197 protein-coding genes (1 of these 197 running past the window's edge) are annotated in these 227,839 nt (G+C 61.6%); 99 read left to right on the top strand and 98 right to left on the bottom strand.

The window, feature by feature from the left end:
- The 5 genes from PspCFBP13509_RS07645 to PspCFBP13509_RS07625 all read right to left on the bottom strand — a co-directional run.
- On the bottom strand, positions 1–368 hold the 5' portion of the coding sequence (locus tag PspCFBP13509_RS07645; protein ID WP_027608119.1) for a carbonic anhydrase. It extends 364 nt beyond the left edge of the window; only the first 368 of its 732 coding nucleotides appear in the window; its start codon is at positions 366–368; its stop codon lies beyond the left edge, outside the window.
- 226 nt (positions 369–594) lie between these two features.
- Positions 595–1,653, bottom strand: a complete 1,059-nt coding sequence (locus tag PspCFBP13509_RS07640; RefSeq protein ID WP_065926840.1) for a PA0069 family radical SAM protein — start codon at positions 1,651–1,653, stop codon at positions 595–597.
- Between the two features lie 70 nt (positions 1,654–1,723).
- Complete coding sequence (locus PspCFBP13509_RS07635) at positions 1,724–3,022, bottom strand: cytochrome c (protein WP_027608121.1); 1,299 nt, start codon at positions 3,020–3,022, stop codon at positions 1,724–1,726.
- 12 nt (positions 3,023–3,034) lie between these two features.
- On the bottom strand, positions 3,035–4,819 hold the full coding sequence (locus tag PspCFBP13509_RS07630) for a GMC family oxidoreductase (RefSeq protein ID WP_065946460.1): 1,785 nt from the start codon (positions 4,817–4,819) through the stop codon (positions 3,035–3,037).
- A gap of 2 nt (positions 4,820–4,821) precedes the next feature.
- Positions 4,822–5,574 carry a gluconate 2-dehydrogenase subunit 3 family protein gene (locus tag PspCFBP13509_RS07625; protein WP_027608123.1) on the bottom strand — a complete coding sequence of 251 codons (753 nt, stop codon included), beginning with the start codon at positions 5,572–5,574 and terminating at the stop codon, positions 4,822–4,824.
- 274 nt (positions 5,575–5,848) lie between these two features.
- Between PspCFBP13509_RS07625 and PspCFBP13509_RS07620 the strand changes: the two genes are divergently transcribed.
- The gene (locus tag PspCFBP13509_RS07620; protein ID WP_065946459.1) at positions 5,849–6,535 is read left to right on the top strand and encodes a phosphatase domain-containing protein; all 687 of its coding nucleotides are present in this window, start codon (positions 5,849–5,851) and stop codon (positions 6,533–6,535) included.
- A 25-nt stretch (positions 6,536–6,560) separates the two neighbouring features.
- Here PspCFBP13509_RS07620 and PspCFBP13509_RS07615 read toward each other — a convergent pair whose 3' ends face one another.
- Entirely contained in the window at positions 6,561–6,833 is a 273-nt protein-coding gene (locus PspCFBP13509_RS07615) for a YheV family putative zinc ribbon protein (protein ID WP_027608125.1), read from the bottom strand.
- Entirely contained in the window at positions 6,830–8,929 is a 2,100-nt protein-coding gene (gene prlC, locus PspCFBP13509_RS07610; protein WP_178084540.1) for an oligopeptidase A, read from the bottom strand. Before prlC ends, PspCFBP13509_RS07615 begins: the two co-directional genes overlap by 4 nt.
- A gap of 54 nt (positions 8,930–8,983) precedes the next feature.
- On the opposite strand from prlC, the gene PspCFBP13509_RS07605 reads away from it, so the two are divergent.
- A complete protein-coding gene (locus tag PspCFBP13509_RS07605; RefSeq protein WP_137211765.1) occupies positions 8,984–9,526 on the top strand; it encodes a gamma carbonic anhydrase family protein in 543 nt (180 codons plus the stop codon).
- The gene (locus PspCFBP13509_RS07600; protein ID WP_137211764.1) at positions 9,523–10,182 is read left to right on the top strand and encodes an HAD family hydrolase; all 660 of its coding nucleotides are present in this window, start codon (positions 9,523–9,525) and stop codon (positions 10,180–10,182) included. The genes PspCFBP13509_RS07605 and PspCFBP13509_RS07600 overlap by 4 nt, the downstream gene beginning before the upstream one ends.
- A gap of 60 nt (positions 10,183–10,242) precedes the next feature.
- Here PspCFBP13509_RS07600 and PspCFBP13509_RS07595 read toward each other — a convergent pair whose 3' ends face one another.
- Positions 10,243–11,286 (bottom strand): aminopeptidase, encoded by a 1,044-nt coding sequence (locus PspCFBP13509_RS07595; protein ID WP_137211763.1) that lies wholly within the window; start codon positions 11,284–11,286, stop codon positions 10,243–10,245.
- Between the two features lie 110 nt (positions 11,287–11,396).
- On the opposite strand from PspCFBP13509_RS07595, the gene PspCFBP13509_RS07590 reads away from it, so the two are divergent.
- Entirely contained in the window at positions 11,397–11,819 is a 423-nt protein-coding gene (locus tag PspCFBP13509_RS07590) for a PA0061/PA0062 family lipoprotein (protein ID WP_065926833.1), read from the top strand.
- On the opposite strand, the gene PspCFBP13509_RS07585 is transcribed toward PspCFBP13509_RS07590, so the two are convergent.
- Both PspCFBP13509_RS07585 and PspCFBP13509_RS07580 read right to left on the bottom strand, forming a co-directional pair.
- Complete coding sequence (locus PspCFBP13509_RS07585; protein ID WP_017734725.1) at positions 11,820–12,059, bottom strand: DUF1161 domain-containing protein; 240 nt, start codon at positions 12,057–12,059, stop codon at positions 11,820–11,822.
- Positions 12,060–12,205: 146 nt separating this feature from the next.
- Positions 12,206–12,637: an OsmC family protein gene (locus PspCFBP13509_RS07580; protein WP_065926832.1), complete on the bottom strand. Its 432-nt coding sequence runs from the start codon at positions 12,635–12,637 to the stop codon at positions 12,206–12,208.
- A 215-nt stretch (positions 12,638–12,852) separates the two neighbouring features.
- Between PspCFBP13509_RS07580 and PspCFBP13509_RS07575 the strand changes: the two genes are divergently transcribed.
- Positions 12,853–13,854 carry an LLM class flavin-dependent oxidoreductase gene (locus PspCFBP13509_RS07575; protein WP_021491416.1) on the top strand — a complete coding sequence of 334 codons (1,002 nt, stop codon included), beginning with the start codon at positions 12,853–12,855 and terminating at the stop codon, positions 13,852–13,854.
- Positions 13,855–13,914: 60 nt separating this feature from the next.
- Here the strand turns inward: PspCFBP13509_RS07575 and PspCFBP13509_RS07570 are convergent, their stop codons facing one another.
- Together PspCFBP13509_RS07570 and PspCFBP13509_RS07565 are read right to left on the bottom strand one after the other, a co-directional pair.
- A complete protein-coding gene (locus PspCFBP13509_RS07570) occupies positions 13,915–14,139 on the bottom strand; it encodes a DUF1161 domain-containing protein (RefSeq protein WP_005783407.1) in 225 nt (74 codons plus the stop codon).
- Positions 14,140–14,254: 115 nt separating this feature from the next.
- Positions 14,255–14,470, bottom strand: coding sequence for a dodecin (locus tag PspCFBP13509_RS07565; protein WP_027608132.1), 216 nt, complete (start codon positions 14,468–14,470; stop codon positions 14,255–14,257).
- A gap of 156 nt (positions 14,471–14,626) precedes the next feature.
- Here PspCFBP13509_RS07565 and PspCFBP13509_RS07560 point away from each other — a divergent pair, with 156 nt between their 5' ends.
- On the top strand, positions 14,627–14,953 hold the full coding sequence (locus PspCFBP13509_RS07560; RefSeq protein ID WP_003170746.1) for a DUF883 family protein: 327 nt from the start codon (positions 14,627–14,629) through the stop codon (positions 14,951–14,953).
- Positions 14,954–14,961: 8 nt separating this feature from the next.
- Here the strand turns inward: PspCFBP13509_RS07560 and PspCFBP13509_RS07555 are convergent, their stop codons facing one another.
- Positions 14,962–15,858, bottom strand: coding sequence for a LysR family transcriptional regulator (locus tag PspCFBP13509_RS07555; protein WP_065926831.1), 897 nt, complete (start codon positions 15,856–15,858; stop codon positions 14,962–14,964).
- Between the two features lie 111 nt (positions 15,859–15,969).
- Here PspCFBP13509_RS07555 and trpB point away from each other — a divergent pair, with 111 nt between their 5' ends.
- The 4 genes from trpB to PspCFBP13509_RS07535 all read left to right on the top strand — a co-directional run bounded on the left by trpB (position 15,970) and on the right by PspCFBP13509_RS07535 (position 20,397).
- Positions 15,970–17,196, top strand: a complete 1,227-nt coding sequence (trpB, locus tag PspCFBP13509_RS07550) for a tryptophan synthase subunit beta (RefSeq protein ID WP_027608134.1) — start codon at positions 15,970–15,972, stop codon at positions 17,194–17,196.
- Positions 17,197–18,006: a tryptophan synthase subunit alpha gene (gene trpA, locus PspCFBP13509_RS07545; protein WP_065926830.1), complete on the top strand. Its 810-nt coding sequence runs from the start codon at positions 17,197–17,199 to the stop codon at positions 18,004–18,006. It abuts the gene before it with no gap.
- A gap of 135 nt (positions 18,007–18,141) precedes the next feature.
- Positions 18,142–18,582 carry an anti-virulence regulator CigR family protein gene (locus PspCFBP13509_RS07540; RefSeq protein WP_137211762.1) on the top strand — a complete coding sequence of 147 codons (441 nt, stop codon included), beginning with the start codon at positions 18,142–18,144 and terminating at the stop codon, positions 18,580–18,582.
- Positions 18,583–18,744: 162 nt separating this feature from the next.
- Positions 18,745–20,397 (top strand): FAD-dependent oxidoreductase, encoded by a 1,653-nt coding sequence (locus PspCFBP13509_RS07535; protein WP_137211761.1) that lies wholly within the window; start codon positions 18,745–18,747, stop codon positions 20,395–20,397.
- Between the two features lie 36 nt (positions 20,398–20,433).
- Here the strand turns inward: PspCFBP13509_RS07535 and PspCFBP13509_RS07530 are convergent, their stop codons facing one another.
- From PspCFBP13509_RS07530 to PspCFBP13509_RS07505, 6 genes are all read right to left on the bottom strand, one after another.
- Positions 20,434–21,744, bottom strand: coding sequence for an MFS transporter (locus PspCFBP13509_RS07530; RefSeq protein ID WP_027608138.1), 1,311 nt, complete (start codon positions 21,742–21,744; stop codon positions 20,434–20,436).
- Positions 21,745–21,859: 115 nt separating this feature from the next.
- The gene (dgoD, locus tag PspCFBP13509_RS07525; RefSeq protein ID WP_003170741.1) at positions 21,860–23,008 is read right to left on the bottom strand and encodes a galactonate dehydratase; all 1,149 of its coding nucleotides are present in this window, start codon (positions 23,006–23,008) and stop codon (positions 21,860–21,862) included.
- A gap of 47 nt (positions 23,009–23,055) precedes the next feature.
- Positions 23,056–23,676, bottom strand: a complete 621-nt coding sequence (locus PspCFBP13509_RS07520; RefSeq protein WP_137211760.1) for a 2-dehydro-3-deoxy-6-phosphogalactonate aldolase — start codon at positions 23,674–23,676, stop codon at positions 23,056–23,058.
- Position 23,677: 1 nt separating this feature from the next.
- Positions 23,678–24,643 carry a 2-dehydro-3-deoxygalactonokinase gene (locus tag PspCFBP13509_RS07515; RefSeq protein ID WP_065946456.1) on the bottom strand — a complete coding sequence of 322 codons (966 nt, stop codon included), beginning with the start codon at positions 24,641–24,643 and terminating at the stop codon, positions 23,678–23,680.
- 177 nt (positions 24,644–24,820) lie between these two features.
- Positions 24,821–25,147, bottom strand: coding sequence for a DOPA 4,5-dioxygenase family protein (locus PspCFBP13509_RS07510; RefSeq protein WP_027608141.1), 327 nt, complete (start codon positions 25,145–25,147; stop codon positions 24,821–24,823).
- 31 nt (positions 25,148–25,178) lie between these two features.
- Positions 25,179–26,129 carry a choline sulfate utilization transcriptional regulator gene (locus PspCFBP13509_RS07505; RefSeq protein ID WP_137211759.1) on the bottom strand — a complete coding sequence of 317 codons (951 nt, stop codon included), beginning with the start codon at positions 26,127–26,129 and terminating at the stop codon, positions 25,179–25,181.
- Positions 26,130–26,232: 103 nt separating this feature from the next.
- Between PspCFBP13509_RS07505 and betC the strand changes: the two genes are divergently transcribed.
- The 3 genes from betC (at position 26,233) to PspCFBP13509_RS07490 (ending at position 30,406) form a co-directional block, all read left to right on the top strand.
- Positions 26,233–27,747, top strand: a complete 1,515-nt coding sequence (gene betC / locus PspCFBP13509_RS07500; RefSeq protein ID WP_065946454.1) for a choline-sulfatase — start codon at positions 26,233–26,235, stop codon at positions 27,745–27,747.
- Between the two features lie 16 nt (positions 27,748–27,763).
- Positions 27,764–28,678 (top strand): choline ABC transporter substrate-binding protein, encoded by a 915-nt coding sequence (choX, locus tag PspCFBP13509_RS07495; protein WP_137211758.1) that lies wholly within the window; start codon positions 27,764–27,766, stop codon positions 28,676–28,678.
- 159 nt (positions 28,679–28,837) lie between these two features.
- Entirely contained in the window at positions 28,838–30,406 is a 1,569-nt protein-coding gene (locus PspCFBP13509_RS07490) for a SulP family inorganic anion transporter (RefSeq protein WP_137211757.1), read from the top strand.
- Here the strand turns inward: PspCFBP13509_RS07490 and aroE are convergent, their stop codons facing one another.
- Complete coding sequence (gene aroE / locus PspCFBP13509_RS07485; RefSeq protein ID WP_137211756.1) at positions 30,407–31,228, bottom strand: shikimate dehydrogenase; 822 nt, start codon at positions 31,226–31,228, stop codon at positions 30,407–30,409. It abuts the gene before it with no gap.
- Entirely contained in the window at positions 31,228–32,160 is a 933-nt protein-coding gene (hemF, locus tag PspCFBP13509_RS07480; protein ID WP_065926822.1) for an oxygen-dependent coproporphyrinogen oxidase, read from the bottom strand. The genes aroE and hemF overlap by 1 nt, the downstream gene beginning before the upstream one ends.
- Positions 32,161–32,348: 188 nt before the next feature.
- Between hemF and PspCFBP13509_RS07475 the strand changes: the two genes are divergently transcribed.
- On the top strand, positions 32,349–33,326 hold the full coding sequence (locus PspCFBP13509_RS07475; protein ID WP_065926821.1) for a quinone oxidoreductase family protein: 978 nt from the start codon (positions 32,349–32,351) through the stop codon (positions 33,324–33,326).
- A 58-nt stretch (positions 33,327–33,384) separates the two neighbouring features.
- Here PspCFBP13509_RS07475 and PspCFBP13509_RS07470 read toward each other — a convergent pair whose 3' ends face one another.
- Positions 33,385–33,942, bottom strand: coding sequence for an L-threonylcarbamoyladenylate synthase (locus PspCFBP13509_RS07470; protein WP_027608149.1), 558 nt, complete (start codon positions 33,940–33,942; stop codon positions 33,385–33,387).
- Positions 33,943–34,017: 75 nt separating this feature from the next.
- Positions 34,018–35,121 carry a DNA-processing protein DprA gene (dprA, locus tag PspCFBP13509_RS07465; protein ID WP_137211755.1) on the bottom strand — a complete coding sequence of 368 codons (1,104 nt, stop codon included), beginning with the start codon at positions 35,119–35,121 and terminating at the stop codon, positions 34,018–34,020.
- 254 nt (positions 35,122–35,375) lie between these two features.
- Between dprA and def the strand changes: the two genes are divergently transcribed.
- The 5 genes from def to PspCFBP13509_RS07440 all read left to right on the top strand — a co-directional run bounded on the left by def (position 35,376) and on the right by PspCFBP13509_RS07440 (position 39,938).
- The gene (gene def / locus PspCFBP13509_RS07460) at positions 35,376–35,882 is read left to right on the top strand and encodes a peptide deformylase (RefSeq protein WP_005783383.1); all 507 of its coding nucleotides are present in this window, start codon (positions 35,376–35,378) and stop codon (positions 35,880–35,882) included.
- 69 nt (positions 35,883–35,951) lie between these two features.
- The gene (fmt, locus tag PspCFBP13509_RS07455; RefSeq protein WP_137211754.1) at positions 35,952–36,905 is read left to right on the top strand and encodes a methionyl-tRNA formyltransferase; all 954 of its coding nucleotides are present in this window, start codon (positions 35,952–35,954) and stop codon (positions 36,903–36,905) included.
- Positions 36,902–38,212: a 16S rRNA (cytosine(967)-C(5))-methyltransferase RsmB gene (gene rsmB / locus PspCFBP13509_RS07450; protein WP_065946449.1), complete on the top strand. Its 1,311-nt coding sequence runs from the start codon at positions 36,902–36,904 to the stop codon at positions 38,210–38,212. The genes fmt and rsmB overlap by 4 nt, the downstream gene beginning before the upstream one ends.
- A gap of 22 nt (positions 38,213–38,234) precedes the next feature.
- Positions 38,235–39,608, top strand: a complete 1,374-nt coding sequence (gene trkA / locus PspCFBP13509_RS07445) for a Trk system potassium transporter TrkA (protein ID WP_027608153.1) — start codon at positions 38,235–38,237, stop codon at positions 39,606–39,608.
- Between the two features lie 18 nt (positions 39,609–39,626).
- A complete protein-coding gene (locus PspCFBP13509_RS07440) occupies positions 39,627–39,938 on the top strand; it encodes a tetratricopeptide repeat protein (RefSeq protein WP_065926817.1) in 312 nt (103 codons plus the stop codon).
- Between the two features lie 117 nt (positions 39,939–40,055).
- Here the strand turns inward: PspCFBP13509_RS07440 and PspCFBP13509_RS07435 are convergent, their stop codons facing one another.
- Both PspCFBP13509_RS07435 and PspCFBP13509_RS07430 read right to left on the bottom strand, forming a co-directional pair.
- The gene (locus PspCFBP13509_RS07435) at positions 40,056–40,943 is read right to left on the bottom strand and encodes a lysophospholipid acyltransferase (protein WP_012721461.1); all 888 of its coding nucleotides are present in this window, start codon (positions 40,941–40,943) and stop codon (positions 40,056–40,058) included.
- A gap of 40 nt (positions 40,944–40,983) precedes the next feature.
- A complete protein-coding gene (locus tag PspCFBP13509_RS07430; RefSeq protein WP_065926816.1) occupies positions 40,984–41,541 on the bottom strand; it encodes a DNA-3-methyladenine glycosylase I in 558 nt (185 codons plus the stop codon).
- Between the two features lie 81 nt (positions 41,542–41,622).
- Here PspCFBP13509_RS07430 and glyQ point away from each other — a divergent pair, with 81 nt between their 5' ends.
- The 4 genes from glyQ to PspCFBP13509_RS07410 all read left to right on the top strand — a co-directional run bounded on the left by glyQ (position 41,623) and on the right by PspCFBP13509_RS07410 (position 46,019).
- Entirely contained in the window at positions 41,623–42,576 is a 954-nt protein-coding gene (glyQ, locus tag PspCFBP13509_RS07425; protein WP_003187265.1) for a glycine--tRNA ligase subunit alpha, read from the top strand.
- Positions 42,573–44,627 (top strand): glycine--tRNA ligase subunit beta, encoded by a 2,055-nt coding sequence (glyS, locus tag PspCFBP13509_RS07420; RefSeq protein WP_074848083.1) that lies wholly within the window; start codon positions 42,573–42,575, stop codon positions 44,625–44,627. Before glyQ ends, glyS begins: the two co-directional genes overlap by 4 nt.
- A gap of 2 nt (positions 44,628–44,629) precedes the next feature.
- On the top strand, positions 44,630–45,166 hold the full coding sequence (gmhB, locus tag PspCFBP13509_RS07415; RefSeq protein WP_012721458.1) for a D-glycero-beta-D-manno-heptose 1,7-bisphosphate 7-phosphatase: 537 nt from the start codon (positions 44,630–44,632) through the stop codon (positions 45,164–45,166).
- Positions 45,167–45,248: 82 nt separating this feature from the next.
- Positions 45,249–46,019 carry a lysophospholipid acyltransferase family protein gene (locus PspCFBP13509_RS07410; protein ID WP_065926814.1) on the top strand — a complete coding sequence of 257 codons (771 nt, stop codon included), beginning with the start codon at positions 45,249–45,251 and terminating at the stop codon, positions 46,017–46,019.
- Between the two features lie 179 nt (positions 46,020–46,198).
- Here PspCFBP13509_RS07410 and PspCFBP13509_RS07405 read toward each other — a convergent pair whose 3' ends face one another.
- The gene (locus tag PspCFBP13509_RS07405) at positions 46,199–48,481 is read right to left on the bottom strand and encodes a CHASE2 domain-containing protein (protein WP_074848081.1); all 2,283 of its coding nucleotides are present in this window, start codon (positions 48,479–48,481) and stop codon (positions 46,199–46,201) included.
- 448 nt (positions 48,482–48,929) lie between these two features.
- Here PspCFBP13509_RS07405 and PspCFBP13509_RS07400 point away from each other — a divergent pair, with 448 nt between their 5' ends.
- Positions 48,930–49,655 carry a response regulator transcription factor gene (locus PspCFBP13509_RS07400; protein WP_027608161.1) on the top strand — a complete coding sequence of 242 codons (726 nt, stop codon included), beginning with the start codon at positions 48,930–48,932 and terminating at the stop codon, positions 49,653–49,655.
- 106 nt (positions 49,656–49,761) lie between these two features.
- Here PspCFBP13509_RS07400 and gyrB read toward each other — a convergent pair whose 3' ends face one another.
- The 4 genes from gyrB to dnaA are packed head-to-tail and all read right to left on the bottom strand — an operon-like array spanning position 49,762 to position 55,970.
- Positions 49,762–52,179 (bottom strand): DNA topoisomerase (ATP-hydrolyzing) subunit B, encoded by a 2,418-nt coding sequence (gene gyrB, locus PspCFBP13509_RS07395; RefSeq protein WP_065926811.1) that lies wholly within the window; start codon positions 52,177–52,179, stop codon positions 49,762–49,764.
- A gap of 4 nt (positions 52,180–52,183) precedes the next feature.
- A complete protein-coding gene (gene recF, locus PspCFBP13509_RS07390; protein ID WP_137211753.1) occupies positions 52,184–53,287 on the bottom strand; it encodes a DNA replication/repair protein RecF in 1,104 nt (367 codons plus the stop codon).
- A gap of 20 nt (positions 53,288–53,307) precedes the next feature.
- Positions 53,308–54,411: a DNA polymerase III subunit beta gene (gene dnaN, locus PspCFBP13509_RS07385; protein WP_065926810.1), complete on the bottom strand. Its 1,104-nt coding sequence runs from the start codon at positions 54,409–54,411 to the stop codon at positions 53,308–53,310.
- Positions 54,412–54,449: 38 nt separating this feature from the next.
- Positions 54,450–55,970, bottom strand: coding sequence for a chromosomal replication initiator protein DnaA (gene dnaA, locus PspCFBP13509_RS07380; protein ID WP_137211752.1), 1,521 nt, complete (start codon positions 55,968–55,970; stop codon positions 54,450–54,452).
- Positions 55,971–56,555: 585 nt separating this feature from the next.
- Between dnaA and rpmH the strand changes: the two genes are divergently transcribed.
- The 5 genes from rpmH (at position 56,556) to mnmE (ending at position 60,505) form a co-directional block, all read left to right on the top strand.
- On the top strand, positions 56,556–56,690 hold the full coding sequence (rpmH, locus tag PspCFBP13509_RS07375; RefSeq protein WP_003213577.1) for a 50S ribosomal protein L34: 135 nt from the start codon (positions 56,556–56,558) through the stop codon (positions 56,688–56,690).
- A gap of 16 nt (positions 56,691–56,706) precedes the next feature.
- Positions 56,707–57,111 carry a ribonuclease P protein component gene (gene rnpA, locus PspCFBP13509_RS07370; RefSeq protein WP_053128141.1) on the top strand — a complete coding sequence of 135 codons (405 nt, stop codon included), beginning with the start codon at positions 56,707–56,709 and terminating at the stop codon, positions 57,109–57,111.
- Positions 57,104–57,349: a membrane protein insertion efficiency factor YidD gene (gene yidD, locus PspCFBP13509_RS07365; protein ID WP_010207715.1), complete on the top strand. Its 246-nt coding sequence runs from the start codon at positions 57,104–57,106 to the stop codon at positions 57,347–57,349. Before rnpA ends, yidD begins: the two co-directional genes overlap by 8 nt.
- Before the next feature lie 2 nt (positions 57,350–57,351).
- Complete coding sequence (yidC, locus tag PspCFBP13509_RS07360; protein ID WP_065926808.1) at positions 57,352–59,055, top strand: membrane protein insertase YidC; 1,704 nt, start codon at positions 57,352–57,354, stop codon at positions 59,053–59,055.
- A 79-nt stretch (positions 59,056–59,134) separates the two neighbouring features.
- Entirely contained in the window at positions 59,135–60,505 is a 1,371-nt protein-coding gene (gene mnmE / locus PspCFBP13509_RS07355; protein ID WP_137211751.1) for a tRNA uridine-5-carboxymethylaminomethyl(34) synthesis GTPase MnmE, read from the top strand.
- Positions 60,506–60,565: 60 nt separating this feature from the next.
- Here mnmE and PspCFBP13509_RS07350 read toward each other — a convergent pair whose 3' ends face one another.
- The 3 genes from PspCFBP13509_RS07350 to PspCFBP13509_RS07340 all read right to left on the bottom strand — a co-directional run bounded on the left by PspCFBP13509_RS07350 (position 60,566) and on the right by PspCFBP13509_RS07340 (position 64,547).
- Positions 60,566–63,004 carry a TonB-dependent siderophore receptor gene (locus PspCFBP13509_RS07350; RefSeq protein WP_137211750.1) on the bottom strand — a complete coding sequence of 813 codons (2,439 nt, stop codon included), beginning with the start codon at positions 63,002–63,004 and terminating at the stop codon, positions 60,566–60,568.
- A 92-nt stretch (positions 63,005–63,096) separates the two neighbouring features.
- Positions 63,097–64,041 (bottom strand): FecR domain-containing protein, encoded by a 945-nt coding sequence (locus tag PspCFBP13509_RS07345; RefSeq protein WP_137211749.1) that lies wholly within the window; start codon positions 64,039–64,041, stop codon positions 63,097–63,099.
- The gene (locus tag PspCFBP13509_RS07340) at positions 64,041–64,547 is read right to left on the bottom strand and encodes a sigma-70 family RNA polymerase sigma factor (RefSeq protein ID WP_137211748.1); all 507 of its coding nucleotides are present in this window, start codon (positions 64,545–64,547) and stop codon (positions 64,041–64,043) included. The genes PspCFBP13509_RS07345 and PspCFBP13509_RS07340 overlap by 1 nt, the downstream gene beginning before the upstream one ends.
- A 564-nt stretch (positions 64,548–65,111) precedes the next feature.
- On the opposite strand from PspCFBP13509_RS07340, the gene mnmG reads away from it, so the two are divergent.
- The 17 genes from mnmG (at position 65,112) to PspCFBP13509_RS07255 (ending at position 81,359) form a co-directional block, all read left to right on the top strand.
- On the top strand, positions 65,112–67,004 hold the full coding sequence (gene mnmG / locus PspCFBP13509_RS07335) for a tRNA uridine-5-carboxymethylaminomethyl(34) synthesis enzyme MnmG (RefSeq protein WP_027608172.1): 1,893 nt from the start codon (positions 65,112–65,114) through the stop codon (positions 67,002–67,004).
- Complete coding sequence (gene rsmG / locus PspCFBP13509_RS07330; protein ID WP_065926803.1) at positions 67,001–67,645, top strand: 16S rRNA (guanine(527)-N(7))-methyltransferase RsmG; 645 nt, start codon at positions 67,001–67,003, stop codon at positions 67,643–67,645. The genes mnmG and rsmG overlap by 4 nt, the downstream gene beginning before the upstream one ends.
- Positions 67,646–67,663: 18 nt before the next feature.
- A complete protein-coding gene (locus tag PspCFBP13509_RS07325; protein WP_016978715.1) occupies positions 67,664–68,461 on the top strand; it encodes a ParA family protein in 798 nt (265 codons plus the stop codon).
- A gap of 9 nt (positions 68,462–68,470) precedes the next feature.
- Positions 68,471–69,343 carry a ParB/RepB/Spo0J family partition protein gene (locus tag PspCFBP13509_RS07320; protein WP_027608174.1) on the top strand — a complete coding sequence of 291 codons (873 nt, stop codon included), beginning with the start codon at positions 68,471–68,473 and terminating at the stop codon, positions 69,341–69,343.
- Between the two features lie 148 nt (positions 69,344–69,491).
- Positions 69,492–69,899, top strand: a complete 408-nt coding sequence (locus PspCFBP13509_RS07315) for a F0F1 ATP synthase subunit I (RefSeq protein ID WP_010565865.1) — start codon at positions 69,492–69,494, stop codon at positions 69,897–69,899.
- A gap of 16 nt (positions 69,900–69,915) precedes the next feature.
- Entirely contained in the window at positions 69,916–70,785 is an 870-nt protein-coding gene (atpB, locus tag PspCFBP13509_RS07310; protein ID WP_017736231.1) for a F0F1 ATP synthase subunit A, read from the top strand.
- Between the two features lie 133 nt (positions 70,786–70,918).
- Positions 70,919–71,176: a F0F1 ATP synthase subunit C gene (gene atpE, locus PspCFBP13509_RS07305; RefSeq protein ID WP_002555987.1), complete on the top strand. Its 258-nt coding sequence runs from the start codon at positions 70,919–70,921 to the stop codon at positions 71,174–71,176.
- Between the two features lie 55 nt (positions 71,177–71,231).
- Positions 71,232–71,702 carry a F0F1 ATP synthase subunit B gene (locus tag PspCFBP13509_RS07300; protein ID WP_008439543.1) on the top strand — a complete coding sequence of 157 codons (471 nt, stop codon included), beginning with the start codon at positions 71,232–71,234 and terminating at the stop codon, positions 71,700–71,702.
- A gap of 12 nt (positions 71,703–71,714) precedes the next feature.
- Positions 71,715–72,251, top strand: a complete 537-nt coding sequence (locus PspCFBP13509_RS07295; protein ID WP_065926802.1) for a F0F1 ATP synthase subunit delta — start codon at positions 71,715–71,717, stop codon at positions 72,249–72,251.
- Between the two features lie 21 nt (positions 72,252–72,272).
- Positions 72,273–73,817, top strand: coding sequence for a F0F1 ATP synthase subunit alpha (gene atpA / locus PspCFBP13509_RS07290; RefSeq protein WP_003177064.1), 1,545 nt, complete (start codon positions 72,273–72,275; stop codon positions 73,815–73,817).
- A gap of 50 nt (positions 73,818–73,867) precedes the next feature.
- Positions 73,868–74,728, top strand: coding sequence for a F0F1 ATP synthase subunit gamma (atpG, locus tag PspCFBP13509_RS07285; protein ID WP_003195829.1), 861 nt, complete (start codon positions 73,868–73,870; stop codon positions 74,726–74,728).
- A gap of 27 nt (positions 74,729–74,755) precedes the next feature.
- Positions 74,756–76,132, top strand: coding sequence for a F0F1 ATP synthase subunit beta (gene atpD, locus PspCFBP13509_RS07280; protein ID WP_003177062.1), 1,377 nt, complete (start codon positions 74,756–74,758; stop codon positions 76,130–76,132).
- A gap of 44 nt (positions 76,133–76,176) precedes the next feature.
- The gene (locus PspCFBP13509_RS07275; protein WP_003177061.1) at positions 76,177–76,593 is read left to right on the top strand and encodes a F0F1 ATP synthase subunit epsilon; all 417 of its coding nucleotides are present in this window, start codon (positions 76,177–76,179) and stop codon (positions 76,591–76,593) included.
- A gap of 122 nt (positions 76,594–76,715) precedes the next feature.
- On the top strand, positions 76,716–78,083 hold the full coding sequence (gene glmU, locus PspCFBP13509_RS07270) for a bifunctional UDP-N-acetylglucosamine diphosphorylase/glucosamine-1-phosphate N-acetyltransferase GlmU (RefSeq protein ID WP_065926801.1): 1,368 nt from the start codon (positions 76,716–76,718) through the stop codon (positions 78,081–78,083).
- A gap of 227 nt (positions 78,084–78,310) precedes the next feature.
- The gene (locus PspCFBP13509_RS07265) at positions 78,311–79,078 is read left to right on the top strand and encodes a DeoR/GlpR family DNA-binding transcription regulator (RefSeq protein ID WP_027608178.1); all 768 of its coding nucleotides are present in this window, start codon (positions 78,311–78,313) and stop codon (positions 79,076–79,078) included.
- 10 nt (positions 79,079–79,088) lie between these two features.
- Positions 79,089–80,921, top strand: a complete 1,833-nt coding sequence (glmS, locus tag PspCFBP13509_RS07260) for a glutamine--fructose-6-phosphate transaminase (isomerizing) (RefSeq protein WP_074848068.1) — start codon at positions 79,089–79,091, stop codon at positions 80,919–80,921.
- Between the two features lie 60 nt (positions 80,922–80,981).
- On the top strand, positions 80,982–81,359 hold the full coding sequence (locus PspCFBP13509_RS07255; protein WP_137211747.1) for a hypothetical protein: 378 nt from the start codon (positions 80,982–80,984) through the stop codon (positions 81,357–81,359).
- Here the strand turns inward: PspCFBP13509_RS07255 and pbpC are convergent.
- The 10 genes from pbpC to PspCFBP13509_RS07205 form a co-directional block, all read right to left on the bottom strand.
- Entirely contained in the window at positions 81,356–83,653 is a 2,298-nt protein-coding gene (gene pbpC / locus PspCFBP13509_RS07250; protein ID WP_137211746.1) for a penicillin-binding protein 1C, read from the bottom strand. The genes PspCFBP13509_RS07255 and pbpC overlap by 4 nt on opposite strands.
- Positions 83,634–89,438 (bottom strand): alpha-2-macroglobulin, encoded by a 5,805-nt coding sequence (locus PspCFBP13509_RS07245; RefSeq protein ID WP_137211745.1) that lies wholly within the window; start codon positions 89,436–89,438, stop codon positions 83,634–83,636. The genes pbpC and PspCFBP13509_RS07245 overlap by 20 nt, the downstream gene beginning before the upstream one ends.
- Before the next feature lie 94 nt (positions 89,439–89,532).
- A complete protein-coding gene (locus tag PspCFBP13509_RS07240; protein WP_137211744.1) occupies positions 89,533–90,120 on the bottom strand; it encodes a mobile mystery protein B in 588 nt (195 codons plus the stop codon).
- Complete coding sequence (locus PspCFBP13509_RS07235; RefSeq protein WP_065926795.1) at positions 90,111–90,575, bottom strand: helix-turn-helix domain-containing protein; 465 nt, start codon at positions 90,573–90,575, stop codon at positions 90,111–90,113. The genes PspCFBP13509_RS07240 and PspCFBP13509_RS07235 overlap by 10 nt, the downstream gene beginning before the upstream one ends.
- 161 nt (positions 90,576–90,736) lie before the next feature.
- On the bottom strand, positions 90,737–91,669 hold the full coding sequence (locus PspCFBP13509_RS07230) for a phosphatidate cytidylyltransferase (protein ID WP_032885177.1): 933 nt from the start codon (positions 91,667–91,669) through the stop codon (positions 90,737–90,739).
- Between the two features lies 1 nt (position 91,670).
- Positions 91,671–92,291, bottom strand: coding sequence for a lysophospholipid acyltransferase family protein (locus tag PspCFBP13509_RS07225; protein ID WP_027608186.1), 621 nt, complete (start codon positions 92,289–92,291; stop codon positions 91,671–91,673).
- A gap of 9 nt (positions 92,292–92,300) precedes the next feature.
- Entirely contained in the window at positions 92,301–92,744 is a 444-nt protein-coding gene (locus PspCFBP13509_RS07220; protein ID WP_137211743.1) for a hypothetical protein, read from the bottom strand.
- Positions 92,734–94,032, bottom strand: coding sequence for a phosphatase PAP2/dual specificity phosphatase family protein (locus tag PspCFBP13509_RS07215; protein WP_137211742.1), 1,299 nt, complete (start codon positions 94,030–94,032; stop codon positions 92,734–92,736). The genes PspCFBP13509_RS07220 and PspCFBP13509_RS07215 overlap by 11 nt, the downstream gene beginning before the upstream one ends.
- Before the next feature lie 2 nt (positions 94,033–94,034).
- Entirely contained in the window at positions 94,035–95,789 is a 1,755-nt protein-coding gene (locus PspCFBP13509_RS07210) for a bifunctional alpha/beta hydrolase/class I SAM-dependent methyltransferase (protein ID WP_065946440.1), read from the bottom strand.
- 10 nt (positions 95,790–95,799) lie between these two features.
- The gene (locus tag PspCFBP13509_RS07205; RefSeq protein ID WP_065926791.1) at positions 95,800–96,423 is read right to left on the bottom strand and encodes a CDP-alcohol phosphatidyltransferase family protein; all 624 of its coding nucleotides are present in this window, start codon (positions 96,421–96,423) and stop codon (positions 95,800–95,802) included.
- 317 nt (positions 96,424–96,740) lie between these two features.
- On the opposite strand from PspCFBP13509_RS07205, the gene hflK (PspCFBP13509_RS07200) reads away from it, so the two are divergent.
- From hflK (PspCFBP13509_RS07200) to cfaB, 8 genes are all read left to right on the top strand, one after another.
- The gene (gene hflK, locus PspCFBP13509_RS07200; protein WP_074848024.1) at positions 96,741–98,645 is read left to right on the top strand and encodes a protease modulator HflK; all 1,905 of its coding nucleotides are present in this window, start codon (positions 96,741–96,743) and stop codon (positions 98,643–98,645) included.
- A gap of 9 nt (positions 98,646–98,654) precedes the next feature.
- On the top strand, positions 98,655–99,644 hold the full coding sequence (gene hflC / locus PspCFBP13509_RS07195; protein WP_161985718.1) for a protease modulator HflC: 990 nt from the start codon (positions 98,655–98,657) through the stop codon (positions 99,642–99,644).
- Positions 99,641–100,675 carry a protease modulator HflK gene (gene hflK, locus PspCFBP13509_RS07190; protein WP_137211741.1) on the top strand — a complete coding sequence of 345 codons (1,035 nt, stop codon included), beginning with the start codon at positions 99,641–99,643 and terminating at the stop codon, positions 100,673–100,675. The genes hflC and hflK (PspCFBP13509_RS07190) overlap by 4 nt, the downstream gene beginning before the upstream one ends.
- Positions 100,672–102,558 (top strand): cation-translocating P-type ATPase, encoded by a 1,887-nt coding sequence (locus tag PspCFBP13509_RS07185; protein ID WP_065926787.1) that lies wholly within the window; start codon positions 100,672–100,674, stop codon positions 102,556–102,558. Before hflK (PspCFBP13509_RS07190) ends, PspCFBP13509_RS07185 begins: the two co-directional genes overlap by 4 nt.
- Before the next feature lie 116 nt (positions 102,559–102,674).
- Positions 102,675–102,926, top strand: a complete 252-nt coding sequence (gene bufA2, locus PspCFBP13509_RS07180; RefSeq protein ID WP_027608195.1) for a BufA2 family periplasmic bufferin-type metallophore — start codon at positions 102,675–102,677, stop codon at positions 102,924–102,926.
- Between the two features lie 66 nt (positions 102,927–102,992).
- Positions 102,993–103,838, top strand: coding sequence for an MNIO family bufferin maturase (gene bufB, locus PspCFBP13509_RS07175; protein ID WP_065926786.1), 846 nt, complete (start codon positions 102,993–102,995; stop codon positions 103,836–103,838).
- Positions 103,829–104,617, top strand: a complete 789-nt coding sequence (locus PspCFBP13509_RS07170; RefSeq protein WP_065926785.1) for an HvfC/BufC N-terminal domain-containing protein — start codon at positions 103,829–103,831, stop codon at positions 104,615–104,617. Before bufB ends, PspCFBP13509_RS07170 begins: the two co-directional genes overlap by 10 nt.
- 87 nt (positions 104,618–104,704) lie before the next feature.
- Positions 104,705–105,889 carry a C17 cyclopropane fatty acid synthase CfaB gene (cfaB, locus tag PspCFBP13509_RS07165; RefSeq protein WP_065926784.1) on the top strand — a complete coding sequence of 395 codons (1,185 nt, stop codon included), beginning with the start codon at positions 104,705–104,707 and terminating at the stop codon, positions 105,887–105,889.
- A gap of 77 nt (positions 105,890–105,966) precedes the next feature.
- Here the strand turns inward: cfaB and cls are convergent, their stop codons facing one another.
- A complete protein-coding gene (gene cls, locus PspCFBP13509_RS07160; protein ID WP_137211740.1) occupies positions 105,967–107,406 on the bottom strand; it encodes a cardiolipin synthase in 1,440 nt (479 codons plus the stop codon).
- 130 nt (positions 107,407–107,536) lie between these two features.
- On the opposite strand from cls, the gene PspCFBP13509_RS07155 reads away from it, so the two are divergent.
- On the top strand, positions 107,537–108,058 hold the full coding sequence (locus PspCFBP13509_RS07155) for a DUF3617 domain-containing protein (protein ID WP_027608200.1): 522 nt from the start codon (positions 107,537–107,539) through the stop codon (positions 108,056–108,058).
- A gap of 97 nt (positions 108,059–108,155) precedes the next feature.
- Here PspCFBP13509_RS07155 and PspCFBP13509_RS07150 read toward each other — a convergent pair whose 3' ends face one another.
- From PspCFBP13509_RS07150 to folE2, 7 genes are read right to left on the bottom strand one after another with little or no spacing between them, the layout of a single operon-like run.
- The gene (locus tag PspCFBP13509_RS07150) at positions 108,156–109,493 is read right to left on the bottom strand and encodes a dihydroorotase (RefSeq protein ID WP_137211739.1); all 1,338 of its coding nucleotides are present in this window, start codon (positions 109,491–109,493) and stop codon (positions 108,156–108,158) included.
- Positions 109,494–109,496: 3 nt separating this feature from the next.
- The gene (locus PspCFBP13509_RS07145) at positions 109,497–110,057 is read right to left on the bottom strand and encodes a gamma carbonic anhydrase family protein (RefSeq protein WP_027608202.1); all 561 of its coding nucleotides are present in this window, start codon (positions 110,055–110,057) and stop codon (positions 109,497–109,499) included.
- Positions 110,054–110,467, bottom strand: a complete 414-nt coding sequence (hisI, locus tag PspCFBP13509_RS07140; RefSeq protein WP_178084539.1) for a phosphoribosyl-AMP cyclohydrolase — start codon at positions 110,465–110,467, stop codon at positions 110,054–110,056. The genes PspCFBP13509_RS07145 and hisI overlap by 4 nt, the downstream gene beginning before the upstream one ends.
- Positions 110,464–111,342 carry a metal ABC transporter substrate-binding protein gene (locus PspCFBP13509_RS07135; RefSeq protein WP_065926781.1) on the bottom strand — a complete coding sequence of 293 codons (879 nt, stop codon included), beginning with the start codon at positions 111,340–111,342 and terminating at the stop codon, positions 110,464–110,466. The genes hisI and PspCFBP13509_RS07135 overlap by 4 nt, the downstream gene beginning before the upstream one ends.
- Positions 111,343–111,353: 11 nt before the next feature.
- Positions 111,354–112,220, bottom strand: a complete 867-nt coding sequence (locus PspCFBP13509_RS07130; RefSeq protein WP_065926780.1) for a metal ABC transporter permease — start codon at positions 112,218–112,220, stop codon at positions 111,354–111,356.
- The gene (locus PspCFBP13509_RS07125; RefSeq protein WP_065926779.1) at positions 112,220–112,888 is read right to left on the bottom strand and encodes a metal ABC transporter ATP-binding protein; all 669 of its coding nucleotides are present in this window, start codon (positions 112,886–112,888) and stop codon (positions 112,220–112,222) included. The genes PspCFBP13509_RS07130 and PspCFBP13509_RS07125 overlap by 1 nt, the downstream gene beginning before the upstream one ends.
- Positions 112,885–113,775, bottom strand: coding sequence for a GTP cyclohydrolase FolE2 (gene folE2, locus PspCFBP13509_RS07120; protein WP_074848019.1), 891 nt, complete (start codon positions 113,773–113,775; stop codon positions 112,885–112,887). Before folE2 ends, PspCFBP13509_RS07125 begins: the two co-directional genes overlap by 4 nt.
- Before the next feature lie 128 nt (positions 113,776–113,903).
- Between folE2 and PspCFBP13509_RS07115 the strand changes: the two genes are divergently transcribed.
- Positions 113,904–115,115 carry an N-acetylmuramoyl-L-alanine amidase gene (locus PspCFBP13509_RS07115; protein ID WP_027608208.1) on the top strand — a complete coding sequence of 404 codons (1,212 nt, stop codon included), beginning with the start codon at positions 113,904–113,906 and terminating at the stop codon, positions 115,113–115,115.
- On the opposite strand, the gene PspCFBP13509_RS07110 is transcribed toward PspCFBP13509_RS07115, so the two are convergent.
- Entirely contained in the window at positions 115,112–115,480 is a 369-nt protein-coding gene (locus tag PspCFBP13509_RS07110) for a glutamine synthetase (RefSeq protein WP_065926777.1), read from the bottom strand. The genes PspCFBP13509_RS07115 and PspCFBP13509_RS07110 overlap by 4 nt on opposite strands.
- Before the next feature lie 126 nt (positions 115,481–115,606).
- On the opposite strand from PspCFBP13509_RS07110, the gene dksA reads away from it, so the two are divergent.
- From dksA to PspCFBP13509_RS07090, 4 genes are read left to right on the top strand one after another with little or no spacing between them, the layout of a single operon-like run.
- Positions 115,607–116,011 (top strand): RNA polymerase-binding protein DksA, encoded by a 405-nt coding sequence (gene dksA, locus PspCFBP13509_RS07105; RefSeq protein ID WP_137211738.1) that lies wholly within the window; start codon positions 115,607–115,609, stop codon positions 116,009–116,011.
- Positions 116,012–116,038: 27 nt separating this feature from the next.
- Positions 116,039–117,244, top strand: coding sequence for a zinc metallochaperone GTPase ZigA (gene zigA, locus PspCFBP13509_RS07100; protein ID WP_065926775.1), 1,206 nt, complete (start codon positions 116,039–116,041; stop codon positions 117,242–117,244).
- Positions 117,244–117,888, top strand: a complete 645-nt coding sequence (locus PspCFBP13509_RS07095) for a DUF1826 domain-containing protein (RefSeq protein ID WP_137211737.1) — start codon at positions 117,244–117,246, stop codon at positions 117,886–117,888. Before zigA ends, PspCFBP13509_RS07095 begins: the two co-directional genes overlap by 1 nt.
- Positions 117,889–117,932: 44 nt before the next feature.
- Positions 117,933–118,895, top strand: coding sequence for a CobW family GTP-binding protein (locus PspCFBP13509_RS07090; RefSeq protein WP_065926773.1), 963 nt, complete (start codon positions 117,933–117,935; stop codon positions 118,893–118,895).
- Here PspCFBP13509_RS07090 and PspCFBP13509_RS07085 read toward each other — a convergent pair.
- On the bottom strand, positions 118,889–119,284 hold the full coding sequence (locus PspCFBP13509_RS07085; protein ID WP_137211736.1) for a DUF3301 domain-containing protein: 396 nt from the start codon (positions 119,282–119,284) through the stop codon (positions 118,889–118,891). The genes PspCFBP13509_RS07090 and PspCFBP13509_RS07085 overlap by 7 nt on opposite strands.
- Before the next feature lie 117 nt (positions 119,285–119,401).
- On the opposite strand from PspCFBP13509_RS07085, the gene pdxY reads away from it, so the two are divergent.
- The gene (gene pdxY / locus PspCFBP13509_RS07080; protein ID WP_065926771.1) at positions 119,402–120,274 is read left to right on the top strand and encodes a pyridoxal kinase PdxY; all 873 of its coding nucleotides are present in this window, start codon (positions 119,402–119,404) and stop codon (positions 120,272–120,274) included.
- A gap of 54 nt (positions 120,275–120,328) precedes the next feature.
- Here pdxY and PspCFBP13509_RS07075 read toward each other — a convergent pair whose 3' ends face one another.
- The gene (locus tag PspCFBP13509_RS07075; protein WP_003177014.1) at positions 120,329–120,814 is read right to left on the bottom strand and encodes an acyl-CoA thioesterase; all 486 of its coding nucleotides are present in this window, start codon (positions 120,812–120,814) and stop codon (positions 120,329–120,331) included.
- Positions 120,815–121,105: 291 nt separating this feature from the next.
- Between PspCFBP13509_RS07075 and PspCFBP13509_RS07070 the strand changes: the two genes are divergently transcribed.
- Entirely contained in the window at positions 121,106–122,869 is a 1,764-nt protein-coding gene (locus PspCFBP13509_RS07070; protein WP_137211735.1) for a cation:proton antiporter, read from the top strand.
- A gap of 75 nt (positions 122,870–122,944) precedes the next feature.
- On the opposite strand, the gene PspCFBP13509_RS07065 is transcribed toward PspCFBP13509_RS07070, so the two are convergent.
- The 3 genes from PspCFBP13509_RS07065 to uvrD all read right to left on the bottom strand — a co-directional run bounded on the left by PspCFBP13509_RS07065 (position 122,945) and on the right by uvrD (position 126,728).
- A complete protein-coding gene (locus PspCFBP13509_RS07065; RefSeq protein ID WP_017739032.1) occupies positions 122,945–123,352 on the bottom strand; it encodes an SMI1/KNR4 family protein in 408 nt (135 codons plus the stop codon).
- Between the two features lie 133 nt (positions 123,353–123,485).
- Complete coding sequence (locus PspCFBP13509_RS07060) at positions 123,486–124,355, bottom strand: Tim44 domain-containing protein (RefSeq protein WP_074848015.1); 870 nt, start codon at positions 124,353–124,355, stop codon at positions 123,486–123,488.
- A gap of 189 nt (positions 124,356–124,544) precedes the next feature.
- Positions 124,545–126,728, bottom strand: coding sequence for a DNA helicase II (gene uvrD / locus PspCFBP13509_RS07055; RefSeq protein WP_065926768.1), 2,184 nt, complete (start codon positions 126,726–126,728; stop codon positions 124,545–124,547).
- A 279-nt stretch (positions 126,729–127,007) separates the two neighbouring features.
- Here uvrD and PspCFBP13509_RS07050 point away from each other — a divergent pair, with 279 nt between their 5' ends.
- The 3 genes from PspCFBP13509_RS07050 to PspCFBP13509_RS31650 all read left to right on the top strand — a co-directional run bounded on the left by PspCFBP13509_RS07050 (position 127,008) and on the right by PspCFBP13509_RS31650 (position 131,331).
- The gene (locus tag PspCFBP13509_RS07050; RefSeq protein ID WP_065946480.1) at positions 127,008–129,881 is read left to right on the top strand and encodes an EAL domain-containing protein; all 2,874 of its coding nucleotides are present in this window, start codon (positions 127,008–127,010) and stop codon (positions 129,879–129,881) included.
- A gap of 161 nt (positions 129,882–130,042) precedes the next feature.
- The gene (hexR, locus tag PspCFBP13509_RS07045; RefSeq protein ID WP_010168370.1) at positions 130,043–130,909 is read left to right on the top strand and encodes a transcriptional regulator HexR; all 867 of its coding nucleotides are present in this window, start codon (positions 130,043–130,045) and stop codon (positions 130,907–130,909) included.
- 224 nt (positions 130,910–131,133) lie between these two features.
- A complete protein-coding gene (locus tag PspCFBP13509_RS31650; RefSeq protein WP_074848013.1) occupies positions 131,134–131,331 on the top strand; it encodes a PA3496 family putative envelope integrity protein in 198 nt (65 codons plus the stop codon).
- Here PspCFBP13509_RS31650 and PspCFBP13509_RS07035 read toward each other — a convergent pair.
- Positions 131,261–132,235 (bottom strand): LysR family transcriptional regulator, encoded by a 975-nt coding sequence (locus PspCFBP13509_RS07035; protein WP_027608220.1) that lies wholly within the window; start codon positions 132,233–132,235, stop codon positions 131,261–131,263. The genes PspCFBP13509_RS31650 and PspCFBP13509_RS07035 overlap by 71 nt on opposite strands.
- A gap of 195 nt (positions 132,236–132,430) precedes the next feature.
- Between PspCFBP13509_RS07035 and PspCFBP13509_RS07030 the strand changes: the two genes are divergently transcribed.
- Positions 132,431–133,846, top strand: a complete 1,416-nt coding sequence (locus PspCFBP13509_RS07030; protein ID WP_027608221.1) for an acetyl-CoA carboxylase biotin carboxylase subunit — start codon at positions 132,431–132,433, stop codon at positions 133,844–133,846.
- An 11-nt stretch (positions 133,847–133,857) separates the two neighbouring features.
- A complete protein-coding gene (gene oadA, locus PspCFBP13509_RS07025) occupies positions 133,858–135,666 on the top strand; it encodes a sodium-extruding oxaloacetate decarboxylase subunit alpha (protein WP_065926766.1) in 1,809 nt (602 codons plus the stop codon).
- A 66-nt stretch (positions 135,667–135,732) separates the two neighbouring features.
- Here the strand turns inward: oadA and PspCFBP13509_RS07020 are convergent, their stop codons facing one another.
- From PspCFBP13509_RS07020 to PspCFBP13509_RS07005, 4 genes are all read right to left on the bottom strand, one after another.
- Positions 135,733–136,902, bottom strand: a complete 1,170-nt coding sequence (locus tag PspCFBP13509_RS07020) for a hypothetical protein (RefSeq protein WP_137211734.1) — start codon at positions 136,900–136,902, stop codon at positions 135,733–135,735.
- Between the two features lie 108 nt (positions 136,903–137,010).
- Entirely contained in the window at positions 137,011–138,321 is a 1,311-nt protein-coding gene (locus PspCFBP13509_RS07015) for an autotransporter outer membrane beta-barrel domain-containing protein (RefSeq protein WP_065926764.1), read from the bottom strand.
- 166 nt (positions 138,322–138,487) lie between these two features.
- Positions 138,488–139,258 (bottom strand): amino acid ABC transporter permease, encoded by a 771-nt coding sequence (locus PspCFBP13509_RS07010; RefSeq protein ID WP_137211775.1) that lies wholly within the window; start codon positions 139,256–139,258, stop codon positions 138,488–138,490.
- Between the two features lie 29 nt (positions 139,259–139,287).
- On the bottom strand, positions 139,288–140,109 hold the full coding sequence (locus PspCFBP13509_RS07005; RefSeq protein ID WP_065926762.1) for an ABC transporter substrate-binding protein: 822 nt from the start codon (positions 140,107–140,109) through the stop codon (positions 139,288–139,290).
- A gap of 112 nt (positions 140,110–140,221) precedes the next feature.
- On the opposite strand from PspCFBP13509_RS07005, the gene PspCFBP13509_RS07000 reads away from it, so the two are divergent.
- Positions 140,222–141,121: a homocysteine S-methyltransferase family protein gene (locus PspCFBP13509_RS07000; protein WP_027608227.1), complete on the top strand. Its 900-nt coding sequence runs from the start codon at positions 140,222–140,224 to the stop codon at positions 141,119–141,121.
- Positions 141,122–141,124: 3 nt separating this feature from the next.
- Here PspCFBP13509_RS07000 and PspCFBP13509_RS06995 read toward each other — a convergent pair whose 3' ends face one another.
- Genes PspCFBP13509_RS06995 through PspCFBP13509_RS06985 form a run of 3 tightly spaced genes read right to left on the bottom strand, consistent with a single transcriptional unit; the run spans position 141,125 to position 142,897 of the window.
- The gene (locus tag PspCFBP13509_RS06995; protein WP_065926761.1) at positions 141,125–141,805 is read right to left on the bottom strand and encodes a GNAT family N-acetyltransferase; all 681 of its coding nucleotides are present in this window, start codon (positions 141,803–141,805) and stop codon (positions 141,125–141,127) included.
- A gap of 10 nt (positions 141,806–141,815) precedes the next feature.
- Complete coding sequence (locus tag PspCFBP13509_RS06990; protein WP_065946483.1) at positions 141,816–142,262, bottom strand: GNAT family N-acetyltransferase; 447 nt, start codon at positions 142,260–142,262, stop codon at positions 141,816–141,818.
- On the bottom strand, positions 142,259–142,897 hold the full coding sequence (locus PspCFBP13509_RS06985; protein ID WP_137211733.1) for an FMN-binding negative transcriptional regulator: 639 nt from the start codon (positions 142,895–142,897) through the stop codon (positions 142,259–142,261). Before PspCFBP13509_RS06985 ends, PspCFBP13509_RS06990 begins: the two co-directional genes overlap by 4 nt.
- Positions 142,898–142,987: 90 nt before the next feature.
- On the opposite strand from PspCFBP13509_RS06985, the gene pdxR reads away from it, so the two are divergent.
- Entirely contained in the window at positions 142,988–144,529 is a 1,542-nt protein-coding gene (gene pdxR / locus PspCFBP13509_RS06980) for a MocR-like pyridoxine biosynthesis transcription factor PdxR (protein ID WP_065926885.1), read from the top strand.
- Between the two features lie 3 nt (positions 144,530–144,532).
- Here the strand turns inward: pdxR and PspCFBP13509_RS06975 are convergent, their stop codons facing one another.
- The 8 genes from PspCFBP13509_RS06975 to aspA all read right to left on the bottom strand — a co-directional run bounded on the left by PspCFBP13509_RS06975 (position 144,533) and on the right by aspA (position 161,583).
- Positions 144,533–149,146, bottom strand: a complete 4,614-nt coding sequence (locus PspCFBP13509_RS06975; RefSeq protein ID WP_137211732.1) for a dermonecrotic toxin domain-containing protein — start codon at positions 149,144–149,146, stop codon at positions 144,533–144,535.
- 115 nt (positions 149,147–149,261) lie between these two features.
- Positions 149,262–150,353, bottom strand: a complete 1,092-nt coding sequence (locus PspCFBP13509_RS06970) for a polyamine ABC transporter substrate-binding protein (protein ID WP_137211731.1) — start codon at positions 150,351–150,353, stop codon at positions 149,262–149,264.
- On the bottom strand, positions 150,350–151,384 hold the full coding sequence (locus tag PspCFBP13509_RS06965; RefSeq protein WP_065926757.1) for a histone deacetylase family protein: 1,035 nt from the start codon (positions 151,382–151,384) through the stop codon (positions 150,350–150,352). Before PspCFBP13509_RS06965 ends, PspCFBP13509_RS06970 begins: the two co-directional genes overlap by 4 nt.
- 139 nt (positions 151,385–151,523) lie before the next feature.
- Positions 151,524–152,516, bottom strand: coding sequence for an AraC family transcriptional regulator (locus PspCFBP13509_RS06960; RefSeq protein WP_065946485.1), 993 nt, complete (start codon positions 152,514–152,516; stop codon positions 151,524–151,526).
- Between the two features lie 48 nt (positions 152,517–152,564).
- Complete coding sequence (locus PspCFBP13509_RS06955) at positions 152,565–157,127, bottom strand: hypothetical protein (protein ID WP_137211730.1); 4,563 nt, start codon at positions 157,125–157,127, stop codon at positions 152,565–152,567.
- Between the two features lie 116 nt (positions 157,128–157,243).
- The gene (locus tag PspCFBP13509_RS06950) at positions 157,244–158,221 is read right to left on the bottom strand and encodes an asparaginase (RefSeq protein WP_137211729.1); all 978 of its coding nucleotides are present in this window, start codon (positions 158,219–158,221) and stop codon (positions 157,244–157,246) included.
- A 77-nt stretch (positions 158,222–158,298) separates the two neighbouring features.
- Entirely contained in the window at positions 158,299–159,744 is a 1,446-nt protein-coding gene (locus tag PspCFBP13509_RS06945) for an alanine/glycine:cation symporter family protein (protein ID WP_065926754.1), read from the bottom strand.
- 414 nt (positions 159,745–160,158) lie between these two features.
- Positions 160,159–161,583 carry an aspartate ammonia-lyase gene (gene aspA, locus PspCFBP13509_RS06940; RefSeq protein WP_025854459.1) on the bottom strand — a complete coding sequence of 475 codons (1,425 nt, stop codon included), beginning with the start codon at positions 161,581–161,583 and terminating at the stop codon, positions 160,159–160,161.
- A gap of 182 nt (positions 161,584–161,765) precedes the next feature.
- On the opposite strand from aspA, the gene PspCFBP13509_RS06935 reads away from it, so the two are divergent.
- From PspCFBP13509_RS06935 to PspCFBP13509_RS06915, 5 genes are all read left to right on the top strand, one after another.
- A complete protein-coding gene (locus tag PspCFBP13509_RS06935; RefSeq protein WP_065926753.1) occupies positions 161,766–162,674 on the top strand; it encodes a LysR substrate-binding domain-containing protein in 909 nt (302 codons plus the stop codon).
- A gap of 308 nt (positions 162,675–162,982) precedes the next feature.
- Entirely contained in the window at positions 162,983–163,474 is a 492-nt protein-coding gene (gene purE, locus PspCFBP13509_RS06930) for a 5-(carboxyamino)imidazole ribonucleotide mutase (RefSeq protein ID WP_003176980.1), read from the top strand.
- A gap of 11 nt (positions 163,475–163,485) precedes the next feature.
- Entirely contained in the window at positions 163,486–164,571 is a 1,086-nt protein-coding gene (locus PspCFBP13509_RS06925; protein ID WP_065926752.1) for a 5-(carboxyamino)imidazole ribonucleotide synthase, read from the top strand.
- A gap of 104 nt (positions 164,572–164,675) precedes the next feature.
- Positions 164,676–164,921: a GlsB/YeaQ/YmgE family stress response membrane protein gene (locus PspCFBP13509_RS06920; protein ID WP_065926751.1), complete on the top strand. Its 246-nt coding sequence runs from the start codon at positions 164,676–164,678 to the stop codon at positions 164,919–164,921.
- A 77-nt stretch (positions 164,922–164,998) separates the two neighbouring features.
- Entirely contained in the window at positions 164,999–165,535 is a 537-nt protein-coding gene (locus tag PspCFBP13509_RS06915; protein WP_027608241.1) for a DUF3299 domain-containing protein, read from the top strand.
- A gap of 57 nt (positions 165,536–165,592) precedes the next feature.
- Here PspCFBP13509_RS06915 and PspCFBP13509_RS06910 read toward each other — a convergent pair whose 3' ends face one another.
- Positions 165,593–166,492 carry a D-hexose-6-phosphate mutarotase gene (locus tag PspCFBP13509_RS06910; protein ID WP_137211728.1) on the bottom strand — a complete coding sequence of 300 codons (900 nt, stop codon included), beginning with the start codon at positions 166,490–166,492 and terminating at the stop codon, positions 165,593–165,595.
- A gap of 57 nt (positions 166,493–166,549) precedes the next feature.
- Complete coding sequence (locus PspCFBP13509_RS06905; RefSeq protein ID WP_003176975.1) at positions 166,550–166,954, bottom strand: acyl-CoA thioesterase; 405 nt, start codon at positions 166,952–166,954, stop codon at positions 166,550–166,552.
- Between the two features lie 409 nt (positions 166,955–167,363).
- On the opposite strand from PspCFBP13509_RS06905, the gene PspCFBP13509_RS06900 reads away from it, so the two are divergent.
- The 8 genes from PspCFBP13509_RS06900 to PspCFBP13509_RS06865 all read left to right on the top strand — a co-directional run bounded on the left by PspCFBP13509_RS06900 (position 167,364) and on the right by PspCFBP13509_RS06865 (position 177,604).
- A complete protein-coding gene (locus PspCFBP13509_RS06900; RefSeq protein ID WP_027608244.1) occupies positions 167,364–168,653 on the top strand; it encodes an MFS transporter in 1,290 nt (429 codons plus the stop codon).
- A 267-nt stretch (positions 168,654–168,920) separates the two neighbouring features.
- Positions 168,921–169,907, top strand: a complete 987-nt coding sequence (locus PspCFBP13509_RS06895; protein ID WP_016978637.1) for a phosphate ABC transporter substrate-binding protein PstS — start codon at positions 168,921–168,923, stop codon at positions 169,905–169,907.
- A gap of 384 nt (positions 169,908–170,291) precedes the next feature.
- The gene (locus tag PspCFBP13509_RS06890; protein ID WP_174562752.1) at positions 170,292–172,325 is read left to right on the top strand and encodes an ABC transporter permease subunit; all 2,034 of its coding nucleotides are present in this window, start codon (positions 170,292–170,294) and stop codon (positions 172,323–172,325) included.
- Positions 172,326–172,340: 15 nt separating this feature from the next.
- Positions 172,341–174,011 carry a phosphate ABC transporter permease PstA gene (gene pstA / locus PspCFBP13509_RS06885; protein ID WP_027608246.1) on the top strand — a complete coding sequence of 557 codons (1,671 nt, stop codon included), beginning with the start codon at positions 172,341–172,343 and terminating at the stop codon, positions 174,009–174,011.
- A 93-nt stretch (positions 174,012–174,104) separates the two neighbouring features.
- Positions 174,105–174,938: a phosphate ABC transporter ATP-binding protein PstB gene (gene pstB / locus PspCFBP13509_RS06880; RefSeq protein WP_027608247.1), complete on the top strand. Its 834-nt coding sequence runs from the start codon at positions 174,105–174,107 to the stop codon at positions 174,936–174,938.
- A 70-nt stretch (positions 174,939–175,008) separates the two neighbouring features.
- Positions 175,009–175,770, top strand: a complete 762-nt coding sequence (gene phoU / locus PspCFBP13509_RS06875) for a phosphate signaling complex protein PhoU (protein ID WP_027608248.1) — start codon at positions 175,009–175,011, stop codon at positions 175,768–175,770.
- 168 nt (positions 175,771–175,938) lie between these two features.
- A complete protein-coding gene (locus PspCFBP13509_RS06870) occupies positions 175,939–176,850 on the top strand; it encodes a response regulator (protein WP_027608249.1) in 912 nt (303 codons plus the stop codon).
- 82 nt (positions 176,851–176,932) lie between these two features.
- Positions 176,933–177,604, top strand: coding sequence for a peptidoglycan DD-metalloendopeptidase family protein (locus PspCFBP13509_RS06865; protein ID WP_137211727.1), 672 nt, complete (start codon positions 176,933–176,935; stop codon positions 177,602–177,604).
- Positions 177,605–177,607: 3 nt separating this feature from the next.
- Here the strand turns inward: PspCFBP13509_RS06865 and PspCFBP13509_RS06860 are convergent, their stop codons facing one another.
- The 3 genes from PspCFBP13509_RS06860 to phoB form a co-directional block, all read right to left on the bottom strand.
- The gene (locus tag PspCFBP13509_RS06860) at positions 177,608–178,948 is read right to left on the bottom strand and encodes a hemolysin family protein (RefSeq protein ID WP_027608251.1); all 1,341 of its coding nucleotides are present in this window, start codon (positions 178,946–178,948) and stop codon (positions 177,608–177,610) included.
- Positions 178,949–179,219: 271 nt separating this feature from the next.
- Positions 179,220–180,506, bottom strand: a complete 1,287-nt coding sequence (gene phoR, locus PspCFBP13509_RS06855; protein WP_235865632.1) for a phosphate regulon sensor histidine kinase PhoR — start codon at positions 180,504–180,506, stop codon at positions 179,220–179,222.
- An 82-nt stretch (positions 180,507–180,588) separates the two neighbouring features.
- Positions 180,589–181,278: a phosphate regulon transcriptional regulator PhoB gene (phoB, locus tag PspCFBP13509_RS06850; RefSeq protein WP_003176964.1), complete on the bottom strand. Its 690-nt coding sequence runs from the start codon at positions 181,276–181,278 to the stop codon at positions 180,589–180,591.
- Between the two features lie 155 nt (positions 181,279–181,433).
- Between phoB and PspCFBP13509_RS06845 the strand changes: the two genes are divergently transcribed.
- A complete protein-coding gene (locus PspCFBP13509_RS06845) occupies positions 181,434–181,811 on the top strand; it encodes a COG4315 family predicted lipoprotein (RefSeq protein ID WP_027608253.1) in 378 nt (125 codons plus the stop codon).
- Between the two features lie 120 nt (positions 181,812–181,931).
- Here PspCFBP13509_RS06845 and ubiA read toward each other — a convergent pair whose 3' ends face one another.
- Positions 181,932–182,822: a 4-hydroxybenzoate octaprenyltransferase gene (gene ubiA / locus PspCFBP13509_RS06840; protein ID WP_065926743.1), complete on the bottom strand. Its 891-nt coding sequence runs from the start codon at positions 182,820–182,822 to the stop codon at positions 181,932–181,934.
- A complete protein-coding gene (locus PspCFBP13509_RS06835) occupies positions 182,822–183,385 on the bottom strand; it encodes a chorismate--pyruvate lyase family protein (RefSeq protein ID WP_065926742.1) in 564 nt (187 codons plus the stop codon). Before PspCFBP13509_RS06835 ends, ubiA begins: the two co-directional genes overlap by 1 nt.
- Positions 183,386–183,582: 197 nt before the next feature.
- Between PspCFBP13509_RS06835 and PspCFBP13509_RS06830 the strand changes: the two genes are divergently transcribed.
- From PspCFBP13509_RS06830 to PspCFBP13509_RS06820, 3 genes are all read left to right on the top strand, one after another.
- A complete protein-coding gene (locus tag PspCFBP13509_RS06830; protein ID WP_003213373.1) occupies positions 183,583–183,750 on the top strand; it encodes a rubredoxin in 168 nt (55 codons plus the stop codon).
- Between the two features lie 36 nt (positions 183,751–183,786).
- Positions 183,787–184,935 (top strand): NAD(P)/FAD-dependent oxidoreductase, encoded by a 1,149-nt coding sequence (locus PspCFBP13509_RS06825; protein ID WP_137211726.1) that lies wholly within the window; start codon positions 183,787–183,789, stop codon positions 184,933–184,935.
- 191 nt (positions 184,936–185,126) lie between these two features.
- Positions 185,127–185,402 (top strand): HU family DNA-binding protein, encoded by a 276-nt coding sequence (locus tag PspCFBP13509_RS06820; protein WP_003213368.1) that lies wholly within the window; start codon positions 185,127–185,129, stop codon positions 185,400–185,402.
- A gap of 105 nt (positions 185,403–185,507) precedes the next feature.
- On the opposite strand, the gene PspCFBP13509_RS06815 is transcribed toward PspCFBP13509_RS06820, so the two are convergent.
- The 12 genes from PspCFBP13509_RS06815 to tssA form a co-directional block, all read right to left on the bottom strand.
- The gene (locus PspCFBP13509_RS06815; RefSeq protein ID WP_065926740.1) at positions 185,508–186,095 is read right to left on the bottom strand and encodes a hypothetical protein; all 588 of its coding nucleotides are present in this window, start codon (positions 186,093–186,095) and stop codon (positions 185,508–185,510) included.
- A 35-nt stretch (positions 186,096–186,130) separates the two neighbouring features.
- Complete coding sequence (locus PspCFBP13509_RS06810; protein ID WP_137211725.1) at positions 186,131–190,594, bottom strand: RHS repeat-associated core domain-containing protein; 4,464 nt, start codon at positions 190,592–190,594, stop codon at positions 186,131–186,133.
- Positions 190,595–190,606: 12 nt separating this feature from the next.
- Complete coding sequence (locus tag PspCFBP13509_RS06805) at positions 190,607–191,041, bottom strand: DcrB-related protein (protein ID WP_065946491.1); 435 nt, start codon at positions 191,039–191,041, stop codon at positions 190,607–190,609.
- A gap of 15 nt (positions 191,042–191,056) precedes the next feature.
- Positions 191,057–192,997, bottom strand: a complete 1,941-nt coding sequence (locus PspCFBP13509_RS06800) for a type VI secretion system Vgr family protein (RefSeq protein WP_065946492.1) — start codon at positions 192,995–192,997, stop codon at positions 191,057–191,059.
- Positions 192,998–193,094: 97 nt separating this feature from the next.
- Positions 193,095–195,758 (bottom strand): type VI secretion system ATPase TssH, encoded by a 2,664-nt coding sequence (tssH, locus tag PspCFBP13509_RS06795; RefSeq protein ID WP_137211724.1) that lies wholly within the window; start codon positions 195,756–195,758, stop codon positions 193,095–193,097.
- The gene (gene tssG, locus PspCFBP13509_RS06790; protein ID WP_065926735.1) at positions 195,751–196,794 is read right to left on the bottom strand and encodes a type VI secretion system baseplate subunit TssG; all 1,044 of its coding nucleotides are present in this window, start codon (positions 196,792–196,794) and stop codon (positions 195,751–195,753) included. The genes tssH and tssG overlap by 8 nt, the downstream gene beginning before the upstream one ends.
- Positions 196,758–198,617: a type VI secretion system baseplate subunit TssF gene (gene tssF, locus PspCFBP13509_RS06785; RefSeq protein WP_065937972.1), complete on the bottom strand. Its 1,860-nt coding sequence runs from the start codon at positions 198,615–198,617 to the stop codon at positions 196,758–196,760. The genes tssG and tssF overlap by 37 nt, the downstream gene beginning before the upstream one ends.
- A complete protein-coding gene (gene tssE, locus PspCFBP13509_RS06780) occupies positions 198,614–199,129 on the bottom strand; it encodes a type VI secretion system baseplate subunit TssE (protein WP_027608263.1) in 516 nt (171 codons plus the stop codon). The genes tssF and tssE overlap by 4 nt, the downstream gene beginning before the upstream one ends.
- A gap of 207 nt (positions 199,130–199,336) precedes the next feature.
- The gene (locus PspCFBP13509_RS06775) at positions 199,337–199,825 is read right to left on the bottom strand and encodes an Hcp family type VI secretion system effector (protein ID WP_015886558.1); all 489 of its coding nucleotides are present in this window, start codon (positions 199,823–199,825) and stop codon (positions 199,337–199,339) included.
- 175 nt (positions 199,826–200,000) lie between these two features.
- On the bottom strand, positions 200,001–201,497 hold the full coding sequence (gene tssC, locus PspCFBP13509_RS06765) for a type VI secretion system contractile sheath large subunit (protein WP_065926733.1): 1,497 nt from the start codon (positions 201,495–201,497) through the stop codon (positions 200,001–200,003).
- A gap of 2 nt (positions 201,498–201,499) precedes the next feature.
- Complete coding sequence (tssB, locus tag PspCFBP13509_RS06760; protein ID WP_065926732.1) at positions 201,500–202,006, bottom strand: type VI secretion system contractile sheath small subunit; 507 nt, start codon at positions 202,004–202,006, stop codon at positions 201,500–201,502.
- Between the two features lie 54 nt (positions 202,007–202,060).
- Positions 202,061–203,080 (bottom strand): type VI secretion system protein TssA, encoded by a 1,020-nt coding sequence (gene tssA / locus PspCFBP13509_RS06755; RefSeq protein ID WP_137211723.1) that lies wholly within the window; start codon positions 203,078–203,080, stop codon positions 202,061–202,063.
- A 393-nt stretch (positions 203,081–203,473) separates the two neighbouring features.
- Here tssA and tagH point away from each other — a divergent pair, with 393 nt between their 5' ends.
- The 13 genes from tagH (at position 203,474) to PspCFBP13509_RS06690 (ending at position 221,003) form a co-directional block, all read left to right on the top strand.
- Positions 203,474–204,808 (top strand): type VI secretion system-associated FHA domain protein TagH, encoded by a 1,335-nt coding sequence (gene tagH / locus PspCFBP13509_RS06750; protein ID WP_137211722.1) that lies wholly within the window; start codon positions 203,474–203,476, stop codon positions 204,806–204,808.
- 57 nt (positions 204,809–204,865) lie between these two features.
- Positions 204,866–205,375 carry a type VI secretion system lipoprotein TssJ gene (gene tssJ / locus PspCFBP13509_RS06745; protein WP_065926729.1) on the top strand — a complete coding sequence of 170 codons (510 nt, stop codon included), beginning with the start codon at positions 204,866–204,868 and terminating at the stop codon, positions 205,373–205,375.
- A gap of 19 nt (positions 205,376–205,394) precedes the next feature.
- Positions 205,395–206,729 (top strand): type VI secretion system baseplate subunit TssK, encoded by a 1,335-nt coding sequence (gene tssK / locus PspCFBP13509_RS06740; protein WP_065926728.1) that lies wholly within the window; start codon positions 205,395–205,397, stop codon positions 206,727–206,729.
- 6 nt (positions 206,730–206,735) lie between these two features.
- On the top strand, positions 206,736–208,025 hold the full coding sequence (locus PspCFBP13509_RS06735) for a DotU family type VI secretion system protein (RefSeq protein ID WP_027608269.1): 1,290 nt from the start codon (positions 206,736–206,738) through the stop codon (positions 208,023–208,025).
- On the top strand, positions 208,022–211,522 hold the full coding sequence (gene tssM, locus PspCFBP13509_RS06730; RefSeq protein ID WP_137211721.1) for a type VI secretion system membrane subunit TssM: 3,501 nt from the start codon (positions 208,022–208,024) through the stop codon (positions 211,520–211,522). Before PspCFBP13509_RS06735 ends, tssM begins: the two co-directional genes overlap by 4 nt.
- Complete coding sequence (tagF, locus tag PspCFBP13509_RS06725; RefSeq protein WP_065926726.1) at positions 211,519–212,172, top strand: type VI secretion system-associated protein TagF; 654 nt, start codon at positions 211,519–211,521, stop codon at positions 212,170–212,172. The genes tssM and tagF overlap by 4 nt, the downstream gene beginning before the upstream one ends.
- On the top strand, positions 212,173–212,892 hold the full coding sequence (locus PspCFBP13509_RS06720; protein WP_065926725.1) for a PP2C family protein-serine/threonine phosphatase: 720 nt from the start codon (positions 212,173–212,175) through the stop codon (positions 212,890–212,892). It abuts the gene before it with no gap.
- Complete coding sequence (locus tag PspCFBP13509_RS06715) at positions 212,889–215,897, top strand: serine/threonine-protein kinase (RefSeq protein WP_137211720.1); 3,009 nt, start codon at positions 212,889–212,891, stop codon at positions 215,895–215,897. Before PspCFBP13509_RS06720 ends, PspCFBP13509_RS06715 begins: the two co-directional genes overlap by 4 nt.
- Positions 215,897–216,601 carry an ABC transporter ATP-binding protein gene (locus PspCFBP13509_RS06710; RefSeq protein WP_065926723.1) on the top strand — a complete coding sequence of 235 codons (705 nt, stop codon included), beginning with the start codon at positions 215,897–215,899 and terminating at the stop codon, positions 216,599–216,601. The genes PspCFBP13509_RS06715 and PspCFBP13509_RS06710 overlap by 1 nt, the downstream gene beginning before the upstream one ends.
- Entirely contained in the window at positions 216,601–217,785 is a 1,185-nt protein-coding gene (locus PspCFBP13509_RS06705) for an FtsX-like permease family protein (protein WP_137211719.1), read from the top strand. Before PspCFBP13509_RS06710 ends, PspCFBP13509_RS06705 begins: the two co-directional genes overlap by 1 nt.
- Before the next feature lie 43 nt (positions 217,786–217,828).
- Positions 217,829–219,487: a formylglycine-generating enzyme family protein gene (locus PspCFBP13509_RS06700; RefSeq protein WP_242001056.1), complete on the top strand. Its 1,659-nt coding sequence runs from the start codon at positions 217,829–217,831 to the stop codon at positions 219,485–219,487.
- An 84-nt stretch (positions 219,488–219,571) separates the two neighbouring features.
- On the top strand, positions 219,572–220,498 hold the full coding sequence (tagQ, locus tag PspCFBP13509_RS06695; protein ID WP_027608277.1) for a type VI secretion system-associated lipoprotein TagQ: 927 nt from the start codon (positions 219,572–219,574) through the stop codon (positions 220,496–220,498).
- Positions 220,499–220,622: 124 nt separating this feature from the next.
- Positions 220,623–221,003 carry a helicase gene (locus tag PspCFBP13509_RS06690; protein WP_137211718.1) on the top strand — a complete coding sequence of 127 codons (381 nt, stop codon included), beginning with the start codon at positions 220,623–220,625 and terminating at the stop codon, positions 221,001–221,003.
- Between the two features lie 49 nt (positions 221,004–221,052).
- Here the strand turns inward: PspCFBP13509_RS06690 and PspCFBP13509_RS06685 are convergent, their stop codons facing one another.
- From PspCFBP13509_RS06685 to exbB, 6 genes are all read right to left on the bottom strand, one after another.
- On the bottom strand, positions 221,053–222,453 hold the full coding sequence (locus PspCFBP13509_RS06685) for an aminoacyl-tRNA deacylase and HDOD domain-containing protein (RefSeq protein ID WP_065926720.1): 1,401 nt from the start codon (positions 222,451–222,453) through the stop codon (positions 221,053–221,055).
- Between the two features lie 77 nt (positions 222,454–222,530).
- Entirely contained in the window at positions 222,531–224,606 is a 2,076-nt protein-coding gene (gene recG, locus PspCFBP13509_RS06680; protein WP_137211717.1) for an ATP-dependent DNA helicase RecG, read from the bottom strand.
- 8 nt (positions 224,607–224,614) lie between these two features.
- Positions 224,615–225,535, bottom strand: coding sequence for a hydrogen peroxide-inducible genes activator (locus PspCFBP13509_RS06675; RefSeq protein ID WP_015886540.1), 921 nt, complete (start codon positions 225,533–225,535; stop codon positions 224,615–224,617).
- A 142-nt stretch (positions 225,536–225,677) separates the two neighbouring features.
- On the bottom strand, positions 225,678–226,427 hold the full coding sequence (locus PspCFBP13509_RS06670) for a TonB family protein (RefSeq protein WP_027608280.1): 750 nt from the start codon (positions 226,425–226,427) through the stop codon (positions 225,678–225,680).
- Positions 226,424–226,849 carry a TonB system transport protein ExbD gene (gene exbD, locus PspCFBP13509_RS06665; RefSeq protein WP_017526806.1) on the bottom strand — a complete coding sequence of 142 codons (426 nt, stop codon included), beginning with the start codon at positions 226,847–226,849 and terminating at the stop codon, positions 226,424–226,426. Before exbD ends, PspCFBP13509_RS06670 begins: the two co-directional genes overlap by 4 nt.
- Before the next feature lie 6 nt (positions 226,850–226,855).
- The gene (exbB, locus tag PspCFBP13509_RS06660; protein ID WP_065926717.1) at positions 226,856–227,827 is read right to left on the bottom strand and encodes a tonB-system energizer ExbB; all 972 of its coding nucleotides are present in this window, start codon (positions 227,825–227,827) and stop codon (positions 226,856–226,858) included.
- Between the last annotated feature and the right edge of the window lie 12 nt (positions 227,828–227,839).

The raw sequence follows: 227,839 nt of genomic DNA, 5'->3' as shown, positions 1-227,839 counted from the left end.
TGCCCGCACACGATGATGTGCTGCACGCCCAGGGCCAGTACTGCGTACTCGATGGCAGTGGAAACACCGCCGTTCATCTGCCCATAAGGCGGCACGACGTTACCGACGTTGCGGGTCACGAACAGGTCGCCGGGAGAGCTTTGGGTAATCAGCTCAGGCACGATGCGCGAGTCGGCGCAGGTAATGAACATCGCCCGCGGGCTCTGGGCCGTGGCGAGTTTCTTGAAGAGTTCTTCCTGCTGAGGGAAGACGTCGTGATGGAAATGCAAAAAGCCGTCAACGATGTGTTTTAGCGCTGCATCGGCAGACTCTGCCACCTGAGGGGCTGAAGCCGACGCAGCCAACGGCTGTTTATCCTTGTCACTCATGATTCATCCTCTTGATTAATGCAGGGGAGTTTTCAGGTCAGTTCGACGCCAGGCCAGTGAAATAGTTGTAAAAGCCACCAACCAGACTGCCGACTCATCAGTCACTCGCTGAACAAGGTAACCACCGAAACTTAACTCAAACTGAATGAACCGCTCTAGATCGCGGGTTTCAGTAATGTCAAAACGCGACTATTCCTACAGGAACGGTGCATTCTGCCTTTTCAGTCTACAACAATGCCATCTGTCTGCCCGGTGGACAGAACGCCGTGCAATCCAGATTGAAGCCTTCTCTGCGATCGAGCCCCAGGCGTTTGATCGCCTTGCTGAAGCGCTGGGCCAGCAGGTCGGCAAACGGCCCCTCGCCCCGCATGCGGACGCCGAACCGACTGTCGTAGACCTCACCACCGCGCACCTGGCGCACCAGGCTCATCACATGGGCCGCACGCTGCGGGTAATGCGCCGCCAGCCACTCTTCGAACAGCGGCGCCACCTCCAGCGGCAGGCGCAACATCATGTACGCCGCACTCTGCGCACCGGCGGCATGGGCTTCGGTAAGCAGGCTTTCCAACTCGCTGTCGTTGATCATCGGGATCATCGGCGAGCACAGCACGCCCACCGGGATGCCCGCCTCGCGCATCACCCGTATGGCCCGCAACCGTGCCTTGGGCGCGGCGGTGCGCGGCTCCAGGATGCGCTTGAGCTCATCATCCAGGCTGGTGAGACTGATCATCACCGCCACAAGGCGTTGCCTGGCCAGCTCCGCCAGCAGGTCCAGGTCACGCAGGATCAACGAGCCCTTGGTGATGATGGTGACCGGGTGCCGATAGCGCAGCAGCACTTCGAGGGTTTGCCGGGTGATCCTGTACTCACGCTCGATAGGCTGGTACGGGTCGGTGTTGGAACCCAGGTTGATCGGTGCACACACATAGCCCGGCTTCGACAACTGCTGTTCCAGCACGTCGGCCGCATTGCTCTTGGCGATCAGCCTGGTTTCGAAATCCAGCCCCGGTGACATGTCCCAATAGGCATGACTGGGCCGTGCATAACAGTAAATGCAGCCATGTTCGCAGCCACGATAGGGATTGATGGAGCGGTCGAACGGCAGGTCCGGAGAGTTGTTGCGGGTGATGATGGTCTTGGCCGTTTCGATGCGCACTTCGGTGCCCTGGGTCGGCGGCACTTCCTGGTACCAGCCGTCGTCCTCGGCCACGCTGACGGTGGGCGCAAAGCGGTTGTGCAGGTTGGTGGCCGTGCCCCGACCACGGGGCGGCAGCGGAGTAGACATGAAAGCGCCTCGATACTGTTTTTATATACAGTATCGAGGCGCGAGGTTCCTGACCAGTGCCGTCTGGCGGTCAGTGCTTTTGTGTGACCTGCCCCAGGTCATCGCCCGAGGTGGTGCGCATGTCGTTCTTGCGCAGGTCGGCCACGTCACTGGCTTTCACTGCGGCACCCTGGTTACCCCAACTGCCACGGATGAAACTGACCACATCCGCCACTTCCTGGTCCGACAGGCGCCAGGCGAACGCCGGCATGGTAAAGGTCGACGGCGCCGTGTGAGTGGCCGGCAACGTGCCGCCGTTCAACACGATGTTGATCAACGACGTGGCGTCCGCAGTCTGCACCACCGGGTTGCCCGCCAACGCCGGGAACACCCGCGTGTAACCATGGCCATCGGTACGGTGGCAGGCCGCGCAGTTGTCGATGTACACCGAGGCGCCGGGCTTGCTGTCATCGCCCTTCCACAGCGCCTCGGCCACCTGCTTGTCATACTGGTGCGGCTGGTCCTGCGGGTCCACCGCCGGCAGGCTCTTGAGGTAACGGGCGATAGCGGTCAGGTCGTCCTGGGACATGTACTGCATGCTATGCACGACCACGTCGCTCATACCACCAAATACCGCGCTGCGATCACTGCGACCGGTCTTGAGGAATTGCACCAGCTGCGCCTCGCTCCAACTGCCGAGGCCGTCCTTGTGGTCACCGCGCAGGCTCTTGGCGATCCAGCCTTCCAGTGGCGCGCTGCCGGACAGGAAGGCCTTGCCGTCAGTCGCGCTCAGGGCTTTTTCCTGCATGGTCAGGGCGCGTGGTGTATGGCACGCGCCACAGTGGCCAAGGCCTTCCACCAGGTAGGCGCCACGGCTGATCACCGGGTCTGCGTCGGCCACGACAGGCTTATCCACCACCTCAGGGGCAAACATCCAGCGCCACGCCGCCAGCGGCCAACGCATGCTCAACGGCCACGGAATGTCGCTGTCCTTGTTCACCTGGGCGACCGGTTCCACGCCCTTCATGAAGTACGCATACAACGCCTGCATATCGCTTTCGCTGACACGCGCATAGGACGGGTAGGGCATCGCCGGGTAAAGCGTACTACCACTCTTGGCGACACCGTGACGCACGGCCTTGTCGAAGTCCTCGAAGCTGTAGTCGCCCAGGCCGGTCTTGTCCGGGGTGATGTTGGTGGAATAGATCACACCGATGGGGGTTTCCATCGGCAGGCCACCGGCGAACGGTTTGCCGCCCTTGGCGGTGTGGCAGGCCACGCAGTCGCCGGCGCGGGCCAGGTATTCGCCCTGCTTGATCAGGTCGGTTTCGGCGGCACTGATCGAGCAGCTGCTGAGCAGGGCAAACGTCGCGATAACAAATGCTTTCATGGTCATCGCTCCTTATGCCTGAACCAGCGGGCCGGGGTTTTTCAGGTACTGCTCGCGGATCGCCCGGGCCGACCAGTAAGTCAATGCCGCCACCAGGCCGGTAGGGTTGTAGCCCAAGCCCTGTGGGAAAGCGGATGCGCCGGGGACAAACACGTTGTGCACATCCCAGCACTGCAAGTAGCGGTTCAGCGCACTGGTCTTCGGGTCGGTCCCCATGATCGCGCCACCGTTGAGGTGGGTGGTCTGGTAGGACGCGGTGTTGAAGTGCTCACCGACTTTTTTGCCCAGCACGGCTATCGCCTTGGGGTTCATCGCTTCGGCGACCTTGCCCATTTTCTCAACCATGAAGCGGTTCATCTTGATGTCGTTTTCCTGCCAGTCGAACGTCATGCGCAGCAACGGCAGGCCGTAGGCATCACGGTAGACAGGGTCCAGATCCAGGTAGTTACCCCGGTAGGATTGATGGGCACCGTGAGCATCCATCGACACCTGGTGGGTGTAGTAATCGGCGGTGGCGCGCTTCCAGGCACTGCCCCAGGCCGGAGTGCCGGGCGGGTTGGACGTACCGGCAATCGGCCGGCTGCCGGCCTGGTTGACCCACATCGGCGAACCGCCCACAAAGCCATGGGGCCCGTGATCGAAGTTGTCGGCGTTGAAGTCATCGATGGCCACGCCATTGCCGCCGGCACCGATAAAGTTGTTGGTATGGGTGTCCTTGTCGAAGAACGCCTTGATGGTGGCCATGTTCTGGTAGGCAAAGTTCCTGCCCACCACACCCTCATTGGTCATCGGGTCGTAAGGCTTGCCGATGCCCGACAGCAGCATCAGCCGCACGTTGTGGAACTGGAACGCGCCGAGGATCACCAGGTCTGCCGGTTGTTCGCACTCTCGGCCCTGGGCGTCGATGTAGGTCACGCCGGTGGCCTTGCTCTTGGTGCTGTCCAGATTGACCTTGAGCACGTGGGAGTTGGGCCGCAGCTCGAAATTCGGCACCTGGCGCAGCGCCGGCAGGATGTTCACGTTCGGCGAGGCCTTGGAGTACATGTAGCACACGTAGCCGCTGCAAAAACCGCAGAAGTTGCACGGGCCCATCTGCGCGCCGTAGGGGTTGGTGTAAGGTCCCGAGGTATTGGCTGACGGCAGGTTGTAGGGCTTGTACCCGACGCTGGCGGCGGCTTTCTGAAACAGCTGTGCGGAGACTGTGTTCTTTTGCGCTTCCAACGGAAACGGGTTGGAACGGTCCGGCGCATAGGGGTTGCCGCCACGACCTTCGCCCACCACCTGGCCTTTCACGGTCCAGGCCTGGCCTGAGGTGCCGAAGACTTTTTCCGCATAGTCGAAAAACGGCTCCAGCTCTTCGTAGCTCACGCCGAAGTCCTGGATGGTCATGTCCTTGGGAATGAAATGCTTGCCGTAGCGTTCCTCGTAATGGCTGCGCATGCGCAGTTCAATCGGATCGACACGGAAATGCACGCCCGACCAGTGCAAGCCCGCACCGCCCACGCCGTTACCCGGCAAAAACGCGCCGAGCTGACGGTTAGGCAAGGCAACGTCATTCACGCTATGGCGAATCGTCACCGTCTCCTTGGAGATGTCCTGGAAGAGTTTTTTACGCACGCTGTAGGTCAGTTCGTCGATGACCTGGGGATAGTTGCCGTCCGGGTAAGTGTCCTGCATCGGGCCGCGCTCCAGCGCTACCACGTTCAGCCCGGCTTCCGTCAGCTCCTTGGCCATGATCGCGCCGGTCCAGCCGAAGCCGACAATCACCGCATCCACTTTCTTCATGATGGTCGCCACGTTTATGCCCTCTCGCCGCGGATGGATACTGCCGGGAAGGGGTACTGCTCGTTGCGTTCCACCCAGTCCATGAAATCGGCGCGGGCGCCGGGGAAGCCAATCATGGTCCAGCCGACCATGCCTTTGTTGCCACCATGGATCGGGTCGCAGAAGAAGCCTTCCTTGGTGTTTTGCAGCAGCAGGTTGAAGAACATCTTCGGCGGCACCGCGTCAAAATGTGCCGTAACCTCACTGCCGCCCGCCTCCAGGCGCCGCAACATATCGTCTCGGGTAGCGCTGTCTTGCGCAGCAAAAACTTTGCCGTTGAACGCCTTCGACCAGGCATCCGTCGCGGCAATACCCAGGCGATAGATGTCCTTGGGCACCAACTTGCTCTGCCAGCCCATCTCCGGTGGCGCATCGGCATTAAACGGGCCTTGCATGAACCACAGGGCACCGCTGGCGTAAGGCGTGTTCATCTGCCGGTCGATGTACTCCGGCGCGCCAGCTTCCAGGGCGCCGGGGCCTTGGGCATCGGCCGGGATCAGACGCTCGACGGCAGCGTTGATAAACGCCCATTCCTCGGCAGTGAAATAGCTTGGCTCGTAGGCTTTTTCGCTGGCCGCAGGCTTGGCTGGCGCAGCCTCGACCGGCGCAGGCGTCGCCATCAGCATCGAACCGCCAAGGCCGGTGCTGGCAACCGTGACCACCGGGATCAAGGTCAAGGATTTGCGTAGAAAGTCACGCCGGGGGTTGTCTTGATCTTGATCAGACATGGTGGCACCTCATCATGTGGTCACGGGGTTATCAGCCGCTTCTAGGGAGTGGCTTGGCGTTGTCGGGCGGCGATCTGGATCCAGGTGATCCAGGGAGATAGAGCGCAGCGCGCAAACAATAGTTACAAATGATAGCAGCCTAAGCATCGAGAGAATCGCTTCAGCGACTAAAGATTGAGGATTCACGATTCTTTGACGCACACCTCACACCTCCTTGACCCGCCGTGACCGACTCTGGGCGCTATCAACCACTCCCTATAGGGTGACGTCGCCCATGTACAAGCATCATTGGTTGCCAGCCCTGGGCCTCGCGTTCATGGCACTGTTCACCACAGCTTTTGTTCGGGCCGATGACGCTACGTCCCTGCGTTCTCCAGAATGGGCGCAGCCAGTGGGCGACCGCTACAACCTGCATCAAATGACGCCCACGCTCTATCGCAGCGCATTGCCGGATAGCAAGGCAGCGCCGTTGCTGGAACAGCTCAAGATCGGGACCGTGATCAACTTCCTGCCCGAGTCCGATAGCAACTGGCTGAAGGCGCCAGGCATCCGTCAGGTTCAGTTGAGTTATCGCACCAACCATGTGGATGACTCTGACGTGCTGGCGGCACTCAGGGCGATCAAGGAAGCGGAAGCTGACGGCCCGGTGCTGATGCATTGCAAGCACGGCTCTGACCGCACCGGCCTGATGGCGGCGATGTATCGCGTGGTGATCCAGGGATGGAGCAAGGAGGATGCGCTGAACGAGATGACCTTGGGCGGTTTCGGCACCAGTAACGGCTTCAAGGACGGCGTTCGCTACATGATGAGGGCCGATATCGACAAGTTGCGCACAGCCTTGGCGAATGGCGATTGCAGCACCAGCGCGTTTGCCCTGTGCTCAATGAACAGCTGGCTGAACCCGGCGAACAAGGATCACGAGCCCGCCGAGGAAAAAACCGCACTGCTGGTCACCCCCTGAGACGCACTCCCAGGGGGTAGACGAGTCAGTCTTTCTTCAGCTTCGGGTTAGGAAAGAACTGCACCGCCTGCACCTTCGGGTCCGGCGCTTTCAACGCCGATGTATTGACCCGCGTGCCCAATTCCTTGGGCACCGACAGACCTTGATCATTCAGCGTATCGGTGTACCCGCAGGCCACGCACTCACGATGCGGCACGCTGTCCTCGGTCCACATCTTCAACTTGTCCGGTTCGCTGCACGCCGGGCAGACCGCCCCGGCGATAAATTGCTTTTTGGTAATCACAGGCCCTTCACTCATGCTGCTGCGTCCTCACTCAGGCCGCTGTGGCGCAAGAGTGCGTCAATCGACGGGGCACGTCCGCGGAAGTCGACGAACAGCACCATCGGCGCCTGGGAGCCGCCGCGCGCCAGGATCGCCTCACGGAATGCACGGCCGGTCTCGGCATTGAGCACGCCGTCTTCTTCGAATTTGGAGAAGGCATCCGCCGACAGCACTTCGGCCCATTTGTAGCTGTAGTAGCCCGCGGCATAACCGCCAGCGAAGATGTGCGCAAAGCTGTTGGGGAAACGGTTGTAGGCCGGAGGACGCATCACCGACACCTCATCGCGCACGCCTTCGAGCACCTGGGCCACGCTGCGGCCATCGCCATGGGTGGCATGCAATTCGAAATCGAACAGCGAGAACTCCAACTGGCGCACCATCATCAGGCCGGACTGGAAGTTCTTCGCCGCGAGCATTTTTTCCAGCAGGTCCTGGGGCAGTGGCTCACCGCTTTCATAATGACCGGAGATCAGCGCCAGGCCTTCCGGCTCCCAGCACCAGTTCTCCATGAACTGGCTTGGCAACTCCACCGCATCCCACGCCACGCCATTGATACCGGACACGCCGGCATGCTCGACGCGGGTCAGCAGGTGATGCAGGCCATGGCCGAATTCGTGGAACAGGGTGGTCACTTCATCGTGGGTCAGCAGGGCAGGCTTACCGCTGTCGGCCGGGGTGAAGTTGCACACCAGGTTCGCCACCGGGCTTTGCAGCACACCGTCGATGGTGCGACGACGGTCGCGCGCGCCGTCCATCCAGGCACCGCCACGCTTGTTGGCGCGCGCGTACAGGTCGAAGAAAAAACGCCCGACGTGCTGGCCGTTTTCCTTGATTTCAAACAGGCGAACATCCGGGTGCCAGGTGTCGAAGCCTTTTTGCTCGGCAATCTCGATGCCGTACAAACGCTGCACGATGGCGAACAGGCCGCCCAGCACCTTGTCGATCGGGAAGTAGGCGCGCAGGGCTTCCTGGGACACGCTGTAGCGTTGCTCACGCAGCTTTTCGCCGTAGAAACCGCTGTCCCAGCTTTGCAGGTCGGCGCAGCCTTGTTCGGCGGCGTAGGCCTTGAGCTGTTGCAGGTCCTGGGCAGCGAACGGCTTGCTGCGCTTGGCCAGGTCACGCAGGAAGCTCAACACCTGGTCGCTGGACTCGGCCATCTTGGTGGCCAGGCTCAGCTCGGAGAACGAGGCGTAACCCAGGAGCTTGGCCAGTTCCTGACGCAGATCGAGGATCTGTTCCATCACCGGGCCGTTATCGTTCTGACCGGCATTCGGACCTTGGTCTGACGCACGGGTGCAGTAGGCCGCGTAGATTTCTTCGCGCAGGGCGCGGTCCTGGGCGTAGGTCATGACCGCGTAGTAGCTCGGAAACTCCAGGGTGATCAGCCAACCGTCGAGGCCTTTGGTCTGCGCGGCAGCGGCCATCTGCGCCTTGGCCGAATCGGTCAGGCCGGCGAGGGTGGCTTCCTCGGTGACGTGCTTGGTCCACGCCTGGGTGGCGTCCAGCAGTTGGTTGGAGAATTTGCTGCCCAGCTCGGAAAGCTTGCTCTGCACTTCGGCATAACGTTTTTGCTGCTCAGGCGGCAAGTCGATACCCGAGAGGCGGAAGTCGCGCAGGGAGTGTTCAAGAATAGTTTTTTGCGCCACGTCGAAACCGGCGGCTTCCGGGCTGTTGGCCAGGGCTTCGAAGGCTTGGAACAGCGCGCGGTTCTGGCCCATCTCGGTGGAGTAGGCGCTCAATGCCGGCAGGCACGCCTCGTAGGCTTCGCGCAGCTCGGCGCTGTTGCACACGGCGTTGAGGTGGCTGACCGGGCTCCAGGCGGCGCCCAGGCGATCATTCAATTCGTCCATGGCCAGCACCAGGCCGGCCCATGTCGGATTTTTACCCTGGCTTTGCAGGATGCCTTCGATGGCAACACGGTTGTCGGCGAGGATCTGTTCGATGGCCGGTTGCACGTGCTCGGCACGGATCGCCGAGAACGGCGGCAGGTCGTAGGACTGCAGAAGAGGGTTGTTCGCGCTCACGGTTGGCACCTTGGCTGAAGAAACATGTAAGAACAAAGATGGGGCCATCTTAATTACAATCAACGCCCACCGCAGCTATCAGCACATAAGAGAGAGGCTATCGTGACCCTTCGCACCTATCAGAACCACACGCCAACCCTGGGCGCCGGGGCTTTTGTCGATATTTCGGCGGTGGTGATCGGCGATGTCGAAATCGGCACCGACAGCTCGGTCTGGCCGCTGACCGTGATTCGCGGCGACATGCACCGCATCCGTATCGGCGCGCGCACCAGCGTGCAGGACGGCTGCGTGCTGCACATTACCCATGCCGGACCGTTCAATCCTGGCGGTTTCCCGCTGCTGATCGGCGATGACGTGACCATCGCCCACAAGGTCATGCTGCATGGCTGCACGGTGGGCAACCGGATTTTGATCGGCATGGGCAGCATCGTGATGGACGGCGCCGTGGTGGAAGACGACGTCATCATCGGCGCCGGCAGCCTGGTGCCACCGGGCAAGAAACTCGACAGTGGTTTTTTGTATGTGGGCAGCCCGGTTAAACAAATCCGCCCGCTGACTGACAAGGAACGCGCCTTTTTCACCTACAGCGCCGCCAACTACGTGAAGGTCAAAGACCTGCACCTGGCTGAAGGATTCGACCAATGACCCTCCCTTACCAAACCGTCCTGTTCGACCTGGATGGCACCCTCACCGACCCACGCGAGGGCATCACCCGCTCGATCCAGTACGCCCTTGGCAAACTGGGCATCGACGAACCCGACCTGACCCAACTCGAACACTTCATCGGCCCGCCGTTGCTGCAAGCCTTCATGCAGTTCTACGACTTCGATGAGGCCAAGGCCTGGGAGGCGGTGAATTTCTACCGCGAGCGCTTCAAGGTCACCGGGCTGTATGAAAACCGCGTATTCGAGGGCGTGATGCCGCTGCTCGAAGACCTGGACAAACAGGGCCGCCAGTTGTACGTCGCCACATCCAAGCCCTGGGTGTTTGCCCGCGAGATCGCGCGGCATTTCGATTTTGCCAGGCACTTCAAGGTGATCTACGGCAGTGAACTGGACGGGACACGCACCAACAAGGTTGAGTTGATTGCGCATGTGCTCCGCGAAGAAGACCTGGATCCGGCCACTACCTTGATGATCGGTGATCGTAAGCACGACCTGATCGGGGCGCGCAGCAATGGCGTGGATTCGGCGGCCGTCGGTTATGGGTTTGGCAGTTTCGAAGAGTTGAACGCCGAAGCGCCGACCTGGCATTTCGAGACGTTGGCGCAGATGCATCAGGCGTTTTTGATGCGGCCCTGAGGCCGCCATCGGGGGCAAGCCTCCTCCCACATTGGGAGCGGCTTGCCCGCCGATGAGGCTCTACCGATCAGTACCTTCCAACCGCCTCAACGCAGCCTTGCGCTGCCCCACCGGCAACTCGCCCATCTTCTCCACTGCGGCGTAAAACTTGCGCCAATCCCCGCCTTCCTGCCTGAACAACGCCGCAAACGCCGGCACCCACCGGTCATACAGCCCGAACGGCAACAACCGCGCATTGTTCATCGGCAGGTTCATCCAGGCGTCATAACGCTTGTCCCCGCCCCATTGGCTATCGCGCATCTGCCGGTACTCACGGCGCAACGCCTCGAATTCGGCCGCCTTGGCCTGGCGCATCGCCTCGACGGACAGCGGTTGCACGTAGAGTTTTTCCAGGCGCTTACGGGTATCGAGGATCAGCTGGGTAAATTGGTCCCGCTGCTGCCGCGTCGAGCTGCCAAGCGGCGCCAGGCCCTGGGCCGCGCGCCACTGGCGGGTGCCTTCCTGCTCGACGAAGCTGGCAAACGACTCGTTGAATTCGGTGTCATCCTGCACGTAGAACCGCTGGTGCGCCAGCTCATGGAAGATCAGCGTGGCCAGGCGTTCGTCGCCCCAGTTCATCATCGAATTCATGATCGGGTCGTTGAACCAACCCAGGGTGGAATAGGCTTCGACGCCACCTATCGATACGTCCATGCCTTGCTGGCGCAACAACGCCGCCTCACCCCGTGCCGCGCCCTGGCTGTAATAGCCGCGATAGGCCACGCAACCGGCAATGGGGAAGCAATGGGTTTGAGGCGCCAGGGAAAATTCCTGCGTGGCGAAGACATTCCAGACCACATAAGGTCGGCCGATATCGGCATACAGCCGGTAACTTTGGTTGTCAGGCAGATTCAGGTGTTCGCTGGCGAAGGTTCGAGCTTTCTGTGCTTGAGCCAGATGATCACGCAGCCCCTGCGGCCGCGACGGATCGGCGATGACCTCGGCAACCGGCTCCCGGGCTCGCAACAGCTGCCACTGACCACCTGCCAATTGGCTGTAGTAACTGACGCTGGAGCAGCCACTGAGCAGCACGACTATCAACCCTGGAAGAAAACGCCTGACCATGCCCCGACCGCTCCTGGGTGATGTGTTCGCCAGACTATCGCGCCTGAAGGGGATTTTTCCACGGCGTGGCGTGTTTATACTCAAAGCTCTCCTTGCGTTGAGTACCTGCCATGCGCCAGCTCCTGCTTCCCGTCGTCGCCCTGTTGCTCAGCGCCTGCGCTTCGACCCCCCTGCCGCCGGTCGATCCGCATCAGGCCTGGGTCGATTTCGCTACGCCAACGCCGGGAGCCAAGCTGGTGATGGCGCAGCGTCTGGATGGTAAGAACCTGCCGGACGGACGCTACTTCCAGGTTTCACCGGGCAGTCACGAGTTGATGGTGCGCTTTGATTTCGAGGTGCCGACCGGCGGCAGCCTCAATGGCTTTGGGCAAACGGCCGACCGCACCTGTTTCATCACTCTGCAGTACGACCATTTCGAGGCTGGCCAACGCTATCGCCTGGAAGGGCGCTCATTGGCCTTCACGCCGAATATCCGGCTGTATAACGCCGCTCGCCAATTGCTGGCGGAAGAACGCAGCGTCAACTGTCTCTGATCAATCGTTGTTCTTCTGATAGATGATGGCTTTGGTACCGTTCTCACAGCTGCCGACGACCATGGCGACGTCGTGCTTGTCAGCCTCTTCCTTGCTGACAATTTCCAAGGTGTAGGACGGAACTGCGTTCGCCTGGATCTTGACCTCAATCTCTTTCCTGAGCTCTTCGCAGTCTTTTGGTGCGGCCACAGCCGATGTGGCCAACACACCGCAAATGATCGCCAAAGCAAAACGTTTCATGTGTGAAGCTCCCTGAATGCATGCGCACGGGTGTGCGCCTAAGGCTGCATAGGCTATAGGACCACATTCGGGAAACACGAGTTCTGATTTAACGCAGAACAAAATGTGGGAGGGGGCTGGCCCCCTCCCACACTGGACCTGCAGTGTCAGTTGACCAGCGTGGCATCCAGGCTGATCTTCGCATTCAGCACCTTGGACACCGGGCACCCTTCCTTGGCCTTCTTGCTCAATTCATCGAACTGCGCCTGGCTGGCACCTGGAATCTTGGCCTTGAGCACCAAGTGCACGGCGGTGATCGCGAAGCCGCCATCGACCTGGTCCAAGGTCACTTCGGCCTGGGTGTCGATGCTGTCAGCCTTGAGCCCGGCGTCGCCGAGAATCATGGAAAAAGCCATGGAGAAACAGCCGGCGTGGGCCGCGCCAATCAGTTCTTCAGGATTGGTACCCTTGCCGCCTTCGAAACGGGCCTTAAAGCCGTAGGGCGCTTCGCGCAGCACGCCGGTTTCGGTGGAAATGGAGCCCAGGCCAGTCTTCAGATCACCTTCCCAATGCGCGGATGCCTTTTTAACGATACTCATAGCTTTCTCCTCGAACGGTGGTTTTGCGTCGGTAAGGTTCTGAGGATAGACGCGCCGGCAAAGTTCAGTTGTAAGAGAAACCTAGCAATTAAGTAGGAAATTTCATTGCTGCTATTGAATCTCGGGTATATGCCCTCATTGCATAGGGCATGCACATGAAGCGGCAGGTTTTGGTTCGTCTAAGAAGCCTGCGCCCCCATTGGAGAAGCAGGCTTATGAAATCGCTGTCCGACGTAAAGTTCTCGACCCTCGACCTGGTGCCGGTGCGCGCCAACGGCAGCCCGGCGCAGTCGTTGCGCAATTCCCTGGATTTGGCCCAGCATGTGGAAAAGTTCGGCTACAACCGTTTCTGGGTGGCGGAACACCACAATATGGATGGCATCGCCAGCTCGGCCACCTCGGTATTGCTGGGTTACCTGGCCGGCGGTACCTCGACGATTCGCGTCGGCTCCGGCGGCGTGATGCTGCCCAACCATGCACCGCTGGTGATCGCCGAGCAGTTCGGCACCCTGGAAAGCCTCTACCCCGGACGTATCGACCTGGGCCTGGGTCGCGCACCCGGCTCCGACCAGATGACCGCTCGCGCCCTGCGCCGTGAACGCTCCGGCAGCGCGGATGACTTCCCGGAAGACGTGGCCGAGCTGATGGCCTACCTCGGCCCACGCACACCGGACCAACGGGTGATTGCGGTGCCCGGCACCGGCACCAACGTACCGGTATGGCTGCTGGGTTCCAGCCTGTTCAGCGCGCAACTGGCGGGCGAACGCGGTTTGCCCTACGCCTTCGCCTCCCATTTCGCACCGCGTTTGATGCACGAGGCGATTCGCGTGTACCGCAACCACTTCAAGCCCTCGGCCGTGCTGGACAAGCCTTACGTGATGCTCGGCATTCCATTGGTTGCCGCCGACACCGATGAGCAGGCCGACTACCTGGCCACCTCGGTGTACCAGCGCATCCTTGCCTTGATGCGCGGGCAAAGCCTGGTGCAGCGCCCACCGGTGAAAACCATGGACGGCCTGTGGCTGCCCCATGAAAAAGACGCCGTCGGCAGTTTCCTCGGACTGGCAATGGTGGGCAGCCCGGCGAAGATCCGTGCCAAGCTGGAAGTACTGATCGAACAGACCGGCGCCGACGAATTGATCTTCACCTGCGACCTGTACGAGCACGCCGATCGGATTCATTCCTACGAGCTGCTGGCGCAGTTGATGAAGGGCTAAACCCCCAGGCGAAAAAAAACCGACGCACCTGTGCGTCGGTTTCAAGCCTGCCACACGGGATTAACCGCGCTTGTAGACGATTTCCTTGGTACCACCCTCACAGGTGCCAACCACTTTAGCGTCGGTCGAGGCGCCTTTATCCACGACTTCCAGCGAATAACCCGAAGCGCCCTTGGCGTCGATTTTCGCTGCAATTTCACTTTTCAGCTCTTCACAAGGCTTGCCCGCCGCCAGGGCTGTGCCCGCAATGCTCAACAAACCTACCGCTAACAGGAACTTCTTCATCCGTCACTTTCCTTGCGCTGATTGAAACGAGCGTGCCGACGCTGCAGGCATCGGCACCCATTGTTTGTAGCGCAGGTTATGGCAATCGGCCAGCCGGCAAGTTCAACCGACGCGATCAACTACTGGCAATTCGAAACCCCACCTTGAGCGTGACCTGATAGTGGGCGACCTTGCCGTCCTTGATATGACCACGGGTCTCCGTCACCTCAAACCACTCCAAGTGCTTGATGCTCTTGTTGGCTTCGGCCAGGGCATTGTTGATTGCGTCTTCGATGCTGGTGGTGGATGAACCTACCAATTCGACTTTCTTGTAGGTGTGATGATCAGACATGGTGTTTCTCCTGAGGGTCGTCAATAAAGCCTAGCAGTCATTGTTCATACTGCTTCTGGCGACCGTTCCTACCCGAAAGTTCAGATTTACTGCACTTTCTGAAAACGCTGGAGTCGGTATCTACACACGCCACTCAATCACTTCAGGAGAATTCACATGGCCAACACTTCTTTACGCAAAGCGTCGCTGGAAAGCATGGAAGCCGAGATTTCGAGCCTGCTCAAGTCCCTTGAGAGCCTCAAGGACGATGCGTCGGATGAGTCGCGCAAAACCCTGAAGGCCCTGAAAAGCAATGCCGAGAATGCCCTCAAGCATTCCCGTCACCTGATCAGCGATGCCTACGAAGAAAGCAAAGTCAAAATCCGCGAAACCGGTGTTGCCACCCGGGACTACGCACAAGAGCACCCATGGACCACCGCCGGCGTCGCCGTTGGCGCACTGGGCCTGCTGGCGGCTTACCTGCTGTGCAAACGCGGTGACTGATTGACCGGCTACACCGGCTGGCGCGCCAGCTCAGCCTTGAGCCAGTGCGCCAATTGACCCGCGCGCCCGTCTGCGGCGCGCTTGGGTAGCCACAACGCCAGGTGCGCCGGGGTTTCACTGAAACCCCACGGCGCCACCAGGCGACCCGCACGCAGGTCCTCTGCTACCAGCGGTTCTGGCGCAATCGCCACACCCAACCCTGCAACCGCCGCCTCCAGCAAATAATACAAATGCTCAAAACCCTGGCCGTGTTTCAACGCGCCGGGCTCGATGCCGTGCTGTTGCGCCCAACTGGGCCAGGCTTGCGGACGGGACGTGGTGTGCAATAAAGCTTCGCCACACAAGGCGTGCGGCGGCGCCTGGCGCAGGCGCTGGTAGCCGGCAAAACGCGGGCTCATCACCGGGCCGATACGCTCGCTCGCCAGTTCATATACCTGCATATCCGCCGGCCACGGCGGTTCGGCGAAGACCAGCAGGGCATCGAGACCGGGGCGTCGGGGGTCAAGGTCGCCGTCGCCCGCCGACAGGTGCAGGCGCAGGTCCGGCAGATCGGCATTCAAGCGTCCCAGGCGCGGGATCAACCAACGCGCCAGCAGACTGCCTGAGCAGCCGAGCACGAAAGGCGCGTCGGCGCTGGCCTGGGTGAGTTCGGCGCACACGTCCCGCAAGCGCTCGAACGCCTCCGCGCTGGCATCTCGTAACCGCACACCTGCATCTGTGAGTTTAAGGCCGCGCCCGTCCTTGATGAACAGGCTTACACCTAAATGCTCCTCCAGCACTTTCAACTGGCGGCTGACCGCACCGTGGGTCACGTGCAATTGCTCGGCAGCCTGGCTGACGCTGTTGAGGCGGGCAGTGGCTTCAAATGCGCGCAGGGCATTGAGGGGCGGGAGGTCGCGGCTCATCTGTGAGTTTTCCTGACAGGTTGCAGCGATCTTATCGGTTTTCAGCGCCGGATGTGAGGGGTAGAGTGGCCGTCATTGCTTCCCATACAGAATTTCTACCTGGAGCGTCCCATGACTCAGTCCCAGACCGATCTGCGCAACGGCCCTGATGCCAACGGCCTGTTTGGCGCGTTTGGCGGCCGCTACGTCGCCGAAACCCTGATGCCGTTGATCCTCGACCTGGCCCGCGAATACGAAGCGGCCAAGATCGATCCGGCGTTCAACGAAGAGTTGGCCTACTTCCAGCGCGACTACGTCGGCCGCCCCAGCCCGCTGTATTTCGCCGAGCGCCTGACCGAGTTCTGCGGCGGCGCCAAGATCTACCTCAAGCGCGAAGAGCTGAACCACACCGGCGCGCACAAGATCAACAACTGCATCGGCCAGATCCTGCTGGCGCGGCGCATGGGCAAGAAACGCATCATCGCCGAGACCGGCGCCGGTATGCACGGTGTGGCGACCGCCACCGTGGCCGCGCGTTTCGGCCTGCAATGCGTGATCTACATGGGCACCACCGACATCGAGCGCCAACAGGCCAACGTGTTCCGCATGAAGCTTTTGGGCGCTGAAGTGATCCCGGTGGTCGCCGGCACCGGCACCCTCAAGGACGCCATGAACGAAGCCCTGCGCGACTGGGTGACCAACGTCGACGACACCTTCTACCTGATCGGCACCGTGGCCGGCCCGCACCCGTACCCGGCGATGGTGCGCGACTTCCAGGCCGTGATCGGCAAGGAAACCCGCACCCAGCTGCAAGCCCAGGAAGGCCGCCTGCCGGACAGCCTGGTGGCATGCATCGGCGGTGGCTCCAACGCCATGGGCCTGTTCCACCCATTCCTGGACGACACCAGCGTCGAGATCATCGGCGTTGAAGCCGCCGGCCACGGCATCGAGACCGGCAAGCACGCCGCCAGCCTCAACGGTGGCGTACCGGGCGTGCTGCACGGCAACCGTACCTTCCTGCTGCAGGACGACGACGGCCAGATCATCGACGCCCACTCGATTTCCGCCGGCCTCGACTACCCCGGCATCGGCCCGGAACACGCCTGGTTGCACGATATCGGCCGCGTCCAGTACACCTCGGTGACCGACGATGAAGCCTTGGACGCGTTCCACAAATGCTGCCGCCTGGAAGGGATCATTCCTGCCCTGGAAAGCGCCCATGCCCTGGCCGAAGTGTTCAAGCGCGCACCGACCCTGCCGAAGGATCACCTGATGGTGGTCAACCTGTCCGGCCGTGGCGATAAAGACATGCAGACCGTGATGCACCACATGGAACAGTCTCAGCAGGAGAAACACTAAATGAGCCGCCTGCAAACCCGCTTTGCGCAACTCAAGGAACAAAACCGCGCCGCCCTGGTGACCTTCGTCACGGCCGGTGACCCGGGTTATGACACCTCGCTGGCGATCCTCAAGGGCTTGCCCGCTGCGGGCGCCGATGTGATCGAGTTGGGCATGCCCTTCACCGACCCGATGGCCGACGGCCCGGCCATCCAACTGGCCAACATCCGCGCACTGGAAGCCAAGCAGAACCTGCTGAAAACCCTGCAGATGGTGCGAGAGTTCCGCAAGGACAACAACGACACCCCGCTGGTGTTGATGGGCTACTTCAACCCGATCCACAAATACGGCGTGCCTAAGTTCATCGCTGACGCCAAAGAGGCCGGCGTCGACGGCCTGATCGTGGTCGACATGCCGCCCGAGCATAACGGCGAGCTGTGCGACCCGGCCCAGGCCGCAGGTATCGACTTTATTCGCCTGACCACGCCGACCACCGATGACGTGCGCCTGCCGACCGTGCTCAACGGCAGTTCCGGGTTCGTGTACTACGTATCCGTGGCCGGTGTGACAGGCGCCGGCGCCGCGACCCTGGAACACGTCGAGGAAGCCGTGACCCGCCTGCGTCGGCATACCGACCTGCCGATCAGCATCGGTTTTGGTATCCGCACACCGGAACAGGCGGCCGCCATCGCGCGCCTGGCCGATGGCGTGGTGGTGGGCTCGGCCCTGATCGATCACATCGCCAATGCCAGTAACGATCAACAAGCAATCGATGGCGTATTGAGCCTGTGCGCGGCGCTGTCGGAAGGTGTGCGCAACGCCCGTAAGTAAGCGCCATGTAGCGAGAGGTAAAGTTCCTGATACAGAGGAATCAACGCGCGCAATCACGGCCTAAACAGCAAGACCAAGGGATTTCGAACCGCGTTCGAGATCCCTTTTTTGTATGTGTGCCCTGAGGAATACCCGATGAAAATGCCCAAATCCGTGATTGCAGGTCTTGGTGTGCTGGTGCTTGGCGCCAGCGCCCTGGTGCAAGCCGCGCCGCCTGACCAGCGGGGTGACGACCGTGGCGGCCCGCAGGGCCAGCACGAGCAACGTGGCGACGACCATCGCGGCACGCAGGACAACCGTCGCGGAGGCCCGCCCCAGGACTTCGGCCCGGTACGCCAGATCATTCACGATAACCACGGCCAGTTCTCCCGTGGCGCACCGCCGCCGCCGAATGTGCGCCTGGTGCGCGGCCAACCCCTGCCGCGCGGCTACTACGGCGAGCGCCTGGACAACCGTGCGCTGGCGCGCCTGCCGGTGTATCCGGGTTATGAGTGGCGCCGTTCGGGGCCGGATGTGGTGTTGATCGCGGTGGGTACCGGTATCGTCTATGAAATTCTGGACGGCGTGCTGAACTGATCCGGGCTTTTTCCATATAGGCTAGGCTTGAGGGGGAACACACCCCCTCAACACACTTCGTGCCTATTGCCGTCTAACCACCTCTGCAAGTCACGCCTTCTTGCGTTGCCGGTCGTTAAGTTAGCTGCATCAGAAGTCATTATCGTCTCCCAGGAGTCCATCATGGCATTTGATCTCATCACCCCCTCGGACCGTCGTCATTCCACGTTGCAAAAGGGTTTCAACCTGCGCTGGCCATTGGGCAACGTCCAGGGCGAGTCTTCACCCAACGGCGCCAGCCAGATCTACCTCTGCCACACCCCACAAGACATCATCGACGCAGCCGCCCAGGCCCTGGCTGTGCCCAATGGCCGTATCACGGTGCGCAGCGGCGGGCATTGCTATGAAGGATTTGTCTCTAACAAGATGCCGGATGTGCCAGGCGAGGTGTTGTCGATCCTGGACATCGGCCAGATCAACCAATTGGCCTACGACCCCAACGGCCTGATCAGCTCAGTGCTGGTACCCGCTTCGCCCCATCGCTATGCATTCCGCCTGGAGCCCGGCTGCCAGAACTGGGACACCAGCGTCGCGCTGTACAAATTGGCAGGCAAGGCGCTGCCCAGTGGATCCTGCTATTCGGTGGGACTGGGCGGGCATATCTGCGGCGGCGGCTATGGGTTGTTGTCGCGTAAATACGGGCTGGTCTGCGACTGGCTGGACGGCGTCGACTTGCTGGTCGCCAATGGACCCGGCTCGGGTCTTGAACCTGTCCATGTCTCCCGTAACAGCCTCGACACTGATGAGCTGGACCTGTTCGCCGCCTGTTGCGGCGCCGGTGGTGGGCAGTTCGGCATCATCACCAGTTACTATTTCAAGACGCTGCCGCCAGCCCCGGACGAAGTGCTTTGGCTGCCATTGGAATGGGACTGGTCAGACCTCACACGCGCCGCCCTCGAACGTTTGCTGCATGCCTATCAAAACTGGTTCGTGGACCATCAGGCCGACCCGGCAAGCTGGGGCCTGGCCACCAAACTGGAAATGCGTCATCTGAACACTGGCAACGTGACCCTGGGCATCCACTACGTCGACAAGGACGGGAAGCTCGATGACCTGGCGCCTTTCGACGACTTTGTCAGCAGCATGCAGGCCGCGGTGGGTGTCGGTGCGACGGAGTCGCTCCTGCCGTTCCACGTCGTGCATCAGCCACGTGGCGGGCAAAAGGGCCGCTGGGTCGACTCCCTGCAGAGTGCCCATGAGGCCGCCAGGCGTTTGGACTGGTTGTACGCCACCCAATCGCTCAACGGTTCCGGTGACAATCAGCGCGGGCGGTATAAATCGGCGTATCAGAAAGGCGGGTTTACACAGCGCGTGCTGGACGCGATCTGGACGACGCTGACCTTGCCGGACCCCGAGCAATACCTGACCCAGAGCCTGATCCAGATCCAGTCGTTCGGCGGGCGCATCAACCAGATGGACGGCCCGATCCTGGCGCAGACGTCAGCCGCGCAACGCTCCTCGTACCTCAAATGGCAACCGCAGTGTTACTGGCACGCCGACGATGACGCCATCGACCGCGCCCATGCCGACTGGATCCGCAGCCTCTATTACGCTGCATTCACCAACGGTGTTCCCAATGACCCTGAGTTCGAGGGCTGCTACATCAACTACCCCGACCTGGACATGACCCACCTCGGTGGCAATCCCGCGAACCCCAGGAACCCTCTGTGGTATGGAATTTTCTTCCCCAACACGATCATCGAGAACCGCCTGCGCCGAACCAAGCAACGCTGGGATCCTTCGAATGTGTTCCGTAACGAAATGTCGGTGCCCTGAGCCCGGCCAACGGGCGGCCCGCAGGCCGCCCACTGCTTACAGCTCGATCCGCTCGACCTTGCCCACCAGCAGCACATAGGAGAGTGCGCCCAACAGCGCCAGCACGGCGATGTAGGTGATCGCCGGCGCAAACGAATCGCCACTGGCCAGGAAACCGATGACGATCGGCGTGGCAATCGCCGCCAGGTTGCCGATGAAGTTGAACACCCCGCCGGTCAGTCCCAGCAGACGTGCCGGGGCAAGCGTCGAGACCAGCGACCAGGTGATCGAGGCCAGGCCATTACCGAAGAACGCCAGGGCCAGGAAGGCGATGACCAACGGTGTCGATTCGACGAAGTTGGCGCCAATGATCGCCGTAGAGATCAACAGGCCGCTGATGATCGGCAACTTGCGGGCAAACCCCACCGAGGCGCCACGGCGGATCAGCCAGTCGGAAAACAACCCCGAACACAGCACGCCGACGAAAGCCGCGAGGAAGGGCAGTGACGCGAGCATGCCGGACTTGATGAAGTCCATGCCGCGGTATTTCACCAGGTAGGTCGGGAACCAGGTCAGGAAGAACCACAACGTGGAGTTCAGGCAGAACTGCCCCAGGTAGATACCCCACAACTTGCGCTTGCTCAGGACGATGCCCAGGTCGACCCAGCTGAAGGGCGCCTTGCTCTTGCTCGCTTGTGCGCTCAAGTCCACCAGCCCGCCACCTTCGCGGATCAATTCGATTTCAGCGGCGTTGACGCCTTTGAAATCACGGGGCTCGCGATACAGGGCATACCAGATTGCCGCCCACAGAATGCCCACGCCACCGGTCACGACAAATACCATGTGCCAGCCGTAATGGTGCTGCAACCAGGCCAGGACCGGCGTCAGGAACGCCAGCCCGACAAACTGCCCGGAGGTGTAGAAGCCAATGGCCGTGGCGCGCTCACGCTCGGGGAACCAGCTGGTGACCACGCGACTGTTGATGGGGTAAGCCGGTGCTTCCAGGGCACCCACCGCCATGCGCAGCACAAACAGCGCAATGAAGCTGGCGGCAAAACCGAGCATCACGGTGGCGATAGACCACAGCAACAGGGCGGCGGTGTAGAGGATACGCGGCGGCACCCGGTCCACCAGCCAGCCGCCGGGGATCTGCATGGCGGCGTACGTCCAGCCGAACGCGGAGAAAATCAGCCCGACATGTACCGGGTCGATACCCAGTTCGCTGGTCAGCGCCGGGGCGGCAATCGACAGGTTGCTGCGGTCGAGGTAGTTGATCACGACGGTGATAAACAGCAGCACCATGATGAAGTAGCGCTTTCGGGTAGGCGTGACTAAAGAAGCCTGCCCGCTCAAGGATTCAGGTTGCATGGTAGGTGCCTCTTCTTATATTTGTTGAGGAAGGGACTTCTGCAGAAACCGGATCAACATGTGGGAGGGGGCAAGCCCTCTCCCACATGTTTGACCGCGTTCTTTCAGGCAGACATCACCACTCGGCAAAGCTGCCGTCGGCGTGGCGCCAGATCGGGTTGCGCCAGCGATGGCCGATGGCTGCGCGTTCGATCACGTATTCCTCGTTGATCTCGATCCCCAGGCCCGGCCCGTTGGGGATTTTCACAAAGCCCTGGTCATAGTCGAACACGCCCGGGTCGCGCACGTAGTCGAGCAGGTCGTTGCTCTCGTTGTAGTGAATGCCCAGGCTTTGCTCCTGGATAAACGCGTTGTAGCAAACCGCATCCAGTTGCAGGCACGCCGCCAAGGCAATCGGGCCCAGCGGGCAGTGCAGGGCCAGGGCCACGTCGTAGGCTTCGGCCATGTTGGCGATCTTGCGGGTTTCGGTGATACCGCCCGCGTGGGAAGCGTCCGGCTGGATGATGTCGACGTAGCCTTCGCTGAGCACGCGCTTGAAGTCCCAGCGCGAGAACAGACGCTCACCCAGGGCAATCGGGGTGCTGGTCAGCGGCGCCAGTTCCTTGAGGGCTTCGTAGTTTTCGCTGAGCACCGGCTCTTCGATAAACATCAGTTTGTACGGGTCCAGTTCTTTCATCAGCACCTTGGCCATGGGCTTGTGCACACGGCCATGGAAGTCGACGCCGATGCCGACGTTAGGGCCGACCGCATCGCGCACGGCCGCGACGTTGGCCAGGGCCAGGTCGACTTTTTCGAAGCTGTCGACAAACTGCAACTCTTCGGTGCCGTTCATTTTCACCGCAGTAAAGCCACGGGCCACGGCCTCTTTGGCGGCGCGGGCGGTGTCGGCCGGGCGGTCGCCACCGATCCACGAGTACACGCGAATCTTGTCGCGTACCTGGCCACCCAACAGGTCGCTGACCGATACGCCCAGGGCCTTGCCCTTGATGTCCCAAAGCGCCTGGTCGATGCCGGCGAGGGCGCTCATGTGCACGGCGCCGCCACGGTAGAAGCCGCCGCGGTAGAGCACGGTCCAGATATCTTCGATATTGCGTGGGTCCTTGCCGATCAGGTAATCGGACAGTTCCTCGACCGCCGCAGCCACGGTGTGAGCGCGGCCTTCGACTACGGGCTCACCCCAGCCGGTCACGCCCTGGTCGGTCTCGACCTTGAGGAAGCACCAGCGCGGCGGGACGATAAAGGTCGTCAGTTTGGTGATTTTCATCTGTTATCTCTCTTATAGATGCAGCGCCAGGGGCGCGGAACTTGATCTCAGCTCAGGGCTTTCCAGGCGGCGACATAAGCCTGGGCGCGGCTCGCTACCTGATCCACTGTCATACCCGGTTTGAACAACCCGGAACCCAGCCCGAACCCCTTGGCGCCGGCGTCGATAAACACCTGCATGTTGTCCGGGGTAATGCCGCCCACCGGCAGCAGCAACGTGCCTGCCGGCAATACCGCCAGCCACGCCTTGATCACAGAAGGGCCCATTTGCTCGGCCGGGAACAGCTTCAACACGTCGGCGCCTTCATCCAGCGCGGCGAACGCTTCGGTGGGCGTGGCCACACCCGGCGACAGGTACAGGCCAGCGGCTTTGGCGGCGCGCAGGACCTTGGCATCGCTGTGGGGCATGACGATCACTTGGCCACCAGCGGCTTTCACCTGCTCGACCTGCGCAGGCGTCAACACCGTACCGGCGCCGATCAGGCAATCGGCGGGCAGGCTGTCGCGCAGGATGCGGATGCTGGTGTAAGGCTCCGGCGAGTTGAGCGGGACTTCGATCACGCGAAAACCGGCGTCGTACAGCACCTGGCCGACCGCCTGGGCTTCGTCCGGGCGCACACCGCGCAGGATCGCGATCAAACCGTTTTGTGCCAGTGCTTGCTTGAGCATGTCAGGCCTCCGTTGCAGGTTGAGTGAGCCCGGCGGCCACTGCCAGTTGCCACAGGCCGCGCTCGGTCGCTTCCTGCGCCAGGCTGACGTGGGCGAAACCGCAGAGGGCGAGGGCGCGTTGGTAGCGCACGCAAAGCGGGCCAGCGCCCACCAGGATGATGGGGATGTGCCGTGCACTGGCTGGCAAGCCGGCCAGTTCATGGCCGATCAGCAGGCCGGACAGGTAATCGGGCTGCTGCTCAGGGGTGAGTTCGGCGGTCAGGCCCAGGGTGCGCGCACTGAACAAGGTCGACAGCACGCCGCGCTGGCCATCGTTCGACAGCGCCACTTGAACGCCGCGGTCAAAAGCCTCGGCCTGGAACTGCGCGGATACCTTTTGCGTACGCCCCAGCAGGCTGTGCTTGCTCAGCACCGCGAACAGTTCACCGGTCATGAAGGTATCGAAGTGGGTGATGCAACCTTCCACCACCTCGACCCATTTGGAATGGCTGCCGGGCAGGCCGATCAACATTTCACCGTTGGCCGACAGGCTTTGCAGCACACCCAGCACCTGGGTTTCTTCACCGCGCATCACATTGGGCAAACCGACCTGCTCGATCACGCCGGGCACGATATGCACATCGACGCCGCGCAGGCTGCGCACCGTGTGCAACGCCTGGCCCAGGCTGGCGACGTCGACCGGCGTATTGCGATATGCCGCCTCGCTCCAGCCCTGGGCGCTGCCGACCATGCCGCAGGCGATCACTGGAAGATGGGGTTGGGCGTCGAGCCAGTCGCCGCATGCCGCATCGAACGCCAACTCGAAGCCATCGCTGCAGTGCACACCGCCGATGTCCCGGGGCTCACTGGGCAAATGCATGATGCCCGACGCCAGCGAGCGCTGTTCCAGCACGACGCCTGCGGGCCCGAGTTTATAAGCACGAAGGGAGCTGGTCCCCCAATCGAGCGCGATCAATTGCGCCTGCATCGCTTCACCTGAAATGAGTGGGTGCTGAAAAAAGCAGATGGGCGAATATAAACCTATGGCCGGCAATATCTCAATATATAAATAACAGTCCCATATATTGAGACAAGACAAGATAAATCCTACAACTTCCTCGCCTTTTACTGCGGGAAGGGGCGGTTTTTATCTGATAAGGGGAGGTTAAAAAACCGACAGGTCCAGCTCGCGCATCGCACCCATCCAGATCGCGTGATCGGTGTGATCCTTCAGCTCATCGCCGGTTTCGGGGTGCAGGAACACCACCAGCCCATTGCGATGCAGCGCCAGCCACGGCAGCACCACGCCAATGTATTCGGCATCGAACGCCAGCTGGCAGCTCCAGTCCGGGTGCGGGCCTACGGGCCGTTCATGCACACGGCCCATGCGCAGCGGGAACAGTTTCGCGCCGTCTTCACATAGGGTGCGCGCCTGGTCGATGGTGCTGGCGTCAAAGTAGATATGGGCATGGTAGCCCTTGATACGTTGCATGACGGACTCCGGATCCAATGTGCGGCAAATCCTAGACCGCAATCGATGGCAGGGCCAGTCCGGTCAGGGACTGCGCGCTGCTGGCCTGTTCTGCCTGCAACCAGTCGACGAAACGTTCGACCAACTGCCCACGCCGCTTGCGCTGGGGCTGCACCACGTAATAGCCAAAGCGCGAAATCACCGTGTTGCCGATCGGTCGGCACAACCAGTTCTGTTCCAGCAGGTTATCCACCAAATGGCGCCAGCCGATCGCCACCCCTTGGCCGGCAATCGCTGCCTGGATCAATAAGGTGTAGTTGTCGAATCGCAGCTGGCCGGGCGTGGGTGCGGCGGTGATACCCAGCTCGCGGAATACACCACTCCAGTCGAACCACTGGCTGTTGTTTTCCTGGCGCAGGTGCAGCAACGGGTAGTCGGGCAAGGTGTGCACAGTCAAAGGCCTGGCCTGCTCCTTGAGCCATTGCGGGCTGCACACCGGGAACACTTCCTCGTTGAACAGCCAAAGGCTGTCGCCCTGCTTGAAGCGGCCATCGCCAAACAGCACTGCCACATCGATGTCACTGCGCAGTGTCGCGTGGTTGCGCTCGCTGGTCACCAGGCTCACGTCCACCTGCGGGTTGGCGGCGTGGAAGCGATGCAGGCGCGGCATCAGCCAATAGGCGGCGAACGCAAAGTCTGTGGCCACTTGCAGCACTTCGTGCTGGTCCTGCTGGGTAATCACACTGAGGCCCTGGTTGATGTTCTGCAAACCGCCTTGCACATGCTCGAACAGCAGGGCGCCGGCGTCGGTCAGTTCGATGCCCCGATAGATGCGGTCAAACAGGCGGATCGTCAGTTGTTCTTCAAGGCGCTTGATCTGCTGGCTGATCGCCGGCTGAGTGGTACCCAGCTCCATCGCAGCGGCGGTAAAGCTGCGATGGCGCGCGGCCGCCTCGAATGCGCGTAGCAGGTCGAGGGACAGGTCTCCAAGGGCTTCATACATAAGCTGCGCTTATCCTAGACATTGCTCGTCATGGGCTTTACCCCATTTTACATGGGCTGCATGCTCATTCGCATAAACACTGCCTATGGAATGCCGAAGACCCATGAAGCGCAAGAACATTCTTTTCATCATGGCCGATCAAATGGCCGCGCCGATGCTGCCGTTCTACGGACATTCCCCCATCAAGCTGCCGAATTTGAGCCGCCTCGCCGCACAGGGCGTGGTGTTCGACGCGGCCTATTGCAACAGCCCACTGTGTGCCCCCTCACGCTTCACCCTGGTCAGCGGCCAATTGCCGAGCAAGATCGGCGCCTACGACAACGCGGCGGATTTTCCCGCCGATGTGCCGACCTATGCCCACTACCTGCGGCGCCTCGGTTATCGCACCGCGCTGTCGGGCAAGATGCACTTCTGCGGCCCCGACCAACTGCATGGCTATGAAGAACGCCTGACCAGCGACATCTACCCCGCCGACTATGGCTGGGCAGTGAATTGGGATGAGCCGGACGTACGCCCCACCTGGTACCACAACATGTCCTCGGTGCTGCAAGCCGGCCCGTGCGTGCGTACCAACCAGCTGGATTTCGACGAAGAGGTGGTGTTCAAGGCCCAGCAGTACCTGTTCGACCACATCCGCGAAGACGGTGACCAACCGTTCTGCTTGACCGTGTCGATGACCCATCCCCACGACCCGTACACCATTCCCAAGCCGTTCTGGGACCTGTACGACGACAACGACATCCCTTTGCCTGCAACGCCGAACCAGGAAGATCTCGACCCGCATTCCCAGCGTCTGCTCAAGGTCTATGACCTGTGGGACAAGCCGCTGCCTGTGGATAAAATTCGCGACGCCCGCCGCGCCTACTTCGGCGCGTGCAGCTACATCGACAGCAATGTCGGCAAGCTGCTGCAGACCCTGGAAGACACCGGCCTGGCCGACGACACCATCATCATTTTCTCCGGCGACCACGGCGACATGCTCGGTGAACGCGGCCTCTGGTACAAAATGCACTGGTTTGAAATGGCCGCCCGCGTGCCGCTGCTGGTCAGTGCGCCGGGGCAATTTGCGCCGGGCCGCGTAACCCAGGCAGTGTCCACCGCCGACCTGCTGCCGACCCTGGTGGAACTGGCCGGCGGCGAGCTGGACCCGCGCCTGCCCCTGGACGGCCGCTCGCTGGTCCCGCACTTGCAGGGGCAGGGCGGGCATGACGAAGTCTTTGGCGAATACATGGCCGAAGGCACCATCAGCCCATTGATGATGATTCGCCGTGGCGCCTACAAATTCATCTACAGCGAAGACGACCCTTGTCTACTGTTCGATGTGCACAACGACCCGCACGAGCGGGAAGACCTCAGCCAGTCACCGGAACACCGGCCACTGTTCGAGGCGTTTTTGAATGAGGCGCGGGCCAAGTGGGACATCCCGGCGATCCACCAGCAGGTGCTCGCCAGCCAACGCCGTCGTCGCCTGGTATTCGAGGCGCTGACCCAAGGCAAGCTGAAGAGCTGGGATCACCAGCCACTGGTGGACGCCAGTCAGCAATACATGCGCAACCATATCGACCTCGACGACCTGGAGCGCAAGGCACGTTATCCACAACCCTGCCAAAACCAATAAATACAGAGGGAAGGCCATGCAAAAGTTAACTGCAGTAGTGGGCATGTTGGTGCTAAGTAGTGCCAATGCGTATGCGGACACCCGCTGTGAGACCGTGAAGATGGCCGATCCAGGCTGGAGCGACATTGCCGCCACCAACGCCATTACCGGTTTCCTGCTGAACGGCATGGGCTACAAGGCCAAGGTCGACACCCTGGCGGTGCCGATCACCTTCGGCGGGCTCAAGGACGGCCAGGTGGATGTGTTCCTGGGTAACTGGATGCCGGCGCAGCAGGGCTTCTACGACAAGTTCGTGGCCAACGGCGATGTGGTGCAGTTGGCGAAGAACCTCGACGGCACCGAGTTCACTCTCGCCGTGCCGGATTATGTGTGGGATGCCGGGGTGCATGACTTTGCCGACTTGAACAAATTCGCCGACAAGTTCGACAAGAAGATCTACGGCATCGGCTCGGGCGCGCCGGCAAATATCTCGCTGCAGGAGATCATCAAGAAGAATGACTTCGACCTTGGCCAGTGGAAGCTGATCGAGTCCAGCGAGCAGGCAATGCTGGCGGAAGTGTCACGGGCGGTGAAGAAGCAGAAATTCGTCACCTTCCTCGGCTGGACACCGCACCCGATGAACGTGCAACTGAAAATGCACTATCTCAAAGGCGGCGAGAAATACTTCGGTGACACCGGCAGTGTGTATACCTTGACCCGCAAAGGGTATGCGCAGGCCTGCCCTAACGTTGGCAAACTGTTGACCAACCTGAGTTTCACCCAGGAGATGGAGAACAGCATCATGGCTGAGGTGGCCAACAACAAGGTCAGCAATGCCGACGCGGCGAAGGCGTGGATCAAGGCGAACCCGGCTGTATTGGAAAAATGGCTCGACGGTGTGAAAACCGTGGATGGCAAGGACGCGTTGCCGGCAGTAAAGGCCAAACTCTAGGGCCTTGCGCTATTCCAATGTGGGAGGGGGCTTGCTCCCGATAGCGGAGTGCCAGTCAGAGAGATTTAGACGGGTCCACCTATATCGGGAGCAAGCCCCCTCCCACAAGGACCAGTGTGTACTGATACCCTGAGTCAAACCTTTTCAGCCGAGTTATAAATGCCCCGGCCCAACCGCCATACACTCTTCCCCTTCCTCCGCTGGCTCCCGCGTCAAACCCGCGCCAGCGTCGGCCGGGACGCGCTGGTCGGCCTCAGCGGTGCCGTGCTCGCGCTGCCCCAGTCGATTGCCTACGCGCTGATCGCCGGTCTCCCACCGGAGTACGGTCTGTATGCCGCCATCATCCCGGTGCTGATCGCCTGCCTGTGGGGTTCATCCTGGCACCTGATCTGTGGCCCCACGGCAGCGATTTCCATCGTGCTGTACGCCAGCGTCAGCCCGTTGGCCGTGCCGGGGTCTCAGGACTACATCACCCTGATCCTGTTGCTGACATTCCTCGCCGGGGTATTCCAGTGGCTGCTGGGCATGCTGCGCTTTGGCGCGCTGGTGAACTTCGTCTCGCATTCGGTGGTGCTGGGTTTCACCCTCGGTGCCGCCGTGGTGATCGCCCTCGGGCAGCTGCCCAATCTGCTTGGCCTGGATTTACCGAGCCAGGCCACAGCGATCAATAGCCTGCTGGCGCTGATCGACCACGCTGGCGAGTGGGACCACGCCTCCCTCGCCCTTGGACTCGGTACTTTGCTGGTGGGCGCGTTGCTCAAATACCTTGTGCCTCGCTGGCCAACGCTACTGATCGCACTGACCCTGGGTAGCCTGGCAACGTGGCTATGGCCGGCGATGTTCGGGCATGTGGCGCTCGTCAGTTCGTTTATCGGCAAGCTGCCACCGTTCAGCCCGCTGCCGCTGGATCCGGACATGATCCTGCGCCTGCTGCCCAGCGCCGTTGCGGTGGGCATGCTGGGGCTGGTGACCAGCCTGTCGATTGCCCGTTCGCTGTCGGCCCGTTCGCAACAATTGCTCGATGCCAACCAGGAAGTTCGCGCCCAGGGTTTATCCAATATCGCTGGCGGATTTTTCTCCGGGTATCTGTCGGCAGGGTCGTTCACCCGCTCCGGCCTCAGCTATGAGTCGGGCGCCTGTTCGCCGTTGGCCGGGGTGTTTTCCGCAGTATGGGTGGCATTGTTTGCGCTGTTTGGCGCCGCATTGATCGCACATATTCCGATCCCGAGCATGGCCGCCAGCATCTTGCTGATTTCCTGGGGCCTGGTGGATCGTCGGGGTATTCGTGCGTTGTTCCGCGTGAGCCGCGCAGAGTTCGTAGTGATGAGCCTGACCTGTGTCGCCACCTTGTTGCTGGAGTTGCAAACGGCGATTTATGCGGGGGTGTTGGCGTCGTTGTTTTTCTACCTTAAGCGCACGTCGCAGCCACGGGTACAGCAATGGCGTGATGGGGAAGAGGATGTGTTGCGCGTCGGTGGGTCGATCTTCTTTGGCGCCAGCCATTACCTGCAAGTACGCCTGCAAAGCTTGCAGGGTGAACGGGTGGTGATCGAGGCGCAGCAGATCAACTTTATCGACTATTCCGGGGTGGAGATGCTGCACCAGGAGGCGCGTCGTTTAAGCGGGCTGGGCCGTAGCCTGACATTGCGCCGCGCCAGGCCGCAGGTGGTGGACGAGTTGAAAAAACTGGAGGGGGCCGATAAATGCCCCATCCAGTTTGAAGATTGATTACTGCGCCAACTGCCGGCGCAGTTCAGCCAACACCGGCGCCGAATCCGGACGAATACCACGCCACAGAAAGAACGCTTCGGCCGCCTGCTCCACCAACATGCCCAGGCCATCCATCGCCACGACTGCGCCTTGCTCACTGGCCCAACGGCAGAACGCAGTCGGTTCCTTGGCGTACATCATGTCGTAGCAAAACGTCTTGCCCGGTTCGATCAGGCTGCCGGCAATCGGCGGTACATCGCCTGACAGGCTGGCGGACGTGGCATTGATGATCACGTCCACCGGCTCACGCAGCCAGTCGAAACCACTGGTGGACACCGGGCCCAGGTCGTCGAACAGCTCGGCGAGCAATTCGGCTTTTTCCACGGTGCGGTTGGCGATGATCAACGAAGCGGGCCGTTCAGCCAGCAACGGCTCCAACGCGCCCCTTACCGCGCCACCCGCGCCCAGCAACAGGATGCGTCTGCCTTGCAGATTCAAGCCGGCGTTTACCGCCAGGTCACGCACCAGGCCGGCGCCGTCGGTGTTGTCGCCGAGCAACATACCGTCAGCGAGTTTGCTCAAGGTGTTCACCGCCCCGGCGCGTTGGGCGCGTTCGGTGAGGCTGTTGGCCAGGCGATAGGCGTCTTCCTTGAACGGCACGGTGACGTTGGCACCTCGGCCCTGTTGGAAAAACTCACGGGCACAGCCGGTGAAATCCTCCAGGGGCGCGAGCAAGGTGCTGTAGTCCAGTTGTTCGCCAGTCTGCTCGGCGAACATACGGTGAATCAGCGGCGACTTGCTGTGGCCGATGGGGTTGCCGAACACCACATAACGATCCATCAAACAGCCGCCTTGGGCGCGGCGATGCCCAGCCAATCGCGGTCTTGCAGGAAGTAGTCGGTTAGGCGCGCTTCTTCGCTGCCGGCCTCGGCTTTCCAGTCGTAGCTCCAGCGCACCTGGGGCGGCAGCGACATCAGGATCGACTCGGTACGCCCGCCCGATTGCAGGCCGAACAGGGTGCCACGGTCGTAGACCAGGTTGAATTCAACGTAGCGGCCGCGACGAAATTCCTGGAACTGGCGTTGCTGTTCGGTATACGCGCTGGCTTTGCGACGTTGCACGATCGGCAGGTAGGCGTCGATGTAGGCGTCGCCGATGGCGCGGATGAAGGCGAAGCAGGTGTCGAAGTCCCACTCGTTCAAGTCGTCGAAGAACAGGCCGCCGATACCACGGGGCTCGTTGCGGTGCTTGATGTGGAAGTAGGTATCGCACCAGGCCTTGTAGCGCGAGTAAACGTCCGGGCCAAACGGCGCGCAGGCCTGCTCGGCCACGCGGTGCCAGTGAATGCAGTCTTCTTCGTTGCCGTAGTAGGGCGTGAGGTCGAAGCCGCCACCGAACCACCACACCGGCTCTTCGCCTTCTTTTTCAGCGATGAAAAAACGCACGTTGGCGTGGGACGTCGGCACGTGTGGGTTGTGCGGATGAATCACCAGCGACACGCCCAGGGCTTCAAACCCGCGACCGGCCAGCTCGGGGCGATGCGCACTGGCTGACGGTGGGAGGCCGCTGCCGAACACGTGGGAAAAGTTAACGCCGCCCTTTTCGATGACCGAGCCGTTCTCGATCACACGGGTGCGACCGCCGCCGCCGGCAGGCCGGGTCCAGGCGTCTTCGATAAAGCGAGTGTCCGTCTCGAAGGTTTCCAGGGCGCTGCAAATGCGGTCTTGCAGGTCGAGCAGGTAGGCTTTGACAGCCTCGGTGCGAGTAGTCATGACATCACCTTGAATCGGGCAAAGCTACGCGAAGCCACAGGGCGTCGGCGGCAAATGGGCGCACAGGATACCACTGCGCTTAGATAGCACTGCACATAGCACTGCACTTAGGAGCGCCACAGTTGACGAAGATCAAGCTTAGGAGTCCGATAGGGGGCTACGCGAATTCGACCTCAGGAGAAGTGCAGATGGCCAAACGTATCCAGTTCAGCGCCCATGGCGGCCCCGACGTACTTGAATATGTGGACTACACACCGGCAGAGCCGGGCCCGCAGCAGGTTCGAGTGCGTAACGAGGCGATTGGCCTGAATTTCATCGATACCTATTTCCGCAGTGGCCTTTACGCGCCGCCGGCCCTGCCATCGGGGCTGGGCGCAGAAGGCGCCGGGGTGGTTGATGCGGTGGGCAGCGAAGTCACGCAATTTAAAGTCGGCGACCGCGTGGCCTACGGCAGCGGCCCACTCGGGGCCTACAGCGAATTGCACGTGCTGCCTGCCGCCAACCTGGTACACCTGCCGGACGACATCAGCTTCGAACAAGCCGCCGGCGCCATGCTCAAGGGCCTGACCGTGCAATACCTGCTGCGCCAGACCTATGAGCTCAAAGGTGGCGAGACCATCCTGTTCCACGCCGCCGCCGGTGGCGTGGGCTCCCTGGCCTGCCAATGGGCCAAGGCACTGGGCGTGAAGCTGATCGGTACCGTGAGCTCGCCAGAAAAAGCCGCCCTGGCCAAATCTCTCGGCGCGTGGGAAACCATCGACTACAGCAAGGAAAATGTCGCACAGCGCGTGCTGGAATTGACCGACGGCAAAAAGGTGCCTGTGGTCTACGACGGCGTCGGCAAAGACACCTGGCTGACCTCATTGGACAGCGTGGCGCCACGTGGCCTGGTGGTGAGCTTTGGCAACGCGTCGGGCGCGGTGGATGGGGTGAACCTGGGGATACTCGCGGCCAAAGGCTCGCTGTACGTGACACGGCCGACCCTGGCGACCTACGCCAACAATCCGGCGAACTTGCAGGTGATGGCGGATGATCTGTTTTCGATGATCAAGAGCGGCAAGGTGCGCATTGATATCAACCAGCGGTATTCGCTGGCGGACGCGGCGAAGGCACAGACGGAGTTGTCGGGGCGGCGTACCACTGGGTCGACCATTCTGTTGCCTTGAGGGCCTCTTCGGGGGCGGTGCAACGATTCCACTTGCCCCCGATAGGCGCGACGCGGTCTCAGGAAGGCCGCACCACCTCACCCGTTGCCAAATCGCGAATCAGGCTCGGGTTCTTGCGCCCACCCAGGGCACCACCCAGAACCAGATCCACCTGACCGCGAAAGTACTGCTCCACACGAATCCGCGTGCGCGCCGCCGGGCGGCCCTGGGGGTTGGCTGAGGTGGAAATCAACGGTCCCACCAGCGCGCACAAGTCCCGTACCAGCGGATGATCGCTCACCCGTAGCGCCACCGTGTCGTGCACACCGGTGACCCATTCCGGCAACAAATCCTGATGCGGCACCAGCCACGTATTCGGTCCGGGCCAGGTGCTGGCCATGCGTTCGATCCAGGTATCCGGGAAGTCTTCGAACAGAAAGTCGAATTGGCGAATATTGTCTGCCACCAGGATCAGGCCCTTGTCCACCGAACGGTTCTTGATCGCCAGCAGCCGATCCACCGCCTCTTCGTTCCATGGATCGCAACCCAGGCCCCAGACCGCTTCGGTTGGATAGGCAATCACCGCGCCTGCGCGAATTTCTCGTGCGGCTTCCAGCACACGCCACCTGTTGACCATTGTTTACTCTCCGGACTAAAGCTCTGGGCAGTTTACCGATCTTCTTTACAAAACCTAGTTCCAAAAAGCTGGCCGCTACAAAAGCTGGCCACGCGCAAGCCAGCGCCCGCTTTCGCAGATCACCAGGCCTTCAAGTTCCAACTCCGTGAGGGTCGCCAACACCTGGGCCAACGGCCGCCCACTGACCAGCGCCAGGGCTTCGCTGGTATGGGGCGCCGCGTGCAACAGCGCCACCAACGGATGTATCACAGGCATCGGCGCCGGGCGCGACAATGCCTGCCAACCACGCAAGCCTTCGAGGATGTGTTCAATGGTTTCCACCAGCATCGCACCATCACGGATCAACTGGTGACACCCCTTGGCCCCGGGATGATGGATGGAGCCCGGGATTGCATACACCTCGCGCCCTTGCTCGGCCGCGAGCTTGGCAGTGATCAGCGAGCCGCTGGCCATGCTGGCCTCCACCACCAGCACGCCCAGGGACAGGCCGCTGATGATGCGGTTGCGTCGGGGGAAGTTACCGGCCTGGGGCGCGGCGTCCAGCGGAAACTCGGAAACCACTGCGCTGCCTTGGGCAATCATCGCCGCCGCAAGCCGTCGATGGCGCTGTGGATAAAGATTTTCCAGGCCCGTGCCGAGTACGCCGATTGTATGCCCCCCCACATCCAAAGCGGCTTGATGGGCCGCACCGTCGATACCCAGCGCAAGGCCACTGGTGATGACAAAACCGGCGCTCGCCAGGCTGCGGGAAAATGCAGCGGCCGTGTCCATGCCGGGGCGGGATGCACGGCGGCTGCCGACCATCGCCAGTTGCGGTTTTTCCAGGATCCCGGGGTCGCCGGCGACAAATAAAAGCGGCGGGGCGTCATCTATCTGGGCGAGCAGTGCCGGGTACTCAGGTTGGTCCCACATCAGCAAATGCTGGTCCGGACGTTCCAACCAGGCCAACGCCTCACTGGCACCGTCGCGGATCTCATGGCTACGGCGGGCATCGGCGCTGATGGGTGACAACCCCAAGGAGCGCCACGCGCTGGCCGGGGCACCGATGGCCTTTGAAGCGCTGCCGAACGCTTCGATCAACAACCGAAAACGCTTCGGGCCTACCTCCGGCAGCCTGTGCAGGCGTAGGCGGGCTTCCAGTTCTGAAGGGGAAATTTCATTGCAGTTTTTCGAAAGCATCTGATCATCCTTGACCGGAACAAGCTGTGGATAACTCTGTTGGTAACTTATTTAGGAGGCTATTTATTACGGTCGAGGGGCAGTCTCGAAACGGGGGGATAAGTAGCGATTTCCTCATGGGGTGAATCTCCTTTATTATGTGCGTTCGCGTGAAATGCCAGGGCCTTCGCGGCTTTCGGGCGTTTCACACCGGCCGTATGGGTCCATTCCCACCGCCGATTTGCCTTTACCTCACATGTGCAGCAATTACGCTTATGGCTATTTTGAACATCCTCGAATTCCCCGACTCGCGCCTGCGCACAATCGCCAAGCCGGTGGCCGTAGTGGACGACAAGGTTCGTCAGCTGGTCGATGACATGTTTGAAACAATGTATGAAGCGCCTGGTATCGGCCTCGCCGCCACCCAGGTCAACGTGCATCTGCGCGTCGTGGTCATGGACCTGTCGGAAGATCGCAGCGAACCGCGGGTGTACATCAACCCCGAGTTCGAACCGCTGACCGACGAGATGGGCGAATACCAGGAAGGCTGCCTCTCGGTACCGGAGTTCTACGAGAACGTCGAGCGCCCGCTGCGCGTGAAGATCAAGGCCCTCGACCGCGATGGCAAGCCGTTCGAACTGATTGCCGAAGGCCTGCTGGCCGTGTGCATCCAGCACGAATGCGACCACCTCAACGGCAAGCTGTTTGTCGATTACCTGTCCACGCTCAAACGCGACCGGATCAAGAAGAAGCTGGAAAAAAAGCATCGCCAGCAAGCTTGATGCCCTCCTTCCAAAGGCTTGCTGCGGCAAGCCTTTTTCTTTTGTGACTGCTTTTAACCGAGACCTCCCATGACCGAGCCATTGCGCATTGTTTTTGCCGGCACGCCTGAATTTGCCGCCGAACACCTCAAGGCCCTGCTTGCCAGCCCTTATGACATCGTCGCGGTGTACACCCAGCCGGATCGCCCGGCCGGTCGCGGGCAAAAACTGATGCCAAGCCCGGTCAAGCAGTTGGCGCTTGAGCACAACATCCCCGTGCTGCAACCGCCGACCCTGCGCAACGCCGAGGCCCAGGCTGAACTGGCGGCGCTGCAACCGGACTTGCTGGTGGTGGTGGCCTACGGTTTGATCCTGCCCCAGGTCGTGCTGGATATTCCACGCCTGGGCTGTATCAACAGCCACGCCTCACTGCTGCCGCGCTGGCGCGGTGCGGCGCCGATCCAGCGTGCCGTGGAGGCAGGCGACAGCGAAAGCGGCGTGACGGTGATGCGCATGGAGGCGGGTTTGGACACCGGCCCGATGCTGCTCAAAGTCACCACCCCGATCACGGCCGCAGACACCGGTGGCAGCCTGCACGACCGCCTCGCCGAGATGGGCCCGCCCGCCGTGATCCAGGCCATTGCCGGTCTCGCCGCTGGCACCCTGCAAGGTGAGGTGCAGGACGACAGCCTGGCCACCTACGCCCACAAGCTGAACAAAGACGAAGCCCGCATCGACTGGAGCCGCCCGGCTGTGGAGCTGGAACGCCTGGTGCGTGCCTTCAACCCGTGGCCGATCTGCCACAGCACCCTCAATGGCGAGGCCTTGAAAGTGTTGGCCGCGACCTTGGTCGACAGCAAAGGCACACCCGGTGAAATCATCGGTGCCAGCAAGGAGGGGCTGCTGGTCGCTTGCGGCGAACAGGCGCTGTGCCTGACCCGTCTGCAATTGCCCGGTGGCAAGGCGCTTAATTTCAGCGATTTGTACAACAGTCGCCGTGAGAAATTTTCCCTGGGCACGATCCTCGGGGTGGCAACCCAATGAACCCACGTCTGGCCGCCGCCAAGGCCCTGGCCGCCGTACTCAACGGCAAGGCTTCGCTGAACAGTTCGCTGCCCACGCAGTTGGACAAGGTCGAAGACCGCGATCGTGGTTTCACCCAGGACCTGGCCTTCGGCACCGCCCGCTGGCAACCACGGTTGTCGGCGCTGGCAGCCAAGCTGCTGCAAAAACCGTTCAAGGCGGCCGATGCTGATGTCGAGGCGCTGCTGCTGGTCGGTCTCTATCAGCTGCTCTACACCCGCGTGCCGGCCCACGCCGCCATCGGTGAAACCGTCGGTTGCGCCGACAAGCTGAAAAAAACCTGGGCCAAGGCCCTGCTCAATGCGGTACTGCGCCGCGCCCAGCGCGAAAGCGAAGCGCTGCTGGCCGAGTTGGAACATGACCCGGTGGTGCGCACCGCTCACCCGCGCTGGCTGCAAAAATCCCTGAAGGCCTTCTGGCCCGAGCAATGGGAAGCCATTTGCGCGGCCAACAACGCGCACCCACCGATGATCCTGCGGGTCAACCGCCGCCATCACCGCCGTGATGCGTATCTGCACTTGCTGACGAGCGCAGGTATTAACGCTACGCCCTGCGTGTACAGCAGCGACGGCATTGTGCTGGAAGCGGCCACCGACGTGCGCAGCCTGCCGGGCTTCGCCGAAGGCTGGATCAGTGTGCAGGACGAAGCCGCGCAACTGGCCGCCGACCTGCTCGACCTGGCTCCCGGTCAGCGTGTACTGGACGCCTGCTGTGCTCCAGGCGGTAAGACGTGTCACATCCTCGAAGTTGAAAAGGACCTGGCCGGTGTAGTGGCGGTCGATCTGGAAGCCAAGCGTCTGGTGCGTGTACGGGAGAATCTCGCACGCCTGGGCCTCAGCGCCGAGCTGATCGCTGCCGACGGCCGCGACACCGCCACCTGGTGGGACGGCAAACCGTTCCAACGCATCCTGCTTGACGCGCCGTGTTCCGCCACCGGTGTGATCCGCCGTCACCCGGACATCAAGCTCACCCGCCAACCCGACGACATCACCGCCCTGGCGGTGCTGCAAGGCGAACTGCTCGACGCACTGTGGCCGACCCTCGAAGTCGGCGGCATCCTGCTTTACGCCACCTGCTCCACCTTGCCCACCGAAAACACCGAGGTGATCGAAGCCTTTCTCGCCCGCACCAGCGGCGCGCGGGAACTGGACCTCGCCACGGCAGCTGGTATCAAGCAGCCCCATGGCCGCCAGTTACTCGCGCAGGAAGGCGGGCATGATGGTTTCTACTACGCCAAACTGATCAAGATCGCCGCCGCGCGCGGCTGAACGGGTTTAAGGGAGTGACCGGATGAAAATCATCATCCTTGGAGCAGGGCAGGTTGGCGGCACACTGGCCGAACATTTGGCCAGTGAAGCCAATGACATCACCGTGGTCGACACCGATGCCGAGCGCCTGCGCAACCTGGGCGACCGCCTGGATATCCGCACCGTACAAGGCCGGGCGTCGTTTCCCACCGTGCTGCGTCAGGCGGGTGCCGACGACGCCGACATGCTGGTCGCGGTCACCAACAGCGACGAGACCAATATGGTCGCCTGCCAGGTCGCCCACACCCTGTTCCACACCCCGACCAAGATCGCCCGGGTGCGTGAAGCCGCCTACCTGACCCGCGCCGGCCTGTTCGATAACGACGCCATCCCCGTGGACGTTCTGATCAGCCCGGAACAGGTAGTCACCCACTACATCAAGCGCCTGATCGAAATCCCGGGCGCCTTGCAGGTGATCGACTTCGCCGGCGGCAAGGCGCAACTGGTGGCGGTGAAGGCCTACTACGGTGGACCGCTGGTGGGTCAGCAATTGCGTCAACTGCGTGAACACATGCCGAATGTGGAAACCCGCGTAGCCGCGATTTTCCGACGTGACCGGCCGATCCTGCCCCAGGGCGATACGGTGATCGAGGCCGATGACGAAGTATTCTTCATCGCTGCCAAAGCGAATATTCGTGCCGTCATGAGTGAAATGCGTCGGCTCGATGAGAGCTACAAACGCATCGTCATCGCCGGCGGCGGGCAGATTGGCGAGCGCCTGGCCGAAGCGATCGAGAGTCGCTACCAGGTGAAAATCATCGAGATGAGCCCGGCACGCTGCCGGCATTTGTCCGACACCCTGGACAGCACGGTCGTACTGCAAGGCAGTGCCTCGGACCGCGACCTGCTGATGGAAGAAAACATCGCCGACGCGGATATCTTCCTGGCCCTGACCAACGATGACGAGGCCAACATCATGTCGTCCTTGCTGGCCAAGCGGCTGGGGGCCAAGAAGGTCATGACCATCATCAACAACCCGGCCTATGTCGACCTGATCCAGGGCGGCGATATCGACATCGCCATCAGCCCGCAACTGGCCACCATCGGCACCTTGCTTGCCCACGTGCGCCGGGGCGATATCGTCAGCGTGCACTCCCTGCGCCGGGGGGCGGCGGAGGCCATCGAGGCGATTGCCCACGGTGATTCGAAGTCGAGCAAAGTGATCGGCAAGGCCATCCGCGATATAGGCCTGCCGCCGGGCACCACCATTGGCGCAATCATTCGTGATGAGGAAGTGATCATCGCCCACGACGACACGGTGATCGCCACGGGTGACCACGTGATCCTGTTCCTGGTGGATAAAAAACATATCCGCGATGTGGAGAAGCTGTTCCACGTGGGATTGAGCTTTTTCTGATCAACCGGAGTGACCGACATGCTCGAATCCCTGGAAAAAATGCTCGCCAAGGGTGTGGATAATTCCCTGCTGCGCTTTGGGCTGGGCAAGGGTTATCTGGACCTGAAGGACAATGCCAAGGCGGCGGAGCATTTGCACAAATGCGTCGAGTTCGATCCGAAGTATTCGGCGGCGTGGAAGTTGTTGGGCAAGGCGCAGCTGGGGCAGGGTGATAACGCCGCGGCGCGACAGGCGTGGGAGAAGGGCATCGAAGCGGCCCAGGCCCATGGCGACAAGCAGGCCGAGAAAGAAATGACGGTGTTCCTGAAGAAACTCGACCGCCAAAGCTAAGCAGATCGAAAATGTGGGAGGGGGCTTGCTCCCGATAGCAGTGTGTCAGCCAATGCATAGTTGACTGAACCACCGCTATCGGGGCAAGCCCCCCTCCCACATTTAGTCAGCAGTGGGTCAGTACCACCGCTCTTCACCCGGCGGGCGTTTCTTGAAGCGCTTCATGCTCCACATGTACTGGCTCGGGTAGGCGCCGACATAACGCTCCACCACTTTGCTCATCGCCGCGCAGGAGGTGGCGGTGTCGGTGCTGTACATGTCTTCCGGCGCCGCTTCCAGGATCACTTTGTAGCCCGAACCGTCCGGCAGCCGCAGCGCATGCAGGAACACCCCCACGGCCTTGTGGCCGGCGAGCATGTTCGGCACGAACTTGCTGGTGAGCGCCTGGGTGGCGAAGAACGGCACGAAGATCCCTGCGGACTCGGCCGGCTCCGGGTCGGCCGGAATACCCACCTGGCCGCCCTTGCGCACTTCCTTGATCACACTGAGGATGCCTTCCTTGGTGGACGCCGCCACGCGGTTACCCAGTTGTACGCGCTGCTTGCGCAGCAACTCGTCCACCGCCTTGAGCTTGGGCGGGCGGTAAAAAATGATCGGTTTGCACTGGCTGCAATAGAAGTGGTTCAACACCTCCCAGTTGCCCAGGTGGCTGGTGATGCCGACCACACCTTTGCCCGAGGCCAGGGCTTCGTGCAGCACCTCAAGGCCTTCGACTTCACGCACCAGGTCGATGGAGCGCTGGGCCGGCCAGATCCAGGCGCAGGCGCTTTCGGTAAGGGACTTGCCGATGTCCTTCAGGCTCTGGCCAACCAGGCGCTCGCGCGCGGCGGGGTCCATGTCCGGGAAGCATTTAGAGAGGTTGATCCGCACCGTGTCACGGGAGCGGTTAGGGGTTTTCCACATGATCCAGCCGATGGCCGTGCCGACCGCTTGAACCGCGCGCCAGGGCAATAGGGCAAACAACCGAAGAGCGCCTACCAGCAAGGCGCCTTTAAACTTTTCCACAGGTCACTCCTGATCGTGTGTGGTGCGCAAAGCCGCCATTCTAACCGGCGTTGGCCAAGTCCGCGTAACGGTCGCAGTCCTGGGTGTGGTCCATGACCATGCCCGAGGCCTGCATGAACGCGTAACAGATGGTCGGGCCGACAAAGGTGAAGCCGGCTTTCTTGAGTGCTTTGCTCATGGCTTCAGCCTCCGGCGTAATCGCAGGCACTTCGCTGCGGTCCTTGAAATGGTTGACCTTGGGCACGCCGCCGACAAACGACCAGAGCCACCCCACCGGATCTTCAAGCGCCAGCCAGGCTGCGGCGTTGCGCCGGGTGGCGTTGAGCTTGAGGCGGTTACGCACAATGCCAGGGTCAAGCATCAGCGCTTCGATCTCGGCATCGGTCAGCTGTGCCAGACGCCGGGCATCAAAACCAAACAAGACCTTTCGATAATGCTCGCGTTTGCGTAAAACGGTGATCCAGGACAGGCCCGCCTGGAACCCTTCGAGCAAAAGCAACTCGAACAAACCCTGCGCATCGCGCAGCGGCGTTCCCCACTCCTGATCGTGATAAGCCATGTACAGCGGATCTTCAGAACACCAAAAGCAGCGTGGCATAAGGCTCCAGGGGATGGTGGCGCGGCCGAATCGGGTATACTCCCGCTCTTTAAATCGCAGCCCAAGTAACAGGTGAATTTCGTGAGCCAGCCTACGCCAGCCGTGCGTACCTTCCAAGACTTGATCCTCGCCCTCCAGCAATACTGGGCCGAGCAAGGTTGTGTGGTACTTCAGCCCTACGATATGGAAGTAGGCGCCGGCACTTTCCACACCGCTACATTCCTGCGGGCCATCGGCCCGGAAACCTGGAACGCCGCTTATGTGCAGCCCAGTCGTCGCCCGACTGACGGCCGCTACGGCGAAAACCCGAACCGTCTGCAGCACTACTATCAGTTCCAGGTAGTCCTGAAGCCGAACCCGGACAACTTCCAGGAACTGTACCTGGGCTCGCTCAAGCACGTGGGCCTCGACCCGCTGGTGCACGACATCCGTTTCGTCGAAGACAACTGGGAGTCGCCCACCCTCGGCGCCTGGGGCCTGGGCTGGGAAGTCTGGCTCAATGGCATGGAAGTCACCCAGTTCACCTACTTCCAACAGGCCGGTGGCATCGAGTGCTACCCGGTGACCGGCGAGATCACCTACGGCCTCGAGCGCCTGGCCATGTACCTGCAGGGCGTGGATTCGGTCTACGACCTGGTGTGGGCTGACGGCCCGTTCGGCAAAGTGACCTATGGCGATGTGTTCCACCAGAACGAAGTGGAGCAATCGACCTACAACTTCGAACACGCCAACGTCGACAAGCTGTTCGAACTGTTCGACTTCTATGAAAGCGAAGCCAAGCGCCTGATCGAACTCGACCAGCCGCTGCCGTTGCCGAGCTATGAAATGGTGTTGAAGGCCTCCCATACCTTCAACCTGCTGGACGCCCGCCGTGCCATCTCGGTAACCGCGCGCCAGCAATACATCCTGCGTGTACGCACCCTGGCGCGTTCCGTCGCCCAAGCCTACCTGCTGGCTCGCGCCAAGCTGGGCTTCCCGATGGCCACCCCGGACCTGCGTGATGAAGTGTTGGCTAAGCTGGAGGCTGCACAATGAGTGCTCAAGATTTCCTGGTTGAACTGGGCACCGAAGAGCTGCCACCCAAGGCACTCAATACCCTGGCCGATGCGTTCCTGGCCGGTATCGAAAAAGGCCTGCAGAGCGCCGGCCTGAAGTTTGAAGCGAAGAAAGTCTACGCCGCGCCGCGCCGCCTGGCCGTGTTGCTGACCGCGCTGGAAACCCAGCAGCCGGACCGCAGCATCAACCTCGACGGCCCGCCACGCCAGGCGGCTTTCGACGCCGAAGGCAACCCGACCCAAGCCGCACTGGGCTTCGCCAAGAAGTGCGGTGTGGAGCTGAGCGAGATCGACCAGAGCGGTCCGAAACTGCGTTTCAGCCAGGTCATCACAGGCAAGCCCACCGCCAGCCTGTTGCCGACCATCGTCGAAGACTCCCTGAACGACCTGCCGATTCCCAAGCGCATGCGCTGGGGCGCGCGCAAGGAAGAGTTCGTACGCCCGACCCAGTGGCTGGTGATGCTGCTCGGTGACCAGGTCATCGATTGCACCATCCTCGCCCAGAAAGCTGGCCGTGATTCCCGTGGCCATCGCTTCCACCATCCACAAGCGGTGCGCATCACTTCGCCGGCTAACTATGCCGCCGATCTGCGTGCTGCCTACGTGCTGGCCGATGCCAACGAGCGTCGCGAGCTGATCAGCAAGCGCACCGAAGAACTCGCCCGCCTGCAGGAAGGCACCGCCATCGTGCCGCCAAGCCTGCTCGACGAAGTGACCGCGCTGGTTGAATGGCCGGTGCCGCTGGTGTGCTCGTTCGAAGAACGTTTCCTCGATGTGCCGCAGGAAGCGCTGATCACCACCATGCAGGACAACCAGAAGTATTTCTGCCTGCTGGACGTAGACGGCAAGTTGCTGCCGCGCTTTATCACCGTGGCCAACATCGAAAGCAAGGACCCGCAGCAGATCATCGCCGGTAACGAGAAAGTCGTGCGTCCGCGCCTGACTGACGCCGAGTTCTTCTTCAAGCAAGACAAGAAGCAGAAACTCGAAGACTTCAACCTGCGCCTGCAGAACGTGGTATTCCAGGAAAAACTCGGCAGCGTCTACGACAAGGCCGTGCGCGTTTCCAAGCTGGCGGCCTACATTGCCCCACGCATCGGCGGTGATGCCGCCTGGGCTGCGCGTGCGGGCTTGCTGTCCAAGTGCGACCTGGCCACCGAAATGGTCGGCGAGTTCCCGGAGATGCAGGGCGTTGCCGGTTACTACTACGCCCTCAACGATGGCGAGGCGGACGATGTCGCGCTGGCGCTGAACGAGCAGTACATGCCGCGCGGTGCCGGCGCCGAGCTGCCGACCACCCTGACCGGTGCGGCCGTGGCCATCGCCGACAAGCTGGATACCCTCGTCGGTATCTTCGGTATCGGCATGCTGCCTACCGGTAGCAAAGACCCGTATGCCCTGCGTCGCGCGGCCCTCGGCGTGCTGCGTATCCTGATCGACAAGAAGCTCGACCTCGACCTGACCCAGGCCGTGGTGTTCGCGGTCGGCCAGTTCGGTGGCAAGGTCAAGCAAGCCGGCCTGGCCGAGCAAGTGCTGGAGTTCGTGTTCGACCGCCTGCGTGCGCGTTATGAAGACGAAGGCGTGGACGTTTCCGTCTACCTGTCGGTACGTGCCCTGCAACCGGGTTCGGCACTGGACTTCGATCAGCGCGTACAAGCCGTACAGGCGTTCCGTAAGCTGCCGGAAGCCGACGCCCTGGCCGCTGTGAACAAGCGAGTGTCGAACCTGCTGGGCAAGGCCGAAGGCCTGGGCAACGCCGATGTCGACCCAGGCCTGTTTGCCGACGCCAAGGAGTTCTCGCTGAACTCAGCCATTGCCAAGGCAGAGAACGCGGTGAAGCCGCTGATCGCCGAACGCAATTACGCCGAAGCCCTGGCACGCCTGGCGACCTTGCGTGAGCCGGTGGATGCGTTCTTCGAAGCGGTGATGATCAATGCCGAAGATGCCGGCGTGCGGAAAAACCGCTACGCCATGCTGGCGCGTCTGCGTGGCCTGTTCGTCAACATCGCTGACATTTCGACGCTGAGCTGACCATGTTGAAACTGCTGATTCTCGATCGGGACGGGGTGATCAACTACGACTCCGACGCTTACATCAAGTCGGTGGCGGAATGGATTCCACTGCCCGGTTCGATCGAGGCCATCGCGCAGTTGAGCAAAGCCGGCTGGACGGTGGCCATCGCCACCAACCAGTCCGGCATCGCCCGCGGCTATTACGACATCGCCACCCTGGACGCCATGCACGCGCGCTTGCGCACACTGGTGGCGGAGCAGGGCGGGGAAGTGGGGCTGGTGGTGTACTGCCCTCACGGGCCGGATGAGGGATGCGATTGCCGCAAACCCAAGCCTGGCATGTTGAAAACCATTGCAGAACATTACAAGGTGCCCTTGGCTGGGATATGGTTCGTCGGGGACAGCCTCGGTGACCTGGAGGCGGCCAAAGCCGTCGACTCTCAGCCAGTTTTGGTAAAGACCGGGAAAGGCGAAAAGACCCAGGCGAAAAACCTGCCGGTAGGCACCTTGATTTTTGACGATCTGGCGGCGGTTGCCGCAGAACTTATCAACAACTAGCCGCCCTCGACTTCCTGGCCAAGGACTGTTCGGGAGTGCGCTTTTAACAGGCGGGCCATGTCCCGCAACGGTAAATGCCGCCATGTCGATTTTGCAGGCCATCAGAACCTTTTTCTTTTACCTGCTGCTGGGCACCAGTTCGTTTCTCTGGTGCACCCTGAGCTTTTTTATTGCGCCGTTCCTGCCGTTCAAGGCGCGCTATCGCTTTATCAACGTCTATTGGTGCCGCTGCGCGTTGTGGCTGACCAAGGTGTTCCTGAACATTCGCTTCGAGATCAAGGGCGCTGAAAACGTACCGGACCAGCCGTGTGTGATTCTGTCGAACCACCAGAGCACCTGGGAGACCTTCTTCCTCTCGGCTTACTTCTCGCCATTGAGCCAGGTGCTCAAGCGCGAGCTGTTGTACGTGCCGTTCTTCGGCTGGGCCATGGCCATGTTGCGCCCGATCGCCATCGACCGTGACAACCCCAAGGCGGCGCTCAAGCACGTCGCCAAGAAGGGCGATGAACTGCTCAAGGATGGCGTGTGGGTGCTGATCTTCCCGGAAGGTACGCGGGTACCCTTTGGGACAGTAGGCAAGTTCTCTCGCGGCGGTACCGCATTGGCAGTCAACGCCAACCTGCCGGTGCTGCCGATTGCGCATAACGCTGGCAAGTTCTGGCCGAAGGCGGGCTGGGCAAAACGCGCGGGCACCATCACTGTGGTGATAGGCGAGCCAATGTACGCAGAAGGGGAAGGCCCACGCGCCATTGCCGCGCTGAATGACCGTGCCCAGGCATGGAATGAAGCGCAGCAGCGGGCCATGGGTTCCCTGCCGCCGGAGCCGATTGTGGTGGAGACGCCGGTGGTATGAGCATCTGTGGATAACCTGTGTACGCTTTGTTGGCGAATTGGCTTTTTTTGTTCCTAATAAGTTGATTTATCTAGATATTTCCAAATCCATCAAAACCGCAAAAAACGTGCATAAGTTTTTTCCGCATTAAAAAACCGGTCCTTGAGACCGGTTTTTTATGCACAGCACAAAGGTACGTTTTAGCCGTCGTCCAGCAAGGGCAGCTGCAGGCTGAAAGAGGTGCCTTTGCCCACGGTGCTTTCACACTCGATACGGCCCCCATGACGCTCCACCACCGCCTTGACCATGCTCAGTCCCAACCCCAGCCCTTCGCTGCCTTGGGCCGAGTCAAAGCGTTTGTACTGGCTGAACAGTTCAGGCAAATCCTCGGCGGCTATCCCTGGGCCCTGGTCGCTGATGCGGCATTCCAGCCAGCCTTGCGCGCTGCTGTGTCGCAGCCGGACAGTGGTACCGGACGGGGAATATTTGATCGCGTTCTCCAGCACATTGAACAATGCGCGGGTGAGCAGCGATTGATCGGCTGACACCATCCCTTCGTCGGCCTCGTCCAGATCGTGGACCAGGTGAATCCCCTTGAGCTGGGCGATCACGGCCACTTGATCAAAGGCATCCATTACCAGCATGGCGAACAGCGTAGGCTCGAACTGGTAGCCATCGGCCTCAGCCCTCGCCAGTTGCACAAATGATTCGGTCAGGCTCAAGGCGCGGCGTACTTGTTGCTCTATCTGGGCAAATATCGGCGACTCACTGCCGTGCACATCCAACAGGGCGAGGATCGCCGAGTGGGGTGCACGCAAGTCGTGAGAGAGGAAACGCAGCATGGTTTCCCGATGCTGCTGGGCCTCGCGTTCCTTGCTCAGATCAGTAAGGCTCAACAGCCAGCCAAGCGCGACATCCCCTTCGGCCGGCAGCAAGGGGGCAAGTTCCATGCGCAGGCTGCGTTGATGGATATCACGAAACTCAACGAGTTCCAGTGTCGAGAGGGGGGGGCGTACGCCATTGTGCAGCGGTGGATAACCCAGGTCGGCCAGTTGCTCCAGAAGGTTATGGTTGATCAAGTCATTGCCGAACACTTCCCGGGCGATGCGGTTGGCCAACAGGACATTACCCTGGGTGTCTGTGATCAACGTCGCCACCGGCAGGCATTCCAATCCATCGGCCATAAACCGTCGGGTGTCCCGCGTACGACTGACGGCTTGCTCCAAGGCAAAGATACGGCCCTGCAATACGTCACCCTTATTGGCGGGTGCACGGCGGCGCTCGGGCAAGACTTTGGGTTCGTTATCCAGGCGCGTCAATTCCCAGCCGAAGTAGGCCAGGATCACGCTGAGACGCCGCCAGTTCCAGATCAGATAGCTGAGCAGCAAACCGATCAAGCAGGCCGCAGGCGACCACCAGTAGCCCAGGCGCAACAAGGCCGCTGAACCCACCAAGGCCATGCACATGCACCCCAGGGTCATCCACAGCGCATAGCGTGGGCGGTATAGCAGCAGGCCCAGCAACATCGCCACCAGGGACGTTGCGATCAGTGCGGCCAGCCAGCCGGGCAAGTCCACAATACTTCGATCTTGCAGCAAGCCATTGAGCACATTGGCCTGGATCTCCACACCCGCTGTGGTGCCGGCCATAGGAGAGAGCGGTGTGACAAAGCGATCGCCCATACCCGACGCTGTCGCCCCCACCAGAATCAGACGGCCCCGCAACCGCTCGGGAGGGACCTCACCACGTAATACGCTGACATAAGACACGCTCGGGAAATGGGTGTCGGCAGCAATAAACGGGATACGGACCGCATGCTCCCGGTGCCAATCCTGGGTGATCGATGGCAGAGGTTCCCCGGGCATCTCGGCCGATTGCCCGCTCATCGCGAAAGCCAGCCACGCTAACTGAAGCGCCGTGGCACCGGCTGGCCCCTCCCGCATATACAGCCTGCGGACCACGCCATCGCTATCCGCCTCCACATTGATATGCCCGACACCCTTGGCACATTTGAGCAGTGACAGCATTTGTGCCCCAGACTGGCTGTAGCTGGCCGAATCGTCACGAGCCAAGGGCAACAATACGTTGCCGGCGTTGCACACCGCGTCGGCCAGGCGCTTGTCATTGACCGGGTTACCGGGCTCGCTGAAGATCACATCAAACAGGATACCGGCCGGCTGCGCCGCGCTCAGGCGATCGATCAGGTCGGCGTGCACACTACGCGGCCAGGGCCACTGGCCGAGTTTCTTCAGGCTAGGGTCATCGATGGTCACCAGCAGGATGCGCGGATCCACCGGCAGGGGCGCCAGACGTCGAAGGCTGTCGTATAGCGGGTTGTTCAAGGCCAGGCCAGGACTCATCGAGAGGTAGGCAGTGATTGGCAACAGCAGCAAACCGATCCATAACCACTCACGTACCAGACCGTGGAACAGGCGCTGGGCATGGGTGGGTTGGCGCTTTTCGGCCTTTCCCCAGAGCGTCATGGATCAACGCGCCTGAGTTGTTGGCGTGCGATAGAAGATGGCATAGACCCCCGATTCCTCCTCAGGCGTTGCACGGCTTAAGCCGACACACGTACGTGATAGAACGACGCATTGAGCCTAGTGAAGCTCATTTTCGACGCGGTGGAAAAAAATTCCTGCTGGATGTTCATAACGGCGGGAACTCCAAAGGGCATCCACTATCGGGGCGCAGGAGTTTACGACAGCGCACGCGTCGGCTGATCCTTTTCCTTAACGCCTGGAGCCGGTATCTTTCCCACATAGGTATGGAGAGCTTTCAATGGCGTATTCGCTTATTGATCCCAGCGTACCGAGAGATCCAAGGGGTCGACGAACCTGAGCACAATTCTTCAGATTCATTGACCGGCATCTGCGCAGTACGTGCCCTTCAATACGACTGCCGTACTCTTCGAGAAGAAAGGACCCACCCATGCGTGTCGCAATACTGGATGACGAACCCGCTGAATTGCGACGGGTGGAACAGACACTGCGACAAATCCCCAGCACCGCCGAACAACCCTGGACACTGCATTGCTTCGAGCGCGGCGAAGACCTGCTGCGTCAGTTGCGTCGGGAGACCTTCGACCTGCTGATACTCGACTGGCAACTGCCTGACATCACCGGTATTGCCTTACTGCGCTGGACCCGTGAACACATGGAGTCGCCACCGGCAGTCATCATGCTCACCAGCCGTGATGCCGAAAGCGATATCGTCAGCGCATTGAACAGCGGGGCCGACGACTACGTCAGCAAACCCTTTCGTCCTAACGAACTGAAGGCACGAGTGACAGCCGTTCTACGTCGGCATGGCCTGCAGAGATCGGCAACCCCTGAAGTGCAGAGTTTCAACGACCTGACCTTCGACGATGCAGAGTTGACCGTCACACGCGCAGGCAAACCGATCAACCTTACCGAGCGCGAATACCGCCTGGCGAGCTGCTTGTTCGCCAATCTGGCTCGGCCGCTGTCGCGTGAGTATCTTTATGAGCGGTTCTGGACCCATGAAGAAATGGTGTCCTCGCGGCCGCTGGATACGCATATCTATCGGCTACGCAACAAGCTCGGGCTTACCGCTGATAGAGGTTGGCAGTTGTTGACGATCTATGGGTATGGGTATCGATTGGAGAGTGTGGCGGCGGCTTCTTCTCATGGATAAAAAACACGATGTTCCACGTGGAGCATTTTGCGGAAGATGATTTCCACGCAATAAAAAAGGCCAACGTTATGCGTTGGCCTTTTTTATTTTGGGCGTCGTACCTGGATCAGAAATCCAGGTTAGACACTGCCAGGGCATTGCTCTCGATGAAGTCACGGCGAGGTTCGACCGCATCACCCATCAGGGTGTTGAAGATCTGGTCTGCGCCAATGGCGTCCTCGATGGTTACGCGCAGCATACGGCGCTGGGCTGGGTCCATGGTGGTTTCCCACAGTTGATCCGGGTTCATTTCGCCCAGACCTTTGTATCGTTGGATCGTATGGCGCTTGGTGCTTTCCGCCATCAACCAGTCCAGGGCTTCCTTGAACTCCTTGACCGCTTTCTTACGCTCGCCACGCTGAATATAAGCACCATCGTCCAGCAGGGTGCTCAGTTGCGCGCCGAGGGTCACAACGGTCTTGTAGTCGTTGCTGCCGAAGAAGTCGCGGTTGAAGGTGACGTAGTTCGACAGGCCGTGGGAGATCAATTCGACCTCTGGCAGCCAGACGTTACGTTCACGGTCTTCACGCAGGCTGGCTTTGTACACCAGGCCGGATTTTTCGACAGTGCGTAGGCGCACTTCGTACTGGGCCAGCCATTCCTGCATGTGTGCGTGGTCGCCCAACTGCTCCAGGCTTACGGACGGCAGGTAGATGAAGTGCTCGGTTAATTCCTGTGGGTACAGGCGCGACAGGCGCTTGAGTGTCTTCATCACCATACGGAAGTCGTTAACCAGACGCTCCAGCGCCTCACCGGAGATCCCCGGGGCTTCGTCGTTCAAGTGCAGGCTGGCATCTTCCAGGGCCGACTGCGTCATGTACTCTTCCATGGCGTCGTCGTCTTTGATGTACTGTTCTTGCTTGCCTTTCTTCACTTTGTACAACGGCGGCTGGGCGATGTAGATGTAGCCACGCTCGATCAGCTCCGGCAACTGACGGAAGAAGAATGTCAGCAGCAGGGTACGGATGTGCGAACCGTCGACGTCAGCATCGGTCATGATGATGATGTTGTGATAGCGCAGCTTGTCGATGTTGTACTCGTCTCGGCCAATACCGCAGCCCAGTGCCGTGATCAAGGTGCCGACTTCCTGGGAGGAAATCATCTTGTCGAAACGAGCCTTCTCCACGTTGAGGATCTTACCCTTCAACGGCAGGATGGCCTGGGTGCGACGGTTACGACCCTGCTTGGCGGAACCGCCAGCAGAGTCACCTTCCACCAGGTACAGTTCGGAGAGGGCAGGGTCCTTCTCCTGGCAGTCAGCCAGTTTGCCGGGCAAGCCGGCAATATCCAGCGCACCTTTACGGCGGGTCATCTCACGGGCTTTACGCGCCGCTTCACGGGCACGCGCGGCATCGATCATCTTGCCGACAACCAGCTTGGCTTCGTTCGGGTTTTCCAGCAGGAAGTCGGAGAAGTACTTACCCATCTCTTGTTCAACCGCAGTTTTCACTTCGGAAGACACCAGCTTGTCTTTGGTCTGGGAGCTGAACTTAGGGTCCGGCACTTTCACCGAGATGATTGCGGTCAGGCCTTCACGGGCATCGTCACCGGTGGTGGCGACCTTATGCTTCTTCGCCAGGCCTTCGGCTTCGATATAGGTGTTCAGGTTACGTGTCAGCGCCGAACGGAAACCCACCAAGTGAGTACCACCATCACGCTGTGGAATGTTGTTGGTGAAGCACAACAGGTTCTCGTTGAAGCTGTCGTTCCATTGCAGGGCGATTTCAACGCCGATGCCGTCTTCACGCTGGATGTTGAAGTGGAACACCTGGTTGACCGCAGTCTTGTTGGTGTTCAGGTATTCAACGAACGCACGCAAGCCGCCTTCGTATTTGAACAGCTCTTCCTTGCCGCTGCGCTCATCCTTGAGGACGATGCCGACACCGGAGTTGAGGAAGGACAATTCACGAATCCGCTTGGCCAGGATGTCCCAGCTGAAGTGGATGTTCTTGAAGGTATCAGCCGATGGCTTGAAATGGATCTGGGTACCGGTGCTTTCACTGTCACCAACGATTTTCATCGGCTCCTGTGGCACACCGTGGACGTAGGTCTGCTCCCAGATCTTGCCACTGCGGCGAACGGTCAGGATCAGCTCTTCGGAAAGAGCGTTCACCACCGACACACCCACACCGTGCAGACCACCGGAGACTTTATAGGAGTTGTCGTCGAACTTACCGCCGGCGTGGAGCACGGTCATGATGACCTCTGCCGCCGAAACACCTTCTTCTTTGTGCACATCTACCGGGATGCCGCGACCGTTGTCGCGCACAGTAATGGATTCGTCCGGATGGATGATGATGCTGATGTCGTCGCAGTGACCGGCCAAAGCTTCGTCGATGGAGTTGTCGACCACCTCGAACACCATGTGGTGCAGACCGCTACCGTCATCAGTGTCGCCAATGTACATACCGGGACGTTTGCGTACGGCATCCAAACCTTTCAGCACTTTAATGCTGGTCGAGTCGTACGTGTTTTCTTCGCTCATGCCTTCACTCCCGATGGTCGTGGGTCTGGGTGATACGGCCTTGTTCCACGTGGAACAAAGCGACTGGCGTTTCCGTCTGCCAGCCTTCCCTCAATAATTCGTGGTCTACACAGGTGATAAACACCTGGCAGCGTAAGTCTTCCAACAAGCGGCATAACGCACGGCGGTGTTGCTCGTCGAGTTCAGACGGCAAGTCATCCACCAGATAAATACACTGACCACGTCGGGCTTGGCTAACCAGATGCCCCTGGGCGATCCGCAGTGCACACACCACCAACTTCTGCTGGCCGCGGGACAAGATATCCGCAGCATTATGTGCGCCTAATCTAAGACGCAAATCTGCCCGTTGGGGTCCGGCCTGGGTATGGCCAATTTGCTGATCCCGCTGCAGGGACGTCGCGAGCACTGCACTCAGCTCACGGTCTTTGTCCCAGCCACGGTAGTAACTCAGCGTCAGCCCCTTGAGATCCAACAACTCACTCAAGGTCTGCTCAAAGACTGGTTTCAAGGCTTTGATATAGGCGCGGCGGTATTCATCTATTTCATCGCTGGCCAGGCACAATTCCCGGTCCCAGGCCGCTTGCGAAGCGGCGTCAAGTGTACCATGCCGCAGCCATGAGTTCCGCTGCCGCAGGGCCTTCTGCAGGCGCTGCCACGTGGCCATGAATCGCGGTTCCACGTGGAACACTCCCCAGTCGAGAAACTGCCTGCGGATCTTTGGCGCGCCTTCCAACAAGCGGAAGCTGTCAGGATTGATCAGTTGCAACGGCAGGATCTCTGCCAGTTGCGCAGCACTGCGAGCGTTTTGCCCGTCGATGCGAATCTGGAACTCACCGCCGCGATCACGAGAAATCCCCAGGCTGCTGTGCCCACCTTCTGCCAGTTCGACTTGGCCAAATACCGTGCAGGCCAGTTGTTCGTACTGAATCACCGGCAACAAGCGGGCACTGCGAAAGGAACGGGCAAGCCCTAGCAAGTGGATGGCTTCCAGCACGCTGGTTTTGCCACTGCCGTTGGCGCCGTGGAGGATATTGATGCGGGGGGAGGGGGAGAAGGTCACCGGGTGCAAATTGCGCACCGCGGTGACCGAGACGCGACTAAGGGACATCTAGCTTCTGCTGGGCATGATTACAGGCGCATCGGCATAACGACGTAAGCCGAGTCGTCATTATCGGATTCCTGCACCAGGGCGCTGCTGTTGGAGTCGGACAGGATGAGGCGAACCTGTTCGGTGGTCATCACACCCAGCACGTCCAGCAAGTAGCTCACGTTGAAGCCGATTTCCAAAGTGCCGCCGTTGTAATCGACGCCCACTTCCTCTTCCGCTTCTTCCTGCTCCGGGTTATTGGCCTGGATTTTCAACTGACCGTTGGCCAGTTGCAGACGAATGCCCCGGTACTTCTCGTTGGACAGGATCGCAGTACGGCTGAACGCTTCACGCAGGGCCTGGCGATCACCGATCACCAGCTTGTCGCCGCCTTTAGGCAGAACGCGCTCGTAATCCGGGAACTTGCCGTCGACCAGCTTGGAGGTGAAGGTGAACTCGCCGGTGGTCGCGCGGATATGGTGCTGACCCAGCACGATGCTGACATTGCCATCCGGCTCGGTGAGCAGGCGCGCCAGTTCGAGAATACCCTTACGCGGCACGATCACCTGGTGACGGTCAGGTTGACCGATATCGGCGCGCATCGAGCACATCGCCAGACGGTGACCGTCAGTGGCCACGGCGCGAATGATGCCTTCCGACACCTCCAGCAGCATGCCGTTGAGGTAGTAACGTACGTCCTGCTGGGCCATGGCGAAGCTGGTGCGCTCAATCAGACGGCGCAGTTTGCTTTGCTCCAGGCTGCAGGTCAGTGAGCCTGGGCCTTCTTCCACAGTCGGGAAATCATTGGCCGGCAAAGTAGACAGCGTGAAACGACTGCGACCCGCCTTGACCACCAACTTCTGCTCATCAACCTTGATGTCGATCAGCGCGTCGTTCGGCAGGCTTTTGCAGATGTCCATCAGCTTGCGCGCGGGTACTGTAATCTCGCCAGGTTCAGCGGGTTCTTCCAGTTGCACGCGACCGACCAGCTCGACTTCCAGGTCGGTACCGGTCAGGGACAATTGCTGGCCTTCGACCACCAGCAATACGTTGGAGAGCACCGGCAAGGTCTGTCGGCGCTCGACGACGCCTGCGACCAGTTGCAGGGGTTTCAACAGGGCTTCGCGTTGAATGGTGAAATGCATGGTCTAGTCCCTTGCCTTAATAAGCTGCGCTGGTGTCATCAAGTAGTCAGTGTACGCAGCAGGTTCTTGTAGTCCTCGCGAATATCCGCGTCGGATTCCTTAAGTTCGTTGATCTTGCGGCACGCGTGCAAGACCGTGGTGTGGTCGCGGCCGCCAAACACGTCTCCGATTTCCGGCAGGCTATGGTTGGTCAACTCCTTGGAGAGTGCCATGGCCACCTGACGAGGACGAGCCACCGAGCGCGAACGGCGCTTGGACAGCAAGTCGGAAATCTTGATCTTGTAGTACTCGGCCACCGTGCGCTGGATGTTATCCACACTCACCAGTTTGTCCTGCAATGCCAGCAAGTCTTTCAGGGATTCGCGAATCAGCTCGATGGTGATGTCCCGGCCCATGAAGTGAGAGTGCGCGATGACACGCTTGAGCGCACCTTCCAGCTCACGCACGTTGGAACGGATGCGTTGGGCGATGAAAAACGCGGCGTCGTGGGGCAGATCGACTTTCGCCTGATCGGCCTTTTTCATCAGGATCGCTACGCGGGTTTCCAGCTCCGGCGGCTCTACCGCAACGGTAAGGCCCCAACCAAAGCGCGACTTCAAGCGTTCTTCCAGGCCTTCGATTTCCTTCGGGTAACGGTCACTGGTCAGGATGACCTGTTGGCCGCCTTCGAGCAGGGCGTTGAAGGTGTGGAAAAACTCTTCCTGGGAACGCTCCTTGCGCGCGAAGAATTGAATGTCATCGATCAGCAATGCATCAACGGAGCGGTAGAACCGCTTGAACTCGTTGATCGCATTGAGCTGCAGGGCCTTGACCATATCTGCCACGAAACGCTCCGAGTGCAGGTACACAACCTTGGCATTCGGGTTCTTCTTTAATAGGTGGTTACCCACAGCGTGCATCAAGTGGGTCTTACCCAAGCCAACGCCGCCATAAAGGAAGAGCGGGTTGTAACCATGCTTGGGGTTATCGGCGACCTGCCAGGCGGCCGCGCGGGCCAGCTGGTTGGATTTACCTTCGACGAAGTTCTCAAAGGTGAACGTGCGGTTCAGGTAGCTGGTGTGCTTGAGCGCACCTTCGACCTGCACCGTGCGCTGCTCGGCGCGGACCGGAGCCTGCTGGGAACTGGCACCCGCCATCGGATCGAAGCTGTCGCGGGACGGCTCTTCATTGATAGGCGCGTTGTTCTGCGACGAGGATTTCGAAGGCGTCTGGGCAACCGGCGCTGGCGAGTTATTAACAGGCGCCACAGGGGCTTGAGCCTGCGAGGAACTGGCTGCGAGCGGAGCATTCGGTGCAGCACGGGGTGCCGAGCTGCGTTTGCTGCCTATTAATAAGGAGAGCACGGGCGCAAGGCCATTGCCGTGTTCATCCAGCAATTCGAGAACGCGGCTCAGGTACTTCTCGTTGACCCAGTCGAGAACAAAACGATTGGGCGCATAGATACGCAACTCGTCGCCTTCGGCTTCGACCTGTAGCGGGCGGATCCAGGTGTTGAATTGCTGGGCAGGCAGCTCATCGCGCAAAAGCTCCACGCACTGCTGCCAAAGTTCCACTGACACGGATATCCCCTAAGTTGAAAGCCGGTGAGGCAAAAACAGCCGCCATTGTAGCGGCCAGCAGCCCACTTATCCACATGTAGGTTGCTCACAGGCCAGCCAAAATCAATGCCTTAACTGCAAAAAATGCGACAGATGGTCTGTGCATAAGCTCTGTGGATAAGCGGGCCTGAGCTCGTTGTACAAGTGGGGTCGAAAGTCTGTGGGTAACTGACCTGTGGATAACATGCCATTCCACACACAGCTTATCCGACAGCGCAGCACAGGCAGAGCACCGCTTCTCCCCCATGTTGTCATTCTCTGTACAGCACGTGGAATATGGCCTTAAGGCAGTTATCCACAGAGGATGGCCTGCCTAGCTTTTATAAGCTTTACAGAAAAGCTTTAAATAACTTCCTTCTTTATTTTTATATCTATGGCATTGCTCATGGAAGCAGAACGGAAAGAAAAGGTCTGGAGGCCCGTAAAGATCTAATTGAAGGAAAAGCTGGTTGGAAATTGACCTAGAGGCTTGCTTTCTCTAGAATCGCCGGTCTCTTAAAACGGGGGCCATTCCGGCCCGTTGTGGACGAACCAGGTAACAACGCCATGAAACGTACTTTCCAACCAAGCACCATCAAACGCGCCCGTACCCACGGCTTCCGTGCTCGCATGGCTACCAAGAACGGCCGTGCTGTCCTGTCGCGTCGCCGCGCCAAAGGTCGTGCGCGTCTGGCAGTTTGATAATCCGGTACTGGTGGTGAGTCAGGACTTCAGTCGGGAAAAGCGTCTGCTAACCCCCCGGCACTTCAAGGCAGTCTTTGACTCCCCCACCGGCAAGGTTCCGGGGAAAAATCTCCTGCTCCTTGCGCGTAACAACGATCTTGATCACCCCCGTCTCGGGTTAGTGATCGGCAAGAAGAGCGTAAAGCTCTCCGTTGAGCGCAATCGCCTCAAGCGTCTGATGCGCGAATCGTTTCGCCTCCACCAGGACACTCTGGTTGGTTGGGATATTGTTATCGTCGCGCGCAAAGGCTTGGGGGATGTAGAAAACCCCGAATTGATTCAGCATTTCGGCAAGCTCTGGAAACGTCTGGCGCGTACCAACAAACCAGCACCAGCAGTCAGCACCGAAACTGTAGGGGTAGACAGCACCGATGCGTAAACTGGCACTCGTTCCGATCCAGTTTTATCGCTATGCCATTAGTCCTCTGATGGCCAGCCACTGTCGTTTCTACCCCAGTTGTTCCTGCTACGCGTTAGAGGCCATAGAAAATCATGGTCTTCTGCGCGGTGGCTGGCTGACCTTTCGTCGTTTAGGTCGCTGTCATCCGTGGAATCCCGGTGGTTATGACCCGGTTCCACCTATCCCTACCTCCCGTTCTTCTTCGATGGCCGAGTAATCATGGATATTAAACGCACGATCCTGATCGTCGCCCTGGCAATCGTGTCCTACGTCATGGTCCTTAAGTGGAACCAGGACTATGGCCAGGCTGCCCTGCCGACTCAGAATGTTGCTGCCAATGCTGTTCCAGCGGGGCTTCCCGATACAGTAAGTGGCACCAATACTGCCGCCAGTGATGACATTCCACGGGCAGCGGGCGAAACAAAAGCACCTGCCGAAGTTGCAGTTGCCGCAAGCACCGACCTCATCCAGATCAAGACGGATGTGTTGGACCTGGCTATCGACCCGCAAGGTGGCGATGTTGCCAAGCTGACACTTCCGCTGTATCCGCGTCGTCAGGATCACCCGGAAATCCCATTCCAGTTGTTCGATAACGGTGGCGAACGTGTTTACCAGGCACAAAGTGGCCTGATCGGTACCAACGGCCCTGATGCGAGTGCAACCGGTCGTCCGATTTTCTCTGCGGAGAAGAAGAGCTATCAACTGGCAGATGGCCAAGACCAACTGGTCGTGGACTTGAAGTTCAGCAAGGACGGCGTCAACTACATCAAGCGCTTCACACTCAAGCGCGGCCTGTACGACATCGTTGTCACCTATTTGATCGACAACCAGAGCGCCCAGCCTTGGACCGGCGCAATGTTTGCGCAGCTCAAGCGTGACGCCAGTTCCGATCCATCGTCCAGCACTGCGACGGGTACCGCGACTTACCTGGGCGCTGCCCTGTGGACAAGTTCGGAGCCGTACAAAAAAGTATCCATGAAAGACATGGATAAAGTGGCCGAAGACAAAACCAAGGCGCCGATCACCTATAACGTGAACGGTGGCTGGGTAGCCTGGCTGCAACACTACTTTGTGACCGCGTGGATTCCTCAGCCCGGCCAGAACAATGCAGTACTGGCGCGCAAGGACAGCAAAGGCAACTACATCATCGGCTACACCGGCCCGGCGTTGACCGTGGCTCCAGGTGCCAAGGCTGAAACCAGCGCTACCCTGTACGCCGGCCCGAAAAGCCAGGCGGTGCTGAAAGAGTTGTCCCCAGGTCTGGAACTGACTGTGGACTACGGCATCCTGTGGTTCATTGCCCAGCCGATCTTCTGGCTGCTGCAACATATCCACAGCATCGTCGGTAACTGGGGCTGGTCGATCATCTTCCTGACCATGCTGATCAAGGGGATCTTCTTCCCACTGTCGGCCGCCAGCTACAAGTCGATGGCGCGTATGCGTGCCGTGGCGCCTAAACTGGCCGCGCTGAAAGAACAACATGGCGATGACCGGCAGAAAATGTCGCAGGCCATGATGGAGCTGTACAAGAAAGAGAAGATCAACCCGCTGGGTGGATGCTTGCCGATTCTGGTACAGATGCCGGTATTCCTGTCGCTGTACTGGGTACTCCTGGAAAGCGTGGAAATGCGCCAGGCACCGTTCATGCTGTGGATAACTGACCTGTCGATCAAAGACCCGTTCTTTATCCTGCCGATCATCATGGGCGCGACCATGTTTATCCAGCAGCGCCTGAACCCGACGCCGCCGGATCCGATGCAGGCCAAGGTGATGAAAATGATGCCAATCATCTTCACCTTCTTCTTCCTGTGGTTCCCGGCTGGCCTGGTTCTGTACTGGGTGGTCAACAACGTGTTGTCGATCTCTCAACAGTGGTACATCACACGTAAAATCGAAGCGGCTACCAAAAAAGCCGAGGCGTAATTTACTCTGTGGATAACCACTCAAGACGCCCCCTAGTGGGGCGTTTTGCTTTCCGTCACTTTTATTCTGGAACCTGCTGATGAGCGCTCCTCGTGAAACCATCGCTGCTGTCGCTACCGCTCAGGGTCGCGGCGGTGTCGGTATCGTTCGTATTTCCGGACCGCTCGCCGGGATTGCCGCGAAGGCCATCAGCGGGCGTGAGTTGAAGCCGCGCTATGCCCATTACGGCCCCTTCCTCGGCTCTGGTGAGGAAGTATTGGACGAAGGCCTGGCCCTGTATTTCCCGGGACCCAACTCCTTCACCGGTGAAGACGTACTGGAATTGCAGGGGCACGGCGGCCCGATCGTTCTGGATATGTTGCTGCAACGCTGCCTGCAGTTGGGTTGCCGCCTGGCTCGCCCGGGTGAGTTCAGTGAGCGGGCATTCCTCAACGACAAGCTCGACCTGGCACAGGCCGAGGCGATTGCCGATTTGATCGAGGCCAGTTCTGCGCAAGCTGCACGCAATGCGCTGCGCTCTCTGCAGGGCGCTTTTTCCCTGCGTGTGCATAACTTGACCGAACAGTTGATCAGCCTGCGCATCTACGTCGAGGCGGCGATTGATTTTCCTGAAGAGGAAATCGACTTCCTTGCCGATGGCCATGTATTGGCGATGCTGGATAAGGTCCGTGATGAGTTATCCACAGTCCTGCGGGAAGCCGGGCAAGGCGCGTTGCTGCGAGACGGGATGACCGTCGTGATCGCTGGGCGTCCCAATGCCGGCAAATCCAGCCTGCTCAATGCGCTGGCGGGGCGTGAAGCAGCCATTGTCACCGAGATCGCCGGCACCACCCGGGATATCCTGCGCGAACATATCCACATCGATGGCATGCCGTTGCACGTCGTCGACACCGCCGGTTTACGCGATACCGATGACCAGGTTGAAAAGATCGGCGTGGAACGCGCGCTCAAAGCCATCGGCGAAGCGGACCGGGTACTGCTGGTGGTGGACGCCACCGCGCCGGAGGCTGTGGATCCTTTTGCATTGTGGCCGGAATTCCTCGAGCAACGGCCGGACCCGGCCAAAGTCACCTTGATTCGTAACAAAGCCGACCTGACGGGTGAAGCCATTGCGATGGAAACCAGCGCTGATGGCCACGTCACTATCAGCCTGAGCGCCAAGTCTGCGGGGGAGGGCCTGGAATTGCTGCGTGAGCATCTCAAGGCCTGCATGGGTTACGAGCAGACGTCGGAAAGCAGCTTCAGTGCGCGCCGCAGGCACCTGGAGGCGCTGCGCCATGCAAGCGCGGCATTGGAGCACGGCCGGGCGCAGTTGACCTTGGCGGGGGCGGGGGAGCTGCTGGCTGAGGATCTTCGCCAGGCGCAGCAGCTGTTGGGAGAAATCACCGGCGCATTCAGCTCCGATGATTTGTTGGGACGGATCTTCTCCAGCTTCTGTATCGGCAAGTAGCAGCAGGCTTGCCAGCGATAGCGGCCTGAAGAGCATTTTGATTCTTCAGGCCATCATCCATCACCAGTTGTACGAAACAGTCCCAAGCAGTGTACGACTGTCACCCCAGTAGCAGCGGCCCGCGTCGTTGCAGCCAGAAACATACTCCTTGTCGAACAGGTTCTTGGCGTTCACGTCCACTGACCAGTGCTTGTCGATCTGATAGCCGACGGCTGCGTCCACCAGAGTGACGCTCCCAGCATCCAGCTTTCCGTACAGGCTTGGCTGGGTGTAAGAAAACGTACTGTCGAAATAGCGCACACCGCCGCCCAGGGACAAGCCCTTGAGTTGGCCATCGAGGAAGCGGTACTTGCCCCACACCGAGGCCTGGTTGCGCGGAACCCCCGTCATCTGATGCCCCTCGACCAGCGAGGTAGCCGAGTCCTTGGTAATACGAGCGTCAGTGTAGGTGTAGGCTGCGGTCACATTCAGGTTGGGCGTGATGTTGCTGTTCACCTCGACCTCGGCCCCTTTGGCCCGGCTTTCGCCCACCTGGCGGTAGCTGTTGGTGGTGGCGTCGAGGTAGGTGTCATCTTCCTTGCGCAAGTCATACACCGACAGGGTCATCGCTGTATCCCAGCCGACCGGTTCGTACTTCACACCCACTTCGTACTGACTGCTGGTGATCGGCTTCAACGGTGAACCGGCGTTGGAGATCTGCTGTACAGGCACAAATGCGGTGGAGTAGCTGACGTACGGCGTCAGGCCGTTGTCGAACTGGTACATCACCCCGCCCTGGTAGGTAAACTTGCGGTCTTCGGAGCCGGTATTGCTGGCCTTGTTGACCTTGTCGCGGAAATCACTGTCGACCCAGTCCTGGCGGCCACCCAGCAGGAACAACCAGTGGTCATACTTGCTCTGGATTTGTGCATAAACACCCTTCATCTGCTGCTCGAGCAAGGTGTTTTGCACAGCCATCGGGGTAAGCGGCTCACGCAGGTACACGGGGTTATACACATTGATGGTGCCGGCGAAGCCTGCGTCCCAATCCTGGTTGAACGAGGTGCGGTCATAACTGGCGCCGAACAGCACCGTATTTTCCAGGTCCCCGACCTGGAATTTGCCTTCCAACTGGTTATCCAGGGAGTAGACCATCGATTTGTTGTAGCGGTCGTAGGCCGTCATGTTCAGTTGGGTGCCGAAACCGCCATTGTTCAACGTGCCCGGCCAGGTTTCATGACGGTTGATGCGCGATTGCATGTACCGCGAGTTCTGGCGGAACTGCCACTCATCATTGAAGCTGTGGCTGAATTCGTAGCCGCTGCTCCAGGCTTCACGTTCGAACGTATTCCAGTCCGGGTCGCCGAGCATGGTGTGCTTGGACAGCTTTCCGTTCGGATTTGTAAGCAAGGTCCCCGCGGCGGGTAGGCCGAGTTCGAGATTGGTGTGGTCCTTTTGGTAATTGGCCAACAGAGTGAGCGTGTTGAAGTCGTCGAAATTCAGGGTCAATGAAGGCGCGATGTACAGGCGATCATCAGGAACATGGTCAGTCTGCGTATCAGACTTGCGGCCGAGCATCACCACCCGGCCAAGGATATTGCCGCTATCGTTGAGTGGACCAGAGATATCCACACCCAACTGACGCCGATTATTCGAGCCATAACCGAGCTGCACTTCACCCTGCGGCGTGGCAGTCGGATGTTTGCTCACCAGGTTCACTAAGCCGCCAGGCGCGTTTTCACCGTATAGCAGGGAAGAGGGCCCACGGAAGATTTCGACCCGCTCCAGGCCATAAGGCTCACTGGTGGTGTCGTACCGATTGCCTTGTACGCGCAGGCCATCTCGCAGCAGGCCGTAGCCGTAATCCGTGGCATTGAAACCGCGGATGAAGAACAAGTCACCCGCGAGACCGTCGCCAGCAGCAAAGGGTGGCGCGAAAATACCTGGCACATAGCCCAATACTTCAGTCAGGGTCTGCGACTTCTGGTCCTTGATGCGCTGGCCGGTGACGACCGATACCGAACGCGGTGTTTCCGACAGAGGTGTGCTGGTCTTGGTACCGATACGGCTGTTTTGCGCTTTGTAGCCCACATCCCCGGCAATCTCCTGATTGAACCCAGCCTGTTGATAAGTGCTGACCGTGGTGGGCGCGAGCGTGAGTTGCCCTGTAGGAATGGCCTGCAGGACATAGCTGCCAGGCGCCTGGACCAGCGCTTGTAACCCCGAGTTCTGCAGCAACAATGCAAAGCCTTGCTCAACCGAATAGTCACCTTCCAGCCCGGTTGTATTCAAGCGCGCGGTTTGCTGGGGCGAGAAAGACAGAATCACATTCGCCCTGGCGGCAAATTGGCTCAAGGCATTGTCCAGGGGACCAGCCGCAATGACGTAATGCTGCACCGCGCTGGCGGCCATGGCGTCACTGGATAGCAAAACACCGGCTGTGGCTGCCGTGCCGAGCAGTAGGCTGCACGTCATACCGTGGTAGGAAAGTCGCTGGCGGAGCTTGGTGCGAAGGCGCATAGGTGGGTAAGCCCTGAAGGTGGCGTCGTTATTACCTTTAGGGCCGTGCCAGGTAAAAAAAAGATAACCCCTTGTGAGGATATTTTTTGCGATCAGGCGATTCGCTCCACCGAAACCCAATAGCGAGTGAAGTATTTCACCTGAATGGGCAAGGTTGCCTGCAGATTCGCCAGTACCGCATCAGTGGAATCCAGGCGGAAAGTCCCGGAAACACGTAGGTGTGCACTAGCCAAGTCGCATTTCAGGACGCCGGGACGGTAGCGGGCAAGGTCTTCGATCACATCTCCGAGGCGAGCATCCAATACGATCAGCTGGCCATCGACCCAGGCAGCCTGGGACCCGCTATACGTGTGGCCAAGCCCTATGTTTTGACGATCAAAGTCAGCGCTTTCACCGGCACCGAGCAGTCGAGCATGGTTGGGCCGGTCACCAGGGGACACACTCACGCGATCCTTCAGAACACCGACACGCGTGGAATCTGGCAGCTGGCGCACTGTAAACCGAGTACCCAGTGCCTGGACTCGGCCTTGGCGGGTTTCGACATAAAAGGGCGTGTGCCCGCCCAACTTGCCGGTGTGGATAAGTACTTCACCTTCACGCAGCCGGATCAAACGTTGGCGCCCGTCGAATATCACGTCAATCGCCGTGCTGGTATTCAGATCAATCCGCGTGCCGTCAGCCAATGCGATACGCCGGCGTTCACCCACAGACGTCCGGTAGTCGGCCCATACATTGCCCAGGGAGGTGTGTTGCTGGACATTCCAGCCCAGGCACCCGGTACCGCCCATTACCAGCATCCACTTCAATACCTGACGACGTTGTTGCGTGGCCGACAATGCCCGGCGGGTGAAATCCTGGGGCAGGGCGCCGAGACTGCGCTGCAATTGCTCCATCTGGTTCCACGCCGCCTGATGGGACGGATCGCCGCTGAGCCATTGTTGCCAGGCAAGGCGTTCAGCAGCCGTAGGCGTTTGGGATTGAAACTGTACATACCAGTGAGCAGCGGCCTCGAAGGTCTTGCGATCGGGGGCGGCCATTACAGGCTGGCCATGATCAGCGAGCATTCAGTCAATGCACGGATCATGTGCTTCTTCACCGTGGTCAGCGACACCTGCAGTTGATCGGCGATCTGTTGATAAGTCAGCCCCTCGATCTGCGACAACAGGAAGATCCGTCGCGCTCGCTCACCGAGTCCGGACAGGGCTTTATCCACAGCCACCAGCGTCTCGATGATGATGGCTTTGTCTTCTTCATTGATGGCCGTGGCTTCAGGCCGTTCGGCCAAGGTTTGCTTGTAGGCCTGTTCGATGGCATGCCGGCGATAACGGTCAATCACCAGGCCCCTGGCGATGGTCGCCAGGTAGTCACGCGGTTCAACGATCTGCGCCGCATGCCGCCCACCCAGAATGCGCACGAACGTATCGTGCGCCACATCGGCTGCATCGCAGGCGTTATGCAACTTACCTTTGAGCCACCCGTGCAACCAGGAGTGGTGCTGCTCGTAGATGTTCTGAACCGCAGCCGTGTGTGAAGAAGGGGACATAGGGCATGACAAGCTAAGTTAATGATAATCGCTATTATTAACTGCCTGGCTGTTTTCTCACAATAGATCTCTTTTTGACGTGCTCACCCCCGAATAGAAAGATTCGGTTGGCTTCGTCGTGGGCGAAATTCACACGATTGCACGGATTTCTGTGGATTAAGCCCTGTGAATAACCGCCCGTGTGCCCAGTTGATAACAGGGCTCGAAACCTGAGTAAAAACCCATCTGTGGATAACCACCTGTTTAATCCACAGGCTTAAGGCACTTATCCAAGGGCCTCATTGGCACATGACCACAGACTTTTGAATCGCTGTACACATTGTAAATAAAGGTCTGTAGAGATCTATCCACAGAAACGGTGCCCAGTAGAAATAAACATAAAAACAAAGATTTAATAAATTTCTCTCTTTTAATTTCTATTGTCTGTGATTCATCCACAGCTGGTTAAATTTTGTGCAAAGGGTTCTTTAGGAAGGGCGAAGTCCCTATACTTGCCGCCAAAGCTCCAAAACCCTTTCAACAAACAATTCCTGATTACCTACATAAGCAGGCACGAGGTGCGTGGTGGATTTCCCTTCCCGTTTTGAAGTGATCGTCATCGGCGGCGGTCATGCCGGTACCGAGGCAGCACTGGCGTCAGCACGCATGGGCGTAAAAACCCTGTTGCTGACGCATAACGTGGAAACCCTCGGCGCCATGAGTTGCAACCCCGCCATTGGTGGGATCGGCAAAAGCCATCTGGTCAAGGAAATCGACGCCCTTGGTGGCGTGATGGCCGAGGCTACCGACAAGGGTGGTATTCAATTTCGCGTGCTCAACAGCCGCAAAGGCCCGGCCGTGCGTGCCACTCGGGCCCAGGCAGACCGCATCCTGTACAAAGCCGCGGTCCGCGAAACCCTGGAAAACCAGCCCAACCTGTGGATATTTCAACAAGCCGCCGATGACTTGATCGTCGAACAGGACGTGGTTCGCGGTGTTGTCACCCAAATGGGCCTGCGTTTCTTCGCAGAATCCGTGGTGTTGACCACCGGTACGTTCCTCGGCGGACTTATCCACATCGGCATGCAGAACTATTCGGGTGGCCGCGCCGGTGATCCGCCGTCGATTGCCCTGGCAAAACGCCTGCGCGAATTGCCGCTGCGCGTCGGTCGCCTGAAAACCGGGACCCCACCGCGTATCGACGGGCGTTCCGTGGATTTCTCGGTGATGACTGAACAAGCTGGCGATACACCGATTCCGGTAATGTCGTTCATGGGTTCCAAGGAGCAACACCCCAAACAGGTGAGCTGCTGGATTACCCATACCAATGCGCGCACTCACGAAATCATTGCAGCGAACCTCGACCGTTCGCCGATGTACTCAGGGGTGATCGAAGGTATTGGCCCACGTTACTGCCCGTCGATCGAAGACAAGATCCACCGCTTTGCCGACAAGGAAAGCCATCAGGTGTTCATCGAGCCCGAAGGCCTGACTACCCATGAGCTGTACCCGAACGGGATTTCCACTTCCCTGCCGTTCGATGTGCAAATCCAGATCGTGCAATCGATTCGCGGCATGGAGAACGCACACATCGTGCGTCCGGGTTACGCCATCGAATACGACTACTTCGACCCGCGTGATTTGAAGTACAGCCTGGAAACCAAGGTTATCGGCGGTCTGTTCTTCGCTGGGCAAATCAACGGCACCACCGGCTACGAAGAAGCCGGCGCCCAGGGTTTGCTGGCCGGGACCAACGCCGCATTGCGTGCACAAGGCAAAGACAGCTGGTGCCCGCGTCGCGATGAAGCGTATATCGGCGTGTTGGTCGACGACCTGATTACCCTGGGAACCCAGGAACCGTATCGGATGTTCACTTCCCGAGCGGAATACCGCCTGATCCTGCGGGAAGACAACGCCGACCTGCGCCTGACCGAAAAAGGCCGTGAACTGGGGCTGGTCGACGATGCGCGCTGGGCGGCCTTCTGCAAAAAACGCGAAAGCATCGAGCTTGAAGAGCAGCGCCTGAAAAGTACCTGGGTTCGCCCCGGGACCGAGCAGGGCGACGCGATTGCGGAAAAATTCGGCACGCCGCTGACTCATGAATACAACCTGCTGAACCTGCTGTCCCGTCCGGAAATCGACTACGCCGGTCTGGTCGAAGTGACCGGCGGCGGCGCCGATGATCCACAGGTTGCCGAGCAGGTCGAAATCAAGACCAAGTACGCCGGTTACATTGACCGCCAGCAGGACGAGATCGCTCGTCTGCGCGCCAGTGAAGACACCAGGCTGCCTGTGGATATCGACTACACCGGTATTTCCGGATTGTCGAAAGAAATCCAAAGCAAGCTGGGGATAACTCGCCCCGAGACCCTCGGCCAGGCTTCACGTATCCCGGGCGTCACCCCTGCAGCTATTTCGCTGTTGATGATTCATTTGAAAAAACGCGGCGCGGGCCGTCAGTTGGAGCAAAGCGCTTGAGTTCGTTGGTCACCTCGCAACACGCCGAAGAGTTATCCACAGGTGCGCGCCAATTGGGCGTGGACTTGACCGAGGCCCAGCACGATTTGCTGCTGGGTTACCTGGCCCTGTTGATCAAATGGAACAAGGCTTACAACCTGACGGCTGTGCGTGATCCCGACGAAATGGTTTCCCGTCACTTGCTCGACAGTCTGAGCGTGATGCCGTTTATCGAAAACGGTCGTTGGCTCGATGTCGGCAGTGGTGGCGGTATGCCTGGCATCCCACTGGCTATCCTGTTTCCTGAATCGCAAGTGACCTGCCTGGACAGCAACGGCAAGAAAACCCGCTTCCTGACCCAGGTCAAGCTCGAACTCAAGCTGGATAACCTGCAAGTTATCCACAGTCGCGTCGAAGCCTTCACGCCTGAACTGCCGTTCAACGGAATTGTTTCCCGGGCGTTCAGCAGCATGGAGAACTTCAGCAACTGGACCCGTCACCTGGGCGACCGCGACACCCGCTGGCTGGCAATGAAGGGCGTCCATCCAAGCGATGAGCTGTTAGCATTGCCGGCAGACTTCCACCTCGATAGCGAACATGCCTTGGCCGTACCCGGTTGCCAAGGCCAACGCCATCTGCTGATACTGCGCCGCACGGCATGATTGGGAACACAAGCAAGAATGGCTAAGGTATTCGCGATAGCGAACCAGAAAGGTGGCGTGGGCAAAACCACCACCTGCATCAACCTCGCAGCATCCCTGGTCGCCACCAAGCGCCGGGTGCTGTTGATCGATCTCGATCCACAGGGCAACGCCACCATGGGTAGCGGTGTGGATAAACACGGCTTGGAAAACTCGGTCTACGACTTGCTGATTGGCGAGTGCGACCTGGCCCAGGCCATGCACTACTCCGAGCATGGCGGTTATCAACTGCTGCCGGCCAACCGCGATTTGACTGCGGCGGAAGTGGTGCTGCTGGAAATGCAGATGAAGGAAAGCCGTCTGCGCAGCGCGTTGGCACCGATCCGCGAGAATTACGACTACATTTTGATCGACTGCCCACCGTCGCTGTCGATGCTCACGCTTAACGCATTGGTGGCTGCCGATGGGGTGATTATCCCCATGCAGTGCGAGTACTACGCGCTGGAAGGGTTGAGCGACCTTGTGGATAACATCAAGCGTATCGCCGAGCTGCTCAACCCGAACCTGCAGATCGAAGGCCTGCTGCGGACCATGTTCGATCCGCGCCTGAGCCTGATGAACGATGTGTCGGCGCAGCTCAAGGAACACTTTGGCGACCAGCTGTACGACACCGTGATTCCACGCAACATCCGCCTGGCCGAAGCGCCAAGCTATGGCATGCCCGCGCTGGCGTACGACAAATCATCCCGTGGTGCCATTGCCTACCTGGCATTGGCCGGCGAGATGGTTCGTCGTCAACGCCGCAACTCACGCACCGCTGCAGCCCAGCCAACTTAAGGAATCCCCATGGCCGTCAAGAAACGAGGTCTCGGACGTGGACTGGATGCACTGCTGAGTGGTCCGACCGTCACATCGCTTGAAGAACAAGCGGTGCAGGCTGACGAACGCGAGCTGCAGCACCTGCCCCTGGACCTGATCCAGCGCGGCAAATACCAGCCACGCCGGGACATGGACCCCCAGGCGCTGGAGGAACTGGCCAATTCGATCAAGGCCCAGGGCGTGATGCAGCCGATTGTGGTGCGCCCGATCGGCGGCGGCCGCTTTGAAATCATTGCCGGTGAACGCCGCTGGCGCGCCAGCCAGCAGGCAGGCAAGGACACCATCCCGGCAATGGTGCGCGATGTAACGGATGAAACCGCCATCGCCATGGCGTTGATCGAGAATATCCAGCGTGAAGACCTCAATCCGATCGAGGAAGCGATCGCCTTGCAGCGTTTGCAGCAGGAATTCCAGCTGACCCAGCAACAGGTCGCCGAGGCCGTGGGTAAATCCCGTGTCACCGTGTCCAACTTGCTGCGCCTGATCGCGCTGCCGGAAGTCATCAAGACCATGTTGTCCCATGGCGACCTCGAGATGGGCCACGCCCGTGCTTTGCTCGGTTTGCCGGAAAATCAACAGGTTGAAGGGGCGCGACACGTTGTCGCACGAGGGCTCACCGTTCGTCAGACCGAGGCCCTGGTTCGCCAGTGGCTCAGCGGCAAACCTGCACCGGTCGAAACGGCCAAACCTGATCCGGATATCGCGCGTCTCGAGCAGCGCCTGGCCGAGCGCCTGGGCTCTGCGGTACAAATTCGCCACGGCAAGAAAGGCAAAGGGCAATTGGTCATCGGATATAACTCCCTTGATGAGCTTCAGGGCGTCCTTGCCCACATCCGCTGAAACATTTGCTTATGTAGCGCGTGATCGGAAATCACTACCCGGCAGTTGAATAGGGGCAGAACCGCCCCTATACTCTGCGCGCATTTTGTCGGCACAAATTATGCCAAGTTATTGATTTCCGGCAGCCGACTATTGAGGAGCAAGAGTGATGGAAACCCGCACGCCAAACACGTTGCCCTTCCATCGCTTGGCTGTTTTTCCGGTTTTATTGGCTCAATTTGTCATCTTGCTGATCGCCGCATTGGCGCTTTGGTACTGGCATGGAGTCGTAGCCGGATATTCAGGACTTTGCGGAGGCCTGATAGCCTTGCTGCCCAATATGTATTTTGCTCACAGGGCCTTTCGGTTTTCCGGCGCCCGAGCAGCCCAGGCTATCGTCCGGTCTTTTTATGCCGGCGAGGCGGGGAAACTGATTTTGACGGCAGTGCTGTTTGCACTGACCTTTGCAGGTGTGAAGCCATTGGCGCCGCTGGCTGTATTCGGCGTCTTCGTGTTGACCCAACTGGTCAGCTGGTTCGCTCCCCTGCTGATGAAAACAAGACTTTCGAAACCTTAGGGCGTTTGAGGCAACCATGGCAGAAACAACCGCTTCGGGCTATATCCAGCACCACTTGCAGAACCTGACCTTCGGTCAGCTTCCCAACGGCGGCTGGGGCTTTGCCCACTCCGCAGCAGAAGCCAAAGAAATGGGCTTCTGGGCTTTCCACCTGGATACTCTGGGCTGGTCGGTCGCTTTGGGTCTGATCTTCGTCCTGATTTTCCGCATGGCGGCAAAGAAGGCGACTTCCGGTCAGCCAGGTGCTTTGCAGAACTTCGTTGAAGTACTGGTCGAATTCGTCGATGGCAGCGTGAAAGACAGCTTCCATGGCCGTAGCCCGGTGATTGCACCGTTGGCACTGACCATCTTCGTCTGGGTGTTCCTGATGAACGCCGTCGACCTGATCCCGGTTGACTGGATCCCTCAGTTGGCCATGGCGATTTCCGGCGACCCGCACATTCCATTCCGTGCCGTATCGACCACTGACCCGAACGCTACCCTGGGCATGGCCCTGTCGGTATTTGCGTTGATCATTTTCTACAGCATCAAGATCAAGGGCATCGGCGGCTTCATCGGCGAACTGACCCTGCACCCGTTCGGCAGCAAGAACATCTTCGTTCAAGCCCTGCTGATCCCGGTGAACTTCCTGCTGGAATTCGTCACCCTGATCGCCAAGCCGATCTCCCTGGCCCTGCGACTGTTCGGCAACATGTATGCCGGCGAGCTGGTGTTCATTCTGATCGCTGTGATGTTCGGCAGCGGCCTGCTCTGGCTTAGCGGCCTGGGCATTGTTCTGCAGTGGGCGTGGGCTGTGTTCCACATCCTGATCATCACCCTGCAGGCCTTCATCTTCATGATGCTGACCATCGTCTACCTGTCGATGGCGCACGAAGAGAACCATTAAGGCCAGTCTCGACTAGTCTGATGTCCTTCCCGGTGAAACGGGAAGGTGGCCCACCAGGGCTATGAAACGATTTGTTTTACCGCTTTAAAATCTAAAAAACCTAAACCATACGACGTAAAAGTCGGGAGGAAAGATGGAAACTGTAGTTGGTCTAACCGCTATCGCTGTTGCACTGTTGATCGGCCTGGGCGCCCTGGGTACTGCCATTGGTTTCGGCCTGCTGGGCGGCAAGTTCCTGGAAGGCGCAGCGCGTCAGCCAGAAATGGTTCCAATGCTGCAAGTTAAAATGTTCATCGTTGCCGGCCTGCTCGACGCCGTGACCATGATCGGCGTTGGTATCGCTCTGTTCTTCACCTTCGCGAACCCCTTCGTTGGTCAACTCGCCGGTTAATCACTCGTTTTTCGAGTGATTGGTGTGTTGTGCAACGAATGAGCGAGGTATTGGCGTGAACATTAATGCAACCATTATTGGTCAGTCCTTAGCGTTCTTGATTTTTGTCGTTTTCTGCATGAAGTTCGTATGGCCTCCGGTCATCGCGGCTTTGCACGAACGTCAAAAGAAGATCGCGGATGGACTGGACGCTGCCGCACGAGCAGCTCGCGACCTGGAGTTGGCCCAAGATAAAGCGGGTCAGCAACTGCGCGAAGCGAAAGCTCAAGCAGCCGAAATCATTGAGCAAGCCAAGAAACGCGGTAACCAGATTGTTGAAGAGGCTGTTGAAAAAGCCCGTATCGACGCTGACCGTGTGAAGGTTCAGGCTCAAGCCGAGATCGAGCAGGAACTGAACGGTGTCAAAGATGCGCTGCGTGCCCAACTGGGTGCTCTGGCCGTCGGCGGTGCTGAGAAGATCCTGGGTGCCACAATCGATCAAAACGCGCACGCGGAGCTGGTTAACAAACTGGCTGCTGAAATTTAAGCGAGGGCGATCATGGCAGAATTGACCACGTTGGCCCGACCTTACGCTAAGGCAGCCTTCGAGCACGCCCAGGCCCACCAGCAGCTGGCCTCTTGGTCAGCCATGCTCGGCCTGGCTGCAGCAGTGTCGCAAGACGGCACCATGCAGCGCGTGCTCAAGGCCCCGCGACTGACGAGCGCAGACAAGGCCGCCACTTTTATTGAAGTGTGCGGCGACAAGTTTGATGTGAAAGTGCAGAACTTCATCAATGTCATCGCCGAAAACGACCGTCTCCTGCTTTTGCCGGAGATTGCCGCTCTGTTCGACCTGTACAAGGCCGAGCAAGAGAAATCGATAGACGTTGAAGTGACCAGTGCTTTTGCATTGAACCAAGAACAGCAAGACAAACTCGCCAAGGTTCTCAGTGCACGACTCGACCGGGAAGTGCGCCTGCAAGTTGCGGAAGACCCATCCCTTATTGGGGGTGTTGTCATTCGCGCCGGCGACCTGGTTATCGATGGCTCGATTCGCGGCAAACTCGCGAATCTTGCCGAAGCATTGAAATCTTGAGTTTGAAGGGGCAGCAGAGCAATGCAGCAACTCAATCCTTCCGAAATAAGTGAAATTATCAAGGGCCGCATCGACAAGCTCGATGTGACCTCCCAAGCCCGTAACGAAGGCACTGTCGTCAGCGTATCTGACGGCATCGTGCGGATTCACGGTCTGGCCGACGTTATGTACGGCGAGATGATCGAGTTTCCGGGCGGCGTCTACGGTATGGCCCTCAACCTGGAGCAAGACTCCGTAGGTGCCGTTGTATTGGGCGCGTACACCAGTCTGGCTGAAGGCATGAGCGCCAAGTGCACTGGCCGCATCCTGGAGGTTCCGGTTGGTAAGGAATTGCTGGGTCGCGTAGTCGACGCACTGGGTAACCCTGTTGACGGTAAAGGTCCACTGGGCAACACCGAGACCGACGCGGTCGAGAAAGTTGCTCCAGGCGTGATCTGGCGTAAGTCGGTAGACCAGCCTGTACAGACTGGCTACAAGGCTGTCGATGCCATGATCCCAGTCGGCCGTGGCCAGCGTGAGCTGATCATCGGTGACCGTCAGATCGGTAAAACCGCTCTGGCGATCGACGCGATCATCAACCAGAAGAACAGCGGCATTTTCTGCGTCTACGTAGCGATCGGTCAGAAGCAATCGACCATCGCCAACGTCGTTCGCAAGCTGGAAGAAAACGGCGCCCTGGCCAACACGATCATCGTGGCTGCCAGTGCTTCGGAATCTCCTGCGCTGCAATTCCTGGCACCGTACTCCGGTTGCACCATGGGTGAATTCTTCCGCGACCGCGGTGAAGACGCGCTGATCGTTTATGACGATCTGTCCAAGCAAGCAGTGGCTTACCGCCAGATTTCCCTGCTGCTGCGTCGTCCACCAGGCCGTGAAGCCTACCCAGGCGACGTGTTCTATCTCCACTCCCGTCTGCTGGAGCGCGCATCCCGCGTTTCGGAAGAGTACGTAGAGAAGTTCACCAACGGCGCAGTGACCGGCAAAACCGGTTCCCTGACCGCACTGCCGATCATCGAAACCCAGGCTGGCGACGTTTCCGCGTTCGTTCCGACCAACGTGATTTCCATCACCGACGGTCAGATCTTCCTGGAATCGGCCATGTTCAACTCGGGCATCCGCCCTGCAGTGAACGCCGGTGTTTCGGTATCCCGTGTGGGTGGTGCCGCTCAGACCAAGATCATCAAGAAGCTCTCCGGTGGTATCCGTACCGCTCTGGCTCAGTACCGTGAACTGGCCGCATTCGCCCAGTTCGCTTCTGACCTGGACGAAGCGACCCGTAAGCAACTTGAGCATGGTCAGCGCGTTACCGAGCTGATGAAGCAGAAGCAATACGCCCCAATGTCGATCGCTGACATGGCGTTGTCGCTGTATGCCGCTGAGCGTGGGTTCCTGACCGACGTTGAAATCGCCAAGGTCGGCAGCTTTGAACAAGCGCTGATTGCTTACTTCAACCGCGATCACGCCGAATTGATGGCGAAGATCAACGTGAAGGGTGACTTCAATGACGATATCGACGCTGGCATGAAAGCCGGTATCGAGAAGTTCAAGGCCACCCAAACCTGGTAAGCCGCAGCGGGAGCCGCAAGGCTCCCGCTTGCTAACCTGATAGGTGTTACATGGCAGGCGCAAAAGAGATTCGCAGTAAGATTGCGAGCATCAAAAGCACGCAAAAAATTACCAGCGCCATGGAAAAAGTGGCGGTCAGCAAAATGCGCAAGGCACAAATGCGCATGGCTGCTAGCCGTCCTTATGCGGAGCGTATCCGCCAGGTAATTGGGCATCTGGCCAACGCCAACCCGGAATACCGCCACCCTTTCATGATCGAACGCGCCGTCAAGCGTGTGGGTTATGTGGTAGTGAGCAGTGACCGTGGTTTGTGCGGTGGTTTGAATACCAACCTGTTCAAGGCCCTGGTCAAGGACATGGCGGTAAACCGCGAAAACGGCGTCGAGATCGATCTGTGTGTTGTTGGTAGCAAGGGTGCGGCCTTTTTCCGCAACTTCGGCGGTAACGTCGTTGCAGCTATCAGCCACCTGGGTGAAGAGCCGTCGATCAATGATTTGATCGGCAGTGTGAAGGTGATGCTGGATGCGTACCTGGAAGGCCGGATTGACCGCCTCTCCGTGGTATCCAACAAGTTCATCAACACCATGACCCAGCAGCCAACCGTGGAGCAATTGATTCCACTGGTGGCGACTCCGGATCAGGAACTCAAGCACCACTGGGACTACCTCTACGAACCAGACGCCAAAGAGCTGCTTGACGGCTTGATGGTGCGCTACGTGGAGTCGCAGGTGTACCAGGCGGTGGTCGAGAACAACGCAGCTGAACAAGCGGCGCGGATGATCGCGATGAAAAACGCTACCGATAACGCCGGTGATCTGATCAGCGATTTGCAGCTGATCTACAACAAGGCGCGTCAGGCTGCGATCACCCAAGAGATCTCGGAAATCGTCGGCGGCGCTGCCGCGGTTTAACGGTTCAAATATTCAGAGGATCCAGCTATGAGTAGCGGACGTATCGTTCAAATCATCGGCGCCGTTATCGACGTGGAATTTCCACGCGACAGCGTACCGAGCATCTACAACGCGCTGAAAGTACAAGGCGCGGAAACTACTCTGGAAGTTCAGCAGCAGCTGGGCGACGGCGTAGTTCGTACCATTGCGATGGGTTCCACCGAAGGCTTGAAGCGCGGTCTGGACGTTATCGACTCCGGCGCTGCCATCTCCGTACCGGTCGGTAAAGCGACCCTGGGCCGGATCATGGACGTACTGGGCAACCCGATTGACGAAGCTGGCCCGATCGACACCGAAGAGCGCTGGGGCATTCACCGTCCAGCACCTTCGTTCGCGGAACAAGCTGGCGGCAACGACCTGCTGGAAACCGGCATCAAGGTTATCGACCTGGTTTGCCCGTTCGCCAAGGGCGGTAAAGTCGGTCTGTTCGGTGGTGCCGGTGTAGGCAAGACCGTAAACATGATGGAACTGATCCGTAACATCGCCATCGAGCACAGCGGTTATTCCGTGTTCGCCGGTGTGGGTGAGCGTACTCGTGAGGGTAACGACTTCTACCACGAGATGAAGGACTCCAACGTTCTGGACAAAGTGGCACTGGTTTACGGTCAGATGAACGAGCCGCCGGGAAACCGTCTGCGCGTAGCACTGACTGGCCTGACCATGGCCGAGAAGTTCCGTGACGAAGGTAACGACGTTCTGCTGTTCGTCGACAACATCTACCGTTACACCCTGGCCGGTACTGAAGTATCCGCACTGCTGGGCCGTATGCCTTCCGCAGTAGGTTACCAGCCGACCCTGGCTGAAGAGATGGGCGTTCTGCAGGAACGTATCACTTCGACCAAGGAAGGTTCGATCACTTCGATCCAAGCGGTATACGTACCTGCGGATGACTTGACCGACCCATCGCCTGCGACCACCTTCGCCCACTTGGACGCCACCGTCGTTCTGTCCCGTGACATCGCTTCCCTGGGTATCTACCCAGCGGTCGATCCACTCGACTCGACTTCGCGCCAGCTGGACCCGAACGTGATCGGCCAGGAGCACTACGACACCGCTCGCGGCGTTCAGTACGTGCTGCAGCGTTACAAAGAACTGAAGGACATCATTGCGATCCTGGGTATGGACGAGCTGTCGGAAGCCGACAAGCAGTTGGTAAACCGTGCTCGTAAGATCCAGCGCTTCTTGTCGCAGCCGTTCTTCGTGGCTGAAGTCTTCACCGGTGCTTCGGGTAAATACGTTTCCCTGAAAGACACCATTGCTGGCTTCAAAGGCATCCTCAACGGTGACTACGACCACCTGCCAGAACAAGCGTTCTACATGGTCGGCGGCATCGAAGAAGCGATCGAGAAAGCCAAGAAACTGTAATCCAGGCGCCCGGAAACGGGCGCTCATCAGGTTGAGGCAATCAGATGGCTATGACAGTCCATTGCGATATCGTCAGCGCGGAAGGGGAAATCTTCTCCGGTCTGGTAGAAATGGTGATTGCACACGGCGAACTCGGTGACCTGGGTATTGCCATGGGCCACGCGCCATTGATCACCAGCTTGAAGCCAGGTCCGATCACTCTGACCAAGCAAGGCGGGGAAAAGGAGGTGTTTTACATCTCCGGTGGTTTCCTTGAGGTTCAGCCGAACATGGTCAAGGTACTTGCCGACACCGTGCAACGTGCTGGCGACCTGGATGAAGCCTCCGCTCAGGAAGCCGTCAAGGCTGCCGAGAAGGCCCTGAACGAAAAGGGTGCGGACTTCGACTACAGCGCTGCTGCTGTACGTCTGGCCGAGGCTGCAGCTCAGCTGCGCACGCTCCAGCAGATCCGCAAGAAGTAAGCGGCGAAGCCGTGACGCTTATGCGCGATTGATTAAAAAGGGTAGCCTCGGCTACCCTTTTTCTTTTTTAGCAAAACACATCTTTGGTCTGAAGCCGGACCGCCCAGGATTGGTAGCCATTCATGTCTCTTGAAATCGTCATTCTCGCCGCAGGCCAGGGCACCCGCATGCGTTCGGCCTTGCCCAAGGTGCTGCACCCGGTCGCGGGCAATTCCATGCTTGGGCATGTTATCCACAGCGCTCGTCAATTGGACCCACAACGTATCCACGTGGTGATCGGCCACGGTGCTGATGTGGTGCGCGAGCGCCTGGCGGCGGATGACCTGAATTTCGTATTACAGGACAAACAACTGGGCACCGGCCACGCCACCGCGCAAGCTGTGCCGTTCATTACCGCTGACACCGTGCTGATCCTCTACGGTGACGTGCCGCTGATCGAAGTGGAAACCCTGCAACGCCTGCTCAAGCATGTGGCGCCCGGCCAGATGGGCCTGCTCACCGTTGAGCTGGATGACCCCACCGGTTACGGGCGCATCGTGCGCGGTGCCGACGGCAAGGTCGCGGCGATCGTCGAGCACAAGGACGCCAGTGAAGCCCAGCGGGCTATCACCGAAGGCAACACCGGCATCCTTGCGGTGCCTGCCAATAAGCTCGCCGACTGGATGAGCCGCCTGTCCAACAACAACGCCCAGGGCGAGTACTACCTCACCGACGTGATCGAGATGGCCGTGAGTGATGGCCTGCTGGTCGCCACCGAACAGCCCCACGACCCCATGGAAGTGCAGGGCGCCAATGATCGCAAGCAGCTTGCAGAGCTCGAGCGTCACTACCAACTGCGTGAAGGCCGCCGCCTGATGGCCCAGGGCGTGACCCTGCGCGACCCTGCGCGTTTTGACGTCCGCGGTGAGGTCACCGTGGGCCGCGATGTGCTGATCGACATCAACGTGATCCTTGAAGGCCGCGTGATCATCGAAGACGACGTGGTCATTGGCCCGAACTGCGTGATCAAGGACAGCACCCTGCGCAAGGGCGTGGTGATCAAGGCCAACAGCCATATCGACGGCGCCGTAATGGGCGAGGGCAGCGATGCCGGTCCGTTTGCGCGGTTGCGTCCGGGCACTGTGATGGGCGCCAGGGCGCACGTCGGCAATTTCGTCGAACTGAAAAACGCGCAAATGGGCGACGACGCAAAGGCCGGTCACCTGGCTTACCTGGGGGATGCGGTGATCGGTGCGCGCAGCAACATCGGCGCTGGCGCGATCACCTGCAACTACGACGGTGCCAACAAGTACCAGACCACCATTGGCGAGGACGTATTCATCGGCTCGAATAATTCGCTGATTGCACCTGTAACGATCGGCGATGGTTCGAACACTGCCGCGGGCTCAACCATCAACCAGGATGTGGATAAGTCCCAACTGGCCGTGGCCCGTGCACGCCAACGTAACATCGATGGCTGGAAACGCCCGGTCAAAATCAAAAAGACCTGAGTTATCCACAGCCTCATCAGCAGCGCTATCCAAATGTGGGAGGGGCTTGCCCCCGATGGCGGATTTTCAGTCAATGTTTTAGTCGACTGATCTCCTGCAATCGGGGGCAAGCCCCTTCCCACATTTGTCGTGCGTTGCTTGAAAAATCTGTTTCCGACGCTTGACGATATCTTCTCAATAGGTTTTGATTGCCTTCGTTATCTTTCGAAACGAAACTTATCATCGCCATGTCGAAACGAAATACACCCCAACGACGCCACAACATCCTGACCTTGCTCAACGAACAGGGCGAAGTCAGCGTGGACGAACTGGCCAAGCGTTTCGAAACCTCGGAAGTCACTATCCGCAAGGACTTGGCCGCGCTCGAAAGTAACGGCCTGTTGCTGCGTCGTTATGGTGGCGCGATCACCATGCCTCAGGAACTGGTCGGCGACCCCGCCCAACCGGTCTCGGCCTACAAACGTGCGATCGCCCGTGCTGCGGTGATGCGTTTGCGTGAACACGCCCGCATCATCATCGACAGCGGCAGCACCACCGCCGCCATGATCCCGGAACTGGGCCACCAGCCCGGCCTGGTGGTCATGACCAACTCCCTGCACGTGGCCAGCGCCTTGAGCGAACTGGAACACGAACCGGTGCTGTTGATGACCGGCGGCACCTGGGACCCGCATTCGGACTCGTTCCAGGGCCAGGTCGCCGAGCAGGTGTTGCGTTCCTACGACTTTGATCAACTGTTCATCGGCGCCGACGGTATCGATCTGCAGCGTGGCACCACCACCTTCAACGAATTACTGGGCCTGAGCCGTGTGATGGCCGAGGTCGCCCGTGAAGTGGTGGTGATGGTCGAATCCGACAAGATCGGCCGCAAGATTCCCAACCTGGAACTGCCCTGGAGCAGCGTCCATACCCTTATTACCGATGATCGCCTGCCGCTTGAGGCCCGCGACCAGATCCAAGCCCGCGGCATTACGCTGATATGCGCGGCAATCATCTAGGAGAAGCACCATGTGTGGAATTGTTGGCGCAGTCGCCGAACGTAACGTAACGGCCATCCTGCTTGAAGGCCTCAAGCGCCTGGAATACCGCGGCTACGACAGCGCGGGCGTGGCCGTCTTCACCAACGCGGGCAAGCTTGAGCGCATGCGCCGCCCAGGCAAGGTCAGCGAGTTGGAGCAGGCGTTGGCCGGCGAGCCGCTGGTAGGTCGCCTGGGGATTGCCCACACCCGCTGGGCTACCCACGGCGCACCGTGCGAGCGCAATGCCCACCCGCACTTCTCCGGTGACTTGGCGGTGGTGCACAACGGCATCATCGAAAACCACGAAGTGCTGCGCGAACAACTCAAGAGCATGGGCTACGTGTTCACCTCGGACACCGACACCGAAGTCATCGCCCACCTGCTCAACCACAAGCTCAAGGACCACAGCGACCTGACCACCGCCCTCAAGGCCACGGTCAAGGAACTGCACGGCGCCTACGGTCTGGCCGTGGTCAGCGCCAGCCAACCGGACCGCGTGGTTGCCGCCCGCAGTGGCAGCCCGCTGGTGATCGGCCTGGGCCTGGGAGAGAACTTCCTCGCCTCCGACCAACTGGCCCTGCGCCAGGTGACCGACCGCTTCATGTACCTGGAGGAGGGCGATATTGCTGACATTCGCCGTGAAAGCGTGGCGATCTGGGACGTGAACGGTAATTCCGTCGAACGCGAAGCCGTGCAATATCGCGACGGTGCCGAGGCCGCCGACAAAGGCGAGTTCCGCCACTTCATGCTCAAGGAAATCCACGAACAGCCATCCGTGGTGCAACGCACCCTGGAAGGCCGCCTTGGCGACAAGCAAGTGCTGGTCAACGCCTTCGGCCCCCAGGCCGCCGAGCTGTTCGCCAAAGTGCGCAATGTGCAGATCGTGGCCTGTGGCACCAGCTACCACGCCGGTATGGTTGCCCGTTACTGGCTGGAAGAACTGGCCGGCATCCCGTGCCAGGTCGAAGTCGCCAGTGAGTTCCGCTACCGCAAGGTGGTGGTGCAGCCCGATACCCTGTTCGTGACCATCTCCCAGTCCGGCGAAACCGCCGACACCCTGGCCGCGCTGCGCAATGCCAAGGAACTGGGTTTCCTCGCCAGCCTGGCGATCTGCAACGTCAGCATCAGCTCCCTGGTGCGTGAGTCCGACCTGACCCTGCTGACCCAGGCCGGTCGCGAAATCGGCGTGGCCTCCACCAAAGCGTTCACCACCCAGTTGGTTGGCCTGTTGCTGCTGACCCTGTCCCTGGGCCAGGTTCGCGGCACCTTGGCTGCTGGCGTCGAAGCCACCCTGGTGGAAGAACTGCGCCGCCTGCCGACCCGCCTGGGCGAAGCCTTGGCCATGGACAGCACCGTGGAAAAAGTCGCCGAGCTGTTCGCCGACAAGAACCACACTCTGTTCCTCGGCCGTGGCGCGCAGTACCCGGTGGCGATGGAAGGCTCGCTGAAGCTCAAGGAAATTTCGTACATCCACGCCGAAGCCTACCCGGCCGGTGAGCTCAAACACGGCCCGTTGGCCCTGGTGGACGACGACATGCCGGTGGTCACCGTAGCGCCGAACAACGAACTGCTGGAGAAGCTCAAGTCCAACCTGCAGGAAGTCCGCGCCCGTGGCGGCCAACTGATCGTGTTCGCCGACGAAAAAGCCGGCATGACCAACGGCGAAGGCACCCACGTCATCAACATGCCGCACATCCACGACACCCTGTCGCCGATCCTCTACACCATCCCGCTGCAACTGCTGTCGTACTACGTCGCCGTGCTCAAAGGCACCGACGTTGACCAGCCGCGTAACCTGGCGAAGTCGGTGACGGTGGAGTAACCCGCTCCACCCTGGAGGCCCGCCCGGGTCTCCAGGTACCCGCGAAAGGACGCGCCTTCGATGAACACCCCCTCGCAAATCCACGAGCGTTTGCACAACCGCCGATTCACCGTCGCCAATAACACCCACGGGCTGTCCGGCGCGGGTACGGTGTTTCATTATCTGGTCGAAGGCGATGCGATTTCTGGTACCTACCAAGGCGGCCGAATTCGCCTGGGTACGCAGGTCGGCCGCGTCACAGGCCCAGACTCTATCGAGCTGCTGTATCAGTGCTTGACGGAGGAAGGAGAGCTGCTGGCCGGCTGGTCGCGGGGCATCATCGGTGTCGATGCTGCCGGGCGTACTACGCTGAGTTTCGTGTGGGGTTGGTTGTCGGGGGCGACGGGAGGTGGGGAGTCGAACTACGTGGAGCTTGCAGAGTGTGATGGCCACTCCTAAGGCACAAACTCCACCCTCAACCCCCGACTCGCACTGCGTCCCTGATCATCACTGACCCGCAGCCGATACTCCCCCGACTTGCCCGGCCGCCAGTTCAATGTGGCTTGCGGCGGGCCCTGCCCGATCAAGGTTTGATCAGCAAACCAGTACAGCGTCGCCGCATCGCTGGCCGCATTCGCGTTCAGCGGGATGCTTTCCTGGGGGGCGGACAGGCGCAACTGATAACTCACTTGAGTCAGCGGCGAACGGATCTGCGGGGCTTCGCTCTGGTCGCTGATGCGGCTGGGCTGGCAGTTTTTCAGCACGTTGGGTGGCGTGCGGCGGGGCAGGCCGGCGGCGCGGTACAGGCGTTGTATGTCGCTGGGCCAGAATTCGAAGACTTCCTCGCGGGTGTATTGCGCCTCGAACGGCGGGCACGCGGCTTTGCCGGTACGGGTGTCGATCAGTACCGGGCGGTGCAGGTTGGACACGCGAATCGGTGAAACACCGGGGATGTACCAGGTCTTGCGGGTTTGCGGGCACCAGCGGTTGGGCAACTCGCCCGAGGCGGCGCAGACGTCGATGCGCACCAGGCCGGCGGGTGGTTTGTCGGCCTTGATCACGACGTTGGGCAAGGCCAGGGGCAGGGCGTCGGCGATACGGAAGAACAGCGGCGCGGCGGTCTTGGCACCGATAAACGCCGGGTTGGGGCGACCATCGAAGTTGCCCACCCACACCACCAGCACGTAAGGGCCGACCAGGCCCGCGCTCCACGCATCATGGAACCCCCAGGACGTGCCGGTTTTCCAGGCGGTGCGCCAGTGCCGCGCGGGCAGGCCATCCGGTCGCGGGTTGCGGCGCAGCATGTCGCGCACCATGAAGGCCGCCTGCGGGGTGAGGAGTTGCGGGCCGGTGGCCTGGGGCTGCTCCTGCAGATAGCGCAACGGCCGCAGATGGCCGTCGCCCGCCAGCATCACGTACAGCCGCGCCAGTTCCTCGGGTGTCATCTCACCGCCACCGAGGGCCAGGGCCAGGCCGTAATGGCTTTCACCGCGCAGGCCCTTGATCCCCGCGCGTTGCAACAAACCATACAACGACGGCGACTTCACCTGGCTGGCCAACCACACCGCCGGGATATTGCGGCTACGGATCAATGCATCCCGTGCGGTCAGAGGCCCGACAAAACTGCCGTCGAAATTTTCCGGCTGGAAGTAGCCGAAGTTACTGGGCAAATCCTTGAGGATACTCATGGGGTGGATCACCCCTTGATCCAGCGCCAGCCCGTAGAGAAACGGCTTGAGGGTCGACCCTGGAGAACGGCGTGACAATACGCCGTTGACCTGGCCGTGGATGCCTGTGGATAAGTAATCCGCCGAGCCCACCAGCGCCTTGACGCTTTGGTCGCGGCTGTCGATCAGGATGGCCGTGGCATTTTCCACACCGGTGCTGCGCCGCTCGGCTATAAAGCCGCTGATCAGGCGTTCGAGCAGTTGCTGCAGGGGCAGGTTGAGGGTGCTGTTGAGTTCGTTGCCGGGCTGGGAGGCCAACAGCTGCTCGCTCAGATGCGGCGCCAGAAACGGGATCTGCTGGCGGTGGCGGGCTTCCAGGGGCAGCTCGAGCAAACTGGCATTACGCGGGTCTTGTGGATACGTTTCGCGCCAGTCATTCATCAAGCGCAGTCGAGCATTTTGCAGCGACGGCCCGAAGCGCGCGCGCCGCCCCGGCTGCTGGGGAATCACCGCCAGCGCCAAGGCTTCGGACAACGACAACTGCGCTGCCGCCTTGCCGAAGTAGATGCGACTGGCCGCTTCGGCGCCTTCGATATTGCCGCCCATGGGCGCCAGGTTCAGGTACGCCTCGAGGATGTCGTGCTTGCTGTAGCGCGCTTCCAGCCACAAGGCCAACGCCATCTGCTGCAATTTGCCGGGTACCTGACGGGTGTTGAGATCCCACAGGCGCCGTGCCAGTTGCATGCTCAAGGTCGAGCCGCCCTGGCGTTGGCCGCCGCTGTAGGTGGCCAGGGCCGCGCGCAGCAACGCCGGGGGATTGATCCCCGGGTGCCAATGGAAATTGCGGTCTTCCTTGAGCAGCAAGGCCTCCACCAGTGACGGCGAGATGCGCTCCAGCGGCAGCCATAAGCGGTATTGGCCGTCATCCGCCAGGGTCATGCGCAGCAGCGAACCGTCATCGGCCAGCACCACCCGTGACGACGTAACAGCCTGTTCCAGCGGAGCGTGGGGCCACAGCCGCAGCCCCGCCAGCACCAGCGCCGCTGCCAGCAGCGGCGCCAGGCGTTTAAGGCTTGGTAATTTCAAGCTGGCCTACTTTGCCGCGCCCTTGCAGGGTGGGTTCGTACATGCCTTCGGCGTAGGCCGGTGGCGTATTGAACGTGCCGGCGTTGGTGGCGCGCACGCGATAGACGAAGGTGCCTACGTCGCGCAGTGCCGTGCCGTACAACACCACCCGATCATCACGCACATCCACATAGTCAGGCTGCCAGTTGCTCAGCTCGGTTTCGCCGATGGGCGCTTGCCAGGCATCGGCTTCTTGTTCGCTTTCTTCTACGTATTCGGACGCTTCGCCTTCACTTTCCTCGCTGCTGGCGGCTTCCGGCTCCGGCGGCAAGTTATACACAGGCTCGACGCCACCGGGCAGCAGGTCGACCACCGCCACTTGCTGCACCTGGTCACGGTCGGTGGCACGCAGGCGCAAGCGCACCAGGAACTCATCGCCCACCGCCACTGTGCTCACCGGCTCGCCTTTGAGGTCGAGGTATTCGTGGATGATCTCCAGCCCGTTGTTGATCGGCTTGAGCTTGGCACCCTTATCGAAACCGGCTTCGCTGAGCATGTAGAACGCCGCCGGGCCGTCGGATTTTTCCATCAGCAGTTTTTGCGTGGCGCCCGGTACCGCCGCGCGGGGTGGCTGGCCGGCCATTTCCAGCAATTGTTGCTGCTTGTCGCCCAGCCAGGCAGTGGCCTTGAGGGTCATATCGCTTTGCGCGCGCTGGCCGTAGTTGTCCAAGGCCCGCAGTAACAGCGCCGCCGACAGCGAGTTGTAGCGCTGTTCGTTGAGGCGCTTGCCGAGTTTATCCAGCAGGGCGGTAGGAACATTGTCCAGCAACTCGGGGAAATGGCGAGCGAGCAGATGCAGGTGCTCGGCATCGTGGACCAGCGGGTCGTAGTACAGGCCATCGCTGTCCCACTTATCCACAAGCGAACGCCAAGGGATCTTGCGGAACACGGTGTCGGCCTGGCGATCCTGCTTGAGCAGTTTGTAGCTGGCCGCCAAGTAGGCGGCGCCCAAGTCGTTCTGCCAGCTGTCCTTGAAGTAGCTTTCGTAGCGTTCGCGGATATCGCTCAAGGCGCCGCTCACCAGAATCCCCTGACGACTCAACAAGTAACTGGCGTAGGCGCGGTTGCGCAATTCCGACAGGCCTTCGCTAGGGCCGTTGGCCAGGTCCGTCAGATAGCTGTTGGCGCGCACCAGCAGGTCTTCCGGCACCGGTAGCCCGCGTTCCTTGGCTTCGATCAGGAAATCGGTGGCATATAGGCTGGCGTAGGGCGCTACGTCCGGGTTGGCGGCCCACAAACCGAAACCACCTGCCTGGTTCTGGCGCTGGCGCAACATGCGCACCGCGCTGCTGAAGGCCTGTTCTGCCTCGGGTGCGGTACCGCCCCAGATCAACGCCGGCATGGCCTTGGACACCAGTTGCTCGGTGCAGGCATAGCCGTAGTCATCCAGGTAATGCTTGAGGCCGTTGGCCCATACCAGCGGCGAGGCCGCCACACCCAGTTGCACATCGCGCAACTGGCTGAACAGTTCGCGGGTGGGCTTGAGCTCTTTGCTGGCGCTGTCGAAACGACCCAGGCTCAGGGCCACGCGATGCTCGCTCAGAGGGCGAATCGAAGTGGTTTCCGCCACCTGGATCCGCTTGCCATCCGGCAACACGGCGACAAAGCGCAAATCCGCCGAACCGAGGGTTTCGCCGACCTTGATCTTGAACTCGGCGGTGCCCTCCTTGCGCGGTTGCAGGGACAAGGTGCTGGCTTTGTCGCCCTGCACCACCAGGCCGGCGCTGGTCTGCACTTCAAACTTCACGTTCGCCGCCGCCTCGAGGTTGCTGAATACCCCGGCGCTGACGTTGAACACATCACCCGGCGCCACGAAAGCCGGTACGTTCGGCGTGATGACAATCGGGCCACGGACCTCGGTATTGGCCTCGCTGACACCCACGCTGTCGGCATCCACTGCCACCGCAAACAGGTGCAGCTTGCCGTTGAAGCTGTCCGGCACCTGGTAATGCAGCACGGTTTCACCGGCGGGCAAGTCCACCAGCCCGGACCACCAGGCCACTGGTGGCTGATGTTTACGCTTGAACGGGTTGAGGTGGTTGGCCAGGGCGCCTTCCGTATCGCCACCGGGCGCCGCCCCACTGAGCAGGCGGCTGAATTCCGGCAGGATCAGGTCAAGGATCTGACTGGTGCCGACTTCCAGCGCACGTTTCTGGAAGAAGAAACCCAGCGGGTCCGGCGTCTGGTAGCGCGCTACCTGCAAGATGCCTTCGTCCACTGCATACACCACAGCACGGCCGGGGCGGTCGGCGTTGACCTTGATGTCGAGGGTCTGTCCCGGCTCTATTTTCGCCGGGCCCTCGACCTTCAACGCCATGCGTCGCGCATCCAGGTTGATGCTGAACGGCACCACCCCGTAGGACAGCGGGCTCATGTAGACCTCGGACGAGCCGATGTCGCGCACAAACTGCACGTTGACGTAGGCATTGCCCTCAAGCCCCGCAGGCACGCGGATATGTTGCACGCTGTTGGTACTGTCGGCCTTGAACCACTGCTGGGTGTAGACCTTGTCCCGCTCGATGGTGATCAGCCCCGCACCGGTGTAAGGCGCGCGGATGCTGATCGCGATCTCATCGCCGGTGGCGTAGCTGCGTTTATCCAGGCGCAGTTGCAGCTCGGCATTGCGCTCCAGGGAGCGCGAGGTGTTGCCGCGTCCGGCCACGCTGTAGTCGATCTGGTTGAGCAGGTTGCCGTTGGCGTCCTTCACTTGCAGGGTGAAATCGCCAGGGGTGGCGGTGTTCAGGGCCTGCCTGGCGCCGTCCTTGGTCATCACCAGCGGAGAGGCCGGTTGGCTGATGTTCTTGATGCGCGACTCGTACTTGTAGGTGCCGTTGGACTGTTTCACCAGTACCGACACGTAGCGGTGCTCGACCACTTCGCTGGTCAGGCCATCCACCGCCAGCGGGGTGAGGTCTGGCGCGACGGCCAGCCATTGCACCTGGCGCGGGGCGTCCTTGGCGACGTACGACAGCGAGTCCTGACTTTTCACACCCACAAGGTAGGGCGCGGACGACACCAGCAAGGCACTTTGCGCCGCCACGTTACGGCCCCCTTCGGCCTCGAAGACCTGGGTCATCACTTGCAAGCGATAGGTGCTGTTGGCGAAGCGTTGCAGGTTGAGGTCGAGTACGGCCTGGCCGTTGTCGTCGACGGTGGTTTCGGCCAGGTCTTCGGTGCTGGCCTCTTCCAGGGAATCGTTGAGGCGGAAACGGTAGTCGGGGTAACGCTCGAATGCCGCGAGCGTCGGGCTCAGGGACATCTTCGCAGTGACGCGACGGCCGGCCGCCGGGGCGCCGAACAGGTGCATCGCGGTGACCTTGGCCACCACCTGGTCCGGTGGAATCCAGCCCTGTACCGGGGTGTCGTGCAGGCTCAGGCTGACCTTCATGCGGTTCGGTTCGAAATCGCGGACCTTGAAGCTGACACTGCCGAGGTCGGTGCGGGTCTGTTTCTGGCCAATCAACTGCAAGGTCGCGGTGTAGTCACCGGCGGGGGCGACTTCGCTGCTGGGGAAATCAAAGGTTTCAAAACCGCTGGCGGACAGCTTCAGCGGCTGGCGAATCACTTCAAGGCCGCGCGGGTCGGTGATCTGCAGCTCCACGGGCAGGCCTTGCAGGGCACCTTTCCAGTTGCCGCTGCGCACGATCATGCCCAGGTGCGCGGTCTCGCCAGGGCGGTAGAGGCCACGGTCGGTGAACAGGTAGGCGCTGAGGCGATCAATCGCGCCGTCTTCTTCCAAACCGCCTACGTCGAAGCGCGACAAATCCAGCTGCTGGGACTGACGGGCGATCGGCAGGAACGACTGGTCGTTGCCGCGAGTGACCACATACATCAGCGGCGTTTTCTCACGGCGCAGTTCATCCAGCTTGGCGAAATGCACGTGGCCTTCGCCGTCGGTGTGGCCGCTGCTCACGGGCAGACCGTTGCGGCCAATGATGTCGACCTGGGCGTCGGACACCGGCGAACCGTTGCCGATGGATTGCACATACACGTCATGGCTGCCATCGCTGGAGCGCTTGGCGATGATGCCGAGGTCGGTGACCACGATAAAGCGCAGGTCAGAGGTGGTGCTGCGCGAATAGTCGAACGTGCGCTCGGCCGGCTCATCCTGAGGGCTGAGCTTGAGCACGAAAATGCCGCGACGGCCTCCGTTGGCGGTGAGGTAGTGGCTCAGATCGACGTTGTCATAGACGGTTTTCGCCGGGTCCGAGGACGACAGCGCAATATCCAGGGACTGGCGTTCAACCATGCGGTCGAAGTACTCGTTGCCGAAATTGGGCCGGGCAAAGCTGCCGCTGCTCTGGTCCACCAGGTGCTGCAATTGGTTGGGCAGCAAGCGCGCGATTTCCACATGGGCGCCAGGTACACCACGGGCCATGAAACCCAGGCGTTTTTCGCCATTGAGGCTGAGCAACGCGCCGTCGGAGAGGAACTGCAAGGTGCGCGGATAAGCCGGCATGCTGATCAGCGAGGCCGTAGGGTTTTTCGCCAGGTAGCCACCGATGGCTTCCAGGTTGGCGGGCACGCGCACATACAGCGCACGGCCGGCCGGGGCCTTGAACTTGAAGGCATGCAGGGTATTCAGTGGTTCGACGCTGGGCACGTGGGTCAGCGTGACCTTGGTACTGCGGGCCAGCAGGGCGTCGTCGATGTCGTTGCTGTTATAGGGACGGGTGTCGTCCTGGGCCTTTTCCGGCAACAGCCAGGCCTGGACCTTACCGGCAATGGTCTCATCGGCCACGGCACTGGAGCTGCTGAACATCAACACCGGCTCAGGCTCGCCGCGTTCGTTATCCACAAAGCTCACTTCGGCGCCGGTAAAGGTCAGGCGATAGCGGCCGGGCACGGTGACTTCCGCCACCAGCGGCGCGGTGCTGGCGTTGCCGCCGTCGCGGGCCTTGATGCCTTCATCCAGCTTGGCGCTGACCGGCGTGCTTTCCAGCGGTGTGGCCAGGGCGGCGGAGCGCACGTAGGCGTTCAGCCTGGTCTCGTCGAAGCTGATGTCCGGGCGGTTGGGCAACTGGGCGTCGCGGTAGGCCAGGCCTTTGCCGAGGGTGACCGAAACGCGCTTGCGCAGGCTGTCTTCATCGACCGGGTGGGAAAAATGGAAGGTCGCCACCAGTTGTTTCATCGTCGGGTTCGACGGGTCTTGATACAACTCGTTGTGTGTCAGGGTGGCGCGGAACGGCTGGGTGGAGAACTGGCTGCTGTACTGACTGAGCAGTACGCCATCGGCCAGCAAACCTTTCCTGGCCAGATCAAGGGTGTAACCCGCTTCGATGGGCCAGTCTTTCTCCGGCACGAACAGCAGAGTGCGGTCGTCGGACCAACGCCAGCTCCCGGCCACATTGGGTTTGAGGGTGATGCCTTCGGTGACCGGCTTGCCAATGGCGGCCAGCGGGGCCACCGATTCGGCAAAACGCACTTGCAAGTTATCCACAACCGGCGGTTGCTGGGTGTAGTCCGTCAGGTTGGGTTTGTGCAGCGAATAGCCCACGGTATGGGGCTGCGGCAGGTTGGAGTACCAGTGCCAGCCGTAGAAGCCAGCGGCCGCCAGCAGCACCAGGCCCAATACGCCGGCACCGGCCTGGCGCGGATAAGCGCGGGCTTTGTTACCCAGGTTCGCCAGGCCACGGCCGATGGCGCGCAGCCACAGCGGCGGATGCCATTGGCCGAAAACGGCCCCCACCACAGTCAGAAACACACCGACAACACGACGGCTGATGGCTTTGAGCGAATCGAACATGGTGAGCATCCCTGGCTAAGTGCGGCGTATCTTACACGCGTCTTTGATACAAAAGATGACACCGATACGCCGCACGGCGGGGATGTTTACCGAGTCAGCTGCGCACGAATGCCAACAGCAGCGCGTAATCATTGGCGTCGGCAGCGCGAAGCGCCTGGATGTAGCGTTGGCGAACTTCGTTCACGATCACCAGGTTACCGCGCCCCCAGGAGAAGGGAGCAAGACCACATTGCCTCAGCAGGCAATCGGTCATGAGGCGAGCATGTCTACCGTTGCCATTGGGGAAAGCGTGTAGCCACACAAGTCGATGATGAAAGCGCACGGCAATCTCTTCTGGCGGGAATATGTTGTGCTCCAGCCAGTAAGCCACGTTGTCGAGCAATTGACGCAAGTTGACGGCAATCTTTGTCCAGTCACAGCCAATGTTTTTATCTGATTTTCGGAAAGTACCGGCCCACTTCCAAGTGTCGTCGAACATTTTCACGTGGAGTTCGCGGCAGAAATGATCATTCAGCACATCCAGCTTTTTTTGCCGAGCTACCCAACGCGAGGCTTTGAGGATGTTTTGCGCCTCCCATTCATCCAATTCGCCTTGGGTGGCGATGTGTCTCGGTTTCAGCCCAGCGACTTCGTCCGGATCGAGCGGGGTTTGACCTGGTTTAAGTTCCAGTTCTATTGCCATAGGCGTGTCCATGGACCGTCGAGCAATTCTTTGCGACGTTCATCAATCTGACGTTCGATGAAGGCATCAGAAGGACGTTGATCTTCGAGGCTCATGGAATGTGCGACGCCTAGGATTTCTTGCTTGGCCATGAGTTCAGCTCGGTCTCGGATGACTTCATGCAGGGGTTTTTTGGGGACCAGGCCGTACACGAGTTCACAGTCCAGTGCTGCTGCTAGCTTTCTCAGCTGTGCAAGCGATATCCGATCTTCAGCTTCGGAACGCTCGGACTTGGTCAACGTGACTGAAGACACGCCCGCCATTTCGGCCTGGGCTCTTAATGAGCGACCCAACGATTCTCTGATAGACCGCAACCATCCGCCTGGCGGAACGGGTGCGCCTTTAACGGTGTTAAAGGGTTCAATAGCGCGTTCTACTTGAGAAAGGCGCAGTTTGTAGAGGTTGGAAGTACCCATGGTGAAAGACCTTTGTAAGCCTATAGGCTATCAATATTGAAATAAATATTAGCCTATAGGCATACAGTAAGCACAAAAAATAAGCCTATAAGCTAACAAAATACAGCATTCTGTTTGCCTATAGGCTTACAAAGCAATTCCATTTGTTAGCTTTCAGAAGTTCAGGTCCACCAGTAGCGCACGAGGTGGAAGAAAATCGGCGCCGCAAAACACACCGAATCCAGCCGATCCAGCATCCCGCCGTGGCCTTCGATCATATGCCCCCAATCCTTCACCCCCCGGTCGCGCTTGATCGCCGACATGACGATGCCGCCAGCGAAGCCGAGCAGGTTGATCAGCAAGGCGATCAGGAACGACTGCCACGGGTTGAACGGCGTGGTCCACCACAGCGCCGCACCGATCAGGGATGACAGCAAAATCCCGCCGACAAAGCCTTCCACGGTTTTGGATGGCGACAGGTTGGGTGCGATCTTGTGTTTGCCGAACAGCTTGCCGCACACGTACTGCAGCACGTCCGAGAGTTGCACCACGATCACTAGGTAGGCGATCAGCAGCAGGTTGCGGCCTTCGTAGCCGGGGATGTCGAGGGTCAGCAGGGCGGGCACGAACGACACGCAGAACACTGCGATCATCAGCCCCCATTGCACTTTGGAGGCGCGTTCGAGGAAGTGCGTGGTGTCGCCGCCCAGGGAGGCGAGGATCGGCAGCAGCAGGAACACGTACACCGGGATAAAGATCGAGAACAACCCGTACCAGTCCGAGTAGATCAGCAGGTATTGCAACGGCAATGCCAGGTAGAACGCGGCCACCAGGGCCGGGTAGTCGCTGCGCCGGGTCGGCGTGAGGGTGAGGAATTCGCGCAGGGCATAGAACGACACCGCGTAGAACAGCAGGATCACCGCACCGGTACCGAGCCAGAAGGCGATACCGATGACCACTACCATCACCCACCAGGCGTTGATGCGGGCGTTGAGGTTGTCGATCACGGCATTGGGGGTGCCACGGGTGCGCAGTTTGAGGATCAGGCCGATCAGCGAGGCGAGCACCAGTATCGCGCCGATGCCGCCGAATAACATCAGGGTTTGGCTATCCATCTCAGGAATGCTCCGGGGCGAGGGCGAGCAGGGCGTCGCGGGTTCGGGCAAGGAACGCGGCTTTGTCTTCGCCTTCTTCCAATTGCAAGGGAGCGCCGAAGCTGGTGGTGCACAGCAAAGGCAACGGCAGCACGCGGCCCTTGGGCATGACCCGGTTGAGGTTGGCGATCCACACCGGGATCAATTCGGCCTGTGGGTAACTTTTGGCCAGATGGTAGATGCCGCTTTTGAACGGCAGCAAGCCGTCCTCCAGGTTGCGCGTGCCCTCGGGAAAGATGATCAGCGAGTCGCCGCCTTCCAGCGCGGCGAGCATGGGCTGCAGGGGGTTATCCACAGGGTCCTTACGCTCGCGGTCGATCAGCACGCCATTGAACACGCGGTTGATGATGTAGCGTCGCAGGGCGCTTTTATTCCAGTAATCGCTGCCGGCCACCGGGCGCGTGAATTTGCGCAGGTTCTGCGGCAGCGAGGCCCACAGCAGTACGAAGTCGCCGTGGCTGCTGTGGTTGGCGAAATAGATACGTTGCACCGGCACTGGCGCGCAACCCAGCCACAGGCTGCGGGCGCCGGTGACGGTGCGGGCCATGGAGGTAATCAGCGTGGCGACCACGGGTTCGAACATGGGGATTCCTTATGCGGCGAAAGGCAGCCAGGGGCTGGCGAGGATCACGGCGAGGGTCAGCAGCGCTTGCGCGCCCAGCAGCCAGGCTTGTTTGCGCAGCAATTTGAGGGCGCCGCGACGGCGCTCGTCCCAGGGCCGGCCGGCCCGCTTGGGCGATTGCAGGCCAAGGGTTTGCAGGGCTTGATCGAGGTCCGCCGTGCGCTCTATGTCGCGGGCCAGCAGGGCGAACAGGTCGGCATCAAAGGCCACCCGCAGCGCCCAGTACTTTTGCAGCAGCCCCAGGATAATCATCCACAGGCTGAGCAGCAGGCAGATGCTTGAAACACTCGCCATCAGCAACTGGGCCAGGCCGAATAACACCCCGGCCACGGTCAGGCCTGTGGATAACTGATCCAGTGAACGGCCACGGCGCAGCAGGCTGGCGACCACCTGGAGTTCCATATCAGCGGGCATGAGGCAAACCCTCCAACGCTTGACGATGAGCGGGATGCAGGACCACATGGGCCCGCGCTGTACGAATAATAGCCAGCGCTTGGTCCACCGTGGCAGCGCGCCCACTGTGCAGCAGCCAGGCGGCGATGGCGGTGGCGCTGCGTGAGTAGCCAAGGGCGCAGCACACCAGCACCGGGCCGCTTGCACGCAGGCGCTCGATGGCCTCGGCGGCTTGCTGGCAGTCGGCGGGTGTCGGGGCGATCAGGTCCAGCACCGGGATGCTTTGATACGCGCGGCCCTGTGGATTAATCGGCAGTTCGGCACAGAGGTCGACGATGGCGCTGAATGAATTCTGCTCTTTCGCACTGGGAATCCGACCAAGCCACACGTTATCCACAATCAGGTCCGGCTGTGGATGTTTGCGTGTCCACAGGCGCGAATTTATCCACGCACCGGCCAGGTAGGGGGCATACAGCCAGCGCGCCGCGGGTGTGAGCCGGCCATCGCTGCGTTTCTGAAAGCCCGACGCGCCGAGCACCAGGTAATTCGCCTTGATCAAGCCCAGGGACACCGCCGGCCAGAGCAGCCATAACCAGCCGCCGCCCAGGGAAAACGCCAGAATCGCCAGTGCCAAGGCTCCCAGGCCGTAGCGCAGGCCCACGCGCCAGCGCTTCGAATCCCGGGTCAGCCGTGCATTCAGCAAGGGGCTGGGGTGTTCCACCGGCCACAGCCACACGCATATCCAGCCGGCGAGGGCGCCTGTGGGTAAGTCGATAAAGTGATGTTGATAAGTGGTCAGCACCGAAATACCGATCAAGGCGAACCAGCCATGCACCAGCCAGCGCCATAACCCTTGGGTGTGGCGCTGATACATGACCCACAGGATCACCAGCAGCGCGATATGCAGCGAGGGCGCCTGGTTGAACGGTTTGTCGAAACCCGCCAGCACGGCAAACAGCCAGCCGAACACGCCATCCAGTTCCGGCCGCTCGAAGGTGAAGCGCAGCGGCCAGATCAGGAAGCAACTCACGGCGATGACCTGCGCGCTCAGCAGGCGCAGCGCGTGTTGTTTCAGCTCATGGCGGCTGTTGGGCAGCAGCAGGGAGAAACCGTAAAGCAGGTCGATGGACCAATAGGGCACGATGGTCCAGGCCCAGAACGGCATATGGATTTCCCAGCCGAACACCAGGGTGCCGACATCGCTGCGCTGGCTGGTGACCCAGGTGGCGAAGCCGTAGGTGCTGAAAAACAGCGGCGCCAACAGCAGCAGCCACAGCACCGCTGGTTTCAATAGACCGGGTTCGCGCATGGTCAGATCTTCTGGGCCAGGGACACGGTAAAGATGCCCCACTCATCCACACGTTGGGTGATCTTGCGAAAGCCCGCGGCTTCTACCAGTTGGTCCATTTCCGCCTGGCTGCGACGGCGCATCACCCAGGCCTGGCCCTGGCGATGGCTGGTCAGTGCGCGGGCGATCAGTTCCAGTTGCGGGTGCCATGGCTGGCCGGTGTAGACCAGGTAACCGCCGGGCTCCACGGCTTCGGCCAGGCCGGCCAACGAACCGCCGACCATGGCGTTATCGGCAAACAATTCATACAGCCCGGACACCACCGCCAGCGTCGGCTTGGGTTGCAGTGCCGCCAAATCCAAGCGGTCAAACGCATCGCCTTTGACGAACTGCGCGACGTCTCCCAGGCCCTTCTCACGAATCAGCGCGCCACCGTCGCGCACGTTGATGTCGCTGTAGTCGCGCAGCAGGATCGATTCCGGCAGCGGCGACACGCCCTGCAAGGCTTCAAGAATGTAGCGCCCGTGGCCGGCGGCGATGTCGACGATGCGCACTTCGCGCTGTTCATCCCTCAGCTTGGCCATGGCCAGGCGCAGCAGTTCCTCGACGTTCAGCTTGCGCTGGCGAATACCGCGCCAGCCGATGGAGTTGAGGTAGTTGGTGTCGATCATGCGGCCCAGCCTGCCTTTGCCGGTGGGCGTGTTGCGGTACACGTAGTCCAGGGTGCTGCCGGAGTCGAAGCCGGTGTCGAAGCCCAGCTTGACGCCGTCCGACAGGTTCTTGCCCAGGCCCATGCTGGCGCGGGTCAGGCGCCAGTACAGGTCGCGCAGGGAATTGCGCGGCAAGGGCGCAGCGAGGGATTCGGATTCGGCGCAGGTGGCGCCCAGTTTGTCGGCGTCCAGCAGGGACGCACGGTCCAGCGGGTGTGCGAAGTTCTGCAGGATAAAGCGCCTGGCGCTGCTCACGGCCACCGCGCGGTCACGCTCGCCGAGGGTGTCGTGGAAAAAACCGGGGAGGATATGCAGTTCTTTTTTCAGGCTGCCAAGGCGGTCGAAAAATTGCTGCTGGGGTTTGCGGTGCACCACAAAATCGGCGCCCGAGACCAGCAGTTGGGTCGGCACCTGGATCGCCTGGGCATCGGCGACAACCCGGTCGGCGGCTTCGTACAGGCCCAGCAGCACGTTCACCGAGATGGCCTTGGTGATCAACGGGTCGCTGTCGTAGGACGCCACGCGCTCCGGGTCATGGCTGAGGAACTTGGCCTTGACGTAGCTGTTGACGAAGAAGTTGCCGCGAAACCTGCGCATGAGCGCCAGGCCCGGCCGGGCAAAGGGCACGTACAGCTTGACCTTGAACGCCGGGGACGCCAGCACCAGGGCGCGGATTTTCGGCGCGTAGTCATGCACCCAGGTGGCTGCGATCACCGCGCCGACACTTTGGGCAATCACGGCACAGTCTTCTTCCTCGATGCCATAGGTGGCGCCGATATGGTCGCGGAAGGTCTGCACATCACGGGCGCTGGTGGCGAAGCTCGGGCTGTCGCCGCGTTCGCCGGGCGATTGGCCGTGACCGCGGGAGTCCCAGGCGAAGAAGTCGAACTGCGGCAAGTCCAGTTCATCCACCAGGTGCGCGATACGCCCCGAGTGCTCATGGCCGCGATGGAACAGCAGGATCGCCTTGCGCGGCTCGCCGTCCGCCGGCGCGCTGGCCGGCCAATGACGGTAGAAAAGCTCGACGCCGTCATGGGTACTGAAGGTGTGCTCTTGCTGTTCGCGCATTGCAAAATCCTTATGCAGAAGGGGAGATAGGTTGTTCTTCTTTCAAGCCCTGGCGCACCCGGTTGACCAGGGTGTAGGCGAGCAGGGCGGCGACCAGCCACATCACCGTGTCGATCCAACCGGCGCCGAGCCAGCCCAGCGCCACACCAGTGGCCAGCACGCCGAGGACAAACGCACGGTCACTCTTGCCCATCGGCCCGTCATAGCGTCGTGAGGCGCCGACCATCGGCCCCAGCACGCCAGCGTATTCACTGAACACCGCCAGCAGCGCCACCAGCAGCACCGGCACCAGGCTCACGCCGGGGATCAGCGCGAAGGGCAGGATCAGCGCACTGTCGGCAATCACGTCGCACAGTTCATTAAGGTAGGCGCCCAAACGCGACTGCTGGCCGAACTCCCGGGCGAGCATGCCGTCGATGGCGTTGAGGGCCATGCGCAGGATCATCCACAGCGGGATCAGCGCAAACAGCCACAGGTGTTGGGCGAAGCTGGCGATCAACAGGCCGACCAGCAGGGAAATAACCCCGGCCAGCACGGTGATCTGGTTGGCCGTGGTGCCATTGTCATAGAGGCGCTGCACGAGTGGGCGCAGCAGGTTCTGAAACCGCGGTTTGAGCTGATAGATCGAAATCATGGGGGTGACGCTTCCTTGTCCGAGAGCCCGCGAAAAACTGCCTGGAGTGTGCCGATTATTCATGGCCTATACCAGTGATGGCGCGTGTTTATGGGGGTTTAGTCACGATCTGGAAAGCACTGAGGGACAAATGTGGGAGGGGGCTTGCCCCGATGGCGGTCTACCTGTTGATGCATATGCCGGCTGACCCACCGCCATCGGGAACAAGCCCCCTTCCACAGGAGATTTTTGCCATGTTCAAAAACCCTGTTTAACGAACAAAAATTTCACGCCACGTGTTATATCGTAACGAATTGTGTACAAGCGGGCGTGAGTGGATGCAAGTGGATCTAGAGGCGGACGGCGCTTCGGTTGAAGGCCTGCCGCGTTTTCAGCAAGGGCTGTTCCATGCCCGCCGATTGCGGCAAGCCGGTATCAGCCTGACAGTACTGGCCGTAGTCGGTTGGGTGCTGGCGTTGTTTGTCGCGCTGTTTGCACCGTTGTCGATCTGGCCGGTGGTGTTGATCAACTGCGCATCGGCCCTGCTGGTGCTGGTGGCAGGGCTGCAGTCGGCGTGGTGGGTGGCCGATTGGCGGGCCCAGGCGCTGGAAGGGCCGGCAATCGAATTACCCGTTGAAGAAACGGGTCGTTACGCACGCCTTGTGGGGCGCTTTGGCCGGCAGATCGGCGCCCCGGTCTTGTGGCTGGGCGGCTGGTCGCTGCTGGCGCTGGTCAGCATCATCGAATTCTGGAACCTGGGCCTGCCCTCGGCGCCTGTCGGCCAAGCGGCCAGCGTGGGGGCTGCGTTGGCCTTGGCCCTGGCGTTTGGCTTGTTGGTGTTCGAACGGCGCCTGGCTCAGGAAACCACGGCCCAGTGGCCGGAAGCCGCGCAACTGGCGCAGTTGAGTCGGGTGGCGATTATCTGCCTGGTGGTCAGTGCCATTTGCCTGCTGTTTGCCGGGGCCGAGTCGGTCTGGCCGTTGCGCCTGGCGGTGCTGGTGGGGCTGTTGCCGGCGCTGGTGGCGGTGGAGTTTCTATTAAGAGGCCTGCTGTCGCTGTTCAGCCCGCGCCAGCCGCGCCTTGAACCACGCCTGATGGCGCAGAGTTTCATCGCCGGGTTGCTGCGCTGGCCGCCACAACCGCTGCTGGCGTTGCAGCACGAATTACACAACCGTTTCGGCATCGACCTGCGCCAGATCTGGGCGTTTACCTACATGCGCCGCGCGTTTTTGCCGGTGTTGCTGGTGGTGCTGGCGGTCGGCTGGGCGCTGACCGGTGTGCATGAAGTGCCCCTGCAAGGCCGTGGGATTTATGAGCGCTTTGGCAAACCCGTCAAGGTGTTCGGCCCTGGCCTGCATGCCGGGTTGCCGTGGCCTTTGGGCCGTGTGTTAAGCATCGAGAACGGCGTGGTGCATGAGTTGGCCACCAGCGTCAGCGAGGCCGCCGCACCGGAGTTGGCGCCTGCCGAAGGCCCGGCACCGCTGGTTGCCAATCGGCTGTGGGATGCCAGCCATGTGAATGACAAATCCCAGGTGATCGCCAGCAGCAGCGGCGACAAGCAGAGCTTCCAGATCGTCAATATGGATGTGCGCTTCGTTTACCGCATCGGCCTCACCGACCAGGCCGCACTCGCCGCCACCTATAACAGCGCGGATGTGCCGACCCTGATCCGCAGCACCGCCAGCCGCATCCTGGTGCACGATTTTGCCTCGCGTACCCTCGACGAATTGCTCGGCGAACAACGCACGCGCCTGGCCGACGAAATCGGCCGCGCCGTGCAGGCGGATTTGCAGACACTCGACAGCGGTGTGGAAATCCTCGCCACTGTCGTGGAAGCCATCCACCCACCGGCCGGCGCCGCCAATGCCTACCACGGCGTGCAAGCCGCGCAGATCGGCGCCCAGGCCCTGATCTCCCGCGAGCGCGGCGCCGCCAGCGAACACACCAACCAGGCCTTGCTGCAAGCCAGCACCGCCCGCGACCAGGCCTTGGCCACCGCCCGCGAAGTGAATGCCGGTGCCCAAGCGGCCGACCTGCGCTTTACCGCCGAACAAAAGGCCTACGCCGCGGCCGGTCGGGCCTTTGTGCTGGAACAGTACCTGGGCCAACTCAGCCTGGGTCTGGCCCACGCCAAGCTGCTTATTCTGGATCACCGCCTGGGCGCCGATGGCGCGCCGACGATTGATCTGCGTTCTTTTACTTTGCCGGCCGACCCTTCGCTGCCGCGTAAAGCCGTTCAATAAGGAGTCTGTCTGTTGAGCGCTCATTCTCACGATCATGGTCACCACCACGGCCACCATCACCATCATCACGGTGATGAACAGGCGGCGGGTCCTTTCCCTTGGCGACGTATGGCCTGGGCGGTGTTGCTGGTGCTGTTCGCGGTGGCGGCGGCGAGCCTGGTGCAGGTGCGCTCCGGCGAGGCCACGGTGATTACCCGCTTCGGCAACCCGTCGCGGGTGTTGCTGGAACCGGGCCTGGGCTGGCGTTGGCCGGCGCCGTTCGAGGCGGCGATCCCGGTGGACTTGCGCCTGCGCACCACCTCCAGCGGCTTGCAGGATGTGGGTACGCGCGACGGCCTGCGGATTATCGTGCAGGCCTATGTGGCGTGGCAGGTGCAGGGCGATGCCGACAATGTGCAGCGCTTTATGCGCGCCGTGCAGAACCAGCCGGATGAGGCGGCGCGGCAGATCCGCACCTTCGTCGGCTCGGCGCTGGAAACCACGGCGGCCAGCTTTGACCTTTCGAGCTTGATCAACACTGAGGCCAGCCAGGTGCGCATTGCCGATTTCGAGGCGCAGCTGCGCCAGCAGATTGATCAACAATTGCTCACCACCTATGGCGTGCGCGTGGCGCAGGTGGGGATCGAGCGCCTGACGTTGCCGTCGGTCACACTCACCGCCACCGTCGACCGCATGCGTGCCGAGCGCGAAACCATCGCCACCGAACGCACGGCCGTGGGCAAGCGCGAGGCCGCGCAGATTCGCTCTGCGGCTGAGCGTGACGCGCGCATCGTGCAGGCCGATGCCACGGTGAAAGCCGCCGACATCGAAGCCCAGTCACGGGTCGAAGCCGCGCAGATTTATGGGCGTGCCTACGCCGGCAATCCGCAGCTGTATAACTTGCTGCGTTCCCTGGATACCTTGGGCACGGTCGTGACCCCCGGCACCAAAATCATCCTGCGCACCGACGCCGCGCCCTTTCGCGCGTTGGTGGACGGGCCCAAGGACGTTCAGCCATGACCGAGCGTGACAGCCCGGACAGCCCCTGGATCCAGGCCGGGCGCCTGACGTTCCTGGCGTTGTACGCGGTGACGGTGTTGGCCGCATTGGCATGGGCGTTTTCCAATGTGCGGCAGATCGACCCGCAGAACCGTGCGGTGGTGCTGCACTTCGGCGCCCTCGACCGCATCCAGAATGCCGGGCTGCTGCTGGCCTGGCCGCAGCCGTTCGAGCAGGTGGTGTTATTGCCGGCGGCCGACCGGGTGATCGAGCGTCGGGTGGAGAACCTGTTACGTTCCGATGCGGCGGTGCAGGCTGATCGTGTGGCCAGTTTCGCCACGCCCTTGAGCGATGCCCTGGCCGGCTCCGGCTACCTGCTGACCGGCGATGCCGGAGTGGTGCAGCTGGATGTGCGGGTGTTCTACAAGGTCACCGAACCCTACGCCTTTGTGTTGCAGGGCGCGCATGTGCTGCCCGCCCTGGATCGCCTGGTGACCCGAAGCGCCGTGGTCCTGACGGCGGCGCGCGATCTGGACACGATCCTGGTGGCGCGCCCCGAATTGATCGGTACCGACAACGGCGCCGCCGAGCGTCGCGAGCGGCTGCGGGGTGACTTGGTGCAAGGCGTCAACAAGCGCCTGGCCGAGTTGGCCGCCACCGGTCTGGGGCTGGGCGTCGAGGTGACGCGGGTCGATGTGCAATCGAGCCTGCCGGGCCCGGCGGTGAACGCATTCAACGCCGTACTCACCGCCAGTCAACAAGCCGACAAAGCCGTGGCAAACGCCCGGACCGAAGCGGAAAAACTCACCCAGACCGCCAACCAGCAGGCCGACCGCCTGGTGCAGGTCGCCCACGCCCAGGCCAGTGAACGCCTGGCCAATGCCCAGGCGCAAACGGCCACGGTCGCCAGCCTGGCCCAGGTCAAAGACCCGGGCTTGCTGTTGCGCCTGTACCGCGAGCGTATGCCGAAGATTCTCGGCCAGGCCGGTTCGGTGACCACGGTCGATCCTAAAGACGACTCCCGCTTGATCATCCAGGGAGCCGAACAATGAGCGCACCCATGCTGACCTCCGCCGAGCAGCGCAGCGCTGCCCGGCAATTGACCCTGGCCATGCTCGCCCTTGGCTTGCTGATGCTGGGGCTGGTATGGCGCTGGCTGGCGCCGGACCAGACGGGCGTCAGCCAGTTGCTGCTCGGTGTGGCCTCGTTGCTGGTGGCGGTGCCGGTGATGCGCTCGGCCTGGTACAGCCTGCGTTTTCCCAGCCTGCATGGCATTACCGACCAACTGATCGCCCTGGCGATGCTCGGCGCCTGGGCCACCGGCGATCTGCTGACCGCCGCGCTGCTGCCGATCATCATGATCTTCGGCCACGTATTGGAAGAGCGCAGCGTGATCGGCTCCCAGGAGGCGATTCATGCCCTGGGTAAACTGACCCGCAGCCATGCGCGGCGGGTGCAGGTCGACGGCAGCATCATCGAAGTGGATAACGGCACGCTGAGCACCGGCGATATCGTCGAGGTGCGTGCCGGTGATCGGGTGCCCGCCGATGGCGTGGTGCTGTCGGGCCAGGCGAGCCTGGACACGGCGCCGATCACCGGTGAGTCGGTGCCGTTGGAAGCCAGTGTGGGTGTGCAGGTGTTTGGCGGGGCGATCAACCTCGATGGCCTGTTGCGCCTGCAAGTGACGCGCACCGGCAACGAGTCGACCCTGGGCAAAGTCATCGCGCTGATGCAGAACGCCGAACGTTCCAAGCCGCCGATCACGCGGCTGCTGGAGCGTTACGCGGGCAGCTATATGGTGTTGGTGTTGCTGCTGGCGGCAGTGACCTGGTTTGTGACCAATGACGCCCAGGCGATGCTCGCGGTGCTGGTGGCGGCGTGCCCATGCGCCCTGGTGCTGTCGGCACCGGCGACGGCGATTGCCGGGATCGCCGTGGCGGCCCGGCATGGGATCCTGATTCGCAGCTCGGCGTTCCTCGAAGAGTTGGCGGACCTGACCTCGCTGGTGGTGGACAAGACCGGCACCCTGACTTTTGGCACCCTGCGTTTGCAGTCCATCGAGACCTCGTCGACCGACCGCCAGGCGCTGCTCAACCTTGCGGCCAGCCTCGGTTCGGCCAGCAGCCACCCAGTCAGCCGTGCGTTGGCGGGGTTGGCGACTCAGGCGCAAATGCTGGCGCTCACGGATATCCGCGAGCGCCAGGGCTTAGGCGTTGTGGCACAGACCGAGCAGGGCGAAGCGGCGTTGGGCCGTCCCGAGTTGTTCGAGCAATTGGGTATTGTCACGACGACGGTGCCGAACCATGACGGCCCGATTGCCGGGCTGGCTCTGAACGGGCAGTTCCTGGCCTGGCTGCTGCTGGCCGACAGCGTCAAGCCGGAGGCGCGCCAGGCCCTGCAAGAGTTGCGGGATTTGGGCCTGGGTCGTCAACTGCTGCTCACTGGCGACCGTCAAAGCGTGGCCGACAGCCTGGCGCTGGACGTGGGCATCAGCGATGTCGAAGCCCAGGCGTTGCCGGAAGACAAGCTCAACCGCGTGCTTGGGGAAATCGGCAGCGGCTTCCGGCCCATGGTGGTCGGTGATGGGATCAACGATTCCCTGGCGCTCAAGGCTGGCGTGGTTGGGGTGGCCATGGGCGCGGGTGGGGCGGACATTGCGCTGGCCTCGGCGGATGTGGTGTTGATCGGCAGCGACCTACGGCGCCTGGGCACCTGTGTGCGCTTGAGTCGCCAGTGCCGGCGTACGTTGCAGGTCAACGTGGTCATCGGCCTGGGCTGGACCTTGGCCATCGTGGTGTTTGCCGCCTTTGGCTGGTTGGGTGCTGCGGGGGCGATGATTGCGGCGGTGTTGCATAACCTCAGCACCTTGCTGGTACTGGGCAATGCCGGGCGTTTGCTGCGGTTTCAGGAGCCGCTGTCGAAGCTTGAGGATTAATTTCAGAAATATTTGCATACGGCTGTAACGCCGATAAGGGGCCTCACTCTAGTGCTGTGTCGAGACTGGGCAATCCGTTCAGACCGACGCCACTACCGATCACGAGGAATACGAGAATGAAGATTAAATCCGCTGCTGCTGGTGCTGCCCTGGCGATGGCCGCCGCCACCATGTTTGCTGGTGTTGCGACCCAGGTACAAGCCGCCGATGCGCAAGTGCATTGCTACGGCGTGACGTCCTGCAAAGGCATGAACGACTGCAAAACCGCTGAAAACGCCTGCAAAGGCCAGGCGGTGTGCAAGGGCCACGGCTTCAAGGCCATGACCAAGGCCGCCTGTGACGCAGCGGGCGGCAAAGTCGGCGAATAACCGGCAAACGAGTGCAACCGCAGTGGCAGTCCCCACCGCTGCGGACACTTTGCCCAGGAGCGAGTCATGTCCGCGTCCCTTCCAAGTCTGGGTTACGGCCTGGGTTTACGCAGTGAGTACTACCAGCAGATCCTTGAACAAGCGCCGGCCGTGGATTGGTTCGAAGTGATCTCCGAGAACTATCTGGTGCAGGGCGGTAAAGCCTTGTACTACCTGGATGCGATAGCCGAGCGTTACCCGTTGGTGATGCACGGTGTGTCCCTGTCCATCGGCGGCCCCCACCCCGTCGACATGGACTACCTGAAACACCTCAAGCAGCTCGCGGAGCGCATCCAGCCCGCGTGGATTTCCGATCATTTGTGCTGGAGCCGTGGCAGCGCGCACCAGTTGCATGACCTGCTGCCCCTGCCTTACACCGAAGAAAGCCTCTACTACGTAGCTGCTCGCGTTCGCCAAGTGCAGGATGTGTTGCAGCGCCCGCTGGTGCTGGAAAACGTATCCAGTTATGTGCGTGCCAAGGCGGATGAATTCACCGAATGGGAATTCCTCAATGCCCTGGCCCACCTGTCGGGCTGCCAGTTGCTGCTCGACGTTAACAATGTGTATGTCAGTGCGCGCAACCATGGCTTCGATGCCTGGACCTTTATCCGCAACCTGCCGCCCGACAGCATCCGCCAGCTGCATCTGGCCGGGCATATGGATTACGGCGACTACGTGGTCGATACCCACGACCATCCGGTGTGCGACCCGGTGTGGGCGTTGTATCAACAGACCCTGGAGCATTTGGGGCCGGTCTCGACGCTGTTGGAGCGCGATGACCATTTCCCGCCGTTCGAAGCGCTGCTCACCGAGCTGGAAAAGGCCCGGAAGCTGGGCGCCGCAGCCTTGGCCCGGAGGTCGTTATGCGCCTGACCGACTGGCAGTTGGCCTTTGAACAGCACTTGTCAGCGCAGACGCCTGATGCCAACAGTGGCTTTGCCGCTACTTTATTGGGTGGGCCGACGCTGGATGTAGACACTGGCCTGGCGATCTATCACAACGCTTATCTGGCACGGCTGCAGGAGGTGTTGCGGCACGACTTCAGCGCCATCCGGTATTGGCTGGGGGATGATGAGTTTGCGCTGCTGACGCAAGCCTATGTGCGTCGTTATCCGTCGGCCCACTACAGCCTGCGCTGGTTGGGCGAGCGGTTTCCGGCGTTTATCCACGAGCACCTGGTGGCCGAGCAAAGTGCGCCGCTGGTTGAACTGGCCCAGTTGGAGTGGGCCTTCACCCTGGCGTTCGATGCGCCGCAGGGTGAGCCGCTGACCCAGGATGATATGGCGGTGCTGCCGCCCGAGGATTGGCCCGGTTTGCAGGTCTCCCTGACACCATCCGTACAGCAGCGACTTTGCCACTTCAACACCGTGGCCATCTGGCGTGCCAGCAAGGATGGCGCGGATTTCCCCGACAGCCACACCTTGGACTTCGCACAGATCTGCCTGGTATGGCGCGATCAGAATGTGTGCCGTTATCGAAGCCTGGGACCGGCCGAGGCGTTTGCGCTGGCGGGGATGGTGACGACCGGTTGGCGCTTCGCAGAACTGTGTGCGCAACTGGCAGTCACTTATGGAGAGGGTGCACCACTGCAAGCGGTGACATGGCTGAAACAGTGGATCCAGGACGGTTTGCTCCAGCGCCGGGCCCCATAGAAGAACGCTATCAAATCGATAGCCTCCTACTTTTTCTCGGGATGGTCTACCCTCATTCCAGACGTCTGAAACAAGGGGGGACTACTCATGCTCGCGCAACTTCCACCGGCCTTACAGAATCTTCAACTGCCGCTGCGTCTTCGACTCTGGGATGGCCATGAATTCAACTTGGGCCCCGAGCCCAGTGTGACCATCGTGGTGAAGGACCCCACGGTCGTGCCCCAACTGACCCATCCCACACTCGACTCGTTGGGTGAAGCCTTCGTCGAGGGCAAACTGGAGCTGGAAGGTTCCATCAGCGAAGTGATCCGGGTCTGTGATGAGTTGAGTCATGCCTTGGTCGAGGACGACGGCGCGAGTCTGCCGGTGCGCTCGATCCACGACAAGGCCACCGACGCCGCGGCTATTTCCTACCATTACGACCTGTCCAACGAGTTCTACCAGCTATGGCTGGACCAGGACATGGCGTACTCCTGCGGTTATTTCGAAACCGGCAGCGAATCCATCGACCAGGCCCAGCAAGACAAATTCCGCCACCTGTGTCGCAAGTTGCGCTTGCAGCCAGGCGAGTACCTGCTCGACGTAGGCTGTGGCTGGGGCGGCCTGGCACGTTTCGCAGCGCGTGAGTTCGGGGTGAAAGTGTTTGGTATCACCCTGAGTAAGGAACAGCTGGCATTGGCCAAGGAGCGGGTGAAAGCCGAGGGCCTGGAAGACCAGATCGACCTGCAACTGCTCGACTACCGCGATCTGCCCCAGGATGGTCGTTTCGATAAAGTGGTGAGCGTAGGCATGTTCGAACACGTCGGCCACGCCAACCTGGCGCAATACTGCAAGACCCTGTTTGGTGCCGTGCGCGAAGGCGGCCTGGTGATGAACCACGGCATTACCGCCAAGCACACCGACGGCCGGCCTGTTGGCCGTGGCGCCGGGGAGTTTATCGAGCGTTATGTGTTCCCCAACGGCGAACTACCCCATTTGGCGATGATGACCGCCGAGATCAGCGAAGTCGGGCTGGAAGTGGTCGACGTCGAAAGCCTGCGCCTGCATTACGCGCGCACCCTGGACCATTGGAGCGAGCGCCTGGAAGACAACCTGGAAGCGGCGGCGAAGCTGGTGCCGGAGCAGGCGTTACGCATCTGGCGGCTGTACCTGGCCGGGTGTGCCTATGCGTTTGCGCGGGGCTGGATCAACCTGCACCAGATCCTCGCGGTGAAGCCTCACGCGGATGGCAGCCATGAACTGCCGTGGACGCGGGAAGACATCTATCGCTGAGCTGATGTTCCAGAAAGGTGGAGATCCAAATGTGGGAGGGGGCTTGCTCCCTCCCACATTTTTTACCGCATTGGCCGTTAGAGAATCGGTGAGATCAAGCGCGCCACCCGCATGCCCAGTTGTTGCAGGCGGCGGGTCTCGCGGCTTTCTTCCTGGCTCACTTCATGGGCCTGGGCGAAGTCGTCCAGCAGCATCTGTTCCACCTGCTTGGCGAAGGCATCGTCGACCGTCAGCAACATCACTTCGAAATTCAGCCGGAATGAACGGTTGTCCATGTTCGCACTGCCGATGGCGCTGATCTCGTTGTCCACCAGCACCACCTTCTGATGCAAAAAACCCGGCGTATAGCGGAACACCCGGACACCGGCGCGCACCGCTTCGATCGCATACAGGCTGGACGCGGCGTACACGATGCGGTGGTCGGGCCGCGATGGCAGCAACAGGCGCACGTCCACGCCCCGCAGGACCGCCAGGCGCAGGGCGGCGAACACCGCTTCGTCGGGGATGAAATATGGGCTGGTGATCCACACCCGCTCGGTGGCCGCATGGATGGCCTCGACGAAAAACAGCGAACAGGTTTCATACGGATCGGCCGGGCCGCTGGCGAGCAATTGGCAGAGCACGCCGTCTTCGGGGTAGGCGTCCGGCAGGATCAGCGGCGGCAGCTCGCGCGCGGCCCAGAACCAGTCCTCGGCAAACGACTCCTGCAAACACGCCACCACCGGGCCGGTGACTTGCACATGGGTATCGCGCCATGGTGCCAATGGCGGTTTTTTGCCCAGGTATTCATCGCCCACATTGTGCCCACCGACAAACCCGGTGACACCGTCCACCACCACGATCTTGCGGTGGTTGCGGAAGTTGACCTGGAAACGATTGAGCCAACCGCTGCGGGTGGCGAATGCCTTGACCTGCACCCCGGCGTCGCGCAGCGATTGCACGTACTGATGGGGCAGGGCGTGGCTGCCGATGCGGTCGTACAGCACGTAGATGCCCACGCCTTGGGCGGCCTTTTCCTTCAACAGCGCCTGTAACTGACGGCCGAGTTCATCGTCATGAATGATGAAGAACTGAAACAGCACGGCGGTTTTGGCACTGCGAATGGCGTCGAAGATTGCACTGAACGTGGCCTCGCCGTTGATCAGCAAGCGCACTTCATTGTTTGCCAGGCACGGCATGCGCCCCAGCTTGGGCATGGCGCGTAACGAGGCGTAGGCGCTGGAGTTGCGCGCAGCGAGAGCCTCCTCGACCCAGGGGCGCCAGTTCAGCTCGGTGATCGCGGTGTGCATTTCCTGATTGGCCTGGCGACGGGCCTGGATGTACGCGTCGAAGGTGCTGCGGCCAAAAATCAGGTAGGGAATCAGCGTGAGATAGGGCATGAACATCAGCGACAGGGCCCAGGCGATCGAGCCTTGGGCGGTCCTGACGGTCAGCACCGCGTGGATCGCGGCGAGAGTCCCGAGAAAGTGCAGCGTGGCGATGAAGTAGGCGAGCAGGTGCGGGCCAAAGAAATCCATGGACGACGGTACTCCAGGCAATCCAATGCCTAACAGACCATGAACGGCTGCGAATGTCGCTATTTTATTTGGCGTGCAACACTGGCACTTTTGCGGCGTCTAACGCCCACAATTGCCCAGGAGTTACCCGATGAATGCTCGTCTGCTTGGTTTGGCCATGGTTGTTGGTTTGTCGTTGCCGCTGGCAGCGCAGGCGCAGATGCTGGCGCCGGGCTTGTGGGAATTGACCACCAGCAACATGAAAGTCGATAACCAGGACCTGCCGGACCTGTCGCTGATCCTCGGTCAGCTCAAGCAGCAGATGACCCCCGAACAGCGCGCCATGCTGGAAAAACAAGGCATCACCATGGCCGGCAAAGGCGTGCAGGTGTGCCTCACCCCGGCACAAGTCGCCTCTGATTCGATCCCCCTGACCGACCCCCAATCGGGCTGCAAGCAGGAAGTGACCGACAAGACCGGCAACCAGTGGAAATTCCGCTTCAGTTGCCCCAAAGCCCAGGGCACCGGCGTCGCTACCTTCCAGAGCCAGAAAGAATTCACCACCACCGTCAACGGCACCTTCAATGCCACCGGCGTTCAGCAGAAGGGCAGCCTGGATACCCACGCCCAATGGCTGGGCACCGATTGCGGCACGGTCAAGCCTCGCGCTTAACCTGTAGGAGCGAGCTTGCTCGCGAAAAACCGGAGAGCGCCACCGGGTGTCAGGTCCCCTGCGTTATCGTTAACGCTCTTCGCGAGCAAGCTCGCGCCTACCTTAGGAAATGCAGCGGTAAACCCTGGCAGCTGTCGACCACCTGGCCGTTGTGCCAGGCCAGGTGGCCGGAGACCAGGGTGGTACTCACGCTGTGGCGAAAGCTGCGTTCGGCGAACGGTGTCCAGCCGCAGCGGGCAAGAATCGGCTCATCCCTGACCGGCTTTCCCTCGGGCTCCGGTTTGATCAGCACCAGGTCGGCCCAATACCCTTCGCGCAGGTAACCCCGGTCGGGGATGGCAAACAGGTCGGCGACACGGTGGCTGGTCTTGGCCACCAGGGTGGCCAGGGGCAGCAGCCCATCGGCGACCAATTCCAACAACGCCGGCAGCGCGTGTTGCACCAGGGGCAGACCCGCGGGCGCTTCACGATACCCCAACTGTTTTTGCGCCCAGGTATGCGGCGCATGGTCAGTGCCAATCACATCCAGACGATCACTCAGCAAGGCCAGGCGCAGGGCGTCGCGGTCGGCGCGGGTCTTGATCGCCGGGTTACATTTGATCTGGTGGCCGAGGCGGTGATAGTCACGGTCATCGAACAGCAGGTGATGCACGCAGACCTCAGCAGTAATGCGTTTTTGTGCGAGGGGTTTGTCTTCGAACAATGCCAACTCGCGGGCGCTGGTCAGGTGCAGTACATGCAGGCGCGTGCCGTGACGCTTGGCCAATTCCACCGCGAAGGAGGATGAGCGATAGCAGGCTTCGGCATCGCGGATCAACGGGTGGGCGACGGCGGGGATCCTGTCACCAAAGCGCTCACGCATGCGCTGCTCGTTGGCTTGGATGCTCGGCGTGTGTTCGCAGTGGGCCAGCAGAATGGTCGGCACTTCGGCAAACAGCCGTTCCAGGATCCGTGGGTCGTCCACCAGCATATTGCCGGTGGAGGCGCCCATGAACACTTTGACCCCGGCCACTTCGCGCGGGTCAAGGGCGGCGACGGTGTCGAGGTTGTCGTTGCTGACCCCGAAGTGAAAGCCGTAGTTGGCCACCGAGTGCAGGGCCGCGCGGCGCTTTTTATCGGCCAGGGCTTCCAGGTTCAGCGTGGCCGGGTTGGTGTTGGGCATGTCCATGACGCTGGTGATGCCGCCGGCTACCGCTGCGCGGGACTCGCTGTAGAAGCTGCCCTTGTCCGGCGCGCCGGGGTCGCGAAAGTGCACCTGGTCGTCAATCATGCCCGGCAGCAGCCACTGCCCGTGGGCGTCGATGGACACGGGCGCGGCGTTCCCGCCGATGCTGCTGGCGATCTTTTCGATACGGCCATGGGCGACCAGCACGTCGGCGTCGAATTCCTCGCCTTCGTTCACCAGGCGGGCGTTGCGGATCAGCAGGCGGCTCATGGCTCAGAACTCGTTTTGCAGGGCTTTGTAACCGCGCACCAGGTCGACGTTGGTACGTGCCACGTCTTCGGAAAACTCCGAGGCACTGACACTCACCGGCGGGAATTGCGACAGGTCGGTATTCGGCCCGATGCGGGTGGTGGAGGGCACGTAGAAGGCGGCGGGCAAATCACGGCCGTCGACCACCGAGTTATGGCGCACCACGCAGCCATCGCCGACGGCGCAGTTGAACAGCACGCTGTTGAAACCGATAAACACCCGGTCGCCGACGGTGCAGGGGCCGTGGACGATGGAGCGGTGGGCGATGGATGTAAATTCGCCTATCGTCACCGCCGCGCCGGACTTGGAGTGGATGACCACGCCGTCCTGGATGTTGGAATTCGCGCCGATGGTGATCGGGTCCATGGCGCCGCCGGCGTCGACTTCGTCGGCGCGGATCACGGCGTAGGGGCCGACAAACACGTTCTCGCCGATGATGACCTTGCCGCAGATGATCGCGGTCTTGTCGACGTAGGCCGATTCGGCAATCACCGGCAGATCACCGGAAGGGTTCTTGCGGATCATGCAACTGGCTCCGTAATGATGTGAACGTAGGCGCCCTCGATGGCGTTGTAGAAACAGGTATGGCGGCCGGTGTGACAGGCCTGGCCTTGCTGGTCGACGATCAGCAGTACCGCGTCGCCGTCACAATCCAGGCGCGCTTCCACCAACTGTTGCCTGTGGCCGGAGCTTTCGCCTTTGCGCCACAGCTGTCGGCGCGAGCGCGACCAATAGCAGACCTGCCCGGTAGCCAGTGTTTCGTTGAGGGCCTGGCGATTCATCCAGGCCAGCATCAGCACTTCGCCGCTGCCATGTTGCTGGGCGATGGCGGCGATCAGGCCATCGCTGTTCCACGGCAGGGCGTCGAGCACGGCGGCGAGTGGAAAGCGGCTGCCGACGGCAGCCCCTTCCAGTTCGAGCATGCTCAGGGTCACGGCCTGCTCAACGCTGCGCACAGGGTGTTGAGGTTGTACTCGAACAGCCCGGTGAAGGTGCTCGCCGGGCCTTCGGCAGCCAGGGCGTCGGAGTACAGCGTGCCGCCAATCTGCGCGCCGCTTTCATCGGCGATCTGCTTGAGCAGGCGCGAGTCCTTGATGTTTTCCATGAACACCGCCTTGACCTTGTCCTTGCGGATCTGGGTGATCAGCGCGGCAACTTCGGCGGCCGAAGGTTCACGTTCGGTGGACAGGCCTTGTGGCGCCAGGAACTGGATGCCATAGGCCTGGCCTAGGTAACCGAAGGCGTCATGGGAGGTGACGATGCGACGGTTACCCGGTGGCAGCGCGCCGAACTTGGTCTTGGCTTCGGCCAGCAGGCGGTAGATTTCTTTCAGGTAGGCCTGGCTGTTGCGCAGGTAGTCGGCCTTGTTGGCCGGGTCGGCGGCCACCAGTGCCTTGGTGATGTTGTTCACATAGATTTCGGCGTTGGCCAGGTTGTGCCAGGCGTGCGGGTCGGGGATGGTTTCGCCGTCTTCCTCCATGGTGTGGGAGATCACACCTTTGCTGGCGGTGACCACCGTGGCCTTGGTTTCGGTGCTGGTGACCAGGCGGTCCAGCCACGGCTCGAAGCCCAGGCCGTTCTTGATGATCAGCTTGGCCTTGAGCAGCGCCTTGGCATCGTCCGGGGAGGGTTCGTAGGTATGGGCATCGGCGTCGGGGCCGACCATGTTGCTGATCTGGATGTGATCGCCACCGATCTGGTGGGTGATGTCATCGAGAATACTGAAGCTGGTAACCACCTGGAGTTTGTCGGCGGCCTGGGCCATCGACAACGGCAGCAGCAAACTGAACAGCACGAGTAGAGCGCGCATCGGGAAACACCTCATTGGGATGTAAGCAAAGGCGGACGGCGCAGCAAGCCGTGCACCGGACCGAAGACCACGGACAGCAGGTACCCGCCGCCAGCCACCAGCACAATCGCCGGGCCGCTGGGCAGCGAGAAGTAGAACGACAGCAACAAACCCAACCACACCGACAGGCATCCCAGCACCGCCGATACCGCGATCAACACCGGCAGGCGCCGACTCCAGAAGCGTGAAGCGATGGCCGGCAACATCATCAAACCCACCACCATCAAGGCGCCGATGGCCTGGAAACCAATCACCAGGTTCAGGACCACCAGGGTCAGGAACAAGCCGTGGGCCAGGGGGCCAAGGCGGCTGACGGTTTGCAGGAACAGCGGGTCGAGGGTGTCCAGCAGCAGCGGTTTGTAGATCAGCGCCATGGCGATCAGGCTGAACCCGGAGACCCAGAGCATGCCGGTCAGGGTGGTTTCGTCGACGGCCAGGGCAGAGCCGAACAGCAGGTGCAGCAAATCCAGGCGCTTGCCGGCAAGGCCCAGGATCAACACGCCGGCGGCGAGGGAGATGGGGTAGATGGCCGCCAGGCTGGCGTCTTCGCGCAGGCCGGTGCGGCGGGTGATCCACGCCGACAGGCCGGCCATGCCCAGGCCCGCGCCCAGGCCGCCGATGGTCAACGCGGGCAGGCTCAAGCCCGCGAACCAGAAGCCCAGTGCGGCGCCGGGCAATATGCCGTGGGCGACGGCGTCACCGATCAGGCTCATGCGGCGCAGGATCAGAAATACGCCGAGCGGGGCGGTGCTGCAGGCGAGCACCAGACCGCCGATCAGGGCGCGACGCATGAAGACGAAGTCGAGGAAGGGCATCCACAGGTGGGCGGTGAAGTGCATCAGGCCACCTGCATGTGCGGCTGCGGGCGGATCAACTCTTTGCTGGGGCCGAATACACAGCCACTGCTTTTGATTTGCACCACTTGTTGGGTGTGTTGGCGTACGGAGGCCAAGTCATGGCACACCACCACCAACGTTCGGCCTTCGGCGTGCCAGGCGTGGATATGGCTCCAGCACAGCGCCTGGCCTTCTTCGTCCAGAGCGGCATGGGGCTCGTCAAGCAGTAACACTGGCGACTCGGCAAGGCTCATGCGAGCGAGCAATGCGCGTTGTAGTTGGCCGCCTGACAACGCCATCAATGGGCGCTGTTCCAGGCCACTGAGGCACCATTCTTCCAGCACCTTCTGCAGGCGCTGGCTGCGTTGTTGCGGGGTGAGCCGCGTGCCCCAGAAACCGGCGGCGACCAGTTCTTGCAGGCTGATGGGGAACTGACGATCAAGGTGCTGTTGCTGGGGCAGGAACGACAGGCCACCTCGGCGTGGAACATCCACGGTCACTTTGCCCGCCAACGGTTTTTGCAGGCCGGCGATGACTTTGAGCAGGCTGCTTTTGCCGCAGCCGTTGGGGCCGATCACGCCGGTGAGGCTGCCTTTTTCCAGGGTGAAATCCACGGCGGGTGTCAGCGGTTGGCCAGGGGCGCCCCAGCGCAAAGCAGTGCAGGTGATCATGCAGGGTTTCTCGTCCAGCGGCTTTCAGCCACGGCATCGTGCGCGTGCAGGCTTTCGGCGTGGATCACTTTGAGGTGGAAGGCTTTGACCGCATCCGAGCGTTTCAAGGCGAGGTTAAGGCGGCGGGCGGCGTCTTCGCAGAACATCAGGTTCTGCCCGTTGGCCAAGGCAAAGGCTTGTTCGTCCGCGCGTTTTACGGCGGTTTGTACGGCGGTGCCGAGGGCGGCTTCGGCAGCGTTGATCAGCTCCGTCAGCGCCAGATGCTCCCCTTGCAGGTGCACGTGCAACTGCGCGCTGCTGCGCTGGCTGTGGGGCGTGGCGACGATACCGTTAGCGCTGCCGAGCCAGGTCAGCACGTCTTCATGCTGCAACGGCGTGTTGCCGAAGTCTTGGAGAAATTGCTGCTGAATCAACTGCCTGGCGAGGGCGGCGGAACAGGGGCAGGTTGAAGAATAGGTAACGTCAATTTTTAGTTCCACGTGGAACATCTGGTTTTCCAGGCGCGCTTCGATGCTCACCGGGTAGCCCTTCCAGCCGGCCAATGGGCTGACCAGCGCCGGGCGTTTCAGCAGTAAATTCGTGTGCAGACGCAGGTAGGCGTTCTTAGATAAATCTTCATGACTGTCGAGAAACCGCTGCAGTACATTGCGCAGAAGTGCAGGCGTAACGGGCAGCTGTTCGAGCATCTCCAGTGTCAGGTACAGGCGTGACATATGAATGCCACGAGCGGTGCCATCGTCCAGGCTGACGCCGGCATCGGCGCTGGCGCTCAGGCGTTGGCCGTCAATGAGGATCGGCAGGGCGATGCCGCACATGCCCACCCAGTCGAGTGGCAAGGCTTGGCGTGAAGCCTGCGCGGCAATATCCGGCAGAGTCAGCGCATTCATAAGCAGGTCCATCGTTGGAAATAATTCGACATGTTATAGTATAACAATAGAGTCGACGATGAATTTTCTGCCCCGGCCTTTTTTCACTCATGTGGAGTACGGACACTCCTCCATTTGCGGTATTTGTCATGCACAGACGTCAGCTCCTCAACCTGCTCCTGGCCAGCCCTTTGTTTGCTTTGCCGTTCGCCGCCCACGCGACCCAGATCCGCAATGCACGCCTATGGCGTTCGGACGACAAGCTGCGCCTGGTGTTCGACCTTAGCGGCCCAGTGCAATACAAGACCTTCTCCCTGACTGCTCCGGAACGCCTGATCATCGACCTGAGCGGCGCGGGTCTCAGTGGTGACTTTTCTCAACTTGAGCTGAAGAACAGCGGGATCACCTCGATTCGCTCGGGGCATTTCGGCAAGGCGGATACGCGCATCGTGCTCGACCTGGCCGCGCCGATGCAGCTCAACAGCTTTGTATTGCCGCCTCAGGACGGGCAGGGCCATCGCCTGGTGCTGGACCTGACCAGCGCCACCCGTGCACCGCGTCAAATCGCGGCTGAGGCGGTGCCCTTGGTGGCCGCGGTGAACAAGGCGCACCCCAAGCGCGACATTATCGTGGTGGTCGACCCCGGCCACGGCGGCAAAGACCCCGGCGCTGTCGGGTCCAAGGGCCAGCGCGAAAAAGACGTGGTGTTGTCTATCGCCCAACTGCTGGCCAAGCGTTTGAAGCGCGAAAAGGGTTTTGACGTGAAACTGGTGCGTAACGACGACTTCTTTGTGCCGCTGCGCAAGCGCGTGGACATCGCCCGTCAGCACAAGGCCGATATGTTCATCTCGGTGCATGCCGATGCCGCGCCACGGCTCACTGCCTCGGGCGCCTCGGTGTATGCGCTGTCGGAGGGCGGCGCGACCTCGGCCACGGCGCGCTTTATGGCCCAGCGTGAAAACGGCGCGGATTTGCTGGGCGCCACCACGTTGCTCAATCTCAAGGATAAGGACCCGATGCTGGCCGGGGTGATTCTTGATATGTCGATGAACGCCACCATCGCCTCCAGCCTGCAACTGGGCAGCTCGGTGCTGGGGAGCCTGCAAAGCATCACCAGCCTGCATCAGAAGCGTGTGGAACAGGCGGGGTTCGCGGTGCTCAAGTCACCGGATGTGCCGTCGATCCTGGTGGAGACCGGGTTTATCTCCAATGCCCAGGACGCCCAGCGCCTGGTGACGGCGCGCCATCAACAGGCGGTTGCGGATGGCTTGTTCGAAGGCCTGAAAAATTACTTCCAGAAGAACCCGCCGATGAACAGCTACATGGCCTGGGTTCAGGAACAGAAGAATGCCCAGGCCTAACAGCCGGTAATTCGGCTGCACGTGAATTTGGCAGTGGCGCCCCCGGAGCTGGAAAACCGGTTGATCGTGGTCCAGCCCACGCGCCGCGTGTAGCCAACCCATGCTTCTCCATCCGACGCCAAACCGGTAAAGAACGTCAGTTGCCCGTAGCGGCTGTTGGTTTGTGCCCAATAACGTTTCCCGATCACCTCGAAACCACGCAAATACGTGGTGGTGCCCACCGTCGCCACGCTGTAGGCATTGCCCAGGGGGTCCACACAGGCCAACAGGTTGGCGCTGCGCGTGCACTTGGCCAGCAAGCTTGGCGCTTCGGCACAGGCAGGCCCCGCGACTGCCAGTAACAGGGCGCACACCAGGTATTTCATAGGGTGTCTCGGGACTGGGAAGTGTTCAAGCATTGCGCCCTTCGTCGTAACGAGCAAGGGGGATTGGCTTATTTGCATTGTTATACTATAACATAAAAGCACAGCCTGGCCCGTGAACCGATCCCCATGACCGAACAAGACCTGCTGGCCCAACCGCCCGCCGACTACATGAATGAAGCCCAGCAGGGCTTTTTCCGCGAACTGTTGCTGACTCAGCGCCATGAACTGCAAGCGCGCATCGAGGGCGAATTCCTGGTGCTGCGCGAGCAGGAGCCCAACAGCGACCCGGCCGATGTGGGCAGCGCCGAAGAACAGCGCCAGTGGCAACTGCGCCTGCTGGAGCGGGAAAAGAAGCTCCTCGACAAAATCGACGACGCCCTCGAACTGCTGGTCCGCGGCGAATACGGCTGGTGCCGCGAAACGGGCGAGCCCATCGGCCTGCAACGCCTGCTGCTGCGCCCCACCGCCACCCTGTGTATCGAAGCCAAAGAACGTGAAGAGCTGCGCGAACGCCATAAACGGGCGATTTGACCGGCCAACCCTGATGAGGATTACCTGATGCCCAATCGTCTCCCCGTTACCGTGTTGTCCGGCTTTCTCGGCGCCGGTAAAAGCACGCTGCTCAACTACGTCCTGCGCAACCGCGAAAACCTGCGCGTGGCGGTGATCGTCAACGACATGAGCGAAATCAACATCGACGGCAGCGAGGTGCAGCGTGACGTCACCCTCAACCGTTCCGAAGAAAAACTGGTGGAGATGAGCAACGGCTGTATCTGCTGCACCTTGCGTGAAGACTTGCTCGAAGAAGTCGGAAAACTCGCCAAGGAAGGTCGCTTCGATTACCTGCTGATCGAATCCACCGGGATCTCCGAGCCGTTGCCGGTGGCTGAAACCTTCACCTTCCGTGATGAAAACGAGCAAAGCCTGGCCGATATCGCGCGCCTGGACACCATGGTCACCGTGGTCGACGGCATGAACTTCCTGCTCGACTACCAGGCTGCCGAAAGCCTCGCCTCACGGGGCGAAACCCTCGGAGAGGAAGACGAACGCTCGATCACCGACCTGTTGATCGAGCAGATCGAATTCGCCGACGTGATCCTGATCAGCAAGATCGACCTGATCAGCAGCCATGAGCGCGAGGAACTGATGGCGATCCTTGAACGCCTCAACGCCCAGGCGGAAATCATCCCGATGGTCATGGGCGAGGTGCCGCTGCACAAGATCCTCAACACCGGCCGCTTCGACTTCGAACGTGCCGCGCAGGCGCCGGGCTGGTTGCAGGAGTTGCGGGGTGAACATGTACCGGAAACCGAAGAGTACGGCATCGCCTCCACGGCCTACCGCGCACGTCGTCCCTTCCACCCGCAACGCTTCTTCGACTTTATCGACCGGCCTTGGGTCAACGGCAAATTGCTGCGTTCCAAGGGCTTTTTCTGGCTGGCCAGCAAGCATCAGGATGCGGGCAGTTGGTCCCAGGCCGGTGGCTTGATGCGCCATGGGTTTGCCGGACGCTGGTGGCGCTTTGTGCCGAAAAGCCAATGGCCCCAGGACGAAGAAAGCGTCGCCGCCATCATGGGCAACTGGCAGCTCAGTACTGGCGACTGCCGTCAGGAACTGGTGTTTATCGGACAAAACATCGACTTCGCGCGGATGCGTGCCGAGTTGGACGCGTGCTTGCTCACCGATGAAGAACTGGCCCTGGGTGTCGAAGGTTGGCGCCTGCTGGCTGATCCGTTTGGTCCCTGGTATGAAGAGGCCGCCTGATGCTGGCACCGCTTATCCCCTTGCGCCCGGTGGTTCGCCAGACCTGTGGTGAAACCCCGCTGGCGCTGTCCGATATTCTCGAAGACGGCGTGAACCTGGCGCTGTGGCAGCGCCAATTGCCGTTGCATATCGCCGAGTTCGGCGCCTTGCTGGTTGCGCTCAATGAGCCGTTGGCCGAGTCCTTGGTGATCGAACTCAACAACGAAGACGCCGAGCCGAACCTGTGCGGTCTGGCGTCCAGCTGCCGCGATCTTGAAGGCTACGAAGGTTTTATCGCCGATGTGTCGTGGCTGGTCAGCGCCTTTGCGTGCCTGCTCGGCGCCAAGCGCATCGGTGTGCGCCTGCGGCTGCTGGATAAAGCCATGTGCCCGCGTTTCCACGTTGACCATGTGCCGGTACGGCTGATCACCACCTATGCCGGCATCGGTAGCCAGTGGTTGCGCGAAGGGGTGATGGACCGACGCAAGCTCAGCCAACCGGACGCCGAACCGCGCCAGCGCATCGAACAGATCCAGTGCGGTGAAGTGGCCCTGCTCAAAGGCACCAAATGGCACGGCAACGAAAACCACGGCCTCATCCATCGCTCCCCGGCGTTGAAAGCGAATGAGCGCCGATTGATTCTGACGCTGGATTGGCTCGCGTAACCGCGTAGGATCAAACCCTCTACACGGTCCGAACGATGGCACCCATGCTGCAGAACATTCCCACCCACGTGATTGCCGGGCCCTTGGGCGCCGGCAAGACCAGCCTGATCAAGCACCTGCTTGCCCAACGTCCGGCCAACGAGCGCTGGGCGGTGTTGATCAACGAGTTCGGCCAGATCGGCCTGGACGCTGCATTGCTGACCCTGGATGACGATGGCATTGCCCTGGGTGAAGTCGCCGGTGGCTGCCTTTGTTGTGTGAATGGCGCACCGTTCCAAGTAGGCCTGGGCCGGTTGCTGCGTAAGGCCAAGCCGGATCGGTTGTTTATCGAACCCTCGGGCCTGGGGCATCCTGCGCAGTTGCTCAAGCAGTTGCGCGAAGCGCCGTGGCAGCAGGTGCTGGCGGTTCAGCCCTGTGTGTTGGTACTGGATGCCCAGGCGCTGGCAGCGGGCAAACCCTTGCCGCCAGCGCAGCAGGAAGCGTTGGCCAGTTCCGGGCTGTTGGTGTTGAACAAGGATGAGGGGTTGGATGCTGCGCAACGCGAGGCCGTCGAACGACAGCTACCCGATCGGAACATTTATTGGACGCAGCAGGCGTACGTGCCACTCGGCAAACTGCCAGGCTTGAATGCGCAGGCTGAAGCGGCTGTGGATAACTTCGTGGTGCCCAAGGGGCTGGCTCAATTGCCGGCTATCTGGAGTGATCCGAGCGTGCCGATTTGCCTGAGCCAGGCCCAGGAGGGCGGTTGGAGTATCGGTTGGCGCTGGCACCCGAGCCAGCAATTCGATTCCGAGCGTTTGCATCTGTGGCTGACATCCCTTGAGTGGCGCCGCGCCAAACTGGTTATCCACAGCCGTGATGGGTGGATCTCGGCCAACGCTGTGGATAACAGCCGGTTCGCCTGGCAACCCAGCGAATGGCGTCGCGACTCACGTATCGAACTGATCTTCAGCGCACCACAGGACGTGGCCGCGTTGCAGATCGCACTGGCCGCCTGCCGTTACTGACGGTTCTTGGTGGCGTGGTCCTGGCGCCATTGGCTCAGCTCGATCACATTGGCGCTGGGCAGTGCTTCCTTGACCTCGAACGGGTAGGGCGCCAGTTCGATCTGCGCACTGTGGGCGCCGAATTGCGTGATGGTCCCGCTGTGACGGGTCTCGCCCGTGACGGTGAACTCGAAATTGTAGATACGCGCCAGACGCCGCCGACCGTTGGCATCCTTCACAAAACCGATGCGCTTCAACGCCACGGCGCCGTCGAGCAATTCGATATCGAGCTTGGCGCAATGCTGCTTGACCCGCGCCAACGCCCGCTCTCGCAGGCCGTGGTTGTGCCATACCCAGGCGGCGCTGGTCGCCAGCAGCATCAACACGAAGATGTTTCCCAGGGTCAGCATGCGAAAAACTCCAACAAAGTGAGAGCAGCTTAACTGTGTCGTCGGTCTGTCGTACAGGCTGCGTTTAGTCGCATACTGCGCGGCCAGAATTTCAATGGCTTTACGGAAATCTCCTGCATGAAACGCACACCTCATCTGCTTGCGATCCAGTCTCATGTGGTCTTTGGCCACGCCGGAAACAGCGCCGCCGTGTTCCCCATGCAGCGGGTCGGGGTGAACGTCTGGCCGCTGAACACGGTGCAGTTCTCCAACCATACCCAGTATGGTCAGTGGGCGGGCGAAGTGCTGGCGCCGCAGCAGATTCCTGCGCTGGTGGAAGGCATTGCCGCCATCGGCGAGCTGGGCAACTGCGATGCGATTCTGTCTGGCTACCTGGGCAGTGCGGATCAGGGCCGCGCGATTCTTACCGGTGTGGCGCGCATCAAGGCCATCAACCCCAAGGCCCTGTACCTGTGCGACCCGGTGATGGGCCATCCGGAAAAGGGCTGCATCGTGCCGCAGGACGTCAGCGATTTCCTGCTGGATGAAGCGGCGGCCATGGCCGACTTCCTGTGCCCCAACCAACTGGAACTGGACAGCTTTGCCGGGCGCAAGCCGCAATCGCTGTTCGACTGCCTGGGCATGGCCAAGGCATTGCTGGCCCGTGGCCCGAAGGCGGTGCTGGTCAAGCACCTGGATTACCCGGGCAAGTTGCCGGATGGTTTCGAGATGCTGCTGGTAACTGCCGAGGGCAGCTGGCACCTGCGTCGGCCGCTGCTGGCGTTCCCGCGCCAGCCGGTGGGCGTGGGCGACCTGACGTCGGGGCTGTTCCTGGCGCGGGTGTTGCTGGGCGACAGCCTGTTGGCGGCTTTTGAGTTCACGGCCGCGGCGGTGCACGAAGTGCTGCTGGAAACCCAGGCCTGCGCCAGTTACGAGCTGGAACTGGTCCGCGCCCAGGACCGCATCGCCCATCCTCGCGTACGTTTCGAGGCGACGCCGATCAGCCTGTAAGTACACAGAACCCAATGTGGGAGGGGGCAAACCTCCCACATTTTTTGGTTGGACTTACAGCGCGTCAGCCTTGATTTCCTGGTAGCGCTTCTCAAGCTCCTGGCGGATCTGCCGGCGCTGCTGGGCCTGCACGAACCGGCGCTTGTCTTCACTGTTATGGGGTTGCAGCGGTGGCACGGCAGCGGGTTTACGCTGGTCGTCCACGGCCACCATGGTGAAGAAGCAGCTGTTGGTATGACGCACCGAGCGCTCGCGGATGTTCTCGGTCACCACCTTGATGCCCACTTCCATCGACGTATTGCCGGTGTAGTTGACCGACGCAAGGAATGTCACCAGCTCGCCGACATGGATCGGTTCGCGAAAAATCACCTGATCCACCGACAGCGTCACCACATAGCGACCGGCATAACGGCTCGCGCAGGCGTAGGCCACTTCATCGAGGTACTTGAGCAAGGTGCCGCCGTGGACATTGCCTGAGAAGTTGGCCATGTCAGGGGTCATCAATACCGTCATCGACAGCTGGGCGTTTCCGGGTTCCATAGCACACTCACGGGTTGTAGGCATTGGTTGGGTGGCACCTCTGCGGGTGCTGGGATCTTTGCAGCGCCATCCCTTACGGGACGCCGGTGGGCGGCTTGCCGTCACGCGTTCACCGATCTGTTTCCATATATTGCACCGGCTTTCCGGCGGAAGTCGCGGTGTTAACCTTCAAAAGCCCATCTCAGGGCATTTCTTACGATAAAGGCAGACTTTTCCTTCCGCATTTTGCGATTTTTCAAAGGCGCGTGCGGAAGTGGGAAAAGCGCCAGTACCCTCAAGGAGCCCCTCGCCATGCACGCCATCAGCTTTATCCAGGACTTGGCTGTGATCATGCTGGTGGCAGGGGTGGTCACCGTCCTGTTTCACCGCCTCAAGCAACCCGTGGTGCTGGGGTACATCGTCGCCGGCTTCATCATTGGCCCGCACACCCCGCCGTTCGGACTGATCCACGACGAAGACACCATCAAGACCCTCGCCGAACTGGGGGTGATCTTCCTGATGTTCTGCCTGGGCCTGGAGTTCAGCCTGCGCAAGCTGTTCAAGGTGGGGGCCACGGCGTTTATCGCGGCCTTCCTGGAAATCATCCTGATGATCTGGATCGGCTACGAGATTGGCCGCTGGTTCGACTGGAACACCATGGACTCGCTGTTCCTCGGCGCGATCCTGGCGATTTCCTCCACCACCATCATCGTGAAGGCACTCAATGACCTGAAGATGAAAAACCAGCGCTTCGCCCAACTTATTTTTGGCGTGCTGATTGTGGAAGACATCCTTGGCATCGGCATCATCGCCTTGCTCTCGAGCATCGCCGTCAGCGGTACGGTGAGCTCCGGCGAGGTGTTCTCCACGGTCGGCAAGCTCTCGCTGTTCATGATCGTCGCGTTGGTCATCGGTATTTTGCTGGTGCCGCGCCTGTTGGCCTACGTGGCCAAATTCGAAAGCAACGAAATGCTGCTGATCACCGTACTGGGCCTGTGTTTCGGTTTCTGCCTGCTGGTGGTCAAGCTGGAGTACAGCATGGTGCTGGGGGCGTTTCTGATCGGCGCGATCATGGCCGAATCCCGGCAATTGGTTAAGATCGAGCGCCTGATCGAGCCGGTTCGCGACATGTTCAGCGCGATCTTCTTCGTGGCGATCGGCTTGATGATCGACCCGCAGATCCTCCTGCAATACGCCTGGCCGATCGCGGTGATCACCGTGGCCGTGGTGCTGGGCAAGATGCTGTCCTGCGGCCTGGGTGCCTTTATCGCCGGCAATGATGGTCGTACCTCACTGCGGGTAGGCATGGGGCTGTCACAAATTGGCGAGTTTTCCTTCATTATCGCCGCGCTGGGCATGACCTTGCAGGTGACCAGCGACTTCCTGTATCCGGTGGCGGTGGCCGTTTCGGCGATCACTACGCTGCTCACGCCGTACCTGATTCGCGGCGCCGACCCTTTGTCATTGAAGATCGCCGCCGTGATGCCCAAGCGTATGAGCCGGGTGTTTGGCATGTACGGCGAATGGTTACGCAGTATTCAGCCGCAAGGCGAGGGCGTCATGCTGGCGTCGATGATCCGCAAGATCATCCTGCAGGTGGGTGTGAACCTGGCGCTGGTGATCGCGATTTTCTTCGCCGGAAGCTTTTTCGCGGTGCGCATTGGTGGGTACCTGGAAGGTTGGATCAGTGATCCAAGCTGGCAGAAGGCGTTGATCTGGGGTGGGGCATTGCTGTTGTCGCTGCCGTTCCTGATTGCTGCGTACCGCAAGCTCAAGGCGCTGTCGATGTTGCTGGCGGAGATGAGCGTGAAGCCGGAAATGGCCGGGCGACATACCCAGCGTGTGCGACGGGTGATTGCGGAGCTGATCCCGATTTTGTCGCTGCTGGTGATCTTTGTGCTATTGGCAGCCTTGTCGGCCAGTATTCTGCCGACCAACAAGTTGCTGGTACTGATTGCCGTGGTCACGGCGGCGGTGGCGGCCGTGCTCTGGCGATGGTTCATCCGTGTGCATACGCGGATGCAGGTCGCCTTGCTGGAGACGCTGGATAACCATAAGGATACGCCGGAACACTAGTGGGGGCCGCTATGCGGCCCGGCGCGGGACAAGCCCGCTCACCACCGCAAGCCCGTTCGCCACGGGGGTCAGGTCTCAGCTTTCCAGCCAGACGTCCCGCGCCCAGTGCCACACCGATTCCCAGGTCTCTTCGGTGACGAGTTCTTCTTCGCCGGACCACAGCACCACGGTGCCGTCTTCTTCGACGCAGTAGTAATCGTCACCGTCCTGGCAGATCGGGATCATGCTGCGGTCAACACCGGCATCCCAGGCGTTGGCAGCCACGTCCGGCAGGTAGGTGTGGGATTGCGGGTCGGTGACGGTCACCGGCTCCAGGCTGCCGTACACCACATCGCTGACGGTCAGCAGGAATTCACGAAAGACAAACGGGATGTCGATGAACAGCTGTTCCTCGATTTCCACCAATTGATCTTCGTCAGGCAACTCCAGAGGAACCGGAACCGGTTCATTGGCTTCACGCAATTGTTCGATGATTTCTTCCACGGCCGGGATCCTCTTGCTGATGGCGCGGTTTATAGGGGCGTTTTATACAGTAGCTCGCCATAAGTGCAACCGTGAAATAGAAAACCCCGGACAGGTCCGGGGTTTTGTTACGGCTTGGTCAAGCGCGTGGGTATCAGCCGTTCTGGCGGATACCGGCGACCAGCCATGGCTGGTTGTCGCCTTGGGCACGTTCCATGTTCCAGCTTTCGCTGAACACTTCACCCTGGTCGAAACGCGAAGTCTTCGACACGCCACTGAAGGTCAACGTTGCGATGGTCTTGTCGGCGCGATCATCCACACCTTCCAGTTGCACGTGCAGGTCGTCGATATAGGTCGACTGGAAGCCGTCGCCCAGGTCGGCGCGTTCGCGCTTGAGGAACTCCAGCAGTTGCGGGGTCACGAACTCGGAGATCTTGTCCATTTCGTTGGCGTCCCAGTGCTGCTGCAGGGACTGGAAGTGGCTGCGGGCCGCTTCGACGAAACGCTCTTCGTTGAACCACGCCGGTGCGTTGATCACCGGGCGGGCTGCGGCAGGCGCTGCCGAACCACCGAAGATCGAACCCATGGCTGGCTTCTGCTCGAACACTTCACGCTGCATCGGCGCGCCGGCCGGAGCCATTTGCTCCTGCTGCTTGCGGCGACGGGCGGCGATGAAACGGAAGACCAGGAAGGCGATGACCGCCATGATCAGGATGTCGAAGATCTGCATGCCCTGGAAGCCGCCGCCCATGAACATGGAAGCGAGCAGGCCACCGGCCGCGATACCGGCCAGAGGGCCCAACCAGCGCGAAGCACCGCCGGCCTTGGCAGCGGCGCCGGCAGCACCGGCTGCGCCTGCGGTAGCGGCAGCACCGCCGGCACCGGCGGATGGAGCCATTTGGCTGGTCTGGTGAGTCGGCGCCGCGCCCGAGCTTTTGCCGCCACCGAAGCGTTTGGCGTTGGCGTCGAGGCTCATCGTCAGGCCGATGCACAACGCCATGGCGATGCTAAGAAAACGTTTCATAAAGGGAATTCCCATTTGTGGATTGCACGCGCGCCATGTTGCACAGGTGTAGTGACAGTGGCTAGCGACATAATGTTTCGGGCTTTTGCGTAAGACCGAATCAGAATGGTCTGTAGGACGTATTACAGATATTGGCCCGCGCTCGTTAAAAACAAGGGCGGGCCAATAACCTTCATGTTGGCAAATGTTTCAGACCGCTTCGAGCTTCGCGTAGCCCATCATCAGCCATTTGCTGCCTTCGGCGAAGTTCACCTGCACCCGTGCCTGGGCTCCGGCGCCTTCGAAGTTGAGGATCACGCCTTCGCCGAAGATCGCATGCCTGACCTGCTGGCCCAGGCTGAATGGGGTTTCCGGAATCTCGGAACCGGCGAACATGTTGCTGGAGTTCTGCTGCTGGCCCCCGCCGAACGGGCGGCTGACGCTGTTGGACAGGCGCACTTCCTGGATCAGTCCCTTCGGCACTTCACGTACGAAGCGCGATACCTTGTTGTAGGTCTCGCTGCCGTACAGGCGTCGGGTCTCGGCGTAGGTCATCACCAGGTTCTGCATTGCGCGGGTGATGCCCACATAGGCCAGGCGGCGTTCCTCTTCAAGACGGCCGGGCTCTTCCAGGCTCATCTTGTGGGGGAACAGGCCTTCTTCCATGCCCACCAGGAACACATACGGAAACTCCAGGCCCTTGGCGCTGTGCAAGGTCATCAACTGGATGCTGTCTTCATGCTCATCGGCCTGAGTATCGCCGGCCTCCAGGGACGCATGGCCGAGGAAGGCGGCGAGCGGAGTCAGCTCTTCGTCTTCCTCGGTGTTTTCGAACGCGCGGGCGGCGCTGACCAGTTCCTCGAGGTTTTCTACCCGGGCCTGGCCTTTCTCGCCTTTTTCCGCTTCGTGATAGGCAATCAGCCCGGATTGCTCGATCACCGTCTGGGTCATCAGGTGCAGGGGCATTTCCGAACACTTGGCCGCGAGGTTCTCGATCAACTCGACAAACACCCCCAGCGCCCCGGCAGCACGCCCCGTCAGGCCTTTATTGGCAATGAGCAGGCGCATGGACTCCCACATCGACACATCGGCATGGCGCGCGTGGTCGCGAATCGCCTCGACGGTTTTCTCGCCGATGCCACGGGCCGGGATATTGATCACCCGCTCCAGCGCTGCATCGTTGCCACGGCCTTCGAGCAAACGCAGGTATGCCATGGCGTTCTTGATTTCCGCACGCTCGAAGAAGCGCTGGCCGCCATAAATGCGGTACGGGATGCGCTCGCGCAGCAAGGCTTCTTCCAGCACCCGCGATTGGGCGTTGGAACGGTACAGAATCGCAATATCGCTACGGGCAAGGCCGGTTTTCAGCGCGCTTTCGATGGTTTCCACCACGTAGCGCGCTTCATCGTGCTCGTTGAACGCGGCATACAGGTTGATCGCCTCGCCTTCGCCGCCGTCGGTCCACAGCTCTTTGCCCAGGCGCCCGGTGTTGTTGGCGATCAAGGCGTTGGCGGCCTTGAGGATGCCGGCGGTGGAGCGGTAGTTCTGCTCCAGGCGGATTGTGACCGCGTCCGGGAAGTCCTCGGAATACTGGTAGATGTTCTCGATTTTCGCGCCACGCCAGCCGTAGATCGACTGGTCGTCGTCGCCCACCACCATCAGGCTGTCGCCGCCCTTGGCCAGCAGACGCAACCAGGCGTACTGCACGGCGTTGGTGTCCTGGAACTCGTCCACCAGAATGTGACGGAAGCGTTTCTGGTAATGGGCCAGCAAACCCGGATTGTCGCGCCACAGGTCGAGGGCGCGCAGCAGCAGCTCGGAGAAGTCGATAACGCCAGCGCGGGCGCAGGCCGCCTCGTAGGCTTCATAAATGCTGCGCATGGTGGCCAGGAACAAATCGCCGCTGGCCTGGATGTGCTGCGGGCGCAGGCCTTCGTCTTTCTGGCCGTTGATAAACCACTGGGCCTGGCGCGCCGGCCAGCGCTGCTCGTCGAGGCCCAGCTCACGGATCACGCGCTTGACCAGGCGTTGCTGGTCATCGCTGTCGAGGATCTGGAAGGTCTGGGCCAGGCCCGCTTCCTGCCAGTGTGCCCGCAACAGGCGGTGCGCCAGGCCGTGGAAGGTGCCCACCCACATACCGGCCGGGCTGATGCCCATCAACTGCTCGATGCGGTGGCGCATCTCGGCAGCGGCCTTGTTGGTGAAAGTCACCGACAGGATCGAATGCGGGGACGCGTTCTCGACCTGGATCAACCAGGCGATACGGTGCACCAGCACTCGGGTTTTACCGGAGCCAGCACCGGCCAGGACCAACTGACGGCCAACGGGGGCCGCTACGGCCTGGCGTTGGGCATCGTTGAGGGAGTTCAGCAAAAGAGAGAGATCATCGCGCATCGGCGCATTCTATGGGCCTAAGGGGGCTCGGGCAAATCCCAATGCCGGGTGGTCGACGCAAAACATCTCGCGTGGTCCCGGCCAGGCAAACATTCTGGCAGGGCTGATGACCGGTAAGTCATGGGCCACAGCCCGCGCCGGGCCTCGCTCAAGGGGTCTGGCACCAAGGTTTGCGGCTGTTCACAGGGTGACTTTTATGATCTGGAGCAGTTTGGCCCAAGCGCTTGCTTGTGTATGCTCCGTCGACGTTTCGGGCTCACCATTATAAGAACACTGCCTATGACTCTCAGCACCGACCTGCTCGGCCCCTCGGCGGCGCCCGCGCAGGTTATCCGCAAACATTACGCTACCGAGATGGCGGTCGAGCGCACACGCCTGCTCTATCAGGGCTCGTTGCTGCCCACCTTATTAATGCTGGTCAATGGCCTGGTCTGCGCCTGGCTGCTGTGGAACCCCAGGCAATACCTGCTGGACAGCGTCTGGCTGGTCTGGCTGCTGGCCCTGGTGGCGATGCGCGTGATCCAGGTGGCGGCCTTTGATTCGGCCATGCCCAGTCGTCAGGCCCAACCCATCTGGCGGCGCATGTTTATGCTGGGTTCGGCGGTCAGCGGACTGACCCTGGCCACCGCAGCCATCGCCCTGGTGCCGGTGGACAGCTTCATGCAGCAGGCCTGGGTGTTCGGCCTGATCGGTGCAGCGACGCTGTCGGCCAGCGTTGCCTACGCAGTGAGCTTTCCGGCGTTCCTGTCCTTTGCCTTGCCGTGCCTGGTGCCGGCGATTGTCTATCTGTTCTGGAATGGCGCCCCGCAGCAACAGGGCTGGGGTGTGCTCGGCCTGATCCTGCTGGCGTCCCTGAGCGTGGTGGCGTGGCAGGTCAACCGCCTGATCCAGCGCGGGCTGCTGCGGCGTTTCCAGAACCAGGCATTGATCGAGCATCTGCAGCAGGCGCAGCAGCGCAGCGAGCAGCTGAATCAGGATCTGGTGCGCGAAGTCGAGCAGCGGCGTCAGGTTGAGCAGGAACTACGTGAGGCGCAGATCGGCCTGCAGGACCGCGTGGCACAACGCAGCCAGGAACTGGACGCCGCCAGCCTGGCCCTGAATAAAAGCGAGGCGCGCCTGGCCATGGCCCTGCAAGCCAGTGAGCTGGGCCTGTGGGACTGGAACCTGCAAACCGATGAGGTTCATCACACCCAGCTCAAAGAGCTGTTCGGCCTCGAGCCCGAGTACGTCACGGCCATGCTCGGCCACCTCAAGCCGCGCCTGCACCCCGACGACCTGCCGCTGCTCAAGCGGGCGCTGGTGGAGCACCTTAAAGGGCGCACTGAGGATTACCAGGTGGAATACCGCGTGCGCCATGGCGATGGTCACTGGGTATGGATCGAAGACCGTGGTCGCGCCGTAGAGCGCGCGCCGAGCGGGCGAGTGATTCGAATGCTCGGCACACGCCGCGACGTCAGCGCCGGCAAAGCCCTGGAGGAGCAACAGCGACTGGCCTCGACCGTGTTCGAGGCGGCCAGCGAAGGCATTGTGATCCTTGATCCGGACTACAAATTAATCGCCGTCAATCAGGCTTTCAGCCGTGTCACTGGCTTTGAGATCGATGACATGCTCGGTCGCAACGTCGTCGAGCTGCCCAGCAGTCGTGATGCGCGGCGCCACTTCCCGGTGATCCGCCAAGCGCTGCTCACGCATGGGACCTGGCAGGGCGAATTGGTAGAAACGCGTAAGAATGGCGAACTGTACCCGCAATGGCTGCAACTGAACGTGGTGCGCGATGTTCGCGGAAAAGTCAGTCATATCGTGGGCTTCTTCGCCGATCTATCGGCGCGGCGCGAATCCGAGGAGCGCATGCGCTACCTCACCCACTACGATGAGTTGACCGGCCTGGCCAACCGCTCGCTGTTCCGCGAACGGCTGCGCGAGGCCCATCAGCGCGTACGCCAGGGCGGGCGCAGCCTGGCGTTGCTGCATATCAACCTCGACCGCTTCAAGTTGCTCAATGACAGCCTGGGCCATGAAGTGGCCGACCAGTTGCTGCAAAAAATGGCCCGTCGGTTGATCAATGCCTTGCCCGAGGCTGACACCATCGCGCGTTTGTCCGGCGATGAGTTCGCCGTGTTGTTCGACGCCTACGGCAACCTGTCGAGCCTGGCGCGGGTGGCCACACGGCTACTGGCCAAACTGCGGGTGCCGGTGACGGTGGAAGGGCATGAGTTGGTGGTGAGTGCGTCGATGGGTATCAGCCTGTTGCCGGATAACGCGCGGGAAATTTCCGCGCTGGTCAGTCAATCGAACATGGCCATGCAGCACGCCAAGCACTTGGGCGGCAATAACTTCCAGTTCTACACCGACAGCCTGCAAGCCAGCACCCTGGAGCGTTTGCAGCTGGAAAACCATCTGCGCAAAGCCATCGATGAGCGCCAGCTCACGGTGTTCTACCAGCCGAAACTGTGCCTGGCCACCGGCAAGCTGAACGCTGCCGAAGCGTTGATCCGCTGGGAACATCCGCAATGGGGCATGGTGCCGCCAGGCGACTTTATCGGCCTGGCCGAAGAAACGGGCCTGATCGTACCGCTGGGCGAATTCGTGCTGCGCGAGGCCTGCTGGCAAGCCTGTGAGTGGCAGCGCCAGGGGCTGGCACCGATCCGCGTGTCGGTGAACCTCTCGGTGCACCAGTTGCGCCAGGGCAAGCTGGTCAGCCTGGTGCGCCAGGTACTGGAAGAAACCGGCCTGGACCCGCAATACCTCGAACTGGAACTGACCGAGAGCCAGTTGCTCGACAGTGTTGAACACATCATTGCGACCTTCCAGCAACTGCGCGACCTGGGCGTGAAGCTGGCCATCGACGACTTTGGCACCGGCTATTCATCCCTCAGTTACCTCAAGCGTATCCCTGTGGATTACGTAAAGATCGACCAGACCTTTATCCGCGGCCTCGGTCAGGGGCGGGAAGACGCCGCCATTACCCGAGCGATCATTGCGATGGCGCACGGACTGGCGCTCAAAGTGGTGGCCGAAGGCGTGGAAGATCAGCAGCAGCTGGATTTCCTGCGTACAGAACGATGCGATGAGGTGCAGGGCTACCTGATCAGTCGGCCGATGGAGGCCGAAGGGCTGGCAGATTTGTTACGCAACAATGCAGATTTTCCCTGAAGACAGTCCGCACGCCCCTATGGCTACAAGGCAGCTGCCCGCTGATTCAAAGGGCATCAGGGCGATTTAGTGATGCATCGGGCGGGCAAAACGGCAATTCTTGTAGTATAACTACAAGCTTGCTACATCCCTGGCCCTGCCAATAACAAGAGTCCTGCCCTTTGAACCTGTTGCAACATATCGCCCAGTCGCGCCACCTGTTACGCAAATCGGAACTCAAGGTTGCCGATCACGTGCTGCTTGACCCTGCGGCCGTGATGCACAGTTCCATGGCCGACCTTGCCCACAGCGTGGGCATCAGCGAGCCGACTATCGTGCGCTTCTGCCGCGCCATCGGTTGCTCCGGGTTCCAGGACTTGAAGCTCAAGCTGGCCCAGAGCCTGGCCGCCGGCGCGAGCTTCGGCCAGTTTGCGATTCACGAAGACGATTCCGTCGCCGACTACAGCCTGAAAATCTTCGACACCACCTTGCACACGCTCATGGAGGTGCGCGAGAAGCTTGACCCGGTAGAGCTGCAAAAGGCCGTGACCGCCATGTCCCAGGCCCAGCGTGTGGAGTTCTATGGTTTCGGCGCGTCCGGTGCGGTGGCGGCAGACGCCCAGCACAAATTTTTCCGCCTGCTGCTGACCGCAGCGGCCTACAGCGACCCGCACATGCAGGCGATGTCGGCGGTGACCTTGAAACCGACCGACGTGGCGATCTGCATTTCCCAGTCGGGCCGCTCCAAAGACCTGCTGATCACCGCCAACCTGGTGCGTGAAAGCGGTGCGACATTGATTACCTTGTGCCCGAGCCAGACGCCGTTGGCGGAGCTGTCCACGGTCAACCTGGCGATCGATGTGCACGAAGACACCGAGATCTACACCCCGCTGACGTCGCGTATCGCTCACCTGGTGGTGATCGACGTGCTGGCGATGGGCGTTGCCATGGCGCGGGGCCCGAGCCTGGTCAACCACCTCAAGAGCGTCAAGCGCAGCTTGCGCAGCCTGCGGTTGTCGCCCAAGTCCGTCAAAGCCCTCGACGACTGATCCAGGGCCATACACGCTCAAAATGTGGGAGGGGGCTTGCTCCCGATAGCAGTGGGTCAGTCAAAGAGAAATCGGCTGATGTACCGTAATCGGGAGCAAGCCCCCTCCCACATTTGGATTGTTTATCTATTCGGAAGATTCATCGTCCTGTAACCCCCGCGCCGTTAAACCGTCATCGCTACAACCCATCCTGTACTCCCCGTACTCGCATTGGGAGACTCCAAATGGCCCGGCCCTACGAAGACAGCAACAGCTCCGTCAAGACCCGTCGTCAACAGGAAGACCAGCGCCGCATGGCGTTCCGTCGCGCAATCGAAGACCGCTGCGACCAGCGCCAGCTGCAGCAGAGCATCAGTGACTACCCGGAACTCCACTGGCAGGCACCCGCGGCTGCCCAGCGAAACGTTCAGCCAACGCGCTGATCTGCACCCGTTCGCTGCGGATAAAGCCCAGGAACGCATGGGCCACCGGTGACAGGCGCTTGGCCTTGGCCTGCACCAGGCACCAGCTGCGGTACAGCGGCAGTTCTTCCACCGGCAGCTCCTTGAGCCCGCCGGTGGCCAGTTCCATATTGACCGCATGGCGCGTCAGCAAGGCCACGCCCAGGCCGGCGCATACGCATTCACGTTGCGCCTCGGCCGAGGCCACTTCCACCGTCTGGGTGAAGTGCACGCGTTTCTCCTTGAAATACTCCTCGCAGGCCAGTCGCGTGCCCGAGCCCGGTTCGCGCAGCAACAGCGTGTAGGGTTCCAGGTCCTGCAAACGCAACGGCCCTTGCAGGCTCAAGGGGTGATCAGGTGGCGCCACGGCCACGATCGGATTGTTGAGGAACGGCAGGAATTCCAGGCCCATGTCCTGGGGCACCATGGACATGATCACCAGGTCGTCGCGGTTGTCGGAGAGGCGGCGGATCACCTGGGCGCGGTTGACCACGGTCAGGTGCAGTTGCACCTCGGGATGCTGGCGTTTGAACGCGGCAAACAGGTGCGGCACGAAGTACTTGGCGCTGGATTCAATCGCGAGCTTTAGCTGGCCCTGCAACGAACCCTGCATGTCCGACAGCTGCATATCGAGGTTTTCCAGGCGCCCGAAAATATCCCGGCTGGCCCGTTGCAGGGCTTCGGCAGCCTCGGTCATGTAGAGCTTCTTGCCGACATAATCGAACAGCGGCTGGCCGACCAGCTCTTCGAGCTGGCGAATTTGCAGGCTCACGGCCGGTTGGGTGAGAGACATTTCCTCGGCCGCGCGGCTGTAAGAGCGCAAGTCGCACACTTCATTGAAGATCTGCAATTGACGCAATGTCATACGCATCAGCGACTTACGCATTATTTAAATCCTCTCGTCCCAGGTCGACCGGCCAACTATAAGTCTTTACTTATGAGCGACCCAATAATTATTGATTTTTGTTAATCCCTCCACGGGCTTAGTGTGTGGCTGCGACTGGCTTGAAACATTTAGTCACGCGCCGACCCGGCTCCAGCGGGTCGAAGAACGCAGCAATCGGCTCAAGGGAATTTCCAAGTGATAAAAAAGATCCTGATCGCCAACCGTGGTGAAATTGCCGTACGAATCGTGCGTGCCTGCGCCGAGATGGGCATTCGCTCGGTCGCGGTTTACTCGGACGCCGACCGCCATGCGTTGCACGTCAAGCGTGCCGACGAAGCCCACAGCATTGGTGCCGAGCCGCTGGCCGGCTACCTGAACCCGCGCAAGCTGGTGAACCTGGCGGTGGAAACCGGTTGCGATGCGCTGCACCCCGGCTACGGCTTCCTGTCGGAAAACGCCGAGTTGGCAGACATCTGCGCCGAACGGGGAATCAAATTCATCGGCCCTTCGGCTGAAGTGATTCGCCGCATGGGCGACAAGACCGAAGCCCGCCGCAGCATGATCAAGGCCGGTGTGCCGGTCACGCCCGGCACCGAAGGCAACGTCGCCGACATCACCGAGGCCCTCACCGAAGGCGACCGCATTGGTTACCCGGTGATGCTCAAGGCCACCTCCGGTGGTGGCGGTCGCGGTATCCGCCGTTGCAACAGCCGTGAAGAACTCGAACAAGCCTTCCCCCGCGTGATCTCCGAAGCTACCAAGGCGTTCGGTTCGGCGGAAGTGTTCCTGGAAAAATGCATCGTCAATCCCAAGCACATCGAGGCGCAGATCCTCGGTGACAGCTTCGGCAACGTGGTGCATCTGTTCGAGCGCGACTGTTCGATCCAGCGCCGTAACCAGAAGCTCATCGAAATCGCCCCGAGCCCGCAGCTCACCCCGGAACAGCGCGCCTACATCGGCGACCTGTCGGTGCGCGCGGCCAAGGCCGTGGGCTACGAGAACGCCGGCACCGTGGAGTTCCTGCTCGCCGAGGGCGAGGTGTACTTCATGGAGATGAACACCCGGGTGCAGGTGGAGCACACCATCACCGAAGAAATCACCGGGATCGACATTGTCCGCGAGCAGATCCGAATCGCCTCGGGCCTGCCGTTGTCGGTCAAACAGGAAGACATCCAGCACCGTGGCTTTGCGTTGCAGTTCCGCATCAACGCCGAAGACCCGAAGAACAACTTCCTCCCAAGCTTCGGCAAGATCACCCGTTACTACGCGCCCGGCGGCCCCGGCGTGCGTACCGACACGGCGATCTACACCGGCTACACCATCCCGCCGTTCTACGACTCCATGTGCCTGAAGCTGGTGGTCTGGGCGTTGACCTGGGAAGAAGCCATGGACCGCGGCCTGCGTGCCCTGGACGACATGCGCCTGCAAGGCGTGAAGACCACGGCCGCCTACTACCAGGAAATCCTGCGTAACCCGGAATTCCGCAGCGGCCAGTTCAACACCAGTTTTGTGGAAAGCCACCCTGAGCTGACCAACTACTCGATCAAGCGCAAACCCGAAGAGCTGGCCCTGGCCATCGCCGCCGCCATCGCCGCCCACGCAGGCCTGTGAGGAACATTCCAATGACTAAAAAAATCTTCGTAACCGACACCATCCTGCGCGACGCCCACCAATCGTTGCTGGCGACCCGCATGCGCACCGACGACATGCTGCCGATCTGCGACAAGCTCGATAAAGTCGGCTACTGGTCCCTGGAAGTCTGGGGCGGCGCGACCTTCGACGCCTGCGTACGCTTCCTCAAGGAAGACCCGTGGGAGCGCCTGCGCAAACTGCGTGCCGCGTTGCCTAACACGCGCCTGCAAATGCTCCTGCGCGGCCAGAACCTGCTGGGCTACCGCCATTACAGCGACGACGTGGTCAAGGCCTTCGTGGCCAAGGCTGCCGTCAACGGTATCGACGTATTCCGCATCTTCGACGCCATGAACGACGTGCGTAACCTGCGTGTGGCCATCGAAGCGGTCAAAGCCGCCGGCAAGCATGCCCAGGGCACCATCGCCTACACCACCAGCCCGGTGCACACCGTCGAGGCCTTCGTGGCCCAGGCCAAGCAGCTGGAATCCATGGGGTGCGACTCGATCGCGATCAAGGACATGGCCGGCCTGCTGACGCCGTACGCCACCGGTGAACTGGTCAAGGCGCTGAAAGCCGAGCAGAGCCTGCCGATCTTTATCCACTCCCACGACACCGCCGGTTTGGCCGCGATGTGCCAACTCAAGGCGATCGAAAACGGTGCCGATCATATCGACACCGCGATCTCCAGCTTCGCCTGGGGCACCAGCCACCCGGGCACCGAGTCTATGGTCGCCGCCCTTAAAGGCAGCGAATTCGATACCGGTCTCGACCTGGAGCTGCTGCAAGAGATCGGCCTGTACTTCTATGCCGTGCGCAAGAAGTACCACCAGTTCGAAAGCGAATTCACCGCCGTCGACACCCGTGTGCAAGTCAACCAGGTGCCGGGCGGGATGATTTCCAACCTGGCCAACCAGTTGAAAGAGCAGGGCGCTCTGAACCGCATGAGCGAAGTGCTGGCTGAAATTCCACGCGTGCGTGAAGACCTCGGCTTCCCGCCGCTGGTGACCCCGACTTCGCAGATCGTCGGCACCCAGGCGTTCTTCAACGTGCTGGCCGGTGAGCGCTACAAGACCATCACCAACGAAGTGAAGCTGTACCTGCAAGGCGGCTACGGCAAGGCGCCGGGCACGGTGAACGAGAAGTTGCGTCGCCAGGCCATCGGCAGCGAAGAAGTGATCGACGTGCGCCCGGCCGACCTGCTCAAGCCGGAGATGACCAAGCTGCGCGGCGAAATCGGCGCACTGGCCAAGTCCGAAGAAGACGTGCTGACCTACGCCATGTTCCCGGACATCGGGCGCAAGTTCCTCGAAGAACGCGACGCCGGCACCCTGACGCCTGAGGTGCTGCTGCCTATCCCTGAAGCCGGCGGCGTGGCCCGTGCCGGTGGTGAAGGCGTGCCGACCGAGTTCGTCATCGACGTGCACGGCGAAAGCTACCGTGTGGACATCACCGGTGTCGGTGTGAAAGCCGAAGGCAAGCGCCATTTCTACCTGTCCATCGATGGCATGCCGGAAGAAGTGGTGTTCGAACCGCTCAACGAATTCGTCGGCGGTGGCGGCAGCAAGCGCAAGCAGGCCAGCGAGCCGGGGCATGTCAGCACGGCGATGCCAGGCAATATCGTCGATGTGCTGGTCAAGGAAGGCGATGTGGTCAAGGCCGGCCAGGCCGTGCTGATCACCGAAGCGATGAAGATGGAAACCGAAGTGCAGGCTGCGATTGCCGGCAAGGTGTCCGCCGTTCACGTGGCCAAGGGCGACCGGGTGAACCCTGGCGAAATCCTGATTGAAATCGAAGGCTGATCCAGCCTTCGACACTACCGTTTAATCCTCGGGGGGGCAGGTGCCCCCCTTTTTTTTGCCAATTTTTTAATGGTCAGCGGAGGGTGCGGCGCTCTGCTTGCGCTTGAAGCCGACAAAAATACCCTCAGGTTTGTAGAGCAGTTCAGGTTCCAGGGTGGTCAGGTTGCTGGTAACGGCGCTGAATGTTCCCTTGATGGATGCCGCATCCGCGATACGTAGCTGGCGCGTGAGCAGTGCTTCACTTTCCGGTTGTACATCAAGTTTCAGGGTGGCGTTATCCAGCGTTAACGTATTGCCGACTTTCAGCGTGGAGTGGGCTTGGTCTGCGCCCACTTTGAACGCCATGGTCGATCCTGGTTTGAGGTGCAGATCCTTCCAGATCCGGGTCCGTGGTGTATTTTCAGGATCGAGCAGCAGAGTACCCGCGACATTAAGGGAGTCGACGGTGCCGCCGGAGTAGCTGCCGCCCGCATCAATATCCAGGGTCCCCTTGATAACGCTGCGGTTGGTCAAGGCAGCATCGCCGTACACCTTGCCGTGCCGATTGTCGTGCAGTGCACCGGTCAGTTCCCAGGCGCCCTTGCCGACCCACAGGTGTTGCATTCGGGTCGCACCTTCGAACGTGCCGCCTTTGGTGTCATCGAGAACCACCTGGTTGGTACCGCTGCCGCCATCGACTTCGCCTTTGAAGCGGCTGCCATTTTTGACAACCAACAGGTCGTCACCGCCGCCCATGTCCAGAGCGACTCCATTGCCACCTGCAATCAGGCCATGGTTGATCACCTCATCGGCCTTTTCTCCCTTCAGGGCCATACCCGTGCCGGATTGGGCCGTGATGCTTCCTCGATTCTCCAGCCAGACAGAGGTGAGCCCGGAGCTGCTCAGGCCATGACCCGGTGAGTTGATGTGCACGCCCGGGCTGTTGACGATGTCGACGGCTTTGATGATGTGTGACTTATCAAGGTTGGACGGGGTTTGGGTGAGGCGCGCGATCTCGTCGATATTCATCCCGTCGCGGCGCGGGGAGTTAGGCGTGGTGATGACTTTGACAATATTGGTGCCGAGCTGGCCATTTGAGGCCTGGCGGGCGGGGTGCCCGAACGAGCGCGGAGTGGTTGGAGGCGCGGTGTGTGGCTCGGGTGCTGCGGCGTGCGGAGTGGCAGCCTCGGCCAAGGCGTTGGCGCTTTGTGCGAAGAGTGCACCAAGGGGAGGGAAAAACGAGAGTGTCGATATCATGATTTCCGGCCTCGTTTGTATAGGAGACCGGAGTGTAGCGAGCAAAAAGTGGTGCTTAATGTCAGCCTTCAAGACCTGTGTGAGTGTGAAGGTTCTTCAGTTTCTGTCTTAAAACGCGCTTTGCCATTGGCCCATTAGTCCATGGTTGCGGCTGTTGTCGCCCACTTCGGCGGTGTACGCGATGCTCAGGGTCTGGTGCTCCGAAAGACGCATGTCCAGCCCCGTGCGCAAGGCCAGATTATCTCGGTCCAGCGAGGTACCGCCGATGCTGAACGCGCTGTTGAAGTCCTCGCGGGTTTCCCTGGCAAAGGATTGGCGTACGCGGCTGTTGGTGTCGCCATACAAGTGTTTCCAATGGGCGCTCAGGTGCGGCTTGAGGGTGATCCGGTCGGCCACTGCGATGTCGCGGCTCAAGCGCAGGCCGAAGGTGCTGCTGAGGTTTTGCTGGGTTTGGGTGCCCACGTTCAACGCGCTATGGCCACCTTTCTCGGAGAAGCGGTCACGGTGATACCGCTGGAAGCCGATTCCGGCAAACGGTTCGGCATGCAAGCCGTCGGTGACGAACCGATGGCCCAGTTCGGCGAATGCGTTCTGGCTCTGGGCCTTGTACTTGCCCGTGAGGCGTTCGCGGTAATCGATGAAGTCGAAGTCCACACTGCGCGTGTTCTGCCCGGAATGGCTGCTGTACAGCGCGCCCAGGCGTAAAGCCCATGGACCGTCCTGGCGCACCGCATAGGCGCCCAGGTGCCAGCTGTCCACTTCACCGTTGAAATGCCGGGCGCTCAGGTCGCTGCCAGACTTGCCGCCCACCACGCCGACCCGCCAGGCGTCATCGATTGCTCCATCTGCACCCAGCAACAGGCCCTGGCTGCTTTGTTTCAAGCCGGCGCTGCCGTGTTGGGCATCGAGGGCACCGCTGCTGGCCAGGCCTTGGAGCCAGACACGGCCGTCCTCACCGGTGTGGTTATCCAATTGGCGTATGGCTGTCAGCAGGCTGGCGTGCAAGCGTTTCATGCTGTTTTGAGTGGCCGTGCCCAGGTTGGCGTTCTGGCTGCCGGCCAATTGCTCCAGCAGCGTACCCAAGCGACCTGGCTCCAGGCTGCTCAAGTACAGCCCGTAGTTTTCAAGCTGGTACTTTTCCCAGTCACTCAACTCCTCCGATGCCAGCGCGGCATCCACTGCGGAGTCCAGCACGCGGGCAACGCTCAGGCCGTTACGACTGTTGGCTCGGTCGATGAAATAGAAATCTTCGGGGGTGGGAGTGGCCGGGTCGAAATGAGTTTTCTGGTGATGTTTCGCAATCTGTTCGAACCACTCGCTGTCGGGTTCCATGTCGTCACGGGCCTGTGCGTACTGAGCACAGGTGGCCCCCAGCGCGAGCGTGATGGCGAGTACGAGTTGTTTCTGAATGAGTGGCATGTAAACCCACCTCCTGATGTATGAGGCGGGGAATTTAGCGGGGCACCCGGGGGATAACTGTCAGGCCAAGCACCGCGTGTTTGCGGGAGATGTCTCTAGTCCGATGCGATAAAAGTTCAGCTCGATTGGCGCAGTAAGCCTGAGGGCGATAGTGACTTCAATGACCTCACTCTCGCCTCGCATATCCCTTGCCATAGTGCCGCTCCATGCGTGCCTGGATCAGTTCCAGGCCGAGGGACATCACCCAGTAAATGATCGCAGCGGTGGTGAGCATCTCGATATAACGGTAGCTGGAGCGCCCGTAGGATTGCGCCAGGAACATCACTTCCCACACGCCCATCACCGAGATCAGCGACGAGTCCTTGAGCATGGAGATGAACTGGTTGGTCGCCGGCGGGACGATGGTGCGCATGGCCTGGGGCAGGGTGACGTGCCAGAAGATCGCACTGTCGCGCATGCCCAGGGCCAATGCGGCTTCCCGTTGCCCCTGAGGGACGCCCAGGATGCCGGCGCGGAAGATCTCGCTCAGATACGCGCCGTAGTTCAGCGACAGCGCGATGATCCCCGCGACGATGGCGCCCGGCACCAGGCCCAGCTGCGGCAGGCCCAGATAGATCAGCAGGATCTGGATCAGCAACGGCGTGCCACGGAAAAACGACGCGTAGAAGCTGGCGATACCAAAGGCCACGGCACTTTTGGACAAGCGCCCGAGCGCGGTGATGAAGCCTAGCACCGACGAGGCGGCAATCGAACACAGGCACAGGAACAGCGTCAGCGCTGCGCCTTGCAGGAAGCCATTGGGTGCCAGGTGCAGGCCGACCAGGTTGGGCAGCTTGTCGAGAATGATCGAGAACTTCAGGTCAAAGCTCAGGAAGAAACTGGCAAACAGGGCGAACAGCGCCGCCCAGGTCAGGTAAAGCCGCGTGCGAAAGCCCAGCAGGGCGCGCGCAGGTTTTGGGGGAACACTCATTGGCTGATATCGGCACCGATCCATTTTTGCGACAGTTTGCTCAGGGTGCCGTCCTGTTTCAACTGGGCAAACACCTCACGCACCTTGGCGTCCCACTGGGCGTCGCCTTTTTCGATGGCCACCGAGTTGGGTTCGGCATACAGCGCTGCGCCGGCGAGTTTGAAGCGTTTGTCCTGGTCCAGGCGCGGTTGGGCCGTGACCAGGTTGGTCAGGATCGCATCCAGGCGCACTCCTGCGCCCAGGCCGAGGTCCTGGAAGGCGACGTTATCGGTGTCGTACGGGGCGATCTGCACGTTCTCGAACGGGTACTGCAACTGGGTGTCCTCGGCGCCTTCGATCACCAGGTTCTTGTTCAGGTAGCTCTCGTAGCTGGAGGCGCTGGTGAGGCCGACTTTCTTGCCGCTCAGGTCCTTGGCGCCGTGGATGCTGTCATCCTTGGCATTGACCACGATCACGGCAGGGGAGGCGTAATACTCCACCGGGAAGTCGAAGACTTCGGCGCGGGCCTTGCTCGGGGTCATCGAGCAGATGCAGATGTCATAGCGCCCGCTCCAGCGGCCGGCGGCGATCACGTCCCACGACGGCGTTTCCAGGCGTAGTTTCACACCGAGCTTTTGCGCGACAGCCTTGGCCACATCGACATCGAAGCCGTCGAGCTGGTTTTGCTCGTTGAGGAACGAGAACGGCGGGTAGCTTTCCATCAGCACGCCCACCAGTTCTTTTTTCTTCTCAACCCGGTCCAGGGTCGCGCCGCCAAAGGCTTGGGTGGAGGCAGCAAGCATCGTCAGGCCCAAGGCCAATAGCGGTTTAAGTTTCAAGGAGGCACCTGAATAAAAAAGAGGTTGTTATGAACCGAACGGAACGTATTAAATAGTTATAAGAACGACTCTCATAGTGAGTTATTTTCATAAGCTTATGAGTAAAAAGCATATGGGCGCAGTAAGCACAGTAATTCTGGACGGCGGCATGGGCCGTGAACTGCAACGCCGCGGTGCGCCCTTCAGGCAGCCGGAGTGGTCGGCGCTGGCATTGAGCGAAGCACCGCAGGCGGTGGAGGCGGTGCATGCGGCCTATATCGACAGTGGCGCCAACGTGATTACCAGCAACAGCTATGCGGTGGTGCCGTTCCATATCGGCGAGGCGCGCTTTGCTGCCGAAGGCCAGGCCCTGGCGGCGCTGGCGGGTGAATTGGCCAGACGGGCGGTGCAGGCTTCGGGCAAGGCCGTGCGTGTGGCCGGCTCGTTGCCGCCGCTGTTTGGTTCGTATCGGCCTGATCTGTTCGAGCCGCAGCGCGTATCTGAGCTGTTGACGCCACTGGTACAGGGCCTGGCACCCCATGTCGATCTGTGGCTGGCGGAGACCCAGAGCTCAATCGTCGAAGCGCGGGCGATTCATGCGGGCCTGCCGAAGGATGGCAAGCCGTTCTGGCTGTCGTTTACCTTGAAAGACGAAGACACCGACGAAGTACCGCGCCTGCGTTCCGGCGAACCGGTGGCGGACGCGGCCGAAGCGGCGGCGCAGTTGGGTGTGCAAGTGTTACTGTTCAATTGCAGCCAGCCGGAAGTAATCGGCGCGGCGATCGATGCCGCACGCCAAACCTTCGAACGGTTGGGCGTGGCGATTCAGATCGGTGCCTACGCCAACGCCTTCCCGCCACAGCCCAAGGAAGCCACGGCCAACGACGGCCTGGACCCCTTGCGCGAGGATCTCGACCCACCGGGCTACCTGCAGTGGGCGGCGGACTGGAAAAAGCGCGGTGCCAGCCACTTGGGCGGGTGCTGCGGGATCGGGCCGGAGCACATTGCGGTGCTGGCCCAGAAGCTGGGGTAAGCCTTAAAGCGCCTGGCGGCGACACTCCGCCAGGCCCTTCAACTGCCCGGAACCTGCCTGGTTCGCCTCCGACAACCACGCCTCAAACCCCGCACCCACCGTCGGCCATTCCGAATCCAGGATCGAATACCACGCCGTATCGCGGTTCTGCCCCTTCACCACCATATGCTGGCGGAACACCCCTTCAAAACTGAACCCCAACCGCTCAGCCGCATATTTGGAGCGGGCATTGCCGTTGTTGCACTTCCACTCCAGGCGGCGGTAGCCCTGTTCGAACGCGTATTTGGCCAAGAGATACACCGCCTCGGTGCTTTTGGGTGAGCGCTGCATCGGCGCGCCGAAGGTGACATGGCCGATTTCGATACGGCCCTGGGCCGGGACGATGGACATCAGGCTGAGGATGCCCTGCACCTGGCCGGACGCACGGTCGACCACGCTGAAGAAATACGGGTCGCTGTTCGCCGCATGGTTGTTCAACCACGCATCAAACGCGGCGCGCTCGGCAAACGGGCCGTAAGGCAGGTAATCCCACAACTTGGGGTCGGCACCGGGGCCTTCGAGGGCTTGCCACAATTGAGCGGCGTGGCGGGCCGGGTCGAGTTTTTCCAGGCGGATAAAGCGCCCTTCAAGCAGTTGCGCGGTGGGCGCCGGGGCGCCTTTCCAGTCGGCGAGAGAAGTGGACATGCTGCGCTCCTTAAAGACCTTTGCGAAATTGAATGAAGCCAGGGCGTTCGGCGATGCGCTCGTAGAGCTGGATCGCGGTGGTGTTGGTCTCGTGGGTCAGCCAGTGCACCTTGCAGCAGCCGTCGGCCTTGGCAGTGGCGTAGACGAACTCGATCAGTTTACGGCCGACACCGGTGCCGCGCTGGGCCGGGTCCACCAGCAGGTCCTGCAGGTAGCAGGAGTTCTCGATGCTCCAGTTGGAACGATGGTAGATGAAGTTGACCATGCCCACCGCCTTGCCATCCTGCCAGGCCAGCGCGGAGTGGGTCGGCTCATGGGCATCGATCAGACGCTGCCAGGTGCTTTGGCTGACGGCGTCCGGCAGTTCGGTGTTGTAGAACGTCAAGTACGCCTGCCACAGCGGCAGCCAGGCGGCGTGGTCGGTTGCGGTGACCGGGCGGATCTCGATCTGGCTCATTCTGAAACTCCTTGGGGAATAAAGCGCGCGAGGGTCTGGTCGCGTATATCGGCGCTGGCGGCCAGGCCGTCGCGCACGCCGGCGATGTCCACCGCGCTGCGGTTCTGGCTGAGTTTGCGTTTGCCGATCAGGCGTTCGATCGGCAGGCTGAAGCCGACGATGGCCTTGAGCATGCCGTCAATGTAATCAGCCGGGGCGTCGCTGACTTTCCAGGGCTGGGCGCGATTGCCCTCGTGGCGGTCAGTGAGGGCGCTGACCACGCCTAGCAGGCGCTCGGCATCGGTAAACACCTCGGCCTTGCCATAGGCATGCACCGCGATGTAATTCCAGGTGGGCACCACTTTGCCGTGCTCAGCCTTGGCCGGGTAAAACCCCGGGCTGACATAGGCCTCGGCGCCGGCAAAGATCACCAAAGCCTCGCTGCCGTCTTGCAGGTCTTGCCACTGCCGATTGGCCTTGGCCAGGTGCCCGTAAAGCGTGCCGTTGGGGCCTTCGTCGGGATTGAGCAGCAGCGGCAAGTGGCTGGCCTGCAGGCCTTGATCGCCAAAGGTGACCAACTGCGCCAGGCGTGTGTGCTGGATCAGTTGCTGTATTTCGGGCAAGTCGTCGAGGGCAAAAGCGCGTGGTGTGTACATGAATATTTTCCTTGGCGAATGCCTGCATCCTAGGCAGGCTAATGGTTCGTTGTAAGAGCCATCTTCGGCCAATTTCATAGGTCCAATATGATGTCGCCCATTTCGCCGCCGCTGTCCTTCAACCCTGCCGGTATCGAGCTGGATCGTCGCCAAGGCCTGACGCGCCAGCTTTATGAAGCCCTGCGTCAGCGCGTGCTGGATGGGCGCCTGGCCAGCGGTACGCGCCTGCCCGCCAGCCGTGACCTGGCCGCTGCGCTGTTGATTTCCCGCAACAGCGTCGTGCGCGCCTACGATCAGTTGTACGCCGAGGGGTTTGTCGAAGGCCGTGTGGGTGATGGCACCTATGTCGCCCAATTGCCCACGGCAAAAAAACTATCCACAAAAGTATCCACAGGCTTATCAACAAGGTTATCCCCAGCCTTATCCACAAAGTGGATGGATTTGCCGCAAGATCTCGACGGCGAAGTTATCCACAGGCCGGCCTTGGGGCGCGTGCAAAGTAACCATTTGCCACAGCCGCCGTCGGGGCCGCCCAAGGCATTTCGCGTGGGCGTGCCAGCCTTCGATCTGTTCCCTTTCGAGGTCTGGGCCAAGCTCAACGGGGCGTTCTGGCGCAAGCCGGACCTGGCGCAGCTGTGCTATGGCGACCCGGCGGGTGACAGCCGCCTGCGCGGCCTGATCGCCGCTTACCTGCGCAGCTCACGGGGCATGCAATGTACGGCTGAGCAAATAGTGATCACCAGCGGTGCACAACAGGCAATCAGCCTTTGTGCACAGCTGCTGGTAGAGCCAGGCGATGGGGTAGCGGTGGAAAACCCGGGCTATCGGGCCGCCGGGCACGCGTTCGCACTGGCCGGTGCCAACCTGCAGGGCGTGCCGGTGGACAGCGACGGCATCGATTGCCAGGTCCTGAATACCTTGGGTGATTGCCGCCTGGCCTATGTCACGCCCTCCCACCAATATCCGCTGGGCGTGGTGATGAGCCTGGCGCGGCGCCTGGAGTTGCTGGCCTGGGCCGAGCGCACCGGCGGTTGGATCGTGGAGGACGACTATGACGGCGAATACCGCTACAGCGGCGCACCCCTGGCGCCGCTGGCCGCGCTGGACCGCAGCGGCCGCGTGCTGTACGTCGGTACCTTCGGCAAAGTCGCATTCCCGGCCTTGCGCCTGGGCTATCTGGTATTGCCGCCAGGCCTGGTTGATGCTTTCTCACGGCGCCGTGCGGTGGATATGCGCCACTCGGAAGTCAGTACCCAGGCGGTGATGGCCGAGTTTATGGCGGCCGGGCACTTCCAGCGGCATATCCGCCGGATGCGGCGCGCGGCATTGAGCCGGCGCAATGCCTTGCTCGCCGGGTGGCCGCGTGGTCTGCCGGGGGTGGGCGAGTTGCCCGTTATCGCTGCAGGGCTGCACATGACCGTGCGCGTGGACAGCCTGGCCCGCGAGCAACAGCTGCTTGAGCAGGCCCGTGCCGTGGGCGTCGAAGTCAATGGTTTAAGCAGTTACTGGCTGGCGCACTCCACCACTCCGGCAGACCAGCGCGCCGGCCTGGTGCTGGGTTTTGCCGCCGTACCCGAGACGGCCGTTGCCGAGGCCCTGGCAACGTTGCGCAGGGCCTGGCAGCACGATTGACGGTCAGGCCTGGAAAAACAACGATCGGGCCAGGATCGGGCTGATTTCACTGCGATAAATCGCGATCTGGTCACGGTCGCTCAAGCCCGTGCGGTGTACAGCACCCCCCAGCTTCTGCTGGTCGCGGGTCTTGAGGTGGCCGGCGGTGTAGTGCTCCAGCGCCGTCTGGGGAGACTCATAGTGAAAGTGCGCATACCAGAGCACCGCATGGGTCTGGTGATCACGCACCTCGTATTCGTCCAGGTAGTTTTTGCCGGGGCCCTTGAGCCGCCGCCGCGTGACCACTTTGGCGATTTTCACCAGGCCTTGGCTGTGCAGCCACTCCACCCGTGCCGCCGTGGGTGGTTGTTGTTTGGTCATGCTGATGCGGGTGCTTGTGCCCAGTTCGTATAGCCGTTGTGCGGCGTCATTGAGCCGGCGGTTCAGGGCTGCGGCGGGCGGACGGTCGCTTTCCGTGAGGTTGAGCCGGGTGAGCGCCTCTTCGATCGTGGCCATTGCGTGTTCAAGGCGTGCGGCGTACTGGTGGAACATCTCTTCGATTTCCACCGGAATACGCCCGGCTTTCTTCGCGTGGTCCAGGGTGCGCACGGTGGCGGCGGGCTCTTCATCCAGCAGGCTCTGGGCGGCGTCGATGCTGCTACCCAGGTCGATCACCTGGGGCTCACGCGGGCTTGAGGGTGTGCTCTGGCGTTCGACCCAGACCCCAGGGGTTTTTTCGTGAAAGGTCGCGATGAGTTTGCCCGTCACTGGGGCCTTGACGTCCACCAGGCCGCTTTCGGCTTCACGGGGCTCGCCCACCACCACCCCGTTAAAGCGTGTCTTGATGACTTTGCGCTTGGGTGTCGGGGGGGCTTTTGATGGGCCAGGCTTGGGCTCCAGGGCTTTTCGTTGCCTGATCAAGAGCGCCAGTTCATGCACCGCCTGTTGGTTGAATTCATCGATGCGTTGGCGCAGGTGTTCCAGGGGTTCTCGCTGCACCTGTTCCGGGTGTTCGGCGTGCAGGTCCAGCAGGCGTTGGTCGACAATCGCGAACTGGTCGACCAGGCTGTTGAGCACGTCAATACGCTCGTGCAGGTCGCTGATGCTGGTTTCCACCAGGGTCTCGATCCACGTTTGCACCGTGAGATCGGCGGTATCCACGATGTCATTGAGTTGTACCCGGGCGTCGGTGAAGGCCTCCCCGCTGCCTTCGCCAATACACAGGTAGCGGCTGAGGGTGAGTTGCATGGCCTTGAGGTCGTGCAGCTTGAAGTCGGGCAGGGCCTGCACGCTGGTGTGGATGACCTTGGCACCCTCTATGCCCAGGCTTTCCAATTGGCGATAGCGCGATTGCGCATACTCCATGCGGTTGATCATATCCAGGTTCAGCTTCGCCATCGTCTGTGCGATCTCGTTACGCTGCTTGATGTCCAGGGCGGTTACGGCTTCCATGTCTTCCACCGACACCAGCAACTTGTCGCGAAAGACCGGCAAGCGTTCCGAGATGGCCGAGCGGGTCAGCAGCAGTTGTTTGTTCAGGTAGTCGATCATCGAACTCTGGTAGTTGGGTACCGAATCGATGACATTCAGCGAACGTAACTGGCGAATGGGCACGTCATAGTCGGCCAGGCGGCTGTCGACCTTGTCGAGGAACGCCTGGCGCTGGCGATCGGAGGAGGGCCCGGGCACCGGGTCTATCGCGGCGTGGGCCTGGGCGACTTCAGCTTGCCCGCGCCGTTCGTCGGCATCGAATTGGTTGAGTTTCTGCCGGAGGTCGGTGATCCGCGAAGGTGCCTTGCCGCGAGCCGATTGCCGGCGATTCCTGAAACCGGCACCGCGCAGGCGCAGGCGAGTGTCGACAAACCATTGCCCGGCCAGGTTGCTCACCAGCAGCGGGCCGACGTGAGTGGGGCGGCCCGGATCGACGATCATGACATTGTCGTTTTCATCCACCGCCACCTCGAACCAGCGTGCGCCCACCGGCGCGTACCATTTATCGGCAAGCGCACAGAGATGCAGGTGCGGCCCTGTTTCCTTGACGGCTTCCCCCAGCCCGTCGGGCCTGGCCACTTTGAAGCGATCCAACGTGGCCCCCAGGCTTGTCGGAGAGCGTTGGAGTGCGCCGCTGTTGTACAGCGGGCCTTGATGGCGAGCGGGCGGTTCGGCGTCGGGCAAGTCGGGGCGGCGCATCACGGGGATCCGGCGCTCCGGCGGCAGTCTGGTTTCAGGCGCTTGGGTCGGGGTGGCTTCATGTTTCGGCAACGTGGCCTTGGGCGTCTTTCGCAGCGGCGGATGGCGCAGGGCGACGTGCAGCACCAGGGCCATGCCCAGGTTGAGCAGCAGATCCACCTGGGCTGTCCAGGACACCTGCCCGTCAGGCTCCGGCTCCGCCTGGGCGGTCGCCTGCAGGTCGTCCATGATTTGCCAGATCCAGGCCGCGATGCCCACGGTGCGGCCTATGAATGGCAACGCCGCGCTGAAAATCAGCCAGCCGGCTTCTCGATAGCTTGCCCAGCGTTTCTGGGCGTTGGACACCGATTGCCGCGTCGCCAATTCAACCATCGCGTTGGCGTTGTCCCTGAACAGCGTCGCCAGGCTGTCGTTGCCCATCACTTCGTCGCTCAAGGCCAGGGGGCCGCTCATTTGCACCACCACTTGCGGCTCCACCAACCCGCGCACCACGGTCCACGGCGAAGGTAATGCGGCAGGGAAGACATACTGCTCGTAGTTGAAGCGCACATCTTCGGCCAGCCAGGCCAGTACCGAGTCGCGCAGGGTGCGGTGATGCTTGATGGCGTACAACAGGTTTTGCCGTGACGGGTACTGGATCAGCACTGGCTCCAGCAGTGGGCGGTACAACAGGCACGGGCCTTGGGTGTGGTCGCGGGGGCCGATCACAAACATATTCGCCACCCCATCCTGCGCCTGGCTGGTGCGCAGGGTTGGAATGAACGCCAGGCGCCGGATGACGATCTCTTGTCCCTCGACCTGCCGTTCATGGACGTGTGCCTGCACCGCGGCAGCGATATAGCGATAACCGCGATCATCGATGCCGTGCAGGCCCTGGATCTTCCACTGCAAGGCCAGCAGTGGCAGTTGCACCCGCAAGTGCGAGGTGTAGAGGGTTTGCCGGCGCCTTGATTGAACGGGGTCGTCGAGCAAGGTGTGTTTGATCAGCGTCGGGTAGCGTTCACCGATGTCGAGGGTTTCGATCACGTCCTTGAGGTAGTTGTACGTCAGCCATTGCGGCCCCTCGCCGCCGTTGTAGTGCACGCTGGGCGTACCGGTGGGCAGCCCGGTGAGGTTTTCCAGGGCCAGGTCGATCAGGCTGCGCCGGGTGATGTCAGTGGTTCCGGGCAGCACGAAGGTGCCCCAGACCACCGGGCTCTCGATGCTGATCTCTATCTTGTCCAGGTTCAGGCTCGCGCCATTTGCATGGGCCTTGATCCGGTTTTGCAGTTGCTGCCTGGCGTAGTCGCGGATCGGCGGGATACCGTCCTGGAAAGACTGCCCGTGGTTGTGGGTATGCAGTTCGGCCAGCTCGATCACATAACGGCTGTAGGTCGATACGTCCAGGTCCGAGGCATTGGCAAGCCAGTCGGGAAGTTGCTCGTGGATCTGGCGGATGCTCGACAATGAGTGATCGCTCAAGTCTTCAATCACCGGCAGGATGCGCGCGACGGCCTGGCCGGTGACGGCAGCCGTGGCGGGGGCTTCAAGGTCGGCGGAGCCAATTGATCCGATGGCCTGCAATTGCAGGGCGATCAGGTTGCACGCCAGGCTGTCGAAAAAATCCCCGGCGGGTTCGTACAATCGCCATTGCACGGTTACCTCCCCCTCCGCTTGAGTCAGTGCCGCGGGCAAGGCTTCGCCGAGCTTTTGCAGTGACTCGAATTTCTCGTAGCCGTTGATCAGCGAATACGTCAGGACCCGCTGGCGTTGCTCATGTACCCCGATCAGCACCGCGATATCCGACAGGCCGACGTGAGTGGAGCGGTTGTTTTTAAGGCCATCTATATCGATCAGGTAAGCGTGTGTCTGGAATGTGTCGAAGTTCCGACGCTTGGCCCGGTCTGGAAAGTGGAACAACGTCCTGGCCATGGCGCAATCGTGTTCATCCCAGCCGTCCTGCACGGTGACGTTCCACACGTTGCGCAGGGAATGGGAAAGTGTTTGCCAGCGTGGGCCCGCCAGGCCGTTGGAAGCGTTCCAGTAGTCAAGTTGCTGCTCCTGGAAGGCGGTAAAGATCAGCGCCGCCAGCTCATTGATCAGCCGCGCAATGGCATCGATCTGCACCGGCAGGTGCACGGCGGGCTTGGCCTCGGGCTCCAGGGTGAGGAAGTGTTCGCCGTCGATATAGATCACCGGCTCGGGCGCCAGGGCCTGGTTGGCCAGCACCGAGGTCAGCGATTGCGCGGTGGCGGGTGCGGATTGGATGACATCGCCAACGATGCGCCAGTGCGGCGTGATGACCATGGCCAGGTCAGGGTCGATAGCGAGTGTCGGGTATTGCTCCATGAGGGACGAACGCAACAGGTTGGCGGCAACGTCGCGGATCGACGGGCCGACGCTCAGTTGCGTCAGCAGCTCATAGCTGCTGGGCGGGCGATTGTTGCTAGGGGGTGAATCGTTGGGCATCTGCAGCTCCTTGGCCTGGGTCGGCATGAAGAGCTGCAAGGTAATTGGCGCTGCGGCCGGGCGGTCGGTAGATAAGTCACCATGGCCGGGAAGCGCACTTCCCGGCCACATTTGCTCAGGTCCCGGACTTGATCCTGGACCAGGCGCGGGTCCTGGCGCGTTCGGCGTCACGTCCCAGAGGTTTCAAGGTATAGAGCGTGGCCATCGCGGCTTCGGTGGGGTACAGGTTGGGATTGTTGCGGATCGCCGGGTCCACCTGCCTGGTAGCGTCTTTGTTGGGATTGGGGTAGCCGACAAAATCACTGATCGGCGCAATGACGTGCGGTTGCAGCAGGTAGTTGATGAAGGTGTAGGCGTCCTGGGGGTTCTTCGCGCCCTTGGGAATGGCGAGCATGTCGAACCAGATCGGCGCGCCTTCCTTGGGCAGGCGCATGTCTACGATCACGCCGTTCCTGGCCTCCTTGGCGCGGTTGGCGGCCTGGGAGAAGCTGCCGGAGTAGCCGACGGCGACGCAGATGTCGCCGTTGGCGATATCGGCCATGTACTTGGAGGAGTGGAAGTAGGTGATGTACGGGCGGATCTTCAGCAGCAAGGCTTCGGCTTTTTCATAGTCCTTGGAGTTGTTGCTGTTGGGGTCCAGGCCCAGGTGCTGCAAGGCCAGGGGCAGGATCTCCGAGGGTGAATCCAGCAGTGCCACGCCGCATTGCTTGAGCTTGCTGATGTTCTCCTCCTTGAAGATCAGGTCCCAGCTGTCCACCGGTGCATCTGCGCCCAGCGCGGCCTTGACCTTGTCGGGATTGAAACCAATCAGGATGGTGCCGTACATGTAGGGCACGGCGAATTTGTTGCCCGGGTCGTTGGCCTCGATCAGCTTCATCAACTTGGGATCGAGGTGGTTCCAGTTCGGCAACTGGCTGCGGTCCAGGGCCTGGAACACACCGGCCTCGATCTGTTTGGCCAGGAACACGTTGGACGGCACCACCACGTCATAGCCGGAATTACCGGTGAGTAGCTTGGCTTCCAGGGCTTCGTTGGTGTCGAAGATGTCGTAGACCAGTTTGATCGACGGGTTTTGGGCCTTGAAGTCTTCCAGGGCCTTGGGGGTGATGTAGTCGAACCAGTTGTAGACCCGCAGGTTTTTTTCTTCAGCGTGCGCGGCGGTGCTTAATACGGCGGCGCAGAGCACAAGCGACTTGAACAGATTCATTCGACTGCCCCTTCAAAACCTTCGAGAACGTTGACGGCATTGATGCCGATTTCTTCCACCGCGTAACCGCCTTCCATCACGAACAGCGTCGGCTTGCCCAGGCGGGCGATACGCTTGCCCATGGCCAGGTAGTCGGGGCTGTCGAGCTTGAACTGCGAGATGGGGTCGTCCTTGAACGTATCGACGCCCAGGGACACCACAATGACGTCGGCGCCGTAGCCCTCAATCGCCTGGCAAGCCTGTTCCAGTGCGGCGCTCCAGGTGTCCCAGCCCGAACCGGCCGGCAACGGATAGTTAAAGTTGAAACCCTCTCCGGCCCCGTCGCCCCGCTCATCGGCATAGCCGAGAAAAAACGGAAACTCGGCTTCCGGGTGCCCGTGGATCGAGGTAAAGAGCACGTCACTGCGCTCATAGAAAATCGATTGGGTGCCGTTACCGTGGTGGTAATCCACGTCGAGGATCGCAACCTTCCTGTGGCCGTGATCGAGAAATGCCTGGGCGGCGATGGCGGCGTTATTGAGGTAGCAATAACCGCCCATCAAGTCGCTGGCGGCGTGGTGTCCCGGTGGCCGGCACAGCGCGAAGGCACTGTGGGCGCCTTGCTGGATCGCCCGTTGCGCGGTCAGCGCCACCTGCGCCGCACTGTAGGCTGCCTGCCAGGTGCCGGCGGTAATCGGCGCGCCGCCGTCGAAGCTGTAGTAACCCAACTGGCCGTGCAGGCTGGTGGGCATGACGGCGCGCAGGGTGCGGGCGGGCCAGGTATAGGGCAGCAGGTCGCCGTCCTGGCCGAACTCGAGCCAACGGGCCCAGGCACCTTTGAAAAAATCCAGGTACTCGCGGCTGTGGATGCGCTGCAAGGGGGCCAGGTCAAAGTCCTGCGGGGCTTGCACCGGGCCGAGCTGGCGGTCCTTGACCCGCTGCAGCACATGGTCGGCGCGGGCGGGCATTTCGAAGCAGGGCATCAATTGCCCGTCCATCAATTCACAACGGCCGTGGTGCAGATGATGATCGTCCGAATAGATCGTCAGCATTGTTGTTCTCCGCAGGCTGCTTGGGATGCCTTGCAGTGTTGCGGCGTGGGCAGGTTTGGAGAACGGCAGGAGCGGCCAAAAGGGGATAAATATGGCCAAAGCCTGTGTCCGTTATTCGCCCCATGTGGGGGCACGCGACTCAAGCGCGGAACTGACTCGGTGCCACGCCGCTCCAGCGTACGAAGGCGTGCCTGAAACTTGCGGTTTCACTGAAGCCTAACTGCTCGGCGATGCGATAGATCGGCAGTTGGTCCTCGCCCAGCAACTGCTTGGCCCGCTCGAAGCGTAACTCGTCCAGCAGTTCCTGATAGCTGCAACCCAGGTCATGCAGATGCCGGCGCAAGGTGCGCGGCGAACAGTTCATCTGCCCGGCCAGGCCATCGATGCCGGGGGCGGCGTTCAATTGGGCGGCCAGCAATTGGCGTACCCGGCCGAGCCAGGCCTGGCGCCCGGTGAATTCGGTGTTCTGTTTGCGGCAGCGCTCGGCCATGGCGCGGTGGGTGATGGGGTCGGCCAGCGGCAACGGCTGGTCGAGCCAGCGCCGGTCGAAAGCGAAGGCATTGGCGCTGGCAGCGAAGGCAAGAGGGCAATCGAAGTGCTCGGCATAGCGTGCGCGATAGTCGGGGGCGCGGTGTTCGAAACGCGCACCGAGCAACGGCAGGGCATGGCCCAGCAGATCGTCACAGATGACCTTCAACGACACCAGGCAGAACTCGACATTGAAGGTGGCCAGCGCCGGGTTTTCCCGATACCCGTCGGCGGTGAACCAGATGCGCTGGCCGTCGTCTTCCAGGCTCAGCTCGAAAAGTGTTCCCAACAGCGCCGGATAGCGCAGGGCCAGGCGCAAAGCGTCACCGAAGGTGGCACTGGTCAGCAGCGCGTAGCCGAGCATGCCGTAGGATGACACGTGCATGCGCCGGCCCAACTCCAGGCCGATATCGCGGCGCAGGGCCACGGCATTGGCACACACGCGCATCTCCTGGTTGGTGGTGATGCGCGTGTCGGCGCGGTTCAGGTCGGCGCCGCAGATACCGCTGCCGGCCAGCAGCACGTCGCGGCTCACGCCCTCGGCCCTGAAGGTGTCGAGTACCAGGGAGACGGCGTTGAGCGTAGTCAGGTGCGAGTGCAGCATGGGGGAGTCCTGCCAGGGTTTGCCCAGAGGCAGCAAGGAGTGTGCCGCCTACTTGTGGTCAAAAAATAGCCGTTTGGCCGCCTCCAGGCTGATCTCGCTGCGGTAATAGTCGATTTGCTGCTGCTCGTTCAGGCCTTTGACCGAGTCGGCCGCCGAGCCTTGTCGATATTCATGGGTGGTTTTCAACCGTGCGCTGAGGTAGGCCTTGGCAGGCGTCCAGTCGGTCGAATAATGAAAGTGCGCGTACCAGAGCACTTGATGGGTCGCGCGCTCGGTGATGATGTATTCGTCCAGGTAGTCCGGTGTGCTGCTTTTGAGCCGGCGACGCCTCACGGATTTCTTGATGACGATCTCGTCGCGCTCGCTCAGCCATTCGACGCCTTTGGTGGTTGGGGGCTGATGCTTGATCATGCGCGTCATGCTTTCGGATGCGCGTCGGTACAGGTCCTGCGCGGCGTCGTTGAGCTGCTTGCCAAGGGCGGTTGCCGATTGGGTTTGATCGGCTGTGAGGGTGCTGTCGGCCAGGGCCTGCTCGATGTGCCGGTTGGTCTCTTCCAGCAGCAACGCGTGACGGTGGTACAGGTATTCGATGCCGACGGCGGTGCGCCCGGCTTGGCGTGTTTGCTCGATGGCCCGTTGCCTGAACGCGGGCAAACCGTCCAGCAGCGTGCGGCCCTGCCCGAGGCTGGCTTGAAGCTCGGGCACCGCCTGCTCGGTGTGTGCAGGGCTCAGCCGTTGCACCCAGACGTTGGGGCTTTTCTCATGGAAGGTGGCAATGACCTGCCGGGTCAGCGGTGACTTGATATCCACCAGGTCAGTTTCAAGGCCGACCGCCGTCAGGCGGGGCTCGCCGATCATCACGCCGTTGTAACGGGTATGGATGAATTTCTTCAAGGGCTTGGGGGGCGTCGGTGGAGGGGTGGGCCGGTTGCGCAGGATGTCCCGCTCAGCGTGCAGTTGGGACAGATGAGTTAAGGCCTGCCTGGAGAAATCCTTGACCTGTTTGCGCAGGCGTTCCAGCGGGGAGAGGTGGGTCAGGCTGGAAAACTCCTGGGAGAAGTCCTCCAGGCGCTCGTCAAGGACCTTGAACTGTTCGATCAGGCTGCTCAGGGATTCGATGCGTTCGTCCAGCCGCGCCTCGCTGCGTTCGTTGAGGGTGTCGCGCAGGGCCTGGACCGACAGATCGGCGTTGTCGACAATCTCATTGAGGTTGGCCCAGGCCTGGGGTGCACGGGTCGCGCTGTCCTCCGGCAGGCACAACCTGCGCGCCAGGGTTATCTGCAGGGCCTTGAGGTCGATGCTGGTGTAGGCCGGCAGTTTTTTCCTGGCGCTCTGGATCAACTGCACGCCCTCCTTGGCCAGGGCCTTGAGCTGAGTGAAGCGCGCATGGGTGTAGTCCAGGCGCGTGATCATGTCTTCACTCATCTCGGTCATTTGTCGCGCGTCTTCGACGTACCGCGCCGGGTGCCGGGTGTCGGGGTGTTCAAGCTGGTCAAGCACGACCCTGAGCTGGGGGGTGAAGGTGGTCTGGGCCTCCCTGATCGCGGCCTCGGTAAGCTCCAGTTGCGCTTTTATATAACCCAGGGCTTTTTGCTGGTAGTCGGGGACCGGGGTGAACACACTCAGGGTCTTGAGGTGTTGCAGCGCCGCTTCGTAATCCGCGCTCTGCTGGTCGAGCGTGTCCATGTAGTGCTGGCGTTTGACTTCGGCAGCGTTACCGGCGACGTCGGCCATGGCCTGGCGGGCCTGTTGCAGTGCTCTTTGTGCGGTCTTCTTGGCGTTTTCGAAGGCCTCAAGCTTGGCCCGTACTTCGGCGGCCTTGAGGGTCGCTTCCGCTTCGGCTTTGTTGAGCATGCGCTTGGGGCCGCCGCCGCGCAGGCGCAGGCGGGTGTCGACGAACCATTGGCCGGCGGCGTTGTGAATCAGCGGCGGTCCGGTTCGATCCGGCTGCCGAGGGTCGATGATGACCACGTTGCCCTCGTCGTTCGCGCTCACTTCAAACCAGCGCTCGCCGACCTGTGCGTAGAGACGCTGGGCGACGCGGGTAAGGTGGCGGGTCGGCCCCGGGCGGGTGTCTACGCTGCTCGCCGCGCCAGGCTGGCTGACTTTGAAACGGTCCAGCACCCGCCCCAGGGTGGCGGGCGAGCGATTGAGCGCGCCGCTGGTATGCAGCAGTGGAGTGTGGCCCGCTGGGCTTTCATTGCCGGCGATGGCGCCCAGCTGTTTGATCTCGACACGCTGCCCTGCCGAGGGCTCGGTCGGCCTGGATTCCCGCTCGGGCCGAGCGCCGCGGGGACGCAGGCGCGTGCTGATATGCAGGGTAATCGCCATCGACAGGTTCAGCAGCACGTCGGTGAAAGTGGTCCATTGGACCGCGGTGTCATCCTGCTCCGTGGCCCCGACAAACTGTTGCAACTGATCGACGATCTGCCAGATCCACAGGCCTGTCGCCACGCTGGGGCTGGTAAAGGGCAGCGCGGCATTGAGGAGCGTCCAGCCGGTTTGCTTGAGGGTCGCCCAGCGGTTTTCGGTATTGGAGGTCGACTGGCGGTCGGCCAGCTTGACCAGGGCCTGGGCGTTGGCTTCAAACAGCCCGGCGAGCAGGTCACCCTTGAGTGGGTCTTTGCCCAGGCCGATGGGGCCGCTCATGGTTTCCAGTGTCGAGGCGTCCACCAGAAAATCGGCGACGGCCCAGGGGGAAGGCAATGCTCCCAGGAACACATAGTTGGCGTAAGCATCGCGCGCGCTGTCCGGCAACCAGGCCAGCACCGAACGGCGCAGGTCGGGGGACTGGGCAATGGCGTACATCAGGTTGGCCGGGGACGGATATTGCACCAGGGCCGGGGTGAACAGAGGTCGATAGAGCAGGCAGGGGCCGGCGGCGGGATCTTGCGGGCCGATGACGTACATGTTTTCGACCTCATCGGCAGTGGCGTCGCCCCGCCGTTGCGGGATGAACGCCAGAGGCCGCATGACGATGGTCTGCCCGTCTACTGTGTGATCCGAGGCATCGGCTTGCATCAGGGTGGCGACGTATCGATAGCCGCAGTCATCGATGCCATCCTGTTGCTGAATCTTGCCTTGCAGGGCCAGTAACGGCAGCTGGATGCGTAGGTGCTGGATGTAGAGGTTCTTTCGCGATGAGGCCTCGCGGGGCATTTCCAGCAGCTTGCTTTTGATCAGCGCCGGGTAGTTCTGGCCGATGTCCACCCGGGAAACGAGGCTCTCGATGTACTCGACGGTCAGCCAGTCCGGCAGATTTTGGCCGTTATGCAGCTGCAAGGTCTTGTTGCCGACCGGGAGGGCGATCAGGTTGTGCAGCGCCAGTTCGGCGAGGTTGAAGGTGGTGGTCTCGGTCATGCCGGGCACCGTGAAAGTCCCCCACACCACCGGCTGCTGGACTTTCAGGGTGAGCGTATCCAAGGCCAGGGCACCGGCTTGCGGGTGGTCGTTGAGGATTTCCGCCTTGAGGTGATTGAGCGCGTACTGCTCGATGGGCGGGATATCGTCCTGATACGACTTGCCGCCGGTGCTGCTGTTCAGGGACGCGAGGTCCTTGAGATGCCGCGCATAGAAGTTCAGGTCGGACGTCGACGCCTCCTGCAGCCAGCCCGGCAGCGCCTGCTGATACCACTCGCGGTCGGGGCCGGGGCCGGTGGCCAACTCGGTGGCACCGGGTGGCGGAGCCGTGTCCGGGTGGCGCAGGTCGGAGAAGTCCAGGCTGCCGATAGCCTCGACCTGCAAGGCAATCAGGCTGCAGGCCTGGTGATCGAAAAAATTGCCGTCAGGTTCGAACAGGCGCCATTGCAACTGTGTGCGGGGCGCCGAGGTGTCCAGGCGAGCGGGCAGGCTCCGGCCCAGCTGTTCCAGGGACGCGAACTTCTCATAGCCCTTGAGCAGCGAGTGGGTGAGGATAACGTCTCGCCCGGCCTGCTTGCCGATCAGGACCGACAGCGCGAGCCGGTTGAGGTGGGTCACCTGCGCGCCGTCGACCTGATCGATGTCGAGCAGGTAGGCGTGGCTGGTGTATGGGTCGTCGAGCCGTCGCACATCGTAGGTGGGCGCGTGAAACAACTGGCGCGCCATGGCGCAGTCGCTTTCGTTCCAGCCCGGTGCCTGCCGGACATTCCACACCCCGCGCAATGAGTTGGACAGCTGATGCCAATGGGGGCCGCTGCCGTTGCTTTTGTTCCAGAACGCCAGCTGTTGCTCCTGCCAGGCCGCCAGCATGACGGGGGCCAGGGTATTGAGCAGATGGGCGATGTCACCGATGCGCACCGGCAAATGGGTTGGCGGCTCGGTGAGCGGTTGCTGGGTCAGAAAGTGTTCGCCTTCGATGTACAGGGTCGGTTCGCCGAGCACGGCCTGATCGGTCAGGCTGTCGCTCAGTGTGCCGTAGGCGGTGGTAGTGGCGCAGGCCTGTTCGTCGATGATGTCCCAGCCGGGGGTGCCGATCAGGCAGATATCGGGGTCGATTGCCAGTGTGGGGTAGCGGGCCTGCAGCGCCTGGCGCAACAACACCGCCGCCACTTCCCTGAACGACGGGCCTGTTAACAGTTGGGTGAGCAATTCCAGTGGCTGTTGTGAAGCGATTGAGATGGGCGTGGTCATGGGGCATCCCTGTCTTGCCGGTTGATGGGAACGGCCCGAGGTGTTCGCTCGGGTGTTCCATGCTAGGGGCCGGCCAGCCAGGGAAGGCGGTGACTATCTACAGTGCGGCGGTGGGGTCAGCTCAGTTCGCCGCACAGGTCCAGCTCTACCAGTCGCCGGACTTCGGCGATGGACAGCCCGGCCCCGAGCAACGCGTTGAGCTTGCCGAATATCGCTTCGCGGGTCATGCCGCCACCTGACAACACGCCCACGCCGCGCAGGCGGCTGCCGGCTTCGTACACATCCAGTTCCACGCCGCCTTCATGGCATTGGGTGATTGCCACGACCACGATGCCGTTTTCTTCGGCGCGCTGGAGGCTGGCAAGAAACTCAGGGTTATCGCTGGGCCCGGTGCCGCTGCCGAAGCATTCCAGCACCAGTGCCTGGATGCCACTGCCGAGCAGTGCGTCCAATTGTGCTGCGGCGATGCCCGGTACCAGCGGCAATACGCCGACATTGGCCAGGGCCTTCGGCTGGCGGTAATCCAGCGCGGCGGGCAGCGCTTCGGCTTGGGCCACACCGCCGTTGCGCTGCAGCGCGGCGAACGGATGGCGACCAAAGCTGCGGATCTTCGCGCAGCGGGTCGGGGCCATCAGCGCGCCGTGGAAGTACAGGTGCACGCCGGGCGCCAGGCCCTCGCCCAACGCCAGCAGGGCTCCGCTGACGTTTTCCCAGGCATCGCTGTCGGGGACGCCGGCAGGCAACATCGAGCCGGTGAACACCACCGGCGCCGGCAAGCCCAACAGCTGGAAGCTCATCGCCGCCGCGCTGTAGGCCAGGGTGTCGGTGCCGTGCAGGATCAGCACGGCATCGCAACCGTCATCCACGGCCTCGACCACGGCGGTGCGCAGGCGCTGCCAGTAGGCGGGGGTCATGTTGGCGCTGTCGATCAGCGGGGACATTTCCCGGAAGCGCCAGGCGGGTACTGACACGTTGGCGAGCTGTTCGCGCATGCGCGCTTCAAAACCGGATGCGGGCGCCAGGCCATTGGCGCTGGCCTGCATGCCGATGGTGCCACCGGTGTAGAGCACCATGAGGTTATTGGCTGGGGACATCGAAGATTCTCCTGAACGAAAAACGCCGCCGGGCCCAGAGCATGCCCAAGGCCGGGCGGCGTGTCATCTGTCTACGCTCAGCGTTGCACTTGAGCGTTCAGTTCTGCCGATGCGGCAACGTCCGGTTTTGCCGGGTTGGCCGGCCAGGCCTTGCGGTCCAGGTCCAGGTCTGGGAACTGGCTGGAGTCGAACACCGGGGTCTTGATGCCTGCCGCGCGCTGGTTGTCGTAGTCGTTCAGGATGCGCATGGCAATCTTGAACAGGAACGCCAGGGCAAACAGGTTGACGAACGCCAGCAGGGTCATGGTGATGTCGGCGAAGGCGAACACGGTGCTCAGGTTCTCGATCGAACCCCAGAAAATCAGCACCAGCACCAGCGCGCGATAACCCATCAGCACCTTGCGGTTGTTGCCCACCAGGAAGCGCAGGTTGCTCTCGCCCAGGTAGTAGTTGTACATGATCGAGGTAAACACGAACAACGCCAGGGCCACCGAGATAAACATGCGGCCCCAGTCACCCACCACAGCGGCCAGGGAGTTCTGGGTCAGGGCAATGCCGTCGCCTTCGAAGCCTGGGGTGTAGAAACCGGAGAGCAGGATCAGCAACGCGGTGCAGGTGCAGATCACGAAGGTGTCGAGGAACACGCTGAACGCCTGGACCACGCCTTGGGCGATCGGGTGTTCAACCGACGCTACCGCCGCCACGTTCGGCGCACTGCCCAAGCCGGCTTCGTTGGCGAACACGCCGCGCTTGACGCCCATGATGATCGCGCTGCCTACCAGGCCACCGAAGGCTTGGTCGAGGCCGAAGGCGCTTTTGACGATGGTCGCGAGCATGGCCGGTACGTGGTCGAATTGCAGCACGATCACATACAGGGTCACGGCGATGTAGACCAGGGTCTTGACCGGTACCAGCAGGTCGGCGATCGAGGCGATGCGCTTGATCCCGCCGATGAACACCAGGCCCAGCAATACCGCCAGGGCCAGGCCGGTGTAGGTGGTGTCCAGGCCAAACGCGTTGTTCAGCGAGTGGGTCACGGCGTGGGCTTGCAGGCCGTTGAAGGCAAAGCCGAAGGTCACCAGCAGCAGGAACGCCATGACCATCCCCAGCCAGCGCTTGTGCAGGCCGTGCTGGATGTAATAGGCCGGGCCGCCACGGTAGGTGCCTTCCGCGTCAGTGCGCTTGTACAACTGGCCGAGGGAGCACTCGATAAAGCTCGAAGACATGCCCACCAGCGCGGTGACCCACATCCAGAACACGGCACCCGGGCCGCCCAGGGTCACGGCAATGCCGACACCCGCGATGTTACCGGCACCGACGCGGCCGGCCAGGCTGAGCATCAGCGCCTGGAACGAGCTGAGTTGGTCGGAGCTGTTTTTCAGGCTGTCGCGAAACACCGAAAACATGTGGAAAAAGTGACGCAATTGAACGAAACGCGAGCGGATCGTGAAATAACCGCCGAGCCCGACAATGAGCACGATCAGTACTTTCCCTGAGAGGAAGTCGTTGATGACCTCGAGCATGGAGTGTTCCTCGCTGATTTTTCTAATGGCAAACGCAGGACGGTCCTACCCCTCGCATAGCACCAGGCAGTGCGCGACGGTTCGACCCCAATCCTTTTGCGGGTGTTGTTATTCATGCGCTATCGCGTGTATCCGGGCTCGTTACCGACGGCCGCAGACGCGAAGAGGGGCGGCACTATACCTAGGCGAACGTGATCCGTCTGCCCGGGCCGATTAAAGGTTTGTAGGAGCGAGCTTGCTCGCGAAGGTCGTGAACGATGAAGTTGGCTGTCTGGACGGTTGCGGTCTCCTTGCGTTTTTCGCGAGCAAGCTCGCTCCTACAAGCAAAAAAAAGGGCCTGAAGAACGAGCCTTCAGGCCCTCAAAAGGTGAGAGGTGTCTAGTCCCTCAACCTGGTGAGCGGTGCAACAAACGCTTAGGCCTTCAACGGGACCAGGCGTGGGGCAATCATGTTTTCGGGGCGCAGGATGTCGTCGAGCATGGCGTCGTCGAGCAAGCCTTCTTCGCGCACCAGTTCCAGCACGCCGCGGCCGCTTTCGAGGGCGATACGCGCAATGCGGGTGGCGTTTTCATAGCCGATGTACGGGTTCAGCGCGGTGACCAGGCCGATGGAGTGTTCCACCAGTTCGCGGCAGCGGGCTTCGTTGGCGGTGATGCCGACGATGCAGTGCTCGCGCAGCATGTCCATGGCGCGTTGCAGCAGGCGGATCGAGTCGAAGATCTTGAAGGCGATCAGCGGCTCCATCACGTTCAGTTGCAGCTGGCCGCCTTCGGCCGCCATCGTCAGGGCCAGGTCGTTGCCGATGACTTGAAACGCGACTTGGTTGACGGCTTCCGGGATCACCGGGTTGACCTTGCCGGGCATGATCGAGCTGCCTGGCTGGCGCGCCGGCAGGTTGATCTCGTTGATGCCGGTACGTGGGCCGCTGGACAGCAGGCGCAGGTCGTTGCAGATCTTCGACAGTTTCACCGCGGTACGCTTGAGCATGCCGGAGAACAGCACGAAGGCGCCCATGTCGGAGGTGGCTTCGATCAGGTCGGCAGCCGGGACCACTGGCTGGCCGCTGATAACGGCCAGGCGTTGTACGGCCAGGGCCTGGTAGCGCGGGTCGGCGTTGATGCCGGTACCGATGGCGGTGCCGCCCAGGTTCACTTCGGTCAGCAGTTCTGGCGCCAGGGTTTTCAGGCGGGCCAGGTCTTCACCGAGGGTGGTGGCGAAGGCGCGGAATTCCTGGCCGAGGGTCATCGGCACGGCGTCCTGCAATTGGGTGCGGCCCATTTTCAGCACGTGGCTGAATTCGACGCCCTTGGCGGCGAATGCCTGGATCAGACTGTCGAGGCTGGCCAGCAGCGCGTCGTGGCCCAACAGCAGGCCCAGGCGGATCGCGGTCGGGTAGGCGTCGTTGGTCGACTGCGCCATGTTCACGTCGTTGTTGGGGTGCAGGTACTGGTATTCGCCCTTGTTGTGGCCCATGGCCTCCAACGCGATGTTGGCGATGACTTCGTTGGCATTCATGTTGGTTGAAGTGCCGGCGCCGCCTTGAATCATGTCCACCACGAATTCTTCGTGGAAATCGCCGCGGATCAGGCGGGCACAGGCTTCGCTGATGGCCGCGTGCTTGGCTTCGCTGAGCTGGCCCAGCTCGCGGTTGGCGTCAGCCGCCGCTTGCTTGACCATTGCCAGGCCGACCACCAATTTCGGGTAATGCGAAATCGGAACGCCCGAGAGGCGGAAGTTATTCACCGCTCGCAGGGTCTGGATGCCGTAATACGCTTGGGCAGGTACTTCGAGTACGCCAAGCAGGTCTTTTTCTGTGCGGAATGATGCAGCGGAGGACATGACGGAAATCATCTCGATATGGACCCGGAACAGGCCGGAACGCTGCGAATGCTAGGCCTGTAGGAAATTTTGGGCCAATGCTGTTAAACACTGGCCTATGCATAAACGGCATAATGTGAGTGTGACCCGGCTATCATGGCGGGCGTGTGTGCCAAAATGGTGCGTATCCGTGGGAGGCAGTGATGAACCTTGAGAGCAAATGGCTGGAAGACTTCAGCGCCCTGGCGGCGACGCGCAGCTTTTCCCAGGCGGCGGAGCGGCGCTTTGTCACCCAGCCGGCGTTCAGCCGACGTATCCGCAGCCTTGAGGCCGCATTGGGCCTGACCCTGGTCAACCGCTCGCGCACGCCGGTTGAGCTGACGGCGGCGGGGCAGTTGTTCCTGGTCACCGCGCGTACCGTGGTCGAGCAGCTCGGCGAAGTGCTGCGCCATTTGCATCACCTGGAAGGCGGGCAGGGCGAAGTCATGCAAGTGGCCGCAGCCCACTCCCTGGCGTTGGGTTTCTTTCCGCGCTGGATCGCGCAATTGCGCAACGACGGCCTGAACATCGCCACGCGGCTGGTGGCCACCAACGTCGGCGATGCGGTGCATGCCCTGCGTGAAGGCGGCTGCGACCTGATGCTGGCGTTCTACGACCCGGATGCGGCGATGCAAATGGACGCCGAAATCTTCCCCTCACTGCACCTGGGCAACACCGAAATGCTCCCGGTATGCGCGGCCGACGCCGACGGCAAGCCGCTGTTCGACCTCGAAGGCGAGGGCAGTGTGCCGCTGCTGGCCTACAGCGCCGGGGCGTTCCTCGGCCGTTCGGTGCACCTGTTGCTGCGCCAGCGCGCGCTGCGCTTTACCACGGTGTACGAAACCGCCATGGCCGATAGCCTCAAAAGCATGGCCCTGGAAGGCCTGGGCATCGCCTGGGTGCCGCAACTGAGCGTGCGTGCCGAACTGGCCCGCGGTGAATTGGTGGTCTGCGGCGGGCCGCAATGGCACGTGCCGCTGGAAATTCGTCTGTATCGCTGCGCGCTGGTGCGCAAGGCGAATGTGCGGTTGTTGTGGCGCAAGTTGGAAGGTGGCGCGGCGCAAAGTACCTGAATGCGATCCCTGTAGGAGCGAGCGTGCTCGCGAAAAACCTGAGAGCGCCGCATCCATTCAGAACGCCCGCGTCATCGTTGGCGATCTTCGCGAGCAAGCTCGCTCCTACAGGGTCAATAAAACCGCCACTTTGCCCCGCTAGACAGATGGTCATCCCAGGGGCTGTTTATCTGGATTATTACGGTATACTGCGCGGCCTTCGGCCGGTCCAACCGGCCACATTTCGTACAACAAGCCACGCCGGATTTCCCGCGTGGCTTGTTGTTTTTTGACGCGCCTGCGGGCGCCCAGAGAGAAGAGGCACGACGATGAGTGCATTGGTTGGCGTGATCATGGGCTCCAAGTCCGATTGGTCCACCCTTAGCCACACCGCCGATATGCTGGAAAAACTCGGCATTCCGTATGAAGTGAAAGTGGTCTCTGCCCACCGCACCCCGGATTTGCTGTTCCAGTATGCCGATGAAGCAGAATCCCGTGGCATCGAGGTGATCATCGCCGGTGCCGGCGGTGCGGCACACCTGCCGGGCATGTGTGCGGCCAAGACCCACCTGCCGGTGCTTGGCGTACCCGTGCAGTCGGCAATGCTCTCGGGCGTGGATTCGCTGTTGTCCATCGTGCAGATGCCGGCCGGTATCCCGGTGGCCACCCTGGCGATCGGCAAGGCCGGCGCGATCAACGCAGCCCTGCTGTCCGCCAGCATCCTGGGCGCCAAGCACCCGCAGTTCCACGCGGTGCTGAAGAAATTCCGCGCCGAGCAGACAGACAGCGTGCTGGACAATCCAGACCCACGTATCGCCTGAGGGTGTTGACGATGAAAATCGGTGTAATCGGTGGCGGCCAACTGGGCCGTATGCTGGCCTTGGCGGGCACCCCGCTGGGGATGAACTTCGCTTTCCTGGATCCTGCGCCGGACGCCTGTGCGGCAGCCTTGGGTGAACACCTGCGCGCTGACTACAGCGACCCGGACCACCTGCGCCAACTGGCCGACGAAGTCGACCTGGTGACGTTCGAGTTTGAAAGCGTCCCGGCCGAAACCGTGGCCTTCCTGTCGCAGTTCGTACCGGTGTACCCGAGCGCCGAAGCCTTGCGCATTGCCCGTGACCGCTGGTTCGAGAAGAGCATGTTCAAGGACCTCGGCATTCCGACCCCAGCCTTCGCCGATATCCAGTCCCAGGCAGACCTGGACGCCGCCGTCGCCAGCATTGGCCTGCCAGCCGTGCTCAAAACCCGCACCCTGGGCTACGACGGCAAGGGCCAGAAAGTCCTGCGCACCGCCGCCGATGTGGTCGGCACCTTCGCCGAACTGGGCAGCGTCGCCTGCCTGCTGGAAGGCTTCGTGCCGTTCACCGGCGAAGTCTCGTTGATCGCCGTGCGTGCCCGGGATGGTGAGACCCGCTTCTACCCGTTGGTGCACAACACCCACGACAGCGGCATCCTCAAGCTGTCCGTGGCCAGCACCGATCACCCGTTGCAGGCCCTGGCCGAAGACTATTCCAGCCGCGTGCTCAAGCAGCTGGATTACGTCGGTGTGATGGCGTTCGAGTTCTTTGAAGTCGACGGCGGCCTCAAGGCCAACGAAATCGCCCCGCGTGTGCATAACTCCGGGCACTGGACCACCGAAGGCGCCGAGTGCAGCCAGTTCGAAAACCACCTGCGCGCTGTCGCGGGCTTGCCATTGGGCTCCACGGCCAAGGTCGGTGAGAGCGCGATGCTCAACTTTATCGGCGTGGTACCGCCGGTGGAGCGCGTGATCGCCATCCAAGACTGCCACCTGCATCACTACGGCAAGGCCTTCAAGGCCGGGCGCAAGGTCGGCCACGCCAACCTGCGCTGCAAGGACCGCGCAACGCTGCAAGCGCAGATCCTCAAGGTCGAAGCGCTGATCGCCGAGCAATAACCCGGGGATCGGCGGGAACCATTGGTTATCGCCGTCCTCTGATTGCAGGATGCCAAAGCCTGTCTAGGCTTTGGCATAGCTCACTTCATTCAGAGGGAAATGCCATGGGTATCATCGGAACCATCTTTATCGGCTTGATCGTCGGCCTGTTGGCGCGTTTCCTCAAGCCCGGCGACGACAGCATGGGCTGGATCATGACCATCCTGCTGGGTATCGCCGGTTCCCTGGCCGCGACCTACGGTGGCCAGGCACTGGGTATCTACCAGGCGGGTCAAGGCGCAGGCTTTATCGGCGCACTGGTCGGCGCCATTGTGCTGCTGGTGCTCTACGGCCTGATCAAAAAGAAGTAATCAGCCGACAAAGTCCTCTGCGCTGCGCAGGCGCAGAGGGCTAGAATGCTCGCCACTTGTACTTGCCGAGCCTCTCCATGCGCCGTCTCCTGTTGACTCTCCTTCTGCTGGGCTCTGGCCTGGCCCACGCCGGTGAATTGCCGGAAACCGACTGGCTCGACCTGATGCCGCTGTCGGACCAGAAGGCCCTCGAGGCCATGCCCGAGATCGACCACAACTCCCCCGAAGCCCAAGGCACGTTCACCGACAAAGGTGGCCTGAAGCAGAGCAAAGGCTTGCCGGCGGTGATGTATTCGACCAAGACCGTGGCTGCCATGAACGGCAGGAACATCCGCATCGGCGGCTACCCGGTGCCGTTGGAAACCGACGCCAAAGGCCGCAGCACCCTGTTCTTCCTGGTGCCATACCCGGGCGCCTGCATCCACGTGCCGCCACCGCCGCCTAACCAGTTGGTGCTGGTGCGTTATCCCAAGGGTTTGAAGCTGGATGATATCTACACGCCGCTGTGGGTGACCGGCACGTTGAAGGTGGAGACGGTGAATAACGATTTGGCCGACGCCGCCTATGCGCTGGATGCGGGCAAGGTGCGGGTCGTAAAGGAATCCGATCTATAAGCTTACGCTGAACCCAATGTGGGGGGCGGTGTGCCCCTCCCACATTTTCGATTGGGTTTACAGGGCGATAGCGGTGATGCTCACGCCCAGCGTGTGGCTTTCACCTGGGGCCAGGCTCACCACATCATCCAGCACATTCGCCGTCTCGATGCACAGCATGCCCTGCCAGCCATCATCGGCCATGTCGTCGAAGGCTTTGGCGCGTTCGGTCCAGGGGTTCCAGATCACGGTGGATTTCGAGCCTTGGCTGGTGAGCTGGATGCGACGCTGCCAGTCCTGATCGAGGATGCTCAGCGACGGGGGCGTATCGAGGTAGATGCGGTCGGTCTCGGCGCTGAAGTGCAGCAGGCCGGATTGTGTCTTCTCGCTCCAGCCATCGGCGGTATCGATGTATACCGAGCCGTCCAGGCCTTCGACCTGCACGTTGCGTACGTCGCTCACGGCGAAATAGGTGTGCAGCGCCTGGCTGAGCGTGACAGTGTCGTTGCCACGGTTGTGGCTGGTCAGGCGGATGTGCAGTTGGTTGTCCAGCAGCAGGCTCAGGCTCAGGTCGACCTGATGGGGCCAGCCGGGGAAGCCGCCTGCAGGAACCGGTAGTTGCAGGTCCACCCGCAGCGCTTCACCTTCAAGGGTGGTCCCGGCCAATGCCCAGGTCGCGGTACGCACGAAACCGTGAGCGCCCGCAGGCTGATCACTTTGGCGCATCGCCTTTACGCTGGGCGGGTTGCGGTCGAACACCCCAAACCAGGGCCAGCACACCGGGACGCCGGTACGAATGCCCTTGCCCTTCTTGAACACCGCCTCAGGGTTCGGCCAGATCAGCGGCTGCTCGCCTTCGCGGCCGTAACTGAAGATATGCGCGCCCTGCTGGGCGATCATCAGTTCGGCGCCGTTATGGCGGATGCGCCAGCAGTCCAGTTCGTCGACTTTCACGGTCTCAACGTGGGGCGTAGGCATAACAGGCACTCTCAATGGCAGGCAATGGGGCAATTGACCGTCAAAACCCCGCGAGGTTTAACGCGCGCGCGATGGCACCGAGCGTGTGCGGCCGCTGCCATCGATAGCGACGAACACAAACACCGCCTCGGTGACCTTGCGCCATTCGCTGGACAGCGGGTCGTCGCTCCACACTTCGACCATCATCTGGATCGAGCTGCGGCCGATTTCCAGGGCCTGGGTATAGAAGGACAATTGCGCGCCCACTGCCACCGGCACCAGGAACGCCATGCGGTCAATGGCCACGGTGGCCACACGCCCGCCCGCGACCTTGCTGGCCATGGCGGTACCGGCGAGGTCCATCTGCGCGACCAGCCAGCCGCCGAAAATATCGCCAAAACCGTTGGTTTCACGCGGGAGCGCGGTGATTTGCAGGGCGAGATCGCCTTGCGGGATAGGATCTTCTTGTTCGAGTTCGATCATGCCGGGGGGCCTCTGACCCGTGACGCTTTTATAGGTGGAGCAAGGTGGATAGCCGACTGTTAGAAAAACGTTTCAGCACAAACATACTCCGTTCGATACGTTTCTCGTAAGGCGTGCTAAAGGGAAACTCTGCCAAATCGGCTGGATGGCACCCAACGGCGTTTTGGCGCAGCAGCCCCTCAAGCCTGGGGTTCTTGCGCTTGCAAGGGCCGAGTATATCGAGACCCTGGCGCCACGACGACCTCCCTACGCTCATTTGGTCGGTAAATAGCCGCTGTATCGCGGCTTTTGCGCGCAACTGTTCTCCTGGCGCTGTGCTTTTACAAGCGATTTGCTATCTTGCCAGACCCGCCGCCAGTCCCGGGCGTGCCGTCCTTATCAAGCTGACTACTATAAGAGAAGCCTTGCCATGTCCTCCGTGCCCGCAAGCAGTGCGCAACCGTCGCGCCCGCTGACCCGCAACGACTACAAAACCCTGTCGCTGTCTGCCTTGGGCGGGGCGCTGGAGTTTTATGACTTCATCATTTTCGTGTTTTTCGCCACCGTGGTCGGAAAACTGTTCTTCCCTGTCGATATGCCCGAATGGCTGCGCATGATGCAGACCTTCGGGATCTTCGCCGCCGGTTACCTGGCACGCCCGCTGGGCGGCATCATCATGGCGCACTTCGGTGACCTGCTGGGCCGCAAGAAGATGTTCACCCTGAGCATCTTCATGATGGCAGTGCCGACCCTGATCATGGGCCTGCTGCCGACCTACGCGCAGATCGGCCTGTGGGCGCCGGTCCTGTTGCTGTTGATGCGCATCATCCAGGGCGCAGCGATTGGCGGTGAAGTCCCGGGCGCCTGGGTGTTCGTGTCCGAACACGTACCGCCGCGCCACATTGGTTACGCCTGCGGCACCCTGACCAGCGGCCTGACCGCCGGTATCCTGCTGGGTTCGCTGGTGGCCACTGCCATCAACACTATTTACAGCCCGGAGCAGGTCTCGGATTACGCCTGGCGCATTCCTTTCCTGCTTGGTGGCGTGTTCGGCCTGCTGTCGGTGTACCTGCGCCGCTGGCTGCATGAAACGCCGATCTTCGCCGAGATGCAGCAACGCAAGACCCTGGCCGCCGAGCTGCCATTGCGTGCCGTATTACGTGACCACCGTGGTGCCATCGTATTGTCGATGCTGCTGACCTGGCTGTTGTCGGCCGGCGTCGTGGTGGTCATCCTGATGACCCCGACCGTGTTGCAGACCATCTACCACTTCAGCCCGACTGTTGCGCTGCAAGCCAATAGCCTGGCCATCGTGACTTTGAGCCTTGGCTGCATTGCCTCCGGCGCCCTGGCTGACCGTTTTGGTGCCGGGCGTGTACTGGTAAGCGGTTGCGCCTTGCTGCTGGCGACCTCCTGGACGCTGTACCACAGCCTCATGACCCACCCGGACTGGCTGTTCCCGCTGTATGCCTTGACCGGCCTGTTCGTCGGCACCATTGGCGTGGTGCCTTACGTGATGGTGAAAGCCTTCCCGCCCGTGGTGCGCTTCAGTGGCCTGTCGTTTTCCTACAACGTGGCCTACGCCGTGTTCGGCGGGCTGACGCCGCTGGCGGTGTCGCTGCTGATGAAGGAAAGCCCGATGGGCCCGGCTTACTACGTGGCTGTCCTGTGTGTGATGGGGATGGTGGTGGGTGGGTATCTGTGGAAGCGCGGGCGGTAACCCCGTTTAGCGCTTTTACCGGTAACCATGTGGCGAGGGAGCAAGCTCCCTCGCCACATGCCTTGCGTTTTATAACAATTACAGCTTGTTTCCAAGAAGTCGCTTAGTCGCTCTAACCTCCTCGTACGTCCCGACCTTCTCTCCTTTTGTTGTGTGATCTCCAATGCTGGCCTTTCATCCAATTGTCATATTTCAGACATAGAGTGTTCACACGGCCTCTCGATACTTGGCCCCGATCCAACTATCCCTATCTGCTAGGAGCAAGGCATGAAACTGAAACGTTTGATGGCGGCAATGACTTTTGTCGCTGCTGGCGTTGCGACCGCCAACGCGGTGGCCGCAGGTGTTGATCCGGCAATCCCGGCTTACGTCAAGACCACTGGTGTGTCGGGCAACTTGTCCAGCGTCGGTTCCGATACCCTGGCCAACCTGATGACCCTGTGGGCCGAGGGTTACAAAAAGGAATACCCGAACGTCAACATCCAGATTCAAGCTGCCGGCTCCGCCACCGCGCCACCTGCGCTGACTGAAGGCACCTCCAACCTGGGCCCGATGAGCCGCAAGATGAAGGACACCGAACTGGCGGCCTTCGAGCAGAAGTACGGCTACAAGCCAACCGCTATCCCGGTTGCCGTGGATGCCCTGGCCGTGTTCGTGCACAAGGACAACCCGATCCAGCACCTGACCATGGAACAAGTCGACGCGATCTTCTCCTCGACTCGCCTGTGTGGTGGCAAAGCCGATGTGAAAACCTGGGGTGACCTGGGTGTGACCGGCGACCTGGCCAACAAGCCAGTGCAACTGTTCGGCCGTAACTCGGTATCCGGCACCTACGGCTACTTCAAGGAAGAAGCCCTGTGCAAAGGCGACTACAAGCCTAACGTGAACGAACAACCCGGCTCGGCTTCGGTCGTGCAGTCGATCAGCTCTTCGCTGAACGGCATCGGTTACTCGGGCATCGGCTACAAGACCGCCAGTGTGAAGACCGTGGCCCTGGCCAAGAAAGGCAGCACTGACTTCATCGAAGACAGCGAAGAAAACGCCCTGAACGGCAAATACCCGCTGTCGCGTTTCCTCTACGTTTACGTCAACAAAGCCCCGAACAAGCCTCTGGCCCCGCTGGAAGCCGAGTTCGTGAAACTGGTTCTGTCCAAACAGGGCCAGGAAGTTGTCGTCAAGGACGGCTACATCCCACTGCCAGCCAAGGTTGCCGCCAAGGCCCTGGCTGACCTGGGTCTGAAAGAAGGCAACTGATTGCCTCTGCGGGGCCGGAATACCGGCCCCGCATCCGAATTTTCTAGTCCGCTGCCAGCCCTGCTTCGCGGCGGATTTGTTGCGTCACTGCACTGTCATCTTTCTGTCATACAGGATCGCTAGGGTGTGCGCATGAATGATCTGGCCAATTCCACCATGACGACAACTTCTCCCCCCAAGCGCATTGATTTCAATACGCCTGAGCTGCAACGCAAGCGCCGTATTCGCGCGCTCAAGGATCGCCTGACCCGTTGGTATGTGCTGGTGGGCGGCCTCGCCGTTCTGGGTGCGATCACCCTGATTTTCTTTTTCCTCGCCTACGTGGTCGCGCCACTGTTCCAAGGCGCCTCGCTGACCAAGGAAGACGCACTGACGCCCGCCTGGATGCAGGACGCCGGCAAGCCGTTGTTGATCTCCCTGGAAGAGCAGAACCAGGTCGCCATGCGGGTTTCCGACAAGGGCCAGGCGCTGTTCTTTGACGTCACGAGCGGTGCCGAACTCAAGCGTGTCGACCTGCCGCTTGCGCCCGGCGTGAGCGTGGCTTCCATCGGTGAAGACCAGCCGGGCAGCCCGCTGGTGATCCTCGGTTTGTCCAATGGCCAGTCCCTGGTGTTCCGTCACACCTATAAGGTGTCGTACCCGGACGGCAAGAAGACCATCACGCCTGCGATTGAATACCCCTACGGTGAAACGCCGATCGTGCTCGACGATGCCGGCCGGCCGTTGGAGCATGTCGCCCTCAACGCCACCGATTCGTCGCTGGTGGTGGCAGGCTCGGCCGGTTCGCACTTGAACGTGCTGACCCTGAGCCGCGAAGAAAACATGATGACCGGTGAAGTCACCAGCGAGCAGAAGCGTGTCGAGCTGCCGCAAATGACCGAGCCGGTGAAGGCGATCTTCATCGATCCGCGCCAGCAATGGCTGTACGTGATCAACGGCCGCGCCCTGGCGGATGTGTTCAGCCTGCGCGACAAGAGCCTCAACGGTCGCTACAAATTACTGGAAGATGGCACTGCCGAAGTCACCGCCAGCACCCAGTTGGTGGGCGGCATCTCGCTGATCGTCGGTAACTCCAAAGGCGGCCTGGCCCAGTGGTTCATGGCCCGTGACCCGGATGGCGAGCAGCGCTTCAAGCAGATCCGTACCTTCCAGATGGGCACCGCGCCCATCGTGGAAATCACCGCCGAAGAGCGGCGCAAAGGCTTTACCGCCCTCGACGCTTCCGGCAAGTTCGGCGTGTTCCACAGCACCGCCCACCGCACCCTGCTGGTGGATCCGGTGGTCGACGGCCAGGGCGTGTTTGGTATGTCGCCGCGCGCCAACCGCGTGATCGTCGAAGCCGGCGGCAAGCTGCAGCCGCTGCTGCTGGATAACCCGCACCCGGAAGTGTCCTGGAGCGCGTTGTGGAGCAAGGTCTGGTACGAAAACTACGACGAGCCTAAGTACGTCTGGCAATCGACCGCCGCCAACACCGACTTCGAACCCAAGATGAGCCTGGCGCCATTGACCTTCGGTACCCTGAAGGCGGCGTTCTACGCCATGCTGCTGGCGGCGCCACTGGCCGTTGCCGCGGCGATCTACACCGCTTACTTCATGGCCCCGAGCCTGCGCCGCAAGGTCAAGCCGGTGATCGAACTGATGGAAGCCATGCCGACGGTGATCCTCGGCTTCTTCGCCGGCCTGTTCCTGGCGCCGTATGTCGAAGGGCATCTGCCGGGGATCTTCAGCCTGCTGATGCTGTTGCCGATTGGCATCCTGGTGGCCGGGTTTGTCTTCAGTCGCCTGCCCGAGTCGATTCGCCTGCGGGTTCCCGACGGTTGGGAAAGCGCAATCCTGATCCCGGTGATCCTGTTCGTGGGCTGGCTCTCGCTGTACATGAGCCCGTACCTGGAAACCTGGTTCTTCGGCGGCGACATGCGCATGTGGATCTCCCACGACCTGGGCATTACCTACGACCAGCGCAACGCCCTGGTGGTCGGCCTGGCCATGGGCTTTGCGGTGATCCCGAACATCTACTCCATCGCCGAAGACGCCGTGTTCAGCGTACCGCGCGGCCTGACCCTGGGTTCCCTGGCCCTGGGCGCCACGCCGTGGCAGACCATGACCCGCGTAGTGATCCTGACCGCCAGCCCGGGCATCTTCTCGGCGCTGATGATCGGCATGGGCCGCGCCGTGGGCGAGACCATGATCGTGCTGATGGCCACCGGTAACACGCCGGTGATGGAGATGAACCTGTTCGAAGGCCTGCGCACCCTGGCGGCCAACGTCGCGGTGGAAATGCCCGAGTCGGAAGTCGGCGGCAGTCACTACCGCGTGTTGTTCCTCTCGGCGCTGGTGCTGCTGCTGTTCACCTTCATCATGAACACCCTCGCCGAGCTGATTCGTCAGCGTCTGCGCAAGAAATACTCGTCGCTTTAAGAAAGGTAGAAGTCTGTGAAACAGAACTCCCTGAATGGATGGTTCAAGAGCGGCGCTCCGGGCGTCTGGATCAGCGGTGGCGCGGTGTCCATCGCGGTCATCATGACCATTGGTTTGTTGGCCGTGATTGCCGTGCGTGGCCTGGGCCACTTCTGGCCGGCCGACCTGATCCAGGCCAACTACAACGTGCCGGGCCAGGAAAACCATATCGTCATCGGCGAAGTGGTGCAGAAAGAAGAAGTGCCGCGCGAGCGCCTGAAAAGCGCGGGCCTGCCGGTGCCCGATGCGGGCCCTGAATTCATGACCCGCGAGCTGATCAAGGTCGGCAACCGCGATCTGAACGGCAACGACTTCACCTGGATTGTCGGCGAATGGTTGAAGGACCAGAGCACGCCGAAGAACCTGATGACCATCGAACGTCGTGAGTGGGGCAACTTCTACGGCACCCTGGTCAACGTCAAGCAGGATGGCAAGGTCATCGCTGAAGGCGAGGCCGCGTGGCCGGAGCTGCAAGCCCGCGTGGACCGTGTGAACAAGCTGGCGGCCCAGCTCAAGACCCTGGAGAAGTCCGACATCGGCGCGATCAACGCCGGCCTCGAGCGCATCCGCCTGCATGGCCGCAAACTGGAACTGGAAGGCAAGCTCGACGCTGCCGCCCAGGCCGACATGGAGGCCGATCGTGCCGAGCTGAACGCGCGCTACCAGGACATCGAAGCGCGCCTGGCCGACCTGCACGCCCAATTCAATCGCGATGCCTTGACCGCTCGCGATGGCAACGGCAAGGAAATTGAAATCGGCATCGGCAAGGTGGTGCACGCCTACCAGCCGAACGCCATGGGGACCGTGACCAAGATCGGTTTCTACGTCAGCAAGGTGTGGGAATTCCTCAGTGATGACCCGCGGGAGGCCAACACCGAAGGCGGGATCTTCCCGGCGATCTTCGGCACCGTGATGATGACCCTGATCATGGCGATGATCGTAACCCCGTTCGGCGTGCTGGCGGCGGTGTACCTGCGTGAATACGCCAAGCAGAACACCCTGACGCGCATCATCCGCATCGCCGTGAACAACCTGGCGGGTGTACCGGCCATCGTCTACGGCGTGTTCGGCCTGGGTTTCTTCGTGTATGTATTGGGTGGCTCGGTCGACCGTCTGTTCTTCGCCGAAGCGCTGCCGGCACCGACCTTCGGTACACCGGGCCTGCTCTGGGCCTCGCTGACCCTGGCGCTGCTGGCGGTACCGGTGGTGATCGTGGCCACCGAAGAAGGCCTGGCACGGATTCCGCGTACGGTGCGTGAAGGCTCCCTGGCGCTGGGCGCGACCAAGGCGGAAACGCTGTGGAAGATCGTGCTGCCGATGGCCAGCCCGGCGATGATGACCGGCATGATCCTCGCCGTGGCCCGCGCCGCCGGTGAAGTGGCGCCGCTGATGCTGGTCGGCGTGGTGAAACTCGCCCCGTCGCTGCCGCTGGACGGCAACTACCCGTACCTGCACCTGGACCAGAAGATCATGCACCTGGGCTTCCATATCTATGACGTCGGCTTTCAGAGCCCTAACGTTGAGGCTGCACGGCCGCTGGTGTACGCCACCGCCTTGCTGCTGGTGCTGGTGATCGCCACGCTCAACCTGTCGGCGGTGTGGATTCGTAACCACCTGCGCGAGAAGTACAAGGCGCTGGACAGCTAAAGCTATTCGCCACAAGCGGCAAGCTACAAGCCGCTTTTGCTCAAATCTTGCAGCTTGCAGCTAAAAGCGTGCAGCTACGAACGGAGTGAGACCATGCAACACGACACCCATTCCCACGGCATCAACATGTCTGCCCTGGGTCGCGACAAACAGAGCCTGAGCCTGGCCCAGGAAACCGTGGCCATCGAAGTACCGGGCCTGAGCCTGTATTACGGTGACAAGCAGGCACTGTTCGACGTCAGCATGAACATCCCCAAGCAGCGCGTGACCGCCTTTATCGGCCCGTCGGGCTGCGGCAAGTCCACGCTGCTGCGTACCTTCAACCGCATGAACGACCTGGTGGACGGTTGCCGCGTGGACGGGGCCATCAACCTCTACGGCACCAACATCTACCGCAAGGGCGAAGACGTGGCCGAACTGCGTCGCCGTGTGGGCATGGTGTTCCAGAAGCCTAACCCGTTCCCCAAGACCATCTACGAAAACGTGGTCTACGGCCTGCGCATCCAGGGCATCAACAAGAAGCGCATCCTCGACGAAGCCGTTGAGTGGGCCCTTAAAGGCGCGGCGCTGTGGGACGAGGTCAAGGACCGCCTGCACGAATCGGCACTCGGCCTGTCCGGCGGCCAGCAGCAACGTCTGGTGATCGCGCGCACCATCGCCGTGGAGCCGGAAGTGCTGCTGCTCGACGAACCGTGCTCGGCACTCGACCCGATCTCGACGCTGAAAGTCGAAGAACTGATCTACGAGCTCAAGTCCAAATTCACCATCGTTATCGTGACCCACAACATGCAACAGGCGGCGCGGGTTTCCGACTACACCGCGTTCATGTACATGGGCAAGCTGGTGGAGTTCGGCGATACCGACACCCTGTTCACCAATCCGGCGAAGAAGCAGACCGAAGACTACATCACCGGTCGCTACGGCTAGGAAGCTGTGGTTCTGATTGCACTGACGCTGCGGTTCTCCGCACCTTACCGGACGCTCCAAGGACGCCAACATGATTAGCAAAGAAGGCCTTACCCACCACATCTCCGCGCAGTTCAACGCCGAGCTCGAGGAAGTGCGCAGCCACCTCCTGGCGATGGGCGGGCTGGTGGAGAAGCAAGTCAACGATGCCGTTACTGCGCTGATCGAGGCCGACTCGGGCCTGGCCCAGCAAGTGCGCGAGATCGACGACCAGATCAACCAGATGGAACGCAACATCGACGAAGAATGCCTGCGCATTCTCGCCCGTCGCCAGCCGGCAGCATCCGACCTGCGCCTGATCATCAGCATTTCCAAGTCGGTGATCGACCTCGAGCGGATCGGCGACGAAGCCACCAAGATTGCCCGCCGTGCCATCCAGCTGTGCGAAGAGGGTGAAGCGCCGCGCGGTTATGTCGAAGTGCGTCATATCGGCGACCAGGTGCGCAACATGGTACGGGATGCCCTGGATGCCTTTGCGCGCTTTGACGCCGAGCTGGCATTGTCGGTAGCGCAGTACGACAAGGTCATCGACCGAGAATACAAGACCGCCCTGCGTGAGCTGGCCACCTACATGATGGAAGACCCGCGCTCTATCTCGCGGGTCTTGAGCATCATCTGGGTGTTGCGCTCCCTGGAGCGGATCGGTGATCACGCGCGCAATATCTCGGAACTGGTGATCTATCTGGTGCGCGGTACCGACGTACGGCACATGGGTCTCAAGCGCATGAAGGCCGAAGTTGAGGGTTCAGCCGATCAAATCCCTAATGTTCCGGGCGAACCTGACGATAAGTAAGGTTGCCCGAGAAATTAACGCCCGGCCTCTGGTCGGGCGTTTTCGTTTGTGGCGCCTGAATTTTTTGCGAATCGGGTAAAAGAAAGTCCGAACGTGACTACAGAGTTTTGGCAAAATGCCATTAGTCAGGCGTTTTGCGTGCCGAAGTTTTTATAGGATGAAGGGTCGATGAGTAAAGTCAGTGTATTGGTGGTGGATGACGCCTCGTTTATCCGCGACCTGGTGAAGAAGTGCCTGCGCAACTACTTCCCCGGGATCAAGCTTGAAGATGCGGTAAACGGCAAGAAGGCCCAGACCATCCTGATGCGCGAGAGCTTCGACCTGGTGCTGTGCGACTGGGAAATGCCGGAGATGTCCGGCCTGGAGCTGTTGACCTGGTGCCGTGAGCAACCGCACCTCAAGGCCATGCCGTTTGTGATGGTGACCAGCCGTGGCGACAAAGAGAACGTGGTCCAGGCGATCCAGGCCGGGGTTTCCGGTTACGTCAGCAAACCGTTCACCAACGAGCAACTGCTGAACAAGGTCAAGCAAGCCCTGCACAAGGTCGGTCGCCTCGACGCCCTGGTCGCCAGCGCGCCGACCAAGATGAACTCGGCCTTCGGCAATGATTCCCTGAGTGCCCTGACCGGTGGCAAGCCTGAAGCCGTACGTGCAGCCCCCGTTGCGGCGGCTGCGTCTGCGCCAAGCAAAGGCCTGCTTAACAACGCCCCGCCGGTCCAAGCGCCAGGCGCTGCACCCACTGGCGGCCGTGGCCAGGGCCAGTTGCGCCTGTCCAGCGGCACCCAGCAATGCGTGATCAAGGCGCTGAGCATCAAGGAGGCGCTGCTGGTGGTGCGTCGCGGTGAGGTCCTGCCTCAGGTACTGGAAAGTGCCGTGCTCGACCTGGAACAGGGCGACAACGCCGAGGTGGCGCGTCTCAACGGCTACCTGCACGCCATCGTCGCCTTCGAACCCAAGCCGGACAGTGACTGGCTGCAACTGACCTTCCGCTTTATCGACCAGGATGCGCAGAAGCTCGACTACATCTCCCGCCTGATTGCGCGCGGTACGGCGCAGAAGCATTTTGTGCCGGGGGCCTGACTTTCAGTCCGAAGGGGCGTGCCCTGGGATTGTCATGATCCCTTGCTAGCTTGCTGTTCATTCACTCCGGCAGGTTCGCGCCATGCTCCTTCGCCTTTTGCTGTCCTGCATGTTGGCCTTGGTCGCCAATTCGACCCAGGCCATGACCCTGTACAAATCCACCGATGCCAACGGCATGGTGTTTTTCAGCGATCGGCAAACCCTCGGCGCCCAGGCGTTCGTGATCCAGGAACGTAGGGTCGAGCGCGTACAGCCGCCGGTACTCTACAGGCCAAAACCCGTTTACCCGCAACAAGCCTACCGTTACCCCTTGCCCTGGCGTGGCGGTCCGTTCCGCCTGACCCAAGGTCCCAACGGCAGCTTCAGCCACACCGACGCCAAAAGCCGCTACGCCATGGACATCGCCATGCCCGAAGGCACGCCGATCATCGCGGCACGCAGCGGTGTGGTGGTGAAAATCGAGAATAGCCAGATCGGACGCGGCAACGATGCGTCAGGCAATTTCGTGCGCGTGCAGCACGATGACGGCACCCAGGGTGTGTACCTGCACCTCAAGCAAGGCTCGGTGAGTGTCAGGCCGGGGCAGCGTGTGGCGGTGGGCAGCGCGCTGGGGTTGTCGGGCAATACCGGCAACAGCAGCGGGCCGCACCTGCACTTTGTGGTGCAACAGAGTACCGCGGCCGGGCTGGTGTCGATTCCTTACGAATTCAACCAGCCGGTCGGGACATTGCCCAATTTTGCATTGGGCAATTGAGGGTCAATCCAGCAGCAGGACCTTGGCCAGCACGATCTTCGGCCCTTTCATCTTCTTGATGATGATCCGCAAGCCTTCAACCTCCAGCACTTCTTCCTCTTCCGGCACGCGCTTGAGGGTGTCGTAGATCAGCCCTGCCAGGGTTTCGGCCTCGATGTGGTCCAGGTCGACGCCCAGCAGGCGTTCCACCTTGAACAGCGGCGTATCGCCCCGTACCAGCAATTTGCCAGGCTGGTAGGCGAGGATGCCGCGCTCGGCCTTGCGGTGTTCGTCCTGGATATCGCCCACCAGCACTTCCAGCACGTCTTCCATGGTCAGGTAGCCGATGATCTTGCCGTCGGCTTCTTCCACCAGGGCAAAGTGCGCGCCGCCTTTGCGGAACTGCTCCAGCAACTGCGACAACGGCATGTGCCGCGACACACGTTCCAGCGGGCGGGTCAGCTCGGCCAGGTTGAACGATTCGGGGATGTGGTCCAGGGCCGCCAGTTCCAGCAGCAGGTCCTTGATGTGCAAAAGCCCGACGAACTCGTTGCGCACCGCGTCATACACCGGATAGCGGCTGAATTTATGGCGACGGAACAGCGCGAGGATTTCCTTGAGCGGGGCGTTGAAGTCCAGGGTCACCAGGTCTTCACGGGAGTTGGCCCAATCCACCACTTCCAGCTCGCCCATCTCCACGGCCGAGGCCAGTACGCGCATGCCTTGGTCGCTCGGGTCCTGGCCACGGCTGGAGTGCAGGATCAGCTTGAGCTCTTCGCGGCTGTAATGGTGCTCGTGGTGCGGGCCGGGCTCGCCTTGGCCGGCGATGCGCAGGATCGCGTTGGCGCTGGCGTTGAGCAGGTAGATCGCCGGGTACATGGCCCAGTAGAACAGGTACAGCGGCACCGCCGTCCACAGTGACAGCAGTTCGGGCTTGCGAATGGCCCAGGACTTGGGCGCCAGTTCACCGACCACGATGTGCAGGTAGGAAATCACGAAGAACGCGGCAAAGAACGACACGCCCTTGATCACTTCCGGCGATTCGACGCCTGCGGCGCCCAGCAGCGGTTCGAGGATGTGCGCGAACGCCGGCTCACCGACCCAGCCCAGGCCCAGGGAGGCCAGGGTGATACCCAGCTGGCAGGCCGACAGGTAGGCGTCGAGCTGGCTGTGCACGGTACGCAGGATCTGCCCGCGCCAGCCGTTGGTGTGGGCGATGGCCTCGACCCGGGTCGAGCGCAGCTTGACCATGGCAAATTCCGCCGCAACGAAAAAACCGTTGAGCAGTACCAGGATTAGAGCAAAAAGAATCATGCCGAAATCGGCGAAGAGTGTGGCGAGGGTGATACCAGGGGAAGGGTCCATGATTGGGTTTTGCAGGTTCCGTGTGTTCAATAAGGGGGTGACAGAAGGGCCTGAAAGGCAGGCGCAAGTCGGCCAATGTAGCGGCTGACGGGGCGCTTGCCTAGTGGTTGCTGCCGGGTGGGGCCTGGAATGCCTTATTCGAAACAGCACAATTCCAATTGTGGGAGGGGCCTTGCTCCCGAGAGCAGTGTGTCAGTCAGCATATCTGATACTGATGCACCGCCATCGGGAGCAAGCCCCCTCCCACATTTAGTTTTGTGCTGTGTTTGAGTTATTCGTCATTTCCGACGAGCCGCGAACGGGTCATCTGCGCGGGTGGAAAATGGCAGGTGAATGTACTGCCATGTCCCAGCACGCTGCTGATTTCCAGGCGTGCACGGTGGCGCAGCAGCACATGCTTGACAATGGCCAGGCCCAGCCCGGTGCCGCCGGTGTTGGAGTTGCGGCTGGAATCGACGCGGTAGAAACGCTCGGTCAGGCGCGGCAGATGCTTGGCGTCGATGCCGATGCCAGAGTCCTGCACGCTCAGGTGTGCGCCTTGCTCGTCGGCCCACCAGCGAATGCGGATAGTGCCCTTGTCCTGGGTGTACTTCACCGCGTTGAACACCAGGTTGGAGAACGCGCTGCGCAATTCGCCCTCGCTGCCTTTGAGCAACACCTGCGGGTCGGCATCCAGGCTGATCTGCTGCCCGCGCTCGCCCGACAGGGCCTTGGCGTCATTCTTGATGGTCTGCAACAGGCTCTGGACGGCTACCGGTTGGTTGTCCGACGGATAATCCGTGGCCTCGAGCTTGGCCAGCAACAGCAAGTCGTTGAGCAGGGTCTGCATGCGTGAACCCTGCTGCTGCATTTGCTGCAGGGCACGGCTCCAGCGCGGGTTGATCTCCTCGACGTTGTCCAGCAGCGTCTCCAGGTAGCCGCAGATCACCGTCAAGGGCGTGCGCAGTTCGTGGGAGACGTTGGCAACGAAGTCTTTGCGCATCTGCTCCAGTTGATGGATGCGGGTTACGTCGCGCACCAGCATCAGGTGTTCGTTGTTGCCGTAGCGGGTCAGGTACAACTGGATACGCACACGGTCGTTGGTGGGCGAGGGGATTTCCAGGGCTTCTTCGTAGTTGTCCTGCTCGAAGTATTCCTTGAAGCGCGGGTGACGCACCAGGTTGGTTACCGGCTGGCCGCTGTCCTGGGGCGTCTTGAGGCCCAGCAGGGTCTCGGCGGCGCGGTTCCACCACTCCAGGTTGCCGTCGCTGTCGAGCATGATCACCGCGTCCTTGAGCGCAGCGGTGGACTCCTGCACCCGGTCGATCACGGCTTGCAGGCGCCCGCGTACCCGTTGGTCGCGGCGTTGCAGGTGGTAGATGCTGTCGAACACCTCACCCCACAGGCCGTAGCCATCGGGCGGTGCTTCGTCGGGTTTGTGCTGGCGCAGCCATTCATGCAGGCGCAGCAATTGCTTGAGGGTCCAGCCCAGGTACAGGCCGATACCGATGGCCAGGCTCCAGCCGTAATAGCCGCTGACCAGGCCCACCAACAGGCAGGCGGTGATCAACAGGAGCATGTGGCGGATCAGGGTGCCATGCCAGTTCTGGTTCACTTAAACATGCGTCCTTGTCAGCTGTTAAGGAAGGAAAGTGGCTGGCTCAGCCCTTGGTGGAGAACCGGTAGCCAGTGCCGCGCACGGTTTGTACCAGATTCTCGTAGGCATCGCCCAAGGCTTTGCGCAGGCGACGGATATGCACGTCGACGGTGCGCTCCTCGACATACACGTTGCCGCCCCACACCTGGTCCAGCAACTGGCCACGGGTATAGGCACGCTCCTGGTGGGTCATGAAGAACTGCAGCAGGCGGTATTCGGTCGGGCCCATCTCGGCCGGCTTGCCGTCGATGGTTACGCGGTGGCTGATCGGGTCCAGCAGCAGGCCACCGACTTCGATAGGTGCTTCGCCATCGGTCGGGCCGGCACGGCGCAGCACGGCTTTCAGGCGCGCTACCAGTTCCCGTGGGGAAAACGGCTTGGTGATGTAGTCATCGGCGCCGACTTCCAGGCCCTGGATCTTATTGTCTTCTTCGCCCTTAGCGGTGAGCATGATGATCGGGATATCCCCGGTCAGCTCATCGCGCTTGAGGCGGCGGGCCAGTTCGATGCCGGAGGTGCCGGGCAGCATCCAGTCCAGCAGGATCAGGTCCGGCTTGCGGTCGACGATAATGGCATGGGCCTGCTGGGAGTTCTCCGCCTCCAGGCAGTCATAGCCGGCCATTTCCAACGCAACGGCGATCATCTCGCGGATGGGCGCTTCGTCGTCAACAATCAGAATGCTCCTGCCAACCATGCTCGAAAATCCTCTTGTCATTTAACTGTCTTGCGCCGCATTAGATAACGGAATTATTGCAGTCGTGTGACAGTAATTTAGTCGCTTGGGCAATTCGGGGCACTCTGGACTACGCTTTGGGTCCGAATCCTGACAACCACAAAAGGAAGGTTCCGATGACTCACAGTACTTTTTCTTGGAAGGCCCTGCTGGTCACGGCGGCGTTGACGCTCCCGACACTGGCATTCGCGGCGGAGCCGGCGATGACCCAGAACGGTCTGTTAGTGGATCACAGTGGGAAGACCCTTTACACCTTCGACAAGGACGCCGATGGCAAGTCAGTGTGCAAGGACCAGTGCGCGACCAACTGGCCGCCGCTGAAAGCAGAGTCTACCGACAAATCAATGGGCGATTGGACCGTGATCACCCGTGATGACCAGACCAGTCAATGGGCCTACAAGGGCAAACCTGTCTACACCTACAAGGATGACCACAAGGCCGGTGACAAGAGCGGTGATGGCAAGGGTGGGGCATGGCATGTGATCAAGCCCTGATTTCGCGGCGCTGCTGAAACCATCGGGGGCAAGCCCCCTCCCACCTTTTGATGTGTGAACACATTCAAATGTGGGAGGAGGCTTGCCCCCGATGAGGCCCGACCAGGCACTGCAAAAACCTCAGCGAAACGCGTAATCCGCCACAATCCCGACAAAAATCGCCAACCCGGCCCAGTGGTTGTGCAAAAACGCCTTGAAGCATTTCATCCGGTCCCGGTCGCGGGTGTACCAGAACTCCCAGGCAAAGCAGCCTGCCGCCGCCAGCAGCCCCAGGTGGAACCAACTCCCCAGCTCAAACCGTGCACCGGCCAGCAACAGGCACAGCAGCGCCAGGCCTTGCAGGGTCAGGATGATCACCCGGTCGGCATCGCCGAACAGAATGGCAGTGGATTTGACGCCGATCTTCAAGTCGTCGTCGCGGTCGGTCATCGCGTAATAGGTGTCGTAGGCCACTGTCCACAACAGGTTGGCTATATAGAGCAGCCAGGCGGTAGCGGGCAGGTGGCCGGTTTCGGCGGTGAACGCCATCGGCATGCCCCAGGAAAACGCCGCGCCCAACACCACCTGGGGGTAATAGGTGTAGCGCTTCATGAACGGGTAGCTGACCGCCAGTGCCAGGCCGCCCAGCGATAACCAGATGGTGGTGGCGTTGGTCAGCAGTACCAGCAGGAAGCTGATCAGCATCAGTACCGCAAAGAACACCAAGGCCTCTTTCGAACGGATCCTGCCGCTGGCCAGCGGGCGTTGCGCGGTGCGCTTCACATGGCCGTCGACCTTGCGGTCCGCCCAGTCATTGATGACGCAACCGGCAGCGCGAGTCAGCGTAACGCCCAGCACAAAAATCACGATATTGGCCAGGGACGGCGAGCCCTTGCCGGCGATCCACAGCGCCCACAGCGTCGGCCACAGCAGCAGGTAGATGCCGATGGGCTTGTCCATGCGGGTCAACTGAATGAAATCCCAGGCCCTGGGGTGCAGGCGGTTCAAGGATTTGAGCAGACGTTGATACATCAGCAGTTCTCCGGATGGTCATGCAGCGCGTGCCAGAAAGCCGGCAGGAAGACTTCCGCCACCAGCACGCTCAGCGGCCCGCGATCGAAGCGTGAGCGGCGCGCCCACAGCCCGTCGGCCTGGTCCGTGGTGGGCAGCCATTGGCGAGGGTAATGGCACACCTCGATGGCCTGGCGGGTGAACGCGCGATCGCAAAACAGCAATTCGCCCAAGGAACGGCTGCCCAATTCATCCATATGCAAGCCGTCGCCCTGCAATGCACTGCGCGCCGCCACACTGCGGGCAAACACCCACGGTTGGCCATGCCCGCGCAAATACACCTCGCGCACCCAACCGATACTGGCCGGTGGCATGCGCAGCGCCGCGCATTCATCATCGCGTAGCGGCTGCCAGCCTTCGAACAGCGGCGTCACGCTGAAGCCATCGTGGGACAGCCACGTCAACCGGCGGGTCAGCGAGCCTTCGTCGAACAGCCAGTTCAGGGTCAAGGGCGCGGGCGCAGGGCTCAGGAGGCTCTGGGTCAACCATTGGCAAGCATCGGGAAGGGCGATTGAGTGCGGCACGGTGCGTCAGTATTGGCAGCAAAAGAGGCGGCGAGCTTACCATGGCGTCCTGATCTTTTGCCGGGCCGGCCCGGCGCCTTGCGTCGATCAAGCTTGCATCTGTCGGCCCCGATCAGTACAAAACGCCCTGAGCCGCGCGGCAACGCTGGATCCATCGACCGCCGGCCAACCTGCCTGGACCCTGAGGAAGCAAGTAAATGAAGAAGTGGCAATGTGTAGTCTGCGGCCTGATCTATGACGAAAAAGACGGCTGGCCGGATGATGGTATCGCTCCGGGCACCCTGTGGCAGGACGTACCGGAAGACTGGCTGTGCCCGGACTGCGGCGTCGGCAAAATGGATTTCGAAATGATCGAAATCGGCTAATTTTCAGTTTCAGAACCGTACTACAAGGAGAAAGGAATGAACGCACCTGTCGTGATCATCGGCACAGGGCTGGCCGGTTACAACGTGGCCCGGGAGTTTCGCAAGCTCGACAGCGAGACCCCATTGCTGCTGATCACCGCGGATGACGGGCGCTCCTACTCCAAGCCCATGCTCTCCACCGGCTTTGGCAAGAACAAGGAAGCCGATGGCCTGAGCATGGCCGAACCCGGCGCCATGGCCGAGCAACTCAAGGCCGAAGTGCGCACCCACACCCGTGTCAGCGGCATCGACCCCGGCCACAAGCGCCTGTGGATCGGTGAAGAAGCGGTGGTCTATCGTGATCTGGTCCTGGCCTGGGGCGCGGAGACCGTGCGGGTACCGGTTGAAGGCGACGCCGCTGAGCTGGTTTTCCCGATCAATGACCTCGAAGATTACGCCCGCTTTCGCGCCGCCGCGGCCGGCAAGCGCCGCGTGCTGCTGCTCGGCGCCGGCCTGATCGGCTGTGAATTCGCCAACGACCTGATCCTCGGCGGTTATGAAATCGACCTGGTGGCGCCGTGCGAGCAAGTCATGCCGACCCTGCTGCACCCAGCAGCGGCCGCAGCGGTACAGGCCGGCCTGGAAGGACTGGGGGCGCGTTTCCACCTGGGCCCGGTGCTCAACCGCCTGCAACGCACCGCTGACGGCCTGGAAGCACACCTGTCGGACGGTGAAGTGGTGCACTGCGATCTGGTGGTCTCGGCCATCGGCCTGCGTCCGCGTGTCGACCTGGCCGCCGCCGCCGGCCTGCAGACCAACCGTGGGATCATGGTGGATCGCCACCTCAAGACCTCCCACGCCAATATCTACGCCCTGGGCGACTGCGCCGAGGTTGATGGCCTCAACCTGCTGTACGTCATGCCGCTGATGAGCTGCGCCCGTGCCCTGGCCCAGACCCTGGCCGGTAACGCCACGGCCGTCAGCTACGGTCCGATGCCGGTCACCGTGAAAACCCCGGTCTGCCCGCTGGTGGTCTCTCCGCCGCCACGGGGCACCGAAGGGGTGTGGAGCGTCGAAGGCCAGGGCGCCGACATCAAGGCCCTGTGCCGCGACGCCAACGGTCGTCTGCTGGGTTACGCGCTGACCGGCAACGCCGTGATGGAAAAACTTGCCCTCAACAAAGAACTTCCGCCGTTGCTGGCGTAAATACCGGTCGTTCTGTCGGAATAAGCACGTTTTTCCCCCGAGAAAGGTCGCCGCGAGACTGGCGGAGCGTGCGAGGGCATGCCATCCTCACTCCCGTCTGCCGCAGAGTAGAGCCTGCGGCGCTTTGGGCGCTGCTCCACAGACGAGCAGCACGGACATAACAACAAAAAACCGTCAAAGAGGCTTCACATATGCGTAAACCAGAACTCGCAGCCGCCATCGCTGAAAAAGCGGATCTCACCAAAGAACAGGCCAACCGCGTCCTCAACGCCGTTCTCGAAGAAATCACCGGCGCCCTGCACCGCAAGGACAGCGTCACCCTGGTGGGCTTCGGCACCTTCCTGCAACGCCACCGTGGCGCCCGCACCGGCAAAAACCCGCAAACCGGTGAGCCTGTGAAGATCAAGGCGAGCAACACCGTTGCGTTCAAGCCGGGCAAGTCGCTCAAAGACAGCGTCAACCCGTAATTGCGGTACCGTCTCGAAGGGAGGCGGGGCGGTAAGAAGAATGGGCACGCCGACTGGGTTGGGTGCCCATTTTTTAATGCTTCAAATCACCTAAACACTGCTTGTTTATCTCAACGGCAAAGGCAGTCGTCGGGTCAAAGGCCTGAGGCTTTCACGATCGTTCCAGAGTCCCGGAAAGACTTCAAATTTCAAATCATCCCGGTTAACACCGGTATCGAAGTAGCGACACAGTCTGTCGGTGAGGTCCTCGTCTCCCCACATGTTGGTCAACTCATACTTTTCGATAATGTCGCGACTGTCAGAAAGTTGCAGATCTTCCTTTAGTGCAGGTACCAGGCTGTAGTCAGCATCGCAGCCGATGCCGAGGTCAACAAGATCAGCATCTCGAAACGGAAAGCCGCCCTCAAAGCTGACGTGGGGCCTGAGCCAATAACGCTCATGATCCGAAAGGCTAAATGGTGTGACGGAAATTAGTTTTTCCGTTGCCAATCTCTGGGTCACCACCTTGCCGACAAAACCACTGAACAGGATCATACTGTTGTCCAGCGCAAGCTCGGTCCAGGCGCCGTCCACACTTCTCACATCGTAGAAGCGCATGACGGAGTTTTTGATCATCTGGCCTACGGTGTATAAGTCATCTCGCAATTTGAGGCTGACTAGATCGCCTTCCTTCCAGAGGATGCGCTTGGCCATGGGCTCACTCCATTTTCAATAGTCATTGATGATATTCACGAGCAGCGGCCTGCTCGCGCACCCCTGCTTTTGCCGGCGACTTTGGCAGGGGCTTTGCCCTTGGTTTTATTCGCGGCTTTTATGCGTTTATCCAGTGCTTTGCCTGAGTCAGTCTGAGACAAATGTTTATCCGCCGCAGCTAGGTATTCTTTCCTTCGGCCATTTCCTTTGCCGACCGGATTTTGTGCGTTGGCGGTTCCATCTTTTCCTCCCAAACCTTCATACACTCGTTGTTCCAGCCCTCGTGTGGTGTCCTTGCCATCCTGTCCATAGGCGGTATGCAGGACTTGAGGTGCCTGGCCGCCAAAGCGATCGAAATTTGACCCGTAGCGATAGTTCAACACGTCTGAACCTACCTGCTTGCCTTGCATGCTGGCATAACCCACATAAGGTTTGCCGGTCGCTTTGTCGACGCCCAGGTAGGTGATATGAGTCGCTGTGGTTGGACTGCCTGCCAGCCCCCACGCATCACACCAGCCCATCGGATTAGGCCCGTACTGATAGAGGTTCAAGCCACCGGCGAGTCCTATGGGGTCCGGTGTGATAAACCGACCTATATCGGGGTCGTAAAACCTGAACGTGTTGTAGTGCAAACCGGTTTCCCGGTCCAAGTATTGCCCCTGAAACCTCAAGTTCTGCTCTTCGATGTAAGAAGATTCTCTGGTTTCCTCGGCGGTATTACCCCAAGCGTAATAACTGGCCTGCCATACACGGTGCCCATCGTGGTCCGTCAATTCGTGCGGCAGTCCGTTAGGGTCGTTGTGGTAGTACCTGATTCTTTGCAGTGGGCCCAGGCCATCAACACGTGCCAGCGCTTCATAGCTCCCATCTTCATAAAGATAAAGGCTGGTCTGGTTATTACGATGCTCTTGTATCAGTTGCAACCCGTCCCAGACAAAACGAGTGGTACCAAGCGTATTACCGTTGCTGTTTTGTTCGGTTTTTGTAATCCGACGACCTAAAGGGTCGTAGGTCATTGTGATGACGGTTTCATTGGCGGCGTGCTGATTTCGTATTTCGACCACTCTGCTTTCAGCGTCGTACTTGAATAGTTGAACGGCGCGACGAGCACTACGTTTTTCAACCAGCCGACCGAAACTGTCATACCGGTAACGCTTGTCTTGGTAGGTCATTAATTTGTTATGTACCACCAGGCCTACACCCGGCAGGGGACCATCCAGAAGGTTGGCCGCTGCGTCATAAGCAAAGCTTTCCTGCGTCCCATGTATTGGATTCTGGCTGGCAATGATGCGATCAGTGGCGTCGTAGTGAAACGACTGTTGGTGTGCAATTCCTGCTTTTTGTTCGTGGCGGGCGATCAGGTTGTCGCTGGGATCAAAGTCGAAGTATGTCGGGCTCATTCCCGTCAGTGGTCGCGGCAGGGTACTTGGATACCGTACACGAGCGCGCAACCGCCCGCCTCGATCATATTCAGTGCGGGTGCTGATCTGACCTTGTGTGCGAAGTACTTCACGATGCAGGCGGTCACGCTCGAAGTCACTGATGACTTGGCCATCGAGGTTGATCTGGTGCAAATGACCGCTGCCGTAGTACAGACGGTTGATCCAGCGACCATCGGGTAATTGGGTCTGGGTCAGATTGCCCAATTCGTCATAGCGATGTTTCAAACTGCCGGCCGAGCTTTGCTCTTCAAGTGGCTGGCCGAGGGCGTCATAGCGATAACTCAATTTTTGTTCGTTGCCCTGGGCGTCCTTGAATGTGATTGCGATCAATTGATCCAGGAGGTCGTATAAATAATCCGTGCGGCCATCGTCGGTGATTTTGACAACCAGGCGCCCGGCAGCATCACGCTCCAAATAGTGAACAATAGGCTGTTCAGGGATACCTGGCGCATTGCTGTCGTGAGCTGGTAAAGCAGTGACGCTGGTGATGCTGTTCAATGCATCGTAGTCATAGTGATGGGCGCTGCCATCTAGGTCGCGCTGCTCGACCAGGCGATCATTGGCATTCCACGTGAAACGATAACATTCGCCATTCTCATTGGTCAGTGCTTGCAGCCGTGCGTAGCTGTCATAGCTGAATTGCACTTTGCGGCCGTGCGCATCCGTGCGCTGGCGAATGCGCCCGCGAGGGTTGTACTGATAATGAGTCGAGTGGCCTGACGGGTCGGTATGGACCGTCAATTGTCCGCAGGCGTTGCGTTGAAAATACTCGATGCGACCATCTGGCAACTGCTGGCTGAGCATCCTGCCCGTCGTGTCGTATGTGAAGGTTGTTCGTTCCCCTAGCGGGTCGGTAATGACCTGCAAATAACCGCGCTCGTCGTAACTGAAACGCGTCGGGTAACCCGAACAATCGATATGCTCGACCAACTGCCCAAACGGATTCCAGCGCAGCTTCTTGCTTTTGCCGGTGGCGTCGATGATCTCCACGACCTGGCCGTGATCGTCATAACGGTAGCGGGTGACGTAGCCCAGCGGGTCGGTTTCGGCGATGCAGTTGCCGCGCTGATCGTAGCGATACGCCCAGCTATTGTCGGCGGCGTCGGTCTCCACCAGCGGCAGTGCCCAATGCTCAAGCCACAAGGTCGAGTCACTGCGGCCCAGCGGGTCGGTCTCGCCGATCAGGTTGCCGGCGTCGTCGTAGCTGTACGTATAGCGCCCGCCCAGTGGATCGGTGGCGCTGAGCAATTGGCGCTCGTCGTTCCACTCGAACAGCCAGGTTTGCCCGAGGTTGTCGCAGTAGCGAACGATCTGGTGCTGGGTGTTCCAGTGGCGAGTACTGACGCGTTGCAAGCCGTCGGTAATCCGCGTGATACCGGCCTGCAAGTCATAGTCGAACTGGTAGGCGTCGCCTTCGTCGGTCCAGTGCCGGACCACGCGCCATTCCACGTCTTCAACCAAGGCCCATTCGTAGAAACAGCGCAGACCGGTCGGCAACTGGTGCTCGACCATGCGCTGGCCGGCATCATAGCTGAAGCGTCGCTGTACCTGGCCAGTGGCATCGCGGACCTCAGCCAGGTTGCCGATAGCGTCGTAGCCATAGCTTACGAGTACTTCGCGACGCTGATCGGGGTACAGTCGTTCGAGCCGCACCACGTGGCCTTGATCGCGGATCAACTCCACTTGCACCAGGTCGAACGTATCGCGCAGCCGGATCAGCCGCCCGGCTTCGTCGTAATCAACATGGATGCGGTTGTCGTTGCGGTCGCCGAGCTGGCTGAGGCGCAGCAACGCCGGGTTGGCGGAAGGCTCAAATAAGCGATACAGCCCGTCATCGCTTTCGATCAGCAACTGCCCATTGAGGTGTCGGCGCACGGCCAGCCCTTCACCGGCGCTGAACACCGCGCCGCCCAGGGGAATACTGCCCATGTCGATAGGCCGGCCCTGTTCATCGGTGTAGACCAGCGTTTCGCCGCCGTCGGGGTGAGGCTGGATGTCGACGCACACTTCATACGGCAGGCTCCAGCCTGCGCCGAACAGGCTGCCCGAGCGTTCGTCGCGGCTGTTGTAGAAGCGTTGCCAATCAATCGGCAGGATGCCGGGCAGTACGAAATCCAGCTCATCATCGCCGCCCAGCACCTTGGCGCCGGTGGCCGCATGCACCGGGTTCGACGAGCCCATGGCCGCATTGGCCATAGCCCCCATCGCGCTGCTCACGGCCATCGAGGTCGCGCCGCCGATCAACATGCACGGCAGCTTGCTGAAGAACTTGCCCTTGCCGCCCTTGAGCATCAACAACGCTGTCACCGCCAGCCCGACGCCCGGCGTCTTGCCGCTGCGGATCTCGCGCACCACCACCGAACCGCCGCCAATGGTCACGTTGGAGGAAATCAGCCCCGACGACACCACCGTTGCATCGCAGGTGCTGCGGTCACCGCTGCGCACTGCCGGCTGGCCATTGATGGTGACTTTTTCCGAACCCTCGGCCAGAAACTGCGGCGGCATCGGCGGATGCTTCATGCACGTGACCAAATCCAGCGGCTTGGGTTCGGCGCCGGGCGCAGGTGTGGCAACCGTGGGGCGCCACATCTGCGAGAAGAAACTCTCGGCCATGTCCAGGTAGCTGGCTTCCGGCTCGGGCGCGGGTTCTTCCAGCTCAGTGCCGGCGGGTGCGACGTGAGAACTGATCGCCCCGGCGGCGCGAGCGGCCGGAATACTGTTGGTGAGGGTATTGGTGGAACCGGTGAGAATGTTCGCCTGTACCGTAGGCGGGAACAGGGCGTTGCTGAAGCTCTCGCATAAATTCGATAAGCCTTTGTCCGCCCCGGTCTTGCTCATGGCCAGGCCGACAATCGTGCCTACCACGGCGCCCAGCAGGAAACAGCCGAGCCCGCCGGTGGCCACCGTAATCCCGGTGGCGGCAACCACCGCCGCAGTCGCCACGGCGGTGATCGCAATATTGGCCGCCACCTCCAGCACACCGCCAAGAATGTCGGCCATCATGGAGGTGTGGGTCAGCGCATCGCCCATCCGGGCCGCCCATAACGCGTCAGACATACAAGCAACTCATCAGGAAATAGCGTCGAACGACAGCGAGTTTTTGATCAAGGCCCAGTGCGCCGCCTCGGCATCCCCCAGCGTGTCCGCCTTCACATAACTCAACGCGAGCATCTTGCGCGTGCCCGGTATCACCAAGGCCAGCTGGTACTGGAACACCTTGTCATTGCCCTTGTTGAATTGGCTGCGCAGCTCGATGCCTTCCACCTCCTGCGCGGCGCCCAAACGCACGTCCACACCCGGTTGATAGCGCAAATCCTGCACCTGTTTTTCCAGGCGCTGGAGCTGGTCGTTGAAGTTGCTGTGCAGGGTTTCGCCGTCGGCCAACAGGCTGCGGCTGACGATCAGGGATGTGCCCAACTCCGGGAATTTGAGGATATTGATCGTCGCGTCCTGCAACTCACTGGCGGGCAATTGAAACTGGAATTCGTTGATTCGGTACGTCATGGCAAACGGGTCTCGTCAGGAGCTTTTAGGCGCGGGGAAGGCGGCTTTGATATTGGCGTCGATGGCGCCTTTCTGGCCCTGGCCGTCGGGCGTGGCGCCAGGGCCGCCGCCGTTGTTCAGGTGCAGCACGCCGCCGGTATTGAACTCGGCATCGCCGCTGGCGTAGAAGCTGATTTGCACGCCGGTCAGGTTGATCTGCCCACTGGCGTTGAGCTCCAGGATGCTTTCACCGCAGACCAGGCGCAGGTTTTCGCCCACTTCGATGACGTAGCTCTGGCTGATGCTGTCGGTCTTTCTCTGGCCCACCGAGAGGATGTCTTCCTGCTTGACGATGCGCAGGCGGTTGTTGCCGATGGTCACCGTCTCGTTATGGCCGATACTTTTATTGCGGTCGTGCCCGACGGAATGACTCTCGTCCACCTCGACAACAATGTCCTGGTTACGCTCTGCATGGATATACAACTGCTCCAACCCCTTCTTGTCCTCCATGCGGATTTCATTGAAATTGGCCGGCGTGCCGCCCTTGCTCGAGCGACTCTTCATGCCGCTCTGGGTCGCGTTCTCCGGCAGGTCGTAGGGCACCGTCTGCTCGGCGTTGTACACCCGCCCGGTGATGATCGGGCGGTCCGGATCACCTTCCAGAAAACTGACAATCACTTCCTGGCCGATCCGTGGAATCTGCATCGAGCCCCAGTTCTTGCCGGCCCAGGACTGCGACACGCGGATCCAGCACGAGCTGTTTTCGTTGGATTGGTCGTGGCGGTCCCAGTAGAAGTGCACCTTCACGCGGCCGTACTGGTCGGTCCAGATTTCCTCGCCTTTGGGGCCAACCACCAATGCCGTCTGCGGGCCTTTGACGATGGGGCGGTGGGTGGTGGCCAGCGGGCGGAAGCTTTGCTGGGCGTCGATGCAGGTCAGGCTGCTTTCGAACTGCGCCGAACCCGAACCGCCGCCGCTTTCCAGGCTTTCCTGGACGATGTAGTAGCGGCAGCCGACGATCAGGTATTCGCGGTTCTGGTCCTGGCGGCTGAAGCCGGTGAGGCTGAACAGGTGGCCGGAACCCAGGCCACGGGCATTGCCGGCGAACTCGACCTGTTCATGCAGGGTTTGCAGGGCTTCGATGCGGGTGCGCGCGTAGTGTTCGCCGTCGGCGCTTTGCACGTAGGTGCCGGGGTAGTCGTACAGCGGGTAGTCGCCGGCGGTATGCGGGCGCGGCATGGCCGAGCGCACGTCGATGCTGGCGCTGGGGCGCTGGAAGTCGTAGTCGTTGAGCTCCAGCGAGCCGGGCTGAACCTCCTGCGCCAGGTGCCAGTTGTGCATGTGGTCGCGTTCGCGCTGCTGCTCGTCCTTGGGGTAATACGGGATCGACGCATAGCCCGGCACCGTGGTGTGGGCGCCATAGGCGTCGGCCAGCACCAGCACATGGCGGTCCTGCTCGTGGCGGAAGAAGTAGTAGATGCCTTCCTGTTCCATCAGGCGGCTGACGAAATCGAAGCTGGTCTCGCGGTACTGCACGCAGTATTCCCACTCGCGGTACGGCCGGCTCAGGGCGTCTTCGAAGTCGGAAAACCCCAGGTCGCGGAACACCTGCTTGATGATCTGCGGGATGCTCAGGTTCTGGAAAATCCGGCAGTCCGAGGTGCGCGTCAGCAGCCAGAACCACGGGCGCAGCGTCACCTGGTAACTGGCGAACTGGCCCTGGTCTATGTTCTGGCTGCAGCGCGCGACGATGCCGTGGAAGTGCCGCTCGCCGCCGTCCGCCAGTTGCACGCCCACGCTCATGGGCTTGCCGAGCAACTGGTTGAGGTCGATGTTGGCGTCCAGGGACGTCAGTTGCAGTTCATAGTTGAACAGGCGGCCCAGCTCTTCGCCGCCGCCCATTTCATTGAGCAGCAGCACATCCGGCCCGAGAGGGCTGGTGATCTTGGCCAGGCGTGAGGCTTGGTTGAATAGCATCGGTTAACCTGTAAATGACTAAATAACTGACGGAACCGGTTCGAAATATGGGAGGGGGCAAGCCCCCTCCCATATTTGCATTGCATTCCAACAGTCGTTATTCGGCGTCGCTGAAGTCGTAATGCAGCTCGTTATCCCGGCTGCTGATGCGCACACCCGCCAATGCCTTGCCTTCGAGCATGCGCGTGAGGAATTCACGGCTCATGTCCGGCAGCAGGCTGTTGGTGAGGATGGTGTCGATCATGCGCCCGCCGCTTTCGGTCTCGGTGCAGCGCGAGACGATCAGGTCGACCACCGCATCGTCGTAGTCGAAGGCGACCTTGTGGGTCGTCTCCACGCGCTTCTTGATGCGGTTGAGTTGCAGGCGGGTGATCGCCTTGAGCATCTCGTCGCTCAGCGGGTAGTACGGGATCGTCACCAGGCGGCCGAGCAAGGCGGGCGGGAAGATCTCCAGCAGCGGCTGGCGCAGGGCCTTGGCGATTTCTTCCGGCTCGGGGATGTTCGCCGGGTCCTTGCAGACCTGGGAAATCAGCTCGGTACCGGCGTTGGTGGTCAGCAGGATCAGGGTGTTCTTGAAGTCGATCACCCGGCCTTCGCCGTCTTCCATCACGCCCTTGTCGAACACCTGGAAGAAGATCTCATGCACGTCCGGGTGGGCTTTTTCCACCTCGTCCAGCAGCACCACGCTGTAGGGCTTGCGCCGCACCGCTTCGGTCAGCACGCCGCCTTCGCCGTAGCCGATATAGCCCGGTGGTGCGCCCTTGAGGGTGGACACCGTGTGGGCTTCCTGGAACTCGCTCATGTTGATGGTGATCACGTTCTGCTCGCCGCCGTACATGGCTTCGGCCAGGGCCAGGGCGGTTTCGGTCTTGCCCACGCCGGAGGTGCCGGCCAGCATGAACACGCCAATCGGCTTGCTCGGGTTGTCGAGGCCGGCGCGGGAGGTCTGGATGCGCTTGGCGATCATCTGCAGGGCGTGGTCCTGGCCGATGATGCGTTTTTTCAGGTGCTGGTCGAGGTTGAGCACGGTTTCCAGTTCGTTGCGGGCCATGCGGCCCACCGGGATACCGGTCCAGTCGGCGACCACCGAGGCCACGGCCTGGTAATCCACGGTCGGCAGGATCAACGGGGTTTCGCCTTGCAGCGCGGTGAGGCGCTGTTGCAGGTCGACCAGTTGCGCACGCAATTCATCGTTGCCGCTGTCCACGACGCCGGCCTTTTCGCGCAGGGTTGCACGGGTGGCGAGCAGCTCATCCACCAGGGTTTTTTCTTCGGCCCAGCGGCTTTCCAGGGTCGCCAGGCGCTCACGCTCGGCGCTTAACAGGGCTTCGCTGTTGCTCTGGCGCGCACCAATGGCAATGCCGATGGCATGCTCGCGGGCGATGATTTGCAGCTCGGTTTCCAGGGCTTCGATGCGGCGGCGACTGTCGTCCACTTCGGCCGGCACCGCGTGCAGGCTGATGGCGACGCGGGCGCAGGCGGTGTCCAGCAGGCTCACGGATTTGTCCGGCAACTGGCGCGCCGGGATATAGCGATGGGACAGCTTCACCGAGGCTTCCAGGGCTTCGTCGAGGATCTGCACCTGGTGGTGTTTCTCCATGGTCGAGGCCACGCCCCGCATCATCAGCAGCGCCTTGTCTTCCGATGGCTCGGCCACTTGTACCACCTGGAAGCGGCGGGTCAGGGCCGGGTCTTTCTCGATGTGTTTTTTGTACTCGGCCCAGGTAGTCGCGGCCACGGTGCGCAGGGTGCCACGGGCCAGGGCGGGTTTGAGCAGGTTGGCCGCATCACCGGTCCCGGCGGCGCCACCGGCACCTACCAGGGTGTGGGCTTCGTCGATAAACAGAATGATCGGCTTGGGCGAGGCCTGGACGTCTTCGATGACCTGGCGCAGACGCTGTTCGAACTCGCCTTTCATGCTCGCGCCGGCTTGCAGCAGGCCGACGTCGAGGCTGCGCAGTTCCACGTCTTTCAAGGCGGGCGGCACGTCACCGGCGACGATGCGCAGGGCAAAACCTTCGACCACAGCGGTCTTGCCCACACCGGCCTCACCGGTGAGGATCGGGTTGTTCTGGCGGCGGCGCATGAGGATGTCCACCAGTTGGCGGATCTCTTCGTCACGGCCCACGATCGGATCGAGCTTGCCGCTGCGCGCTTGTTCGGTGAGGTCAACGGTGAAGCGCTTGAGCGCCTCCTGCTTGCCCATCGCACTCGGTGCCATGGCGCCGCTGGCCTCGCCCGGCACGGCGCCGGCATTGAAACCGTCGCTGGCAGTCAGGGCGTTTTCCGGCGAATCACCGACGTATTCGTCAAAACGCTCGCTCAGGGCTTCGGCCTTGATCTTGTCGAACTCCGAGGACAAGCCCAGCAGCGCATGGCGCAGGCTTGGCGTCTTGAGGATGCCCAGCACCAGGTAGCCGGTGCGCACCTGGCTTTCGCCGAACATCAGGCTGCCGTACACCCAGCCGCGTTCCACCGCCTCTTCCACGTGGGACGACAAGTCGGTGATCGACGTCGAGCCACGCGGCAGGCGGTCCAGGGCTTCGGTGAGGTCTCGGGCCAGGCGCGCCGCCTCGACGTTGAACTGGCGGATGATGCGGTGCAGGTCCGAGTCCTGCAGTTGCAGCAACTGGTGGAACCAGTGGGCCAGTTCCACGTACGGGTTGCCCCGCAGCTTGCAGAACACGGTGGCGGCTTCGATGGCCTTGTAGGCCACGCTGTTGAGTTTGCCGAACAGTGCGGCGCGACTGATTTCACCCATGCTCTGGATTCCTTGAGGTGGTGGCTTGATCGGCGTAATGCCGGGCCAGGATTAGGTCGTTGGCATCAACCGCAGGGCAGCCGAGCCAGGTGTTGAAGCCCAGGCGGAACTGGCCATTGAGTTGCAGCGCCGGTACTTCGGGTTGTTGCAGAATCAGGTTCAAGTCCCAGTCCAATTCATGGCCCAGGTACTCGGCCACCCACGCCACCAGCTCGTTGAACGGCTGGCTGCCGGGCAGCATGCCCATGTAGTCGTCCAACTTGAGCGGGCCCAGGCGGATGCGGAATTTATGCTGGCGGTCCCACACGTGGCTGCCCAGGCAGAAGTCCACCCCCAGCTGGTTGGCGCTCACGCCTACGCGGCTGCGCTCGGGCAGTTCCAGCCATTGGCCGACGTATTCTTCGATCTCCACCGGCAGGCCGAAATACTCGCCGAGGATCGCCTTCAAACCGTCCGGGTAGCGGGTTTGTGCCGACAGGTGGCCGCTGTAGTGCAGCTTCGCCGTGTCGGGGATCAACCCCTGGTTAAGCAGGCTCGGCATGCCCCGGCCACTCAAGGCAGCGAGGCGTGCGGACCAGTAGTCATCGTCCGGGCGGTCGTGGCTGACCGTCGGCCGCGCCTCGGCCCAGGCTCGGTAAAACAGGCTCAGCAGGCGGTGGTGGAAGACGTCCAGGAACTGCTTGCTGGTGCTGTCGGCGTTGTTGCGCTGGCGCTCGCGTACGTACTCGGTGATATGCAGCGGCAACGGGCCGTTGGGGCCACCCAGGCCGAAGAAGAACTGTTCCAGCCGTGCCGGTTTGCCGTCGCCGCCGGGATCGACCGAGGCCAGGGTGGCCGGGGCGAAGGTGCAATCGGCCTGTTGCCCCAGGCGCAACGGGTCATCCGCCAGGCGCAGGGAATGGCCCAGGCGCGGCAGCTCGGGCGATTCGCACTCGATACGCCGCAACGCCTGGAAGAAATCGTATTCCCAGGGCTCCTGATGCATCGCATCCAACGTACTCACAGGGTCGGACGACGCCCGGGCTTGGCTTTCCATCGCATGATCTCGCCGCGTTCGGTGGTACGGATCACCGTCTCGGTAAAACTGTTGATCGACACGTAGCGTGCCAGGAAGCGTTCCAGCACCGCACCGAGCAGGAACACGCCGGTGCCGCGAAACGCGTTTTCATCGAACTCCAAGGTAATTTCCAGGCCGCGACCAAACACAATCGGGCCGGGCATCGGCAGGCGCCGGGTGACGGCCTTGCTGCTGACGTCGCGCAAGCCTTCGATCTGCAATTGCAGCGCCGCGTCGTTGCTGTCGCCATACAGGCGCAGCAGTTCGCGCAACGCCGCCGCGCCCTGGCCTTGCTCGCTCAGGGACAAATAGTTGAGCGACAACTGGCTGATCAGGCGCCAGGCCTTGGCGTCATGGGCATGGCTGGCGCGTGGACGGCTTGGCCCGGCGACGCAACGCACGGATAACACCGGCGCGCTGTCGGCCAGGGTGAAGTCGGTCTTGCCGTTGCCCACGCTCATGAACAACGGCAGGTCGCGGTTGGTGCACAGCGCGGTCACGCCGAGTTGGCGCAGGTCGTGGCGATACGGCGCCTGGCGGCTGTCGACCAGGCTGACAAAGGTTTCGCTGCCCACATAGGTGGAGCGCGGGCCGTTGCGGCGCTGGTCGCTGGACAACACCCGTGGCTCGCGGCGCACGGTGTAGTACGCCTGGTCGCGGCCATAACGGGATGGATCGCGGACCGCATAGAACGGTAAAAAGGGCTGCTCTGGCCCGGTGCCGTGGCCGGTGATGCCGCTCAACGAATGAATCTCGAAATCCATCGGCCGTGTGCGGTCGGCGATCACGTGGTGCTCGTTGACTCGGTCGGACAAGTGGATGCGGTCCACGCGTTTCGGGAACAGGTTGATCGCCGGGGTGCAGAACGGCAGGAACTGCGCCGCGCCGACGCTGCCTTCCAGGCTTGGCTCGTGACGGTCGAACAGCACGATCAGTTCCAGCTCCTGGCCGTCGCAACGCTTGACCGCGCGGCTCAGCTCGGCGAATTCGACGAACAGGAAGCGGTGGGGCAGGGCGAAGTATTCCTGCAACAGGCGATAGCCCTGGAATGCGCGCGCGACGACCGGCATGGCCGCATCGGCGTCGTCGAAACCCCGCGAGCGCAGCGCGTCCTGGGGCAGGCGCTCGACCCAATCGCCACCGGGCTTGCGTGCAAACACTGCGCAGGCATTGCCCAGCAGTTGTTCATAAAGGCGGAACGGTTGCTCGTCGGCCCCGCTGAGGTACAGCGGCAGGTTGTCCAGGTCGAGGCTGTTGAACGGCAATTCGGCGCCGGTGCGCAGGGTCAGGCGCAAGCCGGCCTTGGCTTTCGGCTCGCTGGCGGCCAGGCGCCCGAGCACGGCGGCGGGGTTGCCGAAGTACTCGGCGTTGCTGACCTGTAACGGCCACAACGTCACCGGGTGCGCGGTGCGGTACTCGCAGCAGGTCTGGGTTTCGCGGCCCAATGCGGCGCGCAACACGGTGTCGCGCGGCAGCGGGAAGCCGCTGGCCAGGGAGCCTTCGTCGGGGTCGGTGTGCAATTGCACCACGGTCATCGACGGCGTCGGCGCCAGGTAGTGCGGGTAGGCGATCTCCAGCAGGTTGTGGGTGAAGGTCGGGTACTCGGCGTCGAGTTTGAGCTGTACGCGGGCGGTGAGGTAGGCAAAGCCCTCAAGCAGGCGTTCGACGTACGGGTCGGCGCAGTCCATACCGGACAGGGTCAGCCGACTGGCGATCTTCGGGTATTCCTTGGCGAACTCCGCCGCACTTTCGCGCACGTGGTGCAGTTCCTGGTTGTACAGCTCCAGCAGGCGCGGGTTCATGGGCGCCTCCGCTGGTCGGCATTCACCACGCGCACATGGCCGGATTCCAGGTCGAGGTCGGTTTGCAGCAACAGGCGCAAGGGCACCGGCTGCGCCCACAGGTCGCCTTCGATCTCGAAGCTCAGGGCGTTGTGATTCATCTCGCCATGGCCGACACGGGCCTTCACCCGCAGGGTATGGCGCAGGATGCGCGGTTCAAAGGTGGCAATCGCCTGGTAGATCAGGGCTTCCAGGGCCTTGATGTCGACGCTGGAAACGCTGTTGCCCGCCAGCGCCGGCAGGCCGTAATTGACCACCGAGGTGCCTGCCTGTGTGTGCAGCGTGGCATCGGCATCGAGCAACGACGTGGTATTGAGCAGCCACGCCAGGTCGCGCAGCACCGAGGCTTTCAATTGGGTCAGGGACAGCACGCGTTTATCGGCGCTTTCCTTGGGATTGGTTGGGTCGTCGTCGGTCAACCGGTCCAGCAGGGACGGTTGCAGACGGTCGCGGGAAGCGATTTCAGTTACCACCAAAGCAGCTCCACGGACAATATCGAAAATGAAAGACCCGCCGTAGCAGCTGCCGAGCGAAGCGAGGCTGCGTCCGACTGCGAAGCAGTCGTAGAGCAGGCACTGAGTTTCATCAGGTAAACCTCAGTGCCAGGTGTGCGAGGACTTCGTCCTCGAACGCAGCCTCACTTCGCTCGGCAGCTGCTACGGCGGAGCGAGGTAGGCGTATCAGCGCTTGGTGTTGGAACGGATGTTCCAGCCAAACTTGATCGCGCCGCCGTCTTTGGTGCCGTCGGCTTTCTGCGGCTGGTAGTCGACCATCACTTGGGCGAAGTTCAAGGTGACGTTTTCAGTCAGGCGGTCATCGCCGCCCGAGCCGCCGGTGCTCAGGGACGTTACCAGCACTTCTTCCAGATTGATCACCATGTACTCGACCTGGCTTTCGCCACCGGCCTTGCGCACGGTCAGCTTGACCTTGTCGATGTGCTTGCCGCTGGCGCAGTGCATCATCAGGTTCGGCGAGGCCTTGTCGACGTACTTGGTCAGCGACAGGTCCTGGATGTTCACCTTGCCCGCACCGCCGCCACCGCCAACGTGCATGTTGCCGGACTGGGCCATGCCCCAGCTCCAGTTCAGCACGTCGATTTCGTCCTTGTGGGCCTTGTCCATGGACTCGCCCTTGATGTCGCCGATCTTGATGAAAATATCAACAGCCATGTTTTCTCCCTGTGTGGCCTCAGCCACTGTATTTGTTAACGCCGCCGACCCCTGTAGGAGCGAGCTTGCTCGCGAAGGTCGTCAACGGTGACGCGGGCATCCTGGATGAACGCAGCGCCTTCAAGTTTTTCGCGAGCAAGCTCGCTCCTACAGGGAGCGAGCCAGTCCCGATTTTTTACGCGCTTTTCGCCGAAGGCAGCTTCGATACCAGGCGCAACGACACGGTCAGCCCTTCGAGCTGGTAGTGCGGGCGCAGGTAGAACTTGGAGTTGTAGTACCCCGGGTTGCCCTCGACGTCTTCCACGATCACCTCGGCGGCGGCCAACGGGTGCTGGGCCTTGGTGGTCTCGGTGGAGTGCGCCGGGTCACCGTCGACGTAGTTGAGGATCCAGTCCTGCAACCAGCGCTGCATCTCGTCCTTCTCTTTGAAGGAACCGATCTTGTCGCGCACGATGCACTTCAAGTAGTGCGCGAAACGGCAAGTGGCGAACAGGTACGGCAGGCGCGCGGCCAGGTTGGCGTTGGCGGTGGCGTCCGGGTCGTCGTATTCGGCCGGCTTCTGCAACGACTGGGCGCCGATGAACGCGGCGAAGTCAGTGTTTTTCTTGTGCAGCAGCGGCATGAAACCGTTCTTCGCCAGTTCCGCTTCACGGCGGTCGCTGATGGCGATTTCGGTCGGGCACTTCATGTCCACGCCACCGTCATCGGTAGGGAACGTGTGGGCCGGCAGGTTTTCCACTTCACCGCCGGACTCCACGCCACGGATGCGCGAGCACCAGCCGTAGTGCTTGAACGAACGGTTGATGTTCACCGCCATCGCGTAGGCGGCGTTGGCCCAGGTGTACTTGGAGCTGTCGGCGCCGTCGGTGTTTTCTTCGAAGGCGAAGGCTTCCACCGGGTCGGTCTTGGCGCCATAGGGCAGGCGCGCCAGGAAGCGCGGCATGGTCAGGCCGATGTAGCGCGAGTCTTCCGATTCACGCAGCGAGCGCCAGCCGGCGTATTCCGGGGTGGTGAAGATCTTGGTCAGGTCGCGCGGGTTCGACAGTTCCTGCCACGAGCCCATGCCCATCACGGTCGGCGATGCCGCAGCAATGAACGGGGCGTGCATGGCGGCGCAGACTTTCGACAGCTCGCCCAGCAGTTCCACGTCCGGTGGCGACTGGTCGAAGTAGTAGTCGCCTACCAGGCAGCCGTACGGTTCGCCGCCGAACTGGCCGTACTCTTCTTCGTACATCTTCTTGAAGAGCGGGCTCTGGTCCCACGCGGTGCCCTTGAATTTCTTCAGGGTCTTGTGCAGGTCCGGCTTGGAGATGTTGAGCACGCGAATCTTCAGTTGCTCATCGCTCTCGGTGTTATTGACCAGGTAGTGCAGGCCACGCCAGGCGCTTTCCAGCTGCTGGAAATCCTGGTGGTGGATGATCTGGTTGACCTGGGCGGTGAGCTTGGCGTCGATGGCGGCGATGATCGATTCGATCGATTTGATCGCGTCGTTGGACACCAGGTCGGTTTGCGCCAGGGCCTGTTCGGCCAGGGTGCGCACGGCGGTTTCCACAGCTTCGCGGGCACGCTCGGTCTTGGGCTTGAATTCCTGCATCAGCAAGGATGCGAACTCGCTGGTTTCCTCGGTTGCACCCAGGCTCTGGGCGCCTTCGCGGGCGGTATTGTCAGTCATGATTACTGGTCCCCTGCAGGCTTAGGCGCACTGGCAAGTGCCTGGAGCAGTGCCGGGTCCTTGATCGCCTTCATGATGATTTCTTCAGCGCCAGTCTTGCCGTCCATGTAGGTCAGCAGGTTGGCCAGCTGGGTGCGGGCTTCGAGCAGTTGCTTGAGCGAGTCGACCTTGCGGGCCACGGCGGCCGGGCTGAAGTCGTCCATGCTTTCGAAGGTGATGTCCAGGCTCAGGTTGCCTTCGCCGGTCAGCTCGTTGGGTACGTGGAACGCCACGCGCGGCTGCATGGCCTTGAGGCGCGAGTCGAAGTTGTCGACGTCCACTTCAAGGAACTTGCGGTCGGCCACAGGCAGAAGAGGCTCGGCAGGCTTGCCGGCGAGGTCGGCCATCACACCCATCACGAAGGGCAGCTGGACCTTTTTCTCGGCGCCGTAGAGCTCGACGTCGTACTCGATCTGCACTCGAGGCGCGCGGTTGCGCGCGATGAATTTCTGAGAACTTTGCTTCGCCACGTTGCTGCTCCTGGTCGCTTGAGCGACGGTGTTGTTACTGCGCAGTCGAGCGGCTTACTCGCCGTCCGGGCCGCGCAGGTTTTCAAATTGGGACATCCCATCGGGAATCAGATTGCGCACGATGGCCGCGAAGTCGGCGTGCACAAGGTGCTTGGCCCGGTTCAGCAACACTGGCAACGGGCTCGAAGGCTCGTGCCGGGTGTAATACGCAAGGATCTTGTCGAGGCTGCGCAGCACGTCATCACGGTTGCTGATGTCGCCGCTGGGGCGAGGTGCGGCGGGGGCAGCGGCGAAGTCCACCGAGGGGGCATTGTCGTCACTGACGGCCTCGGGTTCGCTGCCGGCAGCGCTGTTCGGAACAAACTGGTTAAGCACCTGCAGCGCCTGCTTGAGCGGTTGCTTCAACAGGCTGAGGTCCACGCCTTGGGCGGAACCCACCTGGTCGCTGACCTGCTGCTCGATGGCTTCGCAGGCGGCGCGTGCGGCGCTCAAGGCGTCGCGGGTGGCTTGCAGGTGTTCGGGGTCGCTGTCGAGGAACGCGGCGTTGAGCTGCTGGGCGCCGAGCTGTTCGTCGGGGAAACTCATCAGGCCGCTGGCATTCAACGCGGCGCGCAGGCTCACCGGACCGAAGGTGCGCGAGCGCGTGAGGATGCTTTCGCGCAGCAGACGAATGGTTGCGTCGCTGGTCAGGCCGGAGAGGGCGTTGATGCGTACGGTGGGGTCGTTATCGTCGTCGGCATCCAGGCGCGGGTGCAGGTCGGCCCAGTATTCGCGCAGCAGCGCATTGATCAACGTAAGGACTTCAGCCAGCCCGGCCGCACCCTGGAGGGCGAGGGAGCTTTGCAACAGGAAATGGGTGATGCGCAGGTCTTTGCTGCGCTGCAGCAAGTCGAGGCTCTGCTGCTGGATGCTGCGCCATTCCGGCGGCTCGGCGGGCAGGATCGAATCGCCCATGCTGCGCTCGGGTTGGCCCTTGGCATCACGCTCCAGCTGGAGAAAATCCGCGTCATATTCCATGTCTTCGCCACAGGGCGAAGTCGCGGAAACGGCGGTGAGCAGCAACGGCACATCCACTGAAATTGATCTCCCTATCAGCCCGTTACATGGCGGGCAATGCATGCATTAGTTGCGCAAGGAACTTTGCATGTTTTCTTGGTCATATAAGAAGATGCCACTAATGTGCCATCACCGGTATTCAAGAAGTTGTGCATTTTTGGTGTAGTACTTATGCCTTGTCAAGGTAAGCTATTCGCCCTCTGTGACAGATGTGCGGTGCTTAACAACCTGCGCGACTGGTGGGTCGAACGACGCACCGGCATAGGATTTTTGTCATGGAGCCCAGTTAAGATCAGCGATCATGCTGGCATCAGCAGGTTTTGAACGGTCGATTGCACGACCTGATGGGGATCTCCCGGGCGTCGCTGTCCCTGGGGTCGACTGCGCGCGAAGTATCAGCAAGGAGGCAAGATGTCGCTGTGTTTGACTATCACTAGTTATCACAAGATTACCCCCGGGCAATGCTCGGAAAAGTCCATGAACCAGGGCTCGATGGCTATCGGCCGCAGCTCGGATAATGACTGGGTATTGCCTGATCCCGAGCGCCTGGTGTCTTCGCAGCACTGCGTTATTCAATACAAAGATGGTCGTTATTATTTAACCGATAACAGTACAAACGGTGTGGAGTTGGTTAACGCCGGCATCCGTTTGCGCAGGGGTAACAGCGAGCTGTTGCAGGATGGCGAGTTGATCCGCATCGGCGATTACGAGATCCAGGCGCGGATCGACTTCAACGTGCAGGCCATCGACAGCCAGCCATTCGCCGGTGATTCGCCGAACAGCTTTGAGGCCCTGATGGGCGCCGTGGCGAACAAGCCCGCGCCGACGCCGGTGATTGCCCCGCAATTCCAGGGCGCTTCGTCGATGGACACGCTGCCGGACCTGTTCGACTTCCTCAGCCCCACCGCCGTGCCGCCGCCCACCGTGGCCGACCATGTTCCCAGCGAACAACACGACTTCCGCCCGCCGACCCCGGTGGCGGTACCCGTGGTCGAGACGCCTGTGGTCTCGGGCTCGGTGATTCCCGAAGACTGGGACCTGTTTGGCGACACGCCGGCGCCGTCGGCCAGTGCGCCGCCACCTCCGCCACCGCCACCCACACCGATCATCCAGCCGCCACCCGTGGTCGAGCCAGTGCTCCCCGTGGCCGCCACCCAGCCGCCCGATCTCTTGCAAGCCTTCCTGCGCGGTGCCGGCCTGGACCAGTTGCGCCTGGACAAGGCCCAGGCGGAGGCGCAGATGGAAAACATCGGCCGCAGCTACCGCCTGATGGTCGAAGGCCTGATCGACGTATTGCGTGCCCGCGCCAGCCTCAAGGGCGAGTTCCGCATGCAGCAGACCATGATCCAGCCTGCCGAAAACAATCCGTTGAAATTCGCACCGAATGCCGACGAAGCTTTACTGCTTTTGCTTCGCCACGGCAACCAGGCGTTTATGGCGCCGGACATTGCCGTGCGCGACAGTTTTGATGACCTGCGCGCCCACCAACTGGCGGTGATGGCCGGGGTGGAAGCAGCGATCAAGCACTTGCTCACGCGCTTTGAACCGTCGCAACTGGAAGAGCGCATGGGCAAGCCCGGCGGGCTGTCGAACCTGTTCGCCGGCTCGCGCCAGGCCCAGTACTGGCAGCAGTTCACCGAGCTCTACAGCAATATTTCCCGCGAGGCCCAGGAAGATTTCCAGGACCTGTTCGGCCGTGAATTCAGCCGGGCCTACGAAGAACACAGCGCGCGACAGCGTCGGTAAAACCGCGCCGCAACCTACGGATTAACGGATAGCTAAGTACGTCATTGAGGACGCAGGATGATTCCCAGGTTTTTACTCGCAGTCGCCACCGCGCTGCTGCTGACCGCGTGTAGCAAGGATGCGGTCAAACCCGAAACGGCTGCTGAGGCTGAAGTGAACACCGCCGCCGTCGAGCTGCACTTCCACGCGATTGCCGGGCTTAACCCCGGCGCCAACGGCCAGGCCGCGCCGGTGCGGGTGCGCATTTTCGAACTGAAGAACGCCGCCACCTTCGCCCGCTCCGATTACTTCGCCCTGGCCGACCGTGCGCAATCGACCCTCGGCCTGGACCTGCTGGACCAGGACGAAGTCATGGTGCAACCCGGCCAGCAACTGAGCATCCAGCGCGACCTCGACCCCTCCACGCGCCAGATCGGCTTGCTGGTGGGTTATCGCGAGTTGGACCGCGCGCAATGGCGCACGGTGATCAACGTACCGGCGCGCCAATACACCGAATACCAGATCAGCCTCGATGTGCGTGCCGTGCGCGCCGACGTCGTGGTCACCCCATCCAGCCCTGCCCAATAAGAAGCAATCGGAGCTCCCCATGTCCTGGAACAATCGCGTGGTCTGGTCGGAAGGCATGTTCATCGGAACGCAGCACTTCCAGCAGCATGACCGTTACCTGGAAAACCTGATCGACGCCCGCAGCCGCCCGTTGTCCGCCGGCGCCTGGGGGTTTTCCGAATTGCTGATCGACCAGGGCCTGCTGGCCCAGGGCAAGCTGGCCATCGTCTCGGCGCGCGGCCTGTTGCCCGACGGCACGCCGTTCAACATTCCCCAGGATGACCTGGCGCCCAGCCCGCTGAATATCGACGACAACCTGCGCGATGGCCTGGTCTACCTGGCCTTGCCACTCAAGCGTGCGGGTGCCCGCGACACCGTGGATGAAGGCGAAGCCCTGGAAGCCGCGCGCTACGTGAGCCAGGTGCGCGAAGTGCGCGATGACAACGCGCCGTTCGAAAACCGCGCGCCGGTGGCCGTGGGTTCCCGGGCCCTGCGCTTGCTGACCGCCCAGGACGGCATCAGTGACTACGCCGCCGTGGGCCTGGTGCGCATCAAGGAAAAACGCGCCGACCGTGCGCTGGTCCTCGACGACAGCTACATCCCGCCCGTGCTGGACGTGGCCGCGAGCAAGCCATTGAGCGCGTTTCGCAGCGAACTGCTGGGCCTGTTGCACCAGCGCGGCGAAGCCCTGGCGGGCCGCGTGGTTGCCTCGGGGGCAGGCGGTGCGTCGGAGATCGCCGACTTCATGCTGCTGCAACTGGTCAACCGCGCCCAGCCGCTGATCCAGCATTTCAGCCAGTTGAGCCCGCTGCACCCGGAGCGCTTTTTCAGCGCACTGGTCAGCCTGGCCGGTGAGTTCTCGACCTTTTCCACTTCAGGCCGTCGTCCCCAGGAATACCCGCAATACCAGCACGACGACCTGGCCCTGAGCTTCGCCCCAGTCATGGCGGCCCTGCGCGAAGCCCTGTCGATGCTGATCGACAGCAAGGCCACGCCGATCCCGATTGTCGAGAAAGCCTACGGCGTCCACGTGGCCATGCTGGCCGACAAAACCTTGCTCGACAGCGCCAGCTTCATCCTCGTGGTCCGTGCCGATGTGCCCGGCGAAACCCTGCGTGCGCGCTTCGGCCAGCAGAGCAAGGTCGGCTCGGTGGAGCACATCCGCGACCTGGTCAACCTGCAACTGCCGGGCATCACCTTGCTGCCGTTGCCGGTGGCGCCGCGCCAACTGCCGTACCACGCAGGCTCGACCTACTACGAGCTGGACCGTGGCAGCGAGCATTGGCAGCAACTGGGCAATTCCGGTGGTTTTGCCTTCCATATCGCCGGGCAGTTCCCGGGCTTGAACCTGGCCTTCTGGGCGATCCGAGGATAATCCGCGATGCATCCCAATGATGACGACCGCACCCAGTTCATGCCGCGCCCGGGTGGCCGCGCGCCGGAACCCGCGCGTGCCGAGCCGGCCCCGCTGTCGATGCCGGCCGCGCCGATCCTCACCGGCAAAAGCCAGGGCCTGAACCCGCTGGAAAGCGCCGCCGGCCCGCTGTTGGCGCTGTTGACGCGCCTGCGCAACACCATCGCGCACCCGGCGCCGGCCAGCCTGCGCGCGCAGTTGCTGGCGTACCTGCGCCAGTTCGAAGAACGCGCCGAAGCCGCTGGCGTGGCCCGCAACGAGGTGCTGCTGGCGCGCTACGCGCTGTGCACCGCCCTCGATGAAGCGGTGTTGAGCACGCCGTGGGGCAGCACCAGCGATTGGGGCAAGCAGAGCCTGTTGATCACGGTGCACAACGAAGCATGGGGGGGCGAAAAAGTCTTCCAGTTGCTCGACCACTGCCTGCAAAGTCCACGGGAGCGCCTGTACCTGCTGGAGCTGTTGTACCTGTGCATGTGCCTGGGGTTCGAAGGCCGTTACCGCGTGATGAACGACGGTCGCAGCCAATTGGAAGCCTTGCGTGAGCGCACGGCGGCGGCGATTCGCAGTGCTCGCGGTGACCACGAGCGCGAGCTGTCGCCCCATTGGCGCGGCGTCACCGTCGCGCGTGATCGGCTGGCGCAGTTCATGCCGCCGTGGATCGCCGTGGCGATTGGCCTGGCGTTGTTGCTGGCCTTGCTGTTCACCTTGCGCCTGCTGCTCGCGGCGCAGGCTGAACCGGTGTTCAAGAACATCCATGCCCTGGGCGAGATCCCGGTGCAGGCCATCGACCGTCCCGTGGCGCAACCAAAAGTGATCGAGCGTCCGCGTCTGGCCGGCTTCCTGGCGGAAGACATCAAGGCCGGTCGCGTCGCGGTGGAAGACAAGGTCGACCGCTCCGTGGTCACCATTCGTGGCGATGAGCTGTTTGCGTCCGCCAGTTCCAGCATCGTCGATGACTACCAGCCGCTGATGCTGCGCATCGCCGACGCCATCCGCAAGGTCAAGGGCCAGGTGCGCGTCACCGGGCACAGCGACAACCGCCCGATTGCCACGCTGCGTTTCCCATCCAACTGGGCCTTGTCCGAAGCGCGGGCCAAGTCGGTATTGGAGATCCTCGCGGCCAAGACCGGCCAAGCTGATCGCTTCAGTGCCGAGGGCCGCAGCGACACCGAGCCGTTGGCGACCAACGCAACTGCCGAAGGCCGTGCCCGCAATCGTCGGGTTGAAATCACCGTATTGGCGGAGGGCGTCGAGTGAAGGCGTTTTTCAGTTTCATGATTCGCTGGGTGATCCCCGTGCTGGGCCTGATCGCCCTGAGCCTGATCATCTGGTTTGTGGGGCCGTTGCTCGACGTGCTGGTGCCGGAAGGGCGCCGTTGGGCGCTGATCATCCTGGTGTTTGCGGTGTGGATCGCCTACCGCGTGTTCCGCATCATCCAGGCGCGGCGCCAAGCGGCCGAAGTGATGCGCAGCCTGGCGGCCGAAACCCCGGCCGACCCCAACAGCGTGGCGACCGCCGAAGAGCTCACCACCCTGCGCCAGCGCATGGACGAAGCCCTGGCGCTGCTGAAAAAGGCCAAGCTCGGTGGCGACGAACGCCGCAACCTCTACGAGCTGCCGTGGTACGTGATCATCGGCCCGCCGGGTTCGGGCAAGACCACGGCGCTGGTCAACTCCGGGCTGCACTTTCCGCTGGCGGCCCAGTTGGGCGCCGGGGCGGTGCGCGGTGTTGGCGGTACGCGTCACTGTGACTGGTGGTTTACCGACCAGGCGGTATTGCTCGACACCGCCGGCCGCTACACCACCCAGGACAGCAATTCCACGGTGGACAAAGCCGCCTGGCTGGGCTTTCTCGACCTGCTGAAAAAGCAGCGCTCGCGCCGCCCGATCGATGGCGCCTTTATCGCCATCAGCCTGTCGGACCTGCTGCTGGGCACCGATGCCGAACGCGCGGCCCACGCGGCGGCGATCCGCCTGCGTATCCAGGAGCTGTACACCCAATTGGGCGTGCGTTTCCCGATCTACCTGATGCTGACCAAGCTCGACCTGGTGCCGGGCTTCATGGAGTTCTTCGACAACCTGAGCAAGGAAGAACGCGCCCAGGTCTGGGGCATGACCTTTGCCTTGGACGACGGCAAGAACAGCGACAGCCCCCTGGCGCACCTGCAAAGCGAATTCGCCGGCCTCGAGCAGCGCCTCAACGAACGCCTGGTGGAGCGCCTGCAACAGGAGCGTGACCCGGCGCGGCGCGACCTGATCTACGGTTTTCCGCAGCAGTTCGGCGCATTGAAGGACTGCCTGCAAAGCTTCCTCGAAGGCGTGTTCAAGCCCAATGCCTTTGAAGAGCGCGTGTTGCTGCGCGGCGTGTACTTCACCAGCGGCACCCAGGAAGGCAGCCCGATCGATCGCCTGATCGGCGCCATGGCCCAGAGCATGAACCTGGACCGCCAGCACCTGGCGCGCCAGAGCGGCACCGGGCGCAGTTACTTCATCGAAAAACTCTTCACCGCCGTGGCCTTTGCCGAACGAGGACTGGTGGGCGTTAACCCGAAAGTCGAGCGTCGGCGCACGTGGATCGCACGCGGTGTACTCGCGGCCACCGTGGCCTTGGTGATCGTGGTCAGCAGCCTGTGGTGGGTGAGTTATCGCGCCAACCAGGCGTATATCGCCCAGGTCGACCAAAGGGTCGCGCCACTGGGCCAGACCGTCCAGAACCTCAGCCCGGCGCAGCGTGAAGTGCTCGCGGTGCTGCCGCTGCTCAATGCGGTGAAGAACCTCGCGGGGGATTCGCCGAGCTGGTCCGAAGGCCTGGGGCTGTATCAGGGCGATATGCTCGAAGCCGAGTCCGCCAGCGTCTATCGCAAGCTGTTGATCGCCGTGTTCGCGCCGCGCCTGGTGACGCGCATCGAGGAGCAACTGCACGGCGGCGGCAACTCCGACTTCCTCTACGAAGGCCTCAAGGCCTACCTGATGCTCGCCGACAGCGAGCATTACGATCCGGACTTCATCAAGGCCTGGATCGCCCTCGACTGGGACCGCAACCTGCCGCGCGATCTGCCGGCCGATCAGCGCCAGGCGTTGACCGGGCACTTGCAGGCGCTGTTCGAGCGCCATCCGCCGAATGCGCGCCTTGACCCGCGCTTGATCGACGATCTGCGTCGCCAGTTGCAACAGCTGCCGGTGGCCCAGCGTGTCTACGACCGGGTCAAACGCCAGAAACTGCCTGAAGGTATCCCGGACTTCCGTATCAACGAAGCCGCTGGCCGCGATGCCGCGCTGGTGTTCAGCCGTAAAAGCGGCAAGCCGTTGGGCGAGCCGTTGAGTGGCTTTTTCACCGCCAAGGGCTATCGCCAGGCGTTTTTGCTCAGCAGCCTGAACCAGACCGGCACCCTGGCTGAAGAGCAATGGGTGCTGGGCCATGAGCAGGCCGATCAGCAGAACGTGGTCAGCCTGGCCGCCGATGTGCGTCGCCTGTATTTCCAGGACTATCAGCGCCAATGGGATGCGTTGCTCGCCGATATCGACTTTGTGCCCATCACCAGCGTGGCCCAGGCAGCCGATGTGCTGCGGGTGATTTCCGGGCCGAGTTCGCCGCTGAAAAAACTGCTGGTGGCCGTGGCCAAGGAAACCGATCTGCAAGCCGAAGAGCGCCAATTGGCCGCTAAAGGCGTGCCGGTGGAAGGTGGCGTCGACAAGCTCAAGGAGCGCCTCGGCAGCCTGCTCGGCCAGGAGCAACCGACGGCCAATGCGCCGGCTGCAGCGGATGATCCGGTGACCGCGCACTTTGCCGAACTCAACAGTATCGTCAGCAAGAACGAAGGCGAACCGGCGGCCATCGACGGCCTGTTGTCGGACATGAACGCGCTGTATGTGCAGGTCAGCGCCATGGTCGGGGCCAGCGGCGATGCCTTGCTTGGCGAGGCGAAGAACCAGGCGGCGGCTGCGGCCACACGGGTCAGCCTGAACGCCGAGCGCCAACCGCCGCTGGTGCAGGGCATGGTCAAGTCGGTGGTCAACTCCACCACCAACAGCATGATGGGCGGGGTGCGTAACCAACTGAACGCGGCGTGGGTCAGCGAAGTGGTCAACGTGTACCGCCAGTCCCTGGCCGGTCGTTACCCGATGTCGCCGGGCAGTGCGCGGGATGCGACCCTGGATGACTTCGGCCAGTTCTTCGGCGTGGGCGGGGTGATGGACAACTACTTCCGCAAATACCTGCAGCCGTACGTGGACACCTCGGCACAGACCTGGCGCTGGCAGCCGGGCGCGGCACAGAAACTCGGGATTGCGCCGGGCGTGCTGCAAACCTTCCAGCGCGCGGCGACGATCCGCGATGCGTTTTTCCGCTCCGGTGGCACCCAACCGATCGTGCGTTTTGAACTCAAACCGGTGTCGATGGACCCGACGATCACCCAGTTCCTGCTCGACCTCGACGGCCAGCAATTGAGCTACGACCACGGCCCCAGCCGCCCGGTGGCGATGCAATGGCCGAACCCCGGCAGCATTGGCGTGGTGCGTATCTCGATCATGCCGCCGTCGGCCAGTGGTCGCTCGGGCGTGACCCTCGACGGGCCGTGGGCCTGGTTCCGCCTGCTGGAGCAATCGGACCTCACCGCCGGCAACTCGCCGGACCGCTTCAACCTGCGCCTGCGGGTCGACGGTGCGAGCATCGCCTACGAGTTGCGTGCCAACAGCGCCTTCAACCCGTTCAAGAGCCGTGTGCTCAATGGCTTCAGCCTGCCGGAGCGGCTATGACGACGCTGGGTTTCTACGGCAAGCTGGCCAGTCGCGGAGACTTCGTCAGCCGTGCCTTGCCCCAGAGCTTTATCGGCCCTTGGGACAGCTGGCTGGCGGCGGGGTTGCTCGCCAGCCAGAACAGCCTCGGCGCCGACTGGCTCAATGCGTACCTGGTCAGCCCTCTATGGCGCTTTGTGCTGGCGCCCGGCGTGTGCGGGCCGGACGCGGCGGCGGGCGTGGTGATGCCGAGCATTGACCGGGTCGGGCGCTATTTCCCGTTGGCGGTGGTCACCTTGCTCGATCACGACATCAACCCGGCGTCCCTGGTGGGCGGGCCGGACAGCTGGTTTGAGCAGGCCGAAGAGCTGTTGCTCAGCACCCTGGATGCCGGCGCCACGTTTGAACGCTTCAACGCTGGCCTCGATGACCTGGGCTTACCGGCGACCGAGCCGCGTGCGGTGGACAGCCGTTTCGCCGGGCTGCAGCGCGTGGCGGCCAGCGTGCCGCACCAGCGCATGACCGCGCTCGCCGAACAGGCCTGCGACGGTGCGAGCCTGTGGTGGGGGCGTGGTTCGCAGACGATTTCCCCTGGTTTATTGCGGTGTCAGGGCCTGCCTGCCGCCGGCGATTTTGCGCAGTTTCTGCTCGGACAAGAAGGTGTGGTGTAGATGGGGTCGACGTACAAATCCGCGAGCAAAAGCCATGTGGGCATGGTTCGCCAGGTCAACGAAGACGCGTGCCTGGACCTGCCGGAAAACCGCCTGTGGGTGGTGGCCGACGGCATGGGCGGGCACGCGGCGGGGGATTATGTCAGCAGCCTGATCGTCGACAGCCTGCGCAGCGTGCCGATGGGCCGTTCCCTTGACGAGTACTCGGCAGCCCTGCGCAATGACCTGACCCGCATCAACGCCGCCGTGCGTGAAGAAACCGCCAACCGTGGCGTGACCATGATGGGCAGCACGGTGGTGGTGCTCGCCGCGCGCGGTTTGCGCGGTGTGTGCCTGTGGGCCGGCGACAGCCGCCTGTACCGCCTGCGCGACGGCGTGCTCGAAGGCATCTCCCGCGACCACAGCTACGTCCAGGACCTGCAGGACAGCGGCCTGCTCAGCGAAGCCGATGCCCGCGTGCACCCGCGCGCCAACATCGTCACCCGCGCCATTGGCGTGGAAGCCCAGCTGGAACTGGCGGTGGTCGACCTGCTGATCGCCCCCGGCGACAGCTACCTGCTGTGCAGCGATGGTCTGAACAAGACCGTCGACGACCATGAGATCCGCGAAGTGCTCAGCCACGACGCGCCGGATGAAATCGTGCGCAGCCTGGTGCACCTGGGGCTCAACCGTGGCGCGCCGGACAACATCACCGCCATCGTCGTGAAGGTATCGGCATGAACATTGTGATTCCGGGCTATGACATCGACGGCGAGATCGGCGAAGGCGCCATGGCCAGCGTGTACCTGGCGACCCAGCGCTCCCTGGAGCGCAAGGTGGCGCTGAAGGTGATGGCGGCGGCGCTGGCGGCCGACCCGAGCTTCTGCGAACGTTTCCTGCGCGAGGGCAAGACCCTGGCGCGGCTGTCCCACCCGCACACGGTGACCATCCATGACATCGGCAATGTCGGTGAGCTGTACTACATGGCCATGGAATACCTGCCCAACGGCACGCTCAAGGAGCGCATCGCCGCCGGCCTGACGCCGGAGCAGGGCATTACGCTGATCCGCCAGATCGCCTCGGCGCTGGGCTATGCCCATGCCCAGGGGCTGGTGCACCGCGACGTCAAGCCGGCAAACATCCTGTTCCGCGCCGATGGCACGGCGGTGCTGTCGGACTTTGGCATTGCCAAGTCCCTGGACGACCGCACCCAATTCACCCAGGCCGGCTTTGCCGTGGGCACGCCGAGCTACATGAGCCCGGAGCAGGCGCGGGGCCAGGAGATCGATGGCCGTGCCGACCTCTACGCGCTGGGCGTGGTGCTGTATGAAATCCTCGTCGGCAAGCTGCCGTACAACGGCAACGACGCGCTGTCCACCGCGCTGGCGCACCTGACCGAACCCTTGCCGGAATTGCCGGTGCACCACGGGCGTTATCAGGGTGTGTTGCGCAAGCTGTTGGCCAAGGACCCGGCGGAGCGTTTCCCGGATGCGGCGGCGTTGCTGCAGGCGCTGGATAACCTGCCTGCGGAGTCGCCGGAGGCCACGCTGGTGCGGCCGTTGCCGATCCCGCTGAGTTTTGATCTGGCGGGCATGACCCCGGTCACCATCGACATCCCGACCGACAGACCCCAGCCGCAACCGGTGCGCCAGCCGGTGGTGACGCCGACCCAGCATAACGCCGTGTCCGAGCAGCGTCGTGGGCCGGTGCTGGCACTGGCCGCCGTGGCGGTGGCCGTCGCATTGGCCATTGGTGGCGGCAGTTACTGGTGGTTGAGCGGCAGTGATGAGCCGGCCAAGCCGCCGGCTGCCGTCGTGCCTCAGGCCAAGTCTCCGGCGGCGGTCGCCGACGTGCCCCCGGCAACGCCCACTGCGTCCGCCGAAGTGGACGGCGGCCAACGGCCGTTATTGATGGCCGGCAAGAAGACCCTGTTCCAGCGCGTGCTCAGCAAGCCCGGCGCCAAGCTGTCGGATGACGCCGGCAGCGCGCCTGGCAAGGCCCTGCCGGCGTTCTCCGTGCTGTATGTGTACCAGCGCAAAGACGTCGACGGCAGCCCGTGGGTGCGCGTCGGTGCCGCCACCGATGGCCGCAGCGACGGCTGGTTGCCGGCCGCCCAGGTCAGCGACTGGAAGCAAAGCCTCGTGCTCAAGTTCACCGAACGCTCCGGCCGGGCGCCGGTGATGTTCCTGCGCCAATCCGGCGAAGTGGAAAAGTTGCTCGCCGATCCAGCCGCCGCCAAAGGCGTGCTGGCCAAGGCGCAGAAGAACAGCGACGACAACGGCCAGGTCCTGGCCCTGGAGCCGGCCGCCAGCGCGGTGCCGCAGAACCAGTTCTACCTGTTGCCGATCTTCGACGCCAAGGAGAGCTTCGACGAAAACGGCCAGCCGGTGCAGTTGCTTAACGTTGCCTCCATCGACCCGGGCAGCAACGCTGCGGCCAAACCATCGACCCCGGTGATCAACGCCAATGCCGACGCCTTCCGCACTGCCGTGGTGCTGGTGGTGGACACCACGGTCTCCATGCAGCCCTACATCGACCAGATCCGCGATGTGGTGCACGAGCTGCAAACCCGTATCGCCGAGCGTGGCGAGCTGGACAGTGTCAGCTTCGGCATGGTCGGTTTCCGGAGCAGCATCAAGAAAACCCCAGGCCTGGAATACGTGGCCAAGACCCTGATCAGCCTCGACCAGGGCCGCGACCCGCAACGCTTCCTCGACATGGCGCGCCAGGTCAAGGCGTCCACCGTGTCCAGCCACTCCTTCAACGAGGACGCGTTTGCCGGGGTGATGCAGGCCGTGGACGGCATGGACTGGTCCGGCTACGGCGGTCGTATCATCCTGCTGGTCACCGATGCGGGCGCGCTGCGCAAGAACGACCCGTTTGCCGCCACCCAGATGAACGAAGCCGAAGTGCGCCAGGCCGCACTGGGCAAGCAGATCAAGATCTACGCGCTGCACCTGCGCACCGACGCCGGCAAGAAAACCCACGCCGGCGCCGAGAGCCAATACCGCATCCTCACCGCCGACGCCAACCCGCAGATCGGCGACCTGTACACGCCGGTGCCGGGTGGCGATGTGCGCAAGCTGGGCGAGCGTGTCGACGAGATCGGCAGCGTGTTCGCCAACCTCGTGCACCAGGTGCGCAGCAATACGCCGCAAGCGGTGCCGCTGCTGAGTGCCGCGCCGAGCCTGGCGGACAAATCCGCCGCGGTCGGCTATGCCATGCACATGGACTTCCTCGGTCGCCGGAACGCCAGCCAGGCGCCGCAACTGGTCAGTGCCTGGACCGCCGACCGCGACCTGACCAATCCCGCGCTGCCGGCGTTCCAGGTGTGCGTGATGCTGACCAAATTGCAGCTCAACGACCTGCAACAGTCGCTGAAACTGATCGTCGATGCGGCGCGCAAGACCCAGACCTCGCCCAAGGATTTCTTCCAGGAAATCGCTAGCGCCTCGGCCTATATGAGCCGCGACCCCCAAGCCCTGCGCAAGGGCGGCAACCTGGCCGACGGCGGCATTCTCGGCGAATACCTGGAAGGCCTGCCGTACCGCAGCAAGTCGCTGAACATGACCCAGGACCTGTGGTTGTCGTTGAGCGTGGCCGAGCAGGAAGACTTTATCGACGAGCTGGATTCGAAAATCCGCCTCTACGAAACCTTCCACAATGACCTGGCCAACTGGGTCCGTTTCGGCGATGCCGAACCGGGTGATGCGTTGTACCGCGTGCCGTTGTCGACACTGCCGTAATGCTGAACTTGAGCGCGGTGCACAAAAGCCGGGGTGTCGGCAGCCAGCGTTACAGCCTGGTGATCCCGGCGCTGCACCTGCGTGCCGGCGAGCAATTGGCAATTGTCGGGCCGAGCGGGTGCGGCAAGAGCACCTTGCTGGATCTGTTGGCGCTGGTACTGGCGCCGGATCAGGTGGGCCGGTTCGAATTCAACCGGCAGGACATTGGTGGACTGTGGCGCGCCGATCAGCAATCCACCCTGGCCGGGCTGCGCAGCCAGCACTTGGGCTATGTGCTGCAAACCGGCGGGCTGCTGGGCTTTCTGGATGTGCGCAGCAATATCGCGCTGTCCCGGCAACTGCTGGGGTTGAAAGACGATGGCAGCGTGACGCGCCTGGCGGAACAGCTGGAGATCAGCGACCAGTTGGCCAAGAAGCCGGCTGCGTTGTCGGTGGGCCAGCGCCAGCGTGTGAGCTGCGCCCGCGCCCTGGCCCATGCACCGCAACTGGTGCTGGCCGATGAACCGACGGCGTCCCTTGACCCGCTGAATGCCGAGCGCGTAATGCAGGCCCTGCTGGCCCAGGCCCGCGAGCACCGCGCCGGCTGTGTGATCGCCACCCATGACGAACCCTTGGCCCGTGCCAGTGGCTTGCAGGTGCGGCGCATCAGTTGCCGTCGCGATACCGATGGCGGCGTCACCGCGACCCTTGGGGAGGCGTGCTGATGCGCATCCCTTTGGTGGCGTCCCTGGCCTTTCAGGATTACCGCAACGATGCCTGGCTGTCGGCCTGTTCGGTGTTGGCGCTGGTGGCGGTGATTGCGCCGTTGCTGGTGTTGTTCGGCCTGAAATTTGGACTGGTTAGCAGTTTGACCGAACGTTTGGAGACCGATCCGGCCACCCGTGAAATTATTCCGCTGGGCGGTGGTCGATTCAGCAGCGCATTTGTCGAACAGCTCGGCCAGCGCAGCGATGTGGCGTTCGCCTTACCGCGCACGCGGCAGATTGCGGCGACGGCGCAGGTGGGCACGCTGACCCTGGAAATGCTGCCGACCGCTGCGGGTGATCCGCTGCTGAACGGCCTGCCGATGCCCAGGGGCCTGGACCGGATCGTGCTGAGCCACACCGCTGCCGAGAAGCTTGCGGCGCGGCCTGGGGATTGGCTGGAGACCAGCTTTGCGCGGCAAGTGGCGGGGCGTGTAGAAGCCCAGCGCACGCGCTTGCAGGTACTGGGGGTGCTGCCGCTGGAAGCCTTCGCCCGGGATGGGTTGTTTGCCGATTTGAGATTGCTGGAAGCGGCGGAAGATTACCGCGATGGCCGTGCGGTACCGGCGTTGGGTTGGGCCGGTGACGAGGTGGGTGTGAGCGAGCAGCAGGTGTATCCGGCGTTTCGCTTGTATGCGCGCAGCCTGGCCGATGTGGAGCCGCTGCGGGTATTTTTCGCCGGGCAGAATCTGTTGGTATCGACCCAGGCACAGACGATCGCCCAGGTGCAGTCGCTGAGCCGCAACCTGTCGATCGTCTTCTGGATCATCGCCGGGCTGGCCTTGGCGGGCGCGTTTGCGGCGATCTTCGCCGGGGCGTTGGCCGCTGTGGCACGCAAGCGCCGGGAATTGTCGGTGTTGCGTCTGTTGGGGTTTTCCACCGGCGCGCTGTTGCTGTTTGTGGTGCTGCAGGCGCTGTACAGCGCAGGGTTTGCCGCTTTACTCAGCGTTGGGCTGTATGGCCTGGCCGAGGCCGCGTTGAACAAGTTATTCGTGCAGGTGCCGGGCGAACACGCCAGCCACCTGCTGGCGCGTCACTATGGCCTGGCCCTGGTTGCAGTCCTTGGCGTCAGCGCCGTGGCGGCAGCCTGTGGTGGTTGGCGAGTGGCGCGTATCCAGGCTTCTGAAGGAATCAGAGATGTATAAGTTACTGGGCGCCGTTGTGGCGCTGAGCCTGGCCTCGCTGGCCATGGCCGATGAAGCGAGCGACAAGCTCGACAACCCCAAGCCGTTGCCCGACGACGTCAGCCTCCCGCTGCCGTGCGAAGGCACTATGGTGTTCCGCTACGCCTACGTGCTGGCCCAAGGGACCTTGGATGACCGCGAGATCAGTCTCGGCTACCCCTTCGCCGAAGGCGAGGCGGGTTACCAGCAGTCATTTATCTCCGGCTACCGCCGCGACTTTATCAACGGCCAGTTCACCCTCAAGGACTTGCCGAAAGACTGGAGCAAAGTCATTGCTCCGTTGATGCCGAAGACCGACGCCAAGACCCCGCTCAAGCCCATGCTGTACTTCATCGGCAAGTACGAAGTGACCGCCCGCCAGTACGCCCAGGTGATGGCCCAGGCGCAATCCCTGGCCAGTGGCGAACCGGCACCGGCGTGCGATGCGCCCACCGGCATGGCCGGGCGTTTGCCCAAGGTGAAGCTGTCGCGCTTTGAGGCTGAGCGCTTCTCGGCGGTGTACAGCGCCTGGCTGATGAAATACCACCGCGATTTGCTGCCGGTGAGCGGTCGTGGGTCGTCGGCGGAAGACGGCGGCCTGGGTTTCGTGCGCCTGCCCACTGAAGTGGAGTGGGAGTTCGCCGCACGCGGTGGCCAGGCGGTGAGTCGCCAGGACTTGGAAGGGCGCCTGTTTCCACGCCGCACCGAAGGCAGTGAAAGCGATGGCCCGCTGGGTGATTACGCGGTGTTCAACCAGGTCGCCGGCGGTACTGGCCAGGCCGCACGCTTGATGCCTATCGGTACCAAGCTGCCCAACCCCATCGGCATGTTCGACGTGATCGGCAACGCCGCGGAAATGGTCCAGGAGTCCTTCCAGCTGGTGCACGCCGGTCGTCGCCAGGGCACCTACGGCGGCTTTGTGGTCAAGGGCGGCAACTACCTCGAAGGCGAGGGCACGCTGTTTACCGGCATGCGCCGCGAATACCCGCTGTTCGCCGCCGACGGCACCGAGCAAAGCAACGAGACCACGGGATTCCGCGTGGCAATCGGGGCGTTGTCGGCGCCGCGCTCGCGTTACAAGGAGTTGTTTGCGCAGTGGCAGAAAGAAGGCCGCCTGGCCTCGCTGACCGACGCCATCGACGACGCCCAGGACCCGACCAAGCGCCTGGACAGCATCATCGCCGCCAGCGTCGACCCCAAGCTGCAGGCCGAGTTGGGGCTGGTCAATGAAGAACTCAAGCGCAATGTCTCGCTGATCGCCCAGCAACGCGAAGAAGCGGCGGGCAACCTGATTCAGTCGGCCGCGCTGGTGGCCGAGACCATCAGCAACTACAACATCCGCCTGGCCAACCTGCAGAAGAGTCGCCAGCAGGCCCTGGACAACAAGGAAGAGGCCAGCGCGGCACTGTTTGCCACGGCTATCGAGAACGGACGCAGCGCCCTCGATGGCGCGGTGGCGATCTATATCGACAACCTGGCCACCGGCACGCGTTACACCGATGCGGTGATCCAGGCGCAGTTTCAACGGATCAAGGAAGAGTTGGATCGCAAGCCCGTGCTCGGCAAGAGCCTGGTGACGCGCGCAACACTGTTCGTTCGCCATGTCGGCAACTACCGCAAGCAACAGCGGGCCGACCCGGCGACGATCTTGAAGGAATTGCTCGCAGCGAGCGGTCAGCGCTGATCGCTGGCTGTATGGCGAGCTTGGAAGGGACTCAGGCGGCAGTGGCCGCACTGGGCAAGTCAAACTTAGAAGAGAACACAACCTATGCTTTTTTCCCGTAAGGCGGTTTCCAAGCGTCACTTGCTGCTGATCGCGGCCGGTTTCAGCACTGTGCTGACCGGCTGCGCCACGTCGCCGGCCTCCAAGGTCGCGTCGAGCACCAAGGTCGAGTACTACCCTAACTGCTACGAGCCGGTGCAGCACTTGCGCGCCACCGATTCGAACATGACCAAGTCGGTGGTGACCGGTGCGGCCATCGGCGCGGCCGGCGGTGCCCTGCTCGGCGCCCTGACCGGCGACAAGGAAAAACGTGGCCGTAACGCCGCCATCGGCGCAGCGGGCGGGGCCCTGGCCGGCGGCGCAGCGGGGTACTACACCGAGCGTCAGAAGCAGATCGCCGACGACAACCAGCGCATTGCCTCGTATGCGGCTGACGTGAACAAAAGCGCCTCCGACATCGACCGCAGTACCGCGTACGCCAGGGCGTCCCAGCAGTGCTACCAGAGCGCATTCACCAAGTTGGTGGCTGATCGCAAAGCCAAGACCGTCAACGACACCGAAGGCCGCAAGCGCCTGGCGGAAATCGTCTCGGGCCTGAAGGAATCCAATGACCTGATCGTGGCGGTCAACGGCAAAGCCGCCGAAGACCTGAACAACTACACCCAGGCCTACGAGAAAGACCTGCAGCAGGTCGGCGTACAGCGTGCCGACGTGGTCACCGTGGCCAAGGCCGATGTAACGCCCGTTGTGACGCCGGGCAAGAAGAAAGGTACCGGCACCAAGCCACCGAAAAAGCCACCGCTTCCAACCGTACCAACAGAAGCCGTGAGCACCGAGAAAACCTTCCAGACCGCCCAGACCAAGCAGGATGAAAGCAAGAAGGTCGCCAGCGCCGGTAAAGCGCAGATCGAAGGCACTTGCCGCGATCCTAACCTGGTCGACTGGGCACCGGTGCCTTGCCCTAACGTTTAAGTAACATGCTGCTATAAGCGTCAAACGCCAGCCGATCTTCCGCTAATGCGCAAGATCGGTAGCGTTCTTTTTGCAATTGGTTAAACTGCTGCGGCCACTCAATAATTACACCGAGGCCGTGTGCATGAAATTTCGTCTTCTCCTGTGGGTGCTGGGCCTGATGATGGGCAAAGCCAGCCGCACCAATCCTGCCTTCCAGCAACAGCTGGGTGACAAAGACCTCGCGTTCCAGTTGCAGACCCTCGACGGCAAGGTTGCCCGTCACTTCATCGTCAAAGACCAACGCATCACCAGCCGCTCGGGCGTTCACCCGGAGCCGGCGTTCGCCATCGCGTTCAAGGATGCCGCCTACGGCTTCGCCACGATGCAGGCGAAGAACAAGCAACTGGCGTTCATGACGGGGATTCAGGACAAGTCGATCCAGATCAAGGGCAACCCGGCGCTGGTGATCTGGTTCCAGGGGTTGACCAAGTATTTGGGGCGTAAGCGCAGCTCCAAGCGATGAGCCACAAGCTGCAAGCTTGAAGCTGACTACTTGAAGCTTGCAGCTGCTGTTAAGCCTGGCTGAACTGCGAGGCCAATTCGCGCAGCAGCACCTCGGCATCCAGCACCTTGGCCACGACTTCATCCGCTTTGTCACGGCTCAAGCCCAAACGCTCAAGCAGTTCGTCCGGGATGGTCTCGTCCGGCCCGGACCCAATCCCCCGGCTGCGCAGCAGGCGCACGGCCAGGCACACCAGGTTCGGGTATTCGGCGTATTGCCCATCGTAGGTCGGGTCGTGCTGGAAGCGCAGGGCAGTGGACAGCTCGTCCGGCATGTCCCAGTAGCGCATCAGCCAGGCGCCGATCTGCTCGCGGCTGATGCCCAGCAGGTGTTGCTCCACATAGCTGTGGCACAGGTGCGGGTTGACCTCCAGGTGGCGGCAGATCAGCGAGAAGTGCGGCGGGAACACATGGGCCAGCAACAGGTAGCCGAAGTTGTGCAGCAGGCCGGCGAGGTAGGTCAGGCCGGCTTCCGGGCGCTGAGCGCGGGGCATGGCGCGGGTCAGGCCTTCGATCACGGCGGCGGTGTAGATGGACTGGTGCCAGTACGGTGTGGCCTGGTGCGGGTGGTCCTTGGGCAGGCTCAAGGTCTTGCCCAGGGCCAGGCCCAAGGCGAGGTTGATCACCAGATCAAAACCCAGCACGCGCACGATGGCGTCTTCCACCGAGCGGATCTTGCCCGGCGATGCGTAGTACGGCGATGCGGCCCAGCTCACCACTTGGGCGGCCAGGGCCGGGTCGGTTTCGACCACGCCGGTGATGTCGTCGATGGTGGCATTGGGGTCGACGCGCAGCTTGATGATCTTCTGGGCGGTGTCGGCCAGCGGTGGAATCTCGATGGTCGCTTCCAGGCGTTGCTGGATGCGACGGGCGGTAAACGCCTGCATCGCCTGGGTGATTTCCTCACGGTCATCATTGGGGCGGTCGAGGTTCGGGCGGATGTTGCTCAGCGGTTCACCGAACTGGGCCGCGCTGGCCTTGGTGAGCATGGTCTTGAAAGCGTCGCTGGCGATTTCCAGCAGCAGCCCGGCTTCGCCCGAATGCACCAGCAGGCTCGGCTCGTCGAGCAGGCTGCCTTCGTACAGGCACGGCGAACTGGTGAGTGCCGGCAGGCCCGGCAGCAGGCTCAGGTCGTGCTTGCCCAGCATGCGCGCGACGCGGTCCGGCGACACGGCCGTAAGGCGGCGACCCGTGAGTTCGGTAAGGCGGTTGAGGTCCAGCAGCTGGTTCTGCGGGAACAGCACCATCAGGGCGCCCACCGCGTCTTCCAGCAAGACGGCCTGGACTTTTTGCGCAGGATTCAGGCCCGGATGTTCGGTGACTTCCGTGTAGCTGATGGCGAGTTTTGCGAGCAAAGCCCGAATGACCGGTGGGGCGGTCAGTGGGGCTGTGGCGTGGGCAACTTCTGACATGGCCTGATCCAATTTCTTACAGTCACCGAAGTATAACCAGCTTGATACACCTGTAGGTCGGATAAGTGCGTCAGGCGTCACACTTGGCCGTATTGCTGCCCATGGCGCAGCCAGCGATCCAGCAGCGGGCTGACGTGATCCGGCCAGCGTTCCAGCAACGCCTGCGCCGCATCGCGTACGGCAGGCAGCAGGTCGGCGTCGCGCATCAGGTCGGCGACCTTGAACTGCAGCAGGCCGGTCTGGCGGGTGCCGAGCATTTCGCCGGGGCCGCGCAGTTCGAGGTCTTTCTCGGCGATGACAAAACCGTCGTTGGTCTCGCGCATGATGCCCAGGCGCTGGCGGCCGATCTGCGACAACGGAGGGTGGTAGAGCAGCACACAGTGACTGGCGGCGCTGCCTCGGCCCACACGGCCGCGCAATTGGTGCAGTTGCGCCAGGCCCAGGCGTTCGGGGTTTTCGATGATCATCAGGCTGGCGTTGGGCACGTCCACGCCCACTTCAATCACGGTGGTAGCGACCAGCAGCTGCAGGTTACCGGCCTTGAATTCAGCCATCACCGCGGCCTTTTCCGCGGGCTTCATGCGCCCATGGATCAGCCCGACCTTGAGTTCGCCCAAGGCGCTGGTGAGGTCTTCATAGGTGGTCTCGGCGGCCTGGCAGGTCAGCTCCTCGGACTCTTCGATCAGTGTGCACACCCAGTACGCCTGGCGGCCTTCGGCACAGGCGCCGCGCACACGTTCGATCACTTCGACGCGCCGGGTGTCGGTGACCAGCACGGTGTTGACCGGTGTGCGGCCGGGGGGCAGTTCGTCGAGGATCGAAGTGTCGAGGTCGGCGTAGGCGCTCATGGCCAGGGTGCGCGGGATCGGGGTGGCGGTCATGATCAACTGGTGCGGGTTCATGCGCCCGCCCACGCCTTTCTGGCGCAGGGCCAGGCGCTGTTGCACGCCGAAGCGGTGCTGTTCGTCGATGATCACCAGGGCCAGGTTCTTGAACTGGACTTCGTCCTGGAACAGCGCATGGGTACCCACCACCATCGGTGCACCGCCGGCGATCTGTTCCAGCGCGGCCGCGCGCGTCTTGCCCTTGAGCTTGCCGGCCAGCCACGCGACTTCCAGGCCCAGGGGCTCGAGCCAGCGCTTGAACGTGATGAAGTGCTGCTCGGCGAGGATCTCGGTGGGCGCCATCAGCGCCACCTGGTAACCGGCTTCCAGGGCTTGCAGGGCGGCGAGGGCGGCGACCACGGTCTTGCCCGCGCCCACGTCGCCCTGAATCAGGCGCAGCATCGGCTCGTGCTGGCTGAGGTCGTAGGCGATTTCATTGCCCACGCGCTGCTGGGCGCCGGTCGGCGCAAAGCCGAGGTTGGCCAGGTATTGCGCAGGCAAGCGCGTGGCCTTGGGCATGGCCGGCGCACGCAGGGAGCGCATGCTTTCGCGCAGGCGTTGCTGGGACAGTTGGTGAGTCAGCAGTTCTTCGAACGCCAGGCGGTGCTGGGCCCAGTGATGACCGAGGGCCAGTTCGTCGACATCGGCGTCCGCAGGGGGGTGATGCAGGTAGTGGATCGCATCGGCCAGTGGCGCCAGTTGGTAGTCGCGGGCCAGTTCCAGGGGCAGCCAGTCGGGCAGGCTCTGCGGGCCAAGCATGCTCAGGGTCTGCATGCACAATTGGCGCAGGCGCTGTTGGGTCAGGCCTTCGGTGAGCGGGTAGATCGGCGTGAGGGTGGTGTCCACCGGCGGCGGTTCGTCACCGGTAATGGCGCGGTATTCCGGGTGGTAGATCTCCAGGCCGGAGGCGCCGGGGCGCGCTTCGCCGTAGCAGCGCACGCGGGTGCCGCGCTTGAGGCCTTCTTTCTGTGCGTTACTGAAATGGTAGAAGCGCAGGCTCAGGCCGCCGGTGCCATCCTGCAGGCGCACCACCAGACTGCGGCGCTTGCCCATCACCACGTCGGCACCGCTGACGGTGCCTTCGACCACCGCATCCTGCCCAGGACGCAGTTGGCCGATGGGCACCACGCGAGTGCGATCCTGATAGCGCAAGGGCAGGTGGAACAGCACGTCCTGGAGGTTTTCCAGGCCGACCTTGGCCAGCTTCTCGGCCATGGCCTCGCCGACACCCTTGAGTGCCGTCACCGACACCTGCGACAGCTCAGTCATACGTTTACTTAGCTCGCAGCAGGCGGCTTGGCCACCGAACACAGGCGGATCGAGTCGGCGAGGATCTCAATGGCTTTGGGCCGTGGGAAGCTGGCGCGCCAGGCAATCGCCACGGTACGGAACGGCACCGGTGGCGTGAGTGGGCGTACTTCGATCACGCCGGGGGCGTAGTGATGGCTGTCCACTGCCGACAGCGGCAGGATCGAGATGCCCAGGCCGGAAGCGACCATATGCCGGATGGTTTCCAGGGAGCTGGATTCCACAGTGGTGTGCTTGGCGCCGTCGTTGCCTTTGGTCAGGGTCGGGCAGGCTTCCAGCACCTGGTCGCGGAAGCAGTGGCCTTCGCCGAGCAGCAGCAGGCTCTTGTCGTTGAGCAGGCCGGCGTCGATGGTGTCTTTTTGCGTCCACGGATGGGAGGCGGGCATCAGCACGTAGAACGGCTCGTCGTAGAGCGGCAGGGTCAACACATCCGCTTCGTTGAACGGCAGCGCGATGATAATCGCGTCCAGCTCGCCGTTGCGCAGTTTGTCGCGCAGCACGTGGGTAAAGTTTTCTTCGATATACAGCGGCATCTGCGGCGCGACGCGGTGCAGTTGCGGGATCAGGTGCGGGAACAGGTACGGGCCGACGGTATAGATGGCGCCGACTTTCAGCGGTGCGGTCAGCTGGTTCTTGCCGGCCTGGGCCAGTTCGCGAATGCTTTGCGCCTGTTCCAGCACCTTCTGGGCCTGGGCCACGATGCCTTCGCCCACCGGGGTGAGGCGCACGGCGCTTTTGCTGCGCTCGAAAATCAGCACACCGAGTTCGTCTTCAAGCTTCTTCACGCCCACCGACAGCGTCGGCTGGCTGACGTGGCAACGCTCGGCCGCGTGGCCAAAGTGTTGCTCTTGGGCGAGGGTGACGATGTAGCGTAATTCTGTAAGAGTCATAGCGGGCGTCCATGAGGTTGCGGGCCAAGCATACCGGCTGCAATCGATAGACGCACGTTATCAGAACTTTGCTGGGGATTGAGGGGGGAATGCGCGGGATTTTGCTGAGAGTGGCGAGGGGTGTCCCTCGCCATCATCATTTTCAGCGACGACGCTTCTCGATGTTGTACACGAACGGTGCAACGATCTCGATGCTGCCGCCCTTGAGCATATCGGCTGGCGGCTTGGGCAGCGGCTGGGCACGACGGATCATGTCCAGGGTGGCGCGGTCCAGGTCGGCGTTGCCGGAACGCCCCACCAACTCGTAGGACAGCACGTTACCGTCGCCATCCACCACGAACTTCAGGCGGTTCAGGCCTTCCTTGCCACGGGCCTGGGCACCTGGCGGGTACTTCTTGTACTTCTGCAAGTGTGCCAGCAGGGTGCCTTCCCAGGACGCTTTGGCGGCGATCTGTTGCGGCGACGGGCCAGGTACGGGCTGGGCCGATTTTTCAGCCGGTGCCTTGGTGGGCGGAGCGTCGCTCGGCGGGTCCTCGGAGGGTTTCTCCTTGGGCGGCTCGATCTTTTTCTCCACCGGCTTGGGCGGCTGCGGTTTAGGCTTGGGCTTGACCGGCTTGGGCACCTGGATCGTTGGCTTGGGCGCCTCGGCCAGTTTCGGCAGGGGCAGCTCTTCCACCGGTGCAGGCGGTTGCGGCGGCGTTACCACTTTCGGCGGCGCCGGAGGCGGCGGTGCAGGCATCGGGGCCAGGTCGATGACCATGGCTGCCGGCGGCAACTGCACCGTGCGCGGCGCTGACCAGTGGAGCGCGATGGCAATCGCGACGGCATGCACGCCCAGCACGACGGCGAGGCTGGTGCCATAACGCGTCAGTTTGTGGCGCGTCGTGATCATTTCTTGGCTGCCGTCTCAAGTCCGACCAGGCCTACCTTGAGGTAGCCGGCTGCCCGCAGGGCATCCATCACGCTCATCAGGTCGCCGTAGTCCACGCCCTTGTCGGCCTGGAAGAAGATCGTCGTGTCCTTCTTGCCTTGGGTCTTGGCATCGAGCACCGGCCCCAGGGTTTCGGTCTTGACCTCTTCTTCGCCCAGGAACAGGCGTTGGTCCGCCTTGACGCTGAGGAAGATCGGTTTCTCCGGCCGCGGCGCAGGCTTGGCGCTGGAGGCGGGCAGGTCAACCTTGATGTCCACGGTGGCCAATGGAGCGGCCACCATGAAGATGATCAGCAGCACGAGCATCACGTCGATAAACGGCGTGACGTTGATTTCGTGGTTCTCGACGAGTTCGTCGTCGCCTTGATTCAAATGCAGGCCCATGGCCGATTACCCCACTTTCACCATGTGCGGTTGCGAGCTGCGCTCGGTAGGCAGGTGATCGAGGTCGCGGCTGACCAGCAGCAGGACTTCTGCCGACGCGTCCGATACCTGGGCCTTGTAGCCGGCAATCGAACGGGCGAAGACGTTGTAGATCACTACCGCAGGAATCGCGGCGACCAGGCCCAGGGCGGTTGCCAGCAGGGCTTCGGCGATGCCGGGGGCGACGACGGCGAGGTTGGTGGTCTGGGTTTTGGCGATGCCGATGAAGCTGTTCATGATGCCCCAGACGGTACCGAACAGGCCGACGAACGGCGCGGTGGAGCCGATGGTCGCGAGCACGCCGGTGCCGCTGCTCATGTTACGGCCGCAGGCTGCAACCAGGCGTTCCAGGCGGAACGCCACGCGCTCCTTGATGCCTTCTTTTTCACGGGTGTTGGCCGACAGGCGCATTTCTTCCAGTGCGTCGTGCACCAGGGTGTTGGCCAGGGTGCCTTTCTTGGTCGCGCTTTCGCTGGCTTCCTTGAGGGTGGTGGCCTTCTTCAGGTGGACGATTTCAGTGCGCAGACGGCGCTTGGCACCCAGCAGCTCGAAGCCTTTGGCGATCCAGATGGTCCAGGTAATGATCGACGCGATGGCCAGGCCGATCATCACGGCTTTCACCACCACGTCAGCATTCTGGTACATGCCCCATGGCGACAGGTCGTGGGCCATGCCCAGGGTGTTGTCTTCTTCCAGCACGACACCGGTTTCGTCGGCGGCGGCTGGGACTGCAGCCTGGGCCGGGTCGGTGGCCGCAGCGGGTGCGGTTGGAGCCGCAGCATTGTGCTCGGCGGCGGCCGGGGTAGCCGGGGCGGTGGCATCAGCGAATGCGGCGGTCGGCGCCAGCAGTACGCTGAACAGCATCGCAGCAATCGCACGCCAGGCGCGGGATGGGCTGTGAAGCTTGGTTGGCGAAGCGGGGGTTGTATTACGTGTCATGCTGGCCGGACC

This window comes from Pseudomonas sp. CFBP13509 (genome assembly GCF_005233485.1).
Lineage (GTDB): Bacteria > Pseudomonadota > Gammaproteobacteria > Pseudomonadales > Pseudomonadaceae > Aquipseudomonas > Aquipseudomonas marginalis.
This window is presented reverse-complemented; position numbering and strand designations above follow the sequence as displayed.

What these genes read in the sequence shown, in the direction of transcription:
- tssJ (WP_065926729.1), top strand. Translation starts at nt 204,866, where the DNA reads ATGATTCCCAGGTTTTTACTCGCAGTCGCCACCGCGCTGCTGCTGACC.
- PspCFBP13509_RS07255 (WP_137211747.1), top strand. Translation starts at nt 80,982, where the DNA reads ATGAACACCCCCTCGCAAATCCACGAGCGTTTGCACAACCGCCGATTC.
- PspCFBP13509_RS06685 (WP_065926720.1), bottom strand. Translation starts at nt 222,453, where the DNA reads ATGTCAGAAGTTGCCCACGCCACAGCCCCACTGACCGCCCCACCGGTC.
- hflK (WP_074848024.1), top strand. Translation starts at nt 96,741, where the DNA reads ATGCAAGTGGATCTAGAGGCGGACGGCGCTTCGGTTGAAGGCCTGCCG.
- PspCFBP13509_RS07595 (WP_137211763.1), bottom strand. Translation starts at nt 11,286, where the DNA reads ATGGTCAGGCGTTTTCTTCCAGGGTTGATAGTCGTGCTGCTCAGTGGC.
- PspCFBP13509_RS06810 (WP_137211725.1), bottom strand. Translation starts at nt 190,594, where the DNA reads ATGTCTGACGCGTTATGGGCGGCCCGGATGGGCGATGCGCTGACCCAC.
- PspCFBP13509_RS07095 (WP_137211737.1), top strand. Translation starts at nt 117,244, where the DNA reads ATGCTGGCACCGCTTATCCCCTTGCGCCCGGTGGTTCGCCAGACCTGT.
- zigA (WP_065926775.1), top strand. Translation starts at nt 116,039, where the DNA reads ATGCCCAATCGTCTCCCCGTTACCGTGTTGTCCGGCTTTCTCGGCGCC.
- PspCFBP13509_RS06985 (WP_137211733.1), bottom strand. Translation starts at nt 142,897, where the DNA reads ATGTACACACCACGCGCTTTTGCCCTCGACGACTTGCCCGAAATACAG.
- mnmE (WP_137211751.1), top strand. Translation starts at nt 59,135, where the DNA reads ATGAGCGCTCCTCGTGAAACCATCGCTGCTGTCGCTACCGCTCAGGGT.
- rpmH (WP_003213577.1), top strand. Translation starts at nt 56,556, where the DNA reads ATGAAACGTACTTTCCAACCAAGCACCATCAAACGCGCCCGTACCCAC.
- PspCFBP13509_RS31650 (WP_074848013.1), top strand. Translation starts at nt 131,134, where the DNA reads ATGGCCCGGCCCTACGAAGACAGCAACAGCTCCGTCAAGACCCGTCGT.
- trpA (WP_065926830.1), top strand. Translation starts at nt 17,197, where the DNA reads ATGAGCCGCCTGCAAACCCGCTTTGCGCAACTCAAGGAACAAAACCGC.
- tssF (WP_065937972.1), bottom strand. Translation starts at nt 198,617, where the DNA reads ATGAACCCGCGCCTGCTGGAGCTGTACAACCAGGAACTGCACCACGTG.
- PspCFBP13509_RS07035 (WP_027608220.1), bottom strand. Translation starts at nt 132,235, where the DNA reads ATGCGTAAGTCGCTGATGCGTATGACATTGCGTCAATTGCAGATCTTC.
- PspCFBP13509_RS06915 (WP_027608241.1), top strand. Translation starts at nt 164,999, where the DNA reads ATGCGCCGTCTCCTGTTGACTCTCCTTCTGCTGGGCTCTGGCCTGGCC.
- PspCFBP13509_RS06905 (WP_003176975.1), bottom strand. Translation starts at nt 166,954, where the DNA reads ATGATCGAACTCGAACAAGAAGATCCTATCCCGCAAGGCGATCTCGCC.
- yidD (WP_010207715.1), top strand. Translation starts at nt 57,104, where the DNA reads ATGCGTAAACTGGCACTCGTTCCGATCCAGTTTTATCGCTATGCCATT.
- PspCFBP13509_RS07130 (WP_065926780.1), bottom strand. Translation starts at nt 112,220, where the DNA reads ATGCACTTCACCGCCCACCTGTGGATGCCCTTCCTCGACTTCGTCTTC.
- dksA (WP_137211738.1), top strand. Translation starts at nt 115,607, where the DNA reads ATGACCGAACAAGACCTGCTGGCCCAACCGCCCGCCGACTACATGAAT.
- PspCFBP13509_RS07620 (WP_065946459.1), top strand. Translation starts at nt 5,849, where the DNA reads ATGTACAAGCATCATTGGTTGCCAGCCCTGGGCCTCGCGTTCATGGCA.
- bufA2 (WP_027608195.1), top strand. Translation starts at nt 102,675, where the DNA reads ATGAAGATTAAATCCGCTGCTGCTGGTGCTGCCCTGGCGATGGCCGCC.
- PspCFBP13509_RS06775 (WP_015886558.1), bottom strand. Translation starts at nt 199,825, where the DNA reads ATGGCTGTTGATATTTTCATCAAGATCGGCGACATCAAGGGCGAGTCC.
- rsmB (WP_065946449.1), top strand. Translation starts at nt 36,902, where the DNA reads ATGAACCCACGTCTGGCCGCCGCCAAGGCCCTGGCCGCCGTACTCAAC.
- PspCFBP13509_RS06830 (WP_003213373.1), top strand. Translation starts at nt 183,583, where the DNA reads ATGAAGAAGTGGCAATGTGTAGTCTGCGGCCTGATCTATGACGAAAAA.
- recF (WP_137211753.1), bottom strand. Translation starts at nt 53,287, where the DNA reads ATGTCCCTTAGTCGCGTCTCGGTCACCGCGGTGCGCAATTTGCACCCG.
- PspCFBP13509_RS07325 (WP_016978715.1), top strand. Translation starts at nt 67,664, where the DNA reads ATGGCTAAGGTATTCGCGATAGCGAACCAGAAAGGTGGCGTGGGCAAA.
- PspCFBP13509_RS06735 (WP_027608269.1), top strand. Translation starts at nt 206,736, where the DNA reads ATGCATCCCAATGATGACGACCGCACCCAGTTCATGCCGCGCCCGGGT.
- purE (WP_003176980.1), top strand. Translation starts at nt 162,983, where the DNA reads ATGAGTGCATTGGTTGGCGTGATCATGGGCTCCAAGTCCGATTGGTCC.
- tagQ (WP_027608277.1), top strand. Translation starts at nt 219,572, where the DNA reads ATGCTTTTTTCCCGTAAGGCGGTTTCCAAGCGTCACTTGCTGCTGATC.
- hflK (WP_137211741.1), top strand. Translation starts at nt 99,641, where the DNA reads ATGACCGAGCGTGACAGCCCGGACAGCCCCTGGATCCAGGCCGGGCGC.
- PspCFBP13509_RS06960 (WP_065946485.1), bottom strand. Translation starts at nt 152,516, where the DNA reads ATGCTGCACTCGCACCTGACTACGCTCAACGCCGTCTCCCTGGTACTC.
- oadA (WP_065926766.1), top strand. Translation starts at nt 133,858, where the DNA reads ATGACTAAAAAAATCTTCGTAACCGACACCATCCTGCGCGACGCCCAC.
- PspCFBP13509_RS07560 (WP_003170746.1), top strand. Translation starts at nt 14,627, where the DNA reads ATGGCCAACACTTCTTTACGCAAAGCGTCGCTGGAAAGCATGGAAGCC.
- PspCFBP13509_RS07205 (WP_065926791.1), bottom strand. Translation starts at nt 96,423, where the DNA reads ATGATTTCGATCTATCAGCTCAAACCGCGGTTTCAGAACCTGCTGCGC.
- PspCFBP13509_RS07085 (WP_137211736.1), bottom strand. Translation starts at nt 119,284, where the DNA reads ATGCTGACCCTGGGAAACATCTTCGTGTTGATGCTGCTGGCGACCAGC.
- PspCFBP13509_RS07345 (WP_137211749.1), bottom strand. Translation starts at nt 64,041, where the DNA reads ATGGCCGCCCCCGATCGCAAGACCTTCGAGGCCGCTGCTCACTGGTAT.
- PspCFBP13509_RS07295 (WP_065926802.1), top strand. Translation starts at nt 71,715, where the DNA reads ATGGCAGAATTGACCACGTTGGCCCGACCTTACGCTAAGGCAGCCTTC.
- PspCFBP13509_RS07320 (WP_027608174.1), top strand. Translation starts at nt 68,471, where the DNA reads ATGGCCGTCAAGAAACGAGGTCTCGGACGTGGACTGGATGCACTGCTG.
- PspCFBP13509_RS06970 (WP_137211731.1), bottom strand. Translation starts at nt 150,353, where the DNA reads ATGAATCTGTTCAAGTCGCTTGTGCTCTGCGCCGCCGTATTAAGCACC.
- pdxY (WP_065926771.1), top strand. Translation starts at nt 119,402, where the DNA reads ATGAAACGCACACCTCATCTGCTTGCGATCCAGTCTCATGTGGTCTTT.
- PspCFBP13509_RS07135 (WP_065926781.1), bottom strand. Translation starts at nt 111,342, where the DNA reads ATGCGCGCTCTACTCGTGCTGTTCAGTTTGCTGCTGCCGTTGTCGATG.
- PspCFBP13509_RS07125 (WP_065926779.1), bottom strand. Translation starts at nt 112,888, where the DNA reads ATGATCACCTGCACTGCTTTGCGCTGGGGCGCCCCTGGCCAACCGCTG.
- exbD (WP_017526806.1), bottom strand. Translation starts at nt 226,849, where the DNA reads ATGGGCCTGCATTTGAATCAAGGCGACGACGAACTCGTCGAGAACCAC.
- PspCFBP13509_RS07640 (WP_065926840.1), bottom strand. Translation starts at nt 1,653, where the DNA reads ATGTCTACTCCGCTGCCGCCCCGTGGTCGGGGCACGGCCACCAACCTG.
- PspCFBP13509_RS06950 (WP_137211729.1), bottom strand. Translation starts at nt 158,221, where the DNA reads ATGTCCCCAGCCAATAACCTCATGGTGCTCTACACCGGTGGCACCATC.
- PspCFBP13509_RS07185 (WP_065926787.1), top strand. Translation starts at nt 100,672, where the DNA reads ATGAGCGCACCCATGCTGACCTCCGCCGAGCAGCGCAGCGCTGCCCGG.
- trpB (WP_027608134.1), top strand. Translation starts at nt 15,970, where the DNA reads ATGACTCAGTCCCAGACCGATCTGCGCAACGGCCCTGATGCCAACGGC.
- PspCFBP13509_RS07050 (WP_065946480.1), top strand. Translation starts at nt 127,008, where the DNA reads ATGACTCTCAGCACCGACCTGCTCGGCCCCTCGGCGGCGCCCGCGCAG.
- PspCFBP13509_RS06955 (WP_137211730.1), bottom strand. Translation starts at nt 157,127, where the DNA reads ATGACCACGCCCATCTCAATCGCTTCACAACAGCCACTGGAATTGCTC.
- PspCFBP13509_RS06865 (WP_137211727.1), top strand. Translation starts at nt 176,933, where the DNA reads ATGCTCCTTCGCCTTTTGCTGTCCTGCATGTTGGCCTTGGTCGCCAAT.
- PspCFBP13509_RS06820 (WP_003213368.1), top strand. Translation starts at nt 185,127, where the DNA reads ATGCGTAAACCAGAACTCGCAGCCGCCATCGCTGAAAAAGCGGATCTC.
- PspCFBP13509_RS07590 (WP_065926833.1), top strand. Translation starts at nt 11,397, where the DNA reads ATGCGCCAGCTCCTGCTTCCCGTCGTCGCCCTGTTGCTCAGCGCCTGC.
- uvrD (WP_065926768.1), bottom strand. Translation starts at nt 126,728, where the DNA reads ATGCGCGATGATCTCTCTCTTTTGCTGAACTCCCTCAACGATGCCCAA.
- PspCFBP13509_RS07410 (WP_065926814.1), top strand. Translation starts at nt 45,249, where the DNA reads ATGTCGATTTTGCAGGCCATCAGAACCTTTTTCTTTTACCTGCTGCTG.
- PspCFBP13509_RS06705 (WP_137211719.1), top strand. Translation starts at nt 216,601, where the DNA reads ATGCGCATCCCTTTGGTGGCGTCCCTGGCCTTTCAGGATTACCGCAAC.
- PspCFBP13509_RS07400 (WP_027608161.1), top strand. Translation starts at nt 48,930, where the DNA reads ATGCGTGTCGCAATACTGGATGACGAACCCGCTGAATTGCGACGGGTG.
- gyrB (WP_065926811.1), bottom strand. Translation starts at nt 52,179, where the DNA reads ATGAGCGAAGAAAACACGTACGACTCGACCAGCATTAAAGTGCTGAAA.
- yidC (WP_065926808.1), top strand. Translation starts at nt 57,352, where the DNA reads ATGGATATTAAACGCACGATCCTGATCGTCGCCCTGGCAATCGTGTCC.
- tagH (WP_137211722.1), top strand. Translation starts at nt 203,474, where the DNA reads ATGTCGCTGTGTTTGACTATCACTAGTTATCACAAGATTACCCCCGGG.
- PspCFBP13509_RS06975 (WP_137211732.1), bottom strand. Translation starts at nt 149,146, where the DNA reads ATGCCCAACGATTCACCCCCTAGCAACAATCGCCCGCCCAGCAGCTAT.
- PspCFBP13509_RS07535 (WP_137211761.1), top strand. Translation starts at nt 18,745, where the DNA reads ATGGCATTTGATCTCATCACCCCCTCGGACCGTCGTCATTCCACGTTG.
- atpG (WP_003195829.1), top strand. Translation starts at nt 73,868, where the DNA reads ATGGCAGGCGCAAAAGAGATTCGCAGTAAGATTGCGAGCATCAAAAGC.
- def (WP_005783383.1), top strand. Translation starts at nt 35,376, where the DNA reads ATGGCTATTTTGAACATCCTCGAATTCCCCGACTCGCGCCTGCGCACA.
- atpD (WP_003177062.1), top strand. Translation starts at nt 74,756, where the DNA reads ATGAGTAGCGGACGTATCGTTCAAATCATCGGCGCCGTTATCGACGTG.
- PspCFBP13509_RS06815 (WP_065926740.1), bottom strand. Translation starts at nt 186,095, where the DNA reads ATGGCCAAGCGCATCCTCTGGAAGGAAGGCGATCTAGTCAGCCTCAAA.
- phoB (WP_003176964.1), bottom strand. Translation starts at nt 181,278, where the DNA reads ATGGTTGGCAGGAGCATTCTGATTGTTGACGACGAAGCGCCCATCCGC.
- PspCFBP13509_RS07475 (WP_065926821.1), top strand. Translation starts at nt 32,349, where the DNA reads ATGGCCAAACGTATCCAGTTCAGCGCCCATGGCGGCCCCGACGTACTT.
- PspCFBP13509_RS07570 (WP_005783407.1), bottom strand. Translation starts at nt 14,139, where the DNA reads ATGAAGAAGTTCCTGTTAGCGGTAGGTTTGTTGAGCATTGCGGGCACA.
- PspCFBP13509_RS06920 (WP_065926751.1), top strand. Translation starts at nt 164,676, where the DNA reads ATGGGTATCATCGGAACCATCTTTATCGGCTTGATCGTCGGCCTGTTG.
- PspCFBP13509_RS06945 (WP_065926754.1), bottom strand. Translation starts at nt 159,744, where the DNA reads ATGCTCGAGGTCATCAACGACTTCCTCTCAGGGAAAGTACTGATCGTG.
- PspCFBP13509_RS06990 (WP_065946483.1), bottom strand. Translation starts at nt 142,262, where the DNA reads ATGAGCCAGATCGAGATCCGCCCGGTCACCGCAACCGACCACGCCGCC.
- PspCFBP13509_RS07150 (WP_137211739.1), bottom strand. Translation starts at nt 109,493, where the DNA reads ATGAGCCGCCTGCTGATCCGCAACGCCCGCCTGGTGAACGAAGGCGAG.
- PspCFBP13509_RS07515 (WP_065946456.1), bottom strand. Translation starts at nt 24,643, where the DNA reads ATGCAGGCGCAATTGATCGCGCTCGATTGGGGGACCAGCTCCCTTCGT.
- PspCFBP13509_RS07580 (WP_065926832.1), bottom strand. Translation starts at nt 12,637, where the DNA reads ATGAGTATCGTTAAAAAGGCATCCGCGCATTGGGAAGGTGATCTGAAG.
- glyS (WP_074848083.1), top strand. Translation starts at nt 42,573, where the DNA reads ATGAGTGCTCAAGATTTCCTGGTTGAACTGGGCACCGAAGAGCTGCCA.
- PspCFBP13509_RS06910 (WP_137211728.1), bottom strand. Translation starts at nt 166,492, where the DNA reads ATGCCTACGCCCCACGTTGAGACCGTGAAAGTCGACGAACTGGACTGC.
- PspCFBP13509_RS07235 (WP_065926795.1), bottom strand. Translation starts at nt 90,575, where the DNA reads ATGGGTACTTCCAACCTCTACAAACTGCGCCTTTCTCAAGTAGAACGC.
- bufB (WP_065926786.1), top strand. Translation starts at nt 102,993, where the DNA reads ATGTCCGCGTCCCTTCCAAGTCTGGGTTACGGCCTGGGTTTACGCAGT.
- exbB (WP_065926717.1), bottom strand. Translation starts at nt 227,827, where the DNA reads ATGACACGTAATACAACCCCCGCTTCGCCAACCAAGCTTCACAGCCCA.
- cls (WP_137211740.1), bottom strand. Translation starts at nt 107,406, where the DNA reads ATGGATTTCTTTGGCCCGCACCTGCTCGCCTACTTCATCGCCACGCTG.
- aspA (WP_025854459.1), bottom strand. Translation starts at nt 161,583, where the DNA reads ATGTCCTCCGCTGCATCATTCCGCACAGAAAAAGACCTGCTTGGCGTA.
- PspCFBP13509_RS07070 (WP_137211735.1), top strand. Translation starts at nt 121,106, where the DNA reads ATGCACGCCATCAGCTTTATCCAGGACTTGGCTGTGATCATGCTGGTG.
- PspCFBP13509_RS07625 (WP_027608123.1), bottom strand. Translation starts at nt 5,574, where the DNA reads ATGTCTGATCAAGATCAAGACAACCCCCGGCGTGACTTTCTACGCAAA.
- fmt (WP_137211754.1), top strand. Translation starts at nt 35,952, where the DNA reads ATGACCGAGCCATTGCGCATTGTTTTTGCCGGCACGCCTGAATTTGCC.
- atpA (WP_003177064.1), top strand. Translation starts at nt 72,273, where the DNA reads ATGCAGCAACTCAATCCTTCCGAAATAAGTGAAATTATCAAGGGCCGC.
- PspCFBP13509_RS06670 (WP_027608280.1), bottom strand. Translation starts at nt 226,427, where the DNA reads ATGATCACGACGCGCCACAAACTGACGCGTTATGGCACCAGCCTCGCC.
- PspCFBP13509_RS07210 (WP_065946440.1), bottom strand. Translation starts at nt 95,789, where the DNA reads ATGCGCGAACAGCAAGAGCACACCTTCAGTACCCATGACGGCGTCGAG.
- glmS (WP_074848068.1), top strand. Translation starts at nt 79,089, where the DNA reads ATGTGTGGAATTGTTGGCGCAGTCGCCGAACGTAACGTAACGGCCATC.
- PspCFBP13509_RS06700 (WP_242001056.1), top strand. Translation starts at nt 217,829, where the DNA reads ATGGCCGATGAAGCGAGCGACAAGCTCGACAACCCCAAGCCGTTGCCC.
- PspCFBP13509_RS06935 (WP_065926753.1), top strand. Translation starts at nt 161,766, where the DNA reads ATGAACCTTGAGAGCAAATGGCTGGAAGACTTCAGCGCCCTGGCGGCG.
- PspCFBP13509_RS07315 (WP_010565865.1), top strand. Translation starts at nt 69,492, where the DNA reads ATGGAAACCCGCACGCCAAACACGTTGCCCTTCCATCGCTTGGCTGTT.
- ubiA (WP_065926743.1), bottom strand. Translation starts at nt 182,822, where the DNA reads ATGTATCAACGTCTGCTCAAATCCTTGAACCGCCTGCACCCCAGGGCC.
- PspCFBP13509_RS07145 (WP_027608202.1), bottom strand. Translation starts at nt 110,057, where the DNA reads ATGATCCGCAAGAACCCTTCCGGTGATCTGCCGGTGATTGCCGAATCG.
- tssC (WP_065926733.1), bottom strand. Translation starts at nt 201,497, where the DNA reads ATGACTGACAATACCGCCCGCGAAGGCGCCCAGAGCCTGGGTGCAACC.
- PspCFBP13509_RS06825 (WP_137211726.1), top strand. Translation starts at nt 183,787, where the DNA reads ATGAACGCACCTGTCGTGATCATCGGCACAGGGCTGGCCGGTTACAAC.
- PspCFBP13509_RS07015 (WP_065926764.1), bottom strand. Translation starts at nt 138,321, where the DNA reads ATGCCACTCATTCAGAAACAACTCGTACTCGCCATCACGCTCGCGCTG.
- PspCFBP13509_RS06925 (WP_065926752.1), top strand. Translation starts at nt 163,486, where the DNA reads ATGAAAATCGGTGTAATCGGTGGCGGCCAACTGGGCCGTATGCTGGCC.
- PspCFBP13509_RS07170 (WP_065926785.1), top strand. Translation starts at nt 103,829, where the DNA reads ATGCGCCTGACCGACTGGCAGTTGGCCTTTGAACAGCACTTGTCAGCG.
- PspCFBP13509_RS07565 (WP_027608132.1), bottom strand. Translation starts at nt 14,470, where the DNA reads ATGTCTGATCATCACACCTACAAGAAAGTCGAATTGGTAGGTTCATCC.
- prlC (WP_178084540.1), bottom strand. Translation starts at nt 8,929, where the DNA reads ATGGCCCCATCTTTGTTCTTACATGTTTCTTCAGCCAAGGTGCCAACC.
- PspCFBP13509_RS06715 (WP_137211720.1), top strand. Translation starts at nt 212,889, where the DNA reads ATGAACATTGTGATTCCGGGCTATGACATCGACGGCGAGATCGGCGAA.
- PspCFBP13509_RS07505 (WP_137211759.1), bottom strand. Translation starts at nt 26,129, where the DNA reads ATGTATGAAGCCCTTGGAGACCTGTCCCTCGACCTGCTACGCGCATTC.
- dgoD (WP_003170741.1), bottom strand. Translation starts at nt 23,008, where the DNA reads ATGAAAATCACCAAACTGACGACCTTTATCGTCCCGCCGCGCTGGTGC.
- tssG (WP_065926735.1), bottom strand. Translation starts at nt 196,794, where the DNA reads ATGGAAAGCCAAGCCCGGGCGTCGTCCGACCCTGTGAGTACGTTGGAT.
- PspCFBP13509_RS06710 (WP_065926723.1), top strand. Translation starts at nt 215,897, where the DNA reads ATGCTGAACTTGAGCGCGGTGCACAAAAGCCGGGGTGTCGGCAGCCAG.
- PspCFBP13509_RS07340 (WP_137211748.1), bottom strand. Translation starts at nt 64,547, where the DNA reads ATGTCCCCTTCTTCACACACGGCTGCGGTTCAGAACATCTACGAGCAG.
- PspCFBP13509_RS07430 (WP_065926816.1), bottom strand. Translation starts at nt 41,541, where the DNA reads ATGCCACGCTGCTTTTGGTGTTCTGAAGATCCGCTGTACATGGCTTAT.
- PspCFBP13509_RS07245 (WP_137211745.1), bottom strand. Translation starts at nt 89,438, where the DNA reads ATGTTCGATTCGCTCAAAGCCATCAGCCGTCGTGTTGTCGGTGTGTTT.
- pstB (WP_027608247.1), top strand. Translation starts at nt 174,105, where the DNA reads ATGCAACACGACACCCATTCCCACGGCATCAACATGTCTGCCCTGGGT.
- aroE (WP_137211756.1), bottom strand. Translation starts at nt 31,228, where the DNA reads ATGGATCGTTATGTGGTGTTCGGCAACCCCATCGGCCACAGCAAGTCG.
- atpE (WP_002555987.1), top strand. Translation starts at nt 70,919, where the DNA reads ATGGAAACTGTAGTTGGTCTAACCGCTATCGCTGTTGCACTGTTGATC.
- PspCFBP13509_RS07490 (WP_137211757.1), top strand. Translation starts at nt 28,838, where the DNA reads ATGCCCCGGCCCAACCGCCATACACTCTTCCCCTTCCTCCGCTGGCTC.
- PspCFBP13509_RS06690 (WP_137211718.1), top strand. Translation starts at nt 220,623, where the DNA reads ATGAAATTTCGTCTTCTCCTGTGGGTGCTGGGCCTGATGATGGGCAAA.
- PspCFBP13509_RS06805 (WP_065946491.1), bottom strand. Translation starts at nt 191,041, where the DNA reads ATGACGTACCGAATCAACGAATTCCAGTTTCAATTGCCCGCCAGTGAG.
- atpB (WP_017736231.1), top strand. Translation starts at nt 69,916, where the DNA reads ATGGCAGAAACAACCGCTTCGGGCTATATCCAGCACCACTTGCAGAAC.
- tssH (WP_137211724.1), bottom strand. Translation starts at nt 195,758, where the DNA reads ATGGGTGAAATCAGTCGCGCCGCACTGTTCGGCAAACTCAACAGCGTG.
- PspCFBP13509_RS06675 (WP_015886540.1), bottom strand. Translation starts at nt 225,535, where the DNA reads ATGACTCTTACAGAATTACGCTACATCGTCACCCTCGCCCAAGAGCAA.
- gmhB (WP_012721458.1), top strand. Translation starts at nt 44,630, where the DNA reads ATGTTGAAACTGCTGATTCTCGATCGGGACGGGGTGATCAACTACGAC.
- PspCFBP13509_RS07225 (WP_027608186.1), bottom strand. Translation starts at nt 92,291, where the DNA reads ATGTTCGAACCCGTGGTCGCCACGCTGATTACCTCCATGGCCCGCACC.
- PspCFBP13509_RS07510 (WP_027608141.1), bottom strand. Translation starts at nt 25,147, where the DNA reads ATGCAACGTATCAAGGGCTACCATGCCCATATCTACTTTGACGCCAGC.
- PspCFBP13509_RS07275 (WP_003177061.1), top strand. Translation starts at nt 76,177, where the DNA reads ATGGCTATGACAGTCCATTGCGATATCGTCAGCGCGGAAGGGGAAATC.
- PspCFBP13509_RS06895 (WP_016978637.1), top strand. Translation starts at nt 168,921, where the DNA reads ATGAAACTGAAACGTTTGATGGCGGCAATGACTTTTGTCGCTGCTGGC.
- choX (WP_137211758.1), top strand. Translation starts at nt 27,764, where the DNA reads ATGCAAAAGTTAACTGCAGTAGTGGGCATGTTGGTGCTAAGTAGTGCC.
- PspCFBP13509_RS06965 (WP_065926757.1), bottom strand. Translation starts at nt 151,384, where the DNA reads ATGCTGACGATCTATTCGGACGATCATCATCTGCACCACGGCCGTTGT.
- PspCFBP13509_RS07615 (WP_027608125.1), bottom strand. Translation starts at nt 6,833, where the DNA reads ATGAGTGAAGGGCCTGTGATTACCAAAAAGCAATTTATCGCCGGGGCG.
- PspCFBP13509_RS07000 (WP_027608227.1), top strand. Translation starts at nt 140,222, where the DNA reads ATGGGCGCAGTAAGCACAGTAATTCTGGACGGCGGCATGGGCCGTGAA.
- betC (WP_065946454.1), top strand. Translation starts at nt 26,233, where the DNA reads ATGAAGCGCAAGAACATTCTTTTCATCATGGCCGATCAAATGGCCGCG.
- PspCFBP13509_RS07215 (WP_137211742.1), bottom strand. Translation starts at nt 94,032, where the DNA reads ATGCGCGAACCCGGTCTATTGAAACCAGCGGTGCTGTGGCTGCTGCTG.
- hemF (WP_065926822.1), bottom strand. Translation starts at nt 32,160, where the DNA reads ATGACTACTCGCACCGAGGCTGTCAAAGCCTACCTGCTCGACCTGCAA.
- PspCFBP13509_RS07230 (WP_032885177.1), bottom strand. Translation starts at nt 91,669, where the DNA reads ATGGATAGCCAAACCCTGATGTTATTCGGCGGCATCGGCGCGATACTG.
- PspCFBP13509_RS07090 (WP_065926773.1), top strand. Translation starts at nt 117,933, where the DNA reads ATGCTGCAGAACATTCCCACCCACGTGATTGCCGGGCCCTTGGGCGCC.
- PspCFBP13509_RS07220 (WP_137211743.1), bottom strand. Translation starts at nt 92,744, where the DNA reads ATGCCCGCTGATATGGAACTCCAGGTGGTCGCCAGCCTGCTGCGCCGT.
- PspCFBP13509_RS06860 (WP_027608251.1), bottom strand. Translation starts at nt 178,948, where the DNA reads ATGGACCCTTCCCCTGGTATCACCCTCGCCACACTCTTCGCCGATTTC.
- PspCFBP13509_RS06845 (WP_027608253.1), top strand. Translation starts at nt 181,434, where the DNA reads ATGACTCACAGTACTTTTTCTTGGAAGGCCCTGCTGGTCACGGCGGCG.
- PspCFBP13509_RS07075 (WP_003177014.1), bottom strand. Translation starts at nt 120,814, where the DNA reads ATGGAACCCGGAAACGCCCAGCTGTCGATGACGGTATTGATGACCCCT.
- PspCFBP13509_RS07155 (WP_027608200.1), top strand. Translation starts at nt 107,537, where the DNA reads ATGAATGCTCGTCTGCTTGGTTTGGCCATGGTTGTTGGTTTGTCGTTG.
- PspCFBP13509_RS07265 (WP_027608178.1), top strand. Translation starts at nt 78,311, where the DNA reads ATGTCGAAACGAAATACACCCCAACGACGCCACAACATCCTGACCTTG.
- PspCFBP13509_RS06720 (WP_065926725.1), top strand. Translation starts at nt 212,173, where the DNA reads ATGGGGTCGACGTACAAATCCGCGAGCAAAAGCCATGTGGGCATGGTT.
- recG (WP_137211717.1), bottom strand. Translation starts at nt 224,606, where the DNA reads ATGACTGAGCTGTCGCAGGTGTCGGTGACGGCACTCAAGGGTGTCGGC.
- cfaB (WP_065926784.1), top strand. Translation starts at nt 104,705, where the DNA reads ATGCTCGCGCAACTTCCACCGGCCTTACAGAATCTTCAACTGCCGCTG.
- PspCFBP13509_RS06995 (WP_065926761.1), bottom strand. Translation starts at nt 141,805, where the DNA reads ATGTCCACTTCTCTCGCCGACTGGAAAGGCGCCCCGGCGCCCACCGCG.
- tssK (WP_065926728.1), top strand. Translation starts at nt 205,395, where the DNA reads ATGTCCTGGAACAATCGCGTGGTCTGGTCGGAAGGCATGTTCATCGGA.
- PspCFBP13509_RS07540 (WP_137211762.1), top strand. Translation starts at nt 18,142, where the DNA reads ATGAAAATGCCCAAATCCGTGATTGCAGGTCTTGGTGTGCTGGTGCTT.
- phoR (WP_235865632.1), bottom strand. Translation starts at nt 180,506, where the DNA reads ATGCTCCTGTTGATCACCGCCTGCCTGTTGGTGGGCCTGGTCAGCGGC.
- pdxR (WP_065926885.1), top strand. Translation starts at nt 142,988, where the DNA reads ATGTCGCCCATTTCGCCGCCGCTGTCCTTCAACCCTGCCGGTATCGAG.
- PspCFBP13509_RS07060 (WP_074848015.1), bottom strand. Translation starts at nt 124,355, where the DNA reads ATGAAACGTTTTCTTAGCATCGCCATGGCGTTGTGCATCGGCCTGACG.
- PspCFBP13509_RS07635 (WP_027608121.1), bottom strand. Translation starts at nt 3,022, where the DNA reads ATGAAAGCATTTGTTATCGCGACGTTTGCCCTGCTCAGCAGCTGCTCG.
- PspCFBP13509_RS07240 (WP_137211744.1), bottom strand. Translation starts at nt 90,120, where the DNA reads ATGGCAATAGAACTGGAACTTAAACCAGGTCAAACCCCGCTCGATCCG.
- trkA (WP_027608153.1), top strand. Translation starts at nt 38,235, where the DNA reads ATGAAAATCATCATCCTTGGAGCAGGGCAGGTTGGCGGCACACTGGCC.
- PspCFBP13509_RS07405 (WP_074848081.1), bottom strand. Translation starts at nt 48,481, where the DNA reads ATGACGCTCTGGGGAAAGGCCGAAAAGCGCCAACCCACCCATGCCCAG.
- phoU (WP_027608248.1), top strand. Translation starts at nt 175,009, where the DNA reads ATGATTAGCAAAGAAGGCCTTACCCACCACATCTCCGCGCAGTTCAAC.
- PspCFBP13509_RS07115 (WP_027608208.1), top strand. Translation starts at nt 113,904, where the DNA reads ATGCACAGACGTCAGCTCCTCAACCTGCTCCTGGCCAGCCCTTTGTTT.
- PspCFBP13509_RS07520 (WP_137211760.1), bottom strand. Translation starts at nt 23,676, where the DNA reads ATGCTCAAGCAAGCACTGGCACAAAACGGTTTGATCGCGATCCTGCGC.
- PspCFBP13509_RS07470 (WP_027608149.1), bottom strand. Translation starts at nt 33,942, where the DNA reads ATGGTCAACAGGTGGCGTGTGCTGGAAGCCGCACGAGAAATTCGCGCA.
- PspCFBP13509_RS06890 (WP_174562752.1), top strand. Translation starts at nt 170,292, where the DNA reads ATGCAGGACGCCGGCAAGCCGTTGTTGATCTCCCTGGAAGAGCAGAAC.
- dnaN (WP_065926810.1), bottom strand. Translation starts at nt 54,411, where the DNA reads ATGCATTTCACCATTCAACGCGAAGCCCTGTTGAAACCCCTGCAACTG.
- PspCFBP13509_RS07440 (WP_065926817.1), top strand. Translation starts at nt 39,627, where the DNA reads ATGCTCGAATCCCTGGAAAAAATGCTCGCCAAGGGTGTGGATAATTCC.
- PspCFBP13509_RS06870 (WP_027608249.1), top strand. Translation starts at nt 175,939, where the DNA reads ATGAGTAAAGTCAGTGTATTGGTGGTGGATGACGCCTCGTTTATCCGC.
- PspCFBP13509_RS07555 (WP_065926831.1), bottom strand. Translation starts at nt 15,858, where the DNA reads ATGAGCCGCGACCTCCCGCCCCTCAATGCCCTGCGCGCATTTGAAGCC.
- PspCFBP13509_RS07350 (WP_137211750.1), bottom strand. Translation starts at nt 63,004, where the DNA reads ATGCGCCTTCGCACCAAGCTCCGCCAGCGACTTTCCTACCACGGTATG.
- PspCFBP13509_RS07020 (WP_137211734.1), bottom strand. Translation starts at nt 136,902, where the DNA reads ATGATATCGACACTCTCGTTTTTCCCTCCCCTTGGTGCACTCTTCGCA.
- PspCFBP13509_RS07585 (WP_017734725.1), bottom strand. Translation starts at nt 12,059, where the DNA reads ATGAAACGTTTTGCTTTGGCGATCATTTGCGGTGTGTTGGCCACATCG.
- PspCFBP13509_RS07110 (WP_065926777.1), bottom strand. Translation starts at nt 115,480, where the DNA reads ATGAAATACCTGGTGTGCGCCCTGTTACTGGCAGTCGCGGGGCCTGCC.
- PspCFBP13509_RS07575 (WP_021491416.1), top strand. Translation starts at nt 12,853, where the DNA reads ATGAAATCGCTGTCCGACGTAAAGTTCTCGACCCTCGACCTGGTGCCG.
- PspCFBP13509_RS06800 (WP_065946492.1), bottom strand. Translation starts at nt 192,997, where the DNA reads ATGCTATTCAACCAAGCCTCACGCCTGGCCAAGATCACCAGCCCTCTC.
- PspCFBP13509_RS06900 (WP_027608244.1), top strand. Translation starts at nt 167,364, where the DNA reads ATGTCCTCCGTGCCCGCAAGCAGTGCGCAACCGTCGCGCCCGCTGACC.
- tagF (WP_065926726.1), top strand. Translation starts at nt 211,519, where the DNA reads ATGACGACGCTGGGTTTCTACGGCAAGCTGGCCAGTCGCGGAGACTTC.
- PspCFBP13509_RS07600 (WP_137211764.1), top strand. Translation starts at nt 9,523, where the DNA reads ATGACCCTCCCTTACCAAACCGTCCTGTTCGACCTGGATGGCACCCTC.
- dprA (WP_137211755.1), bottom strand. Translation starts at nt 35,121, where the DNA reads ATGCTTTCGAAAAACTGCAATGAAATTTCCCCTTCAGAACTGGAAGCC.
- folE2 (WP_074848019.1), bottom strand. Translation starts at nt 113,775, where the DNA reads ATGAATGCGCTGACTCTGCCGGATATTGCCGCGCAGGCTTCACGCCAA.
- glmU (WP_065926801.1), top strand. Translation starts at nt 76,716, where the DNA reads ATGTCTCTTGAAATCGTCATTCTCGCCGCAGGCCAGGGCACCCGCATG.
- PspCFBP13509_RS07530 (WP_027608138.1), bottom strand. Translation starts at nt 21,744, where the DNA reads ATGCAACCTGAATCCTTGAGCGGGCAGGCTTCTTTAGTCACGCCTACC.